Raw genomic sequence first — 206,342 nt, forward strand, 5'->3', positions numbered from 1 at the left:
GATGAAGACGTGGTGTTCCTGGGTCACCAGAGCCACCTCGGCGCGCAGCCGGTCGGGTGGCAGCGCGGCCAGCGGCACCCCACCCACCGTGATGCTGCCCGAGGTGGGCTGGTGCACCCCGGCGAGCAGGCGGCCCAGGGTGGACTTGCCGGCCCCGGAGACGCCGACCACGGCGAGCCGCTCGCCCGGCTCCAGCACCAGGTCGATGCCGTGCAGCACCTCCCGGCCCGGCTCGTAGGCGAACCGCACCCCGCACACCCGCATCCGGTTCCCGGCCGGTTCCGGGCTCAGCGTGGCCGCCGGTGGCGGGCCGGCCGCGACCCCCAGCAGCCGGGCCAGCGCCGCCCCGCCGACCTCCAGCTCGTCGAGCCAGCCGACCAGCCGGTCCAGCGGGTCGACCAGCTGCTGCACATAGATCACCGCCGCGGTCAGCTCGCCCAGCGACACCGAGCCGCGCAGGTAGAGCCAGCCGCCGGCGAGCAGGGTGAGGACCATCGGCAGCACGTAACTGATCTCGATGAGCGGCCACCACACGGTCCGCAGGTGCAGGGTGAACCGTTCGGCCCGCCAGGAGCGCCGCAGGTCGGTGTCGGTACGCGCGACCCGCTGCCGCTGCCGGCCCAGCGCCTCCACCGTCCGGGCGCCCTCCACCGTCTCGGTCAGCCCCTCGGTCACGTCCGCGTACGCCGCGTTCTGCCGCAGGTACCCGGCCGGGGCGTGCCGCAGGTACCACCGGGTGCCGACCGCGATGATCGGCGCCCCGATCAGCAGCGGCGCCGCGAAGACCGGGCTGACCAGCAGCAGCGCCCCGATCACCAGGACCAGGGTGATCAGCGAGATAACCGTCTCCGGCACCGCGAACCGGACGCACTTGGACAGCGCGTCGACGTCCCGGGTGGTCCGGGTCAGCAGGTCACCGGTCCCGGCCGACTCCACCGTGGACAGCGGCAGCGCCAGCACCCGGGCGACGAACTCCTCCCGCAGGCGCGCCAGCACCCCCTCCCCCAGCCGGGCCGACGCCATGTGCGCGTACCGGATCAGCACCGCCTGCACCACCACGAACCCGGCGATGGCCAGCGCCAGATCGTCCAGCTCCCGCACCGGAACCCGGTCGTAGATGCCCTGCACCAGATCACCGAGCAGCCGCGGCCCGGCCAGCCCGGCCAGGGCGGCGGCCACGTGCAGCCCGACCGTGGCCCGGAACATGCCGGGATAGTCGCGGAGCAGATCGCGGGCATACCGGCGGGCCTGGGCGGTGGTCGCCACCGCGAGACGGGTCACGGCTTCTCCTCGCGGAGCACCAGCCGCGCGTACCCGGGCTGGTCACGCAACAGGTCCAGGTGCGGGCCGGCCGCCACCAGCCGGCCGTGCTCCACGAAACAGACCCGGTCGGCATGGCTCAGCAGCAGCGGGCTGGAGGTGCAGATCACCGTGGTCCGGCCGGCCCGGGCCGCTTTCAGCCGACCGGCGATCTTCGCCTCCGTGTAGGCGTCCACCGCGTTCGTCGGCTCCACCAGGATCAGCACGTCCGGGTCGGCGATCAGAGCCCGGGCCAGGCGCAGCCGCTGCTGCTGGCCGCCGGAGAAGGACCGGCCGCGGTCCGGCATCACGGTGTCCGCGCCGTCCGGCAGGGCGGCCACGATGTCGGTGGCGCAGGCGGCGGCCAGGGCCTGCGGCAGGGCGCCGCTGCCGTACGGGTCCAGGTCGGCCCGCAGGCGCCCGGTGAACAGCTGGGCCTCGTTGTCGGCGACCAGGATCCGGGCGCGTACCTCGGACAGGGTGGCGGCCGACAGCGGGACCCCGTCCAGGGTGCCGCCCTCGGCGTACCGGCCCAGACGGTCGGCGATCCGGGCCGCGTCGCCGGGAGCGCCGGCGGCGATGGCGGTGAGCAGGCCGGGCGGGACGCGTACGCCCGACTCGGTGTCCGCAAGCTCGCCCACCGCGAGTCGCGCCGGCTCCGGTGGGTCCGGCAGATCGCCGCGTTCCCGCAGCATCGCCACCACCCGCCGGGCCGAGACGTGGCCGCGGGTCATCTTGTCGATCGCCTCGGTCAGCTGGCGCAGCGGCGCGACCAGGAAGGCGGCGTACGCGTAGAACGCCACCAGCTGCCCCACCGAGATCCGCCCGTCCGCCGCGAACCGCGCGCCCAGCCACGTGACCAGCACCAGGAACACCCCGGGCAGCAGCGTCTGTGCCGCCTCCAGCAACGACTCCACCCGCGCGGTACGCACCCCGGCGGCGCCGAGCGCCCGCGACTCGGCCCGGTAACGGGCCGACATGGTCGCCTCCCCGCCCACCCCGCGCAGCACCCGCAGACCGCCGACCAGGTCCGCGGCGCGCCCGGTGAGCCGGCCCTGCAACTCGCGGTAGACCCGCTGCCTGCGGTGCAGCGGCGGGATCAGCACCCCGACGATCACCATCATCAGCGGCACGCCCAGCAGCACCACCAGCCCCAGCGGCACCGACGTGTGCAGCAGCAGCGCCGTCACGGTGACCACCGCGATCAGCGCGCCCACGCCCCGCGAGGTGATGTCGACGGCGCCGCCGATGTGGGTGATGTCCGAGGTGCCGATCGCCACCACCTCGCCGGTGTCCAGCCGCCGGGGCAGCGTGGAGCCGAGCCGGTTCGCCTGCCGGACGATCACCTGCACCGTCCGGAACGCCGCGCCCAGCCAGTTCGACACCGCGAACCGGTGCCGGGAGATGCCGGTGAACGCCTGCACCACGCCGAGCCCGAGCAACAGCAGCGCCCAGCCGATCAGCTCACCGGTGTCGCGGGCCACCGCGGCGTCGACGGCCCAGCCGACCGCCGCCGGCACCAGTGCCTGGCACCACATCCAGGTGATCGCGAGCAGGGCCGCGGCGGCGACCGTCAGGCGGGAACGCCGGATCAGCCAGAGCAGATATCGGGTGGCGGACCGGGAGTCGGGCGTGCCGGGGTCGGTCACTGGCAGTCTTCGCATCAGGCTCCGACGGTAAGGCCGGGCTGGGCGGACTGCACATGGTCATCGATCGACGGGGTGGAAATCCCAGACGTGCGGAGCGCGTGCTACCAGGTTCTCCGGCGGGGTACGCAGGTTCTCCGGGGAGTTGCGCCATTTGGTGATGACGACGATGCGATGATCGGTGGACGAATAGACGTCACTCGACACATGTTGTGGCAGTACCTCCAGGGCGGGCACCGCCGTGTCGCAGACCCAGGCCAGCAGCTCGTCGAAGCCACTGCGCGAGGCCCGCACCTCCCACATCCGCGCGATCATGCACGCTTCCTACCCCGGCACACTCACCGCGGTCAAACCCATGGCGGAATCCGCCGGCAGATCCAGACGACTCGGGGCGATCCCGGCGGCGACCAGATGCGAACCGAGCGCGGCGACCATCGCGCCGTTGTCGGTGCACAACTGCGGGCGGGGTACGCGTACCGCGATCCCGTATTTCGCCGCACGCTCCTCCGCCAGCACCCGCAGCCGCGAATTCGCCGCCACCCCACCGCCGATGACCAGCGTGTTCACCCCGTTCGACCGGCACGCGTCGATCGCCTTCGCGGTGAGCACGTCACACACCGCCTCCTGGAAGCTCGCCGACACGTCCGCCACCGGAACCGGCTCGCCGGCCCGCTCCCGGCTCTCCACCCAGCGGGCCACCGCCGTCTTCAACCCGGAGAACGAGAAGTCGAACCGGTGCGCCGCCAGATCTTTCGGCGCGGTCAGCCCACGCGGGAACGCGATCGACGCCGGATCGCCGTCCCGGGCCGACCGGTCGATGATCGGGCCGCCCGGGAAACCCAGGCCGAGCAGCCGGGCCACCTTGTCGAACGCCTCCCCGGCCGCGTCGTCGATCGTCGCGCCGAGCGGGGTCACCCCCGCCGTCAGGTCGTCGACCAGCAGCAACGACGAGTGGCCGCCGGAGACCAGCATCGCGATCGCCGGCTCCGGCAGCGGGCCGTGCTCCAGGGTGTCCACCGCCACGTGCGCGGCCAGATGGTTCACCCCGTAGATCGGCTTCTCGGCGGCCAGCGCGTACCCCTTCGCCGCCGCGACGCCCACCAGCAGCGCGCCGGCCAGGCCGGGACCGCTGGTCACGGCGATCGCGTCGACGTCGGCCAGCGTCACCCCGGCGTCGTCCAGAGCCCGCTGCATCGTCGGGACCAGCGCCTCCAGGTGGGCGCGGCTGGCCACCTCGGGCACCACCCCGCCGAAGCGGGCGTGCTGGTCCACACTCGACGCCAGCGCGTCGGCGAGCAGGGTGTGGCCGCGGACGATGCCGACGCCGGTCTCGTCGCAGGAGGTCTCGATCCCGAGGACCAGGGGCTCGTCACGCATCTCGCATCATCACCAGGGCGTCGGTGTTACTGGGTTGGTAGTAGCCGCGCCGGATCCCGACCGGCTCGAAACCGTAGGTCGCGTACAGCTTCTGCGCGGGGGCGTTGTCGACGGCCACCTCGAGCAGCGTCTTGCGGGAGCCACGCCGGGCCGCCTCGGCCAGCAGCGCCTCCAGCAGGCCCCGGCCGAGACCGCGGCGCTGGGCGTCCCGGCGGACCGCGATGTTCTGCACCCACGACTCGTGCTCGTCCACCACGGACAGGCCGGCGTAGCCGACGACATCCTCGCCGTCCAGCGCCACCAGGTAGAACTGGCGGGTGGCGAGCTCGTTCCAGAACATCGCGGCGGACCACTTCTCCGGGCCGAAGAGGTCCTCCTCGATCGGCAGCACGTCCTCGATGTGCCACCACCGGAACCGCTCGATGCTCGCCGTCATGTCAGCACCGGTTTGCGCGCCGTCGGCTCGACCGCGTCCGGCCGCCGCAGATAGAGCGGGGTCAGGATCTCGCTCGGTGTGCCCGCGCGGATCCGGTCGGCAGCGATCGCGACGAGCGCCGCGCCCGGCGGGTAGAGCAGGTGCTCCTCGACCGGCACGCCGAACAGATCCCCGTATTTCAGAGCGCCCTCGCCCGCCGCGCGGTCCACGAGACCGGCCACCGACGTACCCCCCGGAAGGAGGACGCCGGCCGGGAGCGACGCGCCGACCGCGCCCTGCACCAGGCCCGCCACATCGGCCGGCTTGGCCACCTCCGGCCCGGTGACCCGCTCCCCGTCGGCGTAGGTCGCGAAATACACCTCGCGGCGGCGCGCGTCGGTCGCGATCAGCACCCGCCCCGGACCCGCGGCCCGGCCCAGGGCGTCGAGCGAGCACACCCCGTACGTCGGGATGCCGAGGGCCTGCCCCATGCTCGCCGCCGTGGCCAGGCCGACCCGCAGGCCGGTGAACGGCCCCGGGCCGACCCCGGCCACGATCGCGGTGAGATCCCGCGGGCGGAACCCGGCGTCGGCGAGGGCCGCGGCGATCTCCGGGGCGAGTTTCTCCCCGTGGGCGCGGGGGTCGACGGTCCGCCGCTCCACCACGCCGGCCAGGCCGTCCGCCGTCACCTCGACGAGCGCGGCCGTCGACGCGGGGGTCGCGGTGTCCAGAGCTAAAACCAGCACAACCGAAAACCCTAGACGGTGGCCCGGGGGTCCCAGTCGATGACCTGACGGCCACCGTCCGCGAGAGCCTTGTTGGCCGCGCTGAACGGGCGGCTGCCGAGGAACCCGACCCGGTTCAGCGGGCTCGGGTGACCGGCCTCCAGCACCGCATGCACCGGGTTGGTGACCAGCGCCGCCTTCTTCTTCGCGTAGCTGCCCCAGAGCATGAAGACGATTCGCTCGTCCCGCTCGTTGAGGGCCTTGATGGTGGCGTCGGTGAACGCCTCCCAGCCCTTGCCGCCGTGCGAGCCGGCCTTGCCCGCCCGCACCGTGAGCACCGCGTTGAGCAGCAGCACACCCTGCTTCGCCCAGCCGGTGAGGTCGCCGCCGGCCGGTTTCGGCACGTTCAGGTCCTCGTTGAGCTCCTTGAAGATGTTGCTCAGCGACGGCGGGCGGCGCACCCCGTCACGCACGCTGAAGCTGAGCCCGTGCGCCTGGCCCGGGCCGTGATAGGGGTCCTGGCCGAGAAGGAGGATGCGGGTGTCCGCCGGCGAGCACAGACGGTACGCCGCGAACAGGTCCTCGACCGGCGGGTAGATGGTCTGGGTCGCGTACTCCTCGGCCACCCAGGCGCCCAGCGCGGTGGTCGCGGCCTCGTCGAGGAAGGGGGTCAGCGCGCCACGCCACTCGGGGGGAAGCAGCTCGGTCAGGTTCACATGGTCTCCAGTCGGTGTGCCCAGTCGCCGCCGTGCGGGACGAGTTCGACGACGCGGATGTCGTCGTCCCGCCGGTCGATGCGGATCTGCAGGTATTCGTCGTTCAACTGCTCGACCATCCCGGCGCCCCACTCGATCACGGTGACCGCGTCGTCGGCGGAGGCGTCCAGGTCCAGGTCGTCGATCTCGGCGCGCGGGTCGGGACGGTCGCCCAGCCGGTACGCGTCGGCGTGCACCAGCGGCACCGGGCCCCGGTGCAGCCGGGCGATCACGAACGTCGGCGAGGTGATCGGCCCCTGCACGCCGAGGCCGGCGCCGATGCCCTGCACCAGCGCGGTCTTGCCGGCGCCGAGGGGCCCGGTGAGCAGCACCAGGTCGCCGGCGCGCAGCACCCCGGCCAGCCGCCGACCGAAGGCCCGCGTCTCCTCGACGGTGTCCAGTTTCACGTCAGTTTCTCCAGGAAGGGGATCAGTGCGGCGTTGACCTGGTCGGCTTTCTCCAGCATCACCACGTGGCCGCTGCTCTCGACCTTCAGCAGCTCGGCCTCGGGCAGATTCTCGATGATCTCCTCGGAGTGGGTGACGGGGGTCAGATAGTCCCGGTCACCGACGACGACCAGCACCGGGACGCCGCGCAGCGCGGACAGCGCCGGCAGGCGGTTGTGGGTGTAGAGCGTCTGCAGGTATTTCGTGAGCGTCTCGGCCGAGGTCTTCGAATTCATGCTCTCCACGAACGTGACGAGCGACGGGCTCGGCTTGGGCTCGCCGAACCCGTAGCGCCGGGTGAGCAGCCAGGCCAGGTCGGAGGAGGCCACCCGGGCCCGGTCGATGGTGCCGCCGCCGAGCTGGGCCGCCTTGCTCCACAGCGGGATGAACGGGGCGCTCGCCCGGGCCACCACGTTGGTGATGCCGAGCTTCGCCTTGTCGAACAGGCCGGCCGAGGTCGACATCAGCACCACGCCGATCACCCGGTTGCCGAACCAGGCCGGGAACTGCTCGGCGAACGCCATGATCGTCATGCCGCCCATCGAGTGGCCGACCAGGATGATCCGCTTGCCGGGCACGGTCTCCTCCAGCACCGCGGCCAGCGACCGGCCGAGAGCCGCCAGGTCGTAGGACCCGGACTTCAGCTTGCTCGACCTGCCGTGCCCCGGCTGGTCGTAGAAGACCATCCGGTGCGTGCCCCGCTCGGCCAGCACCTTGCGCTGGAAGTAGAAGGTGCCCATGTCCAGGGCGAACCCGTGGACGAAGACGATCGTCGGGTCGTCGCTCGCGCCCTCCGGCTCGATGATCTCCACATGCAGATCGGTGCCGTCGGCGGCGGTGACCGTCAGCTCCCGGTCGAAGGGCTGGTCACCGAACGGCTCCTCGACATAGGGGTCGCCGGGCGCGTTGACCGAGCGGCGCACCAGCGCCCGCTCCACGGCGAACGCGGTCGCCAGACCGGCCGCGGCGACACCCACCGCGGCCCCGAATATGCCCGCGCCCTTGGCGACCCTCGACCGCCGCTTCACCCGGCCACCTCTCCGACGTAGTGCCGGGGCACCCGGCCGCTGCCGAACCTCGTGACGATCTCGTAGTTGATCGTGCCGGTCGCGGCCGCCCAGTCGTCGGCGGTCGGCTCCCCGTCGTCACCGGGCCCGAACAGCACCGCGACATCCCCCGCGGCCACCGGCTCGTCACCCACGTCGACCACCACCTGATCCATGCAGACCCGCCCGGCGATCCGCGCCGTGACCCCGCCGATGCGCACCGGCCCGGCGCTGGAGGCGTGCCGCGGCACCCCGTCGCCGTAACCCAGCGGCACCACGGCCAGCGTCGTCTCGCGCGCCGTCGTGTAGGTGAGCCCGTAGGACACGCCCTGCCCCGCCGGAACCCGCTTGGTCATCATCACCCGGGCCCGGGCCGTCATGGCCGGCCGCAGCCCATAGGTCTCCCCCGCGATCGGGGACAGCCCATATGCCGCGATCCCGGCCCGGACCAGGTCGAAGTGCGCGTCCGGCCGGGTCAGCAGGGCGGCCGAGTTGGCGATGTGCCGCAGCCGCGGGGTGATGCCGTAACCCGCGGCCAGGGTGAGACCCTCGTGGAACGCAGCAAGCTGCCGGTCGACCGACTCGTGGCCCGGCTCGTCGGCGCAGGCCAGGTGGCTCCACACGCCGACCACCTCGAGGTCGCCGCCGGCCTCCGCTTTCGCCGCGGCCTCCAGCAGGGCCGGCCAGCCGGCGGCCGGCGCGCCACCGCGGGCCAGGCCGGTGTCCAGCTTGAGATGCACCCGGGCCGGCCGGTCCGCCTGCCGGGCCGCGGTGACCAGCTCGTCGATCAGCTCCGGGGTGCCGGCGCTCAGGTCGACGCCGGCGGCCACACCCTCGTGCAGCGGCAGGCCGGGGCTCAGCAGCCAGGCCAGGACCGGCGCCTGAACCCCGGACCGGCGCAGGGTGAGCGCCTCGTCGAGGGTGGCGACGCCGAGCCAGGTGGCGCCCCCGGCCAGCGCGGCCCGGGCGGCCGGCGCCATGCCGTGCCCGTAGCCGTCCGCTTTCACCGCGACCAGCACCTCGGCGGACGCGGAGGTGCGAGCGCGCAGCATCGCGACGTTGTCCCGGATGGCGTCCAGATCGACGCGGACTTCGGCCTGCCACATACCTCCACCCTACTGAGGCGTATGACATTTCCCGGCGGTCAGCCCAGCAGATCGGCCAGCACCGGCCGCAAGGCGGACGCCACGTCCGGCGCCGTGACCGGCCCGTGCCGCGCCGCCCATCGCCCGGCCAGCCCGTGCACATAGGCGGCGGCGATCGCCGCCCGCACCGCCGGCAACCCGGCCGCCAGCAACGACCCGAGCAGCCCGGCCAGCACGTCCCCGCTGCCCGCGGTGGCCAGCGCCGGGCTGCCCGTCGGATTGGCCCAGATCTCACCCGCCGGGGTGGCCACCACCGTCCGGTCGCCCTTGAGCAGCACCACCGCGTTGGTCCAGGCGGCCAGCCGGGCTGCCGCCCCGGCCCGGTCCGCGCCGGGCGTCTCCCCGGCCAGCCGCTTGAACTCGCCGTCGTGCGGGGTCAGCACCAGCGGGGCGTCCCGCCGCAGGTCCTCGGCGTGCTCCCCGCCGACCAGCAGGTTGATCGCGTCGGCGTCGAGCAGCACCGGCAGCGGGGTGGCCAGCACACTGCGCAGCTCGGTCCGCGCCGCCGCGCCCGACCCGAGCCCGGACCCGCACACCCAGGCCTGCACCCGGCCGGCGTCGGCCACCTTGCCGGCGACCACCACCGACGGGTGGGCACGGACCACCTCGGCGTGGGCACTGCCCGCGTACCGCACCATGCCGGCCGGGCCGGCCAGCGCGCCCGAGGTGGAGAGCAGCGCCGCGCCCGGGTAGGTCGCCGAGCCGGTGGCCAGGCCGACCACGCCACGGGTGTACTTGTCGGAGGTCGCGCCGGGCCGTGGCCACCACGCGGCGATGTCGGCGGCGTCCGGCACCCGGACCGCCGGGTCGGTGACCAGCGCCGGGCCGAGGCCGATGTCGACCAGGTCGACGGCGCCGCAGCGGACCGCGGCCGGGCCGAGCACGTGGGCCGGTTTGAGGCACCCGAACGTCACCGTGACATCGGCGGTCACCGCCTCGCCCGGCACGTCGCCGGTGTCCACCGCGACGCCGCTCGGCACGTCGACGGCCACCACCAGCGCGGGTCCGCCGGCACGCCCGCGCAAGTCCCGCAGCTGCCGCACGATCGCCGCCGCCTCGGACCGCAGCCCGCCGCTCGCGCCGATCCCGACGATGCCGTCCACCACCAGATCGGAGCGGGCCGGCAGATCCCGGGTGGTGAAGCCGCCCGCCGCCCGCAGCGCGGCCAGCCCGGCCAGGTGCACCCGCTCCGGGGTGAGCAGCAGCGCGCGGACCTGGGCGCCGCGGCGGGCCAGCAGGGCGCCGGCGAAGAGCGCGTCACCACCGTTGTCGCCGCTGCCGACCAGCAGCAGGACCCGGGCGCCGTACACACCGCCGGCCTCGTCCAGCAGCAGCGCGCAGCGCCGGGCCAAGCCGGCTGCCGCCCGTTGCATCAGGGTGCCCTCGGGCAGGCCCGCCATCAGGCTCTTCTCAGCCGACCGCACATCGCTGACCCGCCACGCCCGCCGCATGAATTCTCCTGTCGAGAGTTAGACGCCCGCCTCGGCGACCACCATCGCGGACGCGATCCCGCCGTCGTGCGACAGCGACAGATGCCATCGGGCGATGCCCCGCTCGGTCGCCGCGGCGGCGACCGTACCGGAGACGGTCAACCACGGGCGCCCGTCCGGATCGGTGACGATCTCGCAGTCGTGCCAGCGCAGGCCGACCGGCACGCCGAGCGCCTTGGCCACCGCCTCCTTCGCCGCGAACCGGGCCGCCAGCGACTCGGCGGAACGCGGGTTGCCGGAACCGGTCAGCCGCTCGGCCTCGGTGAACAGCCGGTCCGCGAGCAACGGCGTCCGTTCCAGCGCGCGGCCGAACCGGTCCACCAGGACGACGTCGATGCCGACAGACACGATCACAACGGCCACCCTAACGCCGTCCCGGACCGCGACCTCGGGTTGATCCCATCAAGGTCAACCCCTTTCGCGGGTACGCCCACCGCCGCGCCCCCGAGCCTCCCGCGGCCCCTGCCGTACCGCAAACGCCTGTGGACAGGCGTCCACAGGCCCGCCGGAACCCGGCCGTCCCGCCTCTAGCCTCGGCGCATCCGTCGTCCCCGCTGGAGGTTTGTCAGATGAATTCCGATTTCGAGGTCGACGCCGCGGACCTGCGGGCCACCGCCGCCGCCGTGACGGGACTGGCCGCCCGGGTGCGTGACCTGGCCGCCGCCACCCCGGAGATCGACCCGTCCCCGCCCTGGGCCGCCACCGGCGCCGCGTCCACGGCATCCGACGCGGCCGCGCGTTCAGTGGCGGCGATCGGCGCCGATCTCGCCGAGACCGCGGTGCGGCTGAGAGCCGTGGCGGACACGTACGAGCAGGCCGACTCCCGCGCCGCGACCCGCCTGCGGGCGGCCTGATGAGCGCCGCGGCTCAGGTCCGGGCGGCCCGGCTCGGGGCGGCCCGATGAGCGCCGCCGTGACGTACGCCCGGCTTCGTGCCACCGACCCGGCCCGCTGGCAGGCCGCCGCGCTGGCCTGGCGCCGCTGGGCCGCCCTGGCAGGCACGTTGTGCACCGAGTTCGGCCCGTTGGTGACCCGGCTGCGCGCCTCCTGGTCCGGCGCGGCAGCCGAGGCGGCCGCGACCCGGATCGGCGTGCTGCTGCGCCGGCTGACCTTGTTCCGGGTCCTCTGCTGGCGGGCCGATCAGGCGCTGTGCGAGTTCGCCGCGGCTCTCGGCAGGGCCCGGGCGCTGCTCGACCGGGCCCGCACCGCGGCCGGGCGCGCGGGTCTGACGATCGACGACTCAGGCACCGTCCGTGGCCGCCCGGACCAGCACGACAGCATCCGCGCGGTGGCCGCCGATCTCAGCACCGCGCTCGGCATCGCCGCCGACGCCGACAGCGCCGCAGCCGCCCGGCTCAGCACCCTGACCGGCACGCCACCGATCCCGGCGGGCATCGCGACACCGCCCTGCACTGCTGCTCCCGCCGAGGTACGCCAGTGGTGGGACCGCTGGTCCCCGGGCGAACGTGCCTGGCTGCTCGCCACGAACCCGGCCGCGTTCGCCGGCGCCGACGGCATCCCCGCCGCCGACCGGGACATCGCCAACCGGCTGTTGCTCGCCGGGCAGCAGCCGGCCGGCGCCGACCCGGGGCGGGACCGTGACCTGCGCACCGGCCTGGCCCGGCTGAGCGCGCGGCTGGAGAGCGACGACGGTCCCCGGGCGTACCTGCTGAAGCTGGGCCTCGACGCCGAGGGCCGGGCCGTGGTCGCGCTCGGTGACCCGGACCGGGCCGGCCATGTCCTCACCCACGTTCCCGGCATGACCTCGGATCTGAAGTCGCTGGGCGGCGAGCTGAGCCGGGCCGAGCGGGTCGCGGTCCGGGCCGGTGAGCTGGACCCGGGCCGGACGGCGAGCGCGGTGCTGTGGCTGGACTACGACGCGCCGGACTTCGTGCCGGAGGCGTCGTCGGCGCGGCAGGCCGACGAGGCGGCGGAGGGCCTGCGCCGGTTCCAGGAGGGGTTGCGGGCCAGTCATGACGGCGCACCGGCCCGGCAGACGCTGCTGGGGCACAGTTACGGCTCGCTGGTGGCCGGGCGGACCGCGGCGACCGGCCCGGTGGAGGCGGACGGCCTGGTCTTCGTGGGTTCGCCGGGTGTCGGTGTGGACGCGGCGTCCCGGTTGAGCGTGCCCGCCGACCGGGTCTGGTCGACGACGTCGGCGACCGACCCGATCCAGTACGCGGCCACCGCCCCGAAGAACCTGCTGGGCGCCCCGCTGACGGTCTGGACGGGCCGGGACGACCTGTGGTTCGGCGCGAACCCGAGCCGTCCCGGGTTCGGCGCCCGGGTGTTCGCCAGCCAGGGCGACGCGGGTCACCTCGGTTACTGGGACCCGGGCCGGCCGGCGCTGGACTCGCTGGCCCGGATCACTCTGGGCGAGCGACCCTGACGGCGTGAGCCGCCGGAGCGATCCTCCGGCGGCTCACGGCGTGATCATTCGACGGTGACCGACTTGGCCAGGTTGCGGGGCTGGTCCACGTCGTACCCGCGGGCCGCGGCGATCTCGCAGGCGAGGATCTGCAGCGGGACCGTGGTCATCAGCGGGGCGAGCAGCGTGGGGGTGTGCGGCACCGGGATCAGGTGGTCGGCGAACTGCCGGACGTCCTCGTCGCCCTCTTCGGCGATCACGATGGTGCGGGCGCCGCGGGCCCGTACCTCCTGGATGTTGGAGACGACCTTGTCGCGCATGACGCCGCGCCCGGCCGGCGACGGGACGATGCAGACCACCGCGGTGCCGTCCTCGATCAGCGAGATCGGGCCGTGCTTGAGCTCGCCGGCGGCGAAGCCCTCGGCGTGCATGTAGGCGAGCTCCTTGAGCTTGAGCGCGCCCTCCAGGGCCACCGGGAAACCGACGTGCCGCCCGATGAACAGCACGGTCGAGGCGGTCTTCAGGTCGCGGCCCAGGGCCCGGACCTCCTCCATCCGGCCCAGCAGGGTGCGCAGGCTGTCGGGGGTGGCGCGGAGCTTCTCGACCACGGCGGCGACCTCGTCGGCGTACATCACGCCGCGGATCTGGGCCAGGTGCAGGCCGATCAGGTAGCAGGCGACCAGCTGGGTCAGGAACGCCTTGGTGGAGGCGACGGCGATCTCGGGACCGCCGTGGGTGTAGAGGACGGCGTCGGACTCGCGCGGGATGGTGGAGCCGTTGGAGTTGCAGATGGCGAGCACCCGGGCCTTCTGCTCCTTGGCGTGCCGCAGCGCCATCAGGGTGTCCATGGTCTCGCCGGACTGGCTGATCACGATCACCAGCGTGGAGCGGTCCAGGATCGGGTCGCGGTACCGGAACTCGCTGGCCAGCTCGACCTCGCAGGGGATCCGGACCCAGTGCTCGATGGCGTACTTGGCGACCATGCCGGCGTGGTACGACGTGCCGCAGGCCACGATGAACACCTTGTCCACGTCGCGCAGGTCCTGGTCGGTGAGCCGGACCTCGTCCAGGATGATCTCGCCGCGCTCGCTGAGCCGGCCGAGCAGGGTGTCCGCGATGGCCTGCGGCTGCTCGGCGATCTCCTTGAGCATGAAGTACTCGTAGCCGCCCTTCTCGGCGGCGGACAGGTCCCAGTCGACGTGGTACTCGTTGCCGGTCGCGGGCGTGCCGTCGAACCCGGTGATCTCGATGGCGTCCGGAGTGATCAGCACGATCTGATCCTGGCCGAGCTCGATCGCCTCGCGGGTGTGCTCGATGAACGCGGAGACGTCGCTGGCGAGGAAGTTCTCCCCGTTGCCGCGGCCGACCACGAGCGGCGAGTTGCGGCGGGCGGCGGCGACCGCGTCCGGCACGTCCACGTCGACGGCGAGCAGGGTGAACGCGCCCTCCAGACGGTTCGCCACCCGGCGCATGGCCTCGGCCAGCAGGGCCGGGCCGGATACGGCGCCGGCGTCGCGCAGCGCGCGCATCTCGGCGGCGAGCAGGTGGGCCGCGCATTCGGTGTCGGTGTCGCTGCGGAACTCGACGCCGGTCGCCTCGATCTCGGCGCGCAGCTTGGCGAAGTTCTCGATGATGCCGTTGTGGATGACGGCGACCCGGCCGTCGGCCGACAGGTGCGGGTGGGCGTTGCGGTCGGTCGGCCCGCCGTGGGTGGCCCAGCGGGTGTGCCCGATGCCGGTGGTGCCGGTCTCGATGCCGTCGCCGGTCCGCTCGGCGAGCGCCTTCTCCAGGTTGGCGAGCTTGCCCGCCTTCTTCTCGGTCTGGACGAGCGCGTTGTCGATGATGGCGACGCCCGCGGAGTCGTATCCGCGGTACTCGAGGCGGCGGAGCCCGTCGATGACGATGCTCAGCGCCGGGCGGTTTCCTACATAACCCACGATCCCACACATGCGGGGCAGCCTAACCGACTTTCGCTCACACGTCATGCGCGAGAAGCGGCCTTATGAGCATTCAAAGTGATTGGAACGCTACTCCAACCGCCCCGGCAGGGCACACGCTCGTAATATCCAGCGGTCCATGAACACTCCGCCCAGCGGTGGTCATCCGTACGGGTGAGTGATCCGGGGGTGCGACGCGGGCGTACCGTCGGTCGGGGAGCCCTGACGGGGATCCCATCGGGAGGAAAGAGATGAACGATCCGGGATACCCACCGACCTCGGAGTTCCCACCGGTGAGCGGCCCGCCGGGGCATCCGCAGCCGGGGCCGCCGGGATATCCCCCGCCGCCGCGTGTGCCGCGCAAGAGCGCCATGCCCCTGGTCGCCCTGGTGCTCGCCATCTCGCTGCTGCTCTGCGGCGGCGTGGTGGTGGTCGGGAAGATCCTGGTGGACCGCACCACCGAGGCCGCGCAGGAGTTCACCGAGCCACTGCTCAACCCGACCGTGCCGGCCGTGCCCACCGACGCCGTCCCGGACTGGCCGGACCTGCCCGGCCTGCCCACCGGCCTGCCGACGAACATCCCGGGCCTGGGCGAGGGACCGGAGGTCACCGTGACCTACGAGGTGACCGGCGACGGCCGCGTCGAGATCCTCTACCTGGACAAGCTCAACGGCACCCCGAAGCGGGTCGGCGGCGCGGATCTGCCGTGGAAGGTCACCACGAAGATGAAGAGCCCCACCCTGGTCTCGGTGGTCGCGCTGCGCACCGGTTTCACGTCCGGCTCCGTCACCTGCCGCGCCCTGGTCAACGGCAAGGAGGTCGCCGAGCAGACCGCCGAGGGCGAGATCGCCACCGCCAACTGCTACAACGTCTTCATCCAATGACGTGTGGGCCGCTCCGTGGCGGACCGGCCCACACGTCAGGAACTCATCAGGCCGGGCTGGCCGACCGGACCTCGTCGGCGATCCGCTCGGCGACCTCGCGCGCCTGCTCCTCGGTGGCGGCCTCGACCATCACCCGGACCAGCGGCTCGGTGCCGGAGGGGCGCAGCAGCACCCGGCCGGTCTCGCCGAGCTCGTTCTCCGCCAGCGCGACGGCGGCCTGCACGGTCGGCGCGGCGGCGCCGGCGTCCCGGTCGCCCACCTTCACGTTGATCAGCACCTGCGGCAGCTTGTGCACGACCGCGGCGAGGTCGGCGAGCGACTTGCCGCTCGCCGCGATCTGCGCCATCAGGTGCAGGCCGGTCAGCACGCCGTCGCCGGTGGTGGCGAAGGCCGGCATCACGATGTGGCCGCTCTGCTCGCCACCGAGGGCGAGGCCGCCGCTGGACAGCTCCTCCAGCACGTACCGGTCGCCGACCTTGGTCTCCAGCAGCTTGATGCCGGACTGCTTCATCGCGATCCGCAGGCCCAGGTTGCTCATCACGGTGGCGACCAGGGTGTCGTCGGTGAGGGTGCCGTTGTCGCGCATGGCCAGCGCCAGGATGGCCATGATCTGGTCACCGTCGACGACCTCGCCGGAGGCGGTGACGGCCAGGCAGCGGTCGGCGTCGCCGTCGTGGGCCAGGCCCAGGTCGGCGCCCTCGCGCAGCACGGCCTCGATGACCTTGTCGAGGTGCGTGGAGCCGCACTCCTCGTTGATGTTGAGGCCGTCCGGGTCGGCGTGGATGGCGATGACCTCGGCGCCGGCCTCCTTGTACGCCACCGGGCCGACCTCGCTGGCCGCGCCGTTCGCGCAGTCCACCACGACCTTGATGCCGTCGAGGCGGTGCGGGATCGACTCGACCAGGTGCCGGATGTAGTACTCCGCGCCGTCGAGCAGGTCGTTGACCCGGCCGATCCCGGCGCCGGTGGGCCGGCCGATCAGCCCGTGCCCGTCCTCGATCGCCTTCTCGATGGCCTCCTCGAGCTCGTCGGGGAGTTTCGTGCCGCCGGCCGCGAACAGCTTGATGCCGTTGTCGGGCATGGGGTTGTGCGACGCCGACAGCATCACACCCAGGTCGGCACGGGTCTGCCCGACGAGGTACGCGACCGCCGGCGTGGGGAGCACACCGACGCGGACCACGTTGGCCCCGGCACTGGTGAGGCCCGCGACGACCGCTGCTTCCAGCATCTCGCCGCTGGCCCGCGGGTCACGCCCCACGATCGCGAGCGGCTGGTGGCTGCTGTCGGTCTCGACGAGCACCCGCGCGGCCGCGACTGCGACCGAGAGGGCCAGTTCAGGGGTGAGCAGATCGCCGTTCGCGAGGCCGCGAACGCCGTCCGTGCCGAAGAGTCGCCCCATGGCGGCTTCCTTTCGCCGGTAAACGTGGTCTCCAGCCTGCCTCAGCGATCGGCTGGTCCAGGAGTACCGGAACGGCTAGTTGGGGATGGTGCGGGGGTGAAACATCGACGGCCGAGCAGATCCCCAGCGGAGGGATGTGCTCGGCCGTCGATTCAGACGACGCGCAGAATCAGCGCTTCGAGTACTGCGGCGCCTTGCGGGCCTTCTTGAGACCGTACTTCTTGCTCTCCTTGACGCGGGCGTCACGGGTCAGGAAGCCGGCCTTCTTCAGCGCCGGACGGTCGTCGGGCTCGACGGCGATGAGCGCACGCGCGATGGCGAGACGGAGCGCACCGGCCTGGCCGGTGATGCCGCCGCCACGCAGGTTCGCGATGACGTCGAACTGCTCGGCCCGCTCGGCGGTCACCAGCGGCTCGCGGATGAGCTGCTGGTTGACCTTGCTGGGGAAGTAGTTCTCCAGGTCACGGCCGTTGCAGGTGATCTTGCCGTTGCCGGGCACGAGACGCACCCGGACGATGGCCTCCTTGCGGCGGCCGACGGTCTGGACCGGGCGGTCGCCGGGGCGCAGAACGCGGGTCGGGGCCGGGGCGGTCGCCTCGACGACGACGACCGTCTCAGCAGGCTCTTCGACGGTCTCGACGGACTCGACGGTCTCGACGACCTCGGGCTCGGTAATGTCGGACATGCTGCCTTCTCCCGCGCTCACTGCGCGATCTGCTTGATTTCGAACGGCTGGGGCTGCTGAGCGGCGTGCGGGTGCTCAGCGCCCGGGTAGACCTTCAGCTTCTTGATGATCTGCCGCGCGAGCTTGTTGTGCGGGAGCATGCCCTTGACGGCCAGCTCGATCGCCTTCTCGGGGCGCTTGGTGAGCAGCTCCTCGTAGCCGACCTGCTTCAGACCACCCGGGTAACCCGAGTGCCGGTAGGCGACCTTGGTCTGCCGCTTGTTGCCGGTCAGGGCGACCTTGCCGGCGTTGATGATCACCACGAAGTCGCCGGTGTCGACGTGCGGGGCGAACGTGGGCTTGTGCTTGCCACGCAGGAGGTTCGCGGTGTGAGTGGCCAGGCGGCCCAGAACGACGTCAGAAGCGTCGATAATGTGCCACTGACGCTCGATCTCACCCGGCTTCGGGCTGTACGTACGCACAGAATTACCTTGTCTCGTCGTCGGTCTGGGGGCGCGCGTGTGTGCATCGAAGAAGATGCGTCAAGCGACCCCGCACAGGGACCACTCGCAACAGTCGCACAACAGCAGGCAACAATACCCGGATGCGCGGCGCGTGGTCAAAACAGGAGCATCGTTCAGGGCACCAGCGAACCGGCGAGCATCCTGGTTGCAGACACTCAGCCCTGATGGAACCCCTTGCACGGCAAGCATACCCCCGGCCCGGGACATGCCCGAAGCGGGTGCCGCCACCCACCCTAGCGCGGCTTAGCAGGCTTGAAACAAACGGGACGCTTCACCGAAATTACCCCACGGCAGGCTTCGATCCATGGCCAACGGTGCGGTTCCCCTGACGAAGCGGCCCGGCATCGGCCGACGCCGTCTCGGCGGGCGCACCATGGAGAGACCATCGTCAGGGTTGAGGACGGACCTGACGATGTTCGCCGGCCGGGGTTCCCGGCCCGGCGAGGAGGAGTCGCGGCGTGCCCCGGACGGAGGCACGGCGAAGAACGCAGGCGTGACATGGGAGCGGGTCGACGCTGAGGACGGCGGGCTTCGAGCGTGCCCTTCGGTGGACCGTTCGGCCACGCCGCGACTTCTCGTCCCAGGGCCGTTCCCCGGCCCGGGCCTCGGATGACGGAGCGGCCCACGGGCGCCCGCCGGGCGCTGCTGACCCCGGCTGCCCTCGCGGAGCCGGCCGCCGCGCTCTCCGGTTACACCGTCGGCGTGACCGCCGACCGCCGCAACGACGAGCTGGCCACCCTGCTGGAAGCGCGCGGCGCCCGGGTGGTGCTGGCCCCCGCCCTGCGCATCGTCCCGATCTCCGACGACGCCGAGTTGCGTGCCGCGACCCGGGCCTGCCTCGACACTCCCCCCGACATCGTGCTGGTCAACACCGGCATCGGCATGCGCGGCTGGCTGGAGGCGGCGGAGGGCTGGGGTCTGGCCGAGCCGCTGCGCGCGGTCCTGTCCCGCAGCCATCTGGTGGCCCGCGGCCCGAAGGCGCGCGCCGCCGTCCACGCCGCCGGCCTGTCCGCCCAGTGGTCACCCGACGGTGAGGGCTTCGACGAGGTGATCGAGCACCTCACCGCCCGCGGCCTGGCCGGCCGGACCGTCGCGATGCAGTTGCACGGGGAGAGCCAGCCGGAGTACACCGAGGTGCTGGAGTCGGCCGGCGCCCGGGTCATCGAGCTGCCGGTCTACCGCTGGGCGCCGCCCACCGACCCGGCGCCGCTGCACCGGCTGGTCGACCTGGTCATCGCCCGGCTGGTCGACACCGTCACGTTCACCTCGGCCGCCGCCGTCCAGGCGCTGATCCGGGCCGCCGGCACCGGCGCCGACGCGCTGCTGGACGCGCTCCGCGAGGACGTCATGGCCGCCTGCGTGGGGCCGGTCACCTCGGCTCCGCTGCGCCGGCACGGGGTGCCGGTGGTGACGCCGGGACGGGCCCGGTTGAGCGCGCTGGTCCGTACCATCGTGGAAGAACTCCCGAAGCGGGCCGTGACCCTCAAGGTCTCCGGGCATGCGCTGACCCTCCGCGGTCACGCCGCGGAGGTGGACGGGGTGCTGCGCCCGCTGGCGCCCGCCCCGATGGCGGTGCTGCGGGCCCTGGCGAACGCTCCGGGCCGGGTCCTGTCCCGCGCCGCCCTGCTGCAGGCGCTGCCCCGCGGCGCCGACGAGCACGCGGTGGAGATGGCGGTGGCCCGCCTGCGGGCGGGCCTGGCCATCCCCAACATCGTTCAGACCGTGGTGAAGCGGGGTTACCGCATTCCGGTCTAGACCGGCGCGGCCTGCTCGTGCTCGGCCACCAGGGTCGCCATCGCGTGCTCGACCACCCCGATCAGCACGGCCTTCACCGAGTCGCGGTGGCGGGCGTCGCACATCAGCAGCGGCACCCGGGCCGGGATGGCGAGCGCCTCCCGGACCTCCTCCGGCTCGTACCGTGGCGCGCTGTCGAAGCAGTTGACCGCGACCAGGTACGGCAGGTGCCGGTTCTCGAAGTAGTCCAGCGGCGCGAACGCGTCACTGAGCCGCCGGGTGTCGACCAGCACCGCCGCGCCGACCGCGCCCCGGATCAGCTCGTCCCACATGAACCAGAACCGGGTCTGCCCCGGCGTCCCGAACAGGTAGAGGATCAGATCCTCGGCCATCGTGATCCGGCCGAAGTCCATCGCGACGGTGGTGCTCTCCTTGCCCGGCACCTTCGAGGCGTCGTCGATGCCGGCCCCCGCCACGGTCATCACCGCCTCGGTGGTGAGCGGCTCGATCTCGGAGACCGCACCGACGAGGGTCGTCTTGCCCACGCCGAAACCACCCGCGACGACGATCTTCGCGGAGGTGATCTCAGCGGGGTGCGCCCGCGTCCGCTCAGAGGTTGCGAAGTCCACCCAACACCCTTCCCAGCAGGTCCATCCGCTCCGTGAACCCGGTCCGGGGAGCGGCACTGTGCAGCTGAAGCAACCCGTCGGCCACCATGTCGGCGACGAGCACCCGGGCCACCCCGAGGGGCAGCCGGGACAACGCCGCGATCTCGGCGAGCGAGACTGCCTTCGGCTCGCACAGCGCGGCGATGCGGTACTTGTCGTGCCCGGCGAAACGCGCTTCCTGCACGGCCGCCGGGCTGGCGAGCAGGACCGCCTCGATCGGGATCTCCCGGATCGGTTCGGTCCGGCCGCGGGTGACCGCGTACGGCCGCACCAGGTTGCCCCGGGGATCGTGCGGCTGTGTCATGTCGCGGTCACCTCGTCTCCGCCGGGGCGAACCCCGGCGACTAGTGGCTGACGGCCTCGCGTGGCGCCGGCGACAGTGCCGCGCCGACGCGTTCCACCAGCAGGGCCATCTCGTAGCCGACCTGGCCGACGTCGCAACTGCGCGCCGCCAGGACCGCCATCGACGAACCGTCGCTGATGGACATCAGGAAAAGATAACCGCTGTCCATTTCGATGATGGTCTGCTGCACGACACCGGCGTTGAACATCCGGGACGCGCCTTCGGTGAGACTGACCACGCCGCAGGTGATCGCGGCGAGCTGGTCGGCACGATCCGGCGGCAGATCGCGGGACGACGCCAGCAGCAGCCCGTCCGCGGAGACCGCGACCACGTGCGCGATACCGGCGACGCTGTCCGCGAAGTTGCTGAGCAGCCAGCCCATGTCCTGCATGGTGGGGGGCCTGGTCACTGATCCTTCTCCTTCGGAGCCTGTCCTGCCGGGGCGGCGGTCTCGGCAACGCCGTCCGTCCGCCCCCGTTGCACTCCTCTGTGGTACGCGGAAAGCAGCCCGCGAACCTCATCCGGAGTACGACGTTGTTGTGCCCGCGGCGTCGTCTGCACCCCGCCGGGGACGAGTTGGGCCTGCGGGATCCGCTTCGGGAGCCCGGAGTTCGTCTGGCCGGCGTCCCTCGGGTCGGCCGCCGCCATCGCGCGCTGCCAGCCCTCGTCGGCCGACGTGCGCCAGCGGTCGTCGCCGGACGGCCGGGGCGCCGGGACGGGACGGGGCGGCTCCGGGGCGGGCTGCGCCGAAACGGTCACCGGGGTCGGCGGTGGCGCGTACCCGGCGGTCGGCATGCCGGTCCTCGGATCGGCCTCCGCCTCACCCTCGAACCAACTGTGCTGCATCTCCCAGCGGATCTTCTCCGCGGCCGTCTCCGGGGCCACGGGGGCTGCCGCGGCTTGCGCCGGCGTCGGGGCCGGCGGCCTTTCCACTGCTGGGGGTACGGGTGACAGCAGCGGCGCGGAATCCACGGCGAAGGCGTCCGCTGTACCGGGGATCCGGGTCGGCAGCGGCGGCCGGTCGGGGGTCGGTGCCTCCGGGGTGCGCGGCACGCGGGCCGGCAGCGGCGGCCGGTCCGGAGTCGGTGCCAGATCCAGATCGGACAGTGGTCCGACCGGCTGCAACGGCCGGATCGGCGGCGGAGCGGGTTGCGGCGCGACCCGTACCGGTGGCCGCACGTCGGGGTTGCGCGGCGTTCCCGCCGGCGGCGGGCCGGGACGGGTCCAGCTGGCCGCCCGGGACGGCGGGGCGGTGACCCGGCCGGGCAGCACCACGATCCCGGCCGGCAGCGTCACCTCGACGACGGTGCCGCCCTCGGGCGCAGATCGCAGCTCGACCCGGATGCCGTGCCGGGCCGCCAGCCGCCCGATCACCGCGAAGCCCATCAGCCGGAACGTGCCCGCGTCCACTTCGGCCGGCGCCGCCAGCCGCTTGTTCAGCATCTCCATCTGCTCGGCGGAGATGCCCAGGCCACGGTCCTCGATCCGGACGACGGCGAGGTCGCCGGCGACGCTGCCGTGCGCCACCACCACGGTGTCCGGCGGGGAGAACCGGGTGGCGTTGTCGAGCAGCTCGGCGATCAGCCGGACCACGTCGTTGACCGCCGCCGAGCCGATCAGCACGTCGGTGTCGACCGTGCCGAACTCGATCCGGTGGTACAGCTCCACCTCGGACTGGGCGGCACGCAGCGCGTCGACCAGCAGGGCGTCCTCACGGCGTGGGGTGCCGACCTCGGCGCCGGCCAGGACCAGCAGGTTCTCGTCGTTGCGGCGCATCCGGGTGGCGAGGTGGTCCAGCTCGAAGAGGCGGGCCAGCCGCTTCGGGTCCTCCTCGACGCGCTCGATCTGGTCCAGCTCGCCGATCATCCGGTCGACCAGCGACTGACTGCGCCGGGCCAGGCTGAGGAACATGGTGGAGAGGCTGGTCCGCAGGGCCGCCTGCTCGGCCGCCATCCGGACGGCCTCCCGGTGGACCATGTTGAACGCCTCGGCGACCTGGCCGAACTCGTCCCGGTCGGTGACCGGGATCGGGTCGCGGGTCTGCGCGACGATCCGGTCCACGCCGCCCTCGTCCAGGTTCCCGACGTCGTGCAGCAGGTCCACCGCGGCCGGAAGGTCCCGGTTGGCGACGGCGAGGGCGCCGTCGCGCAGGCGGCGCACCGCGAGCAGCAGCGCCCGGCCCAGCAGCACGCCGATCGCCACCGCCGCGAACACGATCAGCAGCACGCCGATGAACTCGACGGCGGCCAGCCGGTCGGTCTCCGAACGGCCGTCCTCGGCGAGCGCGCCGACCTGTTTCTCCAGCTCCAGTTCGGCGCCGCGGACCAGCACCAGCACGTCGCCGAACGCGTCGGACAGCTCGGCCAGACCGGCCGGCTGGGCGCCGGTCAGCCCGGCGGACAACCGGTCGGCGCGGGCCACCGCCTCGTCGGCGAGCACCGCGTCGGCGGACGCCACCTGGTCGGCGCCGGCGATGGCCCGGAACTCGGCGAACGCGCCGGCGCGGGCCTCCTGCGCGGCGATCAGCTGCCGCTGCCGGTCAGGGCCACGGTCGCTGGTGGCGCGGGTCACGTACGCCACCGCGGCCTGATCGGCGACCGCCGACTCGACCCGGGAGAACCCGGCGAGCGCGCGGAGGCCGTCGGCGAGCGGGCCACGGCCGGACTCCAGGGTCAGCAGCGACTCGTACCCGGTGATGCCGTCGAGGATGTCGCCGTACTTCTGCGAGGTGGTCGCGAGCCCGGCCCCGGCCCGGCGGCTGACCTCGGCGCGCGTCTGGGCCAGGCCGGTGAGCTGCTTGTCGATGAGGTCGAGCCGGTCCCGGACGCGGGCCGGCGTATCGGTGATCTCGGCGCGTTCGGCGCGGAAGTCCCGCACCCGGGCGTCCACCGCCTTGCTCGTCTCCCGGTACGCCGTCTCCGGCGCGTTCTGGTCGGCGAGGTACTCCAGGGCGGCCATCCGCTCGTCGTGCACGAGCCGGCCCAGGCCGGAGAGCTCGGCGCCGAGTGCGGTGAGCCGGGCCACCCGGGTGGCGTCCTCGGACTGCTCCCGGATCTCCAGCGACCGCATCAACGCCATGCCGGCCACCGCGGTCAACGGCACGAGGAGCAGGCCGGCGATCTTGACGCGCAAGCGTGCGTTCCGCAGCCCGCGGAGGCCGCCACCCGACGTCGGCCGCGCAGCCTGGGTGCTCACGACTTCTCCTTCGCGGTCGTCCACGCTCCGTACCACGGCAGGAGCCGGCCCATGGAAGGCCGCGGTCCGGCCCCGTCCGGCGCCCGCAGCAAGACCCGCGCCGTTTCCGGCACGGCGGCGATTTCACCAGAACGCCGACCCTTTGGGAAGTCTGGAAGCTCCCGCAAAAGGCTCACCTGTCCGGGTGATAACCGCGCGCGAGACTGTCGCGCATCCACCCTCGGCGAGGTTGACGTGCACGAATACCTCACACGCCACCATCCGTGAGGTCACGGTCACCGGACAGCATCGCGATTCCAACCACTATGTGGGAGTTCGCCTCCCCGACCTCGATGAACACGGTGGCAAGAATCGGCGCGACGTGACGGACTCGGTGTCCGTGCGCGACAGTGTCCACTTCGGACCTACGATCTGGCAAGTGGCCCCTACGTCGCCCACAGATCACCGTAGGTGACGGATTTCCATTGACGGTTCTCTATCATAGATGATCTCGACTTTAGGGTGCCTTAAGAAGCGGACCCCGGACTGGCGCACCACACGGAACATTCCGTAACGTGCGCGGCATGGCATTTCGGAGCTGGGTGAAGCTGCTGGCCGCTACCCTCACGGCCGCCGCGGTCGTCGGAGCCGGCCAACTCGGCATCGCCTACGGGCTCGGCATGGTGCGGCTCGACCAGACCCTGGAAATCACCCAGCGTGACCAATGGACAGCGCAACTCGCCTGGGTAGCGTGGATCACCATGACCGCCGCGGCGATCGGCGCCGTGGTCGCCACCGGCCTGCGCCCCCGCTGGTCCCCCCGCCCGGTCGGCGGCGGCGGCGCGCTCGCGATGGGCCTGGCCGCCGGAGCCGGCGCCCTCGCCGTCCTGCCGCTGACCATGCAGCCGGCCCGATCCGCCCAGGTCACCGGCGTCCAGCCGGTCCTCGTCATCGGCATCTGCGCCGCCCTCGGCGCGGCGATCGGCATCTTCGCCGGGTACGCCGCGGCCGCCAAGGCGGTGGCCCGCTGGAGCCTGACCGCGGTGAGCCTGGCCGTCTGGGCTGTGGCGCTGATCTCTGTCGCGCCGTCCCTGACGCCCGGCAAGACCCCCGCCACGGTCCGCCTCGGCGTGCTGGAGGGCGGTTTCGTCCCGGCCTCCGCCGCCGACTACATCGCCTTCGCGACGATGCCGGCGCTCGCCCTGATCACCGGCCTGATCATCGGCTGGACCGCCCGCGGCCGGCAGTTCTCCACTCCGGCCGTGGCGCTCAGCGGCCTGGCCGGCCCGGCGCTGCTGACCCTGGCCTACCTGATCGCCGGGCCGGGCTCGGCTTCCGGGCTGGGCCTCCACCCGTACTGGGCCGCCATGACCGCCAGCGGCGCCGGCGTCCTCGGTTCGGTCCTGGCCGCCATCCTGCGCGGCGCGCCCGAGGACCACGCCACCAGCTCCTCCCCCGCTGCTGCCGCCTCCTCTGCCGACGGCCTTTCTTCGGACGCCAAGGCGGAGCCCACCACCGGCCTTCCCCGCCGCGATGTGCCGACCGAGTCCGCCATCGCCGCGGCGGCGGCCGCCGCCGCCCAGCGCCCCGAGGACCAGCTACGCCCGTCCGACACCGGCGTCTTCTCCGTCGCCGACCGGCCGCATCCGCTTCAGGACCTGACCGCCACACCGTCCGGGCCTTCCGCCGCCTCCTCACCCTTCACCTCGGGCAGCGGCACCCCCTTCGGCTCCCCCACCCCGGGCGCCCCCTCCGGATACTCTGCCTCGGCCTCAGCCGTTGTTCCCGGAACGCCTGCCCCCGGCATCCCTGCCTCGGCTTCCGTTCCCGGCATCCCCGCGCCGGTCGCCCGGAAGGCCTCCGCCCAGGTCAACGGCTCCGGCGACGCGGCCCGGCCCTCGGCTCCCGGCATCCCCGCTCAGCCCGCCGACCCCGGCAACCGGGTTCCCGCGGGCGCGCCCGGCTTCGCCGACCAGTCGGCCTCGTCCGCGGATGCCCGCTTCTCCGGACAGCAGCCGGCCCCCAAGAGCGCGAGCGGCGGCTTGCGGCGCGGATGGCGTACGCGCCGCTCCGCTCCCGAACCCCAGGCCGCCACGCCGTCCACCGCCCTGACCGGCGACACCGGCTCGTTCAACGGTTTCGCCGCCACCCAGCCCGGTCCTCGCGTCGGCATCGACACCGCCGAGCATCCGCGGGTCGCCGCCCGTACCCCGCGTGGCCCGCTCGTCCCCGAGCCGACCGCCGTCAGCGCTCCCCTCCCGCATCCGCAGCCGGTGTCCCCGCCTCCCGTCGCCCCTCAGCCGGACCAGCGCCGCGGCAAGAACGGCGCCCGCGAGGAGGACTACGTCGACTGGGTCAACGGCCTCGGCGGCGCCTGACCGGCCCCTCGCGGCACGGTTTCCGTCACGCAAGCATCGGCGAACACCGATGGAATGATGGGTTCGGGAGGTACCGCCGACCGCACGCACCGACAACGATGATCGATGTCCGGGTCACATCCCCGCCTCGACGCATCGGAGCCCGATCATGAGCACCCGCATCGGCCGGTTCCTCTCCGGCTTGACCCTGGTCTTCGCCCTCTCCGGCACCGCTCTCGTCGCCCCCGCGGTGGTCGCGCCGGCCGCCACCGACGCCGCCCAGGCCGCCGTCCACTCCAGCTGCACCATCAGCCGGTGCTCCGCCGCCCGCACGGCTTTCACCGGCTGGAAGTCCCTGGGCTGGCCGACCTCCGCCGGCTGGTACGCGTGGCCCTACGGCAACTACAACTACACCGGCGGCACCTTCTACAACCGCGAGGGCCAGCTCCCTTCCGCGACCTACTCGGAGTACGACGTCTACTCCCGCACGCGCGGCGCCTCCCGCGACGCCTACCGCATCGTCGTCAACCGCAGCACCCGCGTCGCCTACTTCACCCCCGACCACTACGTCACCTTCTACAAGCTCTGACCCCGACCCCGCGGACCCGCCGGCCGTATCCCAGCCTCGCCTCCCACCCATCACCACCGGCCTCAGCGACGGCTCACGCGATCCGGGAGGAGGCGAGCCGGAGAGGGGTGCGGACACTTCGGCCCGGAAGACCGCTTTCCTGGTACGCGCGACGACCGTCCTCTCGACGGTCGCCGCGACCCGTTCCGGCCCGTTTCGCCGGGCCGCGACCAGCCTCGGAAACCGTTCGGCAACCGACTAGCACCTCGTTCGGTCTCAGGTGCGAGAACCTCGACATCGCCGCGAAAAATCATGGGCTCGACGCTTAGGCCCACCCCTACCCGACCGAACAACCTGGCGTAACCAAAACGAGCAACTCGCTCGGGCCGACAAACGCAAACCCGCCGCAAGCCGGGGACGCAAAGCCACAGGGCCCACGAGGCCGGCTGGGCTACCGACCAGGGGAGAACATATAAATGCGTAACATCATGCAGCTCGTTGGTGGCGTCGCTGTCGCAGGCGCTGTCGCCGCCGGCTCGACCGCCTTCACCGCGAACGGCGTCACCGCCGCACTTGTCGGCGGGAACATCGACGGCAGCACCAACATCATCGCTGGTGGTGCGCTGGCCGCCCCGAAGTCCGTGGTCGGCGCCCGCCTGACCGAGGCGGTCTTCACCCACGACGCCACCGACCCCAACCTGATCACCGGTGTAAACATCAAGATCGACGGTGGCAGCGGTGTCACACTGCCCGTCACCTCCTCGGTGAAGGTCAAGATCGCGTCGGGTGGCGGCACTTCGACGAACAAGAACAGCCTCTTCTACGCATGCTCGAGCGCCGGCGGCACCGCCTGGACCTGCCTTGACCCGACCGGTAACTACACCGGTGTGACGACGCTCGACGTCGCCGTTGTGCCCACGGTCGCATAAAGCACCTGAGATGCTCGAACCGTAGGCGAAGCCAGGGTCAGTTACTCGCTGCGGGCGCGATTCGCCCGCCTGGGAGTTCACCATCGTTTCCAAGGTTCGACGTCTGACAATGGCCGCCATCCTCGTGATGGCGGCCATTGGCGCTTGGGCGGTCACCACGGATCGCATTTCATATGTCGTCACTCACGGCATCAGCATGCAACCGGTGTATCACCAGGGCGACCTGGTATTCGTCATCAAATTCGATACGTACCAAACAGGGCAGATCGCTGCTTACCATGGTGCCAACGGCCAGATCGAGGTACTGCATCGCATCATCGGCGGCGACGCCCACACGGGATATGTCCTCAAGGGAGACAACAACCAGTCGATAGACGCCGACAAGCCCACCGCCGAGCAGATGATCGGACGCGCGGTACTGCACGTCCCCGGCGGGGGTGGCTGGCTGCGGCCACTGCTGAGCCCGACCGGCCTGGGCATGATCAGCTTTTTGTTCGTCAGCGGCGGCGCGGGCGCAGCGAAGACGCGCCGCATGATCGCGCGCGGTCGCCGGAAGAAGAGAGCGAAGGGCATGTCTGGCGGAGGCGGGTCGTGGGCGACTGCGGCGGTCGTTATCAAGACGATCCGCCGCCTGCATCCCGCTGTTCGTGTGCTCGCTGCGATAACCGCGGTGTCGGCGGTGGCCGGCCTGCTGCTGGGTGTTCTCGGCTGGATGAAGCCGGTCACCGAGACGGTCGCGGGTACCGGGCGCCCTGGCGAGTCGATGGTCTTCTCCTACTCGGCGGAGGTCGAACCGTCCGCGGCATACGACGGCACGACGGTCCACTCTCCCGATCCGATCTTCCGAAAGCTGGCCACCCTCGTCGACCTGCACATGCAGTATCGAGGCGAGCCCGGGCACATCGCGGTCAATGCGCGGCTGTCCGCGGAGAACGGATGGCACAAGACGCTGCAACTGATGCAGCGCAAGCGTTTCACCAGCCAGATGTACAGCGACTCGGTTCAGCTCGATCTGACCGGGTGGTCGGAGCGCACAACCGCGGCCGGGACCGCGATCGGCACCGACATGGGTCCGATCACCGCCGCGATCACTGCAGAGATCCAGCACGGTGACGGCACGGTCTTCGCGCCGAAGATCTCGTTGAATCTCGCCCCGCTCGTGCTCACCCTCGTGGGAGGCCCGGACGCTCTGGTTGTCGACCAGTCCAGCACCGGCAGCACGGTTCAGATCCGGCAGATCGGCATATCCGGGTACCACCTTCTGACCGCTCCACAGGCCCGGCTGTACGCCGTGTACCTACTGCTCATCGGGTTGATCGGTACGGTGACCGTAGCCACCATGGCTGTTCGGCATGTGCCGTTGCGGACGCGGGTGCAGATTCAGCGGCGGTATCCGCATCTGATCGTTCCGGTGGAGCCGATGGCCAGTCCGCCGGGGAAGCCAGTCGTCGTCGTGGACTCGTTTCCGGCGTTGGTGAAGTTGGCTGAGAAGTACGGGCAGATGATCCTCACCTGGACTCGGCCGGATGGGGCTGACGACTTCGTGGTTCGGGACGAGGGCATCCTCTACCGGTATCGGATCGAACCGGCCTCTGCGGTCACTCCGGCGACCCCCAAAGCCAGGCGGCCGGTGAAGTCGACGCCGGAGGGCACGGCCTCGGCTACCCGTACGGGGCCCGCCGGTGACGGGTCTCCGGACCCGGTCCATGTCACCGAGGAGAAGGCCGACGAGCCCGCGCAACCCGCCGCGCCTGAGATCGAGGTCAGTGCGGGGCCCGGGGAACCGGCGACGACCGGGGCCACGGCGAAGAAGGCTCCCGCACGGAAACGGACGACCAGGGCCGCCGGCTCGGCGACACCGGCGAAGGCGCCCGCCAAAGCGGTGGCGAAGCGGGCCCGCGCGAAGGCGACAGCGGTTGCGCCGGATGCCGGTTCTGATCAGCCGGTGACCACTGTCGCGGACCTTCCGCCGTTCGGGCCCAGGATCGCAGCTCCCCTGGAAGTCCTCGTGAGCCCTGCTCCGAAACTGTCCACTGCCGCACCGAGCGATACGGCCGACAGCCCCGCCGATCCAACGGACGAGCCGCTCGATGCGGCGGGCGGCAAGCACCGGAAGACCGACGCAGCCGAGACCGGGACCGGTACGGATACCGGTGGTGGCGCCGCTGAGGGCCCGGCGGATCACAGCGCGCCGGAGTCGATCGAGGATCTCAAGAAGGAACTCGCCGAACTGGCGGAGGTGACGGCGCAGCCGAGCGGGAAACCGCAACGACCGGCCAGGAAGCGGACCGGCCGCCGCACACCCCGATCCCGGAAGCCCGATCCGGCCGCGCGGGAGGGCCGGGTCGAGGAGACCGAGCGCGACACCCGTACCACCGCGGGGGTGGAGACCGCAGGCGAAGCGGACCGCAAGCCGGACGCCGACGCCGCCCGGGCCGAGATCGCCGACCTGGCCGAACGGAACCGGCCGATCGCCGGCCCGGAACCCATCTACGACTTCCTGCCCGCGGCGAAGCGACCGGCCAACCAGCTCGCCGACGGCGACGCCGACGAGCTGTGACCGTACGGAACGAAATCAGGCGGTCGGTGTGACCGGGAGATAGACCCGGCCGCCCGCGTCGACGAACTCGGCGGACTTCGCTTTCATGCCGGCTTCGCGGATCTCGTGGCTGATTCGCATGGAGCAGAACTTCGGGCCGCACATGGAGCAGAAGTGCGCGGTCTTCGCGGGGGCCGCCGGCAGGGTCTCGTCGTGGTACGACCGGGCGGTCTCCGGGTCCAGCGACAGCTCGAACTGGTCCTCCCACCGGAAGTCGAACCGGGCCCGGGACAGCGCGTCGTCCCACTCCTGCGCGCCCGGGTGGCCCTTGGCGAGGTCGGCCGCGTGCGCCGCGATCTTGTACGCGATCATGCCCGCCTTCACGTCCTCCTTGTTGGGCAGGCCCAGGTGTTCCTTGGGGGTGACGTAGCAGAGCATCGCCGTACCGAACCAGCCGATCATCGCGGCGCCGATCGCGGACGTGATGTGGTCGTAGGCGGGCGCGATGTCGGTGGCCAGCGGCCCGAGCGTGTAGAACGGGGCGCCGCCGCAGATCTCCTGCTGCAGGTCCACGTTTTCCTTGATCTTGTGCATGGGTACGTGGCCGGGGCCCTCAACCATGACCTGGACGTCGTACTCCCAGGCGATGTGGGTGAGTTCGCCGAGGGTACGCAGCTCCGCGAACTGGGCCTCGTCGTTGGCGTCGGCGATCGATCCGGGGCGGAGGCCGTCGCCGAGGGAGAACGTGATGTCGTACTCCCGGAAGATCTCGCACAGTTCCCGGAAGTGGGTGTAGAGGAAGTTCTGCCGGTGCTCGGCGAGACACCAGGCGGCCATGATCGAGCCGCCGCGGGAGACGATGCCGGTGACGCGTTCGGCGGCGAGCGGCACGTATTCGAGCAGCACCCCGGCGTGGATCGTCATGTAGTCGACGCCCTGCTCCGCCTGCTCGATGACGGTCTCCCGGAACAGTTCCCAGGTCAGCTGCAGCGGGTCGCCCTTGACCTTCTCCAGGGCCTGGTAGATCGGGACGGTGCCGATCGGGACGGGCGAGTTCCGTACGATCGCCTCCCGGGTCTCGTGGATCCGCGGCCCGGTGGACAGGTCCATCACGGTGTCGGCGCCCCAGCGGGTGGCCCAGGTGAGCTTCTCGACCTCCTCGGCGACCGACGAGGTGACGGCCGAGGTGCCGATGTTGGCGTTGACCTTCACCAGGAACCTGGAACCGATCACCATCGGCTCGGACTCCGGGTGGTTGACGTTGACCGGCAGCACTGCCCGGCCGGCGGCGATCTCGTCGCGGACGACCTCCGGAGAGACGCCTTCGCGGATCGCCGCGTACTCCATCTCCGGTGTGATGATCCCGGCCCGCGCGGCGGCGAGCTGGGTCTGCCCGGTTCGCCACGGTTTCCGCATCTCCGGCAGACCGACGGTGGGTTCGCTGCCCGGACCGGACGTGTCGTAGAGCCGGACCGGCGGGTTGTCGCCGGTCAGCACGACCTCGCTGAACGGCACCTGGATGTCGGGGCGGGAACCCTCTACATAGACCTTGCGACGCATGACCATACCTCCCCAAAGTTGTACAAAACCGGCGGCAGATGGCAGCACGAAGCCATCGAGAGCAAGCCGCCGGGAGATCTAGACGGACCAGCCGAAGTGGTCCAGCGGGCCCGGACCCGCACCGAGACGCCAGGCGCTACCACCGCGCAGACCCCGGTTCACATAGGACTTCGCCGCCGCGACGGCATCCGGCACCGAGTCGCCGGAGGCCAGGCGCACCGCGATCGCCGACGAGAACGTGCACCCCGACCCGTGGTTGTTGGCCGTCGCCACCGGCTCCCCGCGCAGCAGCGTCGTCTCCCCGTCGTGATGCAGCACGTCGACGGCCAGCTCGCTGCCGGTCACCACGACGGCACGCGCGCCCAGCGCGGCGAGATCGGCTGCCGCCGAGACCATCTCCTCGGTGGTCTCCACACGCCGTCCCAGGAGGGCGCCGGCTTCGTGCCGATTCGGGGTGAGGACACAGGGGTACGCCGTGAGCACCCCGACGACCGCGGCCTCCCCGAGCCGGCTTCCCGCGGTCGCGACCAGCACCGGGTCGACGACCAGGTTCGGCAGGCCGGCGAACCGTTCGGCGATCAGCTTCGCCACCGCCGCGTCGGAGATCATGCCGACCTTGACCGCCGCCACCCGGAAGTCCGACAGCACCGCGTCCAGTTGCGCCGCGACGTGCTCCACCGGAACCGGGTGGATGTCGGTCACGCCGAGCGTGTTCTGCGCGGTGAGCGCCGTGATCACCGAGGTCCCGAACGCACCGAGGGCGGCGAACGTCTTCAGGTCGGCCTGGATGCCGGCGCCACCGCCGGAGTCCGAACCCGCGATCGTGAGCACTACCGGCGGCGTCACAGCAAACCCCCTCGGCTGGTCGTGGTGGCTGTCCCAGCGCCGCTGAGACAGCCATGAGAGCCAGCCGAAGAGAACCCCGATGCCAGCTCGCGCGCCGTCCACTCCGGATCGGCCGAGCGCATGACCGCCCCCATCACCGCGATGCCGGCCGCCCCGGCAGCCGCGCATTCCGCGGCCCGCTCCGGCGTGTCCACACCCCCGAGCGCCAGCCAGGGCACGGGCGCGTGCATCTCGGCGGCCCCCGTGACCCCGAGCGCCGGCCCGTACCCCGGCTTCGACGACGTCGGATAGACCGGCGACACCGTCACATAGTCCACACCGGACAGGCTCTCGGCGCCGTGCCACGACCGGCCGACGAGCGGCACACCCACCGGCAGGGGATCATTCCCGGCCAGATGGACGGCCTCCCCGCCGAGCGGATCCGGACCCGCGACGATCAACCGACCCGGCGGTACGACCGAACGCAGCGAAGCGGCAAGGGCCGCGCGTTCCCCGTACCCCAAGTCCTTTTCCCGCAGCACGACCCAGGCAGCGCCGCCACGGACCGCCTGCCGCACCACCTCCACCAGCGGGCCGGAGGCCGACCGCCGATCGGTGAGCACGACGAGCCCGCCCGGGGTCACCATTCGGCGATGCCGTCGTCCGCTGTGGACGCGACCGCGTGGAACCGCCGCGGGATCCGGCCCGCCTGCCGGGCCAGCCGCCCGGCCGTGACCGCGTGCCGCATCGCCGCCGCCATCGCCGCCGGATCGTCGGCGCGGGTGATGGCGCTGGCGACGAGGACCGCGTCGCACCCCAGTTCCATGGCGCGGGCCGCGTCGGAGGCGGTGCCGATCCCGGCGTCGAGCACCACCGGCACGTCGACGCTCCGCACGATCAGCTCGATGTGGTGCGGGTTGGAGATGCCCAGGCCGGAGCCGATCGGCGAGCCGGCCGGCATCACCGCGGCACAGCCGGCGTCGGCGAGGCGGCGGGCCAGGATCGGATCGTCGGAGGTGTACGGCAGGACCGTGAACCCGTCCGCGACCAGCGTCTCCGCCGCGCGCAGCAGTTCGATCCCGTCGGGCATCAGGGTCCGCTCGTCACCGATCACCTCGAGCTTGATCAGATCGGTCTCGAACGCTTCCCGGGCCATCTGCGCCGTCTTGACCGCGTCCCCGGCGGTGTAGCAGCCCGCCGTGTTCGGCAGCACCCGCACGCCGAGCCGGTCCAGCATCGGCAGCAGCCCGGGCCCGGCCGCGTCGACCCGGCGCAGCGCCACGGTGACCAGCGTCGTCTCGGACGCGGCGATGGCCTCCTCCAGGGCGGCGAGACTGTTCGCCCCGCCCGTGCCGAGGATCAGCCCGTTCTCCGGGAGAAACGATGGCGGGAACATCCTCAGCCTCCCTGCGCCGCGGTGAGAACTTCGATCCGGTCGCCGTCGGCCAGATCGACCGATGCCCACGCGGAACGGGGCACGACCGTCCCGTTGACCGCGACCGCCACCCCGCGCTGGGCGGCGATGATCTCGGCGACCAGGGTCGCGACCGAGCAGGTGGCGGCCCGGTCCTGGGCCTGGCCGTTGATCGTCAGCTTCATCCGAACCTCCCGGGCGCGAACGCTTCCAGCAGCGGGTCGGCCGAACCGGTGAGCACCAGGTCGGCGATGAGTCGTGCGGTGATCGGGGCGAGCAGGATCCCGTTGCGGAAGTGGCCGGCGGCGACCACGGTGCGCTCGTCCAGGAACCCGAGCAGCGGCCCGTTGTCCGGGGTGCCGGGCCGGTGTCCCACGGTGACCTCGGTGAGTTCGTGCTCGGCCAGGCCGGGGACCAGGTCGAGCGCGGCCCGGAGCAGGTCGTGCACGCCCCCGGCGGTGGCGGTGCCGTCGGCGCGTTCCTCCTGGGTGGCGCCGACGACGATCTCGCCGTCGGCGCGCGGGACCAGGTAGACGTGCCGGCCGTCGGCCGCGCCGTCGATCACGTGCGTGAGCAGGCCGGGTTCGCCGCGCAGGCGGAGCACCTGGCCTTTGACGGGACGGATCGGCAGTCCGGTGAGGGCGGCGGTGCCGCATCCCGCCGCGACCACGACCACGTCGGCGGCCGGTTCGGACAAGTCGGTTATGCGGCGTGACACCAGATGATCGGCGAGAAGGCCGCGCAGCGCCGTGACCACTTTGCGCGGGTCGACCTGATGCTCGGTGGCCGCGAACGCCCCGGCCCGAACCCGCGGCGACAGTGCCGGTTCGCGTTCGCGCAGCTGGGACCCGGTCAGCGGGGTGAGCTTCTGGTGTTTCCACTCGCGGCGGAGATCGGCGACGTCGTCGGCGGTCAGCGCGACGGAGAGGGTGCCGGTGTCGTCGAGACCGACATCGCCGAGGCCGGCCGCGAACGACGGCCACAGCGCATGTCCCGCTTCGAGAAGACGGGTCAGGTGCGGGTATTCGTAGGCCGACTCGCCACCGGGCGCGAGCATCCCGGCCGCGACGTGCCAGGCGCCGTCGAAGCCGCCCGGCGCGGGATCGTAGACGGTCACGTCCGCGCCACGATCCAGCAGCTCCGCGCCGATCGCGAGCCCGATGATCCCGCCACCGACAACAGCGACGCGGGTCATCGGAGGGCCGCCCGGAAAGCGGCGACAGCCCCCTTGGGGTCCGCCGTGAAGGCGGCGACCGCGGCGACCCCGTGCACCGCGAGCAGCGGCACCCGTCCGGCGGTGATGCCGCCGATCGCCAGGACCGGCGTGCCCGGCACCGCACCGGCGACGGCAGCGATCGCGTCCGGTCCGAGCGGTGGTGGCAGGCCGTCCTTCGTGGACGTCGGGAAGGCCGGCCCGACACCGAGGTAGGTGGCGCCGTCGGCGACGGCGGCGCGGGCGGCCTCGGGGGTACGGCAGGTGGCCCCGACCACGGCGGCCGGACCGAGGACCCGGCGGGCCGCCTCGACCGGCAGATCGTCGGCGCCGACGTGCACGCCGTCGGCGCCGGCCGCGAGCGCGACCCCGGCCCGGTCGTTGACCAGGACCATCGTTCCAGCGGGGCGGCAGAGGGCGACCGCTTCGACGGCGAGCGCGTAGGCGTACGCCGCAGAGGTCTTGACCCTGATCTGCACTGCCACGTCATCGAGCCCGGCAACACCGCGGACGACGTCGATGTCGTCGGTTATGACATGGATACGGGGAAAGGGGATAACCATGGTGCAGTCCTCCCTGCGCCGGCATTACCCGGATCAGGTTCGACGGTCGGGGGCGGCGTCAGCCCCCCTCTCAGCCCGATGCCCGGACTCCCGTGGGGTTGTGGTAACCGGACCATAACCGGTCCGTTAAGAGAAAACTAGCGCACGTCCCAGACCGGCTCCGGAACCTCGACCACGTCGCCGTCGCCCCTGAACAGCACGAACCGATCGAAGGACCTGGTGAACCAGCGGTCGTGGGTGACAGCGATCACCGTGCCGTCGAACGCCTTCAGGCCCTCTTCCAGCGCTTCCGCGGATGCCAGGTCCAGGTTGTCCGTCGGCTCGTCGAGCAGCAGAACGGTCGCACCGGACAACTCCAGCAGCAGCACCAGGAAACGGGCCTGCTGTCCACCGGAGAGGGTGCCGAACCGCTGGTCGCCCTGCGCCGCCAATTCGTACCGGTTGAGGGCCTTCATCGCCCCCGCCCGGTCCATTCCGGACCGGTGGTCGTCACCGCGCCAGAGGATCTCGACGAGAGTCTTCTCCAGCAGCTCGGGGCGGTCGTGGGTCTGCGAGAAGTGACCGGGCCGGACCCGCGCGCCGAGCCGCGCCTTGCCCTCGTGCGCCACGTGCGCGAGCGGCGCGCCGTCGACCGGTTTGTGCTCCAGGTCGGGGTCGCTGCCGCCGGCCGCGAGCAGGCGCAGGAAGTGCGACTTGCCGGTGCCGTTGGCGCCCAGCACGGCGACCCGGTCCCCGTACCAGATCTCCAGGTCGAACGGGAACGTCAGGTTCTCCAGCTCGAGGCCCTCGCAGATGACCGCGCGCTTGCCGGTGCGGCCGCCGCGCAGGTTCATCCGGACCGCCTGGTCCTTCGGCGGCAGCGGCGGCGGGCCGGCCTCCTCGAACTTGCGGAGCCGGGTCTGCGCGGCCTGGTACCGCGAGGCCAGGCCGTCGTTGAAGGCGGCCTTGTTCTTCAGCGTGAAGACGAGTTCCTTGAGTTTCTCGTGCTCCTCGTCCCAGCGGCGGCGGTTCTCCTCCATCCGCTCGTGCCGGTTGGAGCGGGCCTCGTGCCAGGAGGCGAACCCACCCGGATGGGTCCAGGCGCCGCCACCCTCCACCGCGACCACCCGGTCGGCGGTCTCGGCCAGCAGCTCCCGGTCGTGCGAGACGTAGAGCACCGACTTGTTCGACTCGCGCAGCCGCTGTTCCAGCCAGCGTTTGGCGGGCACGTCGAGGAAGTTGTCCGGCTCGTCGAGCAGCAGCACCTCGTCGGAGCCGCGCAGCAGCAGGTCGAGCGCGAACCGTTTCTGCTCGCCGCCGGACAGCGTGCGCACGATCCGCGATCGAGCCTCCTCCCAGGGCCGGCCCAGGATCGAGACGGTCACGGTGTCGAAGAGCACCTCGGCGTCGTACCCGCCGACCTCGCCCCAGTGGGTGAGCGCGTTGGCGTACGCGATCTGGCTCTTCTCGGTCTCGTCCAGGGCGGCGACGGCCTTGCGCAACCGCTCACCCGCCGCGCCCAACACGGGCGTGACCAGCGACAAAGCAAGATCTTCGAGGGTACGGTCGTCGCCGATCATGCCGATGAACTGCCGCATCACCCCGAGCCCGCCGGACTTCGCGATGGTGCCGCTCTGGGTGGGGATGTCGCCCGCCACCATCTTCATCAGCGTGGTCTTGCCGGCCCCGTTGGGCCCGACGAGTGCCACCTTCGCGCCCTCACCGACCCGGAACGACACGTCGCTGAACAGCTCCCGACCGTCCGGGAGCACGAATCCGGCGCCGGCGACGTCCACATAACCCATGCGGGCATCCTCCCGGTAAAGCCGGGCTCAGTCAGCCGAGTTTCGCCGTGACCCGCAGCACCCGGAAGCCCTTCTGGCTGGCCACCCGCTCGACCGTCCAGCCACCGGCGACGAGCCAGGCGTGCAGCGAGTCACCGCCCAGGTGCCGGTTGATCACCAGCCAGGCGGTGCCGCCCGGGGCGAGCCGGGGCAGCCAGCGCTCCAGCAGGGCGTGCAGCCCGGCCTTGCCGATGTGGGTGGGCGGGTTGCTCCAGATCTGGTCGAAGACGATCCCGTCCGGCACCTCGTCGGGCGCCTTCACCAGCAGCCGGCCGGCCAGGGCGAGCTTCTCGGCGTTCTCCGCAGCCAGTTCCCGGGCGCGGGAGTTGACGTCGATCGCGTAGACCGTCGTCTGCGGCGCCTCGCTGGCCAGCACGCAGGCGATCGGGCCGTACCCGCAGCCGATGTCCAGCAGCGTGCCCTCGGTGGCCGCGTCCGGCAGCCCGGCCTTGCGCAGCAGCACGGCGGTGCCCGGGTCCAGCCGGCCGGCCGAGAACACCCCGGAGGCGACGGCCAGCCGGTAGTCGCGCCCGGCGACGGTGAACTCGATCTCGCCCTTGCGGAACGGCGCGTCGGGCTCTGCGGTGAAGTAGTGGTCGGCGCTCACCGGCCAAGTCTGCACGCCCCCCGATAGCGTGTGAACGTCGGCCTCGCTACGCGCCCTTAATCCACACGCAAGGAAAGGACGACGGACCGGTTGTGCGTTCATCGACCGGTGTGCCCGCCTAGCTTGGGCGGATGCGGCACGCCACCCCGACGCGCTCCGCCCACCGCGCCACCCCGGCGATCCAGCTGCGCCTTCCCTCCTTCGGCCGGCAGCGCCGGGTCCGGCGACACCTCCGGCGCGAGCCCTACCCGACCGCCCATCTGCTCACCCGCGGCCTGGCCGCGCTGATCGTGCTCGGCATCTTCGTCATGCTGGGCGTCCTCATCATGGCCGAGGAACGGCGCACCCCCGCCCGGACGCTGGCCTCCGCCGAGGTCGACGCCCGGATCGCGGCACGGACGGTGGACACCGCGCCGCTCAGCGCCGGCGAGGTCTTCCCGGACGGCTCCGCCGGTTTCCGGGTGGCGCAGGCGTCCCTCACCGCCGACTGCGGGCTTGCGGCCACCGGCGCCTTGCGGCAGACCCTTGCGCGGTACGGGTGCTCGCAGGCGGTCCGGGCCGCCCTGACCGTCCCGTACACCGACTACCGGATCACCGCCGGCATGCTGAACCTGCCGGACGCGACGAGCGCGATGGCCGTCGGCGACCAGCTCCGCTACCTGGTGGAGACCGGTGACGGCGGGTTCGCCGAGATGTCCGGCGCGGTCACCGGCCCGGGCACCCCGGTCCTGTGGCGCACCCGCGGCCACTTCGTCATGTACTGCCTGATCACCGGCCCGTCCGGCGAACTCGTCCCCCCGGACTCCCCCCAGGTCCAGCGCATAACCGCCGACATCCTGGACACCCACCTGCACGACGCGGTCCTGATCCGCCGCGCCTCCTGAACCCCGCGTGTTGATTTCGGCCGCTCTGCGCGCCCTGAATCAACACGCCGGGTTCACGCGCGCAGGCGGCGGGTGGCTTCGGCGCGGGCGGCGTACTCGGCCTCGTCGGGGTAACCCACCGCGATCAGGGTCAGCCCGTGCGCCGGCGCCACGACCACGTCGCTGGAACGTTCCCGCAGGGTGAGCAGCTTGGCCGGCCATTCCGGCGTCCGGCGGCCGTCACCGACGGTCAGCATCGCGCCGACCAGACTGCGGACCATCGCCTGGCAGAACGCGTCGGCCTGCACGGTCGCCACACAGATCCCGTCCGGCTCCCGCCGCCACTGGAGCCGGGTGATCGCCCGGATCGTGGTGGCGTGCTCCTTGCGCTTGCAGAACGCGGCGAAGTCGTGCTCCCCCACCAGCCCCGCCGCGGCCTCGTTGAGCCGGTCCAGGTCGAGCGGGCGCACCCAGCCGAGGGTGTCGTGGCGGCGCAGCGGCTCCGGGCCCCACGGGGTGTCCGCGACCCGGTACTCGTACCGGCGGAACGTCGCCGAGAACCGGGCGTCGAAGGTCTCCGGCACGGGACGGACCGCGCGCACCCGGGCGTCCGGCGGCATCAGCGCGGCGAGCCGTCGCAGCAGCGAGCCTTCCAGCTCGGCCCAGCGCTCGGCCGGCAGGTCCACGTGGCACACCTGGCCGGTCGCATGCACTCCCGCGTCGGTGCGGCCGGCGACGGTCAGGCCCAGCGCCACATCCGGTCCCAGCAGACGGGCGAAAGCCTCGATCAACACCCCGGCGACGGTACGGCGGGACGGCTGCACCGCCCACCCGGAGAATGCGGCGCCGTCATAGGAGATGTCCAGACGGAGCCGGATGGAATTCACGACGTCACCCTGTCCCGGAGAGAGTTTCTGGTCCTGCGGAAAGCGAAAGACCCGGCACCCCGAAGGATGCCGGGCCTCACGCGACGAAAGGCTCAGGCCTTGTCGGTGTCTTCGCCCTCGGCCTTGTCACCGGGCTTGTCGCCGGATGCGCTGACCGGAGCCTCAGCGTCCTGGTCGCCCTCGGCCTCGGTGGTGGCGGCGCTGGTCGGCGCGGCCTCCTCCTCGGGCGCGAGCGCCTCGACCTTGGCCTGCTGGGCGGCGGCCTTGCGGGCCGCCTTCGACGGCGCGGCGGTGGTGGCCGCGACCTCGAGCTCCTCGACCAGCTCGATGACGGCCATCGGAGCGGCGTCACCCTTGCGCGGGCCGATCTTGGTGATCCGGGTGTACCCACCGGGGCGGTTGGAGTACCGCGGAGCAATCTGCTCGAACAGGGCGTACACGACGTCCTTGTCCTTCACGGTGGCCAGAACCCGGCGACGGGCGTGCAGGTCGCCGCGCTTGGCCTTCGTGACCAGCTGCTCGGCCAGCGGGCGAAGCCGCCGGGCCTTCGACTCGGTGGTCTTGATCTTCCCGTGCCGGAAGAGCTCGGTGGCCAGGTTGGCCAGGATGAGCTTCTCGTGTGCCGGGCTGCCGCCGAGGCGGGCACCCTTGGTGGGCGTGGGCATTTCAATTGCTCCTTGAAATGTGGCGCAACCGAGCTGTTAGAGCTGCTCGGTCTCGCGGTAGTCGTCGGTGTCGTAATCCACGTCGCCGAACGAGTCGACCACGTGCGCCGGGTCGAAGGACGGGGCGCTGTCCTTCAGTCCCAGGCCCATTCCGGCGAGCTTCATCTTGACCTCGTCGATCGACTTCTGGCCGAAGTTCCGGATGTCCAGAAGGTCGGCCTCCGTACGCCCTATCAATTCGCCCACCGAGTTGATGCCTTCACGCTTGAGGCAGTTGTACGACCGGACGGTGAGGTCCAGCTCCTCAATCGGAAGGGCCAGGTCGGCAGCGAGCTGCGCGTCCTGGGGCGACGGGCCGATGTCGATGCCCTCAGCGGTCTCGTCGAGCTCACGGCACAGGCCGAAGAGTTCCACGAGGGTCGAGCCGGCCGAGGCCAGCGCGGTCCGCGGAGAGATCGACGCCTTCGACTCGACGTCGATGATCAGGCGGTCGAAGTCGGTCCGCTGCTCGACACGGGTCGCCTCGACGCGGTAGGTGACCTTGAGAACCGGCGAGTAGATCGAGTCGACCGGGATCCGGCCGATCTCGGCGCCGGCGCTCTTGTTCTGCGCCGCGGTGACGTAGCCACGACCGCGCTCGACGGTCAGCTCCATGTCCAGCCGGCCCTTGCTGTTCAGGGTCGCCAGCTTCAGATCGGGGTTGTGCACCGAGACACCGGCCGGCGGCTGGATGTCCCCGGCGGTCACGTCGCCCGGGCCCTGCTTGCGCAGGTACATGCTGACCGGCTCGTCGTGCTCGGAGCTGACGGTCAGTTCCTTGACGTTCATGACCAGCTCGACCACGTCCTCCTTGACACCGGGGATCGTGGTGAACTCGTGCAACACGCCGTCGATCTTGATGCTGGTGACCGCCGCGCCCGGGATGGACGACAGCAGGGTCCGCCGCAGTGAGTTACCGAGGGTGTACCCGAAGCCCGGCTCCAGCGGTTCGATGGTGAACCGGGAACGGGTCTCGCTGAGCGACTCCTCCGAGAGGGTCGGCCGCTGGCTGATGAGCACGCTGTTCTTCTTTCTGTCGGGCCACCCGCTATTTGATGGCCGTCTGTTTGCCACTCGAGAGTGCCGGCCAGCGGCCGGCACTCTCGAAAAGCTGTTACTTGGAGTAGAGCTCCACGATCAGCTGCTCCTGGACCTGCGTGTCGATGACAGCGCGGACCGGGATCGTGTGAACGAGGATCTTCATCTCGCTCGGGATCGGCTCGAGCCACGCCGGAACGGGGCGGGAGCCGGCCTGAGCCTGCGCGACGACGAAGGGAGTCATCTCCTTCGACTTCTCCCGGAGGGAGATGATGTCCTTCTCCCGGACCCGGTACGACGGGATGTCGACCTTCTTGCCGTTCACCAGGAAGTGACCGTGCTTGACCAACTGGCGGGCGGCGTCACGGGACGCGGCGTAGCCGGCCCGGTAGACGACGTTGTCCAGGCGGGTCTCGAGGATCTGCAGCAGCACCTCACCGGTCTTGCCGGGCTTGGTGACAGCCTCCTCGTAGTAACCGCGGAACTGCTTCTCCAGCACGCCGTAGACGCGGCGGGCCTTCTGCTTCTCGCGGTGCTGGAGCAGGTACTCGGTCTCCTTGGTCCGACCGCGGCCGTGCTGGCCGGGCGGGAAGGGACGCGACTCGAACGGGCACTTCGGCCCATCGCACTTGCTGCCCTTGAGGAACAGCTTCATCTTCTCGCGGCGGCAGCGCTTGCAGTCCGCACCGGTGTAACGAGCCATCTCTGAATCCCCCTCAGACCCGGCGACGCTTCGGCGGGCGGCAGCCGTTGTGCGGCTGCGGCGTGACGTCGGAGATCTGCCCGACCTCGAGGCCGGCGGCCTGCAGCGAACGGATGGCGGTCTCCCGGCCGGAGCCCGGACCCTTCACGAACACGTCGACCTTGCGCATGCCGTGCTCCATGGCACGACGGGCGGCCGCCTCGGCAGCGAGCTGCGCGGCGAACGGGGTCGACTTGCGGGAGCCCTTGAAACCGACCTGGCCGGAGGAGGCCCAGGAGATCACAGCACCGGTCGGGTCGGTGATCGACACGATGGTGTTGTTGAAGGTGCTCTTGATGTGCGCCTGCCCGTGGGCGACGTTCTTGCGTTCCTTGCGCCGGACCTTCTTTACAGCGGCCCCAGCGCGTGCCTTCGGTGGCATAAGTCAGTGCGCTCCTATTACTTCCGACCGGGCTTCTTCTTACCGGCGACCGTCCGCTTCGGACCCTTGCGGGTACGAGCGTTGGTACGGGTCCGCTGGCCCCGGACGGGCAGACCCTTGCGGTGGCGGATACCGGCGTAGCAGCCGATCTCGACCTTGCGGCGGATGTCCGCGGCGACCTCGCGGCGCAGGTCGCCCTCAACCTTGAAGTTGGACTCGATGTAGTCCCGGAGCTGAACCAGCTCTTCTTCCGTCAAGTCCTTGGCGCGCTTGTTCAGGTCAATCGCGGTAGCAGTCAATGTCTCCACGGCACGGGTGCGACCGATGCCGTAGATGTAAGTGAGCGCGATCTCCAACCGCTTTTCGCGGGGAAGATCGACGCCGACGAGACGAGCCATTACTGGGCGTACTCCTCGTTCGTGATCTCGGAGGTCTGTGCCCATCCCACCCCACCTGCCCAGGCGGGCCCCGGCCTCCGACCGGGGGTACAGCCGTGGTCACCCACGGCCGGGACGAGCTTGTTCAGTGGTGCGGATCCGTGCGCGGGACTCAGCCCTGGCGCTGCTTGTGGCGCGGGTCGGTCGAGCAGATGACCATGACCCGGCCGTGCCGCCGGATGACCCGGCAGTTGTTGCAGATCCGCTTGACGCTCGGCTTGACCTTCACGGTTTGCCTTAACTCTCAGTCAGACGGGATGTGGAAAACCCCGTGAGACCCGCCTTACTTGTAGCGGTAGACGATGCGCCCACGGGTCAGGTCGTACGGCGAAAGCTCGACGACGACCCTGTCCTCGGGAAGGATACGGATGTAGTGCTGACGCATCTTCCCGGAGATGTGTGCCAGGACCTTGTGACCATTGGCGAGCTCAACGCGGAACATGGCGTTCGGCAGTGGCTCGATCACTCGGCCTTCGATCTCGATGGCTCCGTCTTTTTTCGGCATGTCCTCCGCTACCTGACATCGGGTTCTTGGGGCAGGCTGTCGCAACGTCTTTTCCGGGCCTGTGAGGACCCGAACCAGCCGCGGCTCCCCCCACCCTCGAAGCGCTTGAGGGCGTGTGGGAGTAGACGCTACGCGCCAGCGAGCCAGTCTACGCGCCCGTAACAGCGACGCCAAACCGAGGGTTGCGTAACCCGCTGTCGGGCGTGTTTCTGGCGGACATCTCGACCATATCCGCCTCAGTGACCCCGTTTGCCACGGTTCCCCAAGTGCGCCATCACCGCGAAGCCCAGCGGGATCAGCATCCAGCCCGGCCAGAAGTAGCCGGCGCCGCTCACCGCCCAGATGACGGTGCAGATCACGAAGACGAAGGCCAGCCCCTGGTACGCCGGGCGGCCGCCCTGCTCGTCCTTGACCGCCTTCACCGGCTCCCCGCCGGACGCGGGCACCACCTGCGACTTCTTCAGCGGCACGGTGCCGGGCAGATCGTCGAGCAGACCGTCCAGATCCCCGTAGGTCTTCGCCCCGTAGGCCTGCTGGACCCGCTCGTCGTACTCGGTCAGATCCAGCCGGCCCTCGTCCAGCGCCGTCTTCAACTGGTCGACGATCCTCTGCCGGTCATCGTCACCGGCACGCATCTGCTTGTGGCCCATGCGTCCCAGGATGTCAGGGAACCGCCATCCCCATCTATCCCTGTCGCGCGGTCACCAGATCGCCCAGGCGGGCCCGGCCGCCGTCCTCCGCGGTGGTCACCCACACCCCGTCCTCCAGCAGCGCCATCGTGTGTTCGACGTGCGCGGCCCGCGACCCGTCCCGGGTCACCACGGTCCAGCCGTCGCTCAGCTCCACGGTCCGCGGCGAGCCCATCGTGATCATCGGCTCGATGGCGAGCGCCAGGCCCACCTCCAGGCGGATGCCGCGGCCCGGCTTGCCGTGGTTGAGCACGTGCGGGTCCTGGTGCATCTCGGTGCCGATGCCGTGGCCGCCGTAACCGTCGACGATCCCGTACCGCCCGGCCTTGCGGATCGACTTCTCGATGTTGAACGAGATGTCGGTCAGCCGGCCGCGCCCGTTCGCGATGCCCCGGGCCGCCGCCGCGATGCCGGCCCACATCGCGTCCTCCGCGACCTCGGCCATCTTCAGCAGCGCCGGGTCGGTCTCGCCGACGCCCACGGTGATCGCCGAGTCGCCGTGCCAGCCGTCCAGGACGGCGCCGCAGTCGATCGAGATCAGGTCGCCCTCGCGCAGCACCTGCTCGGGCCGCGGGATGCCGTGCACCACCTGCTCGTTGACCGAGGCGCAGATCGACGCGGGGAAGCCGTGGTAGCCCTTGAACGACGGCGTGGCGCCCGCGTCCCGGATCACCTTCTCGGCGATGGCGTCCAGATCGGCGGTGGAGACACCGGGGGCGACCGCCGCCCGCATCGCGTCCAGAGCCGCGTGGACGACCAGGCCGGCCGCCCGCATCTTCTCGATCTGCTCGGGCGTCTTCAGCTGAATGTCCAGCTCTTGGCGGCGCATGGCGGTGAGCCTAACTCTCTCGGTCTCTACACGCGTCCGCCCCGGGTCTCCCCGGGGCGGCGCATCGTCTTTCGGAAGGGGCGGGATCAGCCGCCGTACGACCGCAGGGCGTCGATGGCGCGCACGGTGACGTCCTCGACCGGCCCGGTCGCGTCGATGCCCACCAGCTTGCCCTGAGCGCCGTAGAAGTCGACCAGGGGCGCGGTCTTGTCCGCGTACTCCACCAGGCGGTTGGCGATCGTCTCCGCCTTGTCGTCATCGCGCTGGAACAGCTCGCTGCCGCACCGGTCGCAGATGTTCTCCTTGCTCGTCGGGTCGAACTCGACGTGCCAGATCTTGCCGCAGCCGCGGCAGGTCCGGCGCCCGGAGAGACGGCGGATGACCTCGTCGTCGTCGACCACGAGCTCCATCACGATGTCCAGCGCCGTGCCGAGGTCGGCCAGCAGCTTGTCCAGCGCGGAGGCCTGCGGCACGGTCCGCGGGAAGCCGTCCAGCAGGAAGCCGTCGCTGGCGTCCGGCTCGGCGAGCCGGTCCCGGACCATGTTGATGGTCACCTCGTCCGGCACCAGCTGCCCGGCGTCCATGTAGCGCTTGGCCTCGACGCCCAGCGGCGTCCCCTGCGACACGTTCGCCCGGAAGATGTCACCGGTCGAGATCTTCGGTACGGCGAGATGGGCGGCGATGAACTCAGCCTGGGTCCCCTTGCCGGCCCCCGGAGGGCCCACCAGTACCAGCCGCACCTACATCGCCTCGCTTCGGTCCTCAGAAACCACGCCCACCGTGAACGTCAGAGCCCCCCGGCCCCGCGTACCCACTACCGGAGGAACCCTTCGTAGTTCCGCTGCATGAGTTGGCTCTCGATCTGCTTCACCGTCTCCAGACCCACGCCCACCATGATCAGCACAGCAGTACCACCGAACGGGAAGTTCATGTACTGGTCCTGGTTGAGCCAGATGAAGAAGAAGTTCGGCAGAACCGAGATCAAGCCAAGGTACAACGCGCCCGGCAGGGTGATCCGGCTGAGGATGAAGTCCAGGTAGTCGGCGGTCGGCTTGCCCGGGCGGATACCCGGGACGAAACCACCGTACTTCTTCATGTTCTCCGCGACCTCGGTCGGGTTGAACGTGATCGACACGTAGAAGTACGTGAAGAAGATGATCAGGAAGAAGTAGACGGTGATGTAGAGCCAGTGGGTCGGGTTGGCCAGGTGGTTCTGGATCCAGACCTGGTAGCCCTTGAGGTTGTTCTGGTCGAAGAACTGCAGGTACAGCTGCGGCAGGTAGAGCAGCGACGACGCGAAGATGACCGGGACGACACCCGCCTGGTTCACCTTCAGCGGGATGTAGGTCGAGGTGCCGCCGTACATCCGCCGGCCGATCATGCGCTTCGCGTACTGCACCGGGATCCGGCGCTGCGCCTGCTCGATGAAGACGACCAGCGCGATGATGACCACGACCAGGCCGATGACCAGCATGAACTTGCCGGTGTTGGTCGACTCCTTGATGCTCCAGCCCTCGCCGGGGAGGCGGGCCGCGATCGAGGTGAAGATCAGGACGGACATGCCGTTGCCGACGCCGCGGTCGGTGATCAGCTCACCGAGCCACATGACCACACCGGTGCCAGCCGTCATCGTCATCACGAGGATGGTGAGGGTCAGCCACATCGGGATGCCGGTGTTCTCAGGGATGATCTGGTACGCCGGGTCGTCCTGGTCGCACATGTTGTTGAAGAGCTGACCGGTACGCGCCAGCGCCACGAACGCCGAAGCCTGCAGAACCGCCAGGCCGAGCGTCAGGTACCGGGTGTACTGGGTGATCTTCGCCTGGCCGGACTGGCCCTCCTTGCGGAGCTGCTCCAGGCGCGGGATGACCACGGTGAGCAGCTGCAGGATGATCGACGCCGTGATGTACGGCATGATGCCCAGCGCGAAGACGGAAAGCTGGAGGAGCGCGCCGCCGGAGAAGAGATTCAGCAGGTTCAGAACGCCGCTGGTGTCCGACTCGGCAATGGCCAGACATGCCTTGACGTTGGCGTAGGACACGCCAGGACTGGGCAATGTGGCACCGAGACGGTAGATGCCGACGATCGCTACCGTGAAAAGTAGCTTCTTCCGCAGGTCAGGCGTCCGAAGCGCGCTCGAGAAGGCGGACAACAACTGATCCTCCTGCGTGGTCGCCACACTCTGGGTTGCGGTATCCCGGAACTTCGGGCACACATCATTGAGCAGCCGTAGAGGCCGCCAGCGGAGCACTGTATCAGCAAGGCCGAGAGCGCAACCACCGGCATCGTACGGGCCGATGTCCCAGTACAACACAACTGTCCGGCTTCATGGCTGATCCGGGTGCTTGCGCGCCGATCGGCACTCGGCTCCCACCCTACGGCACCGGAGCGCAACGCTCTGAGACGGCCGTCACGGGACTTTGCCGTCGCGGCCGCACTCCCGAACGTCCACCGCGCGATCACGGCCACACGCGGCGCACAGGGCCGTTTAACGACAAGAGGCCGCGGCCCGGGTCTCCCCGGCGCCGCGGCCTCTCACCGCTTCATGTCTTACAGCTCGGTGACCGAGCCACCGGCCGCGGCGATCTTCGCCTTGGCCGAGTCACTGAACGCGTGCGCCGAGATGGTCAGCGCCACACCGTCCAGCTCGCCCGAGCCGAGCACCTTGACCGGGTGGCCCTTACGGACCGCGCCGGCCTCGACCAGCTCGGACGGGCCGATCTCGCCGCCGTTCGGGAACAGCTCGGCGAGCTTGTCCAGGTTGACGACCTGGAACACGACCTTGTTGCGCGGCCGGTTCTTCAGACCCTTCACCTTCGGCAGTCGCATGTGGATGGGCATCTGCCCACCCTCGAACGACGCCGGGGTGTTCTTACGGGCACCGGTGCCCTTGGTACCGCGACCGGCGGTCTTGCCCTTGGAGCCCTCACCGCGACCCACACGGGTCTTCGCGGTCTTGGCACCGGGCGCCGGGCGCAGGTGGTGAACCTTGATCGCCATTACTCGACCTCCTCGACACTGACGAGGTGGCTCACCGCGAAGATCATGCCCCGAATCTCGGGACGGTCTTCCTTGACCACCACATCGTTGATCCGCTTCAGCCCGAGCGACCGCAGGGAGTCCCGCTGGTTCTGCTTACGGCCGATACCGGACCGGAGCTGGGTGACCTTCAAGCGCGCCATCAGTGCACCGCCGCTTCCGCACGCGCTGCCAGCATGGCCGCCGGCGCCACGTCCTCGACCGGCAGGCCGCGGCGCTTGGCGACGGCCTCCGGCGACTCGAGGCCCTTCAGAGCAGCCACGGTCGCGTGCACGATGTTGATCGGGTTCGAGGAGCCGAGGCTCTTCGAGAGGATGTCGTGGATACCCGCGCACTCCAGCACGGCACGCACCGGGCCACCGGCGATGACACCGGTACCAGCGGAAGCCGGCTTGAGCAGGACGACACCGGCCGCCGCCTCACCCGTGATCGGGTGCGGGATGGTGGCGCCGATACGCGGAACCTTGAAGAAGTGCTTCTTGGCCTCCTCGACGCCCTTGGCGATCGCCGCGGGCACCTCCTTGGCCTTTCCGTAGCCGATGCCGACGGTGCCGTCACCGTCGCCGACGATCACCAGGGCGGTGAAGCTGAAGCGACGACCACCCTTGACGACCTTCGCGACACGGTTGATCGCGACGACCCGCTCGAGGTGCGGGGTCTTCTCGACGGGCGCGTTGCCGCGACCGCCCTCGCGACGGTTGTCCCTGCGGTTGCCACCCTCGGTGTTACCGCCGGACCCGCCGCCTCGGCGCTGCTGACCAGGCATTGGTCAATCCCTCCTAGAACTCGAGTCCGGCTTCGCGAGCGGCGTCCGCGAGCTTGGCGATGCGGCCCGCGTACTTGTTGCCACCCCGGTCGAAGACGACCTTGGAAATCCCCGCGGCCTTCGCCCGCTCGGCGAGAAGCGCACCGACCTTGCCGGCCTGCGCGGTCTTGTCGCCCTCGCCACCCCGGATCGAGGTGTCGAGCGTGGACGCCGAGGCCAGCGTGTGGCCCTTGAGGTCGTCGATGATCTGCGCGGTGATGTGCCGCGCGGACCGGGTGACGACCAGGCGGGGACGCTCGGCCGTACCACGGACGTTCTTGCGGACCCGGAAGTGCCGACGCGCCTTGCCGACGGCACGCTTGGCGGCGACGCCGCCGCCGTTGCGGCGCTTGAGCAGCGTGGCGGTCACTTCTTACCTGCCTTTCCAGCCTTGCGGCGGATGACCTCGCCCTGGTACTTGACACCCTTGCCCTTGTAGGGCTCCGGCGGGCGGATCTTGCGAATGTTCGCGGAGACCTCACCCACCAGCTGCTTGTCGATTCCGGCGACCGAGAAAACGGTCGGCTTCTCGACGGCGAAGGTGATGCCTGCGGGAGCCGGGACCAGAACCGGGTGCGAGAAGCCGAGGGCGAACTCGAGGTCCTTGCCCTTGGCGGTCACGCGGTAACCGGTGCCGTTGATCTCGAGCGTCTTCTTGTAGCCCTCGGTGACGCCGATGATCATGTTGGCGACCAGGGTACGAGAGAGGCCGTGCAGTTCCTTGGCCTTGCGCTCGTCGTTGGGGCGGTTGACGACCAGCTCGCCACCATCCTGCGAGACCGTGATCGGCTCGGCGACGGTGTGCGAGAGTTCGCCCTTGGGGCCCTTGACCTTGACGGTCTGCCCCGTGATGGTGACGTCGACGCCGGCCGGGACCGGGATCGACTTACGTCCGATTCGCGACATGTCTAAGTCTCCAGTTACCAGACGAAGGCGAGGACTTCCCCGCCAACGCTCCGCTTGCGGGCCTGCTTGTCGGTCAGCAGTCCCTGGGACGTCGAAATGATCGCGACACCGAGGCCGCCGAGCACGCGCGGCAGCTCGTCGGACTTGGCGTAAACCCGCAGGCCCGGCTTCGAGACGCGCTTGATGCCGGCGAGGCTGCGCTCGCGGTTCTGGCCGTACTTGAGCTCAACGACCAGACGCTTGCCGACCGCGCCCTCCTCGGGCTCCTCAGACGTCCACGAAGCGATGTAACCCTCGGCCTTGAGGACCTCGGCGATGTTCGCCTTGATCTTCGAGTAGGGCATCGTCACCTTGTCGTGGTACGCCTGGTTGGCGTTACGCAGACGCGTGAGCATGTCTGCGATCGGGTCCGTCATCGTCATGGGTATTCGTCAACCTTTCTCGCCGGGGTTCCCGAGCTGAGCTCAGGCCTACGGCGAAGCGGCATTACATTCGGGTCCGCCTGATGGCCCGCCGGTGAGGGCGGGCCAGAGGACGGAAGTTACCAGGAGGCCTTGGACACGCCGGGCAGCTCACCGCGGTGCGCCATGTCCCGCACGCAAACGCGGCACAGGCCGAACTTGCGGTACACCGAGTGCGGGCGACCGCACTTCTGGCAACGGGTGTAGGCACGCACGGCGAACTTGGGCTTCGCGGCAGCCTTGATGATCAGGGCCTTCTTCGCCATGCTCAGTTCTCCTTGAACGGGAAGCCCAGGAGCTTCAGCAGCGCCCGGCCCTCGTCGTCGGTCGTGGCGGTGGTGACCACGGTGATGTCCATGCCCCGCGGCCGATCGATCTTGTCCTGATCGATCTCGTGGAACACCGACTGCTCGGTCAGGCCGAACGTGTAGTTGCCGTGGCCGTCGAGCTTCCGACCGTCCAGACCGCGGAAGTCGCGGATACGGGGCAGCGAGATCGACAGCAGCCGGTCCAGGAACTCCCACATCCGGTCGCCGCGAAGGGTGACCTTCGCGCCGATCGGCATGCCCTCACGCAGCTTGAACTGCGCGATGGACTTGGTCGCCCGGCGGACCAGCGGCTTCTGACCGGTGATGGTGGTCAGGTCGCGGACCGCGCCGTCGATCAGCTTGGCATCGCGGGCAGCCTCGCCGACACCCATGTTGACGACGACCTTGACCAGGCCGGGCGTCTGCATCGGGTTGCCGTAGTTGAACTGCTCACGGATGGCCGGCACGACCTCCGAGCGGTACTTCTGCTTGAGACGCGGCAGCGTCTTGGCCTCGGTAGCGGCAGTCATCAGAGTTCCTTACCGGTCGTACGCGCGATCCGGACCTTGGTGCCGTTGTCGTCGATCCGGTAGCCGATGCGGGTCGGCTTGCCCTGGTCGTCCAGCACCTGCACGTTCGAGATGTGGATCGGGGCTTCCTGAGTGACGATGCCACCGGTCTTCGATCCGCGCTGGTTCGTGCGGATACGCTCGTGCTTCTTGACTCGGTTGACGCCCTCGACCAGGACCTTGTCCTGCCGCGGGAAGGCCGCGATGACCTTACCCTTGGCACCCTTGTCCTTGCCGGCGATGACGACGACCGTGTCGCCCTTCTTGATCTTCACGGTCAGAGCACCTCCGGCGCCAGGCTGATGATCTTCATGAACCGCTTGTCGCGCAGCTCGCGCCCGACCGGGCCGAAGATGCGGGTGCCGCGGGGGTCCCCGCCGTCCTTGATGATGACGGCGGCGTTCTCGTCGAAACGGATGTACGAGCCGTCCGGACGGCGCCGCTCCTTGGCGGTACGAACGATGACCGCCTTGACGACGTCACCCTTCTTCACACCGCCGCCCGGAATGGCGTCCTTGACCGTGGCCACGATGACGTCGCCGATGCTCGCGTAACGGCGACCGGAGCCACCGAGCACCCGGATGCACAGGATCTCCCGGGCACCCGTGTTGTCGGCGACGCGCAGTCGCGACTCCTGCTGGATCACGTCTGTCTCCTATGTCTGCCAGTTCTCCGGGAACACGCATCCGAAGCTTGGCGGAACGATGGTCCGCTGGGCCGGCCGTAGCCGGCCCAGCGCACTCACTTGGCCTTTTCGAGGATCTCCACGATGCGCCACCGCTTGGTGGCGGAGAGCGGACGAGTCTCCATGATCGAGACGCGGTCGCCAACGCCGGCCGCGTTCTGCTCGTCGTGCACCTTCAGCTTCCGCGTACGGCGGATGACCTTGCCGTACAGGGCGTGCTTGACCCGGTCCTCGACCTCGACGACGACAGTCTTGTCCATCTTGTCGCTGACCACGAGACCGTCACGCACCTTGCGCTGAGCGCGCGGAGCGGTGGTGTTCTCACTCATGCCGTCACCTCATCCGGCGCGATCGAGAGCCCAAGCTCACGCTCACGCATGATCGTGTAGATCTTCGCGATGTCCTTGCGAACGACCTGCAGCCGACGGTGATTGTCGAGCTGGCCGGTCGCGCGCTGCACACGAAGGTTGAACAGCTCCGCCTTGGCCTCCCGCAGCTTCGCGATCAGCTCCTCGTCGGAGTTCTCGCGCAGCTCGGCTGCCTTAACGCCCGCTGCCATCAGCTTTCACCCACTTCGCGCGTCACGATGCGGCACTTCATCGGGAGCTTGTGGATCGCGCGGCGCATCGCCTCACGCGCGACCGTCTCGTTCGGGAACGACATCTCGAAGAGGATGCGTCCCGGCTTGACGTTCGCCACCCACCACTCGGGAGAACCCTTACCGGAACCCATACGGGTCTCGGCAGGCTTCTTCGTCAGGGCCTGGTCCGGGAAGATCGAGATCCAGACCTTGCCGCCACGCTTGATGTGACGGGTCATCGCGATACGCGCCGACTCGATCTGGCGGTTCGTCACGTACGCCGGCTCGAGAGCCTGGATACCGAACTCACCGAAGACGACCCGGTTGCCGCCCTTGGACGCGCCACTGCGGTCCGGGTGATGCGGCTTACGGAAGCCCTTGGGGGGCTTACGCGGCATCAGCATTTGTCAGCCCTCCTGCTGCGTCTCGGCCTGCGCCGGAGCGGCGGCGACCGCAGCGTCGTTCAGGTTCTCGCCGGCGGGGGTGTCGCCACCCCGTGCCTGGGCCTGCGCGGCCCGGCCGGCCTCGGTGCCACCCGCGGTCGTGCCGGACGAACCGGAACGGCCACGGCGCGGACGCTCGGGACGGTCGGCGCGGTCACGGCGCGGGCGAGCCGGCGCCTCAGCGACAGCTTCGCGACCCGGGACGGCGTCGCCCTTGTAGATCCAGACCTTCACGCCGATACGGCCGAACGTGGTACGGGCCTCGAAGAAGCCGTACTCGATGTTGGCCCGCAGCGTGTGCAGCGGAACGCGACCCTCACGGTAGAACTCCGTGCGGCTCATCTCCGCGCCGCCGAGACGGCCGGAGACCTGCACCCGGATGCCCTTGCAGATCGGGTTCTTCATGGCCGACTGCATGGCCTTGCGCATCGCGCGGCGGAAGCTGACCCGGGAGGACAGCTGCTCGGCGACGCCCTGAGCAACCAGCTGCGCGTCCGACTCGGGGCTCTTGACCTCGAGGATGTTCAGCTGGACCTGCTTGCCGGTGAGCTTCTCCAGCTCGCCACGGATCCGGTCCGCCTCCTGGCCCTTACGGCCGATGACGATGCCCGGACGGGCGGTGTGGATGTCGACCCGAACCCGGTCACGGGTCCGCTCGATGTCCACCTTGGAGATGCCGGCGCGCTCGAGGCCCTTGGACATCATGCGGCGGATCTTGACGTCCTCGCCGATGTAGTCCTTGTAGAGCTTGTCCGCGAACCAGCGGCTCCGCCAGTCGGTGGAGATGCCGAGGCGGAACCCGGTGGGGTGAACCTTCTGACCCATTACTCGGCACCCTCCGTGCTCTGGGACTCGGCCTGCGGCGCAGCCTTCTTGGCCGCGGCCTTCTTCGCCGGGCGGGCCGTCGGGACCGCCTCGACCGCGATGGTGATGTGACACGTGCGCTTGCGGATCCGGTACGCCCGGCCCTGCGCCCGCGGCCGGAACCGCTTCAGCGTGGGGCCCTCGTCGACGAACGCCTCACTGATGAGGAGCGCGTCCGGGTCCAGCCGCTCGTTGTTCTCAGCGTTCGCGATCGCGCTGGCGACCACCTTGAACACCGCTTCGCTGGCGGACTGCGGCGCGAACTGCAGGACGACGAGCGCCTCCTTCGCGGGCAGACCGCGGACGAGGTTCACGACACGGCGTGCCTTGCTCGGCGAGATGCGGACGTGCTTCGCAACTGCGCGAGAGCCCGGAAGCGCCGGAGCGTCGTTCTTTACTGGCATCGCTGTAACCCCTTTCTTATCCGTGGACTGACTAGCGACGACGGCTCTTGCGGTCGTCCTTCTCGTGACCCTTGAACGTCCGGGTCAGAGCGAACTCGCCGAGCTTGTGACCGACCATGGCCTCACTGATGAACACCGGGACGTGCTTGCGCCCGTCGTGCACCGCGATCGTGTGGCCGAGCATGTCGGGGATGATGGTCGAACGCCGCGACCAGGTCTTGATGACGTTCTTCGAGTTCTTCTCGTTCTGGACTTCCACCTTCTTGAGCAGGTGGTCGTCGACGAACGGGCCCTTCTTCAGGCTGCGAGGCATCTTTTAACTCCCGTTACCCGCGCTTGCGGGTGGCGTAGCGGCGGCGAACGATCAGCTTGTCGCTCTCCTGGCCCTTGCGGCGGGTACGGCCCTCCGGCTTACCAGCCGGGTTGACCGGGTGACGACCACCGGAGGTCTTACCCTCACCACCACCGTGCGGGTGGTCGACAGGGTTCATGGCCACACCACGGACGGTGGGGCGCTTGCCCTTCCACCGCATACGGCCGGCCTTACCCCAGTTGATGTTCGACTGCTCGGCGTTGCCGATCTCGCCGACCGTCGCGCGGCAGCGGATGTCGACGCGCCGGATCTCACCGGAGGGCATACGCAGCGTGGCGTAGGCGCCTTCACGGCCGAGCAGCTGGATGCCGACGCCGGCCGAACGGGCCAGCTTGGCGCCACCGCCGGGACGAAGCTCCACACCGTGGATCGTCGTACCGACCGGGATGTTGCGCAGGGGCAGGTTGTTGCCCGGCTTGATGTCCGCGCCCACGCCCGACTCGACGCGGTCGCCCTGCTTCAGGTCCTTCGGCGCGAGGATGTAGCGCTTCTCACCGTCGGCGTAGTGCAGCAGAGCGATGCGGGAGGTGCGGTTGGGGTCGTACTCGATGTGAGCGACCTTGGCCGGCACGCCGTCCTTGTCGTTCCGCTTGAAGTCGATCAGCCGGTACTGCCGCTTGTGGCCACCGCCCTGGTGCCGGGTGGTGATCCGGCCGTGGACGTTGCGGCCGCCCTTCTTGGGCAGCGGAACCAGCAGAGACTTCTCCGGCGTCGACCGGGTGATCTCGGCGAAGTCGGCGACGCTGGAGCCACGACGGCCCGGCGTGGTCGGCTTGTACTTACGGATTCCCATGATTCACAAACCCCTTAGCTGACCGGGCCGCCGAAGGCCTCGATACGGTCACCGTCAGCCAGCTTCACCATCGCGCGCTTGGTCGCCTTGCGCTGACCCCAACCGGTCTTGGTGCGCTTGCGCTTGCCCTCGCGGTTCGCCGTGTTCACGGTCAGCACGCGGACGTTGAAGATCTGCTGGATCGCGATCTTGATCTGGGTCTTGTTCGCGGCCGGGTTCACCTCGAACGTGTACCAGTTCTGGTCGAGAACGCTGTAGCTCTTCTCGGAGACCACCGGGGCGACGATGATGTCGCGCGGGTCGGCGATCGTGCTCACTTGTCGCCCTCCTCGGACTGCGTGGTCCCGCCGAGGAACTCGTCGAGCGCGACCTTCGTGAAGACCACCTCGTCGGCGACCAGCACGTCGTAGGTGTTGAGCTGGCCGGCCTCGATGAGGTGAACGGTCGGCTCGTTGCGCAGCGACACCCAGTTCAGCTCGTCCTGGCTGTCCAGAACGACCAGGATCTTGTTGGTCTGGGCAACCTTGCGCAGGGTCGCGATCGCGGCCTTCGTCGACGGCTTGTCGCCGGAGAGGAAGGACTCGACCACGAACACGCGGCCGTCACGGGCCCGGTCGGAGAGGGCGCTGCGCAGGGCGGCGGCCTTCATCTTCTTGGGGGTCCGCTGGCTGTAGTCGCGCGGCACGGGACCGTGCACGACGCCACCGCCGGTGAACTGCGGCGCGCGGATCGAGCCCTGACGAGCCCGGCCGGTGCCCTTCTGCTTGTACGGCTTCTTGCCGCCGCCGGCGACCTCGCCGCGCGTCTTGGCCTTGTGCGTGCCCTGACGGGCCGCGGCCAGCTGCGCCACGACGACCTGGTGCATCAGCGGGATGTTCGCCGGGACGTCGAAGACGCCGGCGGGCAGGTCGACCGAGCCGGCCTTCGCACCCTCAACGTTGATCACGTCAACCGAGCTCACTTGGCACCACCCTTCGCGGTCTTCTTCGCCGCGGAACGGACCAGGATCAGCGCGCCCTTCGGACCGGGCACCGCGCCGCGGACCAGGATCAGGTTGCGCTCGGCGTCGACGGCCTGGATCACCAGGTTCTGCACGGTGAAGCGCTTGCCACCCATGCGGCCGGCCATCTTGACGCCCTTGAAGACGCGACCCGGGGTCGCGCAGGCGCCGATGGAGCCGGGCGAGCGGTGCTTGCGCTCGACACCGTGGCTGGCGCGCAGACCGTGGAAGCCGTGCCGCTTCATGACACCGGCGTAGCCCTTGCCCTTGGTCTTACCGGTCACGTCGATCGGCTGGCCGACCGCGAACGTGTCGACGGTGACTTCCTGGCCGAGCTCGTACTCGCCGGCGTCGTTGGTGCGCAGCTCCACGACGTGACGGCGCGGCGAAACGCCGGCCTTGGCGAACTGGCCGCTCTCCGGCTTGTTCACCTTGCGCGGGTCGATCGCGCCGTAAGCCAGCTGGACAGCCGCGTAGCCGTCCTTCTCATCGGTGCGGACCTGGGTCACGACGCACGGGCCGGCCTGCACCACGGTCACCGGGACAACCTTGTTGTTGTCCCAGACCTGGGTCATGCCGAGCTTGGCGCCCAGGATCCCCTTAACTTGCCTGTCCATTGTCCGGTCCCTACAGCTTGATCTCGATGTCGACGCCAGCCGGCAGGTCGAGGCGCATGAGCGAGTCGACCGTCTTCGGGGTCGGGTCGATGATGTCGATCAGACGCTTGTGCGTGCGCATCTCGAAGTGCTCGCGCGAGTCCTTGTACTTGTGCGGCGAACGGATCACGCAGAAACGGTTGATCTCCGTGGGCAGCGGCACCGGGCCCGCGACCTGCGCCCCGGTACGCGTCACCGTCTCGACGATCTTCCGCGCCGAGGAGTCGACGACCTCGTGGTCATAGGCCTTGAGCCGGATGCGGATCTTCTGTCCCGCCATGGTGGCTTCTGTTTCCTTCTCTCGATGCCGCTACCTGCGGAAGCGGGTGGCCTCCGCATGCCCGCAGGAGGGTTGATCCTGCGTTGTCCGACCCCCGCGGTCGGGCGTGTCGCGCCTTCGGGCAGATGAAGCCCAGGCAGAGTGCTAGCACTCCAGTCGATCACGGGGATCTGTGGTGTCGGGCGGCAAAGGAACACACCCGGACACCCGGCGAGGGTGGGTGCCTGATACGAGCAGCGCTAGCTACCCACGTAGGCACCCACCCCGCGCGGACGCAACCTGACTAGTATGCCGGATGAAATCCGGCATTGCTAATCGGGGTCACCTTCAGGCGTTGTTCACGACTGTGTCGTGAACAACGTCCGATCACTTGTTGATCTTCGTGACCGTTCCGGCGCCGACGGTGCGGCCACCCTCACGGATCGCGAACTTCAGGCCCTGCTCCATGGCGATCGGCTGGATCAGCTTCACGGACATGGAGGTGGAGTCGCCGGGCATGACCATCTCGGTGCCCTCGGGCAGCGTGACGACGCCGGTGACGTCCGTGGTGCGGAAGTAGAACTGCGGCCGGTAGTTCTGGAAGAACGGGGTGTGCCGGCCACCCTCCTCCTTCGAGAGGATGTAGACCTGGCCCTCGAACTCCGTGTGCGGAGTCGTGGTGCCCGGCTTCACGACGACCATGCCGCGCTCGACGTCCTCGCGCTTGATGCCGCGGAGCAGCAGACCGACGTTCTCACCCGCGCGGGCCTCGTCGAGCAGCTTGCGGAACATCTCGATGCCGGTGCAGACGGTCTTGGTCGACTTCTCGCGGATACCGACGATCTCGACCTCCTCGTTCGGCTTGAGGATGCCACGCTCGGCGCGACCGGTCACCACGGTGCCACGGCCGGTGATCGTGAAGACGTCCTCGATCGGCATGAGGAACGGCTTCTCGGTCTCACGCTCGGGCTGCGGGATCGCGGTGTCGACCGCGTTCATCAGCTCCAGGAGCTTGCCGGTCCACTCCGGGTCGCCCTCGAGCGCCTTGAGCGCCGACACGCGCACGACCGGCAGGTCGTCGCCCGGGAACTCGTAGGTGCTGAGCAGCTCGCGGACCTCGAGCTCGACGAGCTCCAGGAGCTCCTCGTCCTCGACCATGTCGCTCTTGTTCAGGGCGACGACGATGTACGGAACGCCGACCTGGCGGGCCAGGAGCACGTGCTCCTTGGTCTGCGGCATCGGGCCGTCGGTGGCGGCCACGACCAGGATCGCGCCGTCCATCTGGGCCGCGCCGGTGATCATGTTCTTGATGTAGTCCGCGTGACCGGGGCAGTCCACGTGCGCGTAGTGACGCGCCGCGGTCTGGTACTCGACGTGCGCGATGGAGATCGTGATACCACGAGCCTTCTCCTCCGGCGCCTTGTCGATCTCGTCGAACGGGGTGTACGGGTTCAGCTCGGGGAACTCGTCGTGCAGGACCTTCGTGATGGCCGCAGTCAGCGTCGTCTTACCGTGGTCGATGTGACCAATGGTGCCGATGTTGACGTGCGGCTTAGTCCGCTCGAACTTCGCCTTCGCCACTGGTGTCCTCCTGTGGACTGGTCATTACTTTTCGCCCGGCACGCCGATAAGGCGCTCAGGACTCTGTCGACTGCTAGTGCACGTGCGGCCCTCGACAGGCCGCACGTGCCTCAACGCATCAGGCGCCGGTGGCCTTCGCGATGATCTCCTTCGCCACGTTCTGAGGAACCTCGGCGTAGGAGTCGAACAGCATGCTGTAGCTCGCCCGGCCCGCAGTCTTCGACCGCAGGTCGCCGACGTAGCCGAACATCTCCGAGAGCGGAACGAGAGCCTTGACGACGCGGGCGCCGTGGCGCTCCTCCATCGACTGGATCATGCCACGCCGGGAGTTGAGGTCGCCGATGACGTCACCCATGTTGTCCTCAGGGGTGGTGACCTCAACGGCCATCATCGGCTCGAGGAGAGCGGGGTCGGCCTTGCGGGCCGCCTCCTTCATCGCCATCGAGCCGGCGATCTTGAACGCCATTTCCGACGAGTCGACCTCGTGGTACTGGCCGTCCAGCAGCGTGAACTTGACACCCACCAGCGGGTAGCCGGCGAGAACGCCGTACTGCAGGGAGTCCTGCGCGCCCGCGTCCACCGAGGGGATGAACTCCTTGGGGATACGGCCACCGGTGACGGCGTTCACGAACTCGTAGGTCGGGCCGTCAGCCTCGAGGCCGAGCGGCTCGACCTTGACGATGACCTTCGCGTACTGACCCGAACCACCGGTCTGCTTCTTGTGGACGTAGTCGAGCTTCTCGACGGTGCCACGGATGGTCTCGCGGTAGGCGACCTGCGGCTTGCCGATGTTCGCCTCGACGTTGAACTCGCGGCGCATACGGTCCACGAGGATGTCGAGGTGGAGCTCGCCCATGCCGGCGATGATGGTCTGCCCGGTCTCCTCGTCGTTGAAGACGCGGAAGGTCGGGTCCTCCTCGGCCAGACGCTGGATCGCGGTGCCCAGCTTCTCCTGGTCCGACTTGGTCTTCGGCTCGATGGCCACCTGGATGACCGGCTCCGGGAAGGTCATCGACTCGAGGATGACCGGCTTCGCCGGGTCGGAGAGCGTGTCACCGGTGGTGGTCTGCTTCAGACCCTGGACGGCGATGATGTCGCCGGCCTGCGCGGTGGTGCGCTCCTCACGCTTGTTCGCGTGCATCTGGTAGATCTTGCCGATCCGCTCTTTGCGGTCCTTGGTGGAGTTGATCACCTGGGTACCGGTCTCGAGCGTTCCGGAGTAGACCCGGACGTACGTCAGCTTGCCGAGGTGCTTGTCGGTCTGGATCTTGAAGGCCAGCGCCGAGAAGGGCTCGTCGTTCGACGGCTTCCGCTGCATCGGCGTCTCGCCGTCGGTCGCGGTGCCCTCGATGGCCGGGATGTCCAGCGGCGACGGCAGGAACTCGACGACGGCGTCCAGCATCGGCTGCACACCCTTGTTCTTGAACGCCGAGCCACAGAGGACCGGGTTGGCCTTGCTGGCGATCGTGGCCCGCCGGATGGCGGCCCGGATCTCCTCGACCGAGACCTCTTCGCCCTCGAGGTACTTCTCCATCACCGCGTCGTCGACGTCGGCGAGGGTCTCGATGAGCTTCTCGCGCCACTCGGCGGCGGAGTCGGCGAGGTCGGCCGGGATCTCCTCGACCGCGTAGTCCTCACCCTTCTGGGTCTCGCCACGCCAGGTGAGGGCGCGCATCTCGATCAGGTCGACGACACCGATGTGGTCGCCCTCGAGCCCGATCGGGATCTGGAGCACCAGCGGGGTGGCGTTGAGCCGGTCGATCATCATCTGCACGCAGCGGAAGAAGTCGGCACCGGTCCGGTCGAGCTTGTTGACGAAGCACATGCGGGGGACGTTGTACTTGTCCGCCTGGCGCCACACGTTCTCGGTCTGGGGCTCAACGCCGGCCACACCGTCGTACACCGCGACCGCACCATCGAGCACACGCAGCGACCGCTCGACCTCGACCGTGAAGTCGACGTGGCCGGGCGTGTCGATGATCTGGATCGTGTGACCCTTCCACTCGCACTTGGTGGCGGCGGAAGTGATGGTGATACCGCGCTCCTGCTCCTGCTCCATCCAGTCCATGACGGCGGCGCCCTCGTGGACCTCACCGATCTTGTACGTGATGCCGGTGTAGAACAGGATCCGCTCGGTCGTCGTGGTCTTACCAGCGTCGATGTGCGCCATGATGCCGATGTTGCGTACCTTGGCGAGCGCGTCTGCGGCGGCCACTTCCATCCCTACTTTTCTTCGTCGTCGTCTCTAAGGACCGGTACGACTGCCGTGGCCCGGCGGATGCCGGGCCCGCAGCAGGGTCTTACCAGCGGTAGTGCGCGAAGGCCTTGTTGGACTCCGCCATCTTGTGAGTGTCCTCGCGACGCTTGACCGCGGCGCCGAGGCCGTTGCTGGCGTCGAGCAGCTCGTTCTGGAGACGCTCGATCATGGTCTTCTCGCGGCGGGCCTTGGAGTACTGGACCAGCCAGCGCAGACCGAGGGTGGTCTGACGCGGGGTGCGGACCTCGACCGGAACCTGGTAGGTCGCGCCACCGACGCGGCGGCTGCGGACCTCGAGGGTCGGCTTCACGTTGTCCATCGCGCGCTTGAGGATGACCACCGGGTCGGTGCCGCTCTTCTCGCGGGCACCTTCCAGTGCGCCGTACACGATGCGCTCGGCGAGCTGACGCTTGCCGCCGATCAGGATCTTGTTGACCAGCTGCGTTACCAGCGGGGAGTTGTACACCGGGTCAGCGACCACAGGGTGGCGCGGAGCGGGTCCCTTACGCGGCATGTCAGCTCTTCTCCTTCTTCGCGCCGTAACGGCTGCGGGCCTGCTTGCGGTTCCGGACACCCTGGGTGTCCAGCGAACCACGAACGATCTTGTAGCGGACGCCCGGGAGGTCCTTCACACGACCGCCACGCACGAGCACGATGGAGTGCTCCTGCAGGTTGTGGCCGACGCCCGGGATGTACGCCGTCACCTCGATCTGGCTGCTGAGCTTCACACGAGCGACCTTGCGCAGCGCAGAGTTCGGCTTCTTGGGGGTAGTGGTGTACACGCGCGTGCACACGCCGCGCCGCTGAGGACTTCCCTTCAGCGCCGGCGTCTTCGTCTTGCTCGTCTTCGCCTGGCGGCCCTTGCGGACCAGCTGCTGGATCGTGGGCACCGGGTTTCTCCGCTCCCTTCGGCCGCTTCCTGTAATACGGCCGCACCGAGTATTTCTGGCTCTGTGTGCCGTCCGCTCCCCGAGGGGAGTGTCCCGCACCCGCGGTCGGGCGTGTCGTCCGGCTCACGGTCCCATCACGCATGAAGGCTCACGCGTTCCGGATGTTGTCTGTGTGAGCAGGGCTTTGATTGGCCCTGCCCGTCGTGGTGCTGTAACCCGTCGCACGTTCCGAAACGGGTGCACGCACGAGTTGCCCGGGCGAGCCCGGGCACGAGGGGAAAGACTACCCACCCTGCGCACCCAGGTCAAAATGAACCCAGGCTCCCACGATGGACATCTCCGTATACCAGTGTACCGGGTGGCTCAGCGCACCCACGTCGCGGTGCCGGGATCCGGTGCGTGCTGCCTCACACCGGGCCGTCCGGTCACGCCAACTGCAGCAAGAGTCCCAGTGTCAACCCGAGCACGGCCAGCGTCGCGCCGGCGATCCCGCACACCATCCCGCCGACGGTGAGCCCTCGCCCGGTGAACCGGACCCGGCCGGTCTCCGCGCTCCCCGCGATCCGCCGGCGGGCGATCACCGCGGCGGCCACCGCTCCCCCACCAGCCAAAACGCTGAGCAGTGTGAAAGCCCCGGCGACCAGGGCGCCCCAGCCCTCCTCGGCCCCGGTGAGGCCGAAACAGAGGACGGCGAAGGAGACCAGGATCGCGGCGATGCCGGCGATCAGCGAGCCGATCGCCGGGCCGGACGTGATCGGCGGCACCTGGAGATGCACCAGGCCGAACTCGGTCCCGGTCACCTGGTCCACCCGCTCCGGCTGCCAGCCACCGGAAGCCGGCGGCTGAGGAGCGAAACCCTGGGGCGGCCCGTACGGCACGGGCGCGGGCGGCGGCACCGGGGAACCGTATGCCCCGGGCGGGGCGTACGCCGCCGGGCCGGGCGGCGGATAGGCCGCGGCCGGGGAGTGCTGACCGGGCGGCGGGTAACCACCGGCCGGCGAATGCGGGCCCGGCTGCGGCGGCGGGTAGGCGGCGCCCGGGGGTTGCGTCATGACTGAAGCATGTCACTCCGCCGAGGACAGCCGCAGCCCGCCCGGCTCCCCCGCCGGTCAGCGCGGACGCCGGCGGGTCAGTTGGTGCCGGGCGCGAAATCCTGCCCGCCGGGCGCCGCGGCCAGATGCAGCAGTCCCGCGATCAGCAGCACCACCAGCGCGGCGATGGCCAGGACGATGCCACCCCAGGCCAGCGCGCGGCCCCGCCGGATCCAGGCCGAGCCGGTCAGGAAACCCCCTGCGGCGTACGCCTGACGAGCCGACTGACGAGCCAGCAGGAGGGCGAGCGTGGCCGGGATCACCCCACCGACCAGCGGGCCGGTCAGCAGCGCCACCAGGCCGAGGACGAAGACCGCCCGAGCCTTCGTCGAGGGCACCGGCTCCGGGTCCAGCGGGTGGCGGGTGGGCACGGCGGGAAGGGTCACGGCTCCTACCTTACAAACGCCACAGGGCGGCCACGCCGAAGCGCGACCGCCCTGTGCGGTGAAACCCTTAGCGGTACGACCCGAAGTCGAAGTCGTCCAGCGGCACAGCCTGCCCGCTGGCCGGCCCGAAGCCGTAGTCGGTCTCGGGGTACCCGGTCATCGAGTACACCTTGGCCTTGGCCTCCTCGGTCGGCTCGACCCGGATGTTGCGGTACTTGGAGATACCGGTACCGGCCGGGATGAGCTTACCGATGATGACGTTCTCCTTGAGGCCCACCAGCGAGTCGCTGCGCGAGTTGATCGCAGCGTCGGTGAGCACCCGGGTGGTCTCCTGGAAGGAGGCCGCGGAGAGCCACGAGTCGGTGGCCAGCGAGGCCTTGGTGATACCCATCAGCACCGGACGGCCGGCGGCGGGCTCGCCACCCTCGCCCACGAGCCGGCGGTTCTCCGACTCGAAGAGCGCCCGGTCGACCAGCACACCCGGCAGGAACTCGGTCGCGCCGGAGTCGATGACCGTCACCCGCTTGAGCATCTGGCGGATGATGATCTCGATGTGCTTGTCGTGGATGAGCACACCCTGCGAGCGGTAGACCTCCTGGACCTCACTGGTCAGGTGGACCTGGACCGCGCGCGGGCCCATGATGCGCAGCAGCTCGTGCGGGTCGATGGTGCCCTCGGTGAGCTTCTCGCCGACGTTGACGTGGTCGCCGTCGTGCGCCCGCAGCTTGACGCGCTTGGAGATCTTGTCGTAGACGATCTCCTCGCTGCCGTCGTCCGGGATCACGATGATCTTCCGGGACCGCTCGCCGTCCTCGATCCGGATGCGGCCGGGGGTGTCGGCGATGGGCGCCTTGCCCTTCGGCACCCGGGCCTCGAAGATCTCCTGGACACGGGGCAGACCCTGGGTGATGTCCTCACCCGCGACACCACCGGTGTGGAAGGTACGCATCGTCAGCTGCGTGCCGGGCTCACCGATGGACTGGGCCGCGATGATGCCGACGGCCTCGCCGATGTCGACCGACTTGCCGGTCGGCAGCGAGCGGCCGTAGCAGGCCGCGCACACGCCGAGCTTCGACTCACAGGTGAGCACGCTGCGGACCCGCACGTTCTCGACCCCCGCGGCGACCAGCTTGTCGACCAGGATCGAGTTGAGGTCGTCGCCGCGCGACACCACCCGGTTGCCGTTGGCGTCGTCGATGTTGTCGGCCAGCGTCCGGGCGTGCACGCCGGTCTCCGCGTGCGTGTGCACGATGAGGGTGCCGTCCGCGGTGCGCTCGCCGACGGCCATCGGGATGGCGCGCTCGGTGCCGCAGTCCTCCTCGCGGATGATGACGTCCTGCGAGACGTCCACCAGACGACGGGTCAGGTAACCCGAGTCGGCGGTACGCAGCGCGGTGTCGGCCAGACCCTTACGGGCGCCGTGCGTGGAGATGAAGTACTCCAGCACGGTCAGACCCTCGCGGTACGACGAGGTGATCGGCCGCGGGATGATCTCACCCTTGGGGTTGGCCACCAGACCACGGATCGCGGCGATCTGCCGGAGCTGGAGGAGGTTACCGCGGGCGCCGGAGTTGATCATGACCCAGAGCGGGTTCTCCTGCGGCAGCGCGGTCTCCATCTCCTTGGAGATCTCGTTGGTCGCCTTGGTCCAGATCTCGATGAGTTCGCCGCGACGTTCCTCGGCGGTCATCAGACCACGCTGGTACTGCTTGTCGATCCGGTCGGCCTCGACCTGGTAGCGGGCCAGGATCTCCGGCTTGCGCGGGGGACCGATGACGTCGCCCATACCGATCGTCACACCGGACCAGGTGGCCCAGTGGAAGCCGGCCTCCTTGAGCGCGTCCAGGGTCGCGGCCAGGGCGACCTTGGGGAAACGCTCGGCGAGGTCGTTGACGATCGCGGAGAGCTGACCCTTGCGGATCTCGTAGTTCACGTACCGGTAGCCCGGGGGCAGGGTCTCGTTGAAGATGACCCGGCCCAGGGTGGTCTCGACCAGGACGGACTCGCCCTCGGTCCAGCCCTCCGGAGCCTCCCACGTGCCGCCCTTGGCGCCGTTGTCGACACCGATGACGTCCCGCAGGCGCAGCTTGATGGGCGCCTGGAGGTGCAGCTCGCCGTTGTCGAACGCCATCCGCGCCTCGGCGTCCGAGCTGAACACCCGGCCCTCGCCCTTGGCACCGGGCGTCATGTGGGTCAGGTAGTACAGCCCGATGATCATGTCCTGGGTGGGCATGGTCACCGGCTTGCCGTCGGCCGGCTTGAGGATGTTGTTCGAGGACAGCATCAGGATCCGGGCCTCGGCCTGCGCCTCGGCGGACAGCGGCACGTGGACCGCCATCTGGTCACCGTCGAAGTCGGCGTTGAACGCCGTACACACGAGCGGGTGGATCTGGATGGCCTTGCCCTCGACCAGCTGCGGCTCGAAGGCCTGGATGCCGAGACGGTGCAGGGTCGGCGCACGGTTCAGCAGAACCGGGTGCTCGGAGATGACCTCTTCGAGGACGTCCCACACGACCGGGCGCTGCCGCTCGACCATCCGCTTGGCCGACTTGATGTTCTGCGCGTGGTTGAGGTCCACCAGGCGCTTCATCACGAACGGCTTGAACAGCTCCAGCGCCATCTGCTTCGGCAGGCCGCACTGGTGCAGCTTGAGCCGGGGGCCGACGACGATGACGGAACGACCGGAGTAGTCCACGCGCTTGCCGAGCAGGTTCTGACGGAACCGGCCCTGCTTGCCCTTGAGCATGTCGGACAGCGACTTCAGCGGCCGGTTGCCCGGGCCGGTGACCGGACGGCCACGGCGGCCGTTGTCGAACAGCGCGTCGACGGCCTCCTGCAGCATCCGCTTCTCGTTGTTGACGATGATCTCGGGCGCGCCGAGGTCGATCAGTCGCTTGAGGCGGTTGTTCCGGTTGATGACCCGGCGGTACAGGTCGTTCAGGTCGGAGGTCGCGAAGCGGCCACCGTCGAGCTGCACCATCGGGCGCAGGTCCGGCGGGATGACCGGAACGCAGTCCAGGACCATGCCGAGCGGGGAGTTACGGGTGTTCAGGAACGCCGCGACGACCTTGAGCCGCTTGAGCGCCCGGATCTTCCGCTGGCCCTTGCCGGTGCGGATGATCTCCCGGAGGTTCTCCGCCTCGGCGTCCAGGTCCATGTTCTGGAGCAGGGCCTTGATGGCCTCGGCGCCCATGCCACCGGTGAAGTACTCACCGAAGCGGTCGCGCAGCTCGCGGTAGAGCAGCTCGTCGGTGACCAGCTGCTTGGAGTCGAGCTTGCGGAAGGTGTCCAGCACCTCGTCGAGACGGTCGATCTCGCGCTGCGCCTTGTCCCGGATCTGGCGCATCTCGCGCTCGCCGGCTTCCTTGACCTTGCGGCGCACGTCGGCCTTGGCACCCTCGGCCTCGAGCTCGGCGAGGTCCTGCTCCAGCTTCGCGGCGCGCTTCTCGATCTCGGAGTCGCGGCTGTTCTCGGACTGCCGCTTCTCGGCGAAGATCTCGTTCTCGATGGTGGACATGTCGCGGTGACGCGCCTCGGCGTCAACGCTCGTGACCACGTACGAGGCGAAGTAAATGATCTTCTCGAGGTCCTTGGGAGCCAGGTCGAGCAGGTAGCCCAGACGGCTCGGAACGCCCTTGAAGTACCAGATGTGGGTGACGGAAGCAGCGAGCTCGATGTGGCCCATCCGCTCACGGCGGACCTTGGACCGGGTCACCTCGACGCCACAGCGCTCACAGATGATGCCCTTGAACCGGACCCGCTTGTACTTACCGCAGTAGCACTCCCAGTCCCGCTGCGGACCGAAGATCTTCTCGCAGAAGAGTCCGTCCTTCTCGGGCTTGAGGGTGCGGTAGTTGATCGTCTCGGGCTTCTTGACCTCGCCGTGCGACCACTGCCGGATGTCGTCAGCAGTCGCCAGGCCGATGCGCAACTCGTCGAAGAAGTTGACGTCGAGCACTTGGACTATCCCTCGTGTTTCGTTGCTCGGGTGAATTCAAGGCCGGCGGGTGGCGGCCCCGGTCCGTGAAGACCGGGGCCGCCTTCCGTCAGATCTCCTCGACGCTGCTGACGCCCTCGTTCGGGCGACGCGACAGGTCGATACCGAGTTCCTCCGCGGCCCGGAAGACCTCGTCGTCGGTCTCACGCATCTCCAGAGCCACACCGTCGCTGGAGAGCACCTCGACGTTCAGGCACAGCGACTGGAGCTCCTTGAGAAGCACCTTGAACGACTCCGGGATTCCCGGCTCCGGGATGTTCTCGCCCTTGACGATGGCCTCGTAGACCTTCACACGGCCGAGGACGTCGTCGGACTTGATGGTGAGCAGCTCCTGCAGCGCGTACGCGGCGCCGTAGGCCTGCATGGCCCAGCACTCCATCTCACCGAAACGCTGACCACCGAACTGCGCCTTACCACCCAGCGGCTGCTGCGTGATCATCGAGTACGGGCCGGTCGACCGAGCGTGGATCTTGTCGTCGACCAGGTGGTTCAGCTTCAGGATGTAGACGTAGCCGACCGAGATCGGGTCCGGCAGCGGCTCACCCGAGCGGCCGTCGAACAGCTGCGCCTTGCCGTCGCCGTTGACCAGCCGCTTACCGTCGCGGTTGACCAGCGTCGACTCGAGCAGACCCTTGATCTCCTCTTCCTGGGCACCGTCGAAGACCGGGGTCGCGACGTTGCTGTCGGCGGGAGACTCGTGCGCCTCGATCGAGCGGAGCTGACGCTTCCACTCCTCGTCGTCGCCCTCCACCGACCAACCGGTCTTGGCGATCCACCCGAGGTGGGTCTCCAGAACCTGGCCGATGTTCATACGCGAGGGCACACCGAGCGGGTTGAGCACGATGTCGACCGGCGTGCCGTCCTCGAGGAACGGCATGTCCTCGACCGGCAGGATCTTGGAGATGACACCCTTGTTGCCGTGCCGGCCGGCGAGCTTGTCACCGTCCTGGATCTTGCGCTTCTGGGCGACGTAGACCCGGACCAGCTCGTTGACGCCGGGGGGCAGCTCGTCGCCGTCCTCGCGGGAGAACGTGCGGACACCGATGACGGTGCCGGTCTCGCCGTGCGGAACCTTCAGCGAGGTGTCCCGGACCTCCCGGGCCTTCTCACCGAAGATGGCGCGGAGCAGGCGCTCCTCCGGGGTCAGCTCGGTCTCGCCCTTCGGCGTGACCTTGCCGACCAGGATGTCGCCGGGGACGACCTCGGCGCCGATCCGGATGATGCCGCGCTCGTCCAGGTCCGCCAGCATCTCTTCGCTGACGTTCGGGATGTCGCGGGTGATCTCTTCCGGGCCGAGCTTGGTGTCACGGGCGTCGACCTCGTGCTCCTCGATGTGGATCGAGGTGAGGACGTCCTGCTGCACGAGGCGCTGCGACAGGATGATCGCGTCCTCGTAGTTGTGGCCCTCCCAGCACATGAAGGCGACGAGCAGGTTGCGCCCGAGCGCCATCTCGCCCTCGTCGGTGCAGGGACCGTCGGCGATGACCTGGCCGGCCTCGACCCGGTCACCCTCGAAGACGACCGGCTTCTGGTTGACGCAGGAGCCGGCGTTCGAGCGACGGAACTTGTGCAGCAGGTAGGTCCGGCGGTGGCCGTCGTCCTGGTGCACCGTCACGTAGTCGGCGCACAGGTCCTCGACGACACCGCTGACCTCGGCGACGACCACGTCACCGGCGTCGACGGCGGCGCGGTACTCCATGCCGGTGCCGACGAGCGGGGACTCGGCCTTGACCAGCGGCACGGCCTGACGCTGCATGTTCGCGCCCATGAGGGCACGGTTGGCGTCGTCGTGCTCGAGGAACGGGATCATCGCGGTGGCGACCGAGGTCATCTGCCGCGGCGACACGTCCATGTAGTCGACCTCCGTGCCGGGCACGTAGTCGACCTCACCGCCCTTACGGCGGACCAGGACGCGGTCCTCGGCGAAGGTGCCGTCGCTGGACAGCACGGCGTTCGCCTGGGCCTTGATGAAGCGGTCCTCCTCGTCAGCGGTGAGGTAGTGCACCTCGTCGCTGACGACACCCTCGACGACCTTCCGGTACGGCGTCTCGATGAAGCCGAACGGGTTGACCCGCGCGAACGTCGAGAGAGCGCCGATCAGGCCGATGTTCGGGCCTTCCGGGGTCTCGATCGGGCACATCCGGCCGTAGTGGGACGGGTGCACGTCGCGGACCTCGAAGCCGGCCCGCTCACGGCTCAGACCACCCGGGCCGAGCGCCGACAGACGGCGACGGTGGGTCAGACCCGCGAGCGGGTTCGTCTGGTCCATGAACTGCGACAGCTGCGAGGTGCCGAAGAACTCCTTGATCGCGGCCACGACGGGCCGGATGTTGATCAGGGTCTGCGGCGTGATCGCCTCGACATCCTGCGTCGTCATCCGCTCCCGGACGACGCGCTCCATCCGGGACAGGCCGACGCGGACCTGGTTCTGGATGAGCTCGCCGACCGTCCGCAGACGCCGGTTGCCGAAGTGGTCGATGTCGTCCGCTTCGTAACCGTCCTCACCGGCGTGCAGCCGGCAGAGGTAGTCGACGGTCTTGACGATGTCTTCCTCGGAGAGCGTGCCCCGAACGATCGGGACATCGATCTCGAGCTTCTTGTTGAACTTGTAACGGCCGACCTTGGCGACGTCGTACCTCTTCGGGTTGAAGAAGAGGTTGTCGAGCAGGGTCTGCGCGTTCTCGCGCGTCGGCGGCTCGCCGGGGCGCAGCTTGCGGTAGATGTCTAGCAGGGCCTCGTCCTGCCCCGCGATGTGGTCCTTCTCCAGCGTCGTCATGAGCAGCTCGGACCAGCCGAACCGCTCACGGATCTGGTCCGCCGACCAGCCGATCGCCTTGAGCAGGACGGTGACGGCCTGCCGGCGCTTGCGGTCGATGCGGACACCCACCGTGTCGCGCTTGTCGATGTCGAACTCCAGCCAGGCACCCCGGCTCGGGATGACCTTGACGCTGGTGAGGTCGCGGTCGGAGGTCTTGTCCGGCTCCTTGGTGAAGTACACGCCCGGCGAACGGACGAGCTGACTCACCACGACCCGCTCGGTGCCGTTGATGACGAACGTCCCCTTGGGGGTCATCATCGGGAAGTCACCCATGAACACGGTCTGGCTCTTGATCTCGCCAGTGGTGTTGTTGGTGAACTCCGCGGTCACGAACAGCGGGGCACAGTAGGTCAGGTCCTTCTCCTTGCACTCCTCGATCGAGGCCTTGACCTCGTCGAAGCGCGGGGATGAGAAGGACAGCGACATGGTGCCGGAGAAGTCCTCAATGGGACTGATCTCTTCGAGGATCTCTGCGAGGCCCGAGTGGGCATGCGGGTCGTCCGTCGTCCGGGCCTGCCACGCCTCGTTGCCGACCAGCCAGTCGAACGAATCCGTCTGGAGGGCGAGGAGGTTGGGGACCTCTAGCTGCTCGGTGATCCGGCCGAAAGAGACCCGGCGGGGTGCGTAAGCGCTCGACGTACGGCTGGTCTTCGCAGGGCGGGAAGCTGCCAAGATGCGTCCTTCCGAGGACCGGTGCTGCTATGCGGCTGAGTTGCTGGTGCAACTGGTCTGCGTGCACTCCAATGAGCCCCCAAGAGAGTTATCCACATGGATATCTCAGTCGAAGGCAAGGCAGAAGGCAGCGCAAACTAGCAGTGTAGCCGCTCGGCTAACCGCTGTCCAGCCCACACCGGAGGTCGCCTGCGGAACGTGCCTCCGCCGGCCTCTGGCCTGCGGGGCCGCTCAGAAACGCGGCAACAATCCTCGGTGCCGGCCCAACCGGGCATCGGGTATGACCCTGTTACCCATCGGGCGGCTGTCGCAAGCGCGGAAACTTGCTGATGTCAGCGTGCCTGTCCGCCGACACACAGTCAAGGGCTGTGCCGCGGGTCGGACGGTCGCGGTCATCCACTCGACGCACCAAACGGACCTTAACGCATGAATAGCGGCCTTTGAGAGCCTTTGCCGCCCGCTGTGCAATCCGGTCCGTACCGCCGCCCTGACCTGCCGGGACACCCGGGATACAGCGATGGCGGAGATCCTGAGTCGGATCTCCGCCATCGACAGATAACGCTCTGGAGCGTCAGATCACTTGAGGGTGACCTTGGCGCCTTCGCCCTCGAGCTTGGCCTTGGCGGCCTCGGCCTTCTCCTTGTTGACACCCTCGAGGATCGCCTTCGGGGCGGACTCGACGGCGTCCTTGGCCTCCTTGAGGCCCAGGCCGGTCAGCTCACGCACGACCTTGATGACCTGGATCTTCTTGCCACCGTCGCCCTCGAGGACAACGTCGAAGGAGTCCTTCTCGGCCTCGGCCTCGGCCGGGGCGGCACCCGGAGCGGCGGCGACGGCGACCGGGGCGGCAGCCTTGACGTCGAAGACGTCCTCGAACTGCTTCACGAACTCGGAGAGCTCGATCAGGGTCATTTCCTTGAAGGCCTCGAGCAGGTCTTCGGTGCTGATCTTCGCCATGGTGGCTACCTTTCCTAAGAACTTTTGATGTTTAACGGTTCACGCGGAGGCTCAGGCCTCAGCGGAACCGGCCTGCTCGCGCTGCGCCCGCAGAGCGTCGACCGTGCGCACCGTCTTGGTGAGGGGCGCCTGGAAGGTGGCAGCGGCCTTGCTCAGGTTCGCCTTCATGGCGCCGGCCAGCTTGGCCAGCAGAACCTCACGGGACTCGAGGTCAGCGAGCTTGTTGACCTCGTCCGCCGTGATGGCCTTGCCCTCGAAGACACCGCCCTTGATGACGAGAACGGGGTGGGCCTTGGCGAAGGCACGAAGGCCCTTGGCCGCCTCGACCACGTCACCGTTCACGAAGGCGAGCGCGGTAGGACCGGTGAACAGCGCGTCGAGACCCTCGATACCCGCGTCGGTAGCAGCACGCTTCGCGAGCGTGTTCTTGGCGACGGCGTACTTGTTCTCGCCGCCCAGCGACCGCCGGAGCTCGGTGAGCTCCTTCACGGTGAGGCCGCGGTATTCGGTCAACACGGTGGCCGCGGAGGCACGGAAGTGATCCGTGAGCTCAGCGACGGCCGAAGCCTTGTCGGCCCGGACCGGCTTGTCCGCCATGTCCCTCCTCTCTCAGTGCTTGAGCCACTGGTCGAGAGGGTCCGTGCAAAACAAAACGCCCCGGGCACAGGGCACGGGGCGGACTCGAGAACGCGCATGAGCGCAGTTGTCGATCACGAACCGTTCTCCCTGCGCAGGACGCCCGCTTGCAGCGGGACCTTCGGCCGCGACGTCCGCCTTGACGACGGGTGTTGCGGCGACCAGCGGTCTATGGGTGGAACTTCGTGTTGAACAGTACGCGGCACTACCGCCGAAAACCAAATCGGCCCCCGCGTGTGGGGGTACGCCCGAACTCGACACGCTGAAGTGGCGTCAGGATCGGGTGCGGCGCAGCCGGGCATAGAGCGCGAGGACCACCGTGGACCAGGCCACACTCCACACGGCGAGCAGGGCGAACGCGCCGGCCCCGGAGAGCGGCACCGTGGCCAGCTCGCGGGCGGTCGCCATCACCGGCGGCACCAGCCAGGGCGCGATCGAATCCCGCAGGCCGAACACGATCGTCAGGATCGAGCCGGTGGCCAGGACCGCGACACCCGGCAGCACCCGGCGGGTCACGGCCCGGCCGGCCAGCGCCCCGAGCGCCACCGCGGCGGCGACGGCCAGCAGATGCGCCAGGAGCCCGAGCAGGACACCGGTCGAGGTCGGCGGTTCGCCGCTGCCCGGTTCCGGCGGGCGGATCCCGTGGAACAGCCACGGGGTGCCCATCGCCAGCAACGACACGGCCAGCGCCAGGACCGTCGCGGCGAGGATGCCGGCGGCGGCCTCCCGGAACGGGCCGACGGCGAGCCGAGCCAGGTGCCGCTGCCCGTCCGGCTCGGTGTCCAGCAGGACCTTGGCGAGCCAGGCCAGGATCGGGAACAGGCACACGGCCGAATAGCCGTAGGCGCTGGCCGCCGTCGACGGGCCACCGCCGTAGATCACCGACAGGACGGCCAGAACGGCGATCAGCGGGGCGAGCGCGCGGCCACCCCGCAGAAAGCCGGCCAGCCTCATCCGGGCGAGCGCGATCATCGCCCCTCCCTCTCCGCGGTTTCCTTTTCCGGTACGCCCGGAGCGTCTCCGATCGGTGCAGACCCCGAGTCCCCGGCCCGGCCGTGCTCGCGCGTGCCGCCGGAACGGTCGCCGGTGGTCGCGGTGGGGTGCTCGTCCCGTACCCCCAGAACGCGGTGGCCCTCGGCACGAAGCCGGTCCATCGCCGCGAGCGCCTCGTCCCGCCGGACCGCCACTTCGACCACCACCTCGTCACCACCCACCTCTCCCCCACCGTCCCGCGCCCGGGAGGAGGCCGGCGGGGCCGTTCCGCCCACCGCTCTCTCGCCGTCCCATGCCCGGGAGGAGGACGGCGGAGCCGTTCCGCCCACCTCTCCCCCACCGTCCCGAGCCAGGGAGGAGGGTGGCGGAGCCGTTCCGCCCGCCGCGGCACGCGCGGGCGCCGTGGGAGAGGCGGATGCGAGGACCGGGGTGGGCTGGTGCAGGGTGTGGTCGGTGATGGTCCAGTGCAGGGCGCCGGGAAGGTTGGCGATCTCGCCGCGGTGGTCGCTGACCAGGACCGTGCCACCGGCTGCGGTGACCTCGGCGACCAGTTGCGGGATCAGTTCGCGGGAGGGGGCGTCCAAGCCCTCCCACGGCTCGTCGAGGACCAGCAGGCCGGGTGGGGCCAGCAGCGCCTGGGCGAGACCGACCTTCTGGGCGGTGCCCTTGGACAGCTCCGGCAACGGGGTCTCGGTGAAGGCGGCCAGGCCCAGACGGTCGATCCACGGGTCGGCGGCGGTGGCGGGCAGGTCACGGATCCCGGCCATCGCGCGGAGGTAACCGAGGGTGGTGAACGGCTGGGCCGCGGGGAACCGCTCCGGCACCCAGCCGACCACGGCGGGCCGGTCGCGGATCACGCCGCGGGACGGGCGCAGCACCCCGGCGGCCAGCTGGAGCAGGGTGGACTTGCCCGCACCGTTGCGGCCGAGCAGCACGAACGTCCGGCCCGGATCGAGGGACGCGTCGATGTCGTGCAGGATCCAGGGGGCGCGGCGGGCGTACCGGAACCAGACCTTGTCGAAACGCACGGCCGGAAGCCTCTCACAGAACGTGGCCCCGACGCAGGCCCGGAAACGCCGCGAACCCCCGGGGAGTCCCCGGGGGTTCGCGGTCGAGCTGGATCAGGCGTTGGCGTCGCCGCGCAGGTTCTTCTGCACGTTCGGGTCCACCTGGACGCCGGGGCCCATCGTGGTGGCGACGGTGACCTTCTTCAGGTACTTGCCCTTGGCCGCGGACGGCTTCGAGCGGAGGACCTCGTCCAGCACCGCGGCGTAGTTGTCGATCAGCTGCTCGGCCGAGAAGGAGGCCTTGCCGATGATCAGGTGCAGGTTCGAGTGCTTGTCCACCCGGAAGGTGATCTTGCCGCCCTTGATCTCGTTGACGGCCTTGGTCACGTCGACCGTGACGGTGCCGGTCTTCGGGTTCGGCATGAGGCCACGCGGGCCGAGGATCCGGGCGATCCGGCCGATCTTGGCCATCTGGTCCGGCGTCGCGATCGCGGCGTCGAAGTCCAGCCAGCCACCCTGGATCCGGGCGACGAGCTCGTCGGTGCCGACCTCGTCGGCGCCGGCCGCGAGGGCCTCCTCCGCCTTCGCACCCTGGGCGAAGACGATGACGCGGGCGGTCTTACCGGTGCCGTGCGGCAGGTTGACGGTGCCGCGGACCATCTGGTCGGCCTTACGCGGGTCGACACCGAGGCGCATCGAGACCTCGACGGTGGCGTCGAACTTGACCGGGTTGGTGTCCTTGGCCAGAGCGATCGCGTCCTTGGGCTCGTAGAGCTTGTTCGCGTCGATCTTCTCGGCTGCGGCGCGGTACGCCTTGCTGCGCTGTGCCATTTCTCTTTACTCCTGTGGTAGTTGGCGGGGCCGCACGACGGCGGCCCCTCCCACTGATCTCGCCGGGGATCCGGCGATCAGATCTTGGTGACCTGGTTGAAGTTCAGCTCGACCGGAGTCTCCCGGCCGAAGATCGACACCAGGACCTTGAGCTTCTGCTGGTCGGCGTTGATCTCACTGATCGACGCCGGCAGCGAGGCGAACGCGCCGTCGGTGACGGTGACCGAGTCGCCGACCTCGAAGTCGAGGACCTTGACCTCGGGCTTCGCCTTCTTCTCCTCGGCCTGGACGGCCGGGGCCAGCCACTTCAGCACCTCGTCGAGGGAGAGCGGGGCCGGGCGGTCGACCCGGTCGGTGGCGCCCACGAAGCCGGTGACACCGGGCGTGTTGCGCACGCACGAGTACGACTCGGGGGTCAGGTCCATCCGGACCAGGATGTAGCCGGGGAAGACCTTGGCCTGCACCTGGTTGCGCTTGCCGTTCTTGACCTCGACCTCTTCGCGGGTCGGGACCTCGACCTGGAAGATGAAGTCCTCCATGTCGAGGCTCGTGATCCGGGTCTCGAGGTTGGTCTTGACCTTGTTCTCGTAACCGGCGTACGAGTGGACCACGTACCAGTCGCCGGGCGCGTACCGCAGCTTCTGCCGCAGCTCCTTGACCGGGTCGTAGTCCTCTTCGACCTCGGGCGCCTGGATCTCCTCGACCTCAGCCTCGGCCTCGGCCGGCGAGTCGGCCGCCTCTACCGACTCGTCGGTCTCCAGCGACGACGGCTCGTCACCGTACTGCGCGGTCTCGTCGTCGTACTCAGGCACGCTCGCTCACTTCCAGAATGTCTATCGGTCCTGACTGGCGGGGACACGCTCCGCGTGGATCAGCCCAGGGCGGCGAGGATGGCCTTACCGAAGGCGTAGTCCAGGCCGGCCACCAGGGCCGTCATGATCACCACGAAAACGATCACCACGCTGGTGTAGGTCAGCAGCTCCTTGCGGGTCGGCCAGATGACCTTGCGCAGCTCGCTGACCACCTCGCGGAAGAAGCCGCCGATCCGGCCGAACGGGCCCTTGCCCCGGGCCTTCTTGGCCTTCGAGCTGTCCGCGTCCTTCGCCTCGGCGAGCGCGACGCCACCGTCACGGCTCGTCAGCGCGTCGTCGGCGTTGTCATCGGGAACCTCATCGCCGGCAACGTCGTGGCCGAGCGCGTCGTCGCCCGGGACGTCGTCACCGGGCCGGTCCTTCTCGGCCACTTCGCCCTACTTCCGTCATGGTGGTCCTGATGCTCCCGTCAGGGCTCGACCGGACGCGGAGTTTGTGCGGACCGCGCACCGGGCGGGCACGTCGAGGAGGATTGCGCAGGGGTGACAGGACTTGAACCTGCAGCCTGCGGTTTTGGAGACCGCTGCTCTGCCAATTGAGCTACACCCCTTTGCGGAACCTGACGCCTCACGGCTTCAGAGCCCCACGGCGCACCAGTGTACGGGTACGCCCGGCGTTATCCCAACCCGGGCTACCGCTTCCTGACAAGCGCCTGTGCCATGGACAGTACCTTGTCCCCGTTGCACGTCGCAGTCAGGCTCAGCCGAGTGTGTCCTTCCTCGGTGATCTCCTTGATCGTGGCGCTCACCACGACCTCGGTCCCCTCGTCGGTGTCGGGCACCGGAACAGGGCGGCTGAACCGAACACCGAACTCCACGACCGCGTCCGGGGCGCCGGCCCACGTGGTGACGGCACGGCCCACCAGAGCCATCGTGAACATGCCGTGCGCGATGACACCGGGCAGCCCGACGCCGGTGGCGGTCCGGTCGCTCCAGTGGATCGGGTTGAAATCGCCCGAGGCGCCCGCGTAACGCACCAGGTCGGCCCGGGTCACCCGGAAGGTCTGCGGCTCCAGCTCTGCGGTCATCAGCCCTCTCCTCGCACCACGAGTTTCGACCAGACGGTCACGACCGGTTCGCCGGCCTCGGTGGTCACGTCGGTGCGGGTGGTCAGGAACTCGTGCCCGCCCCGGCTGGTGATCTCCTCGACCGTGTTGACGCAGACCAGCGCGTCACCGGCGACGACCGGGCGCTGGTACGCGAAACGCTGGTCGCCGTGGACGACCCGGCTGTAGTCGACGCCGAGCGCGGGGTCGGCCACCACGTCACGGCTGGCCGCCATCGTGATCGCGACCGGGAAGGTGGGCGGGGCCACCACATCGGCGTATCCGAGGGCGCGTGCGGCTTCGGGGTCGTGGTACTCCGGGTCGGTGGCGCCGATCGCCCGGGCGAACTCCCGGATCTTCTCGCGGCCGACCAGGTAGGGCTCGGTGGGCGGCCAGCTGCGGCCGACGAAGGACTGGTCCATAGGCATGTCCACAAACTACCGGCCGGACCCGGTGAAGATATAGCACTACGAGTGCAGAAATATTCCGCGTACTGCGGAAACAGCACTGCGCCGCCCGGAGTGAATCCGGGCGGCGCAGTGACGAAGCTGGGTGCTGGGATCAGCGGGTCTCGCGGTGCAGGGTGTGCTTCCCGTCACGCGGGCAGAACTTCTTCAGCTCCACGCGGTCGGGGTCGTTGCGCCGGTTCTTCTTGGTGATGTAGTTCCGGTCCTTGCACTCCGTGCACGCCAGGGTGATCTTCGGACGGACGTCGGTCGCCTTGGCCACGGCGGGGTGCCTTCCTGCTAACGGGGTTCTTACTGACGACGAACCAGCGTAGACGCTCGGTCCGCCGTTTCGCAAAGTGGGGCCCCGGATGGGGATCCACAAGAGGAGAAAGTAGCGGTGGCCGGAATTGAACCGGCGACACAGCGATTATGAGCCGCTTGCTCTGCCATCTGAGCTACACCGCCGAGCTCCAAGTCCAGCTCCAGGCGGAACGAACCTGGTAGAGCCCCCTTACGGAATCGAACCGTAGACCTTCTCCTTACCATGGAGACGCTCTGCCGACTGAGCTAAGGGGGCTTGCTTGCGATCTCTCGCTCGCTTGCAGAAGTAAGACTACACGGCCCGGGAGCGGGGGTGAAATCAGTACCCCCCTTTGCTTGAAACGGCTGGTCAGATCACTGCGCGGAGCCGGCGGACCTCACCGGTCGGAGTGGACTCCGGCTCGGTCTGGGCGTTCAGCCAGGCTTCCAGCCGTTCGAACGGCAACGGCCGGCTGAACAGGTAACCCTGGCCGATCTCGCAGCCCATCTCCTCGAGCAGCTCCAGGGTCAGCTCGCTCTCCACGCCCTCGGCCACGACGGTGAGGCCGAACTCACGGGACAGCCCGATCACGGCCCGGACGATCGCCAGGTCGCCGGAGTCCGTCGCCATTCCCTGCACGAAGCTGTCGTCGATCTTCACCTCGTGCACCGGCCACTGCCGCAGATAGGCCAGTGAGGAGGCGCCGGTGCCGAAGTCGTCCACGCTCAGCCGCACACCCAGGTCACGCAGCCGGTAGAGGGACGGCAGGACCCGCTCGATGTCGCTCAGCATGCCCGGCTCGGAGATCTCGAAGGTCACCAGGCCGGGTTCGACCCCGTGCTCCTCCAGCAGCTCCCGGACCAGCTCGGGGAACCGGGAGTCGAGCAGGATCCGGGCCGACAGGTTCACCGCGATGGAGAACGGCCGCTCCGCGTCGGACCAGGTCCGGCAGCGCCGCAGGCCGGCGGCCAGCACCACCTCGGTGAGACGGGCCAGCTGGCCGGTGTGCTCGGCCACCGCCACGAAATCCTCCGGGGCGACCTCGCCGTGCGCCGGGTGCACCCAGCGGGCCAGGCACTCCACACCCACCACGTGCCGGTCGGCCAGCGTCACCTTGGGCTGGAAGTAGACCTCCAGCTGGTCGTTCTCGAGAGCGCGGCGCAGATCCGCGGCGATGCCGAGGCGGCGGACCGCACGGGACTCCAGGGCGGGGTGGAAGGGCTGGACGCCGTACGGCAGGACCTTGGCGGCGTTGGCGGCCAGCTCGGCCCGCTGCAACAACGTCTCCGGGTCGCTGCCGTGATCGGGGTAGACCGAGACGCCGACGGCGGTGTTCACGTCCAGGGTGAGCGAGCCGACGGCCATCGGGCCGCGCAGGCGCTCGCGCATCCGGGTGGCGATCTCGATGGTGGCGTCGATGCTCGGCGCCCGGAGTGTCACCACGAACTCGTCGCCGCCGATCCGGCCGACCAGCGCGCCCGAGTCGGCGATCCGCCGGAGCCGGTCGGCCGTCTCGCTGAGCAGCTTGTCACCGGCGGCGTGGCCCATCGACTCGTTGACGTTGCGCTGGCCGTCGACGTCGAACAGCATGATCGCGACGACCTCGTCCTCGACCCGGACCTTCACCGCCTCGGCGAGCGCGTCGATCACCCGGCGCCGGTTCGGCAGGCCGGTGAGACGATCGTGGTAGGCGTCGTGGCGCAGCCGGTCGACCAGCCGGGAGTTCTCGACGGCGACCGCGGCGTGCGCGGCGATCGTCTCCATCACCTGCACGTCCGTGTCGCGGAAGGTCCGGTTGTCGCCGAGCCGGTTGGCGACCTGCAGCGTCCCGATCGTGGCCTGGCCGGAACGCAACGGGATGACGATGACGTCCTTGACCTTCGCCGCCCGGAGCGCGTCCCGCAGATCGCCCGTCTCGGCGAAGCTCCCACCGACCGCCACGGCCGCGCCGGTCTCCACCGCCCGCACCCGGATCTGCTCGGGGACCGGCGAGATGTCCAGCAGGCCCTTGCCCTCGACCCAGGCCGTGAGCAGCACCTCGGGATGCCTGCCCTGCGGGCTGAGCCACAGCGTGGCGAACTCCGACTGCATGAGCGAACGGACCCGGCCGAGCAGAACGTCCGGCAGGCCGCTGCGGCCGCTCTCGTCCCGGACCGCCTGGGTCAGCTCGTAGACCTCGGCGAGCGTCTGGTGCCGGCGGAAGAACTCGGCGTACGACCGGAGGACCGTCACCAGGGCGGCGACCAGGATCGCCAGCAGGAGCGCCGACCAGGGCGTCTCCTCGAGCGCGACCAGGAAGATCAGGGCGATCACCGCGTTGATCGCGAAGACGGCGATCGCGGAGAAGCCGGCGCGGATCACGTCCCGGCTGGTGCGCAGGCTCTGCACCAGGGCGAACACACCGGCGAGGCAGAACAGCTCGACCAGGAAGTTCACTGTGCCGCCGGCGGCGAGGAGCGCCCAGGTGCGCGGGCCGGCATCGGTGAGGTCAGGGAAGAGGGCGAGCAGGAGGTAGGCCGCGCTGATCCCGGCGGCCGCCTTGGCGACGTTGAACGACAGCTTCGTCGCCGGGAACCTCGCCTGATAGTGGTGCACCAGACTGGCGCTGCTCACCACCAGGATCGCCATCACCGGTGGCAGATAGAAGAGTGCCAGCACCAGTGGAATATCGGTCACCACGACGGAGAAAGTGCTCCGCCAGATGACGATGTTGAAGATGTCCCGATAGGCGAGAAGGTAAGCGGCGAAGAAAATGAGGGCCAGTGGCCAGGCCCGGTACCAATCCGGTTCCGAGATCCAGAAACCCGCGGCGCAGACGACGGCGAAGAACCCCAGCGGGAGCGTGATCAGCCATGCCCGCTGTGCCGTGCCTTGCCGTGCCCGGGATTGCTCGGACATCGAGAACCCTCTCTAGCCAGCGAGCCGCCCCGGTCCGTCAGTAACTAAGGCGGAGAACCTCAGGTCCACTCGAGGGTGAGGGTCCTCTGAACGGCGGCACTGCTGTCGTCGGTCGTGACCGCCCCGATGGCCACACCACCGAAGACGACCGCGAGCACGAAAACCAAGCCGACAAAGCGGCTCCGCTTCCTCGGTGACATGGCTCGCTCCTCTAGTTCATGAATCGCATCGGAGTGGGGGTTACATGATGGTGCCACACCGGTTGTGCGACTGGCAGCGTTCATCGGCGGGTCGCGACGGCGCTCCGGCAAAACCTGGCCGAACGGTTGAGCAGACCCCTGGGCACACCCCTGAAAGATTGGCGGTTTTGTGGCCGATTTAAGAGGAGAAGTGAACAGCTTTCGCGACATGGCGTCAGGACGGCTTGACGTCAAGGCGACCTGACGAAAGACTCGGCGGATGGGAGACCCGGACGAACTGGAGCGAGAGCACACCCTCACCACCGCCACCCACCGATACGACGTCCTACGAATGCGGGACGCCCTCGCCGCGATGGAGCCCGACGACGAGCCGGCCCTCTCCCGCGAGGAGACCCTGGAGATGCTCGCGCTCAGCGAGGTGATCATTCGCAAGGCGGGGTACGGGCGGCAGGCCATGATCCGGTCGGCCCGCGGCGCCGGCGCCTCCTGGTCGCAGATCGGCACCGCCCTCGGCACCAGCAAACAGGCCGCCTGGGAATCCCATCAGCGCTGGATCGACGACCAGGCCCGCCAGCACAGCCAGACCGGTTACCAGGGATTCGACCCGGCCACCGAGGCACGGGCGCGCGGCCTCGCCGGGCAGCCGGACTGAGTCAGTCGCCGGTGGCGGCGGGGCGGTCCGTGTGGCTGTACTGCGACCAGGAGCCGGGGTAAAGGCGGCCCGCACCCAGGCCGGCGTGCTCCAGGGCGATCAGGTTGTGGCAGGCGGTCACGCCGGACCCGCAATACGAGATCACGTCGGCGGAGGCGTCCACCCCGACCGAGGCGAACCGCTCACGCAGCTCGGCCACCGGCAGGAACCGGCCGTCAGCGCCGACGTTGTCCCGGCACGGCAGGTTGCGGGCGCCCGGGATGTGACCGGCGCGCGGGTCGACCGGCTCGGCGTCACCACGGAACCGGGACCGGTCACGGGCGTCCAGCACGATCGAGGGACCGGCGGCCGCCTCCGCCAGCGAGGCCAGCCGGTCGGCAGGCCACGGGCGGGCGGTGAACGAGGCCGGCGGGCGGGACGGCGCCTCGGTGCTCAGCTCGCCCGACCAGGCGGTCAGGCCACCGTCCAGCAGCGCGGCGTCGTGTCCGATCGCCCGGAGCAACCAGACCAGCCGGGCGGCCACCACGCCGCCTGCGTCATCGTACGCAATAACCTGATCTTGATCGTGAATGCCGGCCGCCGACATCGCCGCCGCGAACACCTCCGGATCCGGCAGCGGATGGCGGCCGTCGGCGGGCGTCGCCGGCCCGGCCAGAGCGGAGTCCAGATCGATGAAAACCGCGCCCGGCAGGTGCCCCCGCTCGTAGGCCGCCCGGCCGGAACGACCGTCCAGGTACCACCGGACGTCGGCGAGCACCACGGGACGATCCCGGATCCAGGACGCGTCCACCACCGGATCGATCACCACAGACCCCTAATCGCTCGCCAGACCCAGTCGCACACCGAAACCGAGCAGGACCGCGCCGGTCCCGGCATCGACGGTACGCCGCACGGCGCGCCGCGCCAGGAAACCACGCGCGGCCTGCGCCCCCAGAATGATCACGGTGAACCAGAGCAGACCCTCGACGTCGTGCACCAGCGCCAGCAGCAGGCCGGTGCCCAGCGGATCCGCGCCCGGCGGGACGAACTGCGGCAGAACCGCCAGATAGAACGCGCCGACCTTGGGATTGAGCAGGTTGGTCAGCAGCCCCCGGCCGAACGTGCTCCACACCGTCGGCGCACTCGGCGCCGGCTCGGCCTCGGCGGCGCCCCGGTCACGCCGCAACGCGTCCCGGATCATCCGCGCCCCGAGATAGATCATGTAGGCCGCGCCGGCCACCCGCAGCACCGTGTAACCGACAGTCGACGCGGCCAGCAGCGCGGACGCGCCCACCGCGGCCGCCGCACCCCAGGCCAGAGCGCCGGCGCCGATGCCCAGCGCGGTCGCGAAAGCCGGGCCACGGCCCATCGTGACCGCGGCCCGCAGCACCAGAGCGGTGTCCAGCCCCGGAGTGATCGTCAGCAGCGCGCCCAGCACGGCGAACGAGAGAACGGCATCGAGCAGGTCCATGGGCCATTCGTAGCCGCTTGTCTCCCCCCGGCCGCATCGTTGGTGCCGTGAATCACATCCCGGACGGGCCACCGGCTCGTGGCTGCTGCCCGGCACGGCCCCGCGCACCCGGCCGGAAACACACCACGGCCACCGCGACCAGGCCCATCGCCAGCACGGCAGCGACCGTCGCCGCGACATCAGCCAGCAGCGACATCCCGAACGAGAACACCAGCAGGGCCAGCCCGAACAACAGGTGGTAACCGCCCGCCGCTCGCGGCGTGCGGACGGCACGCGCGATCACCGACGGCGCATGACCGGTGATCGCCATCCGGGCGCCCAGCACCACCAGCACCAGCCCTGCCAGAGCCGCCGCCTTGCTCATCCACCCAGTCTGCGCTCGTGCCGCTTCCCGGATACGCCGTTCGTGGCGGCCGACTCTCCACGGAGCCGGCCGTCCCTCTCAGCGATAGTTGTTGAACTGCAGGGCGACGCCGAAGTCCTCCTGCTTGAGGAGCGCGATCACAGCCTGCAGGTCGTCCCGCTTCTTACCGGTGACCCGAAGCTGGTCGCCCTGGATCTGAGCCTGCACACCCTTCGGGCCCTCGTCCCGGATCTTCTTGCTGATCGCCTTGGCCTTGTCGGCCTCGATGCCCTCAACCACCTTCAGGTCGATCTTGTAGGTCTTGCCGGACTGCCGCGGCTCACCGGCGTCCAGTGACTTCAGCGAGATGTTGCGCTTCACCAGCTTCTCCTTGAAGACGTCGAGCGCGGCCGTGGCCCGCTCCTCCGTCTCCGAGGTGATGGTGAACGCCTCACCCGACTTGGCCACCGTGGTTCCCGTCCCCCGGAAGTCGAACCGGGTGGCGAGCTCCTTCTCCGCCTGGTTGAACGCGTTGTCGACCTCCTGCCGGTCGACCTTGCTCACGATGTCGAACGACGGGCTGGCTGCCATGATCAGACTCCTGCGGCTGGATGCTTGTCGATGCTGTCCTACGGGCGTACTCCGGCCCGCGACATGCCGACCGTACCCGGTTGTTGAAGCCGTTCGCGCTACGGCTATTCTTATGTCCGCTGCCGCGGGAAACTGCGGTGGTTGCCCAGGCGGGTTGCCCGAGCGGCCAATGGGAGCGGACTGTAAATCCGTCGCGAAAGCTACAGAGGTTCGAATCCTCTACCCGCCACAGGCAAATAGAACGGCCCCGAGATCAGCGGAAACGCGGTCCGGGGCCGTTCTCGTTGGGACGGGTGGTGGCGTGGCTATTTCTCTCGCATGGGGCCCTGGCAACCGCTGGCCGACCGGGTGACTCGTCTCCAGGCGCCACGTGTACCGGGTCTCTACCGTGTGCGGGTCGCCGGTGACGGCAGCGGATCGGCGTACGTCGGGCAGTCCTCGAACCTTCGCCGGCGGCTCAGCCGGTTGAGTGTTCTCTACCGGGACGAAGTTCCGTTCAACGACCTGCCTCTGGGTGATGCGAACCGTCCACGATGCCGCGTTCGAGTTCTCGGTGGCCGAGGTTCCCGGGGACGTCGTGGCGCTCAAGACGGCCGAGTGTGTCGTGGTGTCGCGGCATCGAGTGGTCCTGGGCTCCCCTCCCCGGCCGCGCCCCGGCTCAGCTGCTGGAAGTCGAGTGTGACCTCATCGCCGGTCATGCCCTGTTCCTGGGCTCCGCGCCGGAGGCTCAGTTCCTCGGGTAGCCGGAAAGACGTTTCTCGATCTCGGCGCGCATCGAAGGCGGGAGGGCGTCGGCGACCAGGAGGCGGGACAGGTTCTCCGGGTTGTGCATGTAGATGTCGAAGGCCTCGGCCAGGGTCAGGCCGTGCTCCGGGCGCTCGAAGACCTCGATGGAATCGCCGGGGCTGATCTCGCCGCCCTGGAGGATGCGCAGGTAGGCGCCGGTGCGGTTGGAGGCGGCGAAACGTTTGAGCCAGCGGGGCTCGCCCATCCGGTGCTGGAAGGTGGCGCACGGGATGCGGCCGAACGTGGTCTCCAGAATCACCGAGTCGCCGACGCGCCAGCGGTCGCCGATGACGGCGTTGTAGAGGTCCAGGCCCTCGGTGGTGAGGTTCTCGCCGAACAGGGCGGGTGGCAGGTCGCGGGAAAGCTCCGCGGACCACCAGGCGTAGTCCTCGATGGCGTACGCATAGATGGCCTGATCGTCGCCGCCGTGGTGCTTGATGTCGCCGATGAAGTCGCCGACCACGCCGCTGTGCAGGCCGGTGAACTTCGGGCCGGGGGCGCGGACCGTCACGGCGTGGTCGACCGGGCGTTTGCCGATGCCGGTCTCGTTGGCGCCCTTGGCCGGGTTCGGCTCGGCTCCGCCGACGTTCAAGGAGAGGACGATTCCGCTGGTCATGAGGGGATCTCCCGGGTAACTGATCAGGTGGTCAGATCGGTGAAGCGGATCACGTCGATCCCGCCGGCGTCCAGCGCATTACCGGGGACCTCGCCGGCCGGGAATCGGTTCGCGGGGGACGTACACCAGTGGGTCTCGCAAGCGCAAGGCGACGCGGACCGTGAGACGAAGGGGTGCCGGGTCATCGCGACCAGGTCTTGGCGATGCGGGCCAGGCTGTCGATCCGGGTGGCGGGGTCGTAGACCGAGCCGGCCAGCATGAGCTCGTCCGCGCCGGTGCGCTCGACCAGCGCGTCCAGGGCGGCGACGACCTCCTCGGCGGTGCCCGCGTACTGCGTGCCGGGCAGCGACTCCAGGACGGACCGGTCCAGGTCGGTGAGCTCACGATCGGCGGCCGCCTCCGGGGACACCATCGGGCCGAGACGGCCGGTCCGCAGACTGAGCGCCATGATCCGGCTGGGACCGGCCAGGAACTGCGCCTCCTCGGTGGTCTCGGCGGCCAGCACCGAGGCACTGACCATCACCCACGGGCGGGGGTAGCGCGGGGACGGCTGGAAACCCTCCCGGTACAGGTGCAGGGCGCTGTCCACGTCGGAGGACATGGCGAAGTGGTACGCGTAACAGAACGGCAGGCCGAGCGCGGCGGCGATCTGGGCGCCGTAGGTGGACGAGCCGAGCATCCACACCTCGGGGAACGTCTCCGGAGCCGGGGTCGCGGCCAGCCGGGACGACGGCACCCGGGCGTCGCCGAGCAGGCCCAGCAGTGTTTTCAGATGCTCCGGGAAGTGCTCGACGGTCAGGTACGGCGAGACGCCGCGGAGCGCGGCAGCGGTGGCCTGGTCGGTGCCGGGCGCACGGCCGATCCCCAGGTCCACCCGGCCCGGGTAGAGCGCCTCGAGCAGGGCGAACTGCTCGGCCACCACGAACGGCATGTGGTTGGGGAGCATCACGCCGCCGGAACCGACCCGGATGTCCCGGGTATGCGCGGCGATCGCGCCGATCAGGACGGGCGGCGAGGTCGACGCGACGGCCGGCATGTTGTGGTGCTCGGCGACCCAGAAACGAAGGTAGCCCAGCTCGTCGGCGGCCCTGGCGATCTCGATGGTGCCGCGCAGCGCGTCGGCGCTGCCGTGTCCCTCGCGCACCGTGGCCAGGTCGAGCACGGACAGGGGGACGCGGGTCGGTGCGGTCATGCGGGACTCAATCTTTCCGGTTCTGGTTGCGGATCGCCTGGGTGCCGACGGTCACCGCGCCGAGCGCGGCGCCCGGCACCAGCAGCCAGAGCGGCCACGGATAGACCAGGTCGACGGTGACGGCGACCAGGATGTAGGCGACGACGTTGATCGCGGCGACGGCGCCCCAGACGGTCCAGAGAACGATCAGGGCGGTGGGCAGGCGACGGGCGTCCCGGCGGGCCTGGGCGGCCACCTCGGCGCTGGTCATGCCAGGCCGGGGCAGGTCCCTCACCAGGACCGTCAGCTCGGCGTAGGTGCGGGCGGCGTAGGCGGCGCCGACACGTTCGTCGTACTCCTGGAGGGTCAGGCGGCCCTCGTCGAGAGCGGATTTCAGCTGGTCGGCGATCTGCTGGCGGTCACCGTCGGCGGCACGCATGGTGCTGACCTCTTTGGACATCGCCGCCCCCTCGCTACCCGCCTCCCGCCAGGCTATCCAATCGCGGCGATCATGCGGGGTCCGCCGCGAGCGCGGAGCTGAGCCGCTCGGCGGCGTGCCGGTCGGCCCGGGCCATCGAACCCTCCGGGAACGCCGCCACCACGGCGGCGACCAGCAGCACGGCCGCCGCGAAGACGAACGACCACGGCAGGCCGCCCGGCTGGTCGACGATCACGCCGGCCAGGGCGCCGCCGGCCGCGCTGCCGCCGACCGAGACGGTGACCATCCAGGTGTACGCCTCGTTCAGCATGCCGGCCGGGGTGATCCGGCCGACCAGACTGTTCTCCACGGTCAGGGCGGGGGCGATGGTGGCGCCGCCGAGAACCAGGGCGGCACCCAGCCAGATCGGGCTCGGCATGAACGCCAGCACCACGAAACTCGCCGACACCGCACCCAGCAACCAGGCGAACTGCCGGGTCAGCGCCATCGCCGGGCGGCGGGTGCCGAACCAGATGCCGCCGACCGCGCTGCCGATCCCCCAGACGCCGAGCAGCACCCCGCCGAGGGAGTCGCCACCGCCGTGCTGGGCGGCGTACGCGGGGACGATCACCCCGGCCGCCCCGAACGCGATGCCGAGCGCGCCGACGCAGAACAGCAACGCCGGGAAGCCGCCGGCACGCAGCGGGCCGAGGCCCTTGGCCGCGGTCTCCGGATCATGGTCGCCGCGGTGCCGCATCACCGGCAGGCGGGCGATCCAGGCGGTGCCGGCCAGCGTCGCCACGGCCGCGCTGATCAACGCCGACTCCGGCTCGCCGGTGATCACCATGAACGCCGCCACCAGCATCGGGCCGAGCACGAAGACCAGCTCGAACAGTGACGTCTCGGCGGCCACGGCGGCGGACCGCAGCCGGTGCTGCCCGGTGCCGGGGGCGGTCATGTCGGTCCAGGCGCGGCGGATCGCCGCGGTCAGCGGAGGGTACGTGGCGCCGGCCACCGCCGACGCCACGAAGATCCACTCCAGGGCGTCCGCGCCGCCCCGGCTGGCCAGCAGCAGACCGCCCAGCGCCAGCGGGTGCAGCACGGCCGTGGCCAGCAGGATCGGCGAGGCGCCGATCCGGTCGGCGAGCCGGCCGGCGATCGGGCTGAGCGCGGCGCCGGCCAGCGCGTAGACGCCACCGGCCAGACCGGCTGCCGCGTACCGCCCGGTGGCCTGCTCGACCAGCAGGAGCAGTGCGAGCGGGGTCATCCCGATGCCGAGCCGGGCGAGAATCCCGACGATCAGCAGGATCCGCGCGCCCGGGAGCTGCCACACGCCAAGGTACTGACGCAATGCGGTCACGAGCTGGCCTCCGGATGCTGATCGGGGGTACGGGCACCGAGGTTAACGTCGGCGCCCGGCCACCCCTTTCCAAACGTGAGACGCTGTCATGTTGGTCACGCGGCGTGCCTGGTCAGGGCCGCCTGCTCGTGCAGACGACGGATCCGCTCGGCCATCGGCGGGTGCGTGGAGAACAACGCGGCCAAGCCGGCGCCGGAGAACGGGTTCGCGATCATCAGGTGCGCGGCACTCGTCAGCCGGCCGTCGGCGGGCAGGGGCGCGCGCCGCGTACCGTAAGAGATCTTCTCCAGAGCACTCGCCAGCGCCAGAGGATCGCCGGTGAGCGTCGCGCCGGAGGCGTCCGCCTGGAACTCCCGGTTCCGGCTGATCGCCAACTGGATCACCGAGGCAGCCAGCGGGCCGAGGATCATCATCAGCAGCAGGCCGGCCGGATTCGCGCTGTCCTCGTCGTCCGACCCGAACGGCAGGAAGAACGCCAGGTTCGCCAGCATCGTGATGATCCCGGCCAGGCCCGCGGCGACACTCGAGATCAGGATGTCGCGGTTGTAGACGTGCGACAGCTCGTGGCCGATCACCGCGCGCATCTCCCGCGGCTCCAGCAGGTTCAGGATGCCGGTGGTCACCGCGACCGCGGCGTGCCGGGGGTCACGGCCGGTCGCGAACGCGTTCGGCTGCAGCGCCGGAGAGACGTAGAGGCGAGGCATCGGCTGGCCGGCGGTCACCGCCAGCTCACGGACGATCCGGTAGAGACCGGGCAGCTCGGCCTCGGTCACCGGGCGGGCGCCCATCGCCCGCAGCGCGATCTTGTCGGAATAGAAGTAGCTCACGGCATTGGTGACCAGCGAGATGATCACCGCGAGAACGAGGCCCGTGCTGCCTCCGAGCCAGTAGCCGGCGGTCAGGATGAGACCGGTCAGCAGACCCAGCAGGGCGGCCGTTTTGAGGCCGTTGTGGTGGCTGTGCACTTTTACTCCTTCGGGTTGCGGGCTTGTGGCCCGCACTCCACGGAACATCGGCAGGCATCGTGTTCATCCGGGTGCACGCTATGACTTCGCTGAAACGGCTTTCTTGGGGTACGCCGTACGTGCGGCCGGGTCATCGAGGTTTTCTTCGCGGTTGCTCACGGATGCCCGTCGATGAGCCGGACACCGAGGTGGCGATCTTGAGCATTCGGCATCCGGGAGTGAGTCTTCTTCTCGGTTGCTCAGGTCCGTATCCGCCCGGCCTCGAGCGGGTGAGTCCGTACGCACCATTGACCATCACGATCGACCCGCGGCCAGCGATCTTGTGCAATTCGGTCCGGCAATTCCTGCCCAAGATCGATAGGGCTCGCGATCTTGGGCAGGAAGTGCCGGATTTCCGCAGCTCAGCGCACAAGGAGGGGCAGGAATTCGATCTTGTGCACCTGGCTCCGGCCTCGGCTCCACAAGATCAGGCGCTGGCCCGGGAAGCCTCGGCCGTAGTCGTGACGGCATCGCCCGGACGGGCTTGACTACTCGCCGTTCTGCACCCCAGAAGACTCGGGTGGCCGTCGTTCGCTTCATAGATCTTGTGTGGTGCGCATCGGCGCTTCCGGCTCAAGATTGGCGAAGGCTGCGATCTTGGGTTGAGAGCACCGGATTTCCGGAGCCTGGTGCACGAGTTCGAGTCGGATGCCGATCTTGTGCGTCCCGTTCCGGTGCCAGATTCACAAGATTGGGGGCAGGGCGCACGCCGCCAGCCCTTGGCGACCGATCGTTTCGGTGGTTCTTCGGTCACGATCGCGACAGGGGCCAGCCCACCGGGGACTTGCCCTGTCGCCAGACGTAGCGCGCGCGACCGGTCTCTCCTGCCCGGCCGGAAATGTCGGGGGGTCCCGATAGCCTGCTCGCGAGATCGATGAGGAGGACTCATGGGTGCTTCCTGGTGGGATTACCACGTTCCGTTTCAGCCCGATCTGCAGGCCGCGCTCGACGGGCTGCGGGTGCGGGCCTTCGAGGAGGGGGACTACTGGTGGGCGGGGCCAGGCCGGCTCAAGACCTCGGCCGCCGACTTCCCGGACCGGCCACGCACCGAGGACGAGCTGTGGGCCGAGGAGATCGTGCAGGAGTCCGGCACCCACTCGATCCTCGACGTGCGAGAGATCGTCACTGTTCCGGGGCGGGCCACGTGCGGGACCGTTCATGTGGTCGGGGCGGAAGAGGCGCTGGAGCGGGTCGGAGTGGCGAAACTGACCCGGGCGCATGTGGCGGCGCTTGAGCCGCTCGCCTCCGAGCGGTGGGTCGGGCGCTGCGCGGTTCTGCACGACGAGGATGGGGAGCCAGTGGAGATCTACTTCTGGGGTTTCTCCGGCGACTGACGCGCTGGGCGCCTGGCGTCTGGATACGGCGGGTGCGGTTCTCCTGCAGCACCGCGTGGTTCTCCTGCAGCTCGGTCCCTCCCCCGTGGCGCGGTCCCCTCACTGCAGCACGGACATGCTCCCGCGGCGCGGTCCCCTCCCGCAGCGCGGGGCGATCTCGCAGCGCGGGGCGATCTCGCAGCGCGGGGCGATCTCGCAGCGCGGGGCGATCTCGCAGCGTGGGGCGATCTCGCAGCGTGGGCGATCTCGCAGCGCGGGGCGGTTAGAGGAGGGCGTTGAAGAGGAGTTGGGGGGCGAAGCCGAGGAGGACGGCTACGGCGGTGGCCAGGAGCAGGGTGGCGGCGACCGGGCGGGTGACCGTGATCCGGGGATGGGTGGCGTCGTAGACCAGGGCCGGGTCGGCGACCGCGATGCCGGGCTGGGCGGGAAGCGTGTAGAGGAGGGCGGCGACGCGGATGTAGTAGGCGAGCGCGATCACCGCGTTGATCACGACGATGGCGGCCAGCCAGGTCCAGCCTTCGGTGACCAGCGCGCCGACCACCGACACCTTGGCGAACAGGCCGGCCAGGCCGGGGGGTAGGCCGGCGAGACCGGAGAGGGCGAGCACCATGGCCGCGCCCAGCCAGGGATGGCGGCGGGCGGCGCCGCGGAGGTCGTCGAGGGTTCCGCCGTCGGCGCCGGGTGGGCGCAGGGCGGTGACCACGCCGAACGCGATCAGTTCGAGGATCACGAAGAACGTGGCGTAGGCGAGGGCGGCGGGTACGCCGGGGGCGCCCATCGCCAGGGCGGCCAGGATGTAACCGGCCTGGGCGATCGAGGACCAGGCCAGCAGGCGGACCGTGCGGGTCTGCCTGAGAGCTACCAGGTTGCCGACGGTCATGGTCAGGACGGCGAGGGCGGACAGTACGGCGCCGGTGTCCAGGCGGGATACGACGGCGGCCACGGCCAGGACGCCGCCGAGCTTGGAGGCGGTGGAGAGGTAGGCGGCGATCGGGAGTGGGGAGTCGTCGTAGGTGGCCGGGGCCCAGGCGTGCAGCGGGACCGCGGCGACCTTGAAGGCGAGGCCGATCACCAGCAGGGCGGCGCCGACGCCGGCGACGGCCGCGAACGGGGTCGGGGCGGGACCGAGCAGGTTCAGGTGGAGGGTGCCGGTCGCGGCGTAGTTGAGGGCGATACCGAGCAGGGCGATCGCGGTGGAGATGACGCTGATCAGGAAGAACGTGACCGAGGCGGAGGCGGCCCGGGTGGCGGCCGCGACCTCGGCCGCGGGGACGACACCGGCGGCGACCGGCTCGGCGCCCGGCGCGAGAGGCCCAGGAGCCGACGCAACGGAAGCGGAAGCCACCGAGACGGACCCGGAATCAGGCGCAACGGACCCGGGGGCCGAGGGGACGGACCCGGGAGCCGAGGGCACGGAATCGCGACCGGGTGTGATGGCTGCGGAGGGCGGTGTGAGGAAACCGGAGCCAGGCGCGGGGGAAGCGGCGGCCGCGGGAGCCGGGGCGGGCCCGGGAGCTGCGGCGGGGGCCGGATCGCGGGGTGGGGCGTAACGGCGGAGGCCGACCAGGATGTAGAGGGGCAGGGTGAGGGTTTCCAGGCCGACGATCAGGGTGAGCAGGTCGCCGGCGTAAGCGATGGTCACGCCGCCCGTCATCGAGCAGGCCAGGAGGAAGCAGAACTCGCCGGCGGGGGCCGTGCCGAGCCGGAGGGCCGGCAGGGAGAGGGCGAGAACGGCCGCGGTCAGGGCGGCGAAGAGGGCGGCGGTCACGGCGGCGGGCCAGGAGGGGACCCAGGAGCAGCCGCCCGTCGTACAGAAGGTGGGGCCCCATGGGCCGACCGCGAGGGCGCAGACCGCGGTGACCGAAGCGCCCAGCAGGGTCGCGGCGGCGGTCACCGTGCGCTTGGCCACGAACAGGTCGGCCAGGAGGGCGAGGACGGCGGTCCCGGCCGCGGCGTAGAGCGGCAGCAGCGCGATGTGGTCGACAGCCTGGCTTCTCACGGGCGGGCCCCCGGCGGGTTGCGATCAGCGGGCAGGGCGGCGGGGATCACCGGTGGGCTCCCAGCAGGGTGGTGAGGGGCTCGAAGGTGCCCTGCAGGACCAGGGCGGGGACGATGCCGATGGCGAGGGTCAGTACCACCAGTGGGGCCCAGGCCAGCCATTCCGTGCGGGAGAGGGCGGCGGGCAGCGCATGCGTCTCGGGAGTGGCGGGGCCGTGGGTGAGCAGGCGCAGCAGACGCAGGAAGTAGGCGGCGGTCAGGGCACCGCCGACCGCGGCGATCGCGGCCAGGGTGAGCCACAGGGGGCCGCCGCGCTGGACGGCGGCGACCACGGCGAACGCCTCGCCCCAGAAGCCGGCCAGGCCGGGCAGGCCCAGGGACGCGATGGCGGCGAAGCCGAACAGGCCGGCCAGGCGGGGGGCGGTCTCGCGGAGGCCGCTGAGCTGGTTCAGCGAACCCGTGCCGGTGCGGTCCTTGATCGTGCCGGCCAGGAAGAACAGCAGGCCGGTGATCAGGCCGTGGGCGATGTTGCCGACCAGGGCGGCCTGGATTCCGGTGACCGACAGGGTGGCGATGCCGAGCAGCACGAAACCCATGTGGCCGACGCTGGAGTAGGCGATGAGGCGTTTCAACTCGGTCTGGCGCAGGCAGATCAGCGCGCCGGCGACGATCGCGATCACGGCGAGGACGCCCAGGGCGGGGGCGGCCCACTCCGCGCCGAGCGGGGCGACGCCGACACCGACCCGGATCAGGCCGTACGTGCCCATCTTCAGCAGCACACCGGCCAGGATCACCGAGCCGACGGTCGGTGCCTCGGTGTGCGCGTCGGGCAGCCAGGTGTGCAGCGGCCAGAGCGGGGCCTTCACCGCGAACGCGACGGCCAGCAGGGCGAACACCGCCTGCTGGGTGGTGGCGGTCAACTGGACGTTGCCGGTCAGGTCGACCAGGTCGCCGGTGCCGGCCTTCGCGACCACGATCAGGACGCCGAGCAGCAGCAGGACCGAGCCGGCCAGGGTGTAGAGGACGAACTTGCGGGCCGCCGCCCGGCGCGCGGGGCCGCCCCAGCCGGCGATCACCGCGTACATCGGCAGCAGCACGACTTCGAAGAACAGGAAGAAGAGGACCAGGTCCAGGGCCAGGAAGGTGCCGAGGACGCCGACCTCCAGGACCAGCAGCAGCGCGGCCAGGGCGCGTCCGGCGCCGCCGGAAGGGACCTTCTTGATCGTGTACGCGGTGCAGAGCAGCGTGAGCAGCCCGGTGAGCGCGATCAGCGGCGCGGACACCCCGTCGACGCCGAGGTGGAACTCCAGCCCGAGGGCCGGCACCCACGGCACGTCGAGGTCGATCCACGGTTGCAGCTCGCTGGTGTAGGGCGCGAAGCCGCGCGGCATGTTCCCCTGATACGCCAGCGGGGCCAGGGACAGCACGAACGTGACGCCGGCGAAACCGGTCGCGAGGATCCGGGCCTGCCGGTCGCGGGTGGCCGGGACGAGCGCGACCACGGCGGCGCCCAGGGCGGGCACCGCCAGCAACGCCACCAGCAGCGCCTGTTCCACGTGAATCATGCGACGGCTCCCCACCAGGCGATGGCCCCGAGCAGCAGCGCGGCGGCGCAGACGGCCACCGCGGCGGCGGGCAGCGGAAGCCGGTGCGCCTCCTTGAGCGCTTCGCCGGCCCGGGACGTGCCGGTTCCGGCGCCCATCACGGCGGCGTCGACGATGTGCGTGTCACCGGCGGTGACGTACCTCGCCAGAACCTTGACCGGGTGGACGATCAGGCGGTGCTGGACGTCGTCGAGGCGGAACCCGGCGGCCAGGAACGCTTTCGCCCGGCCCAGCGCGTCGGCGGGGTCGGCGCCGGGGACGGCCCACCAGAGCCAGAACGCGGTGCCGGCGCCGGTGACGAGCAGCAGCATCGGCAGGGCGACGGCGACGCCCAGGTGCGGGTCCTCGAGTTCGAGGGCGGTCCGGAAGCCGGGGGCGAACGCGGCCAGGCCGAGCAGGGCGGCGGGGATCGCCAGCAGGATCAGCGGCCAGCGCATCAGGGCCGGCGGGTCGTGCGGGACTTCCGGCTCCTGGTAGCCGGCGTCATCGAAGCCGACCTCCCAAGAAGGGACCCGGGCAGCGCCGAAGAACGCGCGCAACAGGAGCCGCGTCGCATACCAGGCGGTGATCCCGACCGAGAGCAGCGCGGCCAGCCACACCAGCCAGGCGGACCAGACGGGAGCCGGCACGCCACCCTCAGTGGCGTGGGCAGCGGCGGTCAGCACGTTCTCCTTGGACCAGAAACCGGAGAGGGGCGGCAGGCCGGCCAGCGCGCCGAGGCCGATCACGAACGACCAGAAGGTGACCGGCATGTGCTCGCGCAGGCCGCCCATCCGGGACAGCAGGTTGCTGCCGACCGCGTGGATCACCGCGCCGGCGGCGAGGAACAGCAGGGCCTTGAACGCGGCGTGGGTGAGCAGGTGGAACAGGGCGGCGGCGGGCGAGCCGACGGCCAGGGCCCCGGTCATGTAGCCGATCTGCGAGACGGTCGACCAGGCCAGCACCCGTTTCAGGTCGTCCTGGGCGGTGGCGGACAGCGCGCCGATCAGGATGGTGACCGCGGCCATCACCGCGAGCACCGCCAGCGCGGCCGGGGACTGCTGGTAGAGCGGGTAGAGCCGGAAGACCACGTAGACGCCGGCCGCGACCATGGTGGCGGCGTGGATCAGCGCGGAGATCGGGGTCGGGCCGGCCATCGCGTCGGGCAGCCAGGTGTGCAGTGGGAACTGGGCGCTCTTGCCGGCCACTCCGGCCAGGATCAGCAGCAGGGCCGCGGTCAGGGTCACCGGGGAGTACTCGTGGGTGAGAACTGCCGCGATCTTGGTGCTGTCCGCGGCGGCGATCAGGACGGCCAGGCCGAGCAGGAAGCCGACGTCGCCGACCCGGGTCACCAGGAACGCCTTGACCGCGGCGGCGGGCGCTTCCGGCAGCCGCCGGTCGTGACCGATCAGCAGGTAGGAGCAGGCGCCCATCACCTCCCAGCCGATCAGCATGACGATCAGGTCGCCGCTGGTGACGACCAGCAGCATGGCGCCGGTGAAGAGGCTGACCTGGGCGGCGTACGGCGCGTAGCGGGAATCGTCGTGCAGGTAGGCGATCGAGTAGATCTGCACGAACAGGGCGACCACGGTGACGGCGACGGCCACGTACGCGGCCGCGGCGTCGACGAACGCGGTGAGCCCGACGGTCAGCGAGCCGAAGGTGGCCAGCTCGGGGCCGTTCGCCGGGGCGGTCATCGGGTCGGCGACGGCCAGCACCGCGAGGACCAGCGCGACGGCGGCGCCCACGACACCGATGCCGGCGGCGAGACGCCTGCGTGCGCCGCCACCGTCACCCGGGGGCAGGACGAGACCGATCAGACCCGCGAGCAGGGGTACGGCGGGGAGCAGCAGCCCGGAGACGTCGTTCACCCGGCCACCCGTTCCTGGTCGGAGTCCAGCCGCACGTCGTCGACCACGACCGCCTTACGCATCCGGTAGTACTGCAGGATGATCGCCAGCCCGACGCCCACCTCGGCGGCGGCCAGCACGATCACGAAGAGGGCCAGGACACCGCCGGTGCCGGGCTGGGCGGCCGTGGGGCGGGCCCAGGCCTCGACCGTGACGCCGGTGAGCGCCGAGCGCAGCGAGACGTCCGCGGTGACCAGGATCAGGTTGACGGCGTTCAGCATCAGCTCGACGGCCATCAGCACCAGGACCGCGTTGCGCCGGCGCAGGACGCCGTAGACGCCCAGGCCGAAGAGCAGAGCGGCGATGACGTACGGGATGACGACGTGCATCATTCCCCTTCCGCGGCCGTACGGGCGCCGATGTCCGGACGGGACAGGACGATCGCGCCGACCAGGGCCGACAGCAGCAGGATCGAGATCACCTCGAACGGCAGCACCCAGGCGCCGAAGATCTGTTCGCCGACCCGCTCGGCGGTGCCGGGTTCCGGGTACGGGTAGCGCATCCAGCGGAACGCGTCGACGAACAGCACGGCCAGGCCGATGCCGATGCCGCCGCCGATCAGAGCCGCCGGCAGCGCCGGGCGGTCCAGGTCGGGTGACGGGCCGATCGGGGCACGGGTCAGCATCACCGCGAACAGCAGCAGCACCACGACCGCGCCGACGTAGACCAGGATCTGCACCCAGGCGACCAGCTCGGCGCCGAGGACCAGGTAGAGGCCGGCGATCGCGCCCAGGCTGACGACCAGGTAGAAGCCGGAACGGACCAGGTGGGAGCTGGTGACGACGAGGGCGCCGGAACCGACCGCGACGGCGCCGAGCGCCAGCAGGAGCACGTCGGCGACGGTCACTGGCCGGCCTCCGGCGCGGGCTTCGGGCGTACCGCCGCAGCTCTTGCGGTCTTGGCGGCAGTCGCCGCACCCGGGCCTGCCGCCTTGCGCGCCGCCGTCGCCTCCTCCTTGGAGGGTTCGCCGAGCACGTCGTGGACCGGCGGCGGCGGGACCGTGCGCATCCACTCGCCCAGCCGGTCCTTGTCGTGCAGCAGCGAGAGGACGTCGGTCTCGGCGTACTCGAACTCGGGGCTCCAGTGCAGCGCGTCGAACGGGCAGACCTCGATGCAGATGCCGCAGTACATGCAGAGGGAGAAGTCGATGTCGAACTTGTCCAGCACGTTGCGCTGGCGGGCGCGCGCGGCGCCGGGGACGACGACCTCCTCCTTGTGCGAGTCGATGTAGATGCACCAGTCCGGGCACTCACGGGCGCACAGCATGCAGACCGTGCAGTTCTCCTCGGACAGCGCGATCACGCCCCGGGACCGCGGGGGCAGATCGGGTGGCACGTCCGGGTACTGCTGGGTGGTGGATCGCCGCGTCAGGGTCTTCAGCGTTACGGCGAGCCCGTCGAGCAGGCCCTTGCCGGGCACGTTGCGCTCACCGTTCTCACTCACAAGGGAACATCCTGCCCGTTCGGCCCGGCTGGCGCGACCTTGCCCCGGCCTTTCAGACGAGTGACTTCACGGCGACGGTGAGGACCAGCTGGGCCAGCGAGACGGGGACCAGGATCAGCCAGCACAGGCGCTGGAGCTGATCCTCACGCAGGCGGGGGTACGTGACCCGCAGCCAGATGATCACGAAGGACAGCGCGCCGATCTTCAGCAGCGTCCACAGCCAGCCGAGCGTCTCCTCGAACGGGCCGTGCCAGCCGCCGAGGAACAGCACCGTGGTCAGGGCGGCGATCACCACGATGCCCACATATTCGGCGAGCAGGAAGAACGCGAACCGCAGGCCGGTGTACTCGGTCATGTAGCCGAAGACCAGCTCGGAATCGGCGATCGGCATGTCGAACGGTGGGCGGCGGATCTCGGCCAGGCCGGCGATGAAGAAGACGAACGCGGCCGGGGCCTGCCAGATCAGCCACCACGGCTGCCACGCCTCGACGATGCCGGGCAGGCTCAGCGTGCCGGCCGCCATCGCGACGCTCGCCGCGGCCAGAACCAGCGGAAGCTCGTAACCGAGCAGCTGGGCGGCGCCGCGGACGCCACCGAGCAGGCTGTACTTGTTGGCCGACGACCAGGCGGACATCAGCACCGCGACCACGCCGATCCCGAGCACGGCCAGGACCAGGAACAACCCGATGTCCAGGCGCTGCGCGACCAGGCCGGGGCCGAGCGGGATGGTCAGGATGACGATCAGGTACGGGAAGAGGGCGACGATCGGGGCCAGCGCGAAGACGGTCCGGTCGGCGTCGCGCGGGGTGATGTCCTCCTTCTGGACGAACTTCACCCCGTCGGCGACGAGCTGGGCCCAGCCGTGGAAGGCGCCCGCGTACATCGGGCCGACCCGGCCCTGCATGTGCGCCATCACCTTGTGCTCCGCCTGGCCGATCACCAGCGGAAGAACCAGGAAAGCGGCGAGCACCGCACCGACGCGGATGAGCAGCTCGATCACGGCTTCTCCTCCTTGAGCGGGCCCCACTCCTTCGGGTCGGGGACGCCGGGCGGGCGCATCGGGGCACGTTTCGCGGCGCCGCCCTCCGACTCCCCCGGCTCCTTGGCGCCCGGCCACGGCTTCGCCACCCGGGCCGCCAGCACGAACTCCTTGCGGAGCGGATGACCCTCGAACTCCGGCGGCAACAGCAGCGGGCGCAGGCCGGGATGCCGGGCGAAGACGATGCCGAACATCTCGAATGTCTCCCGCTCGTGCCAGTCGGCGCCCGGATAGAGGTCCACCAGGGACTCGATCTCGGGATCCGCGCGCGGGATCCGGGCGCGCAGCAGCACTCCGTGCCGGCGGCGGGTGGACCACAGATGGGCGATCACCGAGAAGCCGCCGTCCAACTCGTCCACCGCGGACAGCCAGTCGAAGAAGTCGCAGCCCAGGGCGCCGGCGTCACGGGCCGCCTCGGCCGCGAACCACCAGCGGGCGGCCGGCACGTCGACGACGGCGCGGGCGTGGCGGGGGCCGCCGCCGGAGACCCCGAAGGTGACGTCGCCCTTCTCGGGGTCGTCGGTCGCCAGCAGGTGGACCAGGCGTTCACCGACCTCTTCGGGCGTCATGCGTCACATCCTATGATCCGGGGCCGGTCCGCAACCGCACGGCGGGCGTACGCGTGTAGTCGCCGTGACAGTCATCGCTGAACACCGATCGGAGACGCCGGCCGCCGTGCACCACGACCCACCGTCGTTCGATGAGGTCTACGCCGCGCACTATGCGGGCCTCACCGTGCAGTTGTACGCGTACTTCGGCGACCGCCAGGAGGCCCAGGACGTCGTCCAGGAGGCGTTCTGCCGGGCGCTGGCCCGCTGGTCCACGGTCTCCCGGTACGACAGCCCGGCCGCCTGGATCCGCCGGACCGCCTGGAACCTGGCAGTGAGCCGGTGGCGGCGGGCCCGGACCGCCCTCAACTTCCTGCGCAAGCAGCGGACCGACGAACCGCTGATGGACGGGCCGACGGGCGTTTGGGTGGCGCTGGTCGCCGCCCTCGGTGAGCTGCCGGCGACGCAGCGCCGCGCAATGGTGCTGCACTACCTGGGCGACCTGACGATCGCGGAGATCGCCGAACGGGAAGGGGTGGCCCCGGGAACGGTCAAGTCGTGGCTGCACCGGGCCCGCGGAACACTCGCCGGGCTGCTCGGCGCCGAGGCCTCGGGGGTGGCCAATGTCTGACCAGCTGGAAGAGATCTTCGGCCGGGCGCGGCCTGAGGCGATCCAGGCGGTTCGCCCGCCGGGTGCGGAGGCGGCGCGTTCGACCGTACGCCGCCGCCGTCGCCGCCGGACCGCGCTGCTCGCCTCGGCAGCCGTGTTCGCCCTGGCCGGCGGCGTGGTCACCTGGATCGCGCCGGCACCGGCGCCGCCGTCACCGATGCCCGCCGCTCCTCCGGCCGACCTGTCCGGCGTCGCGAAGGCCGCGCTCGGGCCGGCCCCCTCCCCGGCCGCCGTCGAGAAGCAGGCCGAGGTGCGGGCCTCCTGGACGGCGACGAGCACACGCCACCTCGGTGAACTGACCCTGCGTGGCGCCTGTGCCGGAACCGGTTCGATGTCCCTGGTCGTCTACGGGCTTCCGGGCGGCGAGAGCCTCGAAAGGGCACCCGCCGAGGTGGCCCGTCTGGACCTGGCCTGCGCCGAACGGCCGGAGCCGATGAGCGAGCGGTACGTCGTCTCGCAGAACCATCCGCAGCTGGAGTACCGGATCGAGAAGGCGGGCGATGCCGAAGGCCGGGCCGCTTTCGCCTTCCGGGTCACCAGCGACACCGGCCGGCCGCTGACCGACCAGGACGAGGAGGCCAACCCGACCGCGGCGCTGCATCTCACCGAAGAACAGAGCAACACCGGTCTCGGGCTGGGTTTCCCGGTCAGTGACGGCCAGAACTTCCAGGAGGAACTGCCCTCCGCGATCGGCCAGCGGTTCCGGGTGTTCACCGCGTGCGCGGGACGCGGCTCACTCCAGATCGAGATCTTGCAGTCCGGGGGTGAGGCGGCCGACACGACGACGGTGCGGTGCCAGTGGCCGCCGAAACGGTACGACTGGCAACCGGCCCGGGCCACCGGAAAGCTGCAGTTGCGCGTCACCTACCGCCCGGAGGCCGGCTCGACGGCGGGCGCGCAGGTGTACGTCCACTTCGAGAAGCGGTAACCGCCGCTCACAGGCCGGGGAGGCGGCCGTTGCGGAACACGTCGACGAAGTCCTGGTGGTCCTCGCGGGCCTGGTCACCGTACTTGTGGGCGAACTCCACCAGGTGCCCGACGAACCCGGCCTCGTCCTTGTCGACCACCGCGACGATCGCCTCCTCGGTGGAGAAGTCGACCAGGTCGTGGCTGGACTCGTCGTCGGCGACCGCATGCATCCGGGCCACCGCGCGGCCCAGGTCGGCGACCACCCCGGACAGGTCCTCCGGCTCGTTGACGTCGGACCAGTCCAGGTCGGCGGCGTACGGCGACACCTCCGCGACCAGCTGCCCCACCCCGTCCAGCTCGGTGTATCCCAGCCACGGGTCGGCGTGCGCCTGCAGGGCTCGCTGCGACTCGGCCGTCCGGTGGCCCTGGTGCTTGAAGTAGCCGCGGACCCGCTCGTCGTCGATCCACCGGGCGACGGCCGGGACCTGGGCCTGCTTCATGTAGATGACGACGTCGTTCTCCAGGGCCTCGGTGTTGCCCTCGAGCAGCAGGTTGTACGACGGGAGGCCGGCTGACCCGATCCCGACGCCCTTGCGCAGCTTGATGTCCTTGATGTGCTGCGCCACCGGCCGGGCGCCGTCGTGCGGCAGCGTCGACAGGTAACGGCCGAACGCCTCCCGCACCTTGCCGCCGGTCGCCTCGTCGACCTCGTACACGCCGTCGCCGAGGGAGAACCGCCGGTCGTAGTCGTCGATCGTGGTCTGCTGGCGGAGCAGGTCGACCCGGGTGTTGAGCCGGGCCTCCTGCAGCACGCGCCGGAGCACGCCCGTCGCGTTCTCCAGGGTGATCGAGCCGATCGCGTCGTCGCCGCCGTGCGCGATCGCCCGCAGCTCGGTCAGGTACGCACTTGCGAACGTGGTCACCAGCTCGGTGATGTTCTCGTCGGAGAGCGCCTTGGAGTAGCCGATCAGCGCGACACTCGCCGAGAACCGTTTCAGGTCCCAGCTGAACGGGCCGACGTACGCCTCGTCGAAGTCGTTGACGTTGAAGACCAGGCGGCCCGACGAGTTCATGTAGGTGCCGAAGTTCTCCGCGTGCAGGTCGCCGTGGATCCAGACCCGGCTGGTCCGGGCGTCGAGGAAGCTGTCGTCGCGGTAGTCGCCGCTCAGGTCGGCGTAGAACAGCGAGGCGCTGCCCCGGTAGAAGGCGAACGGGGACGCCGCCATCTTCCGGAACTTGCGGCGGAACGCGGCCGGGTCGAGCGCCATCAGCTCGCCGAACTCGCGGGTCAGTACGTCGATGATGAAGTCGGCCCTCATGCCGGTCACGGTACTCAGCGCGGGCACGCCAGGGTCTACCCTTTCCGCTATGTCCGCTTCACGCTTGGTGCGTATCGGCACCCGCTCCTCACCCATGGCCCTGGCCCAGGTCGAACGGGTCCGCCGGATGCTCGCCGAGCGGCGGCCCGAGATCACCGTCGAGGTGGTGCCGCTGTCCACCAGCGGCGACCGCTGGCAGGGCGCGCTGTCCGACCTCGGCGGCAAGGGCGCGTTCACCAAAGAGGTCGACCAGGCGCTGCTGGACGGCCGGGCCGACCTGGCCGTGCACTGCGTCAAGGACGTGCCCGGCGACCGGCCGGCGCCGGCCGGGACGGTGTTCGCCGCCTACCTGGCACGCGACGACGTGCGCGACTGCCTGGTGGACCCGGCGGGGCGGCGGATCGAGGACCTGCCGGCGGGGACGAAGGTGGGCACGTCCGCCGTACGCCGGATCGCGCAACTCGCCCTGCACCACCCGCACCTGACCGCCGTGCCGATCCGCGGGAATGCCAATTCCCGGCTGGCGAAGCTCGACGCCGGGGAGTACGACGTGCTGCTCCTCGCCGTGTCCGGCCTGCACCGGATCGGCCTGCCGGAGCGGATCACCCATCCGATCGAGGTGGACACCTTCGTGCCCGCGGTCGGGTCGGGCACGCTGGTGCTGCAGTGCCGGCAGGACGACGAGCCGCTGCTGGAGATCGCGGCCGCGCTCGGCGACCCGACGACCGCGCGGGAGACCGAGGCCGAGCGCACCATGCTGCACATCCTGCAGGGCAGTTGCAGCTCGCCGATCGGCGGTTTCGCGCGCACCGAACCGGACGGGCGGGTCAGCCTGCGCGCCCGGGTGATCAGCCTGGACGGCAAGACGGTCCTGGACGCCCACGAGTGGGCGTCCGATCCCGTCGTCCTCGGTACGTCGGTGGCGGCGTCCCTGCTCCGTCAGGGCGCCCGGGAGATCCTCGGTTAGAACTTGCGGAGCACCTCGCCGGCCACCGCCGTGCCCAGCCGGTCGCCCAGCACGGTCGCCCCGCGGTAGTGCACGCCCGCCCAGATCCGGGCCAGCTGCACCTCACGCTGCGCCGTCGTGAAGCTGGTGAAGTAGCGGGTCGTGCCGGAGTCCGGGCTGTAGGCGTGGAACGGCAGGTCGTCCCGGCCGAAGAAGGTCCGGAAACTGACCATCGTCGCCGAGGTGAAGCAGGCGTGACCGGACGGCCACTCCGCCGACGGGGCGGTCACCCGCAACGGCTGCCAGGCCGGGTCGGCGACGGTCGCCGGGTTGCCGTCGGTGTCGGCCAGCGGGATCGCGGTCACCGGCCGCCACAGGCTCCACCGGCGTTTCTGCTGGTAGCACGAGATCAGCGCGTCGACGGTGGCCATGTCGGTCTGTGCGAACAGACGAGCCGTCCGCAGATTGCTCAGCCGCTGGTTCGTGGCCAGCACCCGCCGGAAATCCCACTCCACCATGTCGAAGTCGTCCCACCAGATCGCCGCCTCGGTCTGCTGCGGCGTGCGGACCGTGCTGCCCGCCGAGCCGAGCGTCTGCACCTCGTTGAGTTGCCGGGCGTACTCGGCGCTGGTCAGGGCGGGCGGGCCGGGGACGGTGTACCGGCTCGGGTCGCGGATGACGAACGGTTCGAGGAACGCGTACCAGGCGCCACTCTGCACGTAGTTCGGCGGCGTCAGCCGGTACTCGCCCGGCGCGGTGCCGACCGGCCAGGTCACGCCGGCGTCGAACGCGCCGTCGTCCCGGCGGTCGGCGATCATGGCGGCGGCGGTCGCCTCACCGACGGCGATGCCACCGCGCTTCGCGCGACCGTCGGGGATCTTGGCGAGTTCTTCGGCGTACCGCGCACGGAGAGCGTCGGCTTGCGCGGGAAACAGTTGCAGGAGTACGTGGTGAGCAGCGGCCGCCACCGCCGCCGGAACCGAATCGGTCCGTTTCGCCTTCGGTGCGACCAGATAGGGCCGGTACGGGGTGCCGGAGATCGCGTTGACCGCGTCGTAGACGGCGCCCTGCACCATCGCGAAGCTGCGGGCGGCAGCGTTCGGCGACTGCCTGGCGGTGTCGAAGATGGCGGTCTGGGCGTGGATGTGCCAGGTGACGACGGCGTTGGGACTTCGCGCCCCACCGGCCTGGGCCGCCGCCGGCGTCAGCACCGACGGGACGGTCAGGGTGAGCGCGGCCGCCAGGGCCACGCTGAGAATCCTGCGGATACGAGCCATGTGAACCCCCGGTCGGCTTCTCGCACGAACGGCATCAGCCTTCAAGCGGGGTGTGGCGGGACGCAACGCAATGACGGACTTCCGCCTTTTGCATTCATGCCCATGGATTGATGAGGCAGGCTGTTCCCTTTACCGCGGCGGCTTCACCAAGGGTGCGGTCAGGGCCAGCGGGTCCGGGCGGTGCACGCCGCCGGGGCCGGACTGCTCGGCGGCGATCTTCTCCTGCAGGCGCAGGATGCCGTGCAGCAGCGCCTCCGGCCGGGGCGGGCAACCGGGCACGTAGACATCCACCGGAATGATCTGGTCGACGCCCTTGGTGACCGAATAGGAATCCCAGTAGGGGCCGCCGCAGTTGGAACACGACCCGAACGAGATCACGTATTTCGGCTCGGGCATCTGGTCGTAGAGCCGCTTGATCGCCGGCGCCATCTTGTCGGTGACCGTGCCCGAGACGACCATCAGGTCCGCCTGGCGCGGCCCGTGCGCGAACGGGATCACCCCGAGCCGCATGAAGTCATGCCGGGCCATGCTGGACGCGATGAACTCGATCGCACAGCACGCCAGCCCGAAATTGAACACCCACAGGGAGTAGCGACGCCCCCAGTTCAGCACGAACCGGATGGGTTCCCCGAGCACTCCTGGCAGACCGGCCATCCGGTCAACCTAACGCATCGGGGTACGGCTGGCTCAGCGTCATCGGCGTCCGCACCACCTCCAGCACCCGCTCCGGAGACCGCGGTCCCTCGGTGCGGTAACGCGCCCGCGTCCGCCCGACCGGCTCCAGCAGTCCCGCCGCGACCAGATCCCGCAGATCCACCTGGGCCTGCCGCGGGGTCAGGCCTTCGGCCTGCTCATAACGGCTCCTCCGGATCCGGCCGACAACAGCGACATCATGCAGGGCGGAGATCGTCCGCTCGGCCAACGACTGCACGTAGGTCATCATCCGCTGGTAGGCGAGGGTCTCCTCGCGGTTCTCAGCAGCTTCCGCCGCATCTCCTCGATGCCGGCCAGCACTTGCTGGCTGGTATCGGTCAGGTGGGGAGCAGGGAAGAGCACTTGTCCGATTACAGGCATCCGGCGCGGCGTCAGGGACGCTGGAGGTAGCTCAGGAAACCGGTCAGCAGGGCCTCGCGGAGGGCGGGTGGGGCGGCGTTCAGGATGGTGTTGACGATGGCCATCTGGGTGAAGTCGCCGCCGGCCAGGCCCAGGTCGCCGGCCAGGGAGGCGATCAGGTCGGGGGTGATCATCTCGGGGGTCAGGGGTGGGAGCGGGGGTATTTCGATCGGGCCGCGGGCCTTCGCGGCGGCCACCGCGGCGGCCAGGTCGGGGGCGAACTGGGCGGCGGTCTCGTGGACCGCGGCGGTGACTGTCAGGTGGATGGTCGGCGGGAGGTCGGCATACGTCATCTGGGGTTGGGTGTGCCAGCCTCGGGCGGCCAGCTCGTCGGCGAGGACGAAGAGGTCGACGCCGTCGGAGGCCAGGCAGACGACGCTGGTCTCGGTGGAGGCGAAGAGGCGTACGCCATCAGTTTCGGACACCGCGGAGGCGAGAACCGTGACCGCGTCGCGGGTCTTGCGGGCCAGGTCCAGGTAACCGGTGTCGCCGATGCTGCGGAGCGTGGCGACGGCGGCGGCGATCGGGCCGCCCGAGCGGGTGGACGAGATCACCGGGTTGATCATGGTGTAGCCGGGCCAGTCGGCGTAGGCGAAGTACTGCGGGCGGCGCAGCTCCTCGGACGCGTGCAGCAGGAGCGAGACGCCCTTCGGCGCGTAGGCGTACTTGTGCAGGTCGGCCGAGATGCTGGTGACGCCCGGCACGGAGAGATCGAAATCGGGCAGGGTGGCGCCGAGGCGGCGCAGGTAGGGCAGGATCCAGCCGCCGAAGCAGGCGTCGACGTGGCACCGGACGCCGCGGGCGGCGGCGATCGCGGCGATCTCCGGGATCGGGTCGACGACGCCGTGGGCGTAACTCGGGGCGGAGGCCGCGAGGAGGACGGTGTCCGGGGTGATCGCCGCGGCCATCGCTTGCGGGTCGGCCCGCAAATCCTTCACGGGTACGACGTCGAGGCGCACCCGCAGGAAATGAGCCGCCTTCGCGAACGCCGCATGGGCGGTGGACGGGATGACCAGGCGAGGCTCGCGGATCTCGGGGTGGGCGTCGCGGGCCGCTTTGACGGCCAGGATCAGGGACTCGGTGCCGCCGCTCGTGACGCTGCCGACCGTACGCTCGTTCCCGCCGAGCAGCTTGGCAGCGGCGCCGACCAGCGCGTTCTCCATCGCCAGCAATGACGGGAACGCGGTCGGGTCCAGACCGTTGACGTGCGCGGACGTGGCGTGGGCGGCCCGGGCCAGATCGTCCAGGCCGTCCAGGGCGGGGTCGTAGACGTAGGCGAAGAGGCGGCCCCCGTGAGTGGGCAGATCGGCGCCGCGCAACTGCCGCAGCTCGGCCAGGATCTGCTCGGCGGGAACACCGTTCTCGGGCAGCGCATCGATCATGCCGGAGACGCTAACCGGCGGCGGCGGTCCGTAGCCACAGGTCCCGGTTCCCGGCGATCAGCACCCGCCCGTCGCGGAGGGTGGTCACCGCCTGTGGTGGCGAGTCACCGCATCCGAGTTCGCCCCGTTTCCACGGCTTGCCGCCGTCACCGATCCACACCACGCCGCAGTACTCGGGGCGCTGGTCGGCGGCGGGCCGGCTCGCGTCGTCGATCGAGGCGACGGCGACGACAGTGCCGCCGGGCGTGACCGTCACGTCCTGAACCCGGCCCACACCCATCCCGGTGGTGACGCCCCGCTTCCAGTGCAGCCCGTCCGTGCTGCTCAGCACGACCGTGTCGTCCTGCTCCCCGGTCTCGTGGTCGACGCCGCCGAAGGCCAGCCACCGCTCGCCGGCCCGGACCACCCGGGTCAGGAACAGATGCTGCGGCAGATCCGCCACCGCTGACACCTGCCAGGTGCGGCCGCTGTCGGTGGAACGCCAGGTGGCCGCCCGGCGCGGACCCGAGCCGATGGCGACGATCGTCTCGCCGGACGCCGCGAGCACCCCGATCACCGGCTGCGCTTCCGTTCCGGCCGGCGGCTCGGGCAGGTTCACCGGGCGCAGCGTCCGGCCGCCGTCACGCGAGATCAGAAGGACCGGCGCGGTACGGCCTGGATTGCTCCGCCCGGCGTCGAGCGCCACGGCGCCGCGGCCGGTCACGGCCAGGTGCCGGATCGAGCTGCGGGTGCCCTGCCCCTCGAAGCCGGGCTCGGAGAAGTCGCCCCGGGCCAGTTGCTCGGCCTGCCCGCCGGGCCGGTGCCGGGTGAGGCCGGAGCTGTTCGCGGCCAGGACGGCGCCGGTGCGCTCCAGCACCGCCACGTCCGCCCCGATACCGCCGCCCGGCCAGCCGTTCGTGGCTTCGGGCGGCCCGTCGCCGCCGCGGGTGGTCCCGTCCGGCGCCGGATCCAGGTCGAGGCGGTCGCACGTGGCCGGCCCGGTCCAGTTGACGGTGACCGCCCGGTAACCGTTCTGGTAGGTGCCGAGTCCCAGGGCGCAGTCGCCGACCGGAAGCAGCGTCAGCAGGCCGTCAGCAGGCGGGATCCAGTCGCTCGCGGAAGCCCACTCGACGGCGCCGGGGTGCTGGACGAATCCGAGTTCCGTCGCCGGCACGGCACCGAGTCCCTTTCGCGGCTCCGCGCTCGGGCTCGGGCCGCCGCCGCGCGTGGTGCGGGCGCAGGAGGAGAGCAGGACGGCGCCGGCGGCCAGCACGGCGAGCACCCGTAGACCAGACGATTGAGGACTCACCCGGCAATATTGACCACTGTCGTCAAGATGCGGTCTGCCGGGTGTCCCGGTAGCCCCGGAGCACCAGGATCGCCGTGCCGACGAGGATCGCCGGGACCACGGTGAACCCGAGCAGCACCCCGAGGCGGGCCGTGCCGCTCTGCGCCGCCGACTCGCCGGTGGCCGACGAGGCGTACCCGAAGATCTGCAGCAGCAGGGCGTAGATGCCGGGGCCGAGGGCCAGGCCGAGGGTCTCGCCGGCGGTCCACAGGCCGGTGAAGACGCCGGCCTGGCGGCGGCCGGTGCGCTCGGTATCGTACGCGATGCAGTCCGGCAGCATCGCCAGCGCGAAGACCTGCTGGCCGGCGTAACCGGCGCCGACCACGGCGACGATCAGGTAGACCGCCACCGGCGGCAGCGCCCGGGCGGTGAGCAGGAGCAGCGCGCCCACGGCGAACAGCAGGGAGGCGGCGACGAGAGAGCGGAGCTTGCCGTGCCGTCTGCCGACAGCGGTCCACAGCGGCATGACGAGCAGGGCCGGGCCGACGAACGCGGCGAACAGGAAGGTGGCGCCGGACTTCTGCTCCAGCACGTGATCGGCGAAGTACTTGACGCCGGCCAGCATGGTGCCGATGCCGGCGGCCTGGACGACCCAGCAGATCAGCAGGGCGCGGAACGGGGCGTTGCCGGCCGCCACGCGCAGTTGCGCCCGCAGGGACGGCTCGGACTCGCCGGCTGTGCGGGACCGTGCTTTACGCGTACCGAAGAAGGTGGCAAGCGTGCCGACAACGATCAGTGCGCCGACGAACAACCCGGACCACCGGTGGCCCTCGCGGCCGCCGCCGGTCGTCTCGACCACCAGCGGGGCGAGCGCGCCGGACACCAGGATGGCCAGGGCCAGGACCGCGACGCGCCAGGTCATCAGGCGGGTGCGCTCGGCGTAGCCGTCGGTCAGTTCGGCGGGCATCGCGACGTACGGCACCTGGAAGAAGGCGAACGCGGTGGCGGCGGCGAGAAAGGCGAGTGCGACGTACGCGCCGGAGGCCGCCCCGCCGGAGAACGGCGCGGCGAAGATCGCGGCGAACAGCACGCCCAGGAACAGGCCCGCGACCAGCAGGAACGGGCGGCGGGAACCGGTGCGGTCGGAGATCCGGCCGGCCACCGGATTGACCAGCACGTCCCAGGCCTTCGGCAGGAGCACGAGGAGACCGGACACGCCGGCGGCTACACCGAGCGTGTCGGTCAGATAAGGCAGAAGAAGCAAACCGGGCACCGTGCCGAACGCGCCGGTGACCAGAGAACCGAGGGCATAACCAGCCAAAACACCGCGAGGCAGAACACTCGACGGGGGTACCACGGGAGAGGGACCGGCGGTCGTCATCGACGCGCATCGTAACCATGATCCGGCCGCTCCGCCTACGCTCGCCGCTATGAAAAGCGTTGCTGCCGGCGTCGCCGCCAGTCACCCGGCGACCGCTCGCACCGGGTTGCGCGTTCTGCAGTCCGGAGGTACCGCCGCCGACGCGGCAGTCGCCGCCGTACTGGCCTGCTGCGTGTCCGAGACCGTCTACACCGGGCTCGGCGGCGGCGGTTTCGCCACCTACTTCGAGGCGGCCACCCGCGAGGTCACCTGCCTGGACTTCTTCGTCGCCGTGCCCGGGCTGGACGGCGACCGCAAACCGTCCCCGATGGTGGCCGTCGACGTGTTCTTCGGCGGGCTGCCACAGATCTACTCGATCGGCGGGGCCAGCGTCGCCGTGCCGGGAGTGCCGGCCGGGCTCGGCGAGGTGCACCGGCGGTGGGGCAAACTGCCGTGGCGCGACGTGGTGGCACCGGCCGCCGGCCTGGCCCGGACCGGGGTGCTGCTGCCGGACGCGCACGCCCGGACCCTGGAGTCGTGCGCGCCGGCGCTGGCGTACGGCGACGGGGCCGCCCTCTACCAGCCGGGCGGTCGGCTGTTGCAGGGCGACGAACTGCTCTTCCTGCCGGGGCTGGCGACCGCGATGGACGCTCTGGCGGCGGAGGGCCCGGAGATCTTCTACACCGGGGAGTACGGGAAACTGCTGGTCGAGACGGTACGGGCGGCGGGCGGGACGATCGGGCCGGTGGACCTCTCCTCGTACCGGGTCGAGTCGGTCGGGGTGGCGCACGCGACGTTCGCCGGGCACCGGGTGCACGCCCGGCACGACCTCAACCGGACCATCGACACGATCGCCGCGCTGCCGTCCGACCTGTCCCGGCCGGCCCGCGCGCCCGGCGTCGCGAACGCGCTGATCAACCGCGGTCAACAACGGCTCGGCGACACCACCAACGTCTCCGTGGTCGATGCCGAGGGCAACGCCTGCGTGATCACCACGACGCTCGGGCTCGGCGCCGGAGTGTGGCTGCCCGGCCTCGGCATCAACCTCAACTCGATGCTCGGTGAGGGAGAACTGCTCACCGAGGAACTGGTGCCGGGGCGGCGGATGTCGTCGTACATGTGCCCGCTCGTGGTGATCGCCCCGGACGGTGGCCTGGCGGTGGCGGCCGGGTCGGCGGGCGCCTCCCGGATCCGGACCGCCCTGGTCGACACGCTGCTCGGCGTACTGGTCGACGGGCTGAGCGTGCCGGACGCGATCGCACGGCCCCGATTCCACGTGGTCGGGGACACGGTGCACGCCGAAGCCGGCTGCCCCCCGGGCGAGCTGGCACAACTCGCGGCGGCCGGCTGGCAGATCGTCGAGTGGCCGGACATCAACCATTACTTCGGCGGTGTCACCGCCGTGGGCCGCGCCGGCGCCGCCGGCGACCCCCGCCGCGGCGGCGTCGGCCTCCTCCTCTGATCGCCGGCCCGAACGTCGTGCCCTGACGGCAGCCCTCACATCGTGCGGGCGGCGATGGCGTCCGCGACGGCCTCCCCCTCTGATCGCCGGCCCGCACATCGCACCCTGACGGCAGCCCTCACATCGTGCGGGCGGCGATGGCGTCCGCGTCGGCGGCGGTTTCGCGGAGGGGGATGTCGAGGCCGGTGGCGGTCAGGCCGAAAGTGCGCTCGGTCAGCGAGGCGTCGAGGATGAACGGGGCGTAGAACTGGTAGTCCATCTCGGCCATCTCGCGGGCCATCGGGACGGCCAGGCCTGCCGTGCGCATGACGAAGCGGGGCAGCTTGCGGATCGTCAGGCGAGGCCGGCCGGTCAGGGCGGTGTAGCGGTCGGCCAGGTCGCGGATGGAGATCGCCGGGGCGGACGGGACGTGCCAGGCCTTGCCCCAGGCGCGCTCGTCGCGGGCCAGCTCGACCAGGGTGCGGGCCATGTCGCCGGTGTAGGTGAAGGTGTGCGGGGCGTCCGGGTCGCCGGGAGCCCAGGCGGTGCGGCCGGCCTTCATCGCCGGGAGCAGGACCGCGGAGAAGACGCCGACCGCGCCGGCGCCCAGGTAGTCGGCGCCGCGGGCCTCGATCGTGCGGACGCCGCTGTCCAGCGCGTCCTGCCACATCCGGTTGCGGATGCGGCCCTTGCGGCCGGTCGCGGCGAGCGGGCTGTGCTCGGTCATCAGGCCGCCCGGCTGCGGGCCGTAACCGTAGAGGTTGCCGGTGATGGCGTAGACCGCGCCGGACGCCTTCGCGGCGGCGATCATCGCGTTGTTCATCGGGAACCACTTGTCGGCCCACTCGGTGTACTTCGGGTTGGCGCAGTTGTAGATGACCTCGGCGCCGGCGGACAGCTCGGTGAGCCGGCGGGCGTCGGCGGCGTCGGCGGTGGCCCGCTCGATCAGCGGGTGCTCCGGGCCACTGCCGCTGCGCGTGACGATGCGGACGCGCTCGCCGCGGTCGGCCAGCAGGCGAGCGACGGTGGAGCCGATGGGGCCGGAACCGATGACGACATGCATGACGCTCTCCTTGCTCGCATTTGAGAGCAGTGCTCTCTGTTGAGAACAACGATTACATGACGGCTGCGCTAAAGCAAGAGCAGTGCTCTCTTTTGTGGCACACTGGCCGCATGAGCGAGAACGAAACCCCAGGCACCCGGACGAAAGGCGCGGCCGGTGTGCGGGCCCGGGTGCGGGCCGAGATGACCGAGGAGATCAAGTCGGTGGCCCGGCAGCATCTGGCCACCGACGGGGCGAACCTGTCGCTACGGGCCGTCGCCCGGGATCTGGGGATGGTCTCGTCCGCCGTCTACCGCTACTTCGCCAGCCGGGACGAGCTGCTCACGGCACTGATCATCGACGCGTACGACGCTGTCGGCGAAGCCGCCGAGCAGGCCGCCGCGCAGGCCGGCAGCCCGTTCGAGAAGTGGCTGGCGGCCGGGCATGCGGCGCGCGAATGGGCGCTGGCCAACCGGCACGAGTGGGCGCTGATCTACGGCAGTCCGGTGCCGGGCTACACCGCGCCCCGGGACACCGTCGAGCCGGCAGCACGCATCATGCTGCTGCTCGGCTCGGTGCTCGTGGAGGCACACCGAGCCGGTGCGGTGGTGGAGAGAGCACCGCTCACCGGACGTTTCGGGGAGGAGCTCGCCGCGGTGGCGGGGCCGTTCTTCCCCGACGTGGGGGCACAGGTCATCGCCGACACCATCGCGGGGTTCTTCCAGATCTGCGGTGCGATCAGTTTCGAGCTGTTCGGCCAGCTCAACAACGTGGTGGAGGACGACCGGAAAGGCTTCTTCGACTATCAGCTACGGGCCGCGGCGGGCGTGGCGGGGCTCAAGATCTAGCAGTCGAGCAGCGGGCGGACACGGGCGAGGCCCAGCAGCCGGACCGCCTGGAAGAAGCAGGCAGCCACGCGGCAGGCAGCCACGCGGCAGGCAGGCGCGCGGCAGGAAGGCGCGCGGCAGATCATCGGAGGCACGGGAGCCAGCCGGCCTCGGCCATCAGGACGCGATCGCCGCGCATGGGGACGCCCTCGGCCAGCAGCAGGGCCTTGGCGCGGGCCTCGTGACCGGGTGGGAGGCGGCCGCCGCCGCTGCACACCCGGTGCCAGGGGACGCCGCCGCCGTGCAGGGACATGATCCGGCCGACCTGGCGCGGGGAATTGCGCCCCGAGCGGTCGGCCAGGACGTCGGCGATGGACCCGTACGACATCACCCGGCCCGCGGGGATGCTCTCGACCAGGGTCAGGACCTCTTCCACGTACTCCTGCGGTGTCATCAACCGCCACGATATGGGATCTGGCAACGATCGACAGCGGCCAGCCGAGCACAATGGGCCGGGTGCGGGAAGTGGTTACCGGTGCGCGCCGGATCGTGGTCAAGGTGGGGTCGTCCTCGCTGACCACCGCGGCGGGCGGCATCGACGAGCAACGGGTCGACGCCCTGGTCGACGTGCTGGGCAAGCTGGCAGCCGGCGGGCGTGAGGTGGTTCTGGTGTCCAGCGGCGCGATCGCCGCCGGGCTCGCGCCGCTCCAGTTGCGCCGCCGGCCGCGGGACCTGGCCACCCAGCAGGCCGCCGCGAGCGTGGGGCAAGGTCTGCTGATCGGGCGGTACGCGTCCGGCTTCGCGCGGCACGGGCTGACCGTCGGGCAGGTGCTGCTCACCGTGGACGACGTGACCCGGCGGGCGCACTACCGCAACGCCTATCGCACGCTGCGCAAACTGCTCGACCTCGGCGCGCTGCCGATCGTCAACGAGAACGACACGGTCGCCACCGAGGAGATCCGGTTCGGCGACAACGACCGGCTCGCCGCGCTGGTCGCCGCGCTCGCCGACGCCGACCTGCTGGTGCTGCTCTCCGACGTGGACGCGCTCTACACCGGCAACCCGGCCGACCCGGCGTCCCGCAAGATCTCGCTGGTCCGCGACGACGGCGATCTCAGCGGGGTGGAGATCGGCACCGTCGGCAAGTCCGGGGTCGGCACCGGCGGCATGGTCACCAAGGTGGAGGCGGCCCGGATCGCCACCGGGTTCGGCATCCCGGTCGTGCTCACCGCCGCCCCGCTGGCCGGCGCCGCACTCGACGGCGAGGACGTCGGCACCCTCTTCGAGGCCTCCCCCACCCGGCCGGCGGCCCGGCTGTTCTGGCTGGCGCACGCCACCGCGCCACGCGGGCGGCTGCACCTCGACGAGGGCGCGGTCGCGGCGGTCGTGGCCCGGCGCAAATCGCTGCTGCCGGCCGGCATCACCGCTGTCGACGGGTCCTTCGCCGCCGGCGATCCGGTGGATCTGGTCGATGCCGGATCGGGTACGCCCGTCGCGCGCGGCCTGGTCAACTACGACGCGGTGGAATTGCCGGCGCTGCTGGGGCGGTCCACACCCGAGTTGGCCGCGGAACTCGGGCCGGGATATGAACGAGAGGTCGTCCACCGTGACGACCTGGTACTGCTCTGAACGTGTGTGGGGTTCGGGTGCGATGGGCGGCCGAAATCCACACGCGGGAGTTTTTCGCCGTACCCCCAAGCCGGTTTTGATCTTGAAGGGTTTGTCATGAGTGTGCTGGAGCAGGCGGCAGCCGCCCGGGTCGCCGCCATCGATCTCGCCGGGGCCACCCGTGCCGAGAAGGACGCGGCGCTGCTGCTGATGGCCGACCGGCTGGTCGAGCGGACCGACGACATCGTGCACGCCAACGGTGTCGACGTCGCCAACGCCCGGGAGAACGGCACCTCCGAGGCGATGATCGACCGGCTGGTCCTGACGCCGGAACGGGTCGCCGCGATGGCCGACGGCCTGCGCCGGCTCGCCGCCCTGCCCGACCCGATCGGTGACGTGGTGCGCGGCTCGACCCTGCCGAACGGGCTGGAGCTGCGGCAGGTGCGGGTGCCGTTCGGGGTGGTCGGCATGATCTACGAGGGCCGGCCGAACGTGACCGCCGACGCCGCCGGCATCTGCCTCAAGAGCGGCAACGCGGCGCTGCTGCGCGGTTCCGGATCGGCCTTCTCGTCGAACGCGGCGATCGTGTCGGTGCTGCGCAAGGCCGTCGCCGACGCGGGCCTGCCGGCCAACACGATCCAGCTGCTGGACGCCACCACCCGCGACTCGGTGAAGGAGCTGATGCGGGCCCGCGGCCTGGTCGACGTGCTGATCCCGCGCGGCGGCGCCTCGCTGATCAAGACGGTGGTGGAGCAGTCCACGGTGCCGGTGATCGAGACCGGTGTCGGTAACTGCCATGTGTACGTGGACGCGGCCGCCGATCTGGAGAAGGCCCTCAGCGTCACGGTCAACTCGAAGACCCAGCGCTTCTCGACCTGCAACACCGCCGAATCGCTGCTGGTGCACGCCGAGATCGCTGACACGTTCCTGCCGCTGATCCTGCCTTCGCTGATCGACGCGGGCGTCACCGTGCACGGCGACGCCCGGGTGGCGAGTTACAGCGATGCGGTGGTTCCCGCCACCGAGGAGGACTGGGGTACGGAATACCTGTCCCCTGACATCGCGGTCGCCGTGGTGGATTCCCTCGACGACGCGCTCGACCACATCCGGCAGTACGGCACCGGCCACACCGAGGCCATCGTCAGCGAGTCGATCGTCGCGACCAGGCGTTTCGTGGCCGGTGTGGACGCGGCGGCGGTGATGGTGAACGCGTCGACCCGGTTCACCGACGGCGGCGAGTTCGGGTTCGGGGCGGAGATCGGCATCAGCACCCAGAAGCTGCACGCCCGGGGGCCGATGGGCCTGCCCGAGCTGACCTCCACCAAGTACATCGTCACGGGCAACGGCCACACCCGCTGACGTACGCCTACGTTTCGCTGACGACCGGCGCCGGGGTGATCTCCTGCGGCGCCGGCGTGGGTTCGACCGTCTTTTCCGGCGCGGACTCGGCCTTCTCGGGCTCGGTCTTCTCCGGGGCGGTCTTCTCCGGCGCGGCTGCTTCCGGGGCAGCCTTCTCCGGCGCGGTGGGTTTGGCCGGGCGCGGGGTCTCGACCTTCACGGTGTCGCTGAGTTCGCTCCAGCCGCCCACCCAGTTTCCGAGCACGACCCGGACCCGGTAGGCCCAGCGGCCGTCCGGCACGGCGGCGTCGGCGCAGTGGGTGGCGTTGACCCGGCCGTCGCAGCTCCCGCCCAGGTCAGTGGTCCGGCCGGTGGCCGCGTCGACGCGGGTCACCCGGTATCCGATGCCCGGCAGGCGGCCCGCCGGATCCGCGGCCGGCCAGTCCACCCGCACCGACGCGCCATGTGCGACGACCCGGGGCGACGGGCCGTCCGGCAAGCGTGTGGCCGTGGCCTCGGCAGGCCCGGCCTCGTCAGCCGACCACGCGGCCAGCGCGACGGACGGCGCCGACAGGAGCCCGACGGTCACCAGACCGGCACTCAGGGGCAGGAACGCGGCTCGGGAGTGCGCCATCTTCTCGACTTTCGCGATCGACGGGAGGCGGATGCCGGGGAGGCTCGGAAGCTTCCCCGGCATCCGCGCTGCATCACTTCTTGGCGGCGTAGCTCTCGCCGTAGACCGAGTAGTTGCCGGAGAAGGTGGCGCCCTGGCAGTCATTGTGCGAGCCGTTGCCCATGGTCACGCCGTCCTCGACCTTGACGGACTTCGTCTCGCCGGCCGCGACGACGACGTCGAGACCGCTGAAGTCGAAGAGAACGTCGCTGCTGGCCGGGGTGCAGCCGCGACCCAGGCCGCCGGAGACGTTCTTCGGGGCCTTCGAGCCGTTGGCGCCGGAGTTGATCTGGGTGAGGCGAACCGCGTACGGGTTCGGGTTCTTGATGCTCAGCGTGGCGTCCACCGAGCCGGTCGGGAACAGGCCGGAAGCGGTGGCCGAGATCTCCAGGGCCTTGGCGGTGGTGGCCGTGGCGGTGGTCTCGCCGTAGCCGTAGGCACGCCAGGCGGCGTAGCCGGCGGTGGCGAAGCCACCGGTCAGGGCGAGGGCGGTGCCGACGACGATGGCGCGCTTGACAGACTTACGCATAACGGCATTCCTCCGAAGTAGAAACTGCTTCGCAGGCGCCGGTTTCGCTACTGACTCCCCGCCGGACTGGAGCGACCATCGTTATCGCCCAGCGGATCTTCGTCTCGCCTTCGGCCCTCGTCGGGCCTGCCACAACTATGCGTCGGATGCCCGTCTTCACCCAATAGCCCTTATTACTGTGCGTGACCTATCAGCCGGGTACGGGGCCGTAGCCATTCGGTCTTTTCCGGTTTTGACCGCGCTGTGGCTCTTGACATGCGTACCGACATCGCAACGCCCATCACAGAGAGTGACTGACTCGCCGCGCTCCTGGAGAGTCCCCGCAAAACCCCCTGATACCGACTGATCGGCTGATGCCGGGAATCTATGGCGAAGGAAGGATATTCACATGCGGCCCGCATGAGGCCGTGGGCGAGGCACTGAACCGCCGGGCGAGTTGGTCGCCCATGTCCGGCGGGGAGCCAGCGGCGAAACCGACGTCCTTGGTTAACCAAGGAGATCGCTCGATGCACAAGTTCCTGGCCGATCCGGCCACTCTTGCCCGGATGCTCGGCAAGGACACCGACCCCAGCTACAGCGCCGCAGCGCGGGCGTCGGTGAAAGACCGTTCCGTACTCGTCACCGGCGCCGGCGGGTCGATCGGCAGTGAGATCGTCCGGCAGTTGCACCGGCTCTCCCCCGGCCCGGTCTACCTGCTCGACCACGACGAGGGCGCGCTGCACAGCCTCCAGGTCGAACTGAACGGCCACGGGCTGCTGGACGACGACCGTACGGTGCTGGCCGACATCCGGGACGGCGAGGTGCTGCGCCGGCTGATGGCCACGATTCGGCCGGACGTCGTCTTCCACGCCGCCGCGCACAAGCACCTGCCGCTGCTCGAGCGGTACCCGGCCGAGGGCATCAAGACCAACCTCGTCGGCACCGCCAACGTGATCGCCGCCGCCGCGGAGGCCGGGACCGGCACGTTCGTCAACATCTCCACCGACAAGGCGGCCGCACCCACCAGCGTTCTCGGCGCCACCAAACGACTCGCCGAGCGGGTCGTGGCGGCCCGGTCCGGCGGCCGGATGCGGGTGGCCTCGGTACGGTTCGGCAACGTCCTCGGCAGCCGCGGCTCCTTCCTGCCGACCCTGCACTGGCAGCTCAGCAACGATCTCCCGGTCACCATCACCGACCCGCGGATCACCCGCTACTTCATGACGATCCCGGAGGCGGCCAGCCTCGTGATCGAAGCCGGCGAGATGGCACAGGCCGGCGAGACGTACGTGCTCGACATGGGCGACCCGGTCGGCATCGAGGACCTGGTCCGCCGGTTCGCCGCCGACCTGCGGGTGACACCGGAGATCGTCTACACCGGCCTGCGCTCCGGCGAGAAGCTGCACGAGGAACTGCTGGACGGGATCGAGAACCTCACCGCGACCCGGCACGCCCGTGTTTCCGCGGTGATCGCCAACGGCCCCGCCCCGGCCGGCCTGCTGGACGAGGTGGACCGGCTCACCGGCGACGTGACCGTGCTGTCCGACGAGGAACTGCGCGACCGGCTCTGGGATCTGGTCCACAGCTCCGCCGCGGACCTGGTCGGCGCCCGATGACCGATGTCTCCTGGTCCGTCTTCGTCGTGTCGTTCCTGGTGATCCCGGTGGTCTGGGTGCTGATCGACCGTTCCCCGACGCTGGTCGCCGCGTTCGGCGGCCGCAAGCCGTCCAGCGGCACGCCGGTCGAGGACTTCGAGGTGCTGGTCCCGATCTACGGTTCGGTCACCTATCTGGAGAACGTGGAGTACCTGCGCCAGTACGGCGACCGGGTGCTGCTGTGCACGACGAACGGCGAGAGCCCCGAGTTCTACCGTGATCTCGCCGCCATCGCCGGCGAGCACGGTTTCCGGATCTACCGGGCCGCCGCCGTGGCCGGCGGGATCGGGGCGAACGGCAAACGCGCGACCTCCGGCGCGGCTCGGGACATGCTGGTCCGGGAAGCGCTCGAGAAGATCGTGCGCGCTCCCTACGTGGTGTGCATCGACGCGGACAGCGTCACCGACGAGCCGTTCGGCGTTCTGGTGGGGATGCTCGCGGCCAACGGGTACGACTTCGCGTCCGTGCCGCTGGTGCCCACGAACACCGCGTCGGTGCTCGGCCGCCTGCAGTCCTACGAGTACCGCAGTGCGATGAAGCTGCGTCTCATCGCGCCGTGGCAGGTGTCCGGCGCCTGCCACGTGGCCCGTACCGAGGCGCACCGCGAGGTGATGCGCCGCCACTCGCTGTTCTTCCAGGGCAACGACGTCGAGGCCGGCCTGCTGGCGAAGGCTCTCCACTACCGGGTCGGGCACCTGCCGTTCGCCGTTCGCACCGCCGTGCCGGAGACCTTCAAGAGCTGGTACCGGCAGCGTCTGGCCTGGTCCGGTGGCGAGTTCCGGCTGTTCGTGATGAACCTGCACCTGCTGGTCCGGCACCCGTTCTTCTGGCTCTACGGCGCGGTGGTGACCACGCTCGGCCTGCCGTTCCGCTGGATCACCCTGGCGACCGGCGGCTGGGCGCTGCTGGGAATCTTCACGATGCACGCGATCGCGACCGTGATCGTCCACTGGCGGGTCCGGACCATGATGCTCGCCCTGCTGCCGCTCTACTCGCTGTTCAACAGCTTGGTCATGACGCCGCTCGGAGCGATCTGGTACGTCCGGATGGCCGTCGCCGACCGCAACATCGGTTTCATCCGCACCAGCCGTCCCCGCGTCTCCGCCGCCGCGTAACAGGATCCTCAGCGACAGGCCCGCAGCGCCGTCAGCGTGATGTTGACGTCGAAGAGCGGGCCTTCGTTGCTGTCCCAGCCGCCGTCGACACGCTGGGTCGCGGCCAGCCGTTTGCGGGCGCTCTGCAGCAGCCAGTCGTCGCCCAGGTTGACCCGGCGCAGCGCGGCCGCCATCGAGGCGACATCGGCCGGCGACATGTCCGGCAGGCGGTCGCCGAGGATCTGCTGGACGCGGGCCGACTCGTAGTAGAACTGCTGCTGGTGCAACAGGCCGGCGGCGTGCCAGCCGGTCGCCAGGAACGAGGGCCACGTACCGTCCGGGCGCAGTCGGGAGACCACCCACCCGGCAGCCGACCGCAACACCTCGCCCCACGGTGATCGGGTCTGGTGAGGGTCGATCCGGACCGCTGCCGCGGTCAGCCAGAAACCGGCGACCGAGGTCAGGTAGAGGGTCGCCTCGGGATCGCCGGGCAGCGCCCACGGCGGCGCCTGGTCGGCGAGCGACTCGTGCTCCTGCCAGGTCCCGTCGCCGCGCTGCGCGCCGGCCAGCCAGTGCAGGGCGCGCACCCCGACCGCGTCGTCGAGAGCGCCGATGTCGTCGAGCTCGGCGAGCCGGAAACAGGTGGCGTCGATCGACGGGATCGCGCCGTCGGCGGAGGCGGGCCAGCCGCCCTCGGCCATCTGCCCGGAGGCGATCCGGACCATGGCCTCCGGCGGGGCCGGATGTCCGGTGCGCAGATGCGACAACCGCGCCCGTTCCACCGGATCACCATGGGCGACCACGTAACCGATCGCGGCATCTATATCGATCACGGTAAAGACGGTACCGGCCGGATCGGCGAACCGCAGGCCCGTCCCACCCAGGGGAGTCACCCGTTGGTGACCCCCCTGGGGGCATGGATCAGTACGACGGGAGGGACGGGTCGATGTTGTTGACCCAGGAGACGATGCCGCCCTGCACGTGGACGGCATCCTTGAAGCCGGCCGCCTTGATCGCGGCCAGCGCCTCCGCCGAGCGCACGCCCGACTTGCAGTGCAGGACGATCTGCTTGTCCTGCGGGAACTTCGCGAGCGCCTCACCGGACAGGATCTCGCCCTTGGGGATCAGCACCGCGCCGGGGATCCGGTTGATCTCCCACTCGGCGGGCTCGCGAACGTCGACGAGGAAGATGTCCTTGCCGCTGTCCTGCCAGTCCTTGAGCTCGCGGACGGTGATGGTGGCGCCGGACGCCGCCTCCTGCGCCTCGACCGAGACCCCGCCGCAGAAGTCCTCGTAGTCCTCGAGCAGGTCGGTGACGGTCGGGTTCTCCCCGCAGAGCGCGCAGTTCGGGTCCTTGCGCACCTTGATCTTGCGGTGGGTCATCTCCAGGGCGTCGTAGACGACCAGGCTGCCGACCAGCGGCTCACCGATGCCGGTGATCAGCTTGATCGCCTCGTTGACCTGGATCGAGCCGATCGACGCGCAGAGCACGCCCAGCACGCCGCCCTCGGCGCAGCTCGGGACCATGCCGGGCGGCGGGGGCTCCGGGTAGAGGCAGCGGTAGCAGGGACCGTGCTCCTCCCAGAAGACCGAGGCCTGGCCGTCGAAGCGGTAGATCGAACCCCAGACGTACGGCTTGCCGAGCAGCACCGCGGCGTCGTTCACCATGTAACGGGTCGCGAAGTTGTCGGTGCCGTCGACGATCAGGTCGTACTGGGAGAAGATCTCCTTGACGTTGTCCCGGTCCAGCGCGGTGTTGTGGATGACCACGTTCACCAGCGGGTTGACCTCGGCGATGCTGCGGGCCGCGGACTCCGCCTTGGGCGTGCCGATGTCGGAGACGCCGTGGATGATCTGGCGCTGGAGGTTGGACTCGTCGACGGTGTCGAAGTCGATGATGCCGAGCGTGCCCACGCCGGCCGCGGCCAGGTAGAGCAGGGTCGGCGAGCCGAGGCCGCCCGCGCCGACGGCGAGGACCTTCGCGTTCTTCAGCCGCTTCTGCCCGTCCATCCCGACATCGGGGATGATCAGGTGACGCGAATAGCGGCGGATCTCGTCGACGCTCAGCTCGGCGGCCGGCTCGACGAGCGGGGGCAGAGCCACAGTTCACTCCCCGGGGTTCGGTGGATTCGGATGTGTTGGAACGCCGCCCATTGTCGCTCGATTCCCGCACGCTCACCCATGACGTTGGCCACGGGCCCGACATGCGGGATCGCGGAATAATTCACGCTATCGGCTTGCCGGCGTAACGCTTGCCGTCCAGATAGGGCCACGCGTTCGCTGTGCAGCCCTTCAGGCCGAAGGTCTGCTGCTGCATCACCGGCGCCGGCTCACCCTTGCCGGGGCAGGCCTCGTGCCCGTGCCCGAGCTCGTGACCGACCTCGTGGTTGATCGTGTAACGCCGGTAGACGTCCAGTTCGCCCTCGTAGTCGGGCACCGCGCCGTCCCAGCGGTCGGCGTTGATGATGACCTGGCCCGGGACCCGGCACGAGGTGTAACCCTCGGTGTCCAGGCCGCCGCCCGCGCACATCCGCTCCGAGGTCTTCGCCGAGGCCAGATAGACCGTGAAATCCGCGTCGGCGGCCTTCGGCACCCGGCGCAGCCGCAACCGGCCCTTGTTGGTCCAGCTCCGGTCGTCGCCCAGGGTGTCGTCGATCGCCTCGGCGAACTCGCCCGGCGACGTGCCCTCGACGATCTCCTCGACCGCTACCCGGAACCGGTACAGCCGGCCGCCGGTGCCGAGCATCGGGCCGCGGGTGTTCGCGTACTCGAAATCGCCTGATTTCGCCGCTGCCACCGCCTCGCTGTCACCGGTCCGCAGCGGCTCGGCGGCGGTCACGTTCGGTGCGGGGCGGATCTCCGCCGGTTCGGCGGCGCGTTGTGCGGACTCCCCGCCGGGTGCGACGGGCTGCTCCTCGTTGCGCAGCTCGTGGCCGGCGACGAGGACGGCGAGCACCAGCAGGAGGTACGCCACGAGCACTGCTCGCCGGCGCCAGCGGACGCGCTTCTCCGGGGCCGCGTGACGGGCCGGCGGGTCGGTGCGGGAGTGCGCCGGGACGTACTCGGCATCGGTGTCCCCGCGCGAGAGCACCGAGGGCAGGAAGTCGTGGTGCTCGGGCTCGATCCCGGGTTCGGCCTCGGCACGCCGGTGAGGGCGTTCGGCGGCCGGTACGTAGATCGGCTCGTGCACGACGGGCGCGGTGGTCTCGCGGACCGCCATGCCGGGGCGTTCCTCGGTGGCGGCTTCCGCCGGCGGCGCCTCAAAGGTGGTAGCGGCGTCTGCCCGCGGCCTCTCGAAGCCGGGGGCCGCGGCCCCCGGCGGCGTCTCGAAACCGGTGGCCGCGTCTGCCCGCGGCCTCTCGAAACCGGGGGCCGCGGCCCCCGGCGGCGTCTCGAAACCGGTGGCCGGTTCGCCGGGGCGGGGCGGGACCGCCGCCGGGACGTGGATGTTCTCGGCGAGGTTGCGCTCCAGCAGGTTGCGGGGCGGCCACAGGTTGTCCGGGAGTTCCACAGGCAGCCGCAGGCTCGGCGGCAGGCCCGGCCGGTTCCTGGTCTGCGGGTACCGGCTCTCCGGCGATGTCTCCGCGAGCGATGCTTCCGGACCGGAGCCCTGCTCCCACCCCGGAGCAGGTGGGAGCGGTGCTTCCAAGGCAGCCGGGAAGCCGGGGGCCGGTTCCCGTTCGGCCGGCGCCCGGTGCGCGCCGGGCTGGTCGAGGAACGCGGGCTCGTCTCCCCGATCGGGCCGTCCCAGGAAGCCGTTCGGGGCGGCCAGGCCGTCCCAGCGATCCGAGTCCACGTCCTGCGGCCGCAGGGCTTCCGGCGGGCCGGTAGGCGGACGGGACGTCAGCGGCGGGCGGCCACCCGTGCCGGGCCGGGTGGTGCCGGGACCGGCACGGAAACCGGGCCCGGACGCTCCGGAACGGCTCGACCGGCGCGCGCCGGCGGCCCGGGGGTTCACGAACGCTCCGGGGTCGGCCATCGGGTCGTCAGCGGCCGGGCGGGGCGGCTCCGGTTCGGCCGGACGCGGCTTCGAGGCGGCCAGGCGCTCAGCGGCCAGCTCCAGGATGCCGCGGGTCATCTCCGGCGGCGGAGCAGCGCTCTCCGTCTCGCCTTCGGCGGGCGGAGCAGCTTCTTCGGACCTGGCGGTACGGCGTGAGCGCGCTGCTCCGGTCGGCGCCGGGCCCTCGAACCCGGCGGATTCCGCAGCGGCGGCGGTCCGGCGACGGGCCGGCGGCTCCGCGGCCTCCAGGTCACCGGACGCGGCGGCGGACCGTCGACGGCCCGGCAGCTCCCCGGCGTCCAGGTGACCGGGCCCGGTGGGCTCCGCCGTAGCGGCGGTCCGGCGGCGGGCCGGCCGCACCGTGGTGTCCGGTTCCGCCGGGGCCTTGACCGTGGTGGTCTTGCGGGCCGGGGCCCGGCCGGTCGCCGTACGGGACGACGTGGACTTGACCGGAGACTCGCCGGTGTCCGGCTTCCGGCGGGCCGTGGGCTCTCCGTCGGGCGCGGACCTGCGCGCTGTCTTGCGGGCGGGTTCGGCCGGGGCCGTCACCGACGGCTTCGCTGTGGCGGTCGCCGCCACGGTGCGGGTACGCCGGGCCGGCGTGACAGAGGGCGTGTCCGGCGTCGCAGGAGTCGCCTGTGTGCGGGAACGCTCGCCTCGACCACGCCGGTCGATGCCGGCGTTCGGGTCAACGGGGCCATTTGTCGCGTTTGCCATAGCAAGCGAAAGCCTGCCACGACTCACCGCCTGTCACAGGACTTTCGCATTTCCGTACCGGAAGTGCCGACACCCCCGCCAGCCCCACCCACCCCACCGGAGGCGGCCGTCGAAGACCTCGGCTGGCTCTCATGGCTGTCTCCGGGCGGTGGAGACAGCCATGAGAACCAGCCGGTGGCGGGTCAGAGGCCGGGACCGGAGAAGTCCGCGTTGTTGCGGCGGGGCCAGGAGTAGGGCTTGCAACCGCGCAGGGTCAGGGTCTGCTGCACCATCACCGGGGCCGGGCCGCCGGCCTTCGGGCAGCCCTCGTGGCGGTGGCCGAACTCGTGGCCGACCTCGTGGTTGATCACGTAGCGGCGGTACTCGGCGAGGCTGGTCCGCGACTCGACGTACGTGGGGGCGGATCGGCGCCAGCGGTCCAGGTTGATGATGGCTTTGCCGGTGGCCCGGCACGAGGTGTACGGCACGCCGCCGATCCGGATGTTCGTGCCGCCCTGCCGGCACATCCGGCCGGCGGTCTCCCGGGTGGCGAGGTAGACGGTGAAGTCCGCCTTCTCCGCGCCGGTCACCAGCTGCAGGCGGAAACGGCCGGCGCCGACCCAGCTGCGAGAGTCCTCCAGGGTCGCCCGGACCTGCGCGGTGAACGCGGCGACGTCCTCGCCGCTGCCCTTCTCGACGGCCACCTTGAACCGGCGAACAGTGCCCTTGGTGCCGGCGACCGGGCCGCGGGTGGTCGCGTACTGGAACTGGCCACTGCCCTGCACCGGAACGTTCCCGGGCATCTGCAGCACGTTGTCGGCCGGGAAGATCGTGGGGGCCGGGGTGGCGGATTCCAGGACCGGCGCCGGGCTCGCGGAACTCTCCGGGGCGGCGGATTCCGGCGGGCGGGCGGCGGGCGACGCGGCCGCTGCCGGCTGCCCGGCCGGACCCGGGTCGCTGCCGAACTGCCGCCCGATCACGACGGCGATGAGCAGCACCAACGTCGCTCCGAGGGCGATCAGCCAGGATTGCCGCCACCGGTCGCCGGAGGATGTGGGCCGCCGGTGGGCGGGCGACGGGGCAGGCGAGATCATGGGCCTTCAGAGTCGCACCAAAACGTGCACCGCACCTACCCCGGGCCGATCTTGTGCGCCTTGTTACATCGTGCAACCACACGGGACGGTGAGACGTGAGGACGGGTCGGTGACCCGTACCAAGAAGGGTTAAAGGTCGTCGAGAAGCCCGACGATGCCGCGAGCCACCAGGCGCGGCACCTCCATCTGGGCGACGTGGCCGACGCCGGGGAGAATCAGCAGGCGGCCGTCCGGGACGACGCGGGCGACCTGGGCCGGCACCCGTGGATCGACCAGGCGGTCGTTGAGGCCGCCGATGACCAGGGTGGGCGCCGTGATCCGGGCGGCCAGGCGCCACTGGGAGTTGAGCCCTGGAAGGTACGCCCGGAGGAAGCTCCCGACCAGGCCACGCAGCGTGCCGAGGTAGGCCCGGGGGTAGTGCGCGACCGTGTAGCGGAGCTGGATCTCCTCCATCGCCTCGGCGCGGCGCTGCGGATGCACCTTCGTGGTGTCGCCGAAACAGGCGGCCAGCACCTGCTCGGCCATCTGCTCGGCGGTGATCCGGGTGAGCGCCCACGCCATCAGGCGCTCGGCGCCCGGCACGGCCAGCAGCGGCAGGACCGGACCCTGCGCGGTGCGGCGGGGGTCGAGGAACGGCATCGCCGGGGAGATCAGGGTGAGCGTCCGGACGAGGTCGGGACGGAGCGCGGCGACCCGCACCGAGATGGAGCCACCGAGCGAATTGCCGATCAGGTGCACCGGGCCCCGGCCGGCCTGCTCCAGATAGCCGATCAGGGTGTCGGCGAAAGCGGCGATCGAATAGCGCGGGCTGGGATCGCTGTAGCCGAAGCCGGGCAGGTCGACCGCCTGCCCGTCGAGCCGGTCGGCGAGCAGCCCGGCCAGGTCGGTGAAATTCTGCGAGGAACCGCCGAGCCCGTGCACGTAGACCGCGGGCTCGGCGCCGGGACTCTGGCCGGGCGTGTCCCGGACATGCAGCATCGAGCCGGCCACGGTGACCCGGCGCGCGGGCCACGGTGGCGGAACCTCACCCGCCGGCAACAGCGCGCTGTCGTCGGCCAGAATCGCACCCCTCATCAAGCCAAGAGTGCCTCGAGCCGGCGGTTGACCGCCGCCAATGTGGCGCGCACCATGGCGTGCCGATCGTCACCGGTCACCACCGCCGAGCCGGCGAGCTGCTCGACCCAGCCGCCGCCGCAGGAGAGCAGCAGCACGACCACGGCGACCTGCATCGGGCCGAACGAGACCGCCGCGGCGTGCTCGACGAAACAGCGGGCCGGGCCGTCCGGGTGCTCGGAGCCGGCGAGCAGGTCGTCGACAGCGCCGGCGGTGGCGGTGGCGCAGAGGCGAAGCAGGTAGCCGTCGACGGCGGGGCCGGTGGCGACGCCGGATGCGGTCCGCCCGCCGGCGCGCAGCCGAACCTCCACGGTCGCGTCCGCGCCGAACGTGTTGACGTGCACGTTCTCGATGATCACGCGGGGGCCGGGGTTGCCGCCCGGGTCCAGCGGCCGGGGCTTGGAGGCGTCGGCGGGAACCAGAGCGGCCGGGGTGCTGATCGGCGCGGCCACGGGCGCCGGGGCAGGCGCCGGAGCCGGAGCAGGTGGGCTGGACACCGGCACGGGCGGGCTCGAGACGGGCGCGGCCGGACTCGACACCGGCGCCGCTGGACTCGACACCGGCCGAACCGGGCTGGAGACCGGCCGGGCCGGGCTCGACACCGGGCGGACCGGGCTGGAGACCGGCGCGGCCGGACTCGACACCGGCCGGATCGGACTGGACACGGGCCGGGCGGGGCTCGACACCGGGCGGACCGGGCTGGAGACCGGCGCGGCCGCGGCGGCCGCCCGGACCGGCTGGCTGGGCAGCAGCGGGTTCCGCGGGGACGAGACCGGGGCGCCGGACGGCCGGAGCGCGGCCGGCGGGTCGCCCGGCATGGCCGCGTCGAGGCCCATCCGGTCCTGCAGGAGGCGGGCGACCTGGCGGCTCACCTCGGCCGGGTCGGCGCCGTCGGCGAGGTCGAGGCGCAGGCTGTGCGCGCCCGCGGGGGTGGCCCGCAGCGACGCGTCCCGCACGCCGTCGACCTCGCGCACGGCGGCGAGGATGTCCTGGACGTCGAAGCCCTCCTGGCGTTCCTGGGCGGGCACGACGTCACCGCGACGCAGGTGCGTCGCGATGCGCGCCAGTGCGGGCGCTTCGGCCGACGGCTCCACGGAGGGCGGCTCCGGAACTCTCGGGACGTCCGGCTGGGCCGGGACGCGCTGCGGCAGGACCCCGTTCGCCTCGCTGTCGGCATCGGTCTCGACGCCGGCGGGATCCTCGAAGGTCGGCGGGGCGTGGGTCGGTGTGCGCTGAAAGCTCGGCGAATCGTACGCCGAGGACTCGGCGAGCGGGTTGTCCAGTTGCGGCAGCCCCTGTGCCAGGGTGTCGGTGACCAGGGCGTGCCGGGAGCGGACGGGCTCCGGCACGACCGGTGGCGCCGGCGGCGTGACCGGCTCGGGGAGCCAGTCCGGGCGGGGCATCGGCACGGCGGCCCGCTGCGGGTAGGAGTCGTCGAGGTCGCCCTCGTACGGGTACGGCGGGGCGCTGCTCGGCGGCATCGGGACGCCCCCGGGCGGCGGCCGGTGGCCGAGGATGTCGGCGAGCCTGTCCCGGTCGGCGGGCCACCCCTCGGACGGGGGAACCTCCGGACCCGGTGGGGGTGCGGGCACATCGGCCGGCGGCGTGACCCCGAAGGGCCGCTCGGCCGGAACCTGCGGCCGGCCGAAGACGCGCCCGTCCGACGGGCGCCGCCACGGCGGCGTGTCCACTCCCTGCTCCAATGACGCTCCCGTGTTGGCCCACGGACTGTCGTTACCCGTCCAGCCGTTCACCCGTGTGCGGTCATGCGAGTCGGCGCCGTTGCCACCCGCTGAGGCCCCGGTGTCCCCGGAATGCCCTGATTCATCCACCGCGTGCTCCTCGCTCGCCCCCGCTGAGGCTACCGTGTCGTTGCAGTGGCGATAAGTTGCAGCGTCGCGACAATTGCCCGCACGACCGCGACATGCGCCGATCCGGGCAATCCGAGACGACAGACCGCGGGGACCCGACCCCCCTGGAGGTTCACAGAAATGACCGCTGCGTCCGGCGGGCCACAGACCGCACGACCCACCCGCCTGCCCCGTTCGGCGCGCCGCAAGCAGTTGCTGGCCGCCGCGCAGCAGATCTTCGTCGCCCACGGCTACCACGCCGCCGCGATGGACGACATCGCGGAGCGGGCGGGCGTCTCGAAGCCCGTTCTCTACCAGCACTTCCCCGGCAAGCTGGAGCTCTATCTGGCCCTCCTGGACACGCACTGCGACGCGATAATCGCCAAGGTGCGCGGGGCCATGCAGGCGTCTCCGGACAACAAGGAGCGTGTGAAGGGCGCCGTCCGGGCGTACTTCGACTTCATGGATCACGAGAGCGAGGCGTTCCGGCTCGTCTTCGAGTCGGACCTGCGCAACGACCCCCAGGTCCGCCAGCGGGTGGAACGGGTCGAGCAGGGCTGCATCGCCGCTGTGACGGACACCATCATCTCCGACACGGGGCTGCGGCCGGACCAGGCCGAGCTGCTCGCCTCGGGTCTCGCCGGGGCGGCCGGGCAGGCCGCTCAGTTCTGGCTGGCGAACGGGCGGCGTACGCCCAAAGCTGAAGCCGAAGCGCTCGTAGCTGCGCTGATCTGGCGCGGGATCGCCAGCTTCCCGCTGCAGGGCGGTTCAACGGCCGGAATGGCGCCGGAAATCGGATAGCCTTTCGATCGGGTATACGGATCTTTTGAGGAGGGACCCCGTGGAGGTCAAGATCGGCGTGCAGCAGTCGCCGCGTGAGCTGGTGCTCGAGAGCGCCCAGACCCCGGCGGAGGTCGAGCAGGCGGTGACCGAGGCCCTGGCCAAGGACGGCGTCCTGTCGCTCACTGACGAGAAGGGCCGCAAGGTGATCATCCCGGTCGCCAAGGTGGCCTACGTGGAGATCGCCGAGGCGTCGCACCGCCCGTTCGGTTTCACCACTCGCTGAGTTTCGACGACGGCGCGGGTGCCCTGATCCCAGGGCACCCTCCCGTAACTCTCTCTTAGGTGCGCCTGCTACCAGGTCGGGTAGAGTGGCTCGTGTCGCCCCGTCGATCTGTCGACCCGGCGACCCGCGTGTGGCCCGCTTTCGAGCGTGCGGCCCGCGCCTATACGAGATCGCGCCCAAAGACTTATCCGACGGGCGCACCACGAGAGGGCACCCGTAAAACTTCATGACCGACAATGAGCAAGCTCTGATTCCCGTCGTCACCCGCGCTCCGGTCCGTCCCGACAGCCCCACCTTCGCTGAGCTGGGCGTCCGGGCGGAGACGGTGGAAGCCCTGGCCAAGGCCGGCATCACCCACGCGTTCGCCATCCAGGAATACGCGCTGCCGATCGCGCTGCGCGGCACCGACCTGATCGGCCAGGCGCCGACCGGCACCGGCAAGACCCTCGGGTTCGGCCTGCCCCTGCTCGAGCGCGTCACCGCCCCGTCCGAGGGCGCCGACGGCCAGCCGCAGGCCCTGATCGTCGTTCCGACCCGTGAGCTGGGCCTGCAGGTGGCCCGTGACCTCGCCGCGGCCGGTTCCACCCGGGGCGTCCGGGTGCTGCCGATCTACGGCGGAGTGGCGTACGAACCGCAGGTCGAGGTCCTCAAGAAGGGTGTCGAGATCCTCGTCGGCACCCCCGGCCGTCTGCTCGACCTGGCCAAGCAGAAGATGCTGAAGCTGGGCTCGATCAAGGCCCTGGTGCTCGACGAGGCCGACCGGATGCTCGACCTGGGCTTCCTGGAGGACGTCGAGAAGATCCTCGCGATGATCCCCGAGAAGCGGCAGACCATGCTGTTCTCGGCGACCATGCCGGATCCGATCGTCGCCCTGTCCCGCCGCTTCCTGAGCAACCCGGTCACGATCCACGCCGGGCACACCACCGAGAGCGCCGCGTCGCCGCTGACCAAGCAGGTCGTCTACCGCACCCACCCGCTCAACAAGGTGGAGATGGTGGCCCGGATCCTGCAGGCCAAGGACCGCGGCCTCACGATGATCTTCACCCGGACCAAGCGGGCCGCCGACCGGGTCTCCGAGGACCTCGACTTCCGCGGGTTCGCGGTCGCCGCCGTCCACGGCGACCTGGGCCAGGGCGCGCGCGAGCGGGCGCTGCGGGCGTTCCGCAGCGGCAAGATCGACGTGCTGGTGGCGACCGACGTCGCGGCCCGTGGCCTGGACGTCTCCGGCGTCACCCACGTGATCAACTACGACTGCCCGGAGGACCCGGAGACCTACACGCACCGGATCGGCCGGACCGGCCGGGCCGGCGCCACCGGTGTCGCGGTCACCTTCGTGGACTGGGAGGACATGCCGCGCTGGGTGCTGATCGACAAGTCGCTCGGCCTGTCCATGCCGGAGCCCCCGGAGACGTACCACACCAGTCCCGCGCTCTATCACGACCTGGACATCCCGGACGGCATCTCGGGCACCCTGCCGACCGCCTCGCGCAGCCGGGCCGGCCTGTCCGCGGAGGTCGAGGAGGACCTCGGCACCGTCGGACGGCGTGGTGGCGGCCGGACCCGTGGCGGCCGGGATCGGGACCGGGACCGCGGCCGTTCCCGCGGCGGGGACTCGAGGCCGGCTTCCGGCACCGCCCCGGCGGCTGACGACGAGGGGGGCGAGCGGCCCAAGCGGCAGCGTCGTCGCCGCAAGGTCGTCGAGGAGGGCTCCGGTACGCCCACGCCCGAGACCGCCACGTCGGAAGCGGTCCCCGCACCGGAGATCGCCGACGCGCCCGCTGCGGAGGCTCCGGCCGCTCCCCGGGCCCGGACGCGCCGCCGCCGGACCGCGGCGACCTCGCTGACCTTCTCCGAGGGTTCCGAAGGGTCGACCGCCGCTGAGGAGCCCGCTGAGGCTTCCGCTCCCGCCGAAGCTCCGGCTGCCGAAGCTCCGGCTGCCGAGGCTCCGGCCGCGGCTGGCAATGACGCCGAGGCCGACGCCGCTCCGCGTCGCCGCCGCCGCCGGACCACCCGGAGCACCACCGCCGAGGCCGACCTGTCGGGCGGCTCCGAGGCGGGCGTGGGCACCACCACCGACGCCTGATCGACGTCGAACCCAGCCGGGTCCGCACCGCCGCCATCGGCCGCGCTGCCGACCCGGCTGGTTCTCATGGCTGTCTCGCGAGAGCCGAGACAGCCATGAGAACCAGCCGGGGGTAACCCGCAGAAGGGGAGCCATGCCAGAACCGCTCGAATCCGTTCTCGCCGAGGTGCGGGAACTACTGCTCGCGCCCGGCCTGACCCGGGCCGTCGCGGCCGGCCGGCGCCGTGGGCACACACCGTCGGTGACCCGTGCGCAGGTGCGGCCGGTGACCCTCAAGCAGGGGCGGAAACTGCAGATCGTCACCGACGACGGGGCGCGGCCGTTCACCCGGAACGTGGACGGGACCGAAGCCGCCGCCGCCGTCGACGCGCTGCTGGCCGAGCCGTTCGGCAACTGGCACGTGGAGACCGAGTCGGCGACCGTGCAGGTGCGGATCACCAAGAAGGGCGACGCCCAGGTGCACCGGGCCGCCGCCGCGAACACCGGGGCCGCGCCGGAGCACGACCGTGCCAAGCAGTGGCTGCTCGACCCGGGCGACCCGTTGTTCGACGTGATCGGCGGCAACGCGGCGAAGCGGCGGCAGATCGACGCGTTCCTGCGGGCGCTCGCCGCGACGCTGCCCGAGGAGCTGCCGTCGCCGCTGCACGTCGTCGACCTGGGCTGCGGAAACGCGTACCTCACCTTCGCCGCCTACCGATATCTGGCCGGGCGCGGCGTCGAGGTGCGGGTCGCCGGGGTCGATGTCCGCGAGGATCAGCGGGTACGCAACGACGCCGTCGCCGCCGATCTCGGCTGCTCCGCCGACGTGACGTTCGTGGCCGGGACCATCGAGGACGCCGAGGTGCCGTTCGCGCCGGATCTGGTGCTCGCGCTGCACGCCTGCGATACCGCCACCGACCAGGCGCTGGCCCGCGCGCTCGACTGGGACGCCCGGTGGGTGCTGGCCGCCCCGTGCTGCCACCACGACATCGCGGCGCAGCTCAAGGGCAATGCCACCCCTGCGCCGTACGGGGAGGTCACGCGCCACGCCATCCTGCGGGAACGGTTCGCCGACGTGCTGACCGACTCGCTGCGCGCCGCCCTGCTGCGGTTGCACGGTTACCGCGTGGACGTGGTCGAGTTCATCGACTCGGCGCACACCCCGCGCAACCTGATGCTGCGGGCCCGGCGGACCGGCGCCGCCCCCACCGCCGAGCAGAAGGCCGAATACGACCAGTTGATCACGCAGTGGGGCGTGACGCCGGCGCTGGCGAAGATGATCAGCTGACGACGATCGTCCAGGCCGCCGTGGACACCTTCCCGGCGACCTGGAAGTCGAAGAACATCCGGTAGGTGCCGGGGCTCGGGGCGGCGAGCCAGAACTTGACCCTGCCGTCCACCAGTTGGGTCTCCGGGTGCACGTGGACATAGCCGACGTCGCCCTGGCGCAGCACCACCAGATGACCGAAGGCGCCCAGGTACGGCTCGACCGCCGCGGGCTTGCCGGACGCGTCGGTGACGGTCATCAGCAGGGGCTGGGTGGACCCGGTGGAGGGTGTTCCCTCGTACCCCACCGAAAGACCGTCAGCCGTCGCCGCCCGCACCGGACCGGGAACCGTGACCGGCGCGTACTCCCCCGCGGCCGTCAGGTCGGCGCCCAGGGAGGTCACCACGTCGGCGCCGCCGACCCGGGCGGTGAAATCGGCGATCATCCGGTACGGCCCGGGCTCACCGAGCGTGAGGTCGATGCTCCACGTGCCGTCGCTCGCCATCACCGGGTGTAGATGCTGGAAGCCGGTGAGGTCACGGCGTATCACGATCAGGTGCAGTGGCTTGTCGTGCACCTCGGCGAACGTGGTCACCGGCGCGCCACCCGGCCCGTTGATCGTGAACTCGAGTCTCCGCGGCTTGCCGGCCTCGAAGGCGGTGGTCAGCGGGCTCAGCGTGAGGCCGCTGCCGCTGAGCGAGAGGCCACCGACCGGGGCGCTGCCGGCCACGCCGATCGGGGCGGTGGCGCCGTGGACGTGCGGTTGGCTCTCGTCGAAAGCGCTCGCGGACGGAGCCGGCTGGGCGGCGGCCGGGCTGGTCGCGCCGGTGCCGCTGTTGAGACGGCCCAGACCGTACCCCGCGAAAAGCACGACGATCAGCAGCGCGCCGATGGCCGCGAAGCGGAACCCGCCGGTCGGCGGCCGATCGCCGGACGCCAGCCCGAAGGCCGGCTCATCGTCCAGGACCGGGGTGCCCGGCTGCTCGTCAGGCATCCGCGAGCTCGTAGCCGGCCTCGTCGACCGCCGTGCGCACCGCCTCGTCGGAGAGCGGCGCCTCGCTCGCCACCGTCACCCCGCCGGAGGCCAGATCGACCGCCACGTCGGTGACGCCGGGCAGCGCCGAGAGCTCCTCGGTGACCGACGTGACGCAGTGCGCGCAGGTCATGCCCTTCACGGTGAAAGTGCTGGTCACGGCCATGATGGGGTCCCTTCAGCCGATTACGACTCCGCCCCGAGCGTACCGGGGTGTCATACCCCGCCGTTAACGTGCGGGGCGTGAGCCGATACGAGATCCATCTGACGGTGTCCGCCGGCGCGCCCGACGATCTGCTGCGATCGTGGGCCGCCGGGCGCGGGGTGAAATACACCCGGATCCTGCTGGACCGGGGCGACCATGCCAGCCAGCCGATGCTGAGCTGGCTGTCCGACGGCACCCCCGCCTCCGCCGAGGCCGACGCCCGCCGGACCGCCGACGCCCTGCGCGCCGCCGGGTTCTCGGTCACCCGGCTCAAGGTGGAGGCCGCCGCGTCCGGCCGCGAGGCGCCGGCCACCGCCGCGGACGCCCGGCCGGATCTCTACTTCGAACATCACGTCAAGCTGCTGCTGCCGGCCGGCACGCCGCTGGAGCCGGTCCGCGCGGCGGCGGCCGGGCACGACGCCCACCTGTCGCGGAACGCGCGGCGGGTGCGGGACGACGGGGTGCAGGAGCGGTTCGTGACCCAGCGGTGCTACCGGGCCGGACAGGCCGAGGCGTCGGCCGCCCTGAGCGGGCTGCTGGGCGCGCTGTCCGCGTGGGAGGTGACCGAGGTCGAACAGGAATATGTGCTGGTCGACGACAACCCCGGGCTCGACGCGGGCTGGTTCGGGTGAGCGCCCACCGATCGGTTCTCGATCATGTGCTGGGGCTGGTCGCCGAGGCGCCGTGGGCGGAGAGCCTGGTGCTGCGGGGCAGCATGACCATGGCGTCGTGGGTGGGGGACGCGGCCCGGCCGCCCGGCGATCTCGACTGGGTGGTCTGGGCGCCCGACGCGGTGCCGGTGGAGCTGCTCGATCCGTACCCGCATCTGGAACGCCGCGATCTCGTCCCCTGCGCGGCGGAAACCCCGCACGAGATCTGGACCTTCGAGGAGCCCGACCCGGAGCGCGCCACTCGTACCCTGCGCGGCTCCCCCGACCCCGGCGAGTCGACGCACGACCGGATCAGGGCGCTCATCACCCGGAATCCACGCACCCCCGAGGGCGTGATCCTCGACACCGAAGGCGTCTACTACGAGAGACTCAACGGGTACGTCTACGCGCCGTCCCCACTGATCGCGCAGTCCCGGATGATGGTCCCCTGGGTGACAGCGAACGGCGAAACCGGCGACCTGCGGATGGATTTCGCCTATGACGAGGTGATGCTGGACCGTGCCGTGCAGACGATCGTGCGGCGGGCCGGCGGGCAGCCACCGGTCACGGTGCGGACGGCAGGCCGGGAGCTGTCGCTGGCCTGGAAACTGCACTGGCTGACGGTCGACCAGGCGGTGAGCGGGGTGTCGGCGATGAAGGATGTGTACGACGCCGTGCTCCTCGCCGAACTCGACGGCATCGCGTTGTCCCGCCGGCTGCGCCGGATGGTGCGTGCCGCCGACGACGCCGAGCCACTGCTCCGCCCAGCGAACATCGCCCACTGGAAGATCGAGGGCGACCCGCCCGGCGGTGACCTCGCGCCGTGGCTGGCCCGGCTCGGCGCGGCCGCGGACCGCCTGGTGTGGTCGGCATGACCGGGCACGCGCACCGGGCCGCCCTCGACCACGTGCTGACGTTGATCGCCGAGTCGGCGTGGGCCGATGTGCTGGTGCTGCGCGGCAGCATGACGATGCCGGCCTGGGTCGGCGACGCGGCCCGCCCACCCGCCGACCTGGACTGGATCACCTGGCTTCCACCGTGGGGGAAACACGACGATCTGGACCCTTTTCCGTACGTGGACCGCCTCACGTCCGTACAACTGTGGCCGGAGGTGGCGCACGGGGCGGCCCGCAACGAGATCTGGGAGTTCGAGGACTTCGACACCGGTGGGTGGAAACCACGCCTGCCACCGGAGGATCTGCACTGGGCCACCGCCCAGGAGACCGCCCACGATCCACTGAGCTACGCGGAGACGCTGTTCCCCGAGCTGATCGCCCGGCAGCCCCGGACGCCGGACGGGCTGGTCCTCGACCCCACCGAGATCGACTCGGACCACGACTGGGACTACGCGGAGTACGAGCCGGGCGCGGAAGGCGGCCGCATCCGTATCAAGATCCCCTGGAAGGCGGCGGACGGGGAGACCGGCGCCGCGCAACTCGACCTCACGATCGGCGAGCGCCTGCCGGAGCCACCGGTGTGCACAGCGGTGCCGCGAGCCGGGGGGCTGCCGCCGGTCGGGCTGTGGACAGCGAGCCGGGAGCTGTCGCTGGCGTGGAAACTGCACTGGCTCGCCGCCGACCAGGAGACGCACGGGGTGTCGGCGATGAAGGACCTCTACGACGCGGTGCTGCTGGCCGAGCTGGACGGCATCCACCTGCGGCCACTGCTGCAGCGGGTGGCGCTGGGCACCGAGCCGTCGATGGCCCCGTCCCCGCTGGAGCCCTCGCCTGTCTACACGACCGAGGTGCCGTCCTTCAGCGCGCAGGCGCCACTCCCGGCCGGGTTCACCGGCTCCCGCTCGCTGGCGGATCTCCTCACCCCGGCCGCGATCCGGCAGTGGCCGATCGACGGAGACGCGCCCGGCGGCGACGGTCACGGTCCGTGGTTGGAGCGCCTCGCTGCCGCTACGGATCGGCTGCTGTGACACGATGCGACCGGCTCACGAAGGAGTGCTGATGGAAGATCAGGTACGGAACGGTTACCTCCTGACCGCCGATCCCAAGCGGGTCGACTTCGGCCGGGTGCACCGCTGGCTGGCCGACGAGTCGTACTGGGCGGCCAACCGCCCCTACGACCTGGTGGCCCGCTCGATCGAAGGCTCCCTCCCCTACTCGGTCTTCACCGGCGACGAGCAGGTGGCGTTCGCCCGTGCGGTCACCGACGGCGCCACCTTCGCCTGGATCTGCGACGTCTTCGTGGACGCCGACCACCGTGGCCGGGGCCTCGGCAAATGGATGATCGACACGATCCTGGCCGACCTGTCCGAGCGGGGCATCCAGCGTTTCCTGCTGGCCACGAAGGACGCCCACGACGTCTACCGCCGATCCGGGTTCGAGGAGCTGGCGGGTGCCCACCGGTTCATGGAGATCGACCGCCGGCCCACCCGTAACGCCATCCTCGGCAAGTCCTGATCGGGCTTTCACCCGGCGGGCGCTTTCACCCGGCAGGCGCTTTCACCCGGCGACCGCCAAGGCCAGTGGGAGGACGCCGGGGGCGCCGGCTCGGCGGAGGGCGCGGCCGGCCAGGGTCATCGTCCAGCCGGAGTCGACCAGGTCGTCGATCAGCAGGACCGGGCCGGCGAGGTCGGTGAGCTGGGCGGCCACTGCGGGCGGGACGGTGAAGGCGTCGTGCAGCGCGCGGACCCGCTGGGCGCTGTTGCCGCGGTGGGCGCCCGGATCCGTGGAGATCGTGGGTTCGGTGGGCTCCAGGGAACCGAGCAGGGGCAGCCGGCCGACCTTGGCGATGTGCTCCGCGAGGCTGTGGATAACTTGTGGATGACGCTGTGAATAAACGGCGACGACGGCGGCCGGGCGCTGCTTCCAGGCGTCGTCTCCCCTGGCCCAGGCCTTGAGGACCTCGATCACCGCGTCGGCCAGGTCGGCCGGGAGGGGAGCATCCGGGGACTCCGGCGCGACAGCCGCTCGCAAGCGGTTCCCCCAGCCGAGGTCGGAGAGACGGCCGACGGCACGGCCCGGCTCGATCTGCTCGGCCGGGGCGATGCGGCCCTTCAGATCGAGGCCGACAGCGGCCAGGCCGGTCGGCCACATCTTCTTCGGCGCGATCTCGGTGCCGGGCCGGCCCAGGAACGCCTCGGCGGCGGCCAGCGCGGCGCTCGACACCTCCGGGCCGAACAGCGGGCCGGCGCAGTTGTCGCACCTGCCGCACGGGGCGGCCTCCGGATCGTCCAGGCAGCGGCGGAGGAACTCCATTCGGCAGGAGCTGGTCACGGCGTACTCGAGCATGGTCTTCTGCTCCGCCTCCCGCGCCTCGGCGACGCGCCGCAACCGGGCCTCGTCGTAGGTCCACGGCTCGCCGGTCGCCAGCCAACCGCCCTTGGTGCGGCGCACCGCCCCGTCCACGTCGAGGACCTTGAGCATCAGCTCCAGCCTGGTCCGGCGGAGGTCGACGAGCGGCTCCAGGGCTTGCGTCGACATCGGCTGCGTCGGGGAGAGCCGGGACAGCACGGCCCGCACCTGGTCCTCCGGCGGGAACGCCAGCGAGGCGAAGTAGCGCCAGATCGCGGTGTCCTCCGGGCCCGGCAGCAGCACCACCTCGGCGTGCTCCACGGCCCGGCCGGCTCGGCCGACCTGCTGGTAGTAGGCGATCGGCGACGGTGGCGCCCCCAGATGGACGACGAACCCGAGGTCGGGCTTGTCGAAACCCATGCCGAGCGCCGAGGTGGCGATCAACGCCTTGATCTTGTTGGTGAGCAACGCCTGCTCGGCGGCGCGGCGCTCGGCGTCCTCGACCTGGCCGGTGTACGAGGCCACCTCGAACCCGCGGGAACGCAGGAAGTCAGCGGTCTCGGCAGCCGCGGCGACGGTCAGCGTGTAGACGATGCCGGAACCCGGAAGCCGTTCCAGATTGTCGGCGAGCCAGGCCAGGCGGTGTGCGGGCTCCGGCAGGCGCAGCGCGGCCAGGCGCAGCGAGTCACGCTCGAGCGGGCCACGCAGCACCAGAGCGTCGCCGAGCTGGTCGGCGACGTCGGCGGTGACCCGCGCGTTCGCGGTGGCGGTGGTGGCGAGCACCGGAGTCCGAGCCGGGAGCCCGGCCAGGAAGGTCCGCAACCGCCGGTAGTCGGGGCGGAAGTCGTGACCCCAGTCGGAGACACAGTGCGCCTCGTCGACCACCAGCAGGCCGGTGCTGCCGGCCAGACCGGGCAGGACGTTGTCCCGGAAATCGGGGTTGTTGAGCCGCTCCGGGCTGATCAGCAGAACGTCGACCTCGCCGGCCCGGATCTCCTGCTCGATCAGGGACCACTCGTCGAGGTTCGCCGAGTTGATGGTGCGGGCCTGGATGCCGGCACGGGCCGCCGCGTCGACCTGGTTGCGCATCAGGGCGAGCAGCGGGGACACGATGACCGTCGGGCCGGTCGGCCGGTCATCGCCACGCAGCAGCGCGGTCGCCACGAAGTAGACCGCCGACTTGCCCCATCCCGTGCGCTGCACGCAGAGCACCCGCCGGCGGTCCACGGTGAGCGCCTCGATCGCCCGCCACTGGTCCTCGCGGAGCACCGCGTGCTCACCGGCGAGGCGGCGGAGCACCGCCTCGGCTCGTTCTCGCACGGCCGCCCGCTCGGCCTCGCCGGCCGCCATCCGTGTCGTCTCAGTCACCCGGCATGTCTATCAGCCCGGGGTGCCCGTCCCGCAGTTATCCACAGTCCGGAGTTGTCCACAGGCCCTAAGCGATCTTCGGACGGATCGGCGATTCTTCGGGGCGTCCAAGCGGGATCGGCCGGAGGTGGCGTGATGCGGAAGTCAGGTGCGGTTCCAGCGCGGCCCGATCCGGCACAGCCTGCATTGGCACGGCCTGCATTGGCACAGCCTGCGCTGGCACGGCCTGGGCTGGCACGACCTGGGTTAGCACGGCCTGGGCTGGCGCGGCTTGAGCTGGCACAGGCTGGGCTGGCGCGTCCTGGGCTGGCGCGGCCGCTTACGGCACGCCTGGATCTTGCACGGCCGGTTATGGACCGACCGGTTCCGGTACGGAGGCGGGTCAAGCCGGCGGAGGCCGCGCCCCGGCCACCACCAGGCCGGGCCGGCCGAGGGCCGGCCCGGTGAACTACATGAGGGCATGACGGGACCGCCTTGACCAGGGCGGAGTCTCCCGGCCCACGGCCGCGTCGGACGGCAGGGAATCGCCCGGCCGACACGACCAGCGGTGACTCCACGGCACCCGGGTGGGGGTGCGTTCGGCGAAGACGGCGACCGGTTGGCGTGAGGGTGGAAATGTCGATGGCATGACGAAAACGATCGCCGAGAAGCTGCTGATCAAGCCGAACTCGACCGTCTGGCTCAACGAACCGGCGCGGCTGCCGCTGCTCACCCCGATGCCGGAGGGTGTTCGGGAGACCGGAAGCCTGGCCGCTGCCAGCACGGCGGTGCTGTTCGCCGAGGACGCCGCGGGCGTACGGCAGCAACTGGAGGAACACCGCGGTGACCTGGGCAAGCCGGCGGCGTTCTGGATCGCCTACCCGAAGGGGAACAAGGCCGACATCAACCGGGACTCGCTCTGGCCGATCGTCGCCGACTTCGACATGCGCCCGTGCGGGCAGGTCGCGATCGACGATCGCTGGTCGGGGCTGCGGTTCCGCGCCAATCGACCGGACGAGGGCCGCTTCGCTGGCGGCGCGTGATGAGCATTCAGCATGCATGCCCCTGACCTGCCGTGATCATGAACTATTCGCCCGCGTTTCGAGCCTCCGTCGCGGTTTCTGAGATCCGGCCCGTCAAGCCTTCACGCATGCGGCGAGAGGGATGCACAGGACGCGGACCCGGAGCGGAGGCCGTACCCGATCTTGGGGGCTTGGCATCGGACCGAGGCGCACAAGATCGGCGTCGTGGCCGAACTTGTGCGCCCAACCACGGGAAGCCGGTGTTCCGAACCCAAGATCGCGGGCCTTACCGATCTTGAGCCGGGGAGGCCGGTGCGCACCGCACAGGATTCCGGGCGACGGGTGCCTCCCGCTCAAGATCGCTGCCCGTGCACCTACTTCGGGGAGACCCACAGGTGACACCGCCGAGGACTGCGGACGTGAGTAGCCAAGGAGAAGGCGCATCGTGGCGGGTGAAGCGCGCGCTCGGCTTGGGCCCATGAGAAGACCACCCAAAGGCTCAAGATCGCGCTAGAGAAGGCCGGGGCACACCTGTCCGCCGAGGGCTTGCCGCCCGGCGCCCAGCCGGTCAGCGGACCCACTCAGAGCCACCGCTGGTCAGCGGCCCAGGACGGAACCGCCGTTGATGTTGATGATCTGGCCGGTGACGAAGGCGCCGCCCGGGCCTGCCAGCCAGCGGACCGCCTCGGCGATCTCGTCCGGGGTGCCGCCGCGTTTGAGCAGGGCCGCGTCGACGCGCTTCCGGTGCCCTTCCGGGGTCATCCGGCCGTCGAAGAACTCGCTGTCGGTGACGTAACCGGGGGAGATCACGTTCGCCGTGATGCCGTCGGCGCCGAGGGACGTGGCCAGATCGAGGACGTAGCCGTGCAGGGCCGCTTTCGCTGCGGAGTACGGGCCGCCGCCACCGCGCTGCGCGGCGATCGAGCTGGTCAGGATGATCTTGCCACCGGGGCGGCGCAGGCTGGGGAGGAGGGCGGTGGTGGTGAGGACGGCGGTGAGCACGTTCGAGTCGAGGTTGGCGCGCCAGCGGGCCGCCACCCCGTCGAGGGTGCTCTCGTCGCCACCCACGAACGCGCCCGCGTTGTTGACCAGCACGTCGAGCGGGCGCCCGGCGACCGCCTCGACCACGGCGGGAACCTGGGCCGGGTCCGAGACGTCCGCGGTCACCGCGGTGGCCTGCGGCCCGATCCACTTCACCGCGTCGTCGAGCACCTCGGGACGGCGGCCGACGATGATCACGTCGAAGCCCTCGCCCGCGAGCATGCCTGCCGTCGCCTTGCCGATCCCGGTGCCGCCCCCGGTGACCACTGCCAGTCTTGTCATGGTCTCGACCCTATCGATGGGATGTCGCGCCTCACAGGGCGAGCGAGAAGCCGGTCCGGTGTTTCCCGGTGGGCTCCGGATCGGCGCTGGTGGCGGGTGCCGGGTGGTGCTGCCGCGGCGCGCCACCGCGGGACGGCTGGCGCTTGCGTGGACGGGGACGCTCGACTTCCGGCTTGTCCACGGTCGCCGCGTTGACCGAGTCGTCCCCGTCCCGTGGGGAGTCGCCCGCGGGATCGGGCGGAAGAACGGAGACGCCCAGGACCTCGGCGCGGCAGGGGTTGCCGTTCAGGGCGAAGGCCAGCGGCAACGGGTTCCGCTGCCGGTACCCGCCGCGCAGCGTGACCGTGCCGGCCCGTCCCCGGCCGGCAACGACGACATGACGGCCGTGCTGCGTGACCGCCTCGGGAGTGCCGCTGAGACGCTGCGAGCCGGGAAACGAGAACTCCATCCGCCAGCCGGACGTCTCCGTCGTCGACACGTTCAGCCGGGCCTCGAAGTCGGCACCGGAGTCCCGCCGCACCTGGTAACGCACGGTGCACCGGATCCGCTCCGGACCGGCGGCAGCGGCCTGGGCTCCGGGACCGGCCGCTGTCGCCCGGGCCTGCTCGGAGCCCTGCCCCTCGCGGCGCGCCGACCAGCTGAGAACACTCGCGGTGAGCAGGGTCACCGTGGCGAGGGCGGCGATGGCGGGCTTGCGGTTCGCCGAGATCAACCGATCCGGGGGTACGGGCCGCCCGCCCACGAAGACCCCGGCGCCGAGCGGCCGTACCGTGCCGAGCCGCAGGGCGGATCCGAACCGCAGGCCGGCGCGGAGGCGTACCGTGCCCGCAGCGGACCGGCCGAGACAGGCCCGCACCAGCCGCAGCACGCTCGAGCCGCGCCCTCGCGGCGCCGGGACCGCCGCCACCGCCCGGGCCGCCGCCGTCTGCCGTTTCTCCTCCGGCCGCAGCGGCGGGATGATCGGCCGCACGCCGACGGTCGCGGCCAGGGCACGGGCCACCTCGGCGGCGGCGGGACGGTCGGCGGGGTTCTTGGCGAGGCAACGTAGGCACAGGTCGGCGATGAGGGGTGGCATGCCGTCGAGTTCGGGAACCGGGTCGGGTTCGGCGTAGAGGTGGGCGCGCAACGCCTCGGTGGTGCTCTCGGCCGGCCACGGCATGCGGCCGGTGAGCGCGCGGTAGAGCAGCAGGCCGAGGGCGTAGACGTCGGTGGCCGGCAGGACGCAGCCGCCGCCGAGGCGTTCCGGCGCGAGGTACGCGGGGGTGCCGAGCAGGCTGCCGTCGGCGGCGGCGTCGCGCTGCCCGACCACGGCGGAGATCCCGAAGTCGACGATCTTCGCGCCGGAGCCGGTGAGCATGATGTTCGCCGGGGTGACGTCGCGGTGCACGAGGCCGCGGGCATGGGCGGTGGCCAGCGCGGACGCGATCTCGGCGGTGATCATGACGGCTTCCCGCCAGTCGAGGGAACCCTGCCGGCCGAGGCGGGCGCCGACGGATTCGCCGTCGTTGAGTTCCATCACGACGTACGGGACGGTCAGGTGCTCCGCGATCGGGGCCTCGCCGAAGTCGTGGATGCTGGTGATGTGCGGGTGGCAGAGGCGGGCGGCGGCCAGGGCCTCCTGGCGGAGCCGGTCGCGGAAGGTACGGTCCTCGGCCAGCCGCGGTGACAGCACCTTGACGGCGATGTCGCGGCCGAGGATCTCGTCGTAGCCGCGCCACACCACGGACATGCCGCCGGTGCCGAGTTTCTCGACCAGGCGATAACGACCGGCAAGACGGAGCGCGCCATCGTAACCGTTTCGCTCCGTACGCCCCATGTGCCGATTCTCGCCCGGCGGACTGACCGACCGATGCCGCACCCCGAAACCCGCCCGAAACCGTGACCGGGCCTTCACCGCGCGGAACGGCGGAACGAGGGCGGGAAAAGGCGGGCGGCTCAGCCCGCGAGGAGCTGGTCGACCGGGGCGTAGTCGTCGGTCAGGATGCGAGAGTCGCCGATGAAGTCGGTCAAGGGCTGGCCGGAGAGCAGGCTCGCCGGCTCCTTGAGGGCGCTCAGCAACGGCCGGATCGCCTCGAGCGGCAGCTCCCGGTGCGCCGCCAGGATGACGAAGTTCGAGCCCTCCTCACCGGCCAGCGCCGCCGGCGGGGCGATCAGCGCGACGTGCGGGAACGCCGCCGCCACGGTGGCCAGTTCGGCGCGGATGAAACGGTTCGGCGGGTAGTCGATCACGTTCTGGGCGTACACGCCGTCCGGCCGCAGCACCCGGGCCACCTCGTCGGCCATCTCCCGGGTGGCCAGGTGCCACGGCACCACCAGGTGCCCGAAGGCGTCGCCGACCACCAGGTCGTACGAGGCGGCGGGCCGCTCGGCCACACCCACCCGGGCATCGCCGACCCGGACCCGCAGGTCGGGGCCGGTCCGCAGGCCGAGGCTGCGTTCGTCGAGGCCGACCAGGCCGCCGTCGAGTTCGAGGACGAGCTGGTCGCTGCCGGGGCGGGTGGCGCGCAGATAGTTCGGAACGGTGAATCCACCGCCGCCCAGGTGCAGGGCCGAGATCGGCGTGCCGGCCGGTTTCAGCACGTCGGTGACGGCCCCGATCCACTGGACGTACTCGAACTCCAGGTGGGTGGGGTCGTCCAGGTCGACGTACGAGTGCCGGGCCGAGTTGAGCACCAGGGTCCGCCCGCCGTCCCGCGCCGGATCAGTGGTCACGCTGGCGCAGTGGTAGGCCGTCTCCACGTCGCAGGGTGTCGGGGCGACGGCTCCGAGCCCGGCCCCGGCCAGCCCGATCACGGCGAGCGATGCCCGCATGCGGGGTGTGCCGGGCAGCTCGGCCCGGGTCCCGTCGCGGCGCAGCCACCAGCCGAGCGCGAGGCCGGCGACGGTCAGCAGCACCGCCAGGGTCAGGATGATCACGCTGCTGGGCATGGCGGCGACGAAGATGAACCCGGTCGCCAGGGTCGCGGTGATCGCGCCGAGGGTGCCGATGCTGGACAGCCGGCCCACCACCGAGCCGGCCTGCCGCAGGTCGGCGAGCTGCAGTTTGACGACCATCGGCGGGATCGTGGAGAGCACCAGGGCGGGCAGGAAGACGGCGAGGGCGGCGAGCATGAGCACGGCCGGGGCGGCCCCGCCGCGCAGCAGTTCGCCGCCCCAGCGCACGAGGGGCAGGGTGACGGCGGTGCCGATGGCGCCGAGGATCAGCGCCGGGGCGAGCAGGGTGCGCGGGTCGAACCGGTCGGCGAGCCGCCCGCCCACCCAGGCGCCGTAGGCGATGGCGGCCAGCGAGACCCCGATGACCGAGCTGCTCACCTGGAGGGTCACGCCGACGTAGGGACCGACCAGGCGCAACGCGACGATCTCGAGGACGAGGACGGCACCGCTGGCGCCGAACGCCAGGGCGGTGGCCAGGGCCGAAGGCAGGGCGCGCGGCTGGGTCTCCACCGCCGGGATGCTACCGGTATCAGCCTGGGAAGACCCTGAACCTAGAGCATGGACAGATGTACGTGGTTCGTGTGCACCACTGACGGTCCGCCGCTCGCGCTGTACGACGACCAGCCGGTGCTCGGCATCCAGATCTGGCGGTACCAGATCACGTACATCACGCCGAGCCGGTCCGCGTTCTTCACGTAGTACGCGGCGAGCCGGTCCCCGTACTCCTTGTCGCCGCCGGTGGCCGCGGCGTCCTTGAACGTGCTCGTCGCGGAGGAGAGGTCGCAGGCCCGGCCCTTGGGGTGTTCTCCGGTGGCCCGCTTGCTGTAACAGACCGTGTAGCGGGTGAAGCCCGCCGCCTTCGCCTGCTGGTAGGCGTGCAGGGTCCGCGGGGTGATGCAGCCGTCCGAGGTCGGGTCCTTGACCGTGCAGGACTCCTTCGGCCAGGAGCCGTCGGAGTTGCGCGGGGCCGGTTTGGCGGCGGGCGAGTTCGCGTCGACGAAGCCGCCGGACGTGCCGCCACCGACCTCGGCGAGCGCGATCTCGGCATCCTTCTTCCGCTTGGCCATCACGTTGACCTGGCGCTGCTGTTCCTTGATCTCGGCGTCGACGGCGAGCTTGGCCCGTTTCGCCTTGCCGATCTCCTCGCGGTACTCGAGGAGGGTGGAGCTGTCCATCTGGGCGAGGGTGTCGAGGCTCTGCACCCGCTCGATGAAGTCGCCCGGGTCGGCGCTGTTGAGCAGCATGGTGGCGGTGCTGACCCGGCCCATCTGGTAGGCCCGGACGGCCACCTCGTTGACCTGCGCGGTGAGGGCTCTCGCTCGCGCTTCCGAGGTGGCGATCGCGGCGGTGAGCTGGGTCTGCCGCTTCTTGGAGTTGGCCAGCTTGGTCTTCGCCGAGTCGTAGCCCTTGGCGGCGGCCTCGAGCGCGGTCCGCAGCTTCTTGCTGCCGCCCTCGTTCTCCGGGTCGGCCCAGGCCGGGGATCCGGGTGCGGCAAGGGCCGTCGCGACGATCGCGACGACCAGCGCGAGCAGGGCGATGAACCGGCGCGGGAGACTGGCCGCCACAGAAACCTCCAAGTCGTGAGCGCCGGTACTTTACCGTGGCGACGCACCCGTCCGGGAGATCGATCAGGTCGCCGAGTATCCACCGTCGACAAAAAGTGTCTGTCCCGTTACCGCTTGACCGGCCGCGCTCGCCAGGAAAACGACACAACCGGCGAAATCGTCAGGCAGCCCGTTGCGGCCGATCATGGCCCGGGCGGCGTGCGCCGCCACCTTCGCGGGGTCGGCGAAGACCGCCTCGGTGAGCGGGGTGTGCACCACGCCGGGCGCGATCGCGTTGCAGCAGACCCCGCTCGCGGACCACGCCTCGGCCTGGGACCGGGTGAGCCCGACCAGACCGGCTTTGGCGGCCCCATAGGCGCCACTGTTCCCGTACGCCCGGAACGCCTGCTGGGACACGACATTGATGATCCGGCCCCACCCGCGACGGGCCATCGCCGGGCCGAACGCCTGCCCGAGCAGGAACGGCGCGGTCAGGTTGGCCGCGAGCGTCACGTCCCACACGTCGTCGGTCAGCTCGCCGAGCGGCGGCCGCAGGTTGATCCCGGCGGAGTTCACCAGGATGCCGGGTTCCCCGTACTCCGTAAGGATCTTGGCCGTGACCGCCTTGACCGCCTCGCGATCGGCGAGGTCAGCGGAGATCGCGTGCGCCTCGGCGCCGTGTTCCCGCAGCTCGGCGACCACCTCGGCCATCGGCGCCTCGCGCCGGGCGACCAGGACGACCCGGGCGCCCGCGCGGCCCAGCGCCACCGCCATCGCCCGGCCGATCCCGGAGCTGCCACCGGTCACCACGGCGGTCCGGCCGTGCAGACCGAAGATCTCTTCGAGGTACGAGGACATGCCCCGAACCCTAGTTACGCCTCGATCTCCGGGGGACCCGCCGGGAACAGGGTGCGGTGAACTGTGTGCCAGATCTCCTCGTTCGCCGCGACGAGCAGACCGCGCTGGTGATCGGCCGGCCGGTGCTCGGCGCCGTCCAGGTGCCGGACCACCCCGCCGGCCTCGCGGACGATCAGCGCGCCGGGCACGTGGTCCCACGGCAGGATCCGCCAGAACATCGCGAACTGCTGCTCGTCGGTGGCGACGGCCGGGTACTCGTACCCCGCGCAGTGCCGCCCGGCGGTGAAACCGCCCAGCCCGCCGGCCTGACCGAGAACCTGTCGCCGCAGGTCCTCGGGGTAGTACTTGTGGGAGATCACGCCGTGCAGCGCGGTCGCGCCCGGATCGTCGGTGCGGGTCTTGACCCGGACGCCGTCGCGGTAGGTCCCGGAGCCGGCCTCGGCCACCGTCAGATGATCGCCGACCACGTCGAGGATCCAGGACGCCGTCGTCTCGCCGTCGCGGATCAGCGCGACCATCACGCAGAACGGGGTGCGCCCGGCGGCGAAGTTGTTCGTCCCGTCGACCGGGTCGACGATCCAGACCGCGCCGCCCGCGCCGAGCCGGTCCCGGACGCTCGGGTCGGCCGCGACCGCCTCCTCGCCGACCACCTGCGAGCCGGGCAGGATCGCGGTCAGACCGCGGGTGAGCGCCCGCTCGGACTCCTGGTCGGCGATGGTGACCAGGTCACCGGGGGCCTTCTGCTGGACCTCGTCGTCGGCCAGGTGCCGGAAGCGCGGCAGCACGATGGTCTGGGCGACCTCGCGGACCAGCTCAGCGACCTGATCAAGCACGCGGCGGCAACTTCACGACGCTGACGAAGAACTCGTCGATCTGCCGGATCACGGCGATGAACCGCTCGAAGTCGACAGGCTTGGTGACGTACGCGTTCGCGTGCAACTGGTAGCTGCGCAGGATATCCTCGTCCGCCGACGAGGTGGTGAGCACGACCACCGGGATCCGGCCCAGGTCGTCGTCCTTCTTGATCTCGGCGAGGACCTCCCGGCCGTCGCGCTTCGGCAGGTTCAGGTCGAGCAGGATCAGGTCCGGACGGACCGAGTCCGCGTACTGCCCCTCGCGCCGCAGGTAGGCCAGCGCCTCGGACCCGTCGGAGACCACGTTGAGCCGGTTGCGGACCTTGTGCTCCTCGAACGCCTCCTGGGTCATCAGCACGTCGCCGGGATCGTCCTCGACGAGCAGCACCTCGATCGGGGTGCCGTTCTCCCGTGCCACGCTCATGCGCCAACCACCTCTTCCGCGTCGGAATAGCCCGGCACCACCGGGAGGGTGAACCAGATCGACGCGCCCTCCGGCACATCGACGTCGAGCCAGACCCGCCCGCCATGGTATTCGACGATCTTCTTGACGATCGCCAGTCCGATGCCGGTGCCCTCGTACGCGTCCCGCGCGTGCAACCGCTGGAAGATCACGAACACCTTGTCGGCGAACTCGGCCTCGATGCCGATGCCGTTGTCCCGGACGTTGATCTTCCACTCGCGGTCCTCGATCGTGGCCGACACCCGGATGACCGGCGGCACGTCCGGGCGGCGGAACTTCAGCGAGTTGCCGATCAGGTTCGCGAACAGCGTGGTGAGCAGCGGCTCCTCGCCCTCCACCGTGGGCAGCCGGTCCCAGGTGATCTCCGCGTCGTCGCCGGCCCGCACCTCCAGCTGCGATTTCACGTCGTCGAGCACCTTGTTCAGGTCGACGTCGGTGAAGCCGCTGGTGAGCCGGCCGATCCGGGAGAAGGCGAGCAGGTCGTTGATCAGCCGCTGCATGCGCTGCGCGCCGTCCACGGCGAACGCGATGTACTGGTCGGCCCGGTCGTCGAGCTGGCCGGAGTAGCGGCGTTGCAGCAGCTGGCAGAAGCTGGCCACCTTGCGCAGCGGCTCCTGGAGGTCGTGCGAGGCGACGTAGGCGAACTGCTCCAGGTCGCGATTGGACCGGGTCAGCTCCTCCGCCTGCGACTGCAGCTGCTGGTTGATCCACTCGACCTGCTGGCGGGCCAGGCGTACCTCGCTGAGTTCGCTGGCGATCTGCTGGCGCATCCGGTCCACGTCGTCGGCCAGCCCGATCAGGTCCGGCGAACCGTACGACGAGGTGTCGATGTGCCGCTCGTAGTCACCGGCGGCGACCTGCCGGACCTGCCCGGCCAGGTGCAGGATCGGGCGGCTGACCAGCCGGTCCAGCAGGAGCAGCAGGAGCGCGCCGGTGATCAGGATGATCACCGCGGCGGCGATCTCGATGACCACCATGGTCTGGCTGGAGTCCCGGGCCGCCTCCGCCGACTGGGCGCGCAACACGATGATCCGGTTCTGCATGTCCTGGACGGCCTGACGCAACTGGTCGAAGTCCCGGGTGTCGGACCCGTCGAACCGTTCCCGCGCGGCCTCCGGGCCCTGGGTGCGGACCGTCTCGATCAAGGGCTCGGCCACGTCCGTACGCCACGTCGCGGCCCGCGTCTTCACCAGTTCCACCGCCGCACGGATCTCGGCGTCCTCCGGGTCGAGCAGACGCTCGATCTGGGCGATCTGCTCGTCCGCGGCGGCCCGGCCCTTCCGGTACGGCTCGAGGTTGCGGTCCTCCCCGGTGATCGCGTAACCCCGGATGCCGGTCTCCTGGTTGACCAGGGCGGTGTTCAGCGCCTCGCTGCCGGTCCGCATCGGCCCGACCCGGTCCAGCAGGTTGTCGATGTGCCCGTTGTTGCTCGCCGCCGCGATCGCGGCGACCACACCCAGGGCACTGAGCAGCAGGCCGGCCGCGAGGCAGAGCGCGAGGATCCGCCCACGCAGGGTCCAGCTGCGCATGTTCGTGACGCTCACCGGCCACCGCCCCGGGAGATCAGCAGCATCGCCACGTCGTCGGCGAGCGGGCCGCCGTTGTCCCGGTCGGCCCGTCCGACGAGCCATCCGGGCAGCTCCGGCAGCGGGCGGTCGCGGGCGTCCGGCTCGTCGAGCAGATGGCACAGGCCTTCCACGTCGAGCCGCTCGTCGCCGGCGCCGGTCCGGCCCTCGATCAGGCCGTCGGTGTACATCAGCAGGGACCAGTCATTGCCGGGGAACTCCAACTCCGTCGCGGGGGTAGGGGTGGGACGTACCCCCAGCACGATTCCGGTACGCACGGCGACCGGCGCGGCACGACCCCCGGCCAGCACGATGGGCGGCGGGTGGCCGGCGACCCGTACCGTCGCGCGGTTGCGCGGCAGGTCGATGACCGCCGACGCGACGGTGGCGAACACCTCCCGGGCCCTCCGCTCCGACATCAGCACCTGCTCCAGCGACGGCAGCACCTGGTCCTCCGGCACCCCGGCCAGCACCAGCGCCCGCCAGGCGACCCGCAGCTCGACGCCGAGCGCCGCCTCGTCCACACCGTGCCCGCAGACGTCGCCGACGATCACGTGCAGCCGGTCGTCGCCGACCTGCACCACGTCGTAGAAGTCGCCGCCGAGCAGGCCCATCGCCCGGCCGGAGCGGTAGAACGGCTCCACCTCGATGCCGAAGTCGTCCCGCTTCAGCGGTTTCGGCAGCAGGCCGCGTTCCAGGCGGGCCGACTCCGCCTCCCGCAGCTCGGCCTCGCGCAGCCGGCGGGCGTTCTCGTCGGCACGTTTCCGCTCGACCGCGTACCGCAGCGACCGGATCAGCAGAACCCCGTCGACCTGACCCTTGACCAGGTAGTCCTGGGCGCCCTCGGCGACCGCCTGAACCCCGAGGTGCTCGTCGGAGCGGCCGGTCAGCACACAGACCGCGGCGGTGCCGGCCAGCGCCAGCAGCTTGCGCAGGCCGTCGATGCCCTCGGCGTCCGGCAGGCCCAGGTCCAGCAGCACGCACTCGACGCCGGTCAGCATGCCGCGGGCCTCGCGCAGGCTGGTGGCGACGGTCAGGTCGAACGGCGCCTCGGCCTCGCTGAGCAGCTCACGGACCAGGAAGGCGTCACCCTCGTCGTCCTCGACGAGCAGGATCCGTAACCGTTCCATCTGATCCGTCGCGTAGATGCGGGGCGCGAGCGACCGCTCTGTCATTCCGATTCCCCACTCGACGCATAGGTGACCCGCAAATCGTGTACCAAGCAGCCCCGCCGCACAACTTCGGTACTCACTGAGGGTCGTCGCCAGCAGCGGCGACCCTACGCGCGTGCTCCGCGATGACCTGACCCAGGATGCCGTGCAACTGGCCGCAATCCCGGCAGTGCAGGTTCTCGTCGAGGTGCCGGCCACCGCAACCGGCGCAGTCGCCGCGGTCCTCCGGGTCACGGTAGGACTCGATCGCCCGGCACATGGCACGGATGACATGGTCGCTGAGAGTGAAGACATCCTCGCCGAGCGCGGTGCGCACGCCGACGACGGCCACCGGCGCCGCGTCCGGGTGCGGGTTGTACGGCGACACCCGGTCGATGAACTCGGCGATGACGGCTGCTGGGTCCAACGGCGTAGTCACCCGCACCACGCTATTGCACGCCCTGATGGATCTTCGGGGTACCCGCCGGGCGTCCGGAATGATCAGATGTCCCCATGCGTGACTCAAGTCTCACCGCGCCGCCGCGCCGCGGTCTCGCCGCGGCCGCCGTCCTGGCCGTTCTGGCGCTGGCCGGGCTGGCCGCGATCCGGTCGGCCCTGCCACCCGCGGCACGGCCCGCGACGGCGCCGGCGAGCGAGTTCAGCGCGGACCGGGCGTTCGCGCAGGTACGCACCATCGCCGGCACCCCGCATCCGGCCGGCAGCGCCGCCAACGACCGGGTCCGCGATCACCTGGTGACCACGCTGCGCGGCCTCGGCCTCTCCCCCGAGGTGCAGGACACGGTGTCCGTACAGGGCGCCGGTCTCTCCTCGTCGGCCGGTGGGACCGGGCTGGCCCGGGTCCGCAACGTGGTCACGGTGATCCCCGGCACCGCCTCCACCGGGCGGGTCTTCCTGGTCGCGCACTACGACTCGGCACAGATCGCGCCGGGCGCCAACGACGACGGCGCCGGCACGGCCGCGATCCTGGAGACGGCCCGGGCGCTGGCCGGCGGGGACCGGCCGCGCAACGACATCGTGCTGGTGCTCACCGACGCCGAGGAGGCGTGCCTGTGCGGCGCGAAGGCGTTCGTCGACCAGCACCCGCTGGCCCGCGACGGCGGGGTGGTGCTCAACCTGGAGGCCCGCGGCAGCAGCGGCCCGGCGATCATGTTCGAGACGTCGCGGGACAACCGGCGGCTGGTGGAGACGTACGCGAAGGCGCCGTACCCGGTCGGCACGTCGTTCGCGGTGGAGATCTACCGGATGCTGCCCAACGACACCGACTTCACGCCGTTCCGCGAGACGTCCTCCTTCCAGGGATTGAACACCGCCTACATCGACGGCGCTGCCGTCTATCACGCGCCGACCGACAACCCGGAGGCGATGGACCCGGACAGCCTGCAGCACCACGGCGACAACGTGCTCGCGCTGGCCCGCGAGTTCGGCGCGCTCGACCTGGCCACCCTCACCCGCGACGGTGACGCCACCTACTTCCCGGTGCCCGGCCTGCTGGTCCGCTACCCCGGCGGGCTGGTCTGGCCGCTGGCCGGGCTGGCCCTGGTGGCGGTGGTGGCGCTGGCCGTCCTGGTTCGCCGCCGGGTGGTCGCCGCGATCGCGTGCGCGGTGCTGCCGATCGTGGTGGCCCCGCTGCTCGCCCAAGGGCTGTGGAAACTGCTGGTCCTGATCCGGCCCGGCTACGGCGGCCTGCCGATCGACCCGTACCGTCCGATGTGGTACCGCCTGGCCGTCATCGCCCTGTCCGCGATGGTCGTCCTGATCTGGTACGCCCTGCTCCGCCGCCGGATCGGCCCGGCCGCCCTGGCCGTCGGCGGGCTGACCTGGCTGGCCGTGCTCGGGATCGTACTGGCCGCCCTCGCCCCCGGCGGCTCCTATCTGGCCGCCCTCCCGGCCCTGGCCGTCGCGATCTCCGCCCTGCTCGCCGCCTACGCCCGCCCCTGGCCCGCCGTCGCCGTCCTGACCGTCGGCGCCCTGGTCCCGGTCGTGATCCTGCTGCCGACCGTGCTGATGCTCTTCCCCGCGCTGGGCATGCCGATGGCCGGGGTGGGCGCGTTCCTCACCGTGCTGCTCGGCCTGGCCCTGCTGCCGGTGCTCGACCTGATCCACCCGGTCGCCGGCGGCGCGCGGGGCATGGAAGCGCTGCGGGCCCGCCGCCGGGGCGCGCTGCCCGGCCTGATCGCCGCGGTGACCACGGTCGCGTGCACGGTGACCGGCCTGGCCGTCGACACGTTCGACGACGAGCACCCGTCACTCACCCATCTGATGTACGCGCTCGACGCCGACACCGGCACGGCCCGCTGGCTCAGCGAGGAGACCACCCCGCAGGACTGGACCGCGCAGTACGTGACCGGCTCCCCCGCGACGGTCGCCGACACGCTGCCGGCCTTCGGGGCGGAGCGGCTACGGACCGGTCCGGCGCCCGCCGCGACAGTGCCCGCGCCGGCGCTCACCCTGGTCTCGGAGACCCGGTCCGGCGATCAGCGGACCATGAGACTGCTGCTGGACCCGCAACGCACGGCCCGTTTCACCACCCTGCACGTGGCGACGGCGACGCCTGTCACCTCGGCCACCGTCGGCGGTCGCGCGGTCCCGATCGACCCGGCCACCGGGGGCCCGTGGGGATTCGGTTTCGTCTTCCACGCGCCGCCGGAGACCGGGGTCGAGATCGAACTGACGGTCCGCGCGGCCGGCCCGGTCACCTTCCGGGCCATGGACGGCAGCGACGATCTGCCCACGGTCCCCGGGTTCCGGCCCCGGCCGTCCGGGGTCGGGGTGCTCGGCTCGCACAGCAGCGAGCTGGTCGCGGTCGCCAAGACCTACACCCTTTAGGGGGTACGCCGGACGCGCGGCCGGGCTCGCCTCAGCGACCCCGGCCGCGGCGGCCGGTCGACACGTCATGGCGGAAATGCACGAAGAGCCGGCCCCAGTTGTCGCCGTCCTTCTCCACCCGGTGGTAGAGCTGCTTGATCTCTTTCTGATCGAGGAAGCGGATGACCTTCTTCTTCAGGGCTCCGCTGCCCTTGCCGGGGATGATCTCGACGAGGGACGCCTTCTTCTGGATCGCCTCGTCGATGATCCCCCGCAGGGCACGGTCGATCTCGTGGCCCTTGTTGAAGATGTCGTGCAGGTCCAGCTTCAGTTTCACGATCGGAACCCTACGCCGCGCCGGACTTGCCGAGCCACGTCTCGACCCGGCGCAAGGCCTCCTGATAGTCGGGCTGCGTCTTCATCGCGGACGCCAGCCGCAGATGCGGCAGCGCCTCACGGAAACGGCCGGCCCGCTCCAGGGTCCGGCCGAGCACGTGGTGCGCGTAATGATCCGAAGGATCATTGTCGATCAGGACCCTGAGCTGGGTCTCCGCACCGTTCAGCTGGGCCGAGTTGAAATAGGCCCGGGCCAGCAGCAGCCGGACCGCGGTGTTGTGCGGCTCGGCCTCGACTATCGGCTCGAGCAGCTTGGCGGCGCCGAGCGGGTCGCCGGACTCGAAGAAGAAGGTGGCCCTGCGGTAGTCCTCGAGAAGGTCCACGTGCAACTCCTCACGCTAGCGCCGCGACTTTGACCAACGCTCGCACAACATCGTCCCGACTTCGAGTGTTCCCCCGATAAGAGGTCGTCAACAACTCGGCTGGCTCTCACGGCTGTCTCAGCGGCGCTGAGACAGCCGTGAGAGCCAGCCGGACGGGGTCAGCGTTTGAGGAGCAGGAGCGCGAGACCGCCGGTGAGCAGGTAGCCGCCGATGGCGGCGAGCAGCATCGGGCTCAGGCCGCCGCCGGGCAGCTCGGAGAGATCGGGTACGGACCCGGTGCTCTCCGGACGGCGCGGCTCGACCGGCTCCGCCTTGGCCGACGGGGCCAGCGGGAACAGGAGAAGGACGAGGACGGAGAACGCCGCCGCGAGTCGCCGCATTTGCCCAGTATGGGATTTTCGCGGCTTAGTTTTGCTTTGCCACTCCGCTCGCCAGGATCCTCATGCACGCCGGCCGCCGTGCCGAACAAAGCCTGTGCGGATCATCCGAGCCGGCTGTGCCGGACGCACAGGCGGCACACAGGAAACGGAAAGCCGGCACCGAGCGTGGCGCAGCACAGTGAGGGCATGACGATGGCGAACGCAGAACCCGGCACCGAACTCCGCCGGCCCGACGGGACCCCGGTGCGGGTGCTCGTGGTCGACGACGAACCGACCCTGGCCGAGTTGCTGTCGATGGCGCTGCGGTACGAGGGCTGGGACGTGCGGAGCGCCGGGGACGGCATGACCGCCGTGCGTACCGCCCGGGACTTCCGCCCCGACGCCGTCGTCCTCGACATGATGCTGCCCGACATCGACGGGCTCGAGGTGCTGCGCCGGCTGCGTGGCGAGACGCCCGAGGTGCCGGTGCTGTTCCTCACCGCCAAGGACTCGGTGGAGGACCGGATCACCGGGCTCACCGCGGGCGGCGACGACTACGTGACCAAGCCGTTCAGCCTGGAGGAGGTAGTGGCCCGGCTGCGCGGCCTGATGCGGCGGATGGGGCACGCCCCGATGCGCACCGAATCGCAGCTGATCGTCGGCGATCTCACCCTCGACGAGGACTCCCACGAGGTCCGGCGCGGCGGGGATCTGATCACGCTGACGGCCACCGAGTTCGAGCTGCTGCGATACCTGATGCGCAACCCGCGCCGGGTGCTGAGCAAGCCGCAGATCCTGGACCGGGTCTGGAACTACGACTTCGGCGGACAGGCGAACGTGGTCGAGCTGTACATCTCGTACCTGCGCAAGAAGATCGACGCCGGCCGCGCCCCGATGATCCACACGATGCGCGGCGCCGGTTACGTCCTCAAGCCGGCCGACTGATCATGCCCGCTGCCGCCACTGCTCCTCTCCGGTCGGCCCGCTGGTACAGCCCTGCGGGCTGGTCGCTACGCACCCGGCTGGTCGCCATCATGATCGCCCTGCTGTCCGTGCTGGGCTTGGTGGTCGGCAGCACCGCCGAGATCTACCTTTACCAGTCCCTGCACAAGCAGCTCGACCTTGAACTGGCCGACGCCACCAAACGCCTGGGATTCTTCGAGCCACCGAGTGGCCCGAAACGACCGAACTCGTCCAATTCCCCGGAACCCGGCCAATCACCTTCCTCGCTGACGGATGGGAACGGCAGCGGCCTTCCCCGGCTTCCCGGAAAAGCGATCGTGCTGCAACAGCAGACCGACGGCACGTTCGAGGGCGGCCGGATCGAGTTCTCCGAAAGCGCGGGCAAGGACGTCGTCGTCGATCTCACCGACGCCGAGATCGCCACCGTCATCAAGGAGGTGCCGACCGACGGCGACAACGCCGACGTGGACCTCGGCAGCGACTATCCCGAATACCGTATGGCCCGGGTCACCAGGAAGAACGGTGACATCTACTACGTCGGCGTGTCCATGGAGCAGGCCAATTCGACGTTGATCAAGGTTGCGGCCTTCACCGGGTGCGTGATCGCCGGATCGCTGCTGATCGCGGGGTGGGGTGGGGCGCTCATCGTTCGCCGTACCCTCAAGCCTCTCGATCGTGTCGCGGCGACCGCGAGCCGCGTCGCCGAGCTGAAGCTGGACGCCGGTGAGGTGCGGCTCGCGCAGCGGGTGCCGGAGAAGGACACCGATCCGCGCACCGAGGTCGGCCAGGTCGGCGCCGCGCTGAACCGGATGCTCGACCACGTCGGCAACGCCCTGGAGGCGCGGCACGCCTCCGAGATGCAGGTACGCCAGTTCGTCGCGGACGCCAGCCACGAGCTGCGCACCCCGCTCGCCGCGATCCGTGGTTACGCCGAGTTGAGCCGCCGCAGCCGCCAGGTGCTGCCGGACGAGATCGCGCACGTGCTGAACCGGGTCGAGTCCGAGGCCAAGCGGATGACCGCACTCGTCGAGGACCTGCTGCTGCTGGCCCGGCTGGACGCCGGCCGGCCGCTCGCCCAGGACTCGGTGGACCTGACCATGCTGGCCGTCGACGCGACGAGTGACGCGCACGCCGCCGGGCCGGGCCACTACTGGCAACTGGACCTGCCGGACGAGCCGGTGACCGTGATCGGCGACGGCGCCCGGCTGCATCAGGTGGTCGCGAATCTGCTGGCCAACGCGCGTACGCACACGCCGGAAGGCTCCACGGTGACCGTCAGGATCGGCGCGGTGCCGAACGCCGCGGTGATCCAGGTGATCGACAACGGGCCGGGCATCCCGCCGGATCTGGCCGGCCGGATCTTCGAGCGGTTCGCCCGTGGCGACAGCTCCCGTTCGCGGGCCGCCGGCAGCACCGGGCTGGGTCTGTCGATCGTGCACGCGGTGGTCACCTCGCACCGCGGGAAGGTCGGTGTGCAGAGCCGTCCGGGCCAGACCGTGTTCACCGTGATGTTGCCGCTCGGGCCACCCCCTATCGTCCCATCAGCTGAACAGGGGTCGCGGATGCTTCATCCGGTCCGATGACCCGGTTATGCTTTCGGCATGTCTCGCGAGTGGTCGTTTTATTGGTTTACGAGGCCGGCTCACGCCGGTGCCTCGGCCATGACCCCATGACCTGAGGCACCAGCCAGAGCCGGCGAAGGCAGCGACAACGTCGCTGCCTTTTTGTTTGCCACCGAGCAAACCGGCTCTGACCAGGGCCGGTCTCAAGGAGAGGGATCACCATGACCGCCCCAGAGGTACAGCGCGTCCGTGACCAGCGGATCGAGAAGGTCGTCCCGCTGATGAGCCCCGCGCTGCTGCATCACGAGCTGCCGCTGACGTCCGAGTTGCACGACACCGTGCTGGCCGGCCGGAAGCAGGTGGAAGACGTTCTCAACGGCCGAGATCAGCGCCTGATCGTGGTCGTCGGCCCGTGCTCGGTGCACGATCCGGAAGCGGCCGGCGAATACGCTTCCCTGTTGCAGCGGGAGGCCGAGCGCCTCAGCAAGGACCTGCTGATCGTGATGCGGGTGTACTTCGAGAAGCCGCGGTCCACTGTGGGCTGGAAGGGCCTGATCATGGACCCGGCCCTGGACGGCTCGGGTGACGTCGGCGCCGGCCTGCGGATCGCCCGCAAGCTGCTGCTCGAGGTCGTCGCCCGGGGCCTGCCGGTGGCCGTGGAGTTCCTCGACCCGATCACCCCGCAGTACATCGCCGACACGGTGGCGTGGGGCGCGATCGGCGCCCGGACCGTCGAGTCGCAGGTGCACCGCCAGCTCTCGTCCGGCCTGTCGATGCCGATCGGCATGAAGAACCGCCCCGACGGCAGTGTCTCCACCGCCGTCGACGCGATCCAGGCCGCCGAGGCGAAGCACGTCTTCCCCGGCATCGACTACTCGGGCACCCCGGCGATCCTGCACACCGCCGGCAACCCGGACTGCCACCTGGTGCTGCGCGGTGGCGGCGGCAAGCCGAACTACAGCGCCGGGGATGTCGAGGCGTCGCTGACGCTGCTGCGCAAGGCCGGCCTGCCGGAGCGCCTGGTGATCGACTGCTCGCACGGCAACAGCAACAAGGACCACAACCGGCAGCCGATCGTGGCCGAGGACATCGCGCAGCAGATGGAGTCCGGTCAGCGGGCGATCAGCGGCGTCATGCTGGAGAGCTTCCTGGAGCCGGGCCGGCAGGACCTGGGTGGCGAACTCACCTACGGCAAGTCGGTCACCGACGCCTGCATGGGCTGGGATGCCACGGTGAGCGTGCTGGAGCGGCTGGCCACGGCGTCGGCGAAGCGCCGGGCGCTCTGACGGCGGGTGGGTCCGGATCGCCGTGACGGCGATCCGGACTCTCAGCGACCGCACAGTCCGGGCACAAGGACGCGACAGCACGTCGATCGATTCTTCATCGGGTACGAGTCCGCCCGCTCTCCCGGGAGTACCCAGATGACCTTGTTGTCGCCGGTGGAATCCGCACCCTCGGCACCGGCCACCACGCAGGAGCGGTCCGGCTGGTCGCGAGTCCTGTTCGGACGCTCGGACGCCCCCTGGATCCGGCCGTCCCTCTACGCCCTCCTACTGCTCACCGCGGTCCTCTACATCTGGGGACTGGGCGCGTCCGGCTGGGCCAACGCGTTCTACTCGGCCGCGGTGCAGGCCGGTTCGGAGAGCTGGAAGGCGTTCTTCTTCGGCTCGTCGGACGCGTCGAACTCGATCACCGTCGACAAGACCCCGGCCGCCCTCTGGATCATGGCGCTGTCGGTCCGGGTGTTCGGGCTGAGCTCGTGGAGCATCCTGGTCCCGCAGGCGCTGCTCGGCGTCGCCACCACCGGCCTGCTCTACGCCACCGTGCGCCGCGGGTTCGGCCCGGCCGCCGGCCTGCTCGCCGGCCTGGTCTCGGCGCTGACCCCGGTCGCCGTGCTGATGTTCCGGTTCAACAACCCGGACGCGCTGCTGGTGCTGCTGATGGTCGCCGGGGCGTACACGACGCTGCGGGCCGTCGAGACCGGCGGCACCAGGTGGATGGTGTGGACCGGTGTCCTCCTCGGGTTCGCCTTCCTGGCCAAGCAGTTGCAGGCGCTGCTGGTGGTGCCGGCGTTCGGGCTGGCGTACCTGATCGCCGGCCCACCGAAACTCGGCAAGCGGATCGTGCAGCTGCTGCTGGCGCTGGCCGCGATGATCGCGTCCGCCGGGTGGTACATCGCCGTCGTCGACCTGGTGCCCGCCTCCGCCCGGCCCTACATCGGCGGCTCCCAGAACAACAGCCTGCTCGAACTCACCCTCGGCTACAACGGCCTGGGCCGGCTCAACGGCGAGGAGACCGGCAGCGTCGGCAACGCCACGAGCCGGTGGGGTGAGATCGGCTGGACCCGGATGTTCGACGCCGAACAGGGCGGACAGGTCTCCTGGCTGCTGCCGGCCGCGCTGATCCTGCTGGTCGCGGGCCTGGTGATCACGGCGCGACGGGCACGCGCCGACGTGCAGCGGGCCGCGCTGATCGTGTGGGGCGGCTGGCTGCTGACCACCGGTCTGATCTTCAGCTTCATGCAGGGGATCTTCCACGCGTACTACACGGTGGCCCTGGCGCCGGCGATCGGCGCGGTCGTCGGGATGGGCGCCGGGCTGCTGTGGAAACGGCGGGACAACGTGGTCGCGGCGCTCACCCTCGCGGCGGTGGCGGGGGTGACGGGCTGGTGGTCGTACACGCTGCTCGGCCGCAGCGCCGACTTCCTGCCCTGGCTGCGCCTGCCGGTCCTGATCGCGGGGCTGCTCGCGGCGGTCGCACTGGTGCTGCCGGTGCGCCTGGCGGCGCGGACGGCGCTGGTCGCCGGGACGGTTGCGGTGGTCGCGGGGTTGGCGGGGCCTGCGGCGTACGCCGTACAGACGGTCTCCGAACCGCACACCGGATCGATCCCGTCCGCGGGGCCGTCGGTGGCCGGGGGTCGTGGCGGTATGCCGGGCGGTGGCCGGGGCGGGTTCCCTGGCGGCGGCTTCCCCGGTGGCGGCTTCCCCACCGGCACTCAGAACGGTGGCACTCAGAACGATGGGGGGCAGAACCGCGGGGCGCAGGGCGGCGGGCGGCGGAACGGCGGCCAGGGCTTCGGACAAGATGGACAGAACGGGCGCGGCGCACGTGGTGGCGGCATGGGTGGGCTGCTCAACGCCGCTCAGGTCAGCGACGAGGTGAAGGCGCTGCTCGAACAGGACGCCGACCGGTACACCTGGGTGGCCGCGGCGATCGGGTCGCAGAGCGCGTCCGGTTACCAGCTCGCCACCGAGGAGCCGGTGATGGCGGTCGGCGGTTTCAACGGCACCGATCCGTCCCCGACGCTGGCGCAGTTCCAGCAGTACGTCGCCGCCGAGAAGATCCACTACTTCATCGGCGGGGGCGGGTTCGCGCGCGGCGGTGGCAACGGCGGCAGCAGCGAGAGCGGTCGGATCGCCGAGTGGGTGGCGGCGAACTACACGGCCCAGACCGTCGGTGGCACCACCCTCTACAACCTGACCACCCCGAAGAGCTGACCCCCGGCGTGTTGACTTCGGCCGCCCAGAGCACCCGAAGTCAACACGCCAGAAGGCGGGCGGGCAGCGTGTGGAGCACGGGCGGCAGGGACGGCCAAAACCAACACGCCAGAGCGCGGGCGGGCAGCGTGTGGAGCACGGGCGGCAGGGACGGCCGAAATCGACACGCCGGAGGGCGGGCGGTGATACTCGGCGACGTCGAGGGCCGGGGGGCGGTGCTTGCCCGGCGGGGAGGTGTGGCCCGTACCAGAAAGTGCCCGTCATCTTCGTGAAGCCGGGACGTTGTACCCGATGCCGAGGGTTTCCGCAGGTCCCGTTGTCCGGAACGGAACGGACTGAAAATTCGGCACACGTAGACGTATCACAGAGGCAACTCAGAGGTAACAATGGGCTCTGATCGGGATCGCCCAGTCTCGATCGATGCTTCACCGGCTCGGCGGACCGGAAGGTGGCGGACATGCTCAGCAAAGAGGACACCCGGCGGCTCGCGGCTCTCGAACGGCAACTCCGGCGCGACGATCCCGACTTCTGTGCCCGAATGGGCGGCGGAAACTTCAGCGTGTCATCGACTACTCGCCCGGCGTTACCGCTTTTCATCATCGCCGCCGTGATCACCGTCGTCGCCGTCGTGCTGGGCGCGGTCGGCTGGTGGATCGCCACCTCGATCGTGGCGACCTGGGCCGTGATCACCGGCGCGGCCGCGGTCCACCGGTTGCGGCGGCAGCAGGCCGAGACGGCGTTCCGGCAGCCCTGAGCGATCAGGAGTCGATCGAGGTCCGGGCCTCGAACCGGCGGATGATCTCGGCCAGCGCACGGACCTGCCGCAACACGCTGTCCGGCTCGGTGGACCGGTGCACCCGGGCGCCGATGTCGGCGATCGCGTCGGTGCGGACGCCGACCATGTTGAGCGGATACCGGTAGAGCGGCTCCTGCGCCGTCGCCCACGTGACGAAGGCCCGTGACGGCACCGGCAGGTAGACGATCCAGGCGGTGCTCAGCTCGCCGGTGGCCGGCCGCCGGAAATCGAAGACCACGAAATCCAGGTGGGTGTACGTGCCACGCAGCACCGCGTACGCCGGCTGGCCCTCGCCGAAGTCGGGGGTGTCGCTCCAGTCGGCCAGCAGTTCGTGGTCGATGTCGACGAAGCCCCAGCCGTGCCGCCGGGCCAGTTCGATCCGGTCGCCCACCCCGGTGGCCGGGACCACCGAGCGGTCGGCGAAGAAGGTGAGCCACACGCCGGCGCCGATCACCACGGTGCCGAGTCCGATCGCAAGCAGTCCGGTGAACCGGTCGTCGCCCGCCGGCTCCAGGGATCGGACCATCCCGCCGCCGTCACCGACGGTGATGCACTTGTTGCCGGCACGCATCTCGGTGGCGCCGCAGGTGGCCGTGTCGTTCAGCAGCAGGACGACGCCGAGGACGAGAATCCCCAGTCCGACGATGAGGACGATCCACGAGGATCGACCCGTCCGAACGCCCATCCGTCCTCCCACATCAGCCGGTGATCAAACTACCGGCTACACGACGTGATATGTCGGGCGCGGGCACGCCGGACGTATCACGTAGCGGAAGAGTTATCCGGCCAGCAACCTCCCGGCGTTCCGGAGGGTGTGCGCGGCGACGTCCTTGCCCAGTGCGATGCCCGCTTCGTCGGCGTTGCGCGTGTGGACGCCGGACCAGACCCGGGCGTCGACGTTCTCCCGGCTGGGCACCCGCCAGTCGGTGTAGGTGCGGGTCACGCCCGGCGCGGACGGGCTCGGGAGGGTGTACGGGCTGCGCGCCTTCGCCCCGAACAGCACGGTGAGGACCTGCTCGGCCGAGCCGGAGTAGGTGTTGTGGCCGCTGGAGAAGGTGGCGGTGTCGGTCTGCGCCGGGGTGCGGACCGTGCTGTTCACCGCACCGTACGCCGCGACCTCGGCGATGTCCTTTTTGTACCGTGGCCGGCACCGGGTACGCCGCGTTCACCGCGGCCGGGTCGAGGCCGTCACCGGTCCGTCCGGCGAGCAGGTCGGTGGCCGCCTTCCGGCCGGCGGCGAGACCCGTCGTCTCGGCCCGCCCGTCCGGGAGATCGGCGAGCGCCGTTGCCAGCGCGGTGTCGGCGGCCGCGGTCCGGGTCGGGGTCAGCGTGATCAGGGTCTGGTGCACCGCGCCGGCGGCGGTGACGGCAACGGCTCTTTGTATTGATGGGGACAGACACGAAAAGGCCCCCGCCGACGGGCGGGGGCCTTCCGATCGAACTGCTACTTGGTGATGCGCGCGATGTGCGTACGGACCTTGCCGTCGTTGCCGGCCTTGTCCTCAGCCCAGTAGCTGATCTGCAGCTTGCCGCGCTCGACGCCGGTGAGCGCAAGGCTCCAGGCGCCCTTGGCGTCCGGGACGGCGGTCAGCGTCGCGGCCTTGGCCACGGCGTCCCGCTCCGAGTTCGCCTTGGTCCACTTGCCGGCGGCGAAGTAGTACCACTTGCCGGACCGCTCCTGGACCAGTTCGACGTTCACCGTCGCGACCCCGGCGCCCTTGTCGTACGCCGTGCCGGTCAGGGTCTGCCAGGACGACACCCGCTCCTCGTGGCGCGGCTCGTCGAGCCGGATCTCCGGCGCGAACACGTCCTTGACCACCAGGACGGCCCCGACCGTGACGGTCCTGCCGGCGCCCGCCGGGTTGGCCGGCGTCACCTTGACCGTGAAGATCCCCGGCTTGACGTACGCGTGCGCCACGCTCGCGTTGTTCGCCGAGGCCTTGGTCGTGGTGCCGTCGCCCCAGCTCACCGTGACCTCGGTGGTGCCGGTGAGGCCGCTGAGGCCGACGCTGACCGTCTGCGACTGCCAGATCGAGTTCCTGTCCAGCCGGTACGTGCCGGACTGTGCCGCCACCACCACGGTGGACGCGCTGACCGTGGCCGCGTTGCCGGCCTCGTCGGTCAGGGTGACCGTCACCGGGTAGCTGCCCGCCGCGGCGTAGGCGTGCGCCGCCGTGGTCGCGCCGGCCGCCAGGGTCTGTGCGGCGCTGCCGTCGCCCCAGTTGACCACCCGGGTGATCTTCGCGTTGTCGCTGACGTCGTCGTCGAGCGCGGTCTCGGTCAGCGTCACCGTCTGGCCGGGCCAGATCGCCGCCGCGTTCACGGTGTAGGTGCCCGTCGGCGCGGCGCTGTCGGCCTTGCCGGCGATCGCCCGCGGCGCGGTGTCCGGGGTGATCGGGGTGTTCTGGGCGAAGTAGTTCACCAGCATGGTGAGGTCGTTCTCACCGGTGGTGACCACGTTGACCTTGCTGGCCAGAGCGCCGAAGTTGTCGCCGCCGCCGGCCAGGAACGAGTTGGTCGTCACCCGGTAGTCGGCGTTCGGGTCGATGGTGACCCCGTTCAGCTTGATCGACGACGCGATGATCCGGTCGCCCTCGGCCCGGCCGGCGTCGAAGGAGTAGGTGAAGCCCTTCGAGACACCCAGGTGCAGGTACGGCCGGGCCGCGCCGGTCGGCTGCCACTGCTGCTCCAGCGCCTGCTTGATGGCCGAGCCCTTGAGGGTCCGGGTCACCACGTCGTTGGAGAACGGCTGCACGGCGAACGCCTGCGAGTAGGTGACGGTGCCGTCGGCGCCGTACTTCAGGTCGGCCCGCAGACCACCCGGGTTCATGAAGGCGATCTGCGCGCCACCACGGCCGGTTGCCTTGGTCTGGTCGAGCTGCACGTCGGCGATGAAGTTGCCGAGCACCGACTCGGCGCCACGGTTCTCCGCGCCGGCCGGGGTGTAGGCCCGCAGGATGTCCCCGCTGATCTTGCCGAGCGGAGCCTTGCCCAGCTCGGTGGCGTTCGTCTTGGCCGCGGCGACGATGTTCGCGACAGCGGTGTTCGACGGGTAGCCGACCACGTCGATCAGCTGGCTGGTGGAGGCGGTGACGTCACCGGAGGCCGGGTCGTAGGTCAGGACGACCTTGCCCAGCTTCTCGCTGTAGTCGTCGGCCTGGACCACCGGGCGGGTCTTGCCGGGCTGCCCGGGAACCGGGACCTGGAAGGCGTACGGCTGGTGGGTGTGACCGCTGAGGATCACGTCGATCTCGGCGCTCACCCGGGTGAACGGGCCGAACACCTTGTCGGCCTGCAGCGCCTCGGCCGAGGCGATGTTCTCGGTGGCGGCGCCCTCGTGGGCGAGCAGCACCAGCACGTCGGCCTCACCGTTGGCGGCGTTGCCGTCGGAGAGCTGCGCGGCCACGGTGTTCGCCTCGGCGACCGGGTCGTGGAACTCGACGCCGACGACGCCGTCCGGGTTGACCAGGCTCTTGGTCTGCTCGGTGACGACACCGATGTAACCGACCTTGACGCCGCCCAGGTTCTGGACGTCGTACGCCGGAAGCACGCGCTTGCCGTCCTTGTAGACGTTCGCGCCCAGCAGCGGGAAGTCGGCCCGGTCGGCGACCCGGCCGGTCAGGTCGGCGAGACCCTGGTCGAACTCGTGGTTGCCGACCGCGGAGACGGCCAGGCCACCGGCGTTCAGCACGTCGATGGTCGGGTTGTCCTTGTCGATCGCGGAGACGAACGTCGACGCGCCGATGTTGTCGCCCGCCGACACCCAGGCGGTGTTCGGGTTGGCGGCACGCAGCTGGTCGACCAGGCCGACGAGCTGCGCGGCGCCGCCGACGGCCTGGCCGTTGACGGTCGACGGCGACTCGAGACGGCCGTGGAAGTCGTTGATGCTCAGCAGCTGCAGGTCGACCGGGCCGGCGAGGCCGGTCTTCAGGCCCACGACGACCGGGTCGTGGTCGCTGGCCCGGTACGGGTCGGCCGAGTAGAACGGCGCGTAGCCGTCGTACTCGTAGGCGAACGACTCGACCGAGTTGATGTTCCAGATGTCGACGCCGGTGACGCGGCTCTTCAGCGCGCCGGAGACCAGGGCGTGGTCGAGGGAGCCGGACTCGCCGCCGAAGACGTAGGAGAACTTGTCCGCGGGGTGCGTGTCGGTGTAGCCCTTGTCGTACAGGACCTGGAGCGGGTCCTCCTGGCCGTACGCGTTGAAGTCACCGAGCAGGATCGCGTTCTCGGTGCCGAGGCCCTCGACGAAGGTCGCCAGCGACTTCGCCTGCCGGATCCGGTCGCCGTTGTAGGCGCCCTGCCCGTCGCCGGTGTCCACGTTGTCCCCGGTCGGGGTGGTCGACGCGCTCTTGGACTTGAAGTGGTTCGCGACCACGGTGAAGTCGATGGCGCCGGCGGTGAAGGTCTGCGCGATCGGCTCGCGGGCGTTGCTCCAGACCGTCTCGTCGTTGATCGACTTCGACGCGCCCTTCGGCGTCACCGCACCCGGCTTGAAGATGATCGCGCTGGTGATGACGTCCTGCTGGGCCGCGCCCGGCAGCTCGGCCGGCGACCGGACGTAGTCCCAGGTGCCCGCGCCGTCGACCGCGTTCAGTTCGCCGACCAGCGTCTTGAGCGCCAGCTGGGTCTCGGTGGCCTCGAACCTGACCGAGTTCTCGATCTCCATGAGCGCGACCACGTCGGCGTCCAGGGCGCTGATCGCCGCGACGATCTTCGCTTCCTGCTTCTCCTTGGCCGCCTCGTCGGCCGCGCCACGCGCCTCGCCACCGAAGTGGACGAAGTAGTTCAGCACGTTGAAGCTGGCGACCTTGATGTCGCCGCCGACCTCGGCCGGGGCGCTGGTCCGCGGGTTGGTGGCCTTGAAGGAGGTACGGGACACCGCCGGGGTGCTCGCGTCGACCGGGGTGGCCGGCTGCAGGCGCCACTCGCTGAAGCCGTACGCCAGCACGCCGGCGCCGAACTTCTCGACGGTGTCGCCGACCCGGACCGGCGCGTCCTTGGCGAGGTACGGCGGCGGCAGCGCGGCGGTGGCCAGGTTGGTGGTCCGGCCGTCGTCGAGCAGGATCCGGCCGGCCTTGTTGGCGGCCTTCTGCGCGGCGGCGGCGGCGCTGCCGGGCCGGGCCACGTCGGTCGGGATCCGGGCCGGGTCGCTGCCGGCGGCCAGGATGATCTCGCCGTACCGGTTGGTGTTGTAGACGTCCGAGACGGTGTACGTGCCGACCGGGGCGACCAGCATGCCCTCGGCGGACTCGCGCGCCTCGTCGCTCAGCGGCAGGGTGAACGCGACCGGGGTGGGCAGCGCCGCGCCGCTGGAGCAGACCCGCACGTCGGTCTTGGCGCCGATGGTGATCTGGGTCTGCGCGTTGTACTCGCTGACCGTGCCGGTCACCCGGACCACGTCGCCGATCGCCACCGACGGGAAGTTCGCGGCGGTCGCGGTCAGGTAGACGAAGACACCGTCGGACGCGGTGCCCGCGGCGACCGTACGGTCCCCGCCGGTGCCCGCGGTCTGGATGTAGATGCCGTTGTACCCGCCGGTGCGGTGATCGGCGGTGACGACGCCCTCGACGGTGACGACCGAGCCGGCCAGGCCGCTGGCCGTGCCGGTGCCCTGCACCTGGGCGATCGTGTGGGTGGTCGCGGTGTCGCAGCCGGCGCCGGTGCCCGGCTCCTCCGGCTCGGGATCGACCGGCGCGGCGGTGTTCCTGGCGCCGAACGTGCTGGCCGCGGCGGCCTTCCAGACGCCGTCGATCTTCTGGAGCGACTGGCCGGTGGCGGTGGCCTCCGACTCCGACACTCCGATGTCGACGCTGGTCTGCCCGGCGGCCGGGCCGTTCGTCGCGGTGACGACGCCCTCGTAGCTGACGAACTCGGCGACCGTGCCGTCCGGCTTGACCAGCGCGAGCCCGTCGGGGGCGCCGTTCTGCAGGCCGGCGACGTTCTGCACGACCACGCCGGTGGCCGTGACGACCCCGCTGAAGGTGGTGGTCGGCGTGTACGTGACACCGCCGTTGCCGTTGTAGAGGTACAGCTGCCAGCCACTCAGGTCGTACCCGACCGGGGCCTCGATCTCAACGGCCTCGCCGCTGTCGGTGCCCGTGTTGTCGTAGTGGATCTCGCTGATGAACGGGACGTCCGAGGCAGCGGAGGCAGGGCCGGTGAGGCTGAGTCCGAGCGTGGTCGCCAGGACGGCGGCACCCAGCGCACGCAGACCCGAGGGGGTCTTCAGTACTGGGAGAGGCCGTCCGGCGTCACCCACGCTGCGTATGAAAGAACGCATCGAGGTTGACCCTCCGAAGGAAGTAGATCCGCCGCAGCGTAGGTAGCGCTGGTGACGAAAGATCCTCGGAATGGTAACGGAACGGCGAAGGCGAGGGCCCGGTGAGCAGGTTTTTCTGCCCGTTCATTGTTCGCGTATGTCCGGACGCCGGATCTTAGGGAGCCGGTCACCTCCCCGCAACGTGAGCCGTCCCAGGCAGATCACAGAATCGGCTCAGGCTCATCACTGTTCCGGTGTGCAAAAATGCAGGTCCTTCGAGCATGATCGGAACGGGGAATCGGTGGCGAAATCGGTCAAACGGCGCTCGCCGCTTTGGGCACGCCTGAGCACGATCTTCGGAACTGTCCTGGTTGTCGCCAGCGGTGGCACCGTCGTGACCGCCCAGTCCCTGGTCTCGAAGTACACCGACGCGGTGACCGACGACACCATCTTCGAGGCGAACCCGGCGCACGCCGCCGAGGCGCCGGAGGAGAAGCCGGAGATCAAGGGCCCGCTCAATCTGCTGCTGGTCGGCATCGACCCGCGGGACACCCACACCGCGCCGCTCTCCGACTCGATCATCCTGGCGCACATCCCCGCCGACATGAGCACCGTCTATCTGTTCTCGATGCCCCGCGACCTGTACGTCGACATCCCGGAATTCAGCAAGAGCGGCTTCGGCGGCGGCAGCGGGAAGATCAATTCCGCGATGTCGCTGGGCAGCCGGCTCGGCGACGGCAAGTACAGCACCTCCCAGGGCTTCCAGCTGCTCGCGAAGACGGTCAGCGGCTACACCGGGATCAAGGAGTTCGACGCCGGGGCGATCGTCAACTTCGGCGGCTTCCAGAAGATCGTCGAGGCGATGGACGGCGTCACCATGACGATCGACCAGGACGTGAAGTCCGAACACAAGAAGCCGGACGGCAGCGGCCGGGACCGGCTGGCCCGATGTGCCGACAACAGCTGCGACCACCCGTACATCGGCGTCCAGAAGGTCTACAAGAAGGGCACCTACCACCTGCAGGCGTGGGAGGCCCTGGACTACGTGCGCCAGCGGTACGGGCTGCCCAACGGCGACTACGACCGGCAGCGTCACCAGCAGCAGTTCGTCAAGGCCCTGGCCAAGCAGGCGATGAGCAAGGACGTGGTCACCAGCCCGTCCAAGCTGATGAAGGTGATGAGCGCGGCCGGCGACTCGCTGACGTTCTCCGGTGGCGGTCACTCGGTGCTGGAGTGGGCGCTGGCCCTCAAGAACCTCAACGTCGACGACATGACCACGGTCAAGCTGCCCGGCGGCGGCCGGTTCTCCAGCGGCGGCCGGTACCTCGGCGAGGAACTGGTCCCGTCGACCAAGGAGTTCTTCCAGGCAGTGCGCGAGGACAAGGTCGCCGCCTTCCTCCTCGACCACCCGGAGTACGTGAACCTGCAGAACTGACTTCCCTCGATCCCGGCAGTGACGCCGTAACGGTACCGTTCTATCATCCGGGTACCGCGCGGTGATCGATCACCGCCAGGATCCCCGGGGAGGGTCCACTTGTCGCGTGCCATCCGCCCGGCTTCGGCCGGCGTCATTCTCTTCGTCACCGCGTGCAGCGGCCTGCTCGCGATGCCGGCCCAGGCCGCCACCACCGGCACCGCCTCGATGAGCGGCAGCCAGGTGCTCTTCCGGGCCGCGTCCGGCAAGCAGAACGCCGTCGTCGTCACCCGCTCCGGCAACACCGTCACGATCGACGACCGGGTCGCCGTCAAGGCGGGCGCCGGCTGCACGGCGGTCGCCGGCGACGCGACGAGGGTCCGCTGCGCCAACGGCCGCGTCCCGGCCTTGGTGGAGGCGTACACCTACGACCTCAACGACGCGATCACCAACAGCTCCGGCCTGCCCATGGTGGCGAGCGGCGGGATCGGCGACGACAGCATCGCCGGCGGCGCCTCCTGGGACCGGCTGAGCGGCGACCGCGGCCGGGACCGGATCTGGGGCGGGGGTGGCAACGACAGCCTCGACGGCAGCTACGACGCCGACCTGCTGTCCGGTGGCGCGGGAGCCGACAGCATCCAGGACGGGTTCGGCAACGACGTCGTCCACGGCGGCGCCGGGGGCGACCTCTTCCTCGGCGGCGGCGGCAACGATGTCTTCTACGGCGAGGCCGGCAGCGACGTCTTCAGCCCGCTGGAGCCCTACGGTGACCAGATCCGTACCGACGCGGACGTGTTCTCCGGCGGCGCCGACGGCGACATCGTCCAGTACAGCTACAACCGTGCCATCGCCGCCGACGCCGACGGGGTGTCCCGCGACGACGGCGCGGCGGGCGAGCACGACACGATCCGGACCGACGTCGAGGGCATCTACGGCGGTTACGGCAACGACGCGCTCTACGGCACCGCCCGCGCGGACGTGCTGGGCGGCGGCTTCGGCAACGACACGATCGTCGGCAACGGCGGCGACGACAGCCTCGACGGCGGGCCCGGCGCCGACCGGCTGTACGGCGGCGCGGGCGACGACCAACTGGACGGCCGGGACGGCGGCAACGACCAGAAGGACCTGCTGAGCGGCGGTGCGCAGGGCGCCAACGGCGACGCGTGCCTGCGTACCCCCGGTGACACGGTCACCGGCTGCGAACGCGTCGACGCCAACTGACGGACCGGGGCGGCCCGCCGATTCCGGCTGGTACCCTCAGGTTCGTCGGGCTCGTAGCTCAGTGGATAGAGCAACCGCCTCCTAAGCGGTAGGTCGCGCGTTCAAGTCGCGCCGGGCCCACAGGATCCTCCGGCCGTCCCGCGTGCGCGCGGGACGGCCGGAGTCGTTCCGGGGAGGCGTCAGAATCGCAGCCGCTCTCCCACCCGCAGGTGATGCGGGCTGTGCAGGGTTCCCGCGTTGGCCCGGTACAACGCCTGCCAGCCACCCGACATGCGGAGCCGGGAGGCGATCGCGGCCAGGGTGTCGCCGGGGCGCACCACGTACGTCCGGGAGGTGCTCCGGTTCACCGAGACCGTGCGCATCTTGCTGCGCGACGCGGGTTTGAAGGCGTTGCGCCGCCCGCAGACCGGCCAGGCGCCGAGACCCTGCCCGCGCAGCACCCGCTGGGCGATGGCGATCTGTTCGGATCGGGAGGCCCGGTTGGCGGTGCTGGCGTATCTGCCGCCGCCGTACGCGCGCCACGTGCTCCCGCTGAACTGCAGCCCGCCGTAGTACCCGTTGCCGGTGCTGATGCCCCACCGCCCGCCGGACTCGCACTGGGCGATGGCGTCCCAGTTGATCCCGTCCGATCCGGTGGCGGCGGCCGGCCCGGCCAGGGCGACGCTGCCGGCCAGGCAGGCGGCGGCCAGTCCGAGGGCGCGGTGCAGTTGTTTACTTGTCTGAGCCATGAGTTCTGTCCTCCACGCCTGCGAGGTCAGCTGTCGGGTTCGGGCAGAGGTGCCCGGCCGCGTGGTGCGGCTTCACCCCGAGGCGCCGTAGCGCCGAGGAACTCTTGGGTCCCCCGCTCCATGCCGATGGGTTCGTTGATCCGTGGCCGGCGGCAGGACTCGGCGTTCCGGCCACGGTGCCCGCCGCAGCGGGCTTGCCGACTCGCCGCGCTCGACTGACAAGTTCAAGACGCGGCAATGGAGTTGTAGGTCACAAATTAGCCGCTTTGATCTTCCTTTGTGTGGATATTTGGCTGATCTCGGCGTGGCGTAACGGCTACACATCCCTCCACCGAAGGTGCACAATCGGCAGCCATGAGCGATCAACAGCGCGAGTTCGACGTGATCGTCTACGGTGCCTCCGGTTTCGTCGGTGCGCTGGTGGCACGGCATCTCGCCGGGCATGCGCCCACCGGCACACGGATCGCGCTGGCGGGGCGGTCGGCGGCGAAACTGGAGCGTCTCGGTCTGGACTGGCCCATCGTGGTCGCCGACGCGTCCGACGAGGCGGCCCTGACCACGATGGCCGGCCGGACCCGCGTCGTGGTGACGACCGTCGGCCCGTACGCGAAATATGGTCGTCCGCTCGCCCGCGCCTGCGCGGAAAGCGGCACCGACTACGTCGACCTGACCGGTGAGGTCCTGTTCGCCCGGGACAGCATCGACGAGAACCATGAGACCGCCCGGCGCACCGGCGCACGGATCGTGCACTCGTGCGGCTTCGACTCGATCCCGTCCGATATCGGAGTGCATGTCCTGCATGCACAGGCGCAGGCCGACGACGCGGGGGAACTGACCGACACCACGCTGGTGGTTACCAGCATGCGCGGCGGGGTCAGCGGCGGCACCATCGACTCCATGCGCCACCAGGTCGACGTGATGAAGAACGACCGGCGGCTGCGGGCGATCGGGGCGAGCCCGTACTCGCTCAGCCCGGACCGCAAGACCGAACCCGACCTGGGCCGTCAGCCCGACATGATCACGCTGGCCGGTTCCGACGTGGACCCCAGTCTGCGCGGTCACCTGGCGCCGTTCGTGATGGCGTCCTACAACACCCGGGTGGTACGCCGTAGCAACGCGCTGCGTGACTGGGCGTACGGCAGGTCGTTCCGCTACCGCGAGGTGATGAGCGTCGGCACCTCGCCGGTCGCGCCGGTCCTCGCCCTGGCCACCAAGGCCGTGCTGAACGGCCTGGTGATCGGCTTCGCGGTGCCGCCGGTCCGGTTCGTCCTGGACCGGATTCTGCCCGCCCCCGGCACCGGCCCGAGCGAGAGCACCCAGCGCAACGGGCACTTCACCGTGGACGTCTTCACCCGCACCACCTCCGGAGCGCGCTATCGCTCCCGGGTCAAGGCCAAGGGCGATCCGGGGTACGCCGCCACGGCGATCATGCTCGGCGAGTCGGCCCTGGCGCTGGCGCTGGACCGGGAGAAGCTGCCGGAGTCCGGGGGCGGCGTGCTGACCCCGGCGACCGCGATCGGCGACGCCCTGGTCGACCGTCTGCGTACCGCCGGTTTCGAGATCACCGCCCAGCGGCTCTGAGTCGGCCGCCCGCCAAGATCGGTATCAGGGATCCGACGAGTCTGATATCGATCGCCACTAGCCGCAAAGGATGCTCTACCGGCACGATTGGACACGTGACCGTCAGCCCCCTGCCCTACCCGCTGAGGTTGACGGGGACCGGCATCGTCCTGCGGGAATGGCGCTGGGAGGACCTCGACGACCTGGTCGCGATCCTCGACGAGCCGGACATCGCCCGCTGGACGCTGATGCCCTCACCGTTCGACGTGCCGGCCGGCCTGGCCTACCTGCGGCGCGCCCACCAGGGCCGGGTCAACGGGAGCCGGATCCAGCTGGCGATCACCGCGGACGGCGGGCGGCCGCTCGGCGAGGTGCTGCTGTTCAATGTGGGCTCCGCGTCGCGCGAGGCGGAGCTGGGCTATCTGGTCGGCCGGCCCTATCGCCGGCAGGGCCTGGCGACGGCGGCGTTGTCGCTGCTCACCGGCTATGCGGTCGACACGCTGCGGCTGCGGCGGCTGCTGCTGCGCATCGACCGCGGCAACACCGCGAGCACGTCGGTGGCGCGGCGATGCGGTTATCGCCCGGCGGCCGAGCCGCCGATCGAGCAGGCCGGGCCGTACGGTCCGGTCCACCTGGACACCTGGGAGTACGTGGAGGGCCGTCCCCGCGACGATCGTCGCAACAACGTCGCCTCCCGCCGGTACGGTCGCCGTTAGACCCGTTCCCGCGTGTTGGTTTCGGCCGTCATACACGCCCCAACTCAACACACCAACCCGCGTGTGGAGTTCGGCCGTCATACACGCCCCAACTCAACACGCCTGATCGCTGTGAGGTGCTGATGATCGAGGTGGATCGCGAGCGTGTGATGGCCTTCCGGGTCGCCGCGCAGGGGCTGTTTGAGCGCGGTGACGACCGGCCCGCCGACCTGCCGGTTCTCGACCTGGGCGTCCAGGAGTACACCCCGGATTCGGCCCGGGTCGCGCTGGCCGCCCGCACCACCGCCGACCTGGCCGACGACCGGCTGATCACCGTCTGGGCGGCCCGCGGCGCCCCGCACCTGCACCGCCGCGACGACCTGCCGGCCCTGGTGCGGCAGCTCTGGCCGCTCGGTGACGACGACGCGGCCGCCCGGATCAAGAGCGGGCAGACGCCGGACGCGGGCGGTCTCGGGGCGCGGGCGTTCACGGCGACGGCAGAGGCGCTGCGCGCGGTGGTGACCGAGCCGATGCCGCGGGGGCAGGCGAGCACCGGGGTGAGTGCCCGGGTGCCGGCCGTGTTGACGTACGACTGCAAGAGCTGCGGCGCCCGGCACGTCTCCGGAAGCATGTGGCAGCACGCCGGCCTGGCCGGTGGCGTCGAGGTGCTGTCCCGTGGCAAGGACGCGATGCTGGGCCCGCTCCCGGACGCGCCACCGGCGCCGTCCGTGAACGAGGGCATCGAGCACCTGATCGAGACCTATCTGCGGTTCCTCGGCCCGGCCGGCCCGGCCGAGGTGGCGAAATACCTGGGGACCACGACCGCCGTGATCAAGCGGGTGTGGCCGGCGGACCTGACCGAGGTACGTGTGGACGGCAGCCGCGCCTGGCTGCCCGCGTCGTCGCTGGACCTGCTGGAGTCGGCGCCGCAGCCACATGGCGTGCGCTGGCTGCCGCCCATGGATCCGCTGCTGCAGGCCCGTGACCGGGATCTTCTGGTGCCCGGCCGGGACCGGCAGAAGGAGGTCTGGCGGATTCTCGGCAATCCCGGGGCGCTGCTGGTCGACGGCGAGATCGCCGCGGTCTGGCGGGCCCGGATGTCCGGGCGGAAACGCGTCGATCTGACCGTCACGCCGTTCGGCGGCCTGACCCCGGCCGGGCTGCGGCTGGCCGAGGAGGAGGCCGCCCACGTGGCGCGGGCCCGGGGTGCCGCCGAGGTGACGGTCACGGTCGGCGAGAAATCCTGAGCCCGCGGGCAACCTTTCCGCGCGGCAAGGCCACAAGCTGTCATGTCCATCCCCTCACACCGGCGTCCCGCCTCCCGCCGAAGCCGGAAGGCCCTGGCCGCCGGCCTCACGTCCGCGGCGGTCCTGGTCGGCGCCGGTCTCCTCGGTTTCGGCCAGCCCTGGGCGAACGCCGCCGCGAACGTCAGCTTCGACACCGGCACCGGCCTGGCGTTCACGATCAACGGCGCCAACGGCAACATGACGTCGCTGAAACACGACGGCACCGAGCTGACCGCCTCCGGGTACGCCGCCGGCCAGTTCGAGTCCGGCTGGCCGTCCGCGACGGTGACCAGCAAGACGTTCAACAGCGGCAGCTCAATCCTGGTGAGCGTGGCGAACACGTCGATCGGCGTGACCCAGTACTACTTCGCCAGGAAGAACGACAACACGGTCTACATGGCGACGAACATCAGCAAGGCGCTGAACCCGGGTGAGGCCCGATTCATCGCCCGGCTCAAGCCGTCGGTGCTGACCACCTCACCGGCCGCCGCCAAGACCGGCGGGTTCACCACCACGGTCGAGGGCTCGGACGTCTTCGCGAACGCGTCAGGGCGGACCGCGTCGAAGTTCTACAGCTCGCAGCGACTCATCGCACAGCAGCCGTTCGGCGCGAGCGGCAACGGGCACGGCGCGTACATCCTGCCCGCGTACACCGACATGACCTCGGGCGGCCCGTTCTTCCGCGACATCGAGGTCAACGACACCGGCGGCGCCGTGAACATCACCCACTACATGTTCAGCGGCCACCAGCAGACCGAGGCGCTGCGGCTGGGCCTGCACGGGCCGTACGCCCTCGCCCTCACCGACGGCTCCGCGCCCACCGCCCGCAGCATGGACTTCCTGGCGGCGTACCTGCCCGGCATGCTCTCCAACGCGCAGCGTGGAGGCGTCTCCGGCACCGCGTCCGGCACGTGGAACGGCCTGAAGGCCACCGTCGCGCTGGCCGGCCCCACCGGGCAGTACTGGGGGCAGGTGAAGAGCGGCAAGTTCGTTATCGGGCACGTCAAGCCCGGGACCTACACCGCGACGTTGTACGCCGGTGAGCTGGCCGTCGGCGCCACCAAGTCGATCATCGTGACCGCCGGCGCGACCACGTCCTTGGCGATGACCGGCAACGTCCCGGCGGCCGGAACGCTCTTCCAGCTCGGCACGTTCGACGGCACGCCGGCCGGCTTCCTCAACGCCGACAAGATCGAGACGATGCACCCGTCGGACAGCCGGATGGCGGCGTGGAAGGCGAGCGGCTACAGCGTGGCGAACGGGGCCGCCAAGTTCCCGATGGCCGCGTTCAAGTCGGTCAACTCGCCGGCCGCCCTGAACTTCAGCCTCACCTCGGTCCCGGCGAACGGTGTCAAACTACGCATCGCCACCACGTCCAGTTTCGCCGGTGGCCGTCCCGCGGTTGCGATCGGCAGCTACGCGTCCCCGGCGAGCGCGTCCCCGGCGCCCACCAACCTGAACTCCCGCAACGTCACCCGCGGCACCTGGCGCGGCATCAACACCACCTACACCTACACGATCCCGGCGAACGCCCTGAAGACCGGCACGAACACCCTGTCGATCTCCGTGGTGAGCGGCAGCAGCGGAGAGACGTTCCTCAGCCCGAACTTCATCTTCGACGCGCTGGCTCTCGACCCGGCCTGATCGGCACCGGCGGTGGGCGGGGGCGCTGCGCGGCGCTCCCAGCCACCGTCCGCATCGGACGTCAGAGATCGAACTCGCCGTCGTTGACGCCGCCGGTGAAGGCATCCCACTCCGCCCTGGTGAAGAACAGGATGGTGGCGGGGTCCTTCGAGTTGCGCATCGCCGCGCCGCCGTCGGGCAGACGGGCGATCTCCACGTACTCCCCGCTCGGCTCCCCCGACCGCAGCCACTCGGCCGCCCCGGCATCGAACGTCTTCGCGTAGGTCTTCTCGCTCACTACGCAACTTTCCCACCGTCGGGTGTGGAGGCACCGGACCAGGCGTCCGCCGGCATCCCCACGAGAAAGAACGCGCCGCGAGGGTCGGGACGACCTCTCGCGGCGCGTTCGGCCCGGTGTTACTTGCTGAGGTAGAAGTACTGGTACGGGCTGTAGGAGGTGTAGTTGATGTTGTCACCGGAGACGTTGGTGCGGTACGCCGCGCGCACCCGGAACTTGTAACCGCCCCAGCCGCTGGACACCAGGTCGACCTGGGCCTTGCCGGCCGAGTTCAGGTTGACCATGATGTCGCCCCAGGCCTGCCACTTGCCCTGGTACCAGAAGTCGGCACGCAGGTAGGCCGCCCGGTTCGGGTACCACGGCATCGAAGCCGTGATCAGCGGGTTGACGTTCTTCTTGTAGTGCTTGTAGCCGACCCCGCCGATGTTCGCGGTCTTGTAGTGCTTGGTCAGCGTCGTCGAGACCGGCACCTGGGTGTAGACGACCGAGGTGGCGGCGCGGTTGGCGAAGACGGCGTCACCGGCGAAGACCACCTGGACCGCGGTGTTGCGGGAGACCTTCAGCGACACCGTGGCGAGGCCCGCGTTGGTGACGGTGACCCGCTTGAGCAGACGGCGGCCCTGGTCGGTGCCGTACGGGTCGGCCCAGAACTCCACCACCCGGTTCTTGTACGCGGTGGTCAGCTTCGCCGTGAACGTCGCGGTCGCGCCGTACCCGTACACCTTGCCGTTGTTGTTGATCGTCAGACCGGGAGTGGCCCGGGCGACGTCGACGGTCTTCCAGGCGACGACCGGCGCGTGCCCGGCGTCACCGGCGTAGGCGACCTTGTAGTAGACCTTGCCACCGGCCGGCGGCACGTCGGTGAACCACAGCACCCCGTCCGCGTTGATCGTCCGGGTGCCGATCACCTTGCCCTTGGGCGACTCGACGTCGACCCGGCTGACCGTCACCGGAGTGCCGGCCGGCAGCGCCACCGACGCCTTCAGCGAGCCGGTGACCAGCAGCGACTTGGCACGGGGCGCCGTCGCCGGGCCGGCCAGGGTGAGCGTCGGCTGGTTCAGCTGCGGCTGGTCGTAGACCCGCAGGGTGTGCTGGTCGTACGAGTTGACCGAGATGCCGAAGACCCGGCTGCCACCCGGCTCCCAGGCCACTGCCTGCGCGGTGAACCCGTCGCTGGCGCTGGTGTTCCCGGTGTTCGGCAGGTCGTACTGACGGATCAGCGCACCCGCGCCGGGAGTGAAGGTGGACAGGTCGGGGCCGTACCACTGGTCGGCCGCGGCGGCGATGACGCCGTTGCCGGACAGGTCGATGCCGACGCCGGAATGTGCCCACATCTGCCCCAGCTGGGCCTGGTCGGACACCCGGTAAGCGGTCAGGATGCTGCCGTTCAGCGTGACGTACTGCTGGCCGTCCGCGCTCAGGGCCAGGTCGGTCAGCTGGCTCTCGTCGCTCGCCCGCCGCGACACCGGCTTCGCGGTGCCGTCGGAGACGTCGAAGACGACATGGTCGCCCCGGCCGATGGCCAGCAGCCGGCCGGACGCGGAGGTCTCCAGCTGCGGCGCCCGGAAGAGCCATTCCCCCTCGGCCGGGGTGACCACCGGAGCGCCCCCGGCCCCGGGGATCTCCAGCGAGGCCAGCTTTCCGCCGCCGGAGCTCTCGGCGTGCCCGAACCAGACCTTCCCACCGGCGACGGCGACGTAGTACGGCGTGATGTCGCCACCGAGGTCGTACTCGGCGATGAGCTCCAGCGTCGACGGCTTAAGCGCGACGATCTTGTGGGAGTTCGGCAGCGCGGCATAGAGAGCCGACGAGTCAGGCGCCAGGGCGAGATCGAAGACATCGGACAGGGCGTACTTGCCGAGCGCGGCGCCGTTGTAGCCGATGGCCACGATCTGCGCGCTGCTCTTGTCGTAGAAGAAGAGGCGCTTGTTGACGCCATCGGCGATGAGGTCGCTCGCCGACTTCGCGGCGATGGTGATGCCCTGGTCGGCACGGGCCGGCGAGGCGCCGGCCAGGACCACGGACGAGGCCAGCATTGCGGCCGCGGTGGCGGCCGCAATCGTGGTGCGCATGTGGACGTTCCCCCGTACTCGGTGAAGACCGCTGATCCGCCACAGACACCGCGCATCGACATGCACGGATGGCGTCTCGCGCAGCTTAAGCGAATCGGTGAGCTTTGTTGATCATCCGAAAGGATGAGTCGCACCCGGTACGTCGCAACGTCACCGTTTCTCCCCTTCACCCCTGCCAGAAGGCCGGATGATCGGTCATGCGCCGGTGCAGCGTCTCGGCATAGAGGTCGATCTCCCGGTTCAGCAGCTCCGCCGTCGCCGGGTCCAGCTCGATGCCGGCCGGTTGCGGCAACTGCGCCGCCAGCCACTGATGCCGCCGCCCCGCCGGCGGATGGCTGGCCAGCAGGGAGGCGCCGGTCCGGATGGTGAGCTGCCGGAGCACCGGGAGGCCGCCGGCCTGCTGCTCACGGAAGACGCCGATCAGCCGGCGCCACGTCACCCCGGCCTCACCCTTGGGGACCCACGGCTGAATACGCTCGACGATCAGATCCGCCATCGCCATCACGTCCATCGCCGACAGTGCCGCCGCCGAGCCGGCCGCGCGGGCCGACATCGCGTCCGCCCGCAACTCCACCCGGCGCTGGTCGCCCGCGGCCAGCGCCGCCAGCCAGGTGTGCACCGACGCGAACACCAGCGACAGCAGGCCGCGTACCATTTGCATCAGTAGGTAGTACAGCGACAGGATGCCCATCCCGATGTCCATCGCCCGCGGGCGGAACATCGCCGACAACCGTCCGAACGCGGTCCGGGCCGGCTGGGTGAGCAGCGCCCGGGTGCTGTCCTCGTACTTCAGGTGACCCAGCTCATGGCCGATCAGCGCGACGATCTCCTGCGGGCTCAGCGCCAGCAGCAACGGCACACCCAGCGTCAGCACACTCGTGCGGCGCAACCCGACCACCGCCACACCGGCGTTCGCCTGGTAGTCGATCAGGATCCGGTCCGGCGCCGGGGCGTCGACCTCGGCCGCGATCTCGGCGACCAGCCGGTGCAGGGTGGGCGCGTGGCGCGGGTCCACGATGTACGTCCGATCGTCCAGCAGACTCCGGAACCGGCCCAGCCGCGGCCGGAACACCCAGGCCAGAATCACCAGAAGCAGGCCGCCCAGCTTGGGGAACAGCATGTCGCCCCAGATCAGCAGCCCGACCCCGAACCCACCGACGACCAGGTCAACGAGCACGATCAAACCAGAGACGAAAACCAGGGTTCGGTACGCCCGGCGCGTCCCCTCCTCGCCGGCCTCCGACACGGCCAGCCGGCGGTGCGCCTGGAACCCGGCCCGCCGGTCCAGCGTCAGGATCCGCCGCCAGAACCAGCTCAGGTCCGCATCCGCCGGGAAGGCGTCCAGGTTCCACTCGCAGGCCCCGCACCACGGCTCGGTGTGCGGCAGCACGGTTAGCGTTTCGGAGCACTGCGGGCAGCCGTCCGCAGTCGTGATCGACATGTTTACCCATCTCGCCGTCGGACCGGAGAAAACGAACCGCGAGGGTCGCCATGACCCTCGCGGTTCGTGCCCTGCCCGGTGTTACTTGTCGATGTAGAGGTACTGGTAAGGCGTGTAGGACGCGTAGTTGTACTGATCGCCGGAAGTACGCGGGCCGTAACCGGGGCGGTACCCGGCGAGGACCCGGAGACGCATCCCGGCGTACTTGGCCGTGTCCACGCCGTACCAGGTACGGCCGCCGGCGTTCAGCATCGCGGAGGCTTCGGCAGCCGTCTGCCACTTGCCCTGGTGGTAGTACTCGGTACGCACATACGCCGATCGCGACATGGATGCGGGCATCGTCACCGTCAGAAGCGGCTGGACGTTCTTCCGGTACTGCTTGAAGTCGACGCCACCGATTTTCGCGATCCGGTAGTTCCTGGTCACCTCCAGCGAGACGGGCACCTTCGTCGACACGACCGACTTCACGGTCCGGGGCGCGTACCGGGCGTCGCCGCTGAAGTGCGCCCGCACCACGGAGTTACGGGACAACTTCACCGCGGCCGTGGCGTTCCCCCGGCTGTCGACCCGGACGTGGCTGTGCAGGCGGTTGGGCAGATCACCGCCGTCCGGTTGGACCCAGAACTGCACGTACCGGTTCTTGTACGTGGTCCCGAGGTGAGCGGTGAACGTCGCTGTGCCGTACTCGAACACCTTGCCGTTGTTGTTCAAGGTCAGGACCGGCGTCACCTGCGAGACCCGGACCGTCTTCCACGCCTCTGCCGGCGCATGCGTGGCGTCACCGGCGTAGGCGATCCGGTACCGGACCGGACCCCCGGCCGGCGGCGCGTCGGTGAACGACACGAGCCCGCGTTCCCTGGTCCTCCGGATGCCGAGCGACACTCCGGCCGGCGACTCGATGTCGAACCGGGTGACGGTCACCGGCGTCCCGATCGGCAGCGCCAGCGTGCTCTTCAGCGTTCCGGTGAAGAACAGGGAGGACGTTCGCTCGGCTGTCGACGGACCGCTCAGAGTCACCGCGACGCGCTGCCGCAGAGGCCAGTCGATGGTGTGCAGGCGGGGCAACTCGCTGTCGAAAACGTCCCGGTCACCGACTACGAACAACTGGCTGCCACCGGGCTCCCAGGCCAGTGTGGTCACACCGAGGGGAGGGATCTTGTATTCGACGCTCGGCGTGTCGGTTCCGGCGGCGAAGGTGCGCACATGGAAACCGTCCTCGAAGTAGCCGCTCACAGCGATGGCCCCGTCCTTGGCGACGGCGAGATGGGTTGCGGACTCACCCCCGGGCAGAACCCGTACGTCGGAGTGGTCGGACACCCGCCGCTCCCGGAGCGGAGCGCCCTCAGGGGCGACCAGGTACCGTTCGCCGTCCGGCATGATCGCCACGTCGGACGAGTGGGTCCAATCGGTGGCCTGCCGACGGGACAGCACCTCCGGGGTTCCGGCGCTGACATCGAACGAGGCGTACTCGGCGCTGGTCGCCACGACCAGCCGGCCGGAGGCACTGGCCACCAGCTTGGGCCGACCGTAATCAGAATCGTCGGTCTTCGGCCAATCGCCGGCGTCCGGGAGCAGGCGGGACACCGGCGTGCCCCCGGTCAGGTCGAGGACCCCCAGTTCGGCGTTCTTGCCGTCGTGGTGGGCGAACCACACGCGCTTACCGACGACCGCCAGGCTGTACGGCTCGATGTCGGGACCGAGGTCGTATTCGGCGGCGACCTTCATGGTCGCCGGATTCAAGGCGACGATCTTGCGAACCCTCGGCAACGAGACATACAGGACCGAGGCGTCGGGCGCCAAGGCGATGTCCTCCGGGTACGCATTGCCGCCGCCAGGATCGGCGGCCTTGATGGTGAAGGCGTCGAACAGGCCCCCTCGCGCACCGCCATAGCTGATGGCCACGATGTTGTTGCGGTCGCGGAAGTACATTCTCTTGCGAGCGCTGTCGGGAACGATGTCGTTCACGATGTACGCGTCGATGGGCACGGTCGAGTCGGCGTGGGCCGGCGAGGCGCCGCCCACGGCCAGAAACGACCCGAGCATGGCCGCCACGGTGGCGGCCGCAATCCTGATACGCATTGTCACGTTCCCCCGTCGGTAACTGGATGCGCTGGAGAGGGACCGCTCCGAAGAGCGGCCCCCGTGCTCGATCGAGAATCAGTTGGTGAGGGTGAAGTACTTCCAGGCGCCCTGGGTGTTGGCGTTCAGGCTGTCGCCGGAGGTGCCGATGATGTACTCGGCCCGCACCCGGAACATGCTTCCGGCCTTGGCAGCGGTGGTGAACGTGAAGGACGCCTTGCCCGCCGTGGTGAGCTTCGTGTCCCGGGCCGACCACAGCTGCCACTTGCCGCCCGACCAGATCTGGACGACGCTGCGGACCTTCCGGTTCGGCGCGGCGGTCATGGTCTGGTTGACGACCGGGCTCACCGACTTCCGGAAATACTGGTACGAGACGCCACCGATCTTCGCGGTCTTGTAGTGCTTGGTCAGCGTCGTGCTCGCGGCGACCCCGGTCCACAGGCTGACGGAACGGCTGACCGGGAGATGCACCGCGTCCCCGGTGAACTTGACGGTCACCACGGTGTTCCGGGTGACCGGGACGGACGCGAGCATCTTGCCGTTGCTGTAGACGACCGCGCGCTTGATCAGGCGAGGGGCCTGGTCGTTGCCGGCCGGGTCGGCCCAGAACTCGACGATCCGGTTCGAATAGGTCGCGCCGAGCGTGGCGGTGAAGTTCACCGTCGACCCGTAGGCCCGGACACCGCCGGCCGGAGAGGCTACGAGCGCGAGTGCGGGCTGCGCCTTCTCGACGATGACAGCCCGGCCTTCGGCGGCCGGCTTGAGGAGGTCGTTGCCGGCGAATCGCACCAGGTAGTCGATGTGGCCGCTGAACGGCGGCTTGTCGACGATGGAGAAAGACCCCGACGCGCCCGTCTTCACCGTTCCGATCACCACGTTGCTACCTGTGCCGGGGGAGGACCGGTTGACGGTCAGCTGGGTTCCCACCGGGATGGCACTGGTCGAGGTGAGGGTTCCGGTCAGCGTGACACCTTTGGCCCACGTGGTGCTGTACGGCAGGTTCAGCTGGATCTGCGTATCCCGCGGACCGGCGCTGCTCTGCGTGGGCTGCGCGCTGGGTGACGACTTCGTCGGGTCAGGCTCGACCGGGTCCGCATCGTTCACCGTGTAGAGCCAGTAGTTCTCGTCGCCGTCGCCGTCGCCGACGGCGAAGAGACGCGAGCCGCCGGGCTCCCAGGCGAGGCTGCGATTCACCACCCAAGGTGGGTTGTAACTGCCGGAAACAGTCGGCAGTGTGAAAGTCGACTCAGCGTCAGTGGCTCCCGGCTGGAAGACGTGGATCTGTTCACGTCCACTGCTCGACCTGGACGCGAGCGCGACCCTGCCGTCTGAGGCCACGTCTACCGCTCCGACCGGCGCGAGGCCAGGGTAGGCGGAAGTTCTCGTCCCGTCAGAAAGCGCGATCCGGTTGGACCCTGAGTAGTCGGCCTGGATCAGTTCGGCGCCATCACCGGAGAATGCCACGTCGTAGTTGGTCTTGTGTGGCACCTTAGTCACAAGCTTGAGGCTCGCGACACCGGACGAAACGTCGTAGACGACGGACTCGCCGCTGGTGGTCGCAATGTCGCTCAGCACGACCAGGCCCGGCGCACCCGCACCTGTGGCGATCGCGAGGGAGGAATAGAGCCTGAGGCCGTCAGCGACGGCATCGTGAACCTCGACCTCGTCGGTGGTCAGATCCACCGAGCCGATACTGCCGTTCGAGTTGATCACCGTAGAGAACCAGATTTTGCCGTTGATCGGGCCGACGACATCCGAGATCGCAACGGTGTCACCGACCGGGTAACGGTCCGCCACCTTCAGCGTGTCGGCCGCGAGCGCGACGATCTCGTGCGTTCGGCTGACCGCGGCGTAGAGAGTGCTCGAGTCGGCCGAGAGCAACAGGCCGTTCACACCGGCGAACCCGCTCGCTTCGCTGACTCCATGACCCTGGTAGTTCGTCGAGACGATCTTCCCGGAAGTCGGGTCACTCACGAAGACGCGCTTGTGCACCGAGTCGACGGCGATGTCGCCGAACGACTTGATGGGAAGTTTCTCGTCGGTGTCGGCGGAGGCGGTGCCGATGGATACGGCGAAGCCGACGGCGGTGGCGCCGGCCAGCACCGTGGCCGCCAGCGCGGCCCTGGATATGCGCATGTGAAACCCCGTGTGATCAATGCGGGAGATCCGCCAAGGAATCCTATGGGCGCACCGTGAGCGCACAGATCAACCGAACGGACGAGTCGAAACGGCATCGTCCCGACGCACACTTCGATGACCTTGAATTCTGTGGAATGCCTGGGAGATTCCTGGGGTACCCCCGTGAGCAACATCACGGCAATGGAGGAGCGTCCATGGCGCATGACCTCGGGTCCCCAGCCCCGGCCTCCGGGTCTGGAACCATCCGCAGTCTCATCCCGGCACGGATCGACCGGCTCAGCTGGTCGCCGTTTCACACCCGCATCATCCTGGCGCTCGGCACCGCCTGGGTCCTGGACGGACTCGAGATCACCGTGGCCAGCGCCGTCGGTCCCGTGCTCGCTCAGGAGGAGACACTCGCACTGAGTTCGACGCAGGTCGGCCTGATCGCCACGGTCTACCTGCTCGGTGAGGTGTTCGGCGCGCTGTTCTTCGGCCGGCTCTCCGACGCGCTGGGCCGCAAGAACCTCTTCATCGTCACCCTCGCCGTCTACCTCGGCGGCAACGCGCTCACGGCCCTGACCTGGGGTAACGGCCCAGCCGCCCTGGTCTTCCTGTACTTGACGAGATTCATAGCCGGCGCCGGTATCGGCGGCGAGTACGCGGCCATCAACTCGGCGATCGACGAGATGATGCCGGCGAAGTACCGCGGGCGGGTGGACATCGGCGTGAACGGCACCTACTGGGGTGGCGCGATCATCGGCACGCTCGGCACGTACATCCTGCTCAACAACGTTGAACTGAACTGGGCGTGGCGGATCGGCTTCCTGATCGGCCCGGTCATCGGCCTGGCGATCTGGGGTCTGCGGCGGCACCTGCCGGAGAGCCCGCGCTGGCTGGTCATGCACGGCCGGGAGGCGGAGGCCGAGGAGAACATCGCCCGGATCGAGCGGGCCGCGGAGGCTTCCGGGCAGACCCTGGCGCCGCTGGACGACTCGAAGGCGATCGAGATCCGGCCGACCCAGCCACACGGATACCTGTCGTTGCTGCGCGTGCTGTTCAAGGTCTATCCGGCCCGGTCGACGCTCGGCGCGACCCTGATGATCACGCAGTCGTTCCTCTACAACGCGATCTTCTTCACCTACACCATGGTGCTGACCAAGTTCTTCGGGGTGGACGAGAAGGCCGCGCCGTTGTACCTGGTGGCGTTCGCGGTCGGGAACCTGATCGGTCCGCTGACCATCGGCCGGCTGTTCGACACGATCGGCCGGCGCAAGATGATCTCCGGAACGTATCTGCTGTCCGGTGTGCTGCTGGCGATCACGGCCGTGCTCTTCCAGCAGGGCATGCTCAACGCGATCACACAGACGATCGCATGGAGTGTCATCTTCTTCTTCGCCTCGGCGGGCGCCAGCTCGGCCTACCTGACGGTCAGCGAGATCTTCCCGCTGGAGATCCGGGCGCAGGCCATCGCGGTGTTCTTCGCGATCGCCCAGTGCTTCGGCGCGATCGGCCCGGTCTTCTACGGCGCGCTGATCGGCGAGGGCGAGGACCCGAACAAGCTGTTCATCGGTTTCCTGATCGGCGCCGGCGTGATGGCGGTCGGCGGCATCGTGGAGGCGTTCCTCGGCATCGACGCCGAGGGCAAGTCGCTGGAGGACGTCGCGACCCCGCTCTCCGCGGTGACCTCCCGCCCCCGCGCCACCGGCTGACCGAAATCAGACCAAGCCGGCGATGCCGGCGACGGCGGCGGCCTCGGTCCTGCTGGAGACGTGCAGTTTCCGTAGCAGGGCCGCGGTCAGTCGTTTGACCGTACGGTCCGAGACGTGCAGCAACCCGGCGATCTCGCTGGTCGACGACCCGTTGGCGATCAGCCGCAGCAGCCGCCGGTCGCTCTCGTCGAGCTGGGCCGCCGCCGGGTGGACGGCCTGCCGCCCGTTCTGGTCGACCAGCCCGGCGAGCAGCTGCACGGGCACCACCGCCCAGCCTTCCAGAGCGGCGAGCAGCGGCGGGATCAGCTCCTCGCCGCGCGGCAGCACCCCGGACGCGCCGGCCCGCAGCACGTCGACGGTGGCCGGGGCGTCCTCCCCCGCGAGCACCAGGATCCGGGCCTGCGGCGCGGCGGCGCGGGCCGCCATGACCGCCGGCAGGCCGGCCGGTGGCCGCAGGTCCACCAGGATCAACTCCGGTACGGCTTCCCGAACCACCCGTGCCACATCTGTGCCGTCGGTCGCCCCGGACACGGCTGCCCGTCCCCGGGTGGCCTCCGGGAGTGACTGCTCCAGACCACGTACCAGGGTGGCGTGGCCGGAGACGACGACGATCCTGATCCCGTTCCGCATGGGGCCGGGATGCCCGCCCTGCGGCAGATCATGCCTCGGATCGTGGAAACTCCGTTCCGGCCCACCCGGGACGGGGACGATCAGCGAGGATTCGCCGCCACGAAACCGGCGATGTAGTCGTCCAGGCGGTTTTCCGGGCTCCAGCCGAGCCCGTTCGCCTTGGTGGTGTCGGCCTGGCCGCGGACCCGCTCGCCGCGCCGGGCCGGAATCAGCGTGTGGCCGGCGCCGAACATCTCGGCGACCTTGGCGAGCGGCCACTCGCAGCCGGTGCCGAGCAGGTATCCGTCGCCGGAGCCGCTGCGGGCGACCAGCACCAGGCCGCGGACGATGTCGTCGATGTGGGTGAAGTCGCGGGTCTGGGTGCCGGGCGAGACGACGGTCAGCCGTTCACCCGCGAGGTACTGCCGCTCGAAGATCCCGATCACCGTGGCGTACTTGCCGTCGGCGATCTGGCCGGGCCCGTACACGTTGTAGAAGTAGGCGATCGCGTAGTCCAGGCCGAACCAGTTCGAGTAGTTCTTGATGTACTCGATGTTCTTGGCCTTGGTCCACGCGTACGGGTTGAGGTTCTCGTCGTCGCCGTCGTTGCCGAACTTCGAGCTGGACCCGGCGTAGATCAGCTTCGCCCCGTGCCCGGCCGTGAACTTGACCACCTCTTTGGTGCCGAGGAGGTTGAAGTCCCAGGTCAGGTCGTGATCCTCGAAGGACTGCGGGATGCGCGAGTACTCCCCGAGGTGGAAGACCATCTCGGGCGCGGGGAGACCGCGGCCGGCCCAGATCTTGGCGATGTCGGCGGTGGAACCGTCGACGTACGTCACCCGGGGATCGTTGACGTGGTTCTCCGGCGTGCCGGTGAAGTAGTTGTCCAGCGAGATCACGGACGCGTCCGGGAAGTCGTTCAGCAGCGACTTGATCAAGGCGCTGCCGACGAATCCGGCGCCACCGGTGACCAGCAGTGTTCGGCTCAACGTACTTCCCATCTTCCGGTCCTCACAGCGCCGACCAGGCTACCCAAGCAATCCCGGCCAGAACCAATCGCTCATACCGGTATTACTTGGCGCGGCCGTGGCGACACTCTGTGGTCACCACGGCCGGGTGACACCGGGACTACCAGGGGGGCGGGGGCGGGGGTGCGACGACCGGCGGGCGGTCGTCGCACGTGATGACGTTCGGGAGGTACGGCGTGAGCCAGCCGCCGGGGTCGGTGAGGCCGAACCCGGAGCCGCTCGGCGGGAACCCGAAAGGAAGCCGCACCCCCTGCGCGGGCGCTCAGCGCCCCGGTGCCCGTACCGTCGATCCTGATGTCCTTGAATCCGATGTTCCTGATCGAGTGGAGGTCCTTCACCGGCCAGTCGGCGACCATCATGATCACGTTGTAGGTGTTGTCGAGGTAGTGGTCGCCGGTCACCTGGACGTCCGCGGCGATGTCACCCTGCAGGGCGAACATCCAGAGCGCGCCGGGACGCACTGGCATTCGGTGATTCACCAGTCCGGATGCAGCAGGTCCGCCCGCGGGTCGTTCGTGAACGGGTACTGGTTGTAGAGCCAGGAGTACTCCGAGGTCAACGTCATGGTGCGGGTGCCGTGCCGGGTGCCCCCGGACAGCGGCGCGGTCAGGCTCCATCAACCATCGATGACCGGCACGTTGAACGGCGTCACCACCTGCACCGCCGACGGCTGGGAGCGGATCGCCCCCGGCAGCGCGCCGTGCGAGCGCAGGATCGCCCGGCAGGCGTGCCGCAGGTCGGCCCGCAGATCCTGGTGCAGCACGGCCGAGATCCGGCCGGCCCGCAACAGCTCGGCGTTCTCGCTGTCCAGACCGTGCGCCACGAACACGTCGTGATTGCGCCGCTCGGCCGTGAAGGCCGCCAGCACCGCGGCGGTCCCCCCGGTCCCGGCGGAGTAGACGGCGCGGATCGACGGGTTCGCCGCCAGGATCGCCCGGACCGGCCCGCTGTCCGCGCTGCCGCTGGTGAGCAGCCGCCGGGCGGGCAGCACCGACCGGAACCCCTCCTCCCGCGGCCCCCGCCCGTTGATCAGCAGCACGTCGCCGGCCCGGTCCGCGAGCAGCCGGTCCACCAGGTACGCCGCGGTCGCCCCGGATCCGAAGTCGTCCACCCCGACGTGCGCGATCCGTTTGCCGGCCGGCAGGTCGTGGTTGAGGGTCACCACCGGGACGGTGAGCCGGGCCGCCGCCTCGGTGACCTCCGGATCCGGCGGCGCCAGCACGATCAGGCCGTGCGAGCGGGCCTCGTCGACCCGGTCCAGCGCGCCTGCCGGGTCGTCGGTGTGCTGCACCCGGGTCCGGACGGCCAGTGGCGCGAGGTCGGGGATCTCGGCGTCCAGCGCGGCCCGGACCGCGGCGGCGAACCGGCGGGAGGTCCGCAGCACCACGTCGATCACCAGGTCCCGGCCGGTGCCCGGCTGCTCCCGGTCCAGGTCGGCGATCGCCTGGTGCACCGCGCGGGCGGTGCTCTCCCGAACCCCTCCGCGCCGGTGCAGCACCCGGTCCACGGTGGCCTGACTGAGGCCGGCCCGCGCGGCGATCTCCCGGATCGGATACGGGTGCTTCACGCCGTACAGGATGAGGGGTTCCTGAGGCCCTATGGAAGGTTCTTGATGGGTTCTCGCCCCTTTCGCGTGACGCATTGAACCCGCGTTACGCTCCGCTCGTGCGCGTGATTTCCCGCAAGAACGAGAACGGTGTCGAGGTCTACGACGCCGCGATGACCCTGGTCCGGACGTTTCCGGTGCCGCCGCGCAGCACCTACCGGGAGCCCGGCAGCGAGGGCCACGCGGTCACCCGGTCACTCGACCGGCTGATCTACGCGACCGACCGCGCGGTCCTGCGGGTGGATCCGGACGGGCGCGAGGAGTGGCGTTTCGATCTCGGCGAGCGCGGGCCGAAGGCGGGGGTCGCCTACACCGACGTCGCGCTGTCCCACGACGAGACGCTGGTCTGGGCCTACCTGCCGAACGCGATGGCGGACCGGGGCCGCGCCGACGAGTGGATCGTGCTGGACGCCGCGACCGGTGAGCCGCGGGCCCGCCACGAGCTGCCGACCACCGGCCACAGCGGCGAACACTTCCCGCTGCGTGACGGCCGGATGTTGCTGGAGGTGGGCGAGGGGCAGGACGGTCTGCGGATCTACCTGGCCGGCCCCTCCGGCGAACCGCACGACTTCGGGTGGGACGACCGCTCCCTGATCTCGGTGGCGCCGGACGAGTCGCGGTTCATGACCGTCGCCCACGACCAGGAGGACCTGCGGATCCACGAGCTGCCCGGCGGCGAGACCCGGCTGCGGCTCACCGTGGCCGATTTCGGGTTCGACCCGGACGACGAGGTCTACGTCGAGTGGAGCGGCGGCTATCTCGACGCGGAGGTCCTGATCGCGGTGATCACCGGGCTGAACGACGAGGGCGAGGAGGAGTGGTGGCGGCACTACCGCGTCGATGCCCGCACCGGTGAGGTCCTCGGCGAGATGGCCATCACCACCATCGATCAATACGACCTGACGCCGCTCGGTGACGGCACCTTTCTCATCACCGACACCGACGGAACGCTACGTCGGATGTGATCATGAAACGGACGGGCTAAGCTGGATCCCGGCCTTGCCGAGAGGCGCTGCAACGGATCCGTGCGATCCGCCACGCTCGGCCGGGTTTCCATGACGCAAGGGCGCCTCCTGAGAGGGAGGAGCCCTCTTTTCATGAGCGACAAACTTCGATCCGTCAATGGTCTCGACTTCGCGGTCGCCGACCTGTCGCTGGCCGAGGCCGGCCGTCACCAGCTGCGTCTCGCCGAGCACGAGATGCCCGGCCTGATGTCGCTGCGCACCGAGTTCGGCGACTCGAAGCCGCTGCGTGGCGCCCGGATCGCCGGCTCGCTGCACATGACCGTGCAGACCGCCGTGCTGATCGAGACCCTGGTCGCGCTGGGCGCCGAGGTCCGCTGGGTGTCCTGCAACATCTTCTCCACGCAGGACGAGGCGGCCGCAGCTGTCGTCGTCGGCCCGACCGGCACGGTCGAGGCCCCGGCCGGCGTCCCGGTGTTCGCCTGGAAGGGCGAGACGCTCGAGGAGTACTGGTGGGCCACCATGCGCCTGTTCGACTTCGGTGACGGCCAGGGCCCGAACATGATCCTCGACGACGGCGGCGACGCGACCCTGCTGGTGCACAAGGGTGTCGAGTTCGAGGGCGCCGGCGCGGTTCCGCAGGCCACCGAGAACGACGTCCACGAGTACCGGATCATCCTGGAGACGCTGCGCGAGAGCCTGGCCTCCGCCAAGGACCGGTTCACCAAGATCGCCGCGGAGATCAAGGGCGTCACCGAGGAGACCACCACCGGTGTGGCCCGGCTCTACAAGCTGGCCAAGGAGGGCACCCTGCTCTTCCCGGCGATCAACGTCAACGACGCGGTCACCAAGAGCAAGTTCGACAACAAGTACGGCATCCGACACTCCCTGGTCGACGGCCTGAACCGGGCCACCGACGTGATGCTCGGCGGCAAGCTCGCCGTGGTCTGCGGTTACGGCGACGTCGGCAAGGGCTCCGCGGAGACGCTGCGCGGCCAGGGCGCCCGTGTCGTGGTCACCGAGATCGACCCGATCTGCGCGCTGCAGGCCGCGATGGACGGCATGCAGGTCGTCCGGCTCGAGGACGTGGTCGGTGAGGCCGACATCTTCATCACCACCACCGGCGGCACCGACATCATCACCGTCGAGCACCTGTCGGCGATGAAGCACAACGCGATCGTCGGCAACGTCGGCCACTTCGACGACGAGATCGACATGGCCGGGCTGGCCAAGGTGCCCGGCATCGAGAAGGTCGAGATCAAGCCGCAGGTGCACGAGTGGCGCTTCCCGGACGGCCACTCGGTGATCGTCCTCTCCGAGGGCCGCCTGATGAACCTGGGCAACGCGACCGGTCACCCGAGCTTCGTGATGTCGAACTCGTTCACCAACCAGGTGATGGCCCAGATCGAGCTGTGGACCAAGCCCGGTGAGTACGAGAAGCAGGTCTACGTCCTGCCGAAGCACCTGGACGAGAAGGTGGCCCGGTTGCACCTGGACGCGCTCGGCGTCAAGCTGACCACCCTCACCAAGAAGCAGGCGGAGTACCTCGGCGTGGACGTCGAGGGCCCGTTCAAGCCGGAGCACTACCGCTACTGATCCGCTCGTCGCCGCGCCCGGTCATCGTTCCCGATGGCCGGGCGCGGCTGTTTCACCCGCCCGCAACCACGCGGCCTCGGAGCAGCCGCGACAATGATCAGATGAGCTACGAGGAGATCCTGTTATTCGCCCTGGGAGCGGTCGCGGTAATCATCGTGGTCCACTGGGTCACCGATAAAACCGGGCTCCCCGCCGCGGTCCTGCTGACCCTGGTCGGCATCACCTACTCGTACCTGCCGGGCCCGAACCTGGAACTGGACGAGCACCTCATCCTGATGTTCGTCCTGCCACCCCTGCTCTACAACGCGGCGCTGGATTCCTCGCTGCTCGACATCAGACGCAACATGCGGACGGTGATCAGCCTCTCGGTCGTCCTCGTGCTGATCACCGCGCTGATGATCGGTTACGGCTTCTCGCTCTGGGTGGCCGGCGCGACCCTGGCGGCCGGTGTCGCCCTGGGCGCGGCGGTCGCCCCGCCGGACCCGGTGGCGGCGCTGGCCGTGGGCCGCAAGGCCGGTCTGCCCGGCAAGCTGATCACCCTGATCCAGGGTGAGGGCCTGCTCAACGACGCGACCGCGCTGACCCTGCTCACCGTCGCGATCGTGGCGTGGGAGGACGGCAACTTCTCGATCGAGAACGCGGTCGGCCGGTTCGTCATCTCCGCCGCCGGTGGCGTGCTCATCGGGGTGGCGGTCGCCTACATCGTGCGGTTCCTGAAGCCGCTGCGGCACGACCCGCTCAGCGCCAACGCCCTGTCGATCATCACGCCGCTCGCCGCCTTCCTGGTGGCGGAGCACTGGCACCTGTCCGGTGTCCTCGCGGTCGTGGTGGCCGGCCTGATGGTCGGTCACGACACCCCGCGGTACACCACCGGCGCCAGCCGGCTGCAGACCGCCGCGGTCTGGCGGCTCATCGACTTCCTGCTGGAGGGCGTCGTCTTCCTGCTGATCGGCCAGCAGGTCCGCGGCATCATGGGCGCGCTCGGGCACTACACGTGGACGCAGATCACCATCGCGCTGGCCGTCACCCTCGGTGTGGTGCTGCTGGTCCGCCCGCTCTGGCTGGTGGTCACCCAGCTCCTGCCGCGCCAGTTGCACCTGCGCCTCGGTGGTCAGCAGGACGACGACGACCCGGACGGCACCCGCAAGGAGTCGGCGCTGTCCGGCCGCGAGGTGACCGCGCTGAGCTGGGCCGGCACCCGCGGCGTCATCACCCTCGCCGCGATCTTCATCCTGCCGCAGGGCTTCCCGAACCGGGAGCTGCTGGTCTTCTGCGCGCTCGTGGTGGTGCTGGTGACACTGGTCGGCCAGGGGCTCACCTTCGCGCCGCTGGTCCGCCGGCTGGGTCTGCGCGCGGACCAGACGGACCGGGCGCGGCTGCGCAACGAGGCCCGGTCGGCCGCCGTCGTCGCCGCGCTGCACCGCCTCGACGACATCCAGGAGGAGCAGCACGACAACGTCGAGGACGAGGCCATCGAGACCATGCGCAAGCAGCTCGAGATCCGGCTGGACCGGTACCGGCGGCGACTCGACCTGCTGGAGCAGGTGGAGTCGCCCGAGCTGCCGCAGTCCCCGCAGTACGAGGCCGCGCTGATGGTCCGCCAGGCCGTCATCGACGCCGAGCGCGAGGAGCTGCTGCGCTGGCGCGACGCCGGCCGGCTCAACGACGACAGCCTGCGGGTGCTCAACCGCGAACTGGACCACGAGGAGCTGGTCCTGCCCAAGCGGCAGACCCACTGACTTCCGGTGTGTGTGGTTCGGCCGCTGTGCGCGCCCGAACCACACACACCGGAAACGTCAGGCAGGCACGTCCCGGCGGCGCAGGGCGATCAGTCCGGCGCCGCCGAGGGCGACCGCGGTCAGGGTCAGGAACAGCAGCGGTACGGCGGTGAAAGCCACCGCCGGCAGCCGCGGCACATGGGTGAACGGCGACACGTCGAGGACCCACTGATCCAGCTCCAGCAGCGGCCCGGCCATCATCAGCGCCAGGCAGCCGGCGAGGACCGCCCACGCCAGCGACGCCAGCCGCGGCAGCACCCCGATCAGCAGCATCGCCAGCCCGGCCAGCACCCAGACCGCCGGGATCTGCACGGCCGACGCCTCGACCAGCAGCATGACGTCGCCGTGCAGCAGCCCGGCCAGCAGCCCTTCGGCGAGCAGTGCGACCGCCGGCCCGATCAAGGCGAAGATCAGGTGGCCGCCGGCCCAGGCGAACCGGCTGACGTCGGTGCTGAGGACGGCCTCGGCGTGACCGGACTGCTCCTCGTCCCGCAGCCGCAGCGCGGCCTGCACCGCGTAGCAGGCGGCGACCAGCCCGCAGATCGGCGCGACGGTGGCGAAGTAGCCGTCCAGCGCCGTGTCCGTCCCGCCGATCCGGGCGAACATCTCCCCGACCCCGGCCGAGTCCTCGGCCAGCGCCGCCACACTGCTCGCGACCGCGCCGAAGATCAGGCCCAGCGCGGCGAACCCGGCGGTCCACCCGAACAGCAGCCCCCGGTGCAGCCGCCAGGCCAGCGCGACGGGTGAGCGCAGCGACGCGGCCGCGGTGGCCGGTCCGAGCCGCCCGGCGAGCAGGCCACCGCCCAGGTCGCGGCGGGTCAGCAGGTATCCCGCGCCGGCCACCGCGAGCAGCGTGCACCACACCGCCAGCAGCGCCGGCCACCAGTCGTCCGCCCCGAACGGGAAGATCCGGTGCCCCCAGCCGAGCGGGGACAGCCAGGCGAGCCAGGTCAGCCCACCGTCGCCGAGCGCCGACACGTCCCCGGCCATCCGCAGCACCGAGGACACCCCGAGGACCAGGACCGCGAGGGTACGGGCCCCGCGGGCGCTGCCACTGATCTGCGCCGCGACCGCGCCCACTCCGGCGAAGAACCACGCGGTCACCGCGAACACCGTGCCCAGCGCCACCGATCCGGCGGCCGGCAGCCCGCGCCCGATCAGGGTCGCCGCGACCACGGCCCCCATCGCCAGCCCTGCCGCCATGGTCGCGAACAGGGCGGCCGCGAGCGGCGCGAACCGCCCGACGACGGTGGCCCCGAGCAGCTCGGTGCGCCCGGCCTCCTCGTCGGCGCGGGTGTGCCGGATGACCGTGAGCAGGGCGGCGAGACCGACCATGACCGGGACGAACCCACCGCGCCAGACCACCAGCTCGCCGATGCTGTCGCCGTGCAACGGACCGTACAGCGCGACGAAACCGGTGTTGGCGGCACTGATCTGGGCGTACCCGATCCGCTCCTGCTCGGTGGTGAAAAGGGTGTCGAAACCGATGACGTACACGTACGGCAGGAGGCCGAGGCCGAGCACCCAGGCGGGCAGGACGAGCCGGTCGCGCCGCAGGATGAGCCGCAGCAGCCGCAGGGTCCCGGTCATCGCGCACCCGCCTCGTCGCGCGTGTAGTGGCGCAGGAAGATCTCCTCCAGCGACGGCGGCTGGCTGACCAGGCTGCGCACCCCGGCCGCGACCAGGGACTGCAGCGCCGGCTCGAGCGCGTCCGCGTCGACGTCGAAGGCGACCCGCCCGTCCTCGGCGGTCAGCCCGTGCACGCCGGAGATCGCGGCCAGCCCGTTGACCGGCCCGGACAGCTCGGCCCGGATCGAGGTGCGGGTCAGGTGCCGCAGGCCGGCCAGGGTGCCGGTCTCGACGGCACGGCCGGACCGGATGATGGTGAGCCTGTCGCAGAGCGCCTCGACCTCGGCGAGGATGTGGCTGGAGAGCAGGACCGTACGATCGCCGCGTCGCTTCTCCGCGAGGATCACCTCCCGGAAGATCTCCTCCATCAGCGGGTCCAGCCCGGAGGTCGGCTCGTCGAGGATCAGCAGCTCCACATCGGAGGCGAGCGCCGCGACCAGCGCCACCTTCTGCCGGTTGCCCTTGGAATAGGCCCGGCTCTTCTTGCGGGGGTCGAGCTCGAACCGGTCGATCAGATCGTCGCGGCGCCGCCGGTCGAGACCGCCGCGCAGCCGGCCGAGCAGGTCGATCACCTCGCCGCCGGTCAGGCCCGGCCACAGGGTCACGTCACCGGGCACATACGCCAGCCGGCGGTGCAGGGCGGTCGCGTCGGCCCACGGGTCGCCGCCGAACAGCCGGGCCGTGCCGCCGTCGGCACGCATCAGGCCCAGCAGCACCCGGATGGTGGTGGTCTTGCCGGCCCCGTTGGGCCCGAGGAAGCCGTGCACCTCACCGACGGAGACCCGCAGGTCCAGCCCGTCCAGCGCGGTGACCGCCCCGAACCGTTTGATCAGTCCTTCGACATCGATGACATCCGCCATGACCTCTCGTCTCCCGTCGACGATTCGTCGAGCCGGTCCAGGGCCTTCAATGCCTGGCCGGCCTGCTCAGGGGTGAGGAGTGGCTGACTGAAGATCTCCAGCGACGCGCGGATCATGCGCAGGTAGCCGTGCCGCTCGCCGACGTCCTCGCCGAGTGCGGCGGAGAGCTGGTCGCGCATCAGGAACATGCCCATCTTCAGCGCGCCGAGCACCGCGACGAAGGCGCGCGGGTCGGACGTCTCCAGGTCGGTGCCGGCCAGCCAGCGCTCCCCGTGCAGCACCGCCTGCTCGAACATGGCGGCGCCGCGGGGCGAGCCGTCCATCAGCGAACGGATCAGGTACTGCTGGAGGGGCATGGCGTCGGGGGCCAGCGCGCCACCCATCGAGGCCGTCTCGGAGAACACCATCTGGAGCTGCGCCATCCGGCCCATCGCGAACTCGTCGCAGGCGTCGCGCAGCCCCTCCTTCGACCCGAAGTGGTGCCGCAGCAGGCCGGAGGAGACGCCGGCGGCCTGGGCGATGTCCCGGATCGTGGCGCCGGCGATGCCCCGCTCGGTGAAGAGGGCGATCGCGGCGTCCCGGATCCGGGCGCGGGCGGTCAGGTCGCTGTCACTACTCACGCGTGTAGCGTACTACACGCGCGTGTAGTCACGCACTGTCGTCTATACGCCGTTGATCGTCGCCGTGGTGACCGCGCTCGCGCTCAGCTCCCACCGGGTCAGCAGGTCGGTGTAGGTGCCGGAATCGATCAGTCGCTGCATGGCGCCCTGCAGGCAGTCCCGCAGCGCGGTGTTCTCCTTGTCGACGGCGATCCCGAAGAGGCCCGGCTCGTACTGCTGGTCCGACGCGAGCTGGAAGAACGCGCTGGTCCTCGGGTCGGTCGCGATGTACGACGCGGGCGGGTAGTCCTGCAGCGCGGCCGCCACCCGGCCGGTGCGCAGCTCCACCAGCGCGTCCGCGTTCGTGGGCAGGCTGTGGATGCTCAGCGTGGTGGTGCCGCAGGTGGCCCGTACCCGCTTCAGCATCTCCTCCTGATAGGTGCCGGCCTCGGTGGCCACCGCGTGCCCGCAGAGATCGCCGAGCTCCTGGATCGCCCCCGGGTTGCCCCGCTGCACCAGGATCGACGTGCCGGTCGAGAAGTAGTTGACGAAGTCGGCCCGCTCCCGGCGCTCCGGCGTGTCGGTCATCGACGACAGCACCCCGTCGTAGTTGCCCGCGTCCACCTCGTCGAGGGCCGTGCTGAACACGCCCACCACCAGCTCCACCCGGATGCCGAGCACCTGGCCGAGCGCGGCGGCCAGGTCCGGCTCGAACCCGATGATGGTGCGCCCGTCGGCGGCGAAATACTCCATCGGCGCGTAACTGGCGTCGGTCACCAGCCGGATGAATCCCTTGGTGCGGACCGCCTCGGGCAGCGCCGCGTACAACCCGGCGTCCTTGGCCACGATCCCGATCTCGTTCACCGCCCCGGCCGGGGTGATCTCGGCCTCCACACTGGAGCATCCACCGGCCGCGAGCAGCAGCGCGGCTCCGGTCACTGCCACGGCCCGGCGCAGGCGCGTCATCGGCTCATCCCTTCCCTTACGGTTGCGTTCTGGCTTGCGGTCACGATCTCTTTCTCCGGTACGGCGAACCTGCGCGCGTCGATCTGCGGCCACGGCACCGGGCGGCCGATCAGATAGCCCTGCGCCTCGTCACAACCCGCCTCGATCAGCCACTGGTAGATCTCGGCGGTCTCGATCCCCTCGGCGGTGGCCCGGCTGCCCAGCCCGTGCGCCAGCTCGATCACCGACCGGACGATCGCCCGGCTCTGCGGGTCGTGCGCCACGTCCTTCACGAACTGCCGGTCGATCTTGATCTCGGCGACCGGCTTGCCCCGCAGCTGGGAGAGGCTGGTGAACCCGGCGCCGAAGTCGTCGATCGACAGGCCGACTCCGAGCGCCGCCACCTCGGCGATCACCCGCTCGACCGTGGCGACGTCACCGGCCAGCGCGGTCTCGGTGACCTCCAGCACCAGCCGGTGCGCCGGGGTCCCGGTCTCCGCGAGCAGCTCCGCCACCAGCGCCGGGAACCCGGCGACCTCGAGGTTGCGGGCCGACACGTTCACCGAGACCGCCCAGGACTGCCCGGCCGCGGTCCAGCCGAGCTGGTCGGTCAGCGCCCGGCGCAGCACCCACTCGGTCAGCGGGACGATCAGCCCGGAATGCTCCGCGGCGGGCAGGAAGTCGCCCGGCGGAACCATTCCGCGCTCCGGGTGCTGCCAGCGCACCAGCGCCTCCAGCCCCTCCACCGCGCCGTCCGGCAGGCTCACCTTGGGCTGGTAGTGCAGCACCAGCTCGTCACGCTCCAGGGCGTGCCGCAGCTCGGCCTGCACCTTCAGCCACTGATGCGGGTGCGACACGATGTCTCCGGAGTAGACGACGATGTCCGCGGTGCCGCGTTTGGCCTGGTACATCGCCATGTCGGCGTGCTGCTTCAGATCCTGCAAACCGGTGCCGTGCTCCGGGTAGAGCGCGATGCCGAAGCTCGCCTCGATGCTCAGCGGCACACCGTCGAGCACCATCTCGGCGCCGAGCCGCTCCCGGATGTCCTCCAGCAGCACGACCGCCTCCGGACCGCTCCGGCCGGGCAGCATCAGCGCGAACTCGTCGCCGCCGAGCCGGGCCAGCACGTCCCGCGGGCCGAGGCCGGCCCGGAACCGTTCGGAGACCTGGCACAGCAGGTCGTCGCCGGCGTGGTGGCCGAGGGTGTCGTTGACCTCCTTGAAGCGGTTCAGGTCGACGAGCACCACCGCGCCGTGCTCACCGTCCCGCCGCGCCTGATCCAGCCGTTGCTCCGCCCAGGTCCGGTACGCGACCCGGTTCGGCAGGCCGGTCAGGGCGTCGTGCAGGGCGTGGTGCCGCTGGTCGGCGGCGTACCGGCGCAGCGCCCGGGTGGTCCACCAGGCGAGCAGCGCCAACACCAGGTACAGCGCGACGAGCCCGCCGCCGATCCGCTTGACCGTCCGCATCACCAGGTGGTCCCGCCGGTCGGCGATGGCCTGGTACGGCAGGTACACCTCGAGCACCCCGACCGACTGGCCGGTCGCCCCGGCGAACAGCGGCTTGAGGACCCGGATCGTCTGCGTCTGCCCGGTGATCACGGTGGCCCGGGACTCGCCGGCCGCGGCGGCCCGGAAGTCCGGGTCCGACACCGGCACGCCGACACTCGTCGTGCCGTCGTCGGAGAAGATCACCCGCCCGGTGAAGCCCCGCAGCCGCAGGTGCTGCACCGAGCCGCGGTACACGGCCAGGCCGGTGGACTCCCGCAGCCGGTCGTACTGCTCCGCGGACAGGCCGCGGCGGCTCAGGTCCACCCCCAAATTCGCCGCGCCCGCGCTGTCCAGCGCCGGCGCGACCACCATCTGCGCGATCACGTCGGCCTGCGACAATCCCTGCATGCGGCCCTGCTCGGCCGCGTCCCGGCGGTAGTCCTGCAGGACGAGCGCGCCGAGCGCGACCACCGGCACGAGACTGGCCACCGCGTAGGTCACGAACAGGCGGGAGGTGCTCCCCGCTCGCGGCCGGGATCGGCGTTTCCACATGCGGATCAGATCGACGCCCGGCCGGTTCGGTTGAGGGATTTCAGGGTGGCGGCGCGGCACCCGTCATGATCGCCACGGCATCGGACATCGAATGCGAACCGGGGGTGATCACCGCGATCCGGCGGCCCAGGCGCTGGATGTGGATCCGGTCCGCGACCTCGAACACGTGCGGCATGTTGTGGCTGATCAGGATCACCGGCAGACCCCGGTCCCGGACGTCGCGGATCAGCTGCAGGACCCGGTTGCCCTCCTTCACCCCGAGCGCGGCCGTCGGTTCGTCGAGGATCACCACCTTGCTGCCGAACGCCGCCGACCGGGCCACCGCGACGGCCTGCCGCTGGCCGCCGGAGAGCGACTCGACGGCCTGGCCGATGTTCTGCAGCGTGCCGACACCCAGTTCGCTCATGTGCCGGGCGGCCTCGGCCCGCATGCCCTTGCGGTCCAGCATCCGGAAGATCGAGCCGAGCGGGCCGGCCCGGCGCTGCTCCCGGCCGAGGAACAGGTTGTCGGCGATGTCCAGGCCGGGCGCGACCGCCAGAGTCTGGTAGACGGTCTCGATACCGGCGGCGCGGGCGTCCATCGGATTGCGGAAACGCACCGGCTGCCCGTCCAGCAGGATCTCGCCACTGTCCGGGACGAGCGCGCCGGACAGCGCCTTGATCAGGCTGGACTTCCCGGCGCCGTTGTCGCCGATCACCGCCAGGATCTCCCCCGGCAGCAGCTCGAGGTCGCTGCCGTCGATCGCGACGACCCGCCCGTACCGTTTCGTCAGGTTCTTCGCCTGAAGGACCGGAGTCGTCATCTCAACCCTTCACCTTCCGGATCCACTGGTCCAGGGAGACGGCGATCAGCACCAGCAGGCCGATAGCGAAGCCCTGCCAGACCACCTCGACGCCGGCCAGTTGCAGGCCGTTGCGGAAGACGCCGACGATCAGCGCGCCGATCAGGGTGCCGATCACACCACCGCGGCCGCCGAACAGGCTGGTCCCGCCGAGCACCACAGCGGTGATCGAGTCCAGGTTGTACTCGGTGCCGACGTTCGGGCTGGCCGACGCGAGCCGCCCGATCAGGATCCATCCGGCGACCGCGTAGAGCAGGCCCGCCGTGGTGTAGACCGAGAAGAGCACCCGGCCGGTACGGATACCCGCGAGCCGGGCCGCCTCGGCGTCGTCGCCGGTCGCGTACACATGCTTGCCCCAGGCGGTCCAGCTCAGCGCGTACGCGAAGAACCCGAACAGCAACAGCATGATGATCGAGCCGTAGCTGAGCCGGAAGTCCCCGATCGGGATCGCGTCACCGGTCCACGTCATCAGCGCCGGCATGTCCGCGCCCCGTACCGTCTCGCTGTTGCTGACCACCGCGTTCAGTGAGAAGAAGATGGTCAGCGTGCCCAGCGTGACGATGAACGGCGGCAATTTGATCCGGGTCACCAGGAACCCGTTGACCGCGCCCATCGCCGTCCCGCAGGCGAAGCCAAGCAGCAGCGCGAGCGGCGCCGGCACTCCCGCTCCGGTGGCGAACAGCGCCATCAGGATCGACGAGAACACCGCGATCGCCCCGGCGGACAGGTCGATGCCGGCCGTCAGAATGATCAGGGTCTGCCCGAGCGCCAGCGTCGCGATCACCGTGACCTGCAACAACACCAGCGACAGGTTGGCCGCGGAGAAGAATCTGGCGTTGACGATCGAGAAGGCGACGATCGCCACGATCAGCACGGCGAGCGGGCCCAGCACCGGGTTGCTGTGCAGCCGGTGCTGCAGCCGGAGCCCGAACGAATCGTGCTTACGCACCTCGAAGTCGGCCGTGGTCGTGGACATCGTCACCCCCAGCAGTTCTGCTTGCCCCACGCGGAGTCCTTCGCCTCCACGCCGGCCTGCGGCTCGTCGGTGATCAGTTCCACGCCGGTGTCCACGAAGTTCTTGCCGGCGGTGTTCTGCGGCTTGGCGCCGGTCTTCGCGAAGTCCGCGATCGCCTGCACGCCCATCTCGGCCATCTTGACCGGGAACTGCATCGAGGTCGCCCCGATGATCCCGTTCGTCACGTTGTCCACCCCCGGACATCCGCCGTCGACCGAGACGATCGTGACGTCCTGGTCCTTGCCGGCCGCCTTGAGCGCCTGATAGGCGCCGGCCGCCGCCGGCTCGTTGATGGTGTAGACCAGGTTGATCGACGGATCCTTCTGGAGCAGGTTCTCCATCGCGGTACGCCCACCCTCCTCGTTGCCGTCGGTGACGTCGTGCCCGGCGATCCGCGGATCGGACTCGTCACCGATCCGGGCCGGGTCGCTCACGTCCACCCCGAAGCCCTCCAGGAACCCCTGGTCCCGCTGCACGTCGACGGAGACCTGGTTGGCGTTGAGGTCGAGCATCGCGATCCGCGCCTGCTTGCCCTCCTTCTCGAACTTCGCCTTCGCCCACCGCCCGATCAGCCGCCCCGCCTCGTAGTTGTCGGTGGCGAAGGTGGCGTCGGCCGCGTCGACCGGCTCGACCGGGGTGTCCAGAGCGATGACCAGCATCCCGGCCTCGTGCGCCCGGTCGATGGCCGGCACGATCGCCGCCGAGTCGTTCGGGGTGATCAGGAAACCCTCGGCGCCGAACGAGATCAGGTTCTCGATCGCCAGCACCTGCGACTCGTTGTCGCCGTCCACCCGCCCGGCGAAGGTCTGCAGCTCGACGCCGTACTCCGCGGCTGCCGCCTGGGCGCCGCTCTTCATGGTCACGAAGAACGGGTTGGTGTCGGTCTTGGTGATCAGCCCGACGACCGGCTCGCCGGTGCCACGATTGCAGGCGGCGCCGGTGAGCACCACGATCACGCAGCACGCTGCTGCAAGAAACCCGCGCATGTCACCTCCCATCGAGAGACGACGCTGCCTTGGAGTAGACGCCCGCACCACCTGGGTGTCAACTCGGCGCTCCTAATCCATTACGGTCGGTCAGCTCCGGTCACCTCCAGCGCCATAACGGACAATTAACATCACCGTCATGCAGCTCGTCCTGATCAGCGACACCCACGTCCCGAAACGCGCCCGCGACCTACCCGTGCCGCTCTGGTCCGCCATCGACCGCGCCGACGTGGTGATCCATGCCGGCGACTGGGTCGACGTGTCGCTTCTGGACCGCCTGGAAGAACGTTCCGTCCACCTGATCGCCTGCTACGGCAACAACGACGGCCCACCGCTGCGCGCCCGGCTCCCCGAGATCGCCCAGGCCACCCTCGACGGCGTCCGCCTGGCCGTCATCCACGAGACCGGCCCGGCCACCGGCCGCGAGAAACGCTGCGCCGCCCGGTTCCCCGACACGGACGTGCTCGTCTTCGGCCACTCCCACATCCCGTGGGACACCACCGCCCCGAGCGGCCTGCGCCTGCTCAACCCGGGCTCCCCCACCGACCGCCGCCGCCGGCCCACCCACACCTGGATGTCCGCGACAATCACCGCCGGCACCCTGCACGACGTGACCCTCCACCACCTGCCACCCCGTACCCCCTGATCCATGGCGCTGATGCGCCTCAAAAACCACAAACCCGCCGCGGCCGACTAACGGCCACAGCGGGTTGCGGTTCGATCCGGCTGGTCCTCGTAGCTGTCTCACGCGGGTGGAGACAGCCACAGGAGCCAGCCGGGGTTGCGGTGCGATCCGGCTGGCTCTCAGGGCTGTCTCAAGCTGCGCGAGACAGCCCTGGGAGCCAGCCGGGGTCGGCCGGTCAGGCCAGCGAGACCGAGGGGTAGAGCGGGAACGGGGCGAGCAGCTCGGACGCCTGCTTGCTGATCCGGTCGGACAGGGCCGGGTCCAGGCTGAACTTCGCCTTCGAGCCCTCGGCCGGGCTGGTGTTCGCCAGCACCGTGTGGATCAGCTCGGCGATCTGGTCCATCTCGCCGACGCCCAGGCCGCGCGTGGTCAGGGCCGGGGTGCCGATCCGGATGCCGGAGGTGTACCAAGCACCGTTCGGGTCGTTCGGGATCGCGTTACGGTTCGTGACGATGCCGGAGTCCAGCAGCGCCTGCTCGGCCTGCCGGCCGGTGATGCCGAACGGGTGCACGTCGAGCAGCACCAGGTGGTTGTCGGTGCCACCGGACACCAGCTGCACGCCCCGCCTCAGCAGGCCCTCGGCGAGCGCCTGGCTGTTCGTGACGATCTGGTGCGCGTACGTGGAGAACTCCGGCTTCCGCGCCTCCGCGAACGCGAGTGCCTTCGCCGCCATCACGTGCGGCAGCGGGCCACCGAGAACCATCGGGCAACCACGGTCCACCTGCGGCGCGAGCTCCGGCTGGCAGAGGACGGCGCCACCACGCGGGCCACGCAGGCTCTTGTGAGTGGTGGTCGTGACGATGTGCGCGTGCGGGATCGGGTTGTAGTCCCCGGTGAACACGCCACCCGCGACCAGCCCGGCGAAGTGCGCCATGTCGACCATGAACGTCGCGCCCACCTCGTCGGCGATCTCCCGCATCTTCGCGAAATTCACCTTGCGGGGGTACGCCGAATAGCCGCCCACGATCACCGCCGGCTTGAACTCCTTGGCGCTCTCCCGCAGGGCCGCGTAGTCGATCTGCCCGGTTGCCGGGTCCACCCCGTAACTGCGCTGGTCGAACATCTTCCCGGAGATGTTCGGCCGGAACCCGTGCGTCAGGTGCCCGCCCGCGTCCAGCGACATGCCGAGCAGCCGCTGGTTGCCGAACGCCTGCCGCAGCTCGGCCCACTCGGCATCAGTCAGGTCGTTGATCTGCCGCTTCTCGAACTTCTTCAGGTACGGCACCTCGACCCGGTCGGCCAGAATGGCCCAGTACGCCACCAGGTTCGCGTCGATGCCGGAGTGCGGCTGCACATACGCATACGGCGCGTTGAAGAGCGCCTTGGCGTGCTCCGCGGCAACCGACTCGACAACGTCCACGTTCTGGCAGCCGGCGTAGAACCGCCGGCCGACGGTGCCTTCGGCGTACTTGTCGGAAAGCCAGTTACCCATGGCGAGCAGAACAGCCGGCGATGCGTAGTTCTCGCTCGCGATCAGCTTCAGCGACTCCCGCTGGTCGGTCAGCTCCTGCGCGATCGCATCCGCGATCCGCGGCTCGACAGACCGCACCACTTCGAGCGCCGACCGAAAAGCAATCGATTCCGCGTTCAACTCAGACATGGGACCTCCCTATCACTAGTGAAGAGGCCCAGGCGCACGGCAAGTCGTCATCTCGACGAGGCCGCTCCCCGATGGTCAGCCCATCCGAACGCGCCAGTCACGGCCCGCCGCCAGCATACCGGCGGCGCCATACGACAGCACACCCAACGCCGCTCCGGCCCGGCGGCCTTCGTCACTCCCGCCCCGCGCCCCAACGCCACCCCATCACGTCACGCCAAGGCCACCCGCGCTCAGGCACACCCCGACATGCGTCATCCCGAGCTTTCAGCCAGACCTCCTGTCCCCGAACCTGAACACGGCACCCATCAGAGACCCCGGCCACGGAATCATCCACGACGAGACCCGTACTGCCCGCAAGCCCTTCGGGGTCACCCTGATGCCCGGATCGCAGGCGACCAGGCACCACACGCCGAAGTCGGCCGCCGACAGCATCATCAGATCGACCACCTAGCCAGAGGCCGCACGAGGTTGAACCGTGCATAGGTTTTGCCGGCCCCCACCAAACCGTCACGGAAACGCAGAAAGGCCCACCCCTGAGGGGTGGGCCTTTCTGTCACGTTGAGTCCGGCGGCGTCCTACTCTCCCACACCCTCCCGAGTGCAGTACCATCGGCGCTGGAGGGCTTAGCTACCGGGTTCGGAATGTAACCGGGCGTTTCCCCTCCGCTATGACCACCGAAACAGCCATCAGCGTGGAACAAACCAGCAACCCCAATGTTTCCGGGGGTGGTTGTTCGTTTGCTGTGAATCACACAGTGGACGCGTAAGCATAAAATTTAGGG

General features: G+C 70.4%; 200 protein-coding genes, 5 tRNA genes, 1 rRNA gene and 5 riboswitches (1 of these 211 only partly in view). Of the genes, 50 read left to right on the forward strand and 156 right to left on the reverse strand.

Annotated elements, in window-relative coordinates:
- The 12 genes in view from ACZ3II_RS09045 to ACZ3II_RS09100 are tightly spaced (at most 42 nt apart) and all read right to left on the reverse strand, a layout consistent with a single transcriptional unit that may run on beyond the window.
- On the reverse strand, positions 1 to 1,281 hold the 5' portion of the coding sequence (locus tag ACZ3II_RS09045) for an ABC transporter ATP-binding protein (protein ID WP_465517068.1). Its footprint begins 495 nt before the window's first position; only the first 1,281 of its 1,776 coding nucleotides appear in the window; the start codon lies at positions 1,279 to 1,281; its stop codon lies beyond the left edge, outside the window.
- Positions 1,278 to 2,963 (reverse strand): ABC transporter ATP-binding protein, encoded by a 1,686-nt coding sequence (locus ACZ3II_RS09050; protein WP_465517069.1) that lies wholly within the window; start codon positions 2,961 to 2,963, stop codon positions 1,278 to 1,280. Before ACZ3II_RS09050 ends, ACZ3II_RS09045 begins: the two co-directional genes overlap by 4 nt.
- Before the next feature lie 42 nt (positions 2,964 to 3,005).
- Positions 3,006 to 3,260 (reverse strand): hypothetical protein, encoded by a 255-nt coding sequence (locus tag ACZ3II_RS09055; RefSeq protein ID WP_465517070.1) that lies wholly within the window; start codon positions 3,258 to 3,260, stop codon positions 3,006 to 3,008.
- Positions 3,261 to 3,269: 9 nt separating this feature from the next.
- Positions 3,270 to 4,322: a tRNA (adenosine(37)-N6)-threonylcarbamoyltransferase complex transferase subunit TsaD gene (gene tsaD, locus ACZ3II_RS09060; RefSeq protein ID WP_465517071.1), complete on the reverse strand. Its 1,053-nt coding sequence runs from the start codon at positions 4,320 to 4,322 to the stop codon at positions 3,270 to 3,272.
- Positions 4,315 to 4,758, reverse strand: coding sequence for a ribosomal protein S18-alanine N-acetyltransferase (gene rimI, locus ACZ3II_RS09065; protein ID WP_465517072.1), 444 nt, complete (start codon positions 4,756 to 4,758; stop codon positions 4,315 to 4,317). The genes tsaD and rimI overlap by 8 nt, the downstream gene beginning before the upstream one ends.
- Complete coding sequence (gene tsaB, locus ACZ3II_RS09070; RefSeq protein WP_465517073.1) at positions 4,755 to 5,483, reverse strand: tRNA (adenosine(37)-N6)-threonylcarbamoyltransferase complex dimerization subunit type 1 TsaB; 729 nt, start codon at positions 5,481 to 5,483, stop codon at positions 4,755 to 4,757. Before tsaB ends, rimI begins: the two co-directional genes overlap by 4 nt.
- 11 nt (positions 5,484 to 5,494) lie before the next feature.
- A complete protein-coding gene (gene ung / locus ACZ3II_RS09075; protein ID WP_465517074.1) occupies positions 5,495 to 6,178 on the reverse strand; it encodes a uracil-DNA glycosylase in 684 nt (227 codons plus the stop codon).
- Complete coding sequence (gene tsaE / locus ACZ3II_RS09080) at positions 6,175 to 6,624, reverse strand: tRNA (adenosine(37)-N6)-threonylcarbamoyltransferase complex ATPase subunit type 1 TsaE (protein ID WP_465517075.1); 450 nt, start codon at positions 6,622 to 6,624, stop codon at positions 6,175 to 6,177. The genes ung and tsaE overlap by 4 nt, the downstream gene beginning before the upstream one ends.
- Positions 6,621 to 7,691 (reverse strand): alpha/beta fold hydrolase, encoded by a 1,071-nt coding sequence (locus tag ACZ3II_RS09085; RefSeq protein ID WP_465517076.1) that lies wholly within the window; start codon positions 7,689 to 7,691, stop codon positions 6,621 to 6,623. Before ACZ3II_RS09085 ends, tsaE begins: the two co-directional genes overlap by 4 nt.
- Positions 7,688 to 8,815, reverse strand: a complete 1,128-nt coding sequence (gene alr, locus ACZ3II_RS09090) for an alanine racemase (protein WP_465517077.1) — start codon at positions 8,813 to 8,815, stop codon at positions 7,688 to 7,690. The genes ACZ3II_RS09085 and alr overlap by 4 nt, the downstream gene beginning before the upstream one ends.
- A gap of 38 nt (positions 8,816 to 8,853) precedes the next feature.
- Positions 8,854 to 10,305, reverse strand: coding sequence for an NAD(P)H-hydrate dehydratase (locus ACZ3II_RS09095; protein WP_465517078.1), 1,452 nt, complete (start codon positions 10,303 to 10,305; stop codon positions 8,854 to 8,856).
- Positions 10,306 to 10,323: 18 nt separating this feature from the next.
- On the reverse strand, positions 10,324 to 10,698 hold the full coding sequence (locus ACZ3II_RS09100) for a holo-ACP synthase (protein WP_465517079.1): 375 nt from the start codon (positions 10,696 to 10,698) through the stop codon (positions 10,324 to 10,326).
- A 215-nt stretch (positions 10,699 to 10,913) separates the two neighbouring features.
- Here ACZ3II_RS09100 and ACZ3II_RS09105 point away from each other — a divergent pair, with 215 nt between their 5' ends.
- Together ACZ3II_RS09105 and ACZ3II_RS09110 are read left to right on the forward strand one after the other, a co-directional pair.
- Complete coding sequence (locus tag ACZ3II_RS09105) at positions 10,914 to 11,198, forward strand: hypothetical protein (RefSeq protein WP_465517080.1); 285 nt, start codon at positions 10,914 to 10,916, stop codon at positions 11,196 to 11,198.
- A gap of 46 nt (positions 11,199 to 11,244) precedes the next feature.
- A complete protein-coding gene (locus ACZ3II_RS09110; RefSeq protein WP_465517081.1) occupies positions 11,245 to 12,732 on the forward strand; it encodes an alpha/beta hydrolase in 1,488 nt (495 codons plus the stop codon).
- 44 nt (positions 12,733 to 12,776) lie between these two features.
- Here ACZ3II_RS09110 and glmS read toward each other — a convergent pair whose 3' ends face one another.
- Complete coding sequence (glmS, locus tag ACZ3II_RS09115) at positions 12,777 to 14,660, reverse strand: glutamine--fructose-6-phosphate transaminase (isomerizing) (RefSeq protein ID WP_465517082.1); 1,884 nt, start codon at positions 14,658 to 14,660, stop codon at positions 12,777 to 12,779.
- A gap of 239 nt (positions 14,661 to 14,899) precedes the next feature.
- Between glmS and ACZ3II_RS09120 the strand changes: the two genes are divergently transcribed.
- A complete protein-coding gene (locus ACZ3II_RS09120) occupies positions 14,900 to 15,532 on the forward strand; it encodes an MmpS family transport accessory protein (RefSeq protein WP_465517083.1) in 633 nt (210 codons plus the stop codon).
- 46 nt (positions 15,533 to 15,578) lie between these two features.
- On the opposite strand, the gene glmM is transcribed toward ACZ3II_RS09120, so the two are convergent.
- The 3 genes from glmM to rplM all read right to left on the reverse strand — a co-directional run bounded on the left by glmM (position 15,579) and on the right by rplM (position 18,077).
- Positions 15,579 to 16,931: a phosphoglucosamine mutase gene (glmM, locus tag ACZ3II_RS09125; protein ID WP_465517084.1), complete on the reverse strand. Its 1,353-nt coding sequence runs from the start codon at positions 16,929 to 16,931 to the stop codon at positions 15,579 to 15,581.
- Positions 16,932 to 17,100: 169 nt separating this feature from the next.
- Entirely contained in the window at positions 17,101 to 17,616 is a 516-nt protein-coding gene (rpsI, locus tag ACZ3II_RS09130; RefSeq protein WP_465517085.1) for a 30S ribosomal protein S9, read from the reverse strand.
- Positions 17,617 to 17,633: 17 nt separating this feature from the next.
- Positions 17,634 to 18,077, reverse strand: coding sequence for a 50S ribosomal protein L13 (gene rplM / locus ACZ3II_RS09135; protein ID WP_014440773.1), 444 nt, complete (start codon positions 18,075 to 18,077; stop codon positions 17,634 to 17,636).
- A gap of 651 nt (positions 18,078 to 18,728) precedes the next feature.
- Between rplM and ACZ3II_RS09140 the strand changes: the two genes are divergently transcribed.
- Entirely contained in the window at positions 18,729 to 19,874 is a 1,146-nt protein-coding gene (locus tag ACZ3II_RS09140; protein WP_465517086.1) for a uroporphyrinogen-III synthase, read from the forward strand.
- Here the strand turns inward: ACZ3II_RS09140 and ACZ3II_RS09145 are convergent.
- The 4 genes from ACZ3II_RS09145 to ACZ3II_RS09160 are packed head-to-tail and all read right to left on the reverse strand — an operon-like array spanning position 19,871 to position 24,059.
- Positions 19,871 to 20,482, reverse strand: coding sequence for a GTP-binding protein (locus tag ACZ3II_RS09145; RefSeq protein ID WP_465517087.1), 612 nt, complete (start codon positions 20,480 to 20,482; stop codon positions 19,871 to 19,873). The two genes, ACZ3II_RS09140 and ACZ3II_RS09145, sit on opposite strands and share 4 nt — an antisense overlap.
- Positions 20,463 to 20,825 carry a DUF742 domain-containing protein gene (locus tag ACZ3II_RS09150; RefSeq protein WP_465517088.1) on the reverse strand — a complete coding sequence of 121 codons (363 nt, stop codon included), beginning with the start codon at positions 20,823 to 20,825 and terminating at the stop codon, positions 20,463 to 20,465. The genes ACZ3II_RS09145 and ACZ3II_RS09150 overlap by 20 nt, the downstream gene beginning before the upstream one ends.
- Positions 20,826 to 20,865: 40 nt before the next feature.
- Positions 20,866 to 21,273, reverse strand: coding sequence for a roadblock/LC7 domain-containing protein (locus tag ACZ3II_RS09155; RefSeq protein ID WP_063958855.1), 408 nt, complete (start codon positions 21,271 to 21,273; stop codon positions 20,866 to 20,868).
- A complete protein-coding gene (locus ACZ3II_RS09160) occupies positions 21,270 to 24,059 on the reverse strand; it encodes a sensor histidine kinase (RefSeq protein ID WP_465517089.1) in 2,790 nt (929 codons plus the stop codon). The genes ACZ3II_RS09155 and ACZ3II_RS09160 overlap by 4 nt, the downstream gene beginning before the upstream one ends.
- Positions 24,060 to 24,622: 563 nt before the next feature.
- Here ACZ3II_RS09160 and ACZ3II_RS09165 point away from each other — a divergent pair.
- The 4 genes from ACZ3II_RS09165 to ACZ3II_RS09180 all read left to right on the forward strand — a co-directional run bounded on the left by ACZ3II_RS09165 (position 24,623) and on the right by ACZ3II_RS09180 (position 30,452).
- Complete coding sequence (locus ACZ3II_RS09165) at positions 24,623 to 26,416, forward strand: hypothetical protein (RefSeq protein ID WP_465517090.1); 1,794 nt, start codon at positions 24,623 to 24,625, stop codon at positions 26,414 to 26,416.
- Between the two features lie 148 nt (positions 26,417 to 26,564).
- Positions 26,565 to 26,984 (forward strand): ribonuclease domain-containing protein, encoded by a 420-nt coding sequence (locus ACZ3II_RS09170; RefSeq protein ID WP_465517091.1) that lies wholly within the window; start codon positions 26,565 to 26,567, stop codon positions 26,982 to 26,984.
- Between the two features lie 363 nt (positions 26,985 to 27,347).
- Positions 27,348 to 27,422, forward strand: a riboswitch (cyclic di-GMP riboswitch).
- Positions 27,423 to 27,439: 17 nt separating this feature from the next.
- Positions 27,440 to 27,892 carry a hypothetical protein gene (locus ACZ3II_RS09175; protein WP_465517092.1) on the forward strand — a complete coding sequence of 151 codons (453 nt, stop codon included), beginning with the start codon at positions 27,440 to 27,442 and terminating at the stop codon, positions 27,890 to 27,892.
- 109 nt (positions 27,893 to 28,001) lie between these two features.
- Positions 28,002 to 30,452, forward strand: a complete 2,451-nt coding sequence (locus ACZ3II_RS09180) for a DUF5305 family protein (RefSeq protein ID WP_465517093.1) — start codon at positions 28,002 to 28,004, stop codon at positions 30,450 to 30,452.
- 15 nt (positions 30,453 to 30,467) lie between these two features.
- Here ACZ3II_RS09180 and thiC read toward each other — a convergent pair whose 3' ends face one another.
- From thiC to ACZ3II_RS09225, 9 genes are all read right to left on the reverse strand, one after another.
- Complete coding sequence (thiC, locus tag ACZ3II_RS09185; RefSeq protein ID WP_465517094.1) at positions 30,468 to 31,997, reverse strand: phosphomethylpyrimidine synthase ThiC; 1,530 nt, start codon at positions 31,995 to 31,997, stop codon at positions 30,468 to 30,470.
- Between the two features lie 72 nt (positions 31,998 to 32,069).
- On the reverse strand, positions 32,070 to 32,837 hold the full coding sequence (gene thiD, locus ACZ3II_RS09190) for a bifunctional hydroxymethylpyrimidine kinase/phosphomethylpyrimidine kinase (RefSeq protein WP_465517095.1): 768 nt from the start codon (positions 32,835 to 32,837) through the stop codon (positions 32,070 to 32,072).
- A complete protein-coding gene (locus ACZ3II_RS09195; RefSeq protein WP_465517096.1) occupies positions 32,834 to 33,463 on the reverse strand; it encodes a thiamine phosphate synthase in 630 nt (209 codons plus the stop codon). The genes thiD and ACZ3II_RS09195 overlap by 4 nt, the downstream gene beginning before the upstream one ends.
- A complete protein-coding gene (locus ACZ3II_RS09200) occupies positions 33,457 to 34,212 on the reverse strand; it encodes a thiazole synthase (protein WP_465517097.1) in 756 nt (251 codons plus the stop codon). The genes ACZ3II_RS09195 and ACZ3II_RS09200 overlap by 7 nt, the downstream gene beginning before the upstream one ends.
- 2 nt (positions 34,213 to 34,214) lie before the next feature.
- On the reverse strand, positions 34,215 to 34,415 hold the full coding sequence (gene thiS / locus ACZ3II_RS09205) for a sulfur carrier protein ThiS (RefSeq protein ID WP_465517098.1): 201 nt from the start codon (positions 34,413 to 34,415) through the stop codon (positions 34,215 to 34,217).
- Positions 34,412 to 35,425 (reverse strand): glycine oxidase ThiO, encoded by a 1,014-nt coding sequence (gene thiO, locus ACZ3II_RS09210; protein ID WP_465517099.1) that lies wholly within the window; start codon positions 35,423 to 35,425, stop codon positions 34,412 to 34,414. Before thiO ends, thiS begins: the two co-directional genes overlap by 4 nt.
- Entirely contained in the window at positions 35,422 to 36,006 is a 585-nt protein-coding gene (locus tag ACZ3II_RS09215) for a thiamine phosphate synthase (protein WP_465517100.1), read from the reverse strand. The genes thiO and ACZ3II_RS09215 overlap by 4 nt, the downstream gene beginning before the upstream one ends.
- Positions 36,000 to 36,110: riboswitch (TPP riboswitch) on the reverse strand. Its footprint overlaps the gene before it by 7 nt.
- Positions 36,111 to 36,143: 33 nt before the next feature.
- Positions 36,144 to 37,790, reverse strand: coding sequence for an ABC-F family ATP-binding cassette domain-containing protein (locus tag ACZ3II_RS09220; protein WP_465517101.1), 1,647 nt, complete (start codon positions 37,788 to 37,790; stop codon positions 36,144 to 36,146).
- A 31-nt stretch (positions 37,791 to 37,821) separates the two neighbouring features.
- Positions 37,822 to 38,436 carry a class I SAM-dependent methyltransferase gene (locus ACZ3II_RS09225; RefSeq protein ID WP_465517102.1) on the reverse strand — a complete coding sequence of 205 codons (615 nt, stop codon included), beginning with the start codon at positions 38,434 to 38,436 and terminating at the stop codon, positions 37,822 to 37,824.
- 131 nt (positions 38,437 to 38,567) lie between these two features.
- Between ACZ3II_RS09225 and ACZ3II_RS09230 the strand changes: the two genes are divergently transcribed.
- Positions 38,568 to 39,320 (forward strand): hypothetical protein, encoded by a 753-nt coding sequence (locus ACZ3II_RS09230; protein ID WP_465517103.1) that lies wholly within the window; start codon positions 38,568 to 38,570, stop codon positions 39,318 to 39,320.
- 53 nt (positions 39,321 to 39,373) lie between these two features.
- Here the strand turns inward: ACZ3II_RS09230 and truA are convergent, their stop codons facing one another.
- From truA to ACZ3II_RS09505, 55 genes are all read right to left on the reverse strand, one after another.
- Positions 39,374 to 40,186: a tRNA pseudouridine(38-40) synthase TruA gene (truA, locus tag ACZ3II_RS09235; protein ID WP_465517104.1), complete on the reverse strand. Its 813-nt coding sequence runs from the start codon at positions 40,184 to 40,186 to the stop codon at positions 39,374 to 39,376.
- Between the two features lie 92 nt (positions 40,187 to 40,278).
- A complete protein-coding gene (gene rplQ, locus ACZ3II_RS09240) occupies positions 40,279 to 40,851 on the reverse strand; it encodes a 50S ribosomal protein L17 (RefSeq protein WP_465517105.1) in 573 nt (190 codons plus the stop codon).
- A 36-nt stretch (positions 40,852 to 40,887) separates the two neighbouring features.
- Positions 40,888 to 41,910 carry a DNA-directed RNA polymerase subunit alpha gene (locus ACZ3II_RS09245; protein ID WP_014440749.1) on the reverse strand — a complete coding sequence of 341 codons (1,023 nt, stop codon included), beginning with the start codon at positions 41,908 to 41,910 and terminating at the stop codon, positions 40,888 to 40,890.
- 94 nt (positions 41,911 to 42,004) lie between these two features.
- Entirely contained in the window at positions 42,005 to 42,631 is a 627-nt protein-coding gene (rpsD, locus tag ACZ3II_RS09250; RefSeq protein ID WP_465517106.1) for a 30S ribosomal protein S4, read from the reverse strand.
- Positions 42,632 to 42,644: 13 nt separating this feature from the next.
- On the reverse strand, positions 42,645 to 43,052 hold the full coding sequence (rpsK, locus tag ACZ3II_RS09255; protein ID WP_014440747.1) for a 30S ribosomal protein S11: 408 nt from the start codon (positions 43,050 to 43,052) through the stop codon (positions 42,645 to 42,647).
- A 17-nt stretch (positions 43,053 to 43,069) separates the two neighbouring features.
- Positions 43,070 to 43,450: a 30S ribosomal protein S13 gene (gene rpsM / locus ACZ3II_RS09260; RefSeq protein WP_043531063.1), complete on the reverse strand. Its 381-nt coding sequence runs from the start codon at positions 43,448 to 43,450 to the stop codon at positions 43,070 to 43,072.
- Between the two features lie 151 nt (positions 43,451 to 43,601).
- Positions 43,602 to 43,718, reverse strand: coding sequence for a 50S ribosomal protein L36 (rpmJ, locus tag ACZ3II_RS09265; protein ID WP_014440745.1), 117 nt, complete (start codon positions 43,716 to 43,718; stop codon positions 43,602 to 43,604).
- Between the two features lie 54 nt (positions 43,719 to 43,772).
- Complete coding sequence (gene infA, locus ACZ3II_RS09270; protein ID WP_007073013.1) at positions 43,773 to 43,994, reverse strand: translation initiation factor IF-1; 222 nt, start codon at positions 43,992 to 43,994, stop codon at positions 43,773 to 43,775.
- Positions 43,995 to 44,230: 236 nt separating this feature from the next.
- Positions 44,231 to 44,644: a DUF1707 SHOCT-like domain-containing protein gene (locus ACZ3II_RS09275; RefSeq protein WP_465517107.1), complete on the reverse strand. Its 414-nt coding sequence runs from the start codon at positions 44,642 to 44,644 to the stop codon at positions 44,231 to 44,233.
- Between the two features lie 34 nt (positions 44,645 to 44,678).
- Positions 44,679 to 45,512 (reverse strand): type I methionyl aminopeptidase, encoded by an 834-nt coding sequence (gene map, locus ACZ3II_RS09280; protein ID WP_465517108.1) that lies wholly within the window; start codon positions 45,510 to 45,512, stop codon positions 44,679 to 44,681.
- An 86-nt stretch (positions 45,513 to 45,598) separates the two neighbouring features.
- The gene (locus ACZ3II_RS09285) at positions 45,599 to 46,252 is read right to left on the reverse strand and encodes an adenylate kinase (RefSeq protein ID WP_043531067.1); all 654 of its coding nucleotides are present in this window, start codon (positions 46,250 to 46,252) and stop codon (positions 45,599 to 45,601) included.
- Between the two features lie 74 nt (positions 46,253 to 46,326).
- The gene (gene secY, locus ACZ3II_RS09290) at positions 46,327 to 47,667 is read right to left on the reverse strand and encodes a preprotein translocase subunit SecY (RefSeq protein ID WP_465517257.1); all 1,341 of its coding nucleotides are present in this window, start codon (positions 47,665 to 47,667) and stop codon (positions 46,327 to 46,329) included.
- Positions 47,668 to 48,062: 395 nt separating this feature from the next.
- Positions 48,063 to 48,512 carry a 50S ribosomal protein L15 gene (rplO, locus tag ACZ3II_RS09295; protein WP_465517109.1) on the reverse strand — a complete coding sequence of 150 codons (450 nt, stop codon included), beginning with the start codon at positions 48,510 to 48,512 and terminating at the stop codon, positions 48,063 to 48,065.
- The gene (rpmD, locus tag ACZ3II_RS09300) at positions 48,512 to 48,694 is read right to left on the reverse strand and encodes a 50S ribosomal protein L30 (protein ID WP_203776584.1); all 183 of its coding nucleotides are present in this window, start codon (positions 48,692 to 48,694) and stop codon (positions 48,512 to 48,514) included. Before rpmD ends, rplO begins: the two co-directional genes overlap by 1 nt.
- Entirely contained in the window at positions 48,694 to 49,317 is a 624-nt protein-coding gene (rpsE, locus tag ACZ3II_RS09305) for a 30S ribosomal protein S5 (RefSeq protein ID WP_043531072.1), read from the reverse strand. Before rpsE ends, rpmD begins: the two co-directional genes overlap by 1 nt.
- Before the next feature lie 13 nt (positions 49,318 to 49,330).
- Positions 49,331 to 49,726 (reverse strand): 50S ribosomal protein L18, encoded by a 396-nt coding sequence (gene rplR, locus ACZ3II_RS09310; RefSeq protein ID WP_465517110.1) that lies wholly within the window; start codon positions 49,724 to 49,726, stop codon positions 49,331 to 49,333.
- Positions 49,723 to 50,262, reverse strand: coding sequence for a 50S ribosomal protein L6 (rplF, locus tag ACZ3II_RS09315; RefSeq protein WP_465517111.1), 540 nt, complete (start codon positions 50,260 to 50,262; stop codon positions 49,723 to 49,725). The genes rplR and rplF overlap by 4 nt, the downstream gene beginning before the upstream one ends.
- A gap of 14 nt (positions 50,263 to 50,276) precedes the next feature.
- Positions 50,277 to 50,684: a 30S ribosomal protein S8 gene (gene rpsH / locus ACZ3II_RS09320; RefSeq protein WP_014440735.1), complete on the reverse strand. Its 408-nt coding sequence runs from the start codon at positions 50,682 to 50,684 to the stop codon at positions 50,277 to 50,279.
- Positions 50,685 to 50,803: 119 nt separating this feature from the next.
- A complete protein-coding gene (locus ACZ3II_RS09325; protein WP_014440734.1) occupies positions 50,804 to 50,989 on the reverse strand; it encodes a type Z 30S ribosomal protein S14 in 186 nt (61 codons plus the stop codon).
- A gap of 2 nt (positions 50,990 to 50,991) precedes the next feature.
- Entirely contained in the window at positions 50,992 to 51,561 is a 570-nt protein-coding gene (gene rplE, locus ACZ3II_RS09330) for a 50S ribosomal protein L5 (protein WP_465517112.1), read from the reverse strand.
- On the reverse strand, positions 51,561 to 51,881 hold the full coding sequence (rplX, locus tag ACZ3II_RS09335; protein ID WP_152629023.1) for a 50S ribosomal protein L24: 321 nt from the start codon (positions 51,879 to 51,881) through the stop codon (positions 51,561 to 51,563). Before rplX ends, rplE begins: the two co-directional genes overlap by 1 nt.
- Positions 51,878 to 52,246 carry a 50S ribosomal protein L14 gene (gene rplN / locus ACZ3II_RS09340; protein WP_043531082.1) on the reverse strand — a complete coding sequence of 123 codons (369 nt, stop codon included), beginning with the start codon at positions 52,244 to 52,246 and terminating at the stop codon, positions 51,878 to 51,880. Before rplN ends, rplX begins: the two co-directional genes overlap by 4 nt.
- 95 nt (positions 52,247 to 52,341) lie before the next feature.
- Positions 52,342 to 52,614 carry a 30S ribosomal protein S17 gene (rpsQ, locus tag ACZ3II_RS09345; protein ID WP_092548791.1) on the reverse strand — a complete coding sequence of 91 codons (273 nt, stop codon included), beginning with the start codon at positions 52,612 to 52,614 and terminating at the stop codon, positions 52,342 to 52,344.
- Positions 52,611 to 52,844, reverse strand: coding sequence for a 50S ribosomal protein L29 (gene rpmC, locus ACZ3II_RS09350; protein ID WP_465517113.1), 234 nt, complete (start codon positions 52,842 to 52,844; stop codon positions 52,611 to 52,613). The genes rpsQ and rpmC overlap by 4 nt, the downstream gene beginning before the upstream one ends.
- A complete protein-coding gene (gene rplP / locus ACZ3II_RS09355) occupies positions 52,844 to 53,269 on the reverse strand; it encodes a 50S ribosomal protein L16 (protein WP_014440729.1) in 426 nt (141 codons plus the stop codon). The genes rpmC and rplP overlap by 1 nt, the downstream gene beginning before the upstream one ends.
- Positions 53,270 to 53,272: 3 nt before the next feature.
- Entirely contained in the window at positions 53,273 to 54,133 is an 861-nt protein-coding gene (gene rpsC / locus ACZ3II_RS09360; RefSeq protein ID WP_043531089.1) for a 30S ribosomal protein S3, read from the reverse strand.
- Positions 54,133 to 54,576 carry a 50S ribosomal protein L22 gene (gene rplV / locus ACZ3II_RS09365; RefSeq protein WP_465517114.1) on the reverse strand — a complete coding sequence of 148 codons (444 nt, stop codon included), beginning with the start codon at positions 54,574 to 54,576 and terminating at the stop codon, positions 54,133 to 54,135. The genes rpsC and rplV overlap by 1 nt, the downstream gene beginning before the upstream one ends.
- A 31-nt stretch (positions 54,577 to 54,607) precedes the next feature.
- Entirely contained in the window at positions 54,608 to 54,889 is a 282-nt protein-coding gene (gene rpsS / locus ACZ3II_RS09370) for a 30S ribosomal protein S19 (protein WP_067696121.1), read from the reverse strand.
- A 13-nt stretch (positions 54,890 to 54,902) separates the two neighbouring features.
- The gene (gene rplB, locus ACZ3II_RS09375; protein WP_465517115.1) at positions 54,903 to 55,742 is read right to left on the reverse strand and encodes a 50S ribosomal protein L2; all 840 of its coding nucleotides are present in this window, start codon (positions 55,740 to 55,742) and stop codon (positions 54,903 to 54,905) included.
- A gap of 14 nt (positions 55,743 to 55,756) precedes the next feature.
- A complete protein-coding gene (gene rplW, locus ACZ3II_RS09380) occupies positions 55,757 to 56,059 on the reverse strand; it encodes a 50S ribosomal protein L23 (protein WP_378028535.1) in 303 nt (100 codons plus the stop codon).
- On the reverse strand, positions 56,056 to 56,703 hold the full coding sequence (gene rplD, locus ACZ3II_RS09385) for a 50S ribosomal protein L4 (RefSeq protein ID WP_465517116.1): 648 nt from the start codon (positions 56,701 to 56,703) through the stop codon (positions 56,056 to 56,058). The genes rplW and rplD overlap by 4 nt, the downstream gene beginning before the upstream one ends.
- Positions 56,700 to 57,359, reverse strand: coding sequence for a 50S ribosomal protein L3 (gene rplC, locus ACZ3II_RS09390; protein WP_465517117.1), 660 nt, complete (start codon positions 57,357 to 57,359; stop codon positions 56,700 to 56,702). Before rplC ends, rplD begins: the two co-directional genes overlap by 4 nt.
- A 10-nt stretch (positions 57,360 to 57,369) precedes the next feature.
- The gene (rpsJ, locus tag ACZ3II_RS09395) at positions 57,370 to 57,678 is read right to left on the reverse strand and encodes a 30S ribosomal protein S10 (RefSeq protein WP_007073037.1); all 309 of its coding nucleotides are present in this window, start codon (positions 57,676 to 57,678) and stop codon (positions 57,370 to 57,372) included.
- A 366-nt stretch (positions 57,679 to 58,044) separates the two neighbouring features.
- Positions 58,045 to 59,238, reverse strand: a complete 1,194-nt coding sequence (gene tuf, locus ACZ3II_RS09400) for an elongation factor Tu (RefSeq protein ID WP_043531101.1) — start codon at positions 59,236 to 59,238, stop codon at positions 58,045 to 58,047.
- 118 nt (positions 59,239 to 59,356) lie between these two features.
- A complete protein-coding gene (fusA, locus tag ACZ3II_RS09405) occupies positions 59,357 to 61,453 on the reverse strand; it encodes an elongation factor G (RefSeq protein WP_465517118.1) in 2,097 nt (698 codons plus the stop codon).
- Between the two features lie 85 nt (positions 61,454 to 61,538).
- Positions 61,539 to 62,009 (reverse strand): 30S ribosomal protein S7, encoded by a 471-nt coding sequence (rpsG, locus tag ACZ3II_RS09410; protein ID WP_043531103.1) that lies wholly within the window; start codon positions 62,007 to 62,009, stop codon positions 61,539 to 61,541.
- Position 62,010: 1 nt separating this feature from the next.
- On the reverse strand, positions 62,011 to 62,385 hold the full coding sequence (gene rpsL, locus ACZ3II_RS09415; protein ID WP_014440718.1) for a 30S ribosomal protein S12: 375 nt from the start codon (positions 62,383 to 62,385) through the stop codon (positions 62,011 to 62,013).
- Between the two features lie 425 nt (positions 62,386 to 62,810).
- Positions 62,811 to 63,437, reverse strand: a complete 627-nt coding sequence (locus tag ACZ3II_RS09420; RefSeq protein WP_465517119.1) for a hypothetical protein — start codon at positions 63,435 to 63,437, stop codon at positions 62,811 to 62,813.
- A 77-nt stretch (positions 63,438 to 63,514) separates the two neighbouring features.
- Positions 63,515 to 63,862: a hypothetical protein gene (locus tag ACZ3II_RS09425; protein ID WP_465517120.1), complete on the reverse strand. Its 348-nt coding sequence runs from the start codon at positions 63,860 to 63,862 to the stop codon at positions 63,515 to 63,517.
- Between the two features lie 67 nt (positions 63,863 to 63,929).
- Entirely contained in the window at positions 63,930 to 67,820 is a 3,891-nt protein-coding gene (locus ACZ3II_RS09430) for a DNA-directed RNA polymerase subunit beta' (RefSeq protein ID WP_465517121.1), read from the reverse strand.
- 88 nt (positions 67,821 to 67,908) lie between these two features.
- Positions 67,909 to 71,349: a DNA-directed RNA polymerase subunit beta gene (gene rpoB / locus ACZ3II_RS09435; RefSeq protein ID WP_465517122.1), complete on the reverse strand. Its 3,441-nt coding sequence runs from the start codon at positions 71,347 to 71,349 to the stop codon at positions 67,909 to 67,911.
- Between the two features lie 576 nt (positions 71,350 to 71,925).
- Positions 71,926 to 72,306 carry a 50S ribosomal protein L7/L12 gene (rplL, locus tag ACZ3II_RS09440; RefSeq protein ID WP_188120950.1) on the reverse strand — a complete coding sequence of 127 codons (381 nt, stop codon included), beginning with the start codon at positions 72,304 to 72,306 and terminating at the stop codon, positions 71,926 to 71,928.
- 51 nt (positions 72,307 to 72,357) lie between these two features.
- Complete coding sequence (rplJ, locus tag ACZ3II_RS09445; RefSeq protein ID WP_465517123.1) at positions 72,358 to 72,903, reverse strand: 50S ribosomal protein L10; 546 nt, start codon at positions 72,901 to 72,903, stop codon at positions 72,358 to 72,360.
- Between the two features lie 312 nt (positions 72,904 to 73,215).
- A complete protein-coding gene (locus ACZ3II_RS09450) occupies positions 73,216 to 73,914 on the reverse strand; it encodes a hypothetical protein (protein ID WP_465517124.1) in 699 nt (232 codons plus the stop codon).
- Positions 73,911 to 74,963, reverse strand: coding sequence for an ATP-binding cassette domain-containing protein (locus ACZ3II_RS09455; RefSeq protein WP_465517125.1), 1,053 nt, complete (start codon positions 74,961 to 74,963; stop codon positions 73,911 to 73,913). The genes ACZ3II_RS09450 and ACZ3II_RS09455 overlap by 4 nt, the downstream gene beginning before the upstream one ends.
- A 93-nt stretch (positions 74,964 to 75,056) precedes the next feature.
- The gene (gene rplA / locus ACZ3II_RS09460) at positions 75,057 to 75,773 is read right to left on the reverse strand and encodes a 50S ribosomal protein L1 (RefSeq protein ID WP_465517126.1); all 717 of its coding nucleotides are present in this window, start codon (positions 75,771 to 75,773) and stop codon (positions 75,057 to 75,059) included.
- Between the two features lie 77 nt (positions 75,774 to 75,850).
- Positions 75,851 to 76,585: a transcription termination/antitermination protein NusG gene (gene nusG / locus ACZ3II_RS09465; protein ID WP_465517127.1), complete on the reverse strand. Its 735-nt coding sequence runs from the start codon at positions 76,583 to 76,585 to the stop codon at positions 75,851 to 75,853.
- Positions 76,586 to 76,644: 59 nt separating this feature from the next.
- Entirely contained in the window at positions 76,645 to 77,016 is a 372-nt protein-coding gene (secE, locus tag ACZ3II_RS09470; RefSeq protein WP_465517128.1) for a preprotein translocase subunit SecE, read from the reverse strand.
- Between the two features lie 106 nt (positions 77,017 to 77,122).
- Positions 77,123 to 77,195, reverse strand: a tRNA-Trp gene (locus ACZ3II_RS09475).
- A gap of 81 nt (positions 77,196 to 77,276) precedes the next feature.
- Positions 77,277 to 77,672 carry a MaoC family dehydratase gene (locus tag ACZ3II_RS09480; RefSeq protein WP_465517129.1) on the reverse strand — a complete coding sequence of 132 codons (396 nt, stop codon included), beginning with the start codon at positions 77,670 to 77,672 and terminating at the stop codon, positions 77,277 to 77,279.
- Positions 77,672 to 78,118, reverse strand: a complete 447-nt coding sequence (locus tag ACZ3II_RS09485; RefSeq protein ID WP_465517130.1) for a MaoC family dehydratase N-terminal domain-containing protein — start codon at positions 78,116 to 78,118, stop codon at positions 77,672 to 77,674. Before ACZ3II_RS09485 ends, ACZ3II_RS09480 begins: the two co-directional genes overlap by 1 nt.
- A gap of 133 nt (positions 78,119 to 78,251) precedes the next feature.
- Positions 78,252 to 78,419 (reverse strand): 50S ribosomal protein L33, encoded by a 168-nt coding sequence (gene rpmG / locus ACZ3II_RS09490; RefSeq protein ID WP_014687739.1) that lies wholly within the window; start codon positions 78,417 to 78,419, stop codon positions 78,252 to 78,254.
- Between the two features lie 112 nt (positions 78,420 to 78,531).
- Positions 78,532 to 78,604, reverse strand: a tRNA-Met gene (locus ACZ3II_RS09495).
- Between the two features lie 39 nt (positions 78,605 to 78,643).
- A tRNA-Thr gene (locus tag ACZ3II_RS09500) sits at positions 78,644 to 78,716 on the reverse strand.
- Positions 78,717 to 78,809: 93 nt separating this feature from the next.
- Positions 78,810 to 81,338 carry a putative bifunctional diguanylate cyclase/phosphodiesterase gene (locus ACZ3II_RS09505; RefSeq protein WP_465517131.1) on the reverse strand — a complete coding sequence of 843 codons (2,529 nt, stop codon included), beginning with the start codon at positions 81,336 to 81,338 and terminating at the stop codon, positions 78,810 to 78,812.
- Between the two features lie 459 nt (positions 81,339 to 81,797).
- Here ACZ3II_RS09505 and ACZ3II_RS09510 point away from each other — a divergent pair, with 459 nt between their 5' ends.
- Positions 81,798 to 82,190, forward strand: a complete 393-nt coding sequence (locus tag ACZ3II_RS09510; RefSeq protein ID WP_465517132.1) for a hypothetical protein — start codon at positions 81,798 to 81,800, stop codon at positions 82,188 to 82,190.
- Between the two features lies 1 nt (position 82,191).
- On the opposite strand, the gene ACZ3II_RS09515 is transcribed toward ACZ3II_RS09510, so the two are convergent.
- The 4 genes from ACZ3II_RS09515 to ACZ3II_RS09530 all read right to left on the reverse strand — a co-directional run bounded on the left by ACZ3II_RS09515 (position 82,192) and on the right by ACZ3II_RS09530 (position 84,574).
- Complete coding sequence (locus ACZ3II_RS09515; protein WP_465517133.1) at positions 82,192 to 82,995, reverse strand: sulfurtransferase; 804 nt, start codon at positions 82,993 to 82,995, stop codon at positions 82,192 to 82,194.
- A 9-nt stretch (positions 82,996 to 83,004) separates the two neighbouring features.
- Entirely contained in the window at positions 83,005 to 83,640 is a 636-nt protein-coding gene (locus tag ACZ3II_RS09520) for a LysE family translocator (RefSeq protein WP_465517134.1), read from the reverse strand.
- Between the two features lie 52 nt (positions 83,641 to 83,692).
- Positions 83,693 to 84,004, reverse strand: a complete 312-nt coding sequence (locus tag ACZ3II_RS09525) for a hypothetical protein (RefSeq protein ID WP_465517135.1) — start codon at positions 84,002 to 84,004, stop codon at positions 83,693 to 83,695.
- 78 nt (positions 84,005 to 84,082) lie between these two features.
- Positions 84,083 to 84,574 (reverse strand): YajQ family cyclic di-GMP-binding protein, encoded by a 492-nt coding sequence (locus ACZ3II_RS09530; protein ID WP_465517136.1) that lies wholly within the window; start codon positions 84,572 to 84,574, stop codon positions 84,083 to 84,085.
- 148 nt (positions 84,575 to 84,722) lie between these two features.
- On the opposite strand from ACZ3II_RS09530, the gene ACZ3II_RS09535 reads away from it, so the two are divergent.
- Positions 84,723 to 84,803, forward strand: a tRNA-Tyr gene (locus tag ACZ3II_RS09535).
- 498 nt (positions 84,804 to 85,301) lie between these two features.
- Here the strand turns inward: ACZ3II_RS09535 and ACZ3II_RS09540 are convergent.
- From ACZ3II_RS09540 to htpX, 5 genes are all read right to left on the reverse strand, one after another.
- Entirely contained in the window at positions 85,302 to 85,976 is a 675-nt protein-coding gene (locus tag ACZ3II_RS09540; RefSeq protein ID WP_465517137.1) for an MOSC domain-containing protein, read from the reverse strand.
- Positions 85,977 to 86,157: 181 nt separating this feature from the next.
- Positions 86,158 to 87,168: an LLM class flavin-dependent oxidoreductase gene (locus ACZ3II_RS09545; protein ID WP_465517138.1), complete on the reverse strand. Its 1,011-nt coding sequence runs from the start codon at positions 87,166 to 87,168 to the stop codon at positions 86,158 to 86,160.
- Positions 87,169 to 87,175: 7 nt separating this feature from the next.
- Positions 87,176 to 87,607, reverse strand: a complete 432-nt coding sequence (locus ACZ3II_RS09550; RefSeq protein WP_465517139.1) for a DUF1707 SHOCT-like domain-containing protein — start codon at positions 87,605 to 87,607, stop codon at positions 87,176 to 87,178.
- A 49-nt stretch (positions 87,608 to 87,656) separates the two neighbouring features.
- Positions 87,657 to 88,925, reverse strand: coding sequence for an MFS transporter (locus tag ACZ3II_RS09555; RefSeq protein WP_465517140.1), 1,269 nt, complete (start codon positions 88,923 to 88,925; stop codon positions 87,657 to 87,659).
- A gap of 95 nt (positions 88,926 to 89,020) precedes the next feature.
- A complete protein-coding gene (gene htpX, locus ACZ3II_RS09560) occupies positions 89,021 to 89,938 on the reverse strand; it encodes a zinc metalloprotease HtpX (protein ID WP_465517141.1) in 918 nt (305 codons plus the stop codon).
- Positions 89,939 to 90,051: 113 nt separating this feature from the next.
- Between htpX and ACZ3II_RS09565 the strand changes: the two genes are divergently transcribed.
- Both ACZ3II_RS09565 and ACZ3II_RS09570 read left to right on the forward strand, forming a co-directional pair.
- Positions 90,052 to 90,417, forward strand: coding sequence for a hypothetical protein (locus ACZ3II_RS09565; protein ID WP_465517142.1), 366 nt, complete (start codon positions 90,052 to 90,054; stop codon positions 90,415 to 90,417).
- Between the two features lie 399 nt (positions 90,418 to 90,816).
- Positions 90,817 to 91,263: a hypothetical protein gene (locus ACZ3II_RS09570; protein ID WP_465517143.1), complete on the forward strand. Its 447-nt coding sequence runs from the start codon at positions 90,817 to 90,819 to the stop codon at positions 91,261 to 91,263.
- A 262-nt stretch (positions 91,264 to 91,525) separates the two neighbouring features.
- Here the strand turns inward: ACZ3II_RS09570 and ACZ3II_RS09575 are convergent, their stop codons facing one another.
- Genes ACZ3II_RS09575 through ACZ3II_RS09610 form a run of 8 tightly spaced genes read right to left on the reverse strand, consistent with a single transcriptional unit; the run spans position 91,526 to position 99,805 of the window.
- Positions 91,526 to 93,262 (reverse strand): NADH-quinone oxidoreductase subunit N, encoded by a 1,737-nt coding sequence (locus tag ACZ3II_RS09575; RefSeq protein ID WP_465517144.1) that lies wholly within the window; start codon positions 93,260 to 93,262, stop codon positions 91,526 to 91,528.
- A gap of 46 nt (positions 93,263 to 93,308) precedes the next feature.
- Positions 93,309 to 94,826 (reverse strand): complex I subunit 4 family protein, encoded by a 1,518-nt coding sequence (locus ACZ3II_RS09580; protein WP_465517145.1) that lies wholly within the window; start codon positions 94,824 to 94,826, stop codon positions 93,309 to 93,311.
- Positions 94,823 to 96,715: an NADH-quinone oxidoreductase subunit 5 family protein gene (locus tag ACZ3II_RS09585; RefSeq protein ID WP_465517146.1), complete on the reverse strand. Its 1,893-nt coding sequence runs from the start codon at positions 96,713 to 96,715 to the stop codon at positions 94,823 to 94,825. The genes ACZ3II_RS09580 and ACZ3II_RS09585 overlap by 4 nt, the downstream gene beginning before the upstream one ends.
- Positions 96,712 to 97,083 (reverse strand): NADH-quinone oxidoreductase subunit NuoK, encoded by a 372-nt coding sequence (gene nuoK / locus ACZ3II_RS09590; RefSeq protein WP_465517258.1) that lies wholly within the window; start codon positions 97,081 to 97,083, stop codon positions 96,712 to 96,714. Before nuoK ends, ACZ3II_RS09585 begins: the two co-directional genes overlap by 4 nt.
- Positions 97,083 to 97,601 (reverse strand): NADH-quinone oxidoreductase subunit J family protein, encoded by a 519-nt coding sequence (locus ACZ3II_RS09595; protein WP_465517147.1) that lies wholly within the window; start codon positions 97,599 to 97,601, stop codon positions 97,083 to 97,085. The genes nuoK and ACZ3II_RS09595 overlap by 1 nt, the downstream gene beginning before the upstream one ends.
- Complete coding sequence (locus ACZ3II_RS09600; protein ID WP_465517148.1) at positions 97,598 to 98,197, reverse strand: NuoI/complex I 23 kDa subunit family protein; 600 nt, start codon at positions 98,195 to 98,197, stop codon at positions 97,598 to 97,600. The genes ACZ3II_RS09595 and ACZ3II_RS09600 overlap by 4 nt, the downstream gene beginning before the upstream one ends.
- A 52-nt stretch (positions 98,198 to 98,249) precedes the next feature.
- Entirely contained in the window at positions 98,250 to 99,224 is a 975-nt protein-coding gene (nuoH, locus tag ACZ3II_RS09605; protein ID WP_465517149.1) for an NADH-quinone oxidoreductase subunit NuoH, read from the reverse strand.
- Positions 99,194 to 99,805 carry an NADH-quinone oxidoreductase subunit C gene (locus ACZ3II_RS09610; protein WP_465517150.1) on the reverse strand — a complete coding sequence of 204 codons (612 nt, stop codon included), beginning with the start codon at positions 99,803 to 99,805 and terminating at the stop codon, positions 99,194 to 99,196. Before ACZ3II_RS09610 ends, nuoH begins: the two co-directional genes overlap by 31 nt.
- Before the next feature lie 64 nt (positions 99,806 to 99,869).
- On the opposite strand from ACZ3II_RS09610, the gene ACZ3II_RS09615 reads away from it, so the two are divergent.
- Together ACZ3II_RS09615 and ACZ3II_RS09620 are read left to right on the forward strand one after the other, a co-directional pair.
- A complete protein-coding gene (locus ACZ3II_RS09615) occupies positions 99,870 to 100,415 on the forward strand; it encodes an RNA polymerase sigma factor (protein WP_465517151.1) in 546 nt (181 codons plus the stop codon).
- A complete protein-coding gene (locus ACZ3II_RS09620; protein WP_465517152.1) occupies positions 100,408 to 101,382 on the forward strand; it encodes a hypothetical protein in 975 nt (324 codons plus the stop codon). Before ACZ3II_RS09615 ends, ACZ3II_RS09620 begins: the two co-directional genes overlap by 8 nt.
- 7 nt (positions 101,383 to 101,389) lie before the next feature.
- Here ACZ3II_RS09620 and ACZ3II_RS09625 read toward each other — a convergent pair whose 3' ends face one another.
- Entirely contained in the window at positions 101,390 to 102,682 is a 1,293-nt protein-coding gene (locus ACZ3II_RS09625) for a DUF2252 domain-containing protein (RefSeq protein ID WP_465517153.1), read from the reverse strand.
- Positions 102,683 to 102,731: 49 nt separating this feature from the next.
- Between ACZ3II_RS09625 and hemC the strand changes: the two genes are divergently transcribed.
- On the forward strand, positions 102,732 to 103,649 hold the full coding sequence (hemC, locus tag ACZ3II_RS09630; RefSeq protein ID WP_465517154.1) for a hydroxymethylbilane synthase: 918 nt from the start codon (positions 102,732 to 102,734) through the stop codon (positions 103,647 to 103,649).
- On the opposite strand, the gene ACZ3II_RS09635 is transcribed toward hemC, so the two are convergent.
- The 6 genes from ACZ3II_RS09635 to ACZ3II_RS09660 form a co-directional block, all read right to left on the reverse strand.
- Positions 103,646 to 104,878 (reverse strand): vanadium-dependent haloperoxidase, encoded by a 1,233-nt coding sequence (locus ACZ3II_RS09635; RefSeq protein ID WP_465517155.1) that lies wholly within the window; start codon positions 104,876 to 104,878, stop codon positions 103,646 to 103,648. The genes hemC and ACZ3II_RS09635 overlap by 4 nt on opposite strands.
- A 156-nt stretch (positions 104,879 to 105,034) precedes the next feature.
- Positions 105,035 to 105,559, reverse strand: coding sequence for an NADH-quinone oxidoreductase subunit B (locus ACZ3II_RS09640; protein ID WP_465517156.1), 525 nt, complete (start codon positions 105,557 to 105,559; stop codon positions 105,035 to 105,037).
- 4 nt (positions 105,560 to 105,563) lie between these two features.
- The gene (locus ACZ3II_RS09645) at positions 105,564 to 105,836 is read right to left on the reverse strand and encodes a hypothetical protein (RefSeq protein ID WP_465517157.1); all 273 of its coding nucleotides are present in this window, start codon (positions 105,834 to 105,836) and stop codon (positions 105,564 to 105,566) included.
- Positions 105,837 to 105,990: 154 nt separating this feature from the next.
- Positions 105,991 to 107,400, reverse strand: a complete 1,410-nt coding sequence (locus tag ACZ3II_RS09650) for a pyridoxal phosphate-dependent decarboxylase family protein (RefSeq protein WP_465517158.1) — start codon at positions 107,398 to 107,400, stop codon at positions 105,991 to 105,993.
- Positions 107,401 to 107,410: 10 nt separating this feature from the next.
- A complete protein-coding gene (locus tag ACZ3II_RS09655; RefSeq protein WP_465517159.1) occupies positions 107,411 to 108,688 on the reverse strand; it encodes a hypothetical protein in 1,278 nt (425 codons plus the stop codon).
- A 22-nt stretch (positions 108,689 to 108,710) separates the two neighbouring features.
- Positions 108,711 to 110,048, reverse strand: a complete 1,338-nt coding sequence (locus ACZ3II_RS09660) for an MFS transporter (protein WP_465517160.1) — start codon at positions 110,046 to 110,048, stop codon at positions 108,711 to 108,713.
- A gap of 49 nt (positions 110,049 to 110,097) precedes the next feature.
- Here ACZ3II_RS09660 and ACZ3II_RS09665 point away from each other — a divergent pair, with 49 nt between their 5' ends.
- Positions 110,098 to 111,489 (forward strand): gamma-glutamyltransferase, encoded by a 1,392-nt coding sequence (locus ACZ3II_RS09665; RefSeq protein WP_465517161.1) that lies wholly within the window; start codon positions 110,098 to 110,100, stop codon positions 111,487 to 111,489.
- A 118-nt stretch (positions 111,490 to 111,607) separates the two neighbouring features.
- Here the strand turns inward: ACZ3II_RS09665 and ACZ3II_RS09670 are convergent, their stop codons facing one another.
- Complete coding sequence (locus tag ACZ3II_RS09670) at positions 111,608 to 112,531, reverse strand: NAD-dependent epimerase/dehydratase family protein (protein ID WP_465517162.1); 924 nt, start codon at positions 112,529 to 112,531, stop codon at positions 111,608 to 111,610.
- Positions 112,532 to 112,641: 110 nt separating this feature from the next.
- Here ACZ3II_RS09670 and ACZ3II_RS09675 point away from each other — a divergent pair, with 110 nt between their 5' ends.
- Positions 112,642 to 113,358, forward strand: coding sequence for a TetR/AcrR family transcriptional regulator (locus tag ACZ3II_RS09675; protein ID WP_465517163.1), 717 nt, complete (start codon positions 112,642 to 112,644; stop codon positions 113,356 to 113,358).
- Between the two features lie 121 nt (positions 113,359 to 113,479).
- Here the strand turns inward: ACZ3II_RS09675 and ACZ3II_RS09680 are convergent, their stop codons facing one another.
- Entirely contained in the window at positions 113,480 to 113,791 is a 312-nt protein-coding gene (locus tag ACZ3II_RS09680; RefSeq protein WP_465517164.1) for an MGMT family protein, read from the reverse strand.
- Between the two features lie 62 nt (positions 113,792 to 113,853).
- Between ACZ3II_RS09680 and proB the strand changes: the two genes are divergently transcribed.
- A complete protein-coding gene (proB, locus tag ACZ3II_RS09685) occupies positions 113,854 to 114,966 on the forward strand; it encodes a glutamate 5-kinase (RefSeq protein WP_465517165.1) in 1,113 nt (370 codons plus the stop codon).
- A 96-nt stretch (positions 114,967 to 115,062) separates the two neighbouring features.
- Positions 115,063 to 116,304: a glutamate-5-semialdehyde dehydrogenase gene (locus ACZ3II_RS09690; protein ID WP_465517166.1), complete on the forward strand. Its 1,242-nt coding sequence runs from the start codon at positions 115,063 to 115,065 to the stop codon at positions 116,302 to 116,304.
- Between the two features lie 7 nt (positions 116,305 to 116,311).
- Here the strand turns inward: ACZ3II_RS09690 and ACZ3II_RS09695 are convergent, their stop codons facing one another.
- Together ACZ3II_RS09695 and ACZ3II_RS09700 are read right to left on the reverse strand one after the other, a co-directional pair.
- Positions 116,312 to 116,917: a hypothetical protein gene (locus tag ACZ3II_RS09695; RefSeq protein WP_465517167.1), complete on the reverse strand. Its 606-nt coding sequence runs from the start codon at positions 116,915 to 116,917 to the stop codon at positions 116,312 to 116,314.
- Between the two features lie 73 nt (positions 116,918 to 116,990).
- Positions 116,991 to 117,485: a hypothetical protein gene (locus ACZ3II_RS09700; protein WP_465517168.1), complete on the reverse strand. Its 495-nt coding sequence runs from the start codon at positions 117,483 to 117,485 to the stop codon at positions 116,991 to 116,993.
- Between the two features lie 506 nt (positions 117,486 to 117,991).
- On the opposite strand from ACZ3II_RS09700, the gene ACZ3II_RS09705 reads away from it, so the two are divergent.
- Both ACZ3II_RS09705 and ACZ3II_RS09710 read left to right on the forward strand, forming a co-directional pair.
- Positions 117,992 to 119,077 carry a polysaccharide biosynthesis protein gene (locus ACZ3II_RS09705; RefSeq protein ID WP_465517169.1) on the forward strand — a complete coding sequence of 362 codons (1,086 nt, stop codon included), beginning with the start codon at positions 117,992 to 117,994 and terminating at the stop codon, positions 119,075 to 119,077.
- Positions 119,074 to 120,231, forward strand: a complete 1,158-nt coding sequence (locus tag ACZ3II_RS09710) for a glycosyltransferase family 2 protein (protein WP_465517170.1) — start codon at positions 119,074 to 119,076, stop codon at positions 120,229 to 120,231. The genes ACZ3II_RS09705 and ACZ3II_RS09710 overlap by 4 nt, the downstream gene beginning before the upstream one ends.
- Positions 120,232 to 120,239: 8 nt before the next feature.
- Here ACZ3II_RS09710 and ACZ3II_RS09715 read toward each other — a convergent pair whose 3' ends face one another.
- From ACZ3II_RS09715 to ACZ3II_RS09740, 6 genes are all read right to left on the reverse strand, one after another.
- Complete coding sequence (locus ACZ3II_RS09715; RefSeq protein ID WP_465517171.1) at positions 120,240 to 121,043, reverse strand: prenyltransferase/squalene oxidase repeat-containing protein; 804 nt, start codon at positions 121,041 to 121,043, stop codon at positions 120,240 to 120,242.
- Positions 121,044 to 121,131: 88 nt separating this feature from the next.
- Positions 121,132 to 122,313, reverse strand: a complete 1,182-nt coding sequence (gene moeZ, locus ACZ3II_RS09720) for an adenylyltransferase/sulfurtransferase MoeZ (RefSeq protein ID WP_465517172.1) — start codon at positions 122,311 to 122,313, stop codon at positions 121,132 to 121,134.
- Positions 122,314 to 122,434: 121 nt separating this feature from the next.
- Entirely contained in the window at positions 122,435 to 124,759 is a 2,325-nt protein-coding gene (locus tag ACZ3II_RS09725) for a DUF3152 domain-containing protein (RefSeq protein WP_465517173.1), read from the reverse strand.
- A gap of 350 nt (positions 124,760 to 125,109) precedes the next feature.
- The gene (locus ACZ3II_RS09730) at positions 125,110 to 126,000 is read right to left on the reverse strand and encodes a DUF3152 domain-containing protein (protein WP_465517174.1); all 891 of its coding nucleotides are present in this window, start codon (positions 125,998 to 126,000) and stop codon (positions 125,110 to 125,112) included.
- A 129-nt stretch (positions 126,001 to 126,129) separates the two neighbouring features.
- Complete coding sequence (locus ACZ3II_RS09735) at positions 126,130 to 127,074, reverse strand: alpha/beta fold hydrolase (protein WP_465517175.1); 945 nt, start codon at positions 127,072 to 127,074, stop codon at positions 126,130 to 126,132.
- Entirely contained in the window at positions 127,074 to 128,816 is a 1,743-nt protein-coding gene (locus tag ACZ3II_RS09740; RefSeq protein WP_465517176.1) for a Daple, read from the reverse strand. The genes ACZ3II_RS09735 and ACZ3II_RS09740 overlap by 1 nt, the downstream gene beginning before the upstream one ends.
- 288 nt (positions 128,817 to 129,104) lie before the next feature.
- On the opposite strand from ACZ3II_RS09740, the gene ACZ3II_RS09745 reads away from it, so the two are divergent.
- The 4 genes from ACZ3II_RS09745 (at position 129,105) to ACZ3II_RS09760 (ending at position 133,379) form a co-directional block, all read left to right on the forward strand.
- Positions 129,105 to 129,764 (forward strand): TetR/AcrR family transcriptional regulator, encoded by a 660-nt coding sequence (locus tag ACZ3II_RS09745; RefSeq protein ID WP_043531207.1) that lies wholly within the window; start codon positions 129,105 to 129,107, stop codon positions 129,762 to 129,764.
- 40 nt (positions 129,765 to 129,804) lie between these two features.
- The gene (locus ACZ3II_RS09750; RefSeq protein ID WP_465517177.1) at positions 129,805 to 130,029 is read left to right on the forward strand and encodes a DUF3107 domain-containing protein; all 225 of its coding nucleotides are present in this window, start codon (positions 129,805 to 129,807) and stop codon (positions 130,027 to 130,029) included.
- Positions 130,030 to 130,255: 226 nt separating this feature from the next.
- Complete coding sequence (locus ACZ3II_RS09755; protein WP_465517178.1) at positions 130,256 to 132,112, forward strand: DEAD/DEAH box helicase; 1,857 nt, start codon at positions 130,256 to 130,258, stop codon at positions 132,110 to 132,112.
- 133 nt (positions 132,113 to 132,245) lie between these two features.
- Entirely contained in the window at positions 132,246 to 133,379 is a 1,134-nt protein-coding gene (locus ACZ3II_RS09760) for a class I SAM-dependent methyltransferase (protein ID WP_465517179.1), read from the forward strand.
- On the opposite strand, the gene ACZ3II_RS09765 is transcribed toward ACZ3II_RS09760, so the two are convergent.
- Positions 133,372 to 134,352, reverse strand: coding sequence for a hypothetical protein (locus tag ACZ3II_RS09765; protein ID WP_465517180.1), 981 nt, complete (start codon positions 134,350 to 134,352; stop codon positions 133,372 to 133,374). The genes ACZ3II_RS09760 and ACZ3II_RS09765 overlap by 8 nt on opposite strands.
- Complete coding sequence (locus ACZ3II_RS09770) at positions 134,345 to 134,557, reverse strand: heavy-metal-associated domain-containing protein (protein WP_465517181.1); 213 nt, start codon at positions 134,555 to 134,557, stop codon at positions 134,345 to 134,347. Before ACZ3II_RS09770 ends, ACZ3II_RS09765 begins: the two co-directional genes overlap by 8 nt.
- Positions 134,558 to 134,634: 77 nt before the next feature.
- Between ACZ3II_RS09770 and ACZ3II_RS09775 the strand changes: the two genes are divergently transcribed.
- From ACZ3II_RS09775 to ACZ3II_RS09790, 4 genes are read left to right on the forward strand one after another with little or no spacing between them, the layout of a single operon-like run.
- Positions 134,635 to 135,228 (forward strand): hypothetical protein, encoded by a 594-nt coding sequence (locus tag ACZ3II_RS09775; RefSeq protein ID WP_465517182.1) that lies wholly within the window; start codon positions 134,635 to 134,637, stop codon positions 135,226 to 135,228.
- Positions 135,225 to 136,121 (forward strand): nucleotidyl transferase AbiEii/AbiGii toxin family protein, encoded by an 897-nt coding sequence (locus ACZ3II_RS09780; RefSeq protein ID WP_465517183.1) that lies wholly within the window; start codon positions 135,225 to 135,227, stop codon positions 136,119 to 136,121. Before ACZ3II_RS09775 ends, ACZ3II_RS09780 begins: the two co-directional genes overlap by 4 nt.
- Entirely contained in the window at positions 136,118 to 137,170 is a 1,053-nt protein-coding gene (locus ACZ3II_RS09785; RefSeq protein WP_465517184.1) for a nucleotidyl transferase AbiEii/AbiGii toxin family protein, read from the forward strand. Before ACZ3II_RS09780 ends, ACZ3II_RS09785 begins: the two co-directional genes overlap by 4 nt.
- Before the next feature lie 31 nt (positions 137,171 to 137,201).
- Entirely contained in the window at positions 137,202 to 137,657 is a 456-nt protein-coding gene (locus ACZ3II_RS09790) for a GNAT family N-acetyltransferase (RefSeq protein WP_465517185.1), read from the forward strand.
- A 42-nt stretch (positions 137,658 to 137,699) separates the two neighbouring features.
- Here ACZ3II_RS09790 and ACZ3II_RS09795 read toward each other — a convergent pair whose 3' ends face one another.
- Positions 137,700 to 139,841 carry a DEAD/DEAH box helicase gene (locus tag ACZ3II_RS09795; RefSeq protein WP_465517259.1) on the reverse strand — a complete coding sequence of 714 codons (2,142 nt, stop codon included), beginning with the start codon at positions 139,839 to 139,841 and terminating at the stop codon, positions 137,700 to 137,702.
- 644 nt (positions 139,842 to 140,485) lie between these two features.
- Between ACZ3II_RS09795 and ACZ3II_RS09800 the strand changes: the two genes are divergently transcribed.
- A complete protein-coding gene (locus ACZ3II_RS09800; protein WP_465517186.1) occupies positions 140,486 to 140,881 on the forward strand; it encodes a hypothetical protein in 396 nt (131 codons plus the stop codon).
- Between the two features lie 576 nt (positions 140,882 to 141,457).
- Here ACZ3II_RS09800 and ACZ3II_RS09805 read toward each other — a convergent pair.
- From ACZ3II_RS09805 to ACZ3II_RS09850, 10 genes are all read right to left on the reverse strand, one after another.
- Entirely contained in the window at positions 141,458 to 142,183 is a 726-nt protein-coding gene (locus ACZ3II_RS09805) for an SDR family NAD(P)-dependent oxidoreductase (RefSeq protein ID WP_465517187.1), read from the reverse strand.
- Between the two features lie 31 nt (positions 142,184 to 142,214).
- Entirely contained in the window at positions 142,215 to 143,999 is a 1,785-nt protein-coding gene (locus ACZ3II_RS09810; protein WP_465517188.1) for a serine/threonine-protein kinase, read from the reverse strand.
- A 119-nt stretch (positions 144,000 to 144,118) separates the two neighbouring features.
- A complete protein-coding gene (locus tag ACZ3II_RS09815; protein WP_465517189.1) occupies positions 144,119 to 145,627 on the reverse strand; it encodes a fused MFS/spermidine synthase in 1,509 nt (502 codons plus the stop codon).
- Between the two features lie 41 nt (positions 145,628 to 145,668).
- Complete coding sequence (locus ACZ3II_RS09820) at positions 145,669 to 146,682, reverse strand: coiled-coil domain-containing protein (RefSeq protein WP_465517190.1); 1,014 nt, start codon at positions 146,680 to 146,682, stop codon at positions 145,669 to 145,671.
- Positions 146,683 to 146,745: 63 nt separating this feature from the next.
- On the reverse strand, positions 146,746 to 147,519 hold the full coding sequence (locus tag ACZ3II_RS09825; protein WP_465517191.1) for an SDR family NAD(P)-dependent oxidoreductase: 774 nt from the start codon (positions 147,517 to 147,519) through the stop codon (positions 146,746 to 146,748).
- A 14-nt stretch (positions 147,520 to 147,533) separates the two neighbouring features.
- The gene (locus ACZ3II_RS09830) at positions 147,534 to 148,352 is read right to left on the reverse strand and encodes an inositol monophosphatase family protein (RefSeq protein ID WP_465517192.1); all 819 of its coding nucleotides are present in this window, start codon (positions 148,350 to 148,352) and stop codon (positions 147,534 to 147,536) included.
- Complete coding sequence (locus tag ACZ3II_RS09835; protein WP_465517193.1) at positions 148,345 to 148,797, reverse strand: response regulator; 453 nt, start codon at positions 148,795 to 148,797, stop codon at positions 148,345 to 148,347. The genes ACZ3II_RS09830 and ACZ3II_RS09835 overlap by 8 nt, the downstream gene beginning before the upstream one ends.
- Entirely contained in the window at positions 148,794 to 150,365 is a 1,572-nt protein-coding gene (locus ACZ3II_RS09840; RefSeq protein WP_465517194.1) for a sensor histidine kinase, read from the reverse strand. The genes ACZ3II_RS09835 and ACZ3II_RS09840 overlap by 4 nt, the downstream gene beginning before the upstream one ends.
- Before the next feature lie 11 nt (positions 150,366 to 150,376).
- Positions 150,377 to 151,576: a PP2C family protein-serine/threonine phosphatase gene (locus ACZ3II_RS09845; RefSeq protein ID WP_465517195.1), complete on the reverse strand. Its 1,200-nt coding sequence runs from the start codon at positions 151,574 to 151,576 to the stop codon at positions 150,377 to 150,379.
- Between the two features lie 73 nt (positions 151,577 to 151,649).
- Positions 151,650 to 151,991 carry a hypothetical protein gene (locus tag ACZ3II_RS09850; protein WP_465517196.1) on the reverse strand — a complete coding sequence of 114 codons (342 nt, stop codon included), beginning with the start codon at positions 151,989 to 151,991 and terminating at the stop codon, positions 151,650 to 151,652.
- A gap of 74 nt (positions 151,992 to 152,065) precedes the next feature.
- Here ACZ3II_RS09850 and ACZ3II_RS09855 point away from each other — a divergent pair, with 74 nt between their 5' ends.
- On the forward strand, positions 152,066 to 154,399 hold the full coding sequence (locus ACZ3II_RS09855; RefSeq protein ID WP_465517197.1) for a M28 family peptidase: 2,334 nt from the start codon (positions 152,066 to 152,068) through the stop codon (positions 154,397 to 154,399).
- A gap of 31 nt (positions 154,400 to 154,430) precedes the next feature.
- Here the strand turns inward: ACZ3II_RS09855 and ACZ3II_RS09860 are convergent, their stop codons facing one another.
- From ACZ3II_RS09860 to ACZ3II_RS09870, 3 genes are all read right to left on the reverse strand, one after another.
- The gene (locus ACZ3II_RS09860) at positions 154,431 to 154,715 is read right to left on the reverse strand and encodes a Smr/MutS family protein (RefSeq protein WP_430780373.1); all 285 of its coding nucleotides are present in this window, start codon (positions 154,713 to 154,715) and stop codon (positions 154,431 to 154,433) included.
- Between the two features lie 10 nt (positions 154,716 to 154,725).
- Positions 154,726 to 155,097, reverse strand: a complete 372-nt coding sequence (locus tag ACZ3II_RS09865) for a tetratricopeptide repeat protein (protein WP_465517198.1) — start codon at positions 155,095 to 155,097, stop codon at positions 154,726 to 154,728.
- A gap of 158 nt (positions 155,098 to 155,255) precedes the next feature.
- Positions 155,256 to 155,477: a hypothetical protein gene (locus ACZ3II_RS09870; protein ID WP_465517199.1), complete on the reverse strand. Its 222-nt coding sequence runs from the start codon at positions 155,475 to 155,477 to the stop codon at positions 155,256 to 155,258.
- Positions 155,478 to 155,663: 186 nt separating this feature from the next.
- On the opposite strand from ACZ3II_RS09870, the gene ACZ3II_RS09875 reads away from it, so the two are divergent.
- From ACZ3II_RS09875 to ACZ3II_RS09895, 5 genes are all read left to right on the forward strand, one after another.
- Positions 155,664 to 156,401 carry a response regulator transcription factor gene (locus ACZ3II_RS09875; protein ID WP_465517200.1) on the forward strand — a complete coding sequence of 246 codons (738 nt, stop codon included), beginning with the start codon at positions 155,664 to 155,666 and terminating at the stop codon, positions 156,399 to 156,401.
- Between the two features lie 2 nt (positions 156,402 to 156,403).
- Complete coding sequence (locus tag ACZ3II_RS09880) at positions 156,404 to 158,002, forward strand: ATP-binding protein (protein WP_465517201.1); 1,599 nt, start codon at positions 156,404 to 156,406, stop codon at positions 158,000 to 158,002.
- A 200-nt stretch (positions 158,003 to 158,202) separates the two neighbouring features.
- Positions 158,203 to 159,267 (forward strand): 3-deoxy-7-phosphoheptulonate synthase, encoded by a 1,065-nt coding sequence (locus tag ACZ3II_RS09885; RefSeq protein WP_465517202.1) that lies wholly within the window; start codon positions 158,203 to 158,205, stop codon positions 159,265 to 159,267.
- A gap of 135 nt (positions 159,268 to 159,402) precedes the next feature.
- Positions 159,403 to 161,478, forward strand: coding sequence for an ArnT family glycosyltransferase (locus ACZ3II_RS09890; RefSeq protein ID WP_465517203.1), 2,076 nt, complete (start codon positions 159,403 to 159,405; stop codon positions 161,476 to 161,478).
- 457 nt (positions 161,479 to 161,935) lie between these two features.
- Positions 161,936 to 162,232 carry a DUF3040 domain-containing protein gene (locus ACZ3II_RS09895; RefSeq protein WP_465517204.1) on the forward strand — a complete coding sequence of 99 codons (297 nt, stop codon included), beginning with the start codon at positions 161,936 to 161,938 and terminating at the stop codon, positions 162,230 to 162,232.
- Between the two features lie 4 nt (positions 162,233 to 162,236).
- Here the strand turns inward: ACZ3II_RS09895 and ACZ3II_RS09900 are convergent, their stop codons facing one another.
- Both ACZ3II_RS09900 and ACZ3II_RS09905 read right to left on the reverse strand, forming a co-directional pair.
- Positions 162,237 to 162,959 (reverse strand): hypothetical protein, encoded by a 723-nt coding sequence (locus ACZ3II_RS09900; protein ID WP_465517205.1) that lies wholly within the window; start codon positions 162,957 to 162,959, stop codon positions 162,237 to 162,239.
- Between the two features lie 93 nt (positions 162,960 to 163,052).
- Positions 163,053 to 163,373, reverse strand: coding sequence for a phosphatase PAP2 family protein (locus ACZ3II_RS09905; RefSeq protein WP_465517206.1), 321 nt, complete (start codon positions 163,371 to 163,373; stop codon positions 163,053 to 163,055).
- Between ACZ3II_RS09905 and ACZ3II_RS09910 the strand changes: the two genes are divergently transcribed.
- Positions 163,363 to 163,662 (forward strand): hypothetical protein, encoded by a 300-nt coding sequence (locus ACZ3II_RS09910; protein ID WP_465517207.1) that lies wholly within the window; start codon positions 163,363 to 163,365, stop codon positions 163,660 to 163,662. The two genes, ACZ3II_RS09905 and ACZ3II_RS09910, sit on opposite strands and share 11 nt — an antisense overlap.
- A gap of 56 nt (positions 163,663 to 163,718) precedes the next feature.
- On the opposite strand, the gene ACZ3II_RS09915 is transcribed toward ACZ3II_RS09910, so the two are convergent.
- A complete protein-coding gene (locus tag ACZ3II_RS09915) occupies positions 163,719 to 168,557 on the reverse strand; it encodes an ExeM/NucH family extracellular endonuclease (RefSeq protein ID WP_465517208.1) in 4,839 nt (1,612 codons plus the stop codon).
- 280 nt (positions 168,558 to 168,837) lie between these two features.
- On the opposite strand from ACZ3II_RS09915, the gene ACZ3II_RS09920 reads away from it, so the two are divergent.
- The 3 genes from ACZ3II_RS09920 (at position 168,838) to ACZ3II_RS09930 (ending at position 171,291) form a co-directional block, all read left to right on the forward strand.
- The gene (locus tag ACZ3II_RS09920; RefSeq protein ID WP_465517209.1) at positions 168,838 to 169,971 is read left to right on the forward strand and encodes an LCP family protein; all 1,134 of its coding nucleotides are present in this window, start codon (positions 168,838 to 168,840) and stop codon (positions 169,969 to 169,971) included.
- A 99-nt stretch (positions 169,972 to 170,070) separates the two neighbouring features.
- The gene (locus ACZ3II_RS09925; protein WP_465517210.1) at positions 170,071 to 171,171 is read left to right on the forward strand and encodes a calcium-binding protein; all 1,101 of its coding nucleotides are present in this window, start codon (positions 170,071 to 170,073) and stop codon (positions 171,169 to 171,171) included.
- A 47-nt stretch (positions 171,172 to 171,218) separates the two neighbouring features.
- Positions 171,219 to 171,291 (forward strand) — tRNA-Arg (locus ACZ3II_RS09930).
- Positions 171,292 to 171,350: 59 nt separating this feature from the next.
- Here ACZ3II_RS09930 and ACZ3II_RS09935 read toward each other — a convergent pair.
- Positions 171,351 to 171,899 carry a transglycosylase family protein gene (locus ACZ3II_RS09935; protein ID WP_465517211.1) on the reverse strand — a complete coding sequence of 183 codons (549 nt, stop codon included), beginning with the start codon at positions 171,897 to 171,899 and terminating at the stop codon, positions 171,351 to 171,353.
- Positions 171,900 to 172,047: riboswitch (cyclic di-AMP (ydaO/yuaA leader) on the reverse strand.
- Positions 172,048 to 172,253: 206 nt separating this feature from the next.
- Here ACZ3II_RS09935 and ACZ3II_RS09940 point away from each other — a divergent pair.
- From ACZ3II_RS09940 to ACZ3II_RS09955, 4 genes are all read left to right on the forward strand, one after another.
- Positions 172,254 to 173,480, forward strand: a complete 1,227-nt coding sequence (locus ACZ3II_RS09940; protein ID WP_465517212.1) for a saccharopine dehydrogenase family protein — start codon at positions 172,254 to 172,256, stop codon at positions 173,478 to 173,480.
- Between the two features lie 95 nt (positions 173,481 to 173,575).
- Entirely contained in the window at positions 173,576 to 174,175 is a 600-nt protein-coding gene (locus ACZ3II_RS09945; RefSeq protein WP_465517213.1) for a GNAT family N-acetyltransferase, read from the forward strand.
- A 122-nt stretch (positions 174,176 to 174,297) separates the two neighbouring features.
- Positions 174,298 to 175,401, forward strand: a complete 1,104-nt coding sequence (locus ACZ3II_RS09950; protein ID WP_465517214.1) for a DNA glycosylase AlkZ-like family protein — start codon at positions 174,298 to 174,300, stop codon at positions 175,399 to 175,401.
- Between the two features lie 42 nt (positions 175,402 to 175,443).
- On the forward strand, positions 175,444 to 177,084 hold the full coding sequence (locus tag ACZ3II_RS09955) for a rhamnogalacturonan lyase B N-terminal domain-containing protein (protein ID WP_465517215.1): 1,641 nt from the start codon (positions 175,444 to 175,446) through the stop codon (positions 177,082 to 177,084).
- Positions 177,085 to 177,145: 61 nt separating this feature from the next.
- Here the strand turns inward: ACZ3II_RS09955 and ACZ3II_RS09960 are convergent, their stop codons facing one another.
- From ACZ3II_RS09960 to ACZ3II_RS09980, 5 genes are all read right to left on the reverse strand, one after another.
- Positions 177,146 to 177,361 (reverse strand): DUF397 domain-containing protein, encoded by a 216-nt coding sequence (locus tag ACZ3II_RS09960; protein ID WP_465517216.1) that lies wholly within the window; start codon positions 177,359 to 177,361, stop codon positions 177,146 to 177,148.
- A 119-nt stretch (positions 177,362 to 177,480) separates the two neighbouring features.
- Complete coding sequence (locus ACZ3II_RS09965) at positions 177,481 to 179,433, reverse strand: hypothetical protein (protein ID WP_465517217.1); 1,953 nt, start codon at positions 179,431 to 179,433, stop codon at positions 177,481 to 177,483.
- Between the two features lie 166 nt (positions 179,434 to 179,599).
- A complete protein-coding gene (locus ACZ3II_RS09970) occupies positions 179,600 to 180,874 on the reverse strand; it encodes a M48 family metallopeptidase (protein WP_465517218.1) in 1,275 nt (424 codons plus the stop codon).
- An 81-nt stretch (positions 180,875 to 180,955) separates the two neighbouring features.
- Positions 180,956 to 182,953: an NHL repeat-containing protein gene (locus tag ACZ3II_RS09975; protein ID WP_465517219.1), complete on the reverse strand. Its 1,998-nt coding sequence runs from the start codon at positions 182,951 to 182,953 to the stop codon at positions 180,956 to 180,958.
- Between the two features lie 78 nt (positions 182,954 to 183,031).
- Complete coding sequence (locus ACZ3II_RS09980; protein WP_465517220.1) at positions 183,032 to 185,056, reverse strand: hypothetical protein; 2,025 nt, start codon at positions 185,054 to 185,056, stop codon at positions 183,032 to 183,034.
- Positions 185,057 to 185,286: 230 nt separating this feature from the next.
- Here ACZ3II_RS09980 and ACZ3II_RS09985 point away from each other — a divergent pair, with 230 nt between their 5' ends.
- A complete protein-coding gene (locus ACZ3II_RS09985) occupies positions 185,287 to 186,783 on the forward strand; it encodes an MFS transporter (protein ID WP_465517221.1) in 1,497 nt (498 codons plus the stop codon).
- A gap of 6 nt (positions 186,784 to 186,789) precedes the next feature.
- Here ACZ3II_RS09985 and ACZ3II_RS09990 read toward each other — a convergent pair whose 3' ends face one another.
- From ACZ3II_RS09990 to ACZ3II_RS10000, 3 genes are all read right to left on the reverse strand, one after another.
- Positions 186,790 to 187,413 carry a LuxR C-terminal-related transcriptional regulator gene (locus ACZ3II_RS09990; protein WP_465517222.1) on the reverse strand — a complete coding sequence of 208 codons (624 nt, stop codon included), beginning with the start codon at positions 187,411 to 187,413 and terminating at the stop codon, positions 186,790 to 186,792.
- 80 nt (positions 187,414 to 187,493) lie between these two features.
- Positions 187,494 to 188,393 (reverse strand): NAD-dependent epimerase/dehydratase family protein, encoded by a 900-nt coding sequence (locus tag ACZ3II_RS09995; RefSeq protein ID WP_465517223.1) that lies wholly within the window; start codon positions 188,391 to 188,393, stop codon positions 187,494 to 187,496.
- A gap of 643 nt (positions 188,394 to 189,036) precedes the next feature.
- Entirely contained in the window at positions 189,037 to 189,987 is a 951-nt protein-coding gene (locus tag ACZ3II_RS10000; protein WP_465517224.1) for a LacI family DNA-binding transcriptional regulator, read from the reverse strand.
- Positions 189,988 to 190,085: 98 nt separating this feature from the next.
- Here ACZ3II_RS10000 and ACZ3II_RS10005 point away from each other — a divergent pair, with 98 nt between their 5' ends.
- The 3 genes from ACZ3II_RS10005 to ACZ3II_RS10015 all read left to right on the forward strand — a co-directional run bounded on the left by ACZ3II_RS10005 (position 190,086) and on the right by ACZ3II_RS10015 (position 194,323).
- Positions 190,086 to 190,991 (forward strand): hypothetical protein, encoded by a 906-nt coding sequence (locus tag ACZ3II_RS10005; protein ID WP_465517225.1) that lies wholly within the window; start codon positions 190,086 to 190,088, stop codon positions 190,989 to 190,991.
- A gap of 33 nt (positions 190,992 to 191,024) precedes the next feature.
- Positions 191,025 to 191,105, forward strand: a riboswitch (S-adenosyl-L-homocysteine riboswitch).
- An 18-nt stretch (positions 191,106 to 191,123) separates the two neighbouring features.
- The gene (gene ahcY, locus ACZ3II_RS10010) at positions 191,124 to 192,584 is read left to right on the forward strand and encodes an adenosylhomocysteinase (RefSeq protein ID WP_465517226.1); all 1,461 of its coding nucleotides are present in this window, start codon (positions 191,124 to 191,126) and stop codon (positions 192,582 to 192,584) included.
- 101 nt (positions 192,585 to 192,685) lie between these two features.
- On the forward strand, positions 192,686 to 194,323 hold the full coding sequence (locus ACZ3II_RS10015) for a Na+/H+ antiporter (protein WP_465517227.1): 1,638 nt from the start codon (positions 192,686 to 192,688) through the stop codon (positions 194,321 to 194,323).
- Positions 194,324 to 194,380: 57 nt separating this feature from the next.
- On the opposite strand, the gene ACZ3II_RS10020 is transcribed toward ACZ3II_RS10015, so the two are convergent.
- From ACZ3II_RS10020 to ACZ3II_RS10055, 8 genes are all read right to left on the reverse strand, one after another.
- Positions 194,381 to 195,952 carry an ABC transporter permease gene (locus ACZ3II_RS10020; RefSeq protein WP_465517228.1) on the reverse strand — a complete coding sequence of 524 codons (1,572 nt, stop codon included), beginning with the start codon at positions 195,950 to 195,952 and terminating at the stop codon, positions 194,381 to 194,383.
- On the reverse strand, positions 195,949 to 196,851 hold the full coding sequence (locus ACZ3II_RS10025; RefSeq protein ID WP_465517229.1) for an ABC transporter ATP-binding protein: 903 nt from the start codon (positions 196,849 to 196,851) through the stop codon (positions 195,949 to 195,951). Before ACZ3II_RS10025 ends, ACZ3II_RS10020 begins: the two co-directional genes overlap by 4 nt.
- Complete coding sequence (locus tag ACZ3II_RS10030) at positions 196,821 to 197,471, reverse strand: TetR/AcrR family transcriptional regulator (protein WP_465517230.1); 651 nt, start codon at positions 197,469 to 197,471, stop codon at positions 196,821 to 196,823. Before ACZ3II_RS10030 ends, ACZ3II_RS10025 begins: the two co-directional genes overlap by 31 nt.
- A gap of 42 nt (positions 197,472 to 197,513) precedes the next feature.
- Positions 197,514 to 198,416 (reverse strand): ABC transporter substrate-binding protein, encoded by a 903-nt coding sequence (locus ACZ3II_RS10035; RefSeq protein WP_465517231.1) that lies wholly within the window; start codon positions 198,414 to 198,416, stop codon positions 197,514 to 197,516.
- On the reverse strand, positions 198,413 to 200,383 hold the full coding sequence (locus ACZ3II_RS10040; protein ID WP_465517232.1) for a putative bifunctional diguanylate cyclase/phosphodiesterase: 1,971 nt from the start codon (positions 200,381 to 200,383) through the stop codon (positions 198,413 to 198,415). The genes ACZ3II_RS10035 and ACZ3II_RS10040 overlap by 4 nt, the downstream gene beginning before the upstream one ends.
- 91 nt (positions 200,384 to 200,474) lie before the next feature.
- On the reverse strand, positions 200,475 to 201,236 hold the full coding sequence (locus ACZ3II_RS10045) for an ATP-binding cassette domain-containing protein (RefSeq protein ID WP_465517233.1): 762 nt from the start codon (positions 201,234 to 201,236) through the stop codon (positions 200,475 to 200,477).
- A gap of 1 nt (position 201,237) precedes the next feature.
- Positions 201,238 to 202,281: an ABC transporter permease gene (locus ACZ3II_RS10050; RefSeq protein WP_465517234.1), complete on the reverse strand. Its 1,044-nt coding sequence runs from the start codon at positions 202,279 to 202,281 to the stop codon at positions 201,238 to 201,240.
- The gene (locus ACZ3II_RS10055) at positions 202,254 to 203,276 is read right to left on the reverse strand and encodes a substrate-binding domain-containing protein (RefSeq protein ID WP_465517235.1); all 1,023 of its coding nucleotides are present in this window, start codon (positions 203,274 to 203,276) and stop codon (positions 202,254 to 202,256) included. The genes ACZ3II_RS10050 and ACZ3II_RS10055 overlap by 28 nt, the downstream gene beginning before the upstream one ends.
- Before the next feature lie 139 nt (positions 203,277 to 203,415).
- Between ACZ3II_RS10055 and ACZ3II_RS10060 the strand changes: the two genes are divergently transcribed.
- Entirely contained in the window at positions 203,416 to 203,922 is a 507-nt protein-coding gene (locus ACZ3II_RS10060) for a metallophosphoesterase family protein (RefSeq protein ID WP_465517236.1), read from the forward strand.
- 214 nt (positions 203,923 to 204,136) lie between these two features.
- Here the strand turns inward: ACZ3II_RS10060 and ACZ3II_RS10065 are convergent, their stop codons facing one another.
- Together ACZ3II_RS10065 and rrf are read right to left on the reverse strand one after the other, a co-directional pair.
- Positions 204,137 to 205,561: a glycine hydroxymethyltransferase gene (locus ACZ3II_RS10065; protein WP_465517237.1), complete on the reverse strand. Its 1,425-nt coding sequence runs from the start codon at positions 205,559 to 205,561 to the stop codon at positions 204,137 to 204,139.
- A 19-nt stretch (positions 205,562 to 205,580) separates the two neighbouring features.
- A riboswitch (ZMP/ZTP riboswitch) is annotated at positions 205,581 to 205,672 on the reverse strand.
- A 451-nt stretch (positions 205,673 to 206,123) separates the two neighbouring features.
- Positions 206,124 to 206,240 (reverse strand): 5S ribosomal RNA (rrf, locus tag ACZ3II_RS10070).
- Positions 206,241 to 206,342: the final 102 nt, after the last annotated feature.

The sequence above is a fragment of the Actinoplanes sp. NPDC019969 genome, assembly GCF_055562375.1.

Coding starts and splice junctions, on each gene's coding strand:
- ACZ3II_RS09610 (WP_465517150.1), bottom strand. CDS start 99,805: ATGACGCCCGAAGAGGTCGGTGAACGCCTGGTCCACCTGCTGGCGACC.
- ACZ3II_RS09810 (WP_465517188.1), bottom strand. CDS start 143,999: ATGGGGCGTACGGAGCGAAACGGTTACGATGGCGCGCTCCGTCTTGCC.
- ACZ3II_RS09805 (WP_465517187.1), bottom strand. CDS start 142,183: ATGACAAGACTGGCAGTGGTCACCGGGGGCGGCACCGGGATCGGCAAG.
- ACZ3II_RS09760 (WP_465517179.1), top strand. CDS start 132,246: ATGCCAGAACCGCTCGAATCCGTTCTCGCCGAGGTGCGGGAACTACTG.
- ACZ3II_RS09680 (WP_465517164.1), bottom strand. CDS start 113,791: ATGACACCGCAGGAGTACGTGGAAGAGGTCCTGACCCTGGTCGAGAGC.
- ACZ3II_RS09670 (WP_465517162.1), bottom strand. CDS start 112,531: ATGCATGTCGTCATCGGTTCCGGCCCCATCGGCTCCACCGTCGCTCGC.
- ACZ3II_RS10025 (WP_465517229.1), bottom strand. CDS start 196,851: ATGGCGGATGTCATCGATGTCGAAGGACTGATCAAACGGTTCGGGGCG.
- ACZ3II_RS09550 (WP_465517139.1), bottom strand. CDS start 87,607: ATGTCCAAAGAGGTCAGCACCATGCGTGCCGCCGACGGTGACCGCCAG.
- ACZ3II_RS09540 (WP_465517137.1), bottom strand. CDS start 85,976: ATGACCAGCGGAATCGTCCTCTCCTTGAACGTCGGCGGAGCCGAGCCG.
- ACZ3II_RS09880 (WP_465517201.1), top strand. CDS start 156,404: ATGCCCGCTGCCGCCACTGCTCCTCTCCGGTCGGCCCGCTGGTACAGC.
- ACZ3II_RS09690 (WP_465517166.1), top strand. CDS start 115,063: ATGAGTGTGCTGGAGCAGGCGGCAGCCGCCCGGGTCGCCGCCATCGAT.
- ACZ3II_RS09620 (WP_465517152.1), top strand. CDS start 100,408: ATGTCTGACCAGCTGGAAGAGATCTTCGGCCGGGCGCGGCCTGAGGCG.
- ACZ3II_RS09885 (WP_465517202.1), top strand. CDS start 158,203: ATGACCGCCCCAGAGGTACAGCGCGTCCGTGACCAGCGGATCGAGAAG.
- ACZ3II_RS09835 (WP_465517193.1), bottom strand. CDS start 148,797: ATGAGCGTGGCACGGGAGAACGGCACCCCGATCGAGGTGCTGCTCGTC.
- rplE (WP_465517112.1), bottom strand. CDS start 51,561: ATGACTGCCGCTACCGAGGCCAAGACGCTGCCGCGTCTCAAGCAGAAG.
- ACZ3II_RS09200 (WP_465517097.1), bottom strand. CDS start 34,212: ATGTTCCCGCCATCGTTTCTCCCGGAGAACGGGCTGATCCTCGGCACG.
- ACZ3II_RS09970 (WP_465517218.1), bottom strand. CDS start 180,874: ATGTCGATCACGACTGCGGACGGCTGCCCGCAGTGCTCCGAAACGCTA.
- rimI (WP_465517072.1), bottom strand. CDS start 4,758: ATGACGGCGAGCATCGAGCGGTTCCGGTGGTGGCACATCGAGGACGTG.
- ACZ3II_RS09275 (WP_465517107.1), bottom strand. CDS start 44,644: ATGGGCCACAAGCAGATGCGTGCCGGTGACGATGACCGGCAGAGGATC.
- ACZ3II_RS09650 (WP_465517158.1), bottom strand. CDS start 107,400: ATGATCGATGCGCTGCCCGAGAACGGTGTTCCCGCCGAGCAGATCCTG.
- ACZ3II_RS09450 (WP_465517124.1), bottom strand. CDS start 73,914: ATGATCGCGCTCGCCCGGATGAGGCTGGCCGGCTTTCTGCGGGGTGGC.
- ACZ3II_RS09975 (WP_465517219.1), bottom strand. CDS start 182,953: ATGCGTATCAGGATTGCGGCCGCCACCGTGGCGGCCATGCTCGGGTCG.
- ACZ3II_RS09105 (WP_465517080.1), top strand. CDS start 10,914: ATGAATTCCGATTTCGAGGTCGACGCCGCGGACCTGCGGGCCACCGCC.
- ACZ3II_RS09845 (WP_465517195.1), bottom strand. CDS start 151,576: ATGACAGAGCGGTCGCTCGCGCCCCGCATCTACGCGACGGATCAGATG.
- ACZ3II_RS09420 (WP_465517119.1), bottom strand. CDS start 63,437: ATGACGCAACCCCCGGGCGCCGCCTACCCGCCGCCGCAGCCGGGCCCG.
- ACZ3II_RS09990 (WP_465517222.1), bottom strand. CDS start 187,413: ATGCGGAACGGGATCAGGATCGTCGTCGTCTCCGGCCACGCCACCCTG.
- ACZ3II_RS09660 (WP_465517160.1), bottom strand. CDS start 110,048: ATGACGACCGCCGGTCCCTCTCCCGTGGTACCCCCGTCGAGTGTTCTG.
- ACZ3II_RS09580 (WP_465517145.1), bottom strand. CDS start 94,826: ATGATTCACGTGGAACAGGCGCTGCTGGTGGCGTTGCTGGCGGTGCCC.
- ACZ3II_RS10055 (WP_465517235.1), bottom strand. CDS start 203,276: ATGCGCGGGTTTCTTGCAGCAGCGTGCTGCGTGATCGTGGTGCTCACC.
- ACZ3II_RS09170 (WP_465517091.1), top strand. CDS start 26,565: ATGAGCACCCGCATCGGCCGGTTCCTCTCCGGCTTGACCCTGGTCTTC.
- ACZ3II_RS09890 (WP_465517203.1), top strand. CDS start 159,403: ATGACCTTGTTGTCGCCGGTGGAATCCGCACCCTCGGCACCGGCCACC.
- ACZ3II_RS09965 (WP_465517217.1), bottom strand. CDS start 179,433: ATGCGCACCACGATTGCGGCCGCCACCGCGGCCGCAATGCTGGCCTCG.
- ACZ3II_RS09695 (WP_465517167.1), bottom strand. CDS start 116,917: ATGGCGCACTCCCGAGCCGCGTTCCTGCCCCTGAGTGCCGGTCTGGTG.
- ACZ3II_RS09140 (WP_465517086.1), top strand. CDS start 18,729: ATGACGGAGCGGCCCACGGGCGCCCGCCGGGCGCTGCTGACCCCGGCT.
- ACZ3II_RS09995 (WP_465517223.1), bottom strand. CDS start 188,393: ATGGGAAGTACGTTGAGCCGAACACTGCTGGTCACCGGTGGCGCCGGA.
- rpsJ (WP_007073037.1), bottom strand. CDS start 57,678: ATGGCGGGACAGAAGATCCGCATCCGGCTCAAGGCCTATGACCACGAG.
- ACZ3II_RS09735 (WP_465517175.1), bottom strand. CDS start 127,074: ATGAGGGGTGCGATTCTGGCCGACGACAGCGCGCTGTTGCCGGCGGGT.
- rpsQ (WP_092548791.1), bottom strand. CDS start 52,614: ATGAGTGAGAACACCACCGCTCCGCGCGCTCAGCGCAAGGTGCGTGAC.
- ACZ3II_RS09180 (WP_465517093.1), top strand. CDS start 28,002: ATGGCCGCCATCCTCGTGATGGCGGCCATTGGCGCTTGGGCGGTCACC.
- ACZ3II_RS09870 (WP_465517199.1), bottom strand. CDS start 155,477: ATGCGGCGACTCGCGGCGGCGTTCTCCGTCCTCGTCCTTCTCCTGTTC.
- ACZ3II_RS09895 (WP_465517204.1), top strand. CDS start 161,936: ATGCTCAGCAAAGAGGACACCCGGCGGCTCGCGGCTCTCGAACGGCAA.
- rpsH (WP_014440735.1), bottom strand. CDS start 50,684: ATGACGATGACGGACCCGATCGCAGACATGCTCACGCGTCTGCGTAAC.
- ACZ3II_RS09665 (WP_465517161.1), top strand. CDS start 110,098: ATGAAAAGCGTTGCTGCCGGCGTCGCCGCCAGTCACCCGGCGACCGCT.
- ACZ3II_RS09875 (WP_465517200.1), top strand. CDS start 155,664: ATGACGATGGCGAACGCAGAACCCGGCACCGAACTCCGCCGGCCCGAC.
- ACZ3II_RS09700 (WP_465517168.1), bottom strand. CDS start 117,485: ATGCGTAAGTCTGTCAAGCGCGCCATCGTCGTCGGCACCGCCCTCGCC.
- ACZ3II_RS09840 (WP_465517194.1), bottom strand. CDS start 150,365: ATGCGCAGCTGGACCCTGCGTGGGCGGATCCTCGCGCTCTGCCTCGCG.
- ACZ3II_RS09510 (WP_465517132.1), top strand. CDS start 81,798: ATGGGAGACCCGGACGAACTGGAGCGAGAGCACACCCTCACCACCGCC.
- ACZ3II_RS09915 (WP_465517208.1), bottom strand. CDS start 168,557: ATGCGTTCTTTCATACGCAGCGTGGGTGACGCCGGACGGCCTCTCCCA.
- ACZ3II_RS09640 (WP_465517156.1), bottom strand. CDS start 105,559: ATGGCCGGTCTGCCAGGAGTGCTCGGGGAACCCATCCGGTTCGTGCTG.
- ACZ3II_RS09520 (WP_465517134.1), bottom strand. CDS start 83,640: ATGGACCTGCTCGATGCCGTTCTCTCGTTCGCCGTGCTGGGCGCGCTG.
- rplV (WP_465517114.1), bottom strand. CDS start 54,576: ATGCCAGTAAAGAACGACGCTCCGGCGCTTCCGGGCTCTCGCGCAGTT.
- ACZ3II_RS09955 (WP_465517215.1), top strand. CDS start 175,444: ATGTCCATCCCCTCACACCGGCGTCCCGCCTCCCGCCGAAGCCGGAAG.
- infA (WP_007073013.1), bottom strand. CDS start 43,994: ATGCCGAAAAAAGACGGAGCCATCGAGATCGAAGGCCGAGTGATCGAG.
- ACZ3II_RS10020 (WP_465517228.1), bottom strand. CDS start 195,952: ATGACCGGGACCCTGCGGCTGCTGCGGCTCATCCTGCGGCGCGACCGG.
- rpmC (WP_465517113.1), bottom strand. CDS start 52,844: ATGGCAGCGGGCGTTAAGGCAGCCGAGCTGCGCGAGAACTCCGACGAG.
- ACZ3II_RS10065 (WP_465517237.1), bottom strand. CDS start 205,561: ATGTCTGAGTTGAACGCGGAATCGATTGCTTTTCGGTCGGCGCTCGAA.
- ACZ3II_RS09175 (WP_465517092.1), top strand. CDS start 27,440: ATGCGTAACATCATGCAGCTCGTTGGTGGCGTCGCTGTCGCAGGCGCT.
- tsaD (WP_465517071.1), bottom strand. CDS start 4,322: ATGCGTGACGAGCCCCTGGTCCTCGGGATCGAGACCTCCTGCGACGAG.
- rpsM (WP_043531063.1), bottom strand. CDS start 43,450: ATGGCTCGTCTCGTCGGCGTCGATCTTCCCCGCGAAAAGCGGTTGGAG.
- ACZ3II_RS09325 (WP_014440734.1), bottom strand. CDS start 50,989: ATGGCGAAGAAGGCCCTGATCATCAAGGCTGCCGCGAAGCCCAAGTTC.
- hemC (WP_465517154.1), top strand. CDS start 102,732: ATGTCCGCTTCACGCTTGGTGCGTATCGGCACCCGCTCCTCACCCATG.
- ACZ3II_RS10045 (WP_465517233.1), bottom strand. CDS start 201,236: ATGACGACTCCGGTCCTTCAGGCGAAGAACCTGACGAAACGGTACGGG.
- htpX (WP_465517141.1), bottom strand. CDS start 89,938: ATGTTCCGTGGAGTGCGGGCCACAAGCCCGCAACCCGAAGGAGTAAAA.
- ACZ3II_RS09525 (WP_465517135.1), bottom strand. CDS start 84,004: ATGAGCAAGGCGGCGGCTCTGGCAGGGCTGGTGCTGGTGGTGCTGGGC.
- ACZ3II_RS09765 (WP_465517180.1), bottom strand. CDS start 134,352: ATGCCTGACGAGCAGCCGGGCACCCCGGTCCTGGACGATGAGCCGGCC.
- rpsG (WP_043531103.1), bottom strand. CDS start 62,009: ATGCCGCGTAAGGGACCCGCTCCGCGCCACCCTGTGGTCGCTGACCCG.
- ACZ3II_RS09505 (WP_465517131.1), bottom strand. CDS start 81,338: ATGTCCGAGCAATCCCGGGCACGGCAAGGCACGGCACAGCGGGCATGG.
- ACZ3II_RS09825 (WP_465517191.1), bottom strand. CDS start 147,519: ATGTCCTCGTACCTCGAAGAGATCTTCGGTCTGCACGGCCGGACCGCC.
- ACZ3II_RS09230 (WP_465517103.1), top strand. CDS start 38,568: ATGCGGCACGCCACCCCGACGCGCTCCGCCCACCGCGCCACCCCGGCG.
- ACZ3II_RS09570 (WP_465517143.1), top strand. CDS start 90,817: ATGGGTGCTTCCTGGTGGGATTACCACGTTCCGTTTCAGCCCGATCTG.
- ACZ3II_RS09950 (WP_465517214.1), top strand. CDS start 174,298: ATGATCGAGGTGGATCGCGAGCGTGTGATGGCCTTCCGGGTCGCCGCG.
- ahcY (WP_465517226.1), top strand. CDS start 191,124: ATGAGCGACAAACTTCGATCCGTCAATGGTCTCGACTTCGCGGTCGCC.
- ACZ3II_RS09150 (WP_465517088.1), bottom strand. CDS start 20,825: ATGACACAGCCGCACGATCCCCGGGGCAACCTGGTGCGGCCGTACGCG.
- ACZ3II_RS09545 (WP_465517138.1), bottom strand. CDS start 87,168: ATGACCGCACCGACCCGCGTCCCCCTGTCCGTGCTCGACCTGGCCACG.
- ACZ3II_RS09220 (WP_465517101.1), bottom strand. CDS start 37,790: ATGGGTTATGTGGACGTCGCCGGCGCCGGATTCGTGCTCCCGGACGGT.
- ACZ3II_RS09710 (WP_465517170.1), top strand. CDS start 119,074: ATGACCGATGTCTCCTGGTCCGTCTTCGTCGTGTCGTTCCTGGTGATC.
- glmM (WP_465517084.1), bottom strand. CDS start 16,931: ATGGGGCGACTCTTCGGCACGGACGGCGTTCGCGGCCTCGCGAACGGC.
- ACZ3II_RS09095 (WP_465517078.1), bottom strand. CDS start 10,305: ATGCGGCGGGCGTGGCGGGTCAGCGATGTGCGGTCGGCTGAGAAGAGC.
- rpsS (WP_067696121.1), bottom strand. CDS start 54,889: ATGCCTCGCAGCCTGAAGAAGGGCCCGTTCGTCGACGACCACCTGCTC.
- ACZ3II_RS09215 (WP_465517100.1), bottom strand. CDS start 36,006: ATGGTTATCCCCTTTCCCCGTATCCATGTCATAACCGACGACATCGAC.
- ACZ3II_RS09120 (WP_465517083.1), top strand. CDS start 14,900: ATGAACGATCCGGGATACCCACCGACCTCGGAGTTCCCACCGGTGAGC.
- rplP (WP_014440729.1), bottom strand. CDS start 53,269: ATGCTGATGCCGCGTAAGCCCCCCAAGGGCTTCCGTAAGCCGCATCAC.
- ACZ3II_RS09165 (WP_465517090.1), top strand. CDS start 24,623: ATGGCATTTCGGAGCTGGGTGAAGCTGCTGGCCGCTACCCTCACGGCC.
- thiC (WP_465517094.1), bottom strand. CDS start 31,997: ATGGTCATGCGTCGCAAGGTCTATGTAGAGGGTTCCCGCCCCGACATC.
- rplB (WP_465517115.1), bottom strand. CDS start 55,742: ATGGGAATCCGTAAGTACAAGCCGACCACGCCGGGCCGTCGTGGCTCC.
- ACZ3II_RS09755 (WP_465517178.1), top strand. CDS start 130,256: ATGACCGACAATGAGCAAGCTCTGATTCCCGTCGTCACCCGCGCTCCG.
- map (WP_465517108.1), bottom strand. CDS start 45,512: ATGCGCCGCCAAGAGCTGGACATTCAGCTGAAGACGCCCGAGCAGATC.
- rpsC (WP_043531089.1), bottom strand. CDS start 54,133: ATGGGTCAGAAGGTTCACCCCACCGGGTTCCGCCTCGGCATCTCCACC.
- ACZ3II_RS09940 (WP_465517212.1), top strand. CDS start 172,254: ATGAGCGATCAACAGCGCGAGTTCGACGTGATCGTCTACGGTGCCTCC.
- thiS (WP_465517098.1), bottom strand. CDS start 34,415: ATGAAGCTGACGATCAACGGCCAGGCCCAGGACCGGGCCGCCACCTGC.
- rplF (WP_465517111.1), bottom strand. CDS start 50,262: ATGTCGCGAATCGGACGTAAGTCGATCCCGGTCCCGGCCGGCGTCGAC.
- ACZ3II_RS09195 (WP_465517096.1), bottom strand. CDS start 33,463: ATGGTGACCCCGGGCGGGCTCGTCGTGCTCACCGATCGGCGGTCGGCC.
- ACZ3II_RS09745 (WP_043531207.1), top strand. CDS start 129,105: ATGACCGCTGCGTCCGGCGGGCCACAGACCGCACGACCCACCCGCCTG.
- ACZ3II_RS09900 (WP_465517205.1), bottom strand. CDS start 162,959: ATGGGCGTTCGGACGGGTCGATCCTCGTGGATCGTCCTCATCGTCGGA.
- ACZ3II_RS09705 (WP_465517169.1), top strand. CDS start 117,992: ATGCACAAGTTCCTGGCCGATCCGGCCACTCTTGCCCGGATGCTCGGC.
- rplJ (WP_465517123.1), bottom strand. CDS start 72,903: ATGGCGGACAAGCCGGTCCGGGCCGACAAGGCTTCGGCCGTCGCTGAG.
- rpmD (WP_203776584.1), bottom strand. CDS start 48,694: ATGGCGCGCTTGAAGGTCACCCAGCTCCGGTCCGGTATCGGCCGTAAG.
- ACZ3II_RS09565 (WP_465517142.1), top strand. CDS start 90,052: ATGCCCGTCGATGAGCCGGACACCGAGGTGGCGATCTTGAGCATTCGG.
- rpsK (WP_014440747.1), bottom strand. CDS start 43,052: ATGCCACCGAAGGCACGCGCTGGGGCCGCTGTAAAGAAGGTCCGGCGC.
- rplL (WP_188120950.1), bottom strand. CDS start 72,306: ATGGCGAAGATCAGCACCGAAGACCTGCTCGAGGCCTTCAAGGAAATG.
- ACZ3II_RS09055 (WP_465517070.1), bottom strand. CDS start 3,260: ATGATCGCGCGGATGTGGGAGGTGCGGGCCTCGCGCAGTGGCTTCGAC.
- ACZ3II_RS09480 (WP_465517129.1), bottom strand. CDS start 77,672: ATGACCGCAGAGCTGGAGCCGCAGACCTTCCGGGTGACCCGGGCCGAC.
- ACZ3II_RS09800 (WP_465517186.1), top strand. CDS start 140,486: ATGACGAAAACGATCGCCGAGAAGCTGCTGATCAAGCCGAACTCGACC.
- ACZ3II_RS09050 (WP_465517069.1), bottom strand. CDS start 2,963: ATGCGAAGACTGCCAGTGACCGACCCCGGCACGCCCGACTCCCGGTCC.
- rplQ (WP_465517105.1), bottom strand. CDS start 40,851: ATGCCCACGCCCACCAAGGGTGCCCGCCTCGGCGGCAGCCCGGCACAC.
- ACZ3II_RS09855 (WP_465517197.1), top strand. CDS start 152,066: ATGCGTGACTCAAGTCTCACCGCGCCGCCGCGCCGCGGTCTCGCCGCG.
- rplA (WP_465517126.1), bottom strand. CDS start 75,773: ATGGCACAGCGCAGCAAGGCGTACCGCGCCGCAGCCGAGAAGATCGAC.
- ACZ3II_RS09625 (WP_465517153.1), bottom strand. CDS start 102,682: ATGAGGGCCGACTTCATCATCGACGTACTGACCCGCGAGTTCGGCGAG.
- ACZ3II_RS09790 (WP_465517185.1), top strand. CDS start 137,202: ATGGAAGATCAGGTACGGAACGGTTACCTCCTGACCGCCGATCCCAAG.
- alr (WP_465517077.1), bottom strand. CDS start 8,815: ATGTGGCAGGCCGAAGTCCGCGTCGATCTGGACGCCATCCGGGACAAC.
- rpsI (WP_465517085.1), bottom strand. CDS start 17,616: ATGTCCGACATTACCGAGCCCGAGGTCGTCGAGACCGTCGAGTCCGTC.
- rplO (WP_465517109.1), bottom strand. CDS start 48,512: ATGGCGATCAAGGTTCACCACCTGCGCCCGGCGCCCGGTGCCAAGACC.
- ACZ3II_RS09785 (WP_465517184.1), top strand. CDS start 136,118: ATGACCGGGCACGCGCACCGGGCCGCCCTCGACCACGTGCTGACGTTG.
- rpsD (WP_465517106.1), bottom strand. CDS start 42,631: ATGGCTCGTTACACCGGTGCGGACTGCAAGCGCTGCCGCCGCGAGAAG.
- glmS (WP_465517082.1), bottom strand. CDS start 14,660: ATGTGTGGGATCGTGGGTTATGTAGGAAACCGCCCGGCGCTGAGCATC.
- ACZ3II_RS09110 (WP_465517081.1), top strand. CDS start 11,245: ATGAGCGCCGCCGTGACGTACGCCCGGCTTCGTGCCACCGACCCGGCC.
- ACZ3II_RS09485 (WP_465517130.1), bottom strand. CDS start 78,118: ATGCCTATGGACCAGTCCTTCGTCGGCCGCAGCTGGCCGCCCACCGAG.
- ACZ3II_RS09530 (WP_465517136.1), bottom strand. CDS start 84,574: ATGGCAGCCAGCCCGTCGTTCGACATCGTGAGCAAGGTCGACCGGCAG.
- ACZ3II_RS10015 (WP_465517227.1), top strand. CDS start 192,686: ATGAGCTACGAGGAGATCCTGTTATTCGCCCTGGGAGCGGTCGCGGTA.
- rpsE (WP_043531072.1), bottom strand. CDS start 49,317: ATGCCTGGTCAGCAGCGCCGAGGCGGCGGGTCCGGCGGTAACACCGAG.
- rplC (WP_465517117.1), bottom strand. CDS start 57,359: ATGGACAGGCAAGTTAAGGGGATCCTGGGCGCCAAGCTCGGCATGACC.
- ACZ3II_RS09985 (WP_465517221.1), top strand. CDS start 185,287: ATGGCGCATGACCTCGGGTCCCCAGCCCCGGCCTCCGGGTCTGGAACC.
- ACZ3II_RS09675 (WP_465517163.1), top strand. CDS start 112,642: ATGAGCGAGAACGAAACCCCAGGCACCCGGACGAAAGGCGCGGCCGGT.
- ACZ3II_RS09795 (WP_465517259.1), bottom strand. CDS start 139,841: ATGGCGGCCGGCGAGGCCGAGCGGGCGGCCGTGCGAGAACGAGCCGAG.
- ACZ3II_RS09935 (WP_465517211.1), bottom strand. CDS start 171,899: ATGGCTCAGACAAGTAAACAACTGCACCGCGCCCTCGGACTGGCCGCC.
- ACZ3II_RS09730 (WP_465517174.1), bottom strand. CDS start 126,000: ATGATCTCGCCTGCCCCGTCGCCCGCCCACCGGCGGCCCACATCCTCC.
- thiO (WP_465517099.1), bottom strand. CDS start 35,425: ATGACCCGCGTCGCTGTTGTCGGTGGCGGGATCATCGGGCTCGCGATC.
- ACZ3II_RS10035 (WP_465517231.1), bottom strand. CDS start 198,416: ATGACGCGCCTGCGCCGGGCCGTGGCAGTGACCGGAGCCGCGCTGCTG.
- nuoK (WP_465517258.1), bottom strand. CDS start 97,083: ATGCACGTCGTCATCCCGTACGTCATCGCCGCTCTGCTCTTCGGCCTG.
- ACZ3II_RS09770 (WP_465517181.1), bottom strand. CDS start 134,557: ATGGCCGTGACCAGCACTTTCACCGTGAAGGGCATGACCTGCGCGCAC.
- ACZ3II_RS10060 (WP_465517236.1), top strand. CDS start 203,416: ATGCAGCTCGTCCTGATCAGCGACACCCACGTCCCGAAACGCGCCCGC.